Source organism: Paenibacillus thiaminolyticus, from assembly GCF_007066085.1.
Taxonomy (GTDB): Bacteria; Bacillota; Bacilli; order Paenibacillales; family Paenibacillaceae; genus Paenibacillus_B; species Paenibacillus_B thiaminolyticus.
On record NZ_CP041405.1, the window covers coordinates 1,844,940 to 2,075,625 of the forward strand.

Annotated in this window: 195 protein-coding genes, 1 tRNA gene, 5 pseudogenes and 1 CRISPR repeat array (2 of these 202 only partly in view); of the genes and pseudogenes, 56 read left to right on the forward strand and 145 right to left on the reverse strand. The window is 53.5% G+C overall.

All coding sequences use genetic code 11. The features are described from left to right. The 5 genes from FLT43_RS08350 to hemE form a co-directional block, all read right to left on the reverse strand. A protein-coding gene (locus FLT43_RS08350) for a fumarylacetoacetate hydrolase family protein (protein ID WP_244194413.1) crosses the window boundary here: on the reverse strand, positions 1 to 420 show its 5' portion. It extends 243 nt beyond the left edge of the window; the window shows 420 of its 663 coding nt (coding positions 1-420); the start codon lies at positions 418 to 420; its stop codon lies beyond the left edge, outside the window. 47 nt (positions 421 to 467) lie between these two features. After that, entirely contained in the window at positions 468 to 1,766 is a 1,299-nt protein-coding gene (locus tag FLT43_RS08355; protein WP_244194412.1) for a CapA family protein, read from the reverse strand. 313 nt (positions 1,767 to 2,079) lie between these two features. Beyond that, entirely contained in the window at positions 2,080 to 3,561 is a 1,482-nt protein-coding gene (hemG, locus tag FLT43_RS08360; protein ID WP_087445313.1) for a protoporphyrinogen oxidase, read from the reverse strand. Between the two features lie 15 nt (positions 3,562 to 3,576). Beyond that, positions 3,577 to 4,548: a ferrochelatase gene (gene hemH / locus FLT43_RS08365; RefSeq protein ID WP_087445312.1), complete on the reverse strand. Its 972-nt coding sequence runs from the start codon at positions 4,546 to 4,548 to the stop codon at positions 3,577 to 3,579. 31 nt (positions 4,549 to 4,579) lie between these two features. After that, positions 4,580 to 5,626, reverse strand: coding sequence for a uroporphyrinogen decarboxylase (gene hemE / locus FLT43_RS08370; protein ID WP_087445311.1), 1,047 nt, complete (start codon positions 5,624 to 5,626; stop codon positions 4,580 to 4,582). Positions 5,627 to 5,977: 351 nt separating this feature from the next. Here hemE and FLT43_RS08375 point away from each other — a divergent pair, with 351 nt between their 5' ends. Together FLT43_RS08375 and FLT43_RS08380 are read left to right on the forward strand one after the other, a co-directional pair. Further along, positions 5,978 to 7,192 (forward strand): MFS transporter, encoded by a 1,215-nt coding sequence (locus FLT43_RS08375; RefSeq protein WP_087445310.1) that lies wholly within the window; start codon positions 5,978 to 5,980, stop codon positions 7,190 to 7,192. Positions 7,193 to 7,481: 289 nt separating this feature from the next. Further along, complete coding sequence (locus FLT43_RS08380; RefSeq protein WP_244194411.1) at positions 7,482 to 8,471, forward strand: hypothetical protein; 990 nt, start codon at positions 7,482 to 7,484, stop codon at positions 8,469 to 8,471. A gap of 384 nt (positions 8,472 to 8,855) precedes the next feature. Here FLT43_RS08380 and FLT43_RS08385 read toward each other — a convergent pair whose 3' ends face one another. From FLT43_RS08385 to FLT43_RS08395, 3 genes are all read right to left on the reverse strand, one after another. Beyond that, positions 8,856 to 10,199 carry a sodium-dependent transporter gene (locus tag FLT43_RS08385; protein ID WP_087445309.1) on the reverse strand — a complete coding sequence of 448 codons (1,344 nt, stop codon included), beginning with the start codon at positions 10,197 to 10,199 and terminating at the stop codon, positions 8,856 to 8,858. Positions 10,200 to 10,239: 40 nt separating this feature from the next. Continuing rightward, entirely contained in the window at positions 10,240 to 11,586 is a 1,347-nt protein-coding gene (locus FLT43_RS08390) for a sodium-dependent transporter (RefSeq protein WP_087445308.1), read from the reverse strand. A 96-nt stretch (positions 11,587 to 11,682) separates the two neighbouring features. Then, on the reverse strand, positions 11,683 to 12,318 hold the full coding sequence (locus FLT43_RS08395) for an O-methyltransferase (RefSeq protein ID WP_087445307.1): 636 nt from the start codon (positions 12,316 to 12,318) through the stop codon (positions 11,683 to 11,685). An 82-nt stretch (positions 12,319 to 12,400) separates the two neighbouring features. Between FLT43_RS08395 and FLT43_RS08400 the strand changes: the two genes are divergently transcribed. Beyond that, positions 12,401 to 13,567 carry a THUMP domain-containing class I SAM-dependent RNA methyltransferase gene (locus FLT43_RS08400; RefSeq protein WP_087445306.1) on the forward strand — a complete coding sequence of 389 codons (1,167 nt, stop codon included), beginning with the start codon at positions 12,401 to 12,403 and terminating at the stop codon, positions 13,565 to 13,567. A 119-nt stretch (positions 13,568 to 13,686) separates the two neighbouring features. Beyond that, entirely contained in the window at positions 13,687 to 15,669 is a 1,983-nt protein-coding gene (locus FLT43_RS08405; RefSeq protein ID WP_087445305.1) for an LTA synthase family protein, read from the forward strand. A gap of 112 nt (positions 15,670 to 15,781) precedes the next feature. Here FLT43_RS08405 and FLT43_RS08410 read toward each other — a convergent pair whose 3' ends face one another. The 15 genes from FLT43_RS08410 to FLT43_RS08480 form a co-directional block, all read right to left on the reverse strand. Next, entirely contained in the window at positions 15,782 to 17,302 is a 1,521-nt protein-coding gene (locus tag FLT43_RS08410; RefSeq protein ID WP_087445304.1) for a glycine betaine uptake BCCT transporter, read from the reverse strand. A 108-nt stretch (positions 17,303 to 17,410) separates the two neighbouring features. Further along, on the reverse strand, positions 17,411 to 17,698 hold the full coding sequence (locus tag FLT43_RS08415) for a hypothetical protein (RefSeq protein ID WP_087445303.1): 288 nt from the start codon (positions 17,696 to 17,698) through the stop codon (positions 17,411 to 17,413). Positions 17,699 to 17,773: 75 nt separating this feature from the next. After that, complete coding sequence (locus FLT43_RS08420; RefSeq protein WP_087445302.1) at positions 17,774 to 17,998, reverse strand: YuzB family protein; 225 nt, start codon at positions 17,996 to 17,998, stop codon at positions 17,774 to 17,776. Positions 17,999 to 18,111: 113 nt separating this feature from the next. Further along, entirely contained in the window at positions 18,112 to 18,372 is a 261-nt protein-coding gene (locus FLT43_RS08425; protein ID WP_087445301.1) for a hypothetical protein, read from the reverse strand. A gap of 73 nt (positions 18,373 to 18,445) precedes the next feature. Next, complete coding sequence (locus FLT43_RS08430; RefSeq protein WP_087445300.1) at positions 18,446 to 19,660, reverse strand: M14 family metallopeptidase; 1,215 nt, start codon at positions 19,658 to 19,660, stop codon at positions 18,446 to 18,448. Between the two features lie 147 nt (positions 19,661 to 19,807). Continuing rightward, positions 19,808 to 20,617, reverse strand: a complete 810-nt coding sequence (gene racE, locus FLT43_RS08435; protein ID WP_087445299.1) for a glutamate racemase — start codon at positions 20,615 to 20,617, stop codon at positions 19,808 to 19,810. 245 nt (positions 20,618 to 20,862) lie between these two features. After that, positions 20,863 to 21,204: a YtxH domain-containing protein gene (locus FLT43_RS08440; protein WP_087445298.1), complete on the reverse strand. Its 342-nt coding sequence runs from the start codon at positions 21,202 to 21,204 to the stop codon at positions 20,863 to 20,865. A gap of 1 nt (position 21,205) precedes the next feature. After that, positions 21,206 to 21,682: a DUF948 domain-containing protein gene (locus FLT43_RS08445; protein WP_087445297.1), complete on the reverse strand. Its 477-nt coding sequence runs from the start codon at positions 21,680 to 21,682 to the stop codon at positions 21,206 to 21,208. A 732-nt stretch (positions 21,683 to 22,414) separates the two neighbouring features. After that, entirely contained in the window at positions 22,415 to 23,050 is a 636-nt protein-coding gene (locus FLT43_RS08450) for a helix-turn-helix transcriptional regulator (protein WP_164776633.1), read from the reverse strand. A gap of 67 nt (positions 23,051 to 23,117) precedes the next feature. Next, positions 23,118 to 23,540: a DUF86 domain-containing protein gene (locus tag FLT43_RS08455; protein ID WP_087445296.1), complete on the reverse strand. Its 423-nt coding sequence runs from the start codon at positions 23,538 to 23,540 to the stop codon at positions 23,118 to 23,120. Between the two features lie 113 nt (positions 23,541 to 23,653). Beyond that, positions 23,654 to 24,031: a cupredoxin domain-containing protein gene (locus FLT43_RS08460; RefSeq protein WP_087445295.1), complete on the reverse strand. Its 378-nt coding sequence runs from the start codon at positions 24,029 to 24,031 to the stop codon at positions 23,654 to 23,656. 217 nt (positions 24,032 to 24,248) lie between these two features. Then, the gene (locus FLT43_RS08465; RefSeq protein ID WP_087445294.1) at positions 24,249 to 24,647 is read right to left on the reverse strand and encodes a phage holin family protein; all 399 of its coding nucleotides are present in this window, start codon (positions 24,645 to 24,647) and stop codon (positions 24,249 to 24,251) included. Positions 24,648 to 24,786: 139 nt separating this feature from the next. Continuing rightward, entirely contained in the window at positions 24,787 to 26,097 is a 1,311-nt protein-coding gene (locus tag FLT43_RS08470; protein WP_087445293.1) for a 6-phospho-beta-glucosidase, read from the reverse strand. A 53-nt stretch (positions 26,098 to 26,150) separates the two neighbouring features. After that, complete coding sequence (locus tag FLT43_RS08475) at positions 26,151 to 27,122, reverse strand: N-acetylglucosamine kinase (RefSeq protein ID WP_087445292.1); 972 nt, start codon at positions 27,120 to 27,122, stop codon at positions 26,151 to 26,153. A gap of 136 nt (positions 27,123 to 27,258) precedes the next feature. Next, positions 27,259 to 28,161 (reverse strand): AraC family transcriptional regulator, encoded by a 903-nt coding sequence (locus FLT43_RS08480; RefSeq protein ID WP_087445291.1) that lies wholly within the window; start codon positions 28,159 to 28,161, stop codon positions 27,259 to 27,261. Positions 28,162 to 28,328: 167 nt separating this feature from the next. Between FLT43_RS08480 and FLT43_RS08485 the strand changes: the two genes are divergently transcribed. Next, positions 28,329 to 28,583 carry a hypothetical protein gene (locus FLT43_RS08485; protein ID WP_087445290.1) on the forward strand — a complete coding sequence of 85 codons (255 nt, stop codon included), beginning with the start codon at positions 28,329 to 28,331 and terminating at the stop codon, positions 28,581 to 28,583. A 56-nt stretch (positions 28,584 to 28,639) separates the two neighbouring features. After that, positions 28,640 to 28,714: transfer RNA gene (locus tag FLT43_RS08490), tRNA-Ala, on the forward strand. A gap of 91 nt (positions 28,715 to 28,805) precedes the next feature. Here FLT43_RS08490 and nrdR read toward each other — a convergent pair. Further along, positions 28,806 to 29,279 (reverse strand): transcriptional regulator NrdR, encoded by a 474-nt coding sequence (gene nrdR / locus FLT43_RS08495; protein WP_087445289.1) that lies wholly within the window; start codon positions 29,277 to 29,279, stop codon positions 28,806 to 28,808. Between the two features lie 122 nt (positions 29,280 to 29,401). On the opposite strand from nrdR, the gene FLT43_RS08500 reads away from it, so the two are divergent. Then, on the forward strand, positions 29,402 to 29,623 hold the full coding sequence (locus tag FLT43_RS08500; RefSeq protein ID WP_087445288.1) for an alpha/beta-type small acid-soluble spore protein: 222 nt from the start codon (positions 29,402 to 29,404) through the stop codon (positions 29,621 to 29,623). 51 nt (positions 29,624 to 29,674) lie between these two features. On the opposite strand, the gene FLT43_RS08505 is transcribed toward FLT43_RS08500, so the two are convergent. The 11 genes from FLT43_RS08505 to FLT43_RS08555 form a co-directional block, all read right to left on the reverse strand. Continuing rightward, positions 29,675 to 30,259 carry a lytic transglycosylase domain-containing protein gene (locus FLT43_RS08505; protein ID WP_174818230.1) on the reverse strand — a complete coding sequence of 195 codons (585 nt, stop codon included), beginning with the start codon at positions 30,257 to 30,259 and terminating at the stop codon, positions 29,675 to 29,677. Next, complete coding sequence (coaE, locus tag FLT43_RS08510; protein WP_087445287.1) at positions 30,256 to 30,852, reverse strand: dephospho-CoA kinase; 597 nt, start codon at positions 30,850 to 30,852, stop codon at positions 30,256 to 30,258. The genes FLT43_RS08505 and coaE overlap by 4 nt, the downstream gene beginning before the upstream one ends. 30 nt (positions 30,853 to 30,882) lie before the next feature. Beyond that, a complete protein-coding gene (locus tag FLT43_RS08515; RefSeq protein WP_087445286.1) occupies positions 30,883 to 31,593 on the reverse strand; it encodes an MntP/YtaF family protein in 711 nt (236 codons plus the stop codon). A gap of 105 nt (positions 31,594 to 31,698) precedes the next feature. After that, positions 31,699 to 32,538: a DNA-formamidopyrimidine glycosylase gene (mutM, locus tag FLT43_RS08520; RefSeq protein WP_087445285.1), complete on the reverse strand. Its 840-nt coding sequence runs from the start codon at positions 32,536 to 32,538 to the stop codon at positions 31,699 to 31,701. Between the two features lie 63 nt (positions 32,539 to 32,601). Then, positions 32,602 to 35,271: a DNA polymerase I gene (gene polA, locus FLT43_RS08525; protein WP_087445284.1), complete on the reverse strand. Its 2,670-nt coding sequence runs from the start codon at positions 35,269 to 35,271 to the stop codon at positions 32,602 to 32,604. Positions 35,272 to 35,567: 296 nt separating this feature from the next. Then, positions 35,568 to 35,885 carry a hypothetical protein gene (locus tag FLT43_RS08530; RefSeq protein WP_087445283.1) on the reverse strand — a complete coding sequence of 106 codons (318 nt, stop codon included), beginning with the start codon at positions 35,883 to 35,885 and terminating at the stop codon, positions 35,568 to 35,570. Between the two features lie 418 nt (positions 35,886 to 36,303). After that, on the reverse strand, positions 36,304 to 36,963 hold the full coding sequence (phoU, locus tag FLT43_RS08535) for a phosphate signaling complex protein PhoU (RefSeq protein WP_087445282.1): 660 nt from the start codon (positions 36,961 to 36,963) through the stop codon (positions 36,304 to 36,306). 18 nt (positions 36,964 to 36,981) lie between these two features. After that, positions 36,982 to 37,782 (reverse strand): phosphate ABC transporter ATP-binding protein PstB, encoded by an 801-nt coding sequence (gene pstB / locus FLT43_RS08540; protein WP_087445281.1) that lies wholly within the window; start codon positions 37,780 to 37,782, stop codon positions 36,982 to 36,984. Positions 37,783 to 37,794: 12 nt separating this feature from the next. Further along, positions 37,795 to 38,670 (reverse strand): phosphate ABC transporter permease PstA, encoded by an 876-nt coding sequence (pstA, locus tag FLT43_RS08545; protein ID WP_087445280.1) that lies wholly within the window; start codon positions 38,668 to 38,670, stop codon positions 37,795 to 37,797. Positions 38,671 to 38,673: 3 nt separating this feature from the next. Then, positions 38,674 to 39,600 (reverse strand): phosphate ABC transporter permease subunit PstC, encoded by a 927-nt coding sequence (pstC, locus tag FLT43_RS08550; protein WP_087445279.1) that lies wholly within the window; start codon positions 39,598 to 39,600, stop codon positions 38,674 to 38,676. 136 nt (positions 39,601 to 39,736) lie between these two features. Further along, on the reverse strand, positions 39,737 to 40,753 hold the full coding sequence (locus FLT43_RS08555; RefSeq protein WP_174818200.1) for a PstS family phosphate ABC transporter substrate-binding protein: 1,017 nt from the start codon (positions 40,751 to 40,753) through the stop codon (positions 39,737 to 39,739). Positions 40,754 to 41,113: 360 nt separating this feature from the next. Here FLT43_RS08555 and FLT43_RS08560 point away from each other — a divergent pair, with 360 nt between their 5' ends. Further along, the gene (locus FLT43_RS08560) at positions 41,114 to 41,437 is read left to right on the forward strand and encodes a hypothetical protein (protein WP_087445278.1); all 324 of its coding nucleotides are present in this window, start codon (positions 41,114 to 41,116) and stop codon (positions 41,435 to 41,437) included. A 150-nt stretch (positions 41,438 to 41,587) separates the two neighbouring features. Here FLT43_RS08560 and FLT43_RS08565 read toward each other — a convergent pair whose 3' ends face one another. Then, positions 41,588 to 43,042, reverse strand: a complete 1,455-nt coding sequence (locus FLT43_RS08565) for a BglG family transcription antiterminator (protein WP_279627798.1) — start codon at positions 43,040 to 43,042, stop codon at positions 41,588 to 41,590. A 172-nt stretch (positions 43,043 to 43,214) separates the two neighbouring features. Continuing rightward, a complete protein-coding gene (locus tag FLT43_RS30490; protein ID WP_087445276.1) occupies positions 43,215 to 44,342 on the reverse strand; it encodes a methyl-accepting chemotaxis protein in 1,128 nt (375 codons plus the stop codon). A gap of 468 nt (positions 44,343 to 44,810) precedes the next feature. On the opposite strand from FLT43_RS30490, the gene FLT43_RS08575 reads away from it, so the two are divergent. Genes FLT43_RS08575 through cydS form a run of 3 tightly spaced genes read left to right on the forward strand, consistent with a single transcriptional unit; the run spans position 44,811 to position 47,299 of the window. After that, positions 44,811 to 46,166, forward strand: a complete 1,356-nt coding sequence (locus FLT43_RS08575) for a cytochrome ubiquinol oxidase subunit I (protein WP_087445275.1) — start codon at positions 44,811 to 44,813, stop codon at positions 46,164 to 46,166. Continuing rightward, positions 46,163 to 47,185, forward strand: a complete 1,023-nt coding sequence (locus FLT43_RS08580; RefSeq protein WP_087445274.1) for a cytochrome d ubiquinol oxidase subunit II — start codon at positions 46,163 to 46,165, stop codon at positions 47,183 to 47,185. Before FLT43_RS08575 ends, FLT43_RS08580 begins: the two co-directional genes overlap by 4 nt. 12 nt (positions 47,186 to 47,197) lie before the next feature. Further along, positions 47,198 to 47,299 carry a cytochrome bd oxidase small subunit CydS family protein gene (gene cydS, locus FLT43_RS30810; protein WP_373994940.1) on the forward strand — a complete coding sequence of 34 codons (102 nt, stop codon included), beginning with the start codon at positions 47,198 to 47,200 and terminating at the stop codon, positions 47,297 to 47,299. 118 nt (positions 47,300 to 47,417) lie between these two features. Here cydS and FLT43_RS08585 read toward each other — a convergent pair whose 3' ends face one another. The 3 genes from FLT43_RS08585 to FLT43_RS08595 all read right to left on the reverse strand — a co-directional run bounded on the left by FLT43_RS08585 (position 47,418) and on the right by FLT43_RS08595 (position 51,899). Next, positions 47,418 to 48,146 (reverse strand): response regulator transcription factor, encoded by a 729-nt coding sequence (locus tag FLT43_RS08585; protein ID WP_087445273.1) that lies wholly within the window; start codon positions 48,144 to 48,146, stop codon positions 47,418 to 47,420. A 153-nt stretch (positions 48,147 to 48,299) separates the two neighbouring features. Then, positions 48,300 to 50,111 (reverse strand): two-component system histidine kinase PnpS, encoded by a 1,812-nt coding sequence (gene pnpS / locus FLT43_RS08590; RefSeq protein WP_087445272.1) that lies wholly within the window; start codon positions 50,109 to 50,111, stop codon positions 48,300 to 48,302. Positions 50,112 to 50,324: 213 nt separating this feature from the next. Beyond that, positions 50,325 to 51,899 (reverse strand): fumarate hydratase, encoded by a 1,575-nt coding sequence (locus FLT43_RS08595; RefSeq protein ID WP_087445271.1) that lies wholly within the window; start codon positions 51,897 to 51,899, stop codon positions 50,325 to 50,327. 225 nt (positions 51,900 to 52,124) lie between these two features. Between FLT43_RS08595 and yfbR the strand changes: the two genes are divergently transcribed. Further along, positions 52,125 to 52,754, forward strand: coding sequence for a 5'-deoxynucleotidase (yfbR, locus tag FLT43_RS08600; protein WP_087445270.1), 630 nt, complete (start codon positions 52,125 to 52,127; stop codon positions 52,752 to 52,754). Between the two features lie 131 nt (positions 52,755 to 52,885). Continuing rightward, positions 52,886 to 54,022 (forward strand): sporulation integral membrane protein YtvI, encoded by a 1,137-nt coding sequence (gene ytvI / locus FLT43_RS08605; RefSeq protein WP_087445269.1) that lies wholly within the window; start codon positions 52,886 to 52,888, stop codon positions 54,020 to 54,022. 95 nt (positions 54,023 to 54,117) lie between these two features. Here the strand turns inward: ytvI (FLT43_RS08605) and FLT43_RS08610 are convergent, their stop codons facing one another. Further along, entirely contained in the window at positions 54,118 to 55,698 is a 1,581-nt protein-coding gene (locus FLT43_RS08610; protein ID WP_087445268.1) for an oleate hydratase, read from the reverse strand. Positions 55,699 to 55,852: 154 nt separating this feature from the next. Then, positions 55,853 to 56,422, reverse strand: a complete 570-nt coding sequence (gene dhaS / locus FLT43_RS08615) for a dihydroxyacetone kinase transcriptional activator DhaS (protein ID WP_087445267.1) — start codon at positions 56,420 to 56,422, stop codon at positions 55,853 to 55,855. Positions 56,423 to 56,697: 275 nt separating this feature from the next. Between dhaS and FLT43_RS08620 the strand changes: the two genes are divergently transcribed. The 3 genes from FLT43_RS08620 (at position 56,698) to FLT43_RS08630 (ending at position 59,856) form a co-directional block, all read left to right on the forward strand. After that, the gene (locus FLT43_RS08620; RefSeq protein ID WP_087445266.1) at positions 56,698 to 57,744 is read left to right on the forward strand and encodes a FecCD family ABC transporter permease; all 1,047 of its coding nucleotides are present in this window, start codon (positions 56,698 to 56,700) and stop codon (positions 57,742 to 57,744) included. Beyond that, the gene (locus FLT43_RS08625) at positions 57,744 to 58,769 is read left to right on the forward strand and encodes a FecCD family ABC transporter permease (protein WP_115057843.1); all 1,026 of its coding nucleotides are present in this window, start codon (positions 57,744 to 57,746) and stop codon (positions 58,767 to 58,769) included. Before FLT43_RS08620 ends, FLT43_RS08625 begins: the two co-directional genes overlap by 1 nt. A gap of 67 nt (positions 58,770 to 58,836) precedes the next feature. Then, positions 58,837 to 59,856, forward strand: coding sequence for an ABC transporter substrate-binding protein (locus FLT43_RS08630; protein WP_087445265.1), 1,020 nt, complete (start codon positions 58,837 to 58,839; stop codon positions 59,854 to 59,856). Positions 59,857 to 59,936: 80 nt separating this feature from the next. On the opposite strand, the gene FLT43_RS08635 is transcribed toward FLT43_RS08630, so the two are convergent. From FLT43_RS08635 to citZ, 4 genes are all read right to left on the reverse strand, one after another. After that, entirely contained in the window at positions 59,937 to 60,359 is a 423-nt protein-coding gene (locus FLT43_RS08635; protein ID WP_087445264.1) for a hypothetical protein, read from the reverse strand. 141 nt (positions 60,360 to 60,500) lie between these two features. Beyond that, entirely contained in the window at positions 60,501 to 61,442 is a 942-nt protein-coding gene (gene mdh / locus FLT43_RS08640) for a malate dehydrogenase (RefSeq protein WP_087445263.1), read from the reverse strand. A 13-nt stretch (positions 61,443 to 61,455) separates the two neighbouring features. Next, positions 61,456 to 62,754: an NADP-dependent isocitrate dehydrogenase gene (icd, locus tag FLT43_RS08645; protein ID WP_087445262.1), complete on the reverse strand. Its 1,299-nt coding sequence runs from the start codon at positions 62,752 to 62,754 to the stop codon at positions 61,456 to 61,458. Between the two features lie 153 nt (positions 62,755 to 62,907). Next, positions 62,908 to 64,020: a citrate synthase gene (citZ, locus tag FLT43_RS08650; RefSeq protein ID WP_087445261.1), complete on the reverse strand. Its 1,113-nt coding sequence runs from the start codon at positions 64,018 to 64,020 to the stop codon at positions 62,908 to 62,910. A 315-nt stretch (positions 64,021 to 64,335) separates the two neighbouring features. Between citZ and ytvI (FLT43_RS08655) the strand changes: the two genes are divergently transcribed. Then, entirely contained in the window at positions 64,336 to 65,451 is a 1,116-nt protein-coding gene (ytvI, locus tag FLT43_RS08655; RefSeq protein ID WP_087445260.1) for a sporulation integral membrane protein YtvI, read from the forward strand. Positions 65,452 to 65,518: 67 nt separating this feature from the next. On the opposite strand, the gene FLT43_RS08660 is transcribed toward ytvI (FLT43_RS08655), so the two are convergent. Next, positions 65,519 to 66,163 carry a response regulator transcription factor gene (locus FLT43_RS08660; RefSeq protein ID WP_087445457.1) on the reverse strand — a complete coding sequence of 215 codons (645 nt, stop codon included), beginning with the start codon at positions 66,161 to 66,163 and terminating at the stop codon, positions 65,519 to 65,521. 133 nt (positions 66,164 to 66,296) lie between these two features. After that, entirely contained in the window at positions 66,297 to 67,436 is a 1,140-nt protein-coding gene (locus FLT43_RS08665) for a sensor histidine kinase (protein WP_164776490.1), read from the reverse strand. 275 nt (positions 67,437 to 67,711) lie between these two features. Between FLT43_RS08665 and FLT43_RS08670 the strand changes: the two genes are divergently transcribed. The 4 genes from FLT43_RS08670 to FLT43_RS08685 all read left to right on the forward strand — a co-directional run bounded on the left by FLT43_RS08670 (position 67,712) and on the right by FLT43_RS08685 (position 71,728). Continuing rightward, positions 67,712 to 68,659, forward strand: a complete 948-nt coding sequence (locus tag FLT43_RS08670) for an ABC transporter ATP-binding protein (RefSeq protein ID WP_087445258.1) — start codon at positions 67,712 to 67,714, stop codon at positions 68,657 to 68,659. Between the two features lie 14 nt (positions 68,660 to 68,673). Continuing rightward, positions 68,674 to 69,879, forward strand: a complete 1,206-nt coding sequence (locus FLT43_RS08675) for an ABC transporter permease (protein WP_164776492.1) — start codon at positions 68,674 to 68,676, stop codon at positions 69,877 to 69,879. Continuing rightward, positions 69,872 to 71,017 (forward strand): ABC transporter permease, encoded by a 1,146-nt coding sequence (locus tag FLT43_RS08680; RefSeq protein WP_087445256.1) that lies wholly within the window; start codon positions 69,872 to 69,874, stop codon positions 71,015 to 71,017. Before FLT43_RS08675 ends, FLT43_RS08680 begins: the two co-directional genes overlap by 8 nt. Positions 71,018 to 71,206: 189 nt before the next feature. Further along, entirely contained in the window at positions 71,207 to 71,728 is a 522-nt protein-coding gene (locus tag FLT43_RS08685; RefSeq protein WP_087445255.1) for a ClbS/DfsB family four-helix bundle protein, read from the forward strand. A gap of 726 nt (positions 71,729 to 72,454) precedes the next feature. Here FLT43_RS08685 and FLT43_RS08690 read toward each other — a convergent pair. Together FLT43_RS08690 and FLT43_RS08695 are read right to left on the reverse strand one after the other, a co-directional pair. Then, positions 72,455 to 72,994 (reverse strand): GNAT family N-acetyltransferase, encoded by a 540-nt coding sequence (locus FLT43_RS08690; RefSeq protein ID WP_087445254.1) that lies wholly within the window; start codon positions 72,992 to 72,994, stop codon positions 72,455 to 72,457. Between the two features lie 327 nt (positions 72,995 to 73,321). Continuing rightward, positions 73,322 to 73,834, reverse strand: a complete 513-nt coding sequence (locus FLT43_RS08695) for a DJ-1/PfpI family protein (protein WP_087445253.1) — start codon at positions 73,832 to 73,834, stop codon at positions 73,322 to 73,324. A gap of 47 nt (positions 73,835 to 73,881) precedes the next feature. Between FLT43_RS08695 and FLT43_RS08700 the strand changes: the two are divergent. After that, a pseudogene (locus tag FLT43_RS08700) lies at positions 73,882 to 74,225 on the forward strand (cupin domain-containing protein); the annotation flags it as partial. Positions 74,226 to 75,714: 1,489 nt separating this feature from the next. On the opposite strand, the gene FLT43_RS08705 reads toward FLT43_RS08700, so the two are convergent. The 8 genes and pseudogenes from FLT43_RS08705 to FLT43_RS08740 form a co-directional block, all read right to left on the reverse strand. Then, complete coding sequence (locus FLT43_RS08705; protein WP_087445252.1) at positions 75,715 to 76,119, reverse strand: FxsA family protein; 405 nt, start codon at positions 76,117 to 76,119, stop codon at positions 75,715 to 75,717. A gap of 148 nt (positions 76,120 to 76,267) precedes the next feature. Then, positions 76,268 to 76,747 (reverse strand): acyl-CoA thioesterase, encoded by a 480-nt coding sequence (locus FLT43_RS08710; protein WP_087445251.1) that lies wholly within the window; start codon positions 76,745 to 76,747, stop codon positions 76,268 to 76,270. Between the two features lie 122 nt (positions 76,748 to 76,869). Then, complete coding sequence (gene pyk / locus FLT43_RS08715) at positions 76,870 to 78,303, reverse strand: pyruvate kinase (protein WP_087445250.1); 1,434 nt, start codon at positions 78,301 to 78,303, stop codon at positions 76,870 to 76,872. Between the two features lie 145 nt (positions 78,304 to 78,448). Beyond that, complete coding sequence (accA, locus tag FLT43_RS08720) at positions 78,449 to 79,429, reverse strand: acetyl-CoA carboxylase carboxyl transferase subunit alpha (protein ID WP_087445249.1); 981 nt, start codon at positions 79,427 to 79,429, stop codon at positions 78,449 to 78,451. After that, positions 79,419 to 80,300, reverse strand: a complete 882-nt coding sequence (gene accD / locus FLT43_RS08725) for an acetyl-CoA carboxylase, carboxyltransferase subunit beta (RefSeq protein WP_087445248.1) — start codon at positions 80,298 to 80,300, stop codon at positions 79,419 to 79,421. The genes accA and accD overlap by 11 nt, the downstream gene beginning before the upstream one ends. Positions 80,301 to 80,425: 125 nt before the next feature. Beyond that, entirely contained in the window at positions 80,426 to 80,614 is a 189-nt protein-coding gene (locus tag FLT43_RS08730) for a glutamate decarboxylase (protein ID WP_087445247.1), read from the reverse strand. 143 nt (positions 80,615 to 80,757) lie between these two features. Beyond that, the gene (locus tag FLT43_RS08735; protein ID WP_087445246.1) at positions 80,758 to 81,258 is read right to left on the reverse strand and encodes a phosphatidylglycerophosphatase A family protein; all 501 of its coding nucleotides are present in this window, start codon (positions 81,256 to 81,258) and stop codon (positions 80,758 to 80,760) included. Positions 81,259 to 81,362: 104 nt separating this feature from the next. After that, positions 81,363 to 84,969, reverse strand: a pseudogene (locus FLT43_RS08740) (DNA polymerase III subunit alpha). Positions 84,970 to 85,127: 158 nt separating this feature from the next. Between FLT43_RS08740 and FLT43_RS08745 the strand changes: the two are divergent. The 3 genes from FLT43_RS08745 to FLT43_RS08755 all read left to right on the forward strand — a co-directional run bounded on the left by FLT43_RS08745 (position 85,128) and on the right by FLT43_RS08755 (position 86,384). Further along, the gene (locus FLT43_RS08745) at positions 85,128 to 85,454 is read left to right on the forward strand and encodes a YtrH family sporulation protein (protein WP_087445244.1); all 327 of its coding nucleotides are present in this window, start codon (positions 85,128 to 85,130) and stop codon (positions 85,452 to 85,454) included. A gap of 37 nt (positions 85,455 to 85,491) precedes the next feature. Continuing rightward, complete coding sequence (locus tag FLT43_RS08750) at positions 85,492 to 85,989, forward strand: sporulation membrane protein YtrI (protein WP_087445243.1); 498 nt, start codon at positions 85,492 to 85,494, stop codon at positions 85,987 to 85,989. A gap of 83 nt (positions 85,990 to 86,072) precedes the next feature. Continuing rightward, positions 86,073 to 86,384, forward strand: coding sequence for a YtpI family protein (locus FLT43_RS08755; RefSeq protein WP_087445242.1), 312 nt, complete (start codon positions 86,073 to 86,075; stop codon positions 86,382 to 86,384). 90 nt (positions 86,385 to 86,474) lie between these two features. On the opposite strand, the gene FLT43_RS08760 is transcribed toward FLT43_RS08755, so the two are convergent. The 8 genes and pseudogenes from FLT43_RS08760 to deoB form a co-directional block, all read right to left on the reverse strand. Beyond that, on the reverse strand, positions 86,475 to 87,809 hold the full coding sequence (locus FLT43_RS08760) for a DRTGG domain-containing protein (protein ID WP_087445241.1): 1,335 nt from the start codon (positions 87,807 to 87,809) through the stop codon (positions 86,475 to 86,477). Between the two features lie 596 nt (positions 87,810 to 88,405). Then, positions 88,406 to 88,947: pseudogene (locus FLT43_RS08765) on the reverse strand (aminoglycoside 6-adenylyltransferase); the annotation flags it as partial. Between the two features lie 263 nt (positions 88,948 to 89,210). Beyond that, positions 89,211 to 91,886, reverse strand: coding sequence for a YhgE/Pip domain-containing protein (locus FLT43_RS08770; RefSeq protein ID WP_087445240.1), 2,676 nt, complete (start codon positions 91,884 to 91,886; stop codon positions 89,211 to 89,213). Between the two features lie 345 nt (positions 91,887 to 92,231). Continuing rightward, on the reverse strand, positions 92,232 to 93,185 hold the full coding sequence (locus tag FLT43_RS08775; RefSeq protein ID WP_087445239.1) for an ABC transporter permease: 954 nt from the start codon (positions 93,183 to 93,185) through the stop codon (positions 92,232 to 92,234). A 3-nt stretch (positions 93,186 to 93,188) separates the two neighbouring features. Beyond that, positions 93,189 to 94,265: an ABC transporter permease gene (locus FLT43_RS08780; RefSeq protein ID WP_087445238.1), complete on the reverse strand. Its 1,077-nt coding sequence runs from the start codon at positions 94,263 to 94,265 to the stop codon at positions 93,189 to 93,191. Further along, positions 94,252 to 95,793: an ABC transporter ATP-binding protein gene (locus FLT43_RS08785; RefSeq protein WP_087445237.1), complete on the reverse strand. Its 1,542-nt coding sequence runs from the start codon at positions 95,791 to 95,793 to the stop codon at positions 94,252 to 94,254. Before FLT43_RS08785 ends, FLT43_RS08780 begins: the two co-directional genes overlap by 14 nt. 65 nt (positions 95,794 to 95,858) lie before the next feature. Then, entirely contained in the window at positions 95,859 to 96,893 is a 1,035-nt protein-coding gene (locus FLT43_RS08790) for a BMP family lipoprotein (RefSeq protein ID WP_087445236.1), read from the reverse strand. 64 nt (positions 96,894 to 96,957) lie between these two features. After that, positions 96,958 to 98,139, reverse strand: coding sequence for a phosphopentomutase (gene deoB, locus FLT43_RS08795; protein WP_087445235.1), 1,182 nt, complete (start codon positions 98,137 to 98,139; stop codon positions 96,958 to 96,960). Positions 98,140 to 98,299: 160 nt separating this feature from the next. On the opposite strand from deoB, the gene FLT43_RS08800 reads away from it, so the two are divergent. Continuing rightward, the gene (locus FLT43_RS08800) at positions 98,300 to 99,031 is read left to right on the forward strand and encodes a Crp/Fnr family transcriptional regulator (RefSeq protein WP_087445234.1); all 732 of its coding nucleotides are present in this window, start codon (positions 98,300 to 98,302) and stop codon (positions 99,029 to 99,031) included. A 279-nt stretch (positions 99,032 to 99,310) separates the two neighbouring features. After that, entirely contained in the window at positions 99,311 to 100,021 is a 711-nt protein-coding gene (deoD, locus tag FLT43_RS08805) for a purine-nucleoside phosphorylase (protein WP_087445232.1), read from the forward strand. A 73-nt stretch (positions 100,022 to 100,094) separates the two neighbouring features. On the opposite strand, the gene FLT43_RS08810 is transcribed toward deoD, so the two are convergent. From FLT43_RS08810 to FLT43_RS08820, 3 genes are all read right to left on the reverse strand, one after another. Beyond that, the gene (locus FLT43_RS08810; protein WP_244194410.1) at positions 100,095 to 100,400 is read right to left on the reverse strand and encodes a hypothetical protein; all 306 of its coding nucleotides are present in this window, start codon (positions 100,398 to 100,400) and stop codon (positions 100,095 to 100,097) included. Positions 100,401 to 100,588: 188 nt separating this feature from the next. Beyond that, positions 100,589 to 100,924 carry a YlbF/YmcA family competence regulator gene (locus FLT43_RS08815; protein WP_087445231.1) on the reverse strand — a complete coding sequence of 112 codons (336 nt, stop codon included), beginning with the start codon at positions 100,922 to 100,924 and terminating at the stop codon, positions 100,589 to 100,591. A 69-nt stretch (positions 100,925 to 100,993) separates the two neighbouring features. Further along, positions 100,994 to 102,169: a DUF445 family protein gene (locus FLT43_RS08820; protein ID WP_164776394.1), complete on the reverse strand. Its 1,176-nt coding sequence runs from the start codon at positions 102,167 to 102,169 to the stop codon at positions 100,994 to 100,996. A gap of 153 nt (positions 102,170 to 102,322) precedes the next feature. Here FLT43_RS08820 and FLT43_RS08825 point away from each other — a divergent pair, with 153 nt between their 5' ends. The 5 genes from FLT43_RS08825 to FLT43_RS08845 are packed head-to-tail and all read left to right on the forward strand — an operon-like array spanning position 102,323 to position 108,520. Continuing rightward, complete coding sequence (locus FLT43_RS08825; protein ID WP_087445230.1) at positions 102,323 to 103,684, forward strand: YheC/YheD family endospore coat-associated protein; 1,362 nt, start codon at positions 102,323 to 102,325, stop codon at positions 103,682 to 103,684. A 14-nt stretch (positions 103,685 to 103,698) separates the two neighbouring features. Continuing rightward, a complete protein-coding gene (locus tag FLT43_RS08830; RefSeq protein WP_087445229.1) occupies positions 103,699 to 104,856 on the forward strand; it encodes a YheC/YheD family endospore coat-associated protein in 1,158 nt (385 codons plus the stop codon). Further along, entirely contained in the window at positions 104,853 to 106,229 is a 1,377-nt protein-coding gene (locus FLT43_RS08835) for a YheC/YheD family endospore coat-associated protein (protein WP_087445228.1), read from the forward strand. Before FLT43_RS08830 ends, FLT43_RS08835 begins: the two co-directional genes overlap by 4 nt. Next, the gene (locus FLT43_RS08840; protein ID WP_087445227.1) at positions 106,226 to 107,335 is read left to right on the forward strand and encodes a YheC/YheD family endospore coat-associated protein; all 1,110 of its coding nucleotides are present in this window, start codon (positions 106,226 to 106,228) and stop codon (positions 107,333 to 107,335) included. Before FLT43_RS08835 ends, FLT43_RS08840 begins: the two co-directional genes overlap by 4 nt. Positions 107,336 to 107,356: 21 nt before the next feature. Further along, positions 107,357 to 108,520: a YheC/YheD family endospore coat-associated protein gene (locus FLT43_RS08845; protein WP_087445226.1), complete on the forward strand. Its 1,164-nt coding sequence runs from the start codon at positions 107,357 to 107,359 to the stop codon at positions 108,518 to 108,520. A 72-nt stretch (positions 108,521 to 108,592) separates the two neighbouring features. Here FLT43_RS08845 and FLT43_RS08850 read toward each other — a convergent pair whose 3' ends face one another. Then, the gene (locus tag FLT43_RS08850) at positions 108,593 to 109,288 is read right to left on the reverse strand and encodes an HAD family hydrolase (protein ID WP_087445225.1); all 696 of its coding nucleotides are present in this window, start codon (positions 109,286 to 109,288) and stop codon (positions 108,593 to 108,595) included. 198 nt (positions 109,289 to 109,486) lie between these two features. On the opposite strand from FLT43_RS08850, the gene FLT43_RS08855 reads away from it, so the two are divergent. Next, a complete protein-coding gene (locus FLT43_RS08855; RefSeq protein WP_087445224.1) occupies positions 109,487 to 110,494 on the forward strand; it encodes a YpdA family putative bacillithiol disulfide reductase in 1,008 nt (335 codons plus the stop codon). A 444-nt stretch (positions 110,495 to 110,938) separates the two neighbouring features. Here the strand turns inward: FLT43_RS08855 and FLT43_RS08860 are convergent, their stop codons facing one another. The 6 genes from FLT43_RS08860 to FLT43_RS08885 all read right to left on the reverse strand — a co-directional run bounded on the left by FLT43_RS08860 (position 110,939) and on the right by FLT43_RS08885 (position 119,521). Beyond that, positions 110,939 to 111,256: a hypothetical protein gene (locus FLT43_RS08860; RefSeq protein WP_127510918.1), complete on the reverse strand. Its 318-nt coding sequence runs from the start codon at positions 111,254 to 111,256 to the stop codon at positions 110,939 to 110,941. A 1,066-nt stretch (positions 111,257 to 112,322) separates the two neighbouring features. Next, positions 112,323 to 113,459 carry a radical SAM/CxCxxxxC motif protein YfkAB gene (yfkAB, locus tag FLT43_RS08865; protein WP_087445223.1) on the reverse strand — a complete coding sequence of 379 codons (1,137 nt, stop codon included), beginning with the start codon at positions 113,457 to 113,459 and terminating at the stop codon, positions 112,323 to 112,325. 179 nt (positions 113,460 to 113,638) lie between these two features. Then, the gene (locus FLT43_RS08870; RefSeq protein ID WP_087445222.1) at positions 113,639 to 115,882 is read right to left on the reverse strand and encodes an MMPL family transporter; all 2,244 of its coding nucleotides are present in this window, start codon (positions 115,880 to 115,882) and stop codon (positions 113,639 to 113,641) included. A 60-nt stretch (positions 115,883 to 115,942) separates the two neighbouring features. Beyond that, positions 115,943 to 117,028, reverse strand: a complete 1,086-nt coding sequence (locus FLT43_RS08875) for an HD-GYP domain-containing protein (RefSeq protein WP_087445454.1) — start codon at positions 117,026 to 117,028, stop codon at positions 115,943 to 115,945. 198 nt (positions 117,029 to 117,226) lie between these two features. Continuing rightward, the gene (locus FLT43_RS08880; RefSeq protein WP_087445221.1) at positions 117,227 to 118,054 is read right to left on the reverse strand and encodes an undecaprenyl-diphosphate phosphatase; all 828 of its coding nucleotides are present in this window, start codon (positions 118,052 to 118,054) and stop codon (positions 117,227 to 117,229) included. A 21-nt stretch (positions 118,055 to 118,075) separates the two neighbouring features. Beyond that, a complete protein-coding gene (locus tag FLT43_RS08885) occupies positions 118,076 to 119,521 on the reverse strand; it encodes a bifunctional metallophosphatase/5'-nucleotidase (protein WP_244194409.1) in 1,446 nt (481 codons plus the stop codon). A gap of 268 nt (positions 119,522 to 119,789) precedes the next feature. Between FLT43_RS08885 and FLT43_RS08890 the strand changes: the two genes are divergently transcribed. Continuing rightward, positions 119,790 to 120,875: an HD-GYP domain-containing protein gene (locus tag FLT43_RS08890; protein WP_087445220.1), complete on the forward strand. Its 1,086-nt coding sequence runs from the start codon at positions 119,790 to 119,792 to the stop codon at positions 120,873 to 120,875. Between the two features lie 11 nt (positions 120,876 to 120,886). On the opposite strand, the gene FLT43_RS08895 is transcribed toward FLT43_RS08890, so the two are convergent. From FLT43_RS08895 to FLT43_RS08940, 10 genes and pseudogenes are all read right to left on the reverse strand, one after another. Further along, the gene (locus FLT43_RS08895) at positions 120,887 to 121,780 is read right to left on the reverse strand and encodes a polysaccharide deacetylase family protein (RefSeq protein WP_087445219.1); all 894 of its coding nucleotides are present in this window, start codon (positions 121,778 to 121,780) and stop codon (positions 120,887 to 120,889) included. A gap of 372 nt (positions 121,781 to 122,152) precedes the next feature. Next, entirely contained in the window at positions 122,153 to 122,359 is a 207-nt protein-coding gene (locus tag FLT43_RS08900; protein ID WP_087445218.1) for a hypothetical protein, read from the reverse strand. An 827-nt stretch (positions 122,360 to 123,186) separates the two neighbouring features. Further along, a complete protein-coding gene (locus FLT43_RS30050) occupies positions 123,187 to 123,309 on the reverse strand; it encodes a DUF4183 domain-containing protein (RefSeq protein ID WP_244194408.1) in 123 nt (40 codons plus the stop codon). A gap of 455 nt (positions 123,310 to 123,764) precedes the next feature. After that, a pseudogene (locus tag FLT43_RS08910) lies at positions 123,765 to 123,983 on the reverse strand (DUF4183 domain-containing protein). Positions 123,984 to 124,278: 295 nt separating this feature from the next. Next, positions 124,279 to 125,676 (reverse strand): Fe-S cluster assembly protein SufB, encoded by a 1,398-nt coding sequence (sufB, locus tag FLT43_RS08915; RefSeq protein WP_087445217.1) that lies wholly within the window; start codon positions 125,674 to 125,676, stop codon positions 124,279 to 124,281. A 44-nt stretch (positions 125,677 to 125,720) separates the two neighbouring features. Then, entirely contained in the window at positions 125,721 to 126,146 is a 426-nt protein-coding gene (gene sufU, locus FLT43_RS08920; RefSeq protein ID WP_006674980.1) for a Fe-S cluster assembly sulfur transfer protein SufU, read from the reverse strand. Continuing rightward, a complete protein-coding gene (locus FLT43_RS08925; protein ID WP_087445216.1) occupies positions 126,133 to 127,359 on the reverse strand; it encodes a cysteine desulfurase in 1,227 nt (408 codons plus the stop codon). Before FLT43_RS08925 ends, sufU begins: the two co-directional genes overlap by 14 nt. Beyond that, positions 127,356 to 128,663 (reverse strand): Fe-S cluster assembly protein SufD, encoded by a 1,308-nt coding sequence (gene sufD / locus FLT43_RS08930; RefSeq protein ID WP_174818181.1) that lies wholly within the window; start codon positions 128,661 to 128,663, stop codon positions 127,356 to 127,358. Before sufD ends, FLT43_RS08925 begins: the two co-directional genes overlap by 4 nt. 42 nt (positions 128,664 to 128,705) lie before the next feature. Then, positions 128,706 to 129,488 carry a Fe-S cluster assembly ATPase SufC gene (sufC, locus tag FLT43_RS08935; protein ID WP_087445214.1) on the reverse strand — a complete coding sequence of 261 codons (783 nt, stop codon included), beginning with the start codon at positions 129,486 to 129,488 and terminating at the stop codon, positions 128,706 to 128,708. Between the two features lie 503 nt (positions 129,489 to 129,991). Continuing rightward, complete coding sequence (locus FLT43_RS08940) at positions 129,992 to 130,462, reverse strand: Dps family protein (RefSeq protein WP_087445213.1); 471 nt, start codon at positions 130,460 to 130,462, stop codon at positions 129,992 to 129,994. A gap of 323 nt (positions 130,463 to 130,785) precedes the next feature. Here FLT43_RS08940 and mtnK point away from each other — a divergent pair, with 323 nt between their 5' ends. Continuing rightward, entirely contained in the window at positions 130,786 to 132,045 is a 1,260-nt protein-coding gene (gene mtnK / locus FLT43_RS08945; RefSeq protein WP_087445212.1) for an S-methyl-5-thioribose kinase, read from the forward strand. Positions 132,046 to 132,172: 127 nt separating this feature from the next. Here mtnK and FLT43_RS08950 read toward each other — a convergent pair whose 3' ends face one another. Beyond that, a complete protein-coding gene (locus FLT43_RS08950; RefSeq protein ID WP_087445211.1) occupies positions 132,173 to 132,475 on the reverse strand; it encodes a YunC family protein in 303 nt (100 codons plus the stop codon). A gap of 175 nt (positions 132,476 to 132,650) precedes the next feature. On the opposite strand from FLT43_RS08950, the gene FLT43_RS08955 reads away from it, so the two are divergent. Continuing rightward, positions 132,651 to 133,319 carry a hypothetical protein gene (locus FLT43_RS08955; RefSeq protein ID WP_087445210.1) on the forward strand — a complete coding sequence of 223 codons (669 nt, stop codon included), beginning with the start codon at positions 132,651 to 132,653 and terminating at the stop codon, positions 133,317 to 133,319. A 66-nt stretch (positions 133,320 to 133,385) separates the two neighbouring features. Here the strand turns inward: FLT43_RS08955 and FLT43_RS08960 are convergent, their stop codons facing one another. After that, on the reverse strand, positions 133,386 to 135,314 hold the full coding sequence (locus FLT43_RS08960) for a putative bifunctional diguanylate cyclase/phosphodiesterase (RefSeq protein ID WP_087445209.1): 1,929 nt from the start codon (positions 135,312 to 135,314) through the stop codon (positions 133,386 to 133,388). Between the two features lie 47 nt (positions 135,315 to 135,361). Next, entirely contained in the window at positions 135,362 to 135,730 is a 369-nt protein-coding gene (locus tag FLT43_RS08965; RefSeq protein WP_087445208.1) for a DUF423 domain-containing protein, read from the reverse strand. A gap of 321 nt (positions 135,731 to 136,051) precedes the next feature. Between FLT43_RS08965 and FLT43_RS08970 the strand changes: the two genes are divergently transcribed. From FLT43_RS08970 to FLT43_RS08990, 5 genes are all read left to right on the forward strand, one after another. Next, on the forward strand, positions 136,052 to 137,725 hold the full coding sequence (locus FLT43_RS08970) for a DUF4091 domain-containing protein (protein WP_087445207.1): 1,674 nt from the start codon (positions 136,052 to 136,054) through the stop codon (positions 137,723 to 137,725). A 289-nt stretch (positions 137,726 to 138,014) separates the two neighbouring features. Beyond that, positions 138,015 to 138,788, forward strand: coding sequence for an IclR family transcriptional regulator (locus FLT43_RS08975; RefSeq protein ID WP_087445206.1), 774 nt, complete (start codon positions 138,015 to 138,017; stop codon positions 138,786 to 138,788). Beyond that, positions 138,785 to 140,296, forward strand: a complete 1,512-nt coding sequence (locus FLT43_RS08980) for a sulfatase family protein (protein WP_087445205.1) — start codon at positions 138,785 to 138,787, stop codon at positions 140,294 to 140,296. The genes FLT43_RS08975 and FLT43_RS08980 overlap by 4 nt, the downstream gene beginning before the upstream one ends. A 160-nt stretch (positions 140,297 to 140,456) precedes the next feature. Then, positions 140,457 to 141,608 carry a sporulation protein YhbH gene (yhbH, locus tag FLT43_RS08985; protein WP_087445204.1) on the forward strand — a complete coding sequence of 384 codons (1,152 nt, stop codon included), beginning with the start codon at positions 140,457 to 140,459 and terminating at the stop codon, positions 141,606 to 141,608. Next, positions 141,605 to 143,053: a SpoVR family protein gene (locus FLT43_RS08990; protein ID WP_087445203.1), complete on the forward strand. Its 1,449-nt coding sequence runs from the start codon at positions 141,605 to 141,607 to the stop codon at positions 143,051 to 143,053. The genes yhbH and FLT43_RS08990 overlap by 4 nt, the downstream gene beginning before the upstream one ends. 102 nt (positions 143,054 to 143,155) lie before the next feature. Here the strand turns inward: FLT43_RS08990 and FLT43_RS08995 are convergent, their stop codons facing one another. Together FLT43_RS08995 and FLT43_RS09000 are read right to left on the reverse strand one after the other, a co-directional pair. Beyond that, positions 143,156 to 144,019, reverse strand: a complete 864-nt coding sequence (locus FLT43_RS08995; RefSeq protein WP_244194407.1) for a DUF6544 family protein — start codon at positions 144,017 to 144,019, stop codon at positions 143,156 to 143,158. Further along, positions 143,997 to 144,461 (reverse strand): MarR family winged helix-turn-helix transcriptional regulator, encoded by a 465-nt coding sequence (locus FLT43_RS09000; RefSeq protein ID WP_087445202.1) that lies wholly within the window; start codon positions 144,459 to 144,461, stop codon positions 143,997 to 143,999. Before FLT43_RS09000 ends, FLT43_RS08995 begins: the two co-directional genes overlap by 23 nt. Before the next feature lie 298 nt (positions 144,462 to 144,759). On the opposite strand from FLT43_RS09000, the gene FLT43_RS09005 reads away from it, so the two are divergent. Then, the gene (locus FLT43_RS09005; RefSeq protein ID WP_087445201.1) at positions 144,760 to 145,719 is read left to right on the forward strand and encodes an Rpn family recombination-promoting nuclease/putative transposase; all 960 of its coding nucleotides are present in this window, start codon (positions 144,760 to 144,762) and stop codon (positions 145,717 to 145,719) included. Positions 145,720 to 145,762: 43 nt separating this feature from the next. Next, a CRISPR array of direct repeats spans positions 145,763 to 146,454; the repeat unit is 32 nt; unit sequence ATTTCAATCCACGCATCCGCGTAGGATGCGAC. Positions 146,455 to 146,970: 516 nt separating this feature from the next. Here the strand turns inward: FLT43_RS09005 and FLT43_RS09010 are convergent. From FLT43_RS09010 to FLT43_RS09190, 37 genes and pseudogenes are all read right to left on the reverse strand, one after another. Next, the gene (locus FLT43_RS09010) at positions 146,971 to 147,723 is read right to left on the reverse strand and encodes a PIG-L deacetylase family protein (RefSeq protein ID WP_087445200.1); all 753 of its coding nucleotides are present in this window, start codon (positions 147,721 to 147,723) and stop codon (positions 146,971 to 146,973) included. 21 nt (positions 147,724 to 147,744) lie between these two features. Further along, positions 147,745 to 148,788: an N-acetylglucosamine kinase gene (locus FLT43_RS09015; RefSeq protein ID WP_087445199.1), complete on the reverse strand. Its 1,044-nt coding sequence runs from the start codon at positions 148,786 to 148,788 to the stop codon at positions 147,745 to 147,747. Then, positions 148,788 to 150,296, reverse strand: coding sequence for an argininosuccinate lyase (gene argH / locus FLT43_RS09020; protein WP_087445198.1), 1,509 nt, complete (start codon positions 150,294 to 150,296; stop codon positions 148,788 to 148,790). The genes FLT43_RS09015 and argH overlap by 1 nt, the downstream gene beginning before the upstream one ends. A 10-nt stretch (positions 150,297 to 150,306) precedes the next feature. Beyond that, positions 150,307 to 151,065, reverse strand: coding sequence for a creatininase family protein (locus FLT43_RS09025; protein ID WP_087445197.1), 759 nt, complete (start codon positions 151,063 to 151,065; stop codon positions 150,307 to 150,309). Positions 151,066 to 151,451: 386 nt separating this feature from the next. Then, on the reverse strand, positions 151,452 to 154,007 hold the full coding sequence (locus tag FLT43_RS09030; protein ID WP_087445196.1) for an NEW3 domain-containing protein: 2,556 nt from the start codon (positions 154,005 to 154,007) through the stop codon (positions 151,452 to 151,454). A gap of 128 nt (positions 154,008 to 154,135) precedes the next feature. Next, entirely contained in the window at positions 154,136 to 155,872 is a 1,737-nt protein-coding gene (locus FLT43_RS09035; RefSeq protein WP_087445195.1) for an ABC transporter permease, read from the reverse strand. Between the two features lie 14 nt (positions 155,873 to 155,886). Then, complete coding sequence (locus FLT43_RS09040) at positions 155,887 to 156,966, reverse strand: ABC transporter ATP-binding protein (protein ID WP_087445194.1); 1,080 nt, start codon at positions 156,964 to 156,966, stop codon at positions 155,887 to 155,889. 53 nt (positions 156,967 to 157,019) lie between these two features. After that, positions 157,020 to 158,102, reverse strand: coding sequence for an extracellular solute-binding protein (locus FLT43_RS09045; protein ID WP_087445193.1), 1,083 nt, complete (start codon positions 158,100 to 158,102; stop codon positions 157,020 to 157,022). A 263-nt stretch (positions 158,103 to 158,365) separates the two neighbouring features. Continuing rightward, a complete protein-coding gene (locus FLT43_RS09050; protein ID WP_087445192.1) occupies positions 158,366 to 159,544 on the reverse strand; it encodes an ROK family transcriptional regulator in 1,179 nt (392 codons plus the stop codon). A 334-nt stretch (positions 159,545 to 159,878) separates the two neighbouring features. After that, on the reverse strand, positions 159,879 to 160,214 hold the full coding sequence (locus tag FLT43_RS09055) for a VOC family protein (protein ID WP_087445191.1): 336 nt from the start codon (positions 160,212 to 160,214) through the stop codon (positions 159,879 to 159,881). A 248-nt stretch (positions 160,215 to 160,462) separates the two neighbouring features. Continuing rightward, a pseudogene (locus FLT43_RS30815) lies at positions 160,463 to 161,921 on the reverse strand (IS110 family transposase). Between the two features lie 629 nt (positions 161,922 to 162,550). Beyond that, positions 162,551 to 163,135, reverse strand: coding sequence for a chloramphenicol phosphotransferase CPT family protein (locus FLT43_RS09075; protein WP_087445188.1), 585 nt, complete (start codon positions 163,133 to 163,135; stop codon positions 162,551 to 162,553). A gap of 253 nt (positions 163,136 to 163,388) precedes the next feature. Continuing rightward, positions 163,389 to 163,529 (reverse strand): hypothetical protein, encoded by a 141-nt coding sequence (locus tag FLT43_RS29290; RefSeq protein ID WP_164776349.1) that lies wholly within the window; start codon positions 163,527 to 163,529, stop codon positions 163,389 to 163,391. Between the two features lie 40 nt (positions 163,530 to 163,569). Further along, a complete protein-coding gene (locus tag FLT43_RS09080; protein ID WP_244194404.1) occupies positions 163,570 to 166,263 on the reverse strand; it encodes a carbohydrate binding domain-containing protein in 2,694 nt (897 codons plus the stop codon). A gap of 856 nt (positions 166,264 to 167,119) precedes the next feature. Then, positions 167,120 to 167,491, reverse strand: a complete 372-nt coding sequence (locus FLT43_RS09085; RefSeq protein WP_087445187.1) for a hypothetical protein — start codon at positions 167,489 to 167,491, stop codon at positions 167,120 to 167,122. Beyond that, positions 167,488 to 168,108 (reverse strand): phage holin family protein, encoded by a 621-nt coding sequence (locus FLT43_RS09090; RefSeq protein ID WP_244194403.1) that lies wholly within the window; start codon positions 168,106 to 168,108, stop codon positions 167,488 to 167,490. The genes FLT43_RS09085 and FLT43_RS09090 overlap by 4 nt, the downstream gene beginning before the upstream one ends. An 86-nt stretch (positions 168,109 to 168,194) precedes the next feature. Further along, entirely contained in the window at positions 168,195 to 169,910 is a 1,716-nt protein-coding gene (locus FLT43_RS09095; RefSeq protein WP_164776351.1) for a DNRLRE domain-containing protein, read from the reverse strand. A 143-nt stretch (positions 169,911 to 170,053) separates the two neighbouring features. Continuing rightward, a complete protein-coding gene (locus tag FLT43_RS09100) occupies positions 170,054 to 171,169 on the reverse strand; it encodes a hypothetical protein (RefSeq protein ID WP_127510911.1) in 1,116 nt (371 codons plus the stop codon). A 711-nt stretch (positions 171,170 to 171,880) separates the two neighbouring features. After that, positions 171,881 to 173,155: a discoidin/SUN/FTP domain-containing protein gene (locus FLT43_RS09105; protein WP_087445184.1), complete on the reverse strand. Its 1,275-nt coding sequence runs from the start codon at positions 173,153 to 173,155 to the stop codon at positions 171,881 to 171,883. 39 nt (positions 173,156 to 173,194) lie between these two features. Next, positions 173,195 to 174,466, reverse strand: a complete 1,272-nt coding sequence (locus FLT43_RS09110) for an SPRY domain-containing protein (protein WP_164776353.1) — start codon at positions 174,464 to 174,466, stop codon at positions 173,195 to 173,197. A gap of 59 nt (positions 174,467 to 174,525) precedes the next feature. Beyond that, on the reverse strand, positions 174,526 to 175,368 hold the full coding sequence (locus tag FLT43_RS09115; protein ID WP_127510912.1) for a hypothetical protein: 843 nt from the start codon (positions 175,366 to 175,368) through the stop codon (positions 174,526 to 174,528). Between the two features lie 17 nt (positions 175,369 to 175,385). Then, the gene (locus FLT43_RS09120) at positions 175,386 to 176,060 is read right to left on the reverse strand and encodes a hypothetical protein (protein WP_087445182.1); all 675 of its coding nucleotides are present in this window, start codon (positions 176,058 to 176,060) and stop codon (positions 175,386 to 175,388) included. Positions 176,061 to 176,062: 2 nt separating this feature from the next. Further along, positions 176,063 to 176,647, reverse strand: a complete 585-nt coding sequence (locus FLT43_RS09125) for a hypothetical protein (RefSeq protein WP_087445181.1) — start codon at positions 176,645 to 176,647, stop codon at positions 176,063 to 176,065. A 9-nt stretch (positions 176,648 to 176,656) separates the two neighbouring features. Then, positions 176,657 to 177,268, reverse strand: a complete 612-nt coding sequence (locus FLT43_RS09130; protein WP_087445180.1) for a hypothetical protein — start codon at positions 177,266 to 177,268, stop codon at positions 176,657 to 176,659. Positions 177,269 to 177,382: 114 nt separating this feature from the next. Further along, positions 177,383 to 177,925, reverse strand: a complete 543-nt coding sequence (locus FLT43_RS09135; protein WP_087445179.1) for a hypothetical protein — start codon at positions 177,923 to 177,925, stop codon at positions 177,383 to 177,385. A gap of 25 nt (positions 177,926 to 177,950) precedes the next feature. Beyond that, positions 177,951 to 179,105: a hypothetical protein gene (locus FLT43_RS09140; protein WP_087445178.1), complete on the reverse strand. Its 1,155-nt coding sequence runs from the start codon at positions 179,103 to 179,105 to the stop codon at positions 177,951 to 177,953. A 103-nt stretch (positions 179,106 to 179,208) separates the two neighbouring features. After that, entirely contained in the window at positions 179,209 to 179,649 is a 441-nt protein-coding gene (locus tag FLT43_RS09145; protein ID WP_087445177.1) for a hypothetical protein, read from the reverse strand. A gap of 63 nt (positions 179,650 to 179,712) precedes the next feature. After that, a complete protein-coding gene (locus tag FLT43_RS09150; RefSeq protein WP_087445176.1) occupies positions 179,713 to 183,186 on the reverse strand; it encodes a phage tail spike protein in 3,474 nt (1,157 codons plus the stop codon). A gap of 14 nt (positions 183,187 to 183,200) precedes the next feature. After that, positions 183,201 to 183,842 carry a phage tail family protein gene (locus FLT43_RS09155; protein ID WP_087445175.1) on the reverse strand — a complete coding sequence of 214 codons (642 nt, stop codon included), beginning with the start codon at positions 183,840 to 183,842 and terminating at the stop codon, positions 183,201 to 183,203. 11 nt (positions 183,843 to 183,853) lie between these two features. After that, entirely contained in the window at positions 183,854 to 184,489 is a 636-nt protein-coding gene (locus FLT43_RS09160; protein ID WP_087445174.1) for a hypothetical protein, read from the reverse strand. 23 nt (positions 184,490 to 184,512) lie between these two features. Beyond that, positions 184,513 to 185,109, reverse strand: a complete 597-nt coding sequence (locus FLT43_RS09165) for a distal tail protein Dit (protein WP_087445449.1) — start codon at positions 185,107 to 185,109, stop codon at positions 184,513 to 184,515. Positions 185,110 to 185,131: 22 nt separating this feature from the next. Continuing rightward, entirely contained in the window at positions 185,132 to 190,570 is a 5,439-nt protein-coding gene (locus tag FLT43_RS09170; protein WP_087445173.1) for a phage tail tape measure protein, read from the reverse strand. 120 nt (positions 190,571 to 190,690) lie between these two features. Beyond that, positions 190,691 to 190,843, reverse strand: a complete 153-nt coding sequence (locus tag FLT43_RS29295; protein WP_164776355.1) for a hypothetical protein — start codon at positions 190,841 to 190,843, stop codon at positions 190,691 to 190,693. Beyond that, on the reverse strand, positions 190,830 to 191,627 hold the full coding sequence (locus FLT43_RS09175; protein ID WP_087445172.1) for a hypothetical protein: 798 nt from the start codon (positions 191,625 to 191,627) through the stop codon (positions 190,830 to 190,832). The genes FLT43_RS29295 and FLT43_RS09175 overlap by 14 nt, the downstream gene beginning before the upstream one ends. Positions 191,628 to 191,758: 131 nt before the next feature. Continuing rightward, positions 191,759 to 192,529, reverse strand: a complete 771-nt coding sequence (locus tag FLT43_RS09180; protein WP_087445171.1) for a hypothetical protein — start codon at positions 192,527 to 192,529, stop codon at positions 191,759 to 191,761. A gap of 71 nt (positions 192,530 to 192,600) precedes the next feature. Beyond that, a complete protein-coding gene (locus FLT43_RS09185; RefSeq protein ID WP_087445170.1) occupies positions 192,601 to 193,314 on the reverse strand; it encodes a hypothetical protein in 714 nt (237 codons plus the stop codon). Between the two features lie 80 nt (positions 193,315 to 193,394). Next, complete coding sequence (locus FLT43_RS09190) at positions 193,395 to 195,008, reverse strand: hypothetical protein (RefSeq protein ID WP_087445169.1); 1,614 nt, start codon at positions 195,006 to 195,008, stop codon at positions 193,395 to 193,397. Between the two features lie 185 nt (positions 195,009 to 195,193). On the opposite strand from FLT43_RS09190, the gene FLT43_RS09195 reads away from it, so the two are divergent. After that, positions 195,194 to 195,457 carry a metal-sensitive transcriptional regulator gene (locus FLT43_RS09195; protein ID WP_087445168.1) on the forward strand — a complete coding sequence of 88 codons (264 nt, stop codon included), beginning with the start codon at positions 195,194 to 195,196 and terminating at the stop codon, positions 195,455 to 195,457. A gap of 97 nt (positions 195,458 to 195,554) precedes the next feature. On the opposite strand, the gene FLT43_RS09200 is transcribed toward FLT43_RS09195, so the two are convergent. From FLT43_RS09200 to FLT43_RS09215, 4 genes are all read right to left on the reverse strand, one after another. Continuing rightward, positions 195,555 to 196,214 (reverse strand): topoisomerase II, encoded by a 660-nt coding sequence (locus tag FLT43_RS09200; RefSeq protein WP_087445167.1) that lies wholly within the window; start codon positions 196,212 to 196,214, stop codon positions 195,555 to 195,557. A gap of 266 nt (positions 196,215 to 196,480) precedes the next feature. Further along, a complete protein-coding gene (locus FLT43_RS09205; RefSeq protein ID WP_087445166.1) occupies positions 196,481 to 197,704 on the reverse strand; it encodes a dicarboxylate/amino acid:cation symporter in 1,224 nt (407 codons plus the stop codon). Positions 197,705 to 197,716: 12 nt separating this feature from the next. Beyond that, a complete protein-coding gene (locus FLT43_RS09210; RefSeq protein WP_087445165.1) occupies positions 197,717 to 198,907 on the reverse strand; it encodes a MalY/PatB family protein in 1,191 nt (396 codons plus the stop codon). Between the two features lie 2 nt (positions 198,908 to 198,909). Then, positions 198,910 to 199,296: a Rid family detoxifying hydrolase gene (locus FLT43_RS09215; protein WP_087445164.1), complete on the reverse strand. Its 387-nt coding sequence runs from the start codon at positions 199,294 to 199,296 to the stop codon at positions 198,910 to 198,912. A gap of 287 nt (positions 199,297 to 199,583) precedes the next feature. Here FLT43_RS09215 and FLT43_RS09220 point away from each other — a divergent pair, with 287 nt between their 5' ends. Beyond that, entirely contained in the window at positions 199,584 to 200,261 is a 678-nt protein-coding gene (locus FLT43_RS09220) for a helix-turn-helix transcriptional regulator (RefSeq protein WP_164776358.1), read from the forward strand. Positions 200,262 to 200,353: 92 nt separating this feature from the next. On the opposite strand, the gene FLT43_RS09225 is transcribed toward FLT43_RS09220, so the two are convergent. Further along, on the reverse strand, positions 200,354 to 201,262 hold the full coding sequence (locus FLT43_RS09225) for an EamA family transporter (protein WP_087445162.1): 909 nt from the start codon (positions 201,260 to 201,262) through the stop codon (positions 200,354 to 200,356). A gap of 396 nt (positions 201,263 to 201,658) precedes the next feature. Between FLT43_RS09225 and FLT43_RS09230 the strand changes: the two genes are divergently transcribed. The 7 genes from FLT43_RS09230 (at position 201,659) to FLT43_RS09260 (ending at position 211,188) form a co-directional block, all read left to right on the forward strand. After that, a complete protein-coding gene (locus FLT43_RS09230; RefSeq protein WP_087445161.1) occupies positions 201,659 to 202,945 on the forward strand; it encodes an ABC transporter substrate-binding protein in 1,287 nt (428 codons plus the stop codon). Positions 202,946 to 203,022: 77 nt separating this feature from the next. Continuing rightward, positions 203,023 to 203,907: a carbohydrate ABC transporter permease gene (locus tag FLT43_RS09235; RefSeq protein WP_087445160.1), complete on the forward strand. Its 885-nt coding sequence runs from the start codon at positions 203,023 to 203,025 to the stop codon at positions 203,905 to 203,907. Then, positions 203,907 to 204,725, forward strand: coding sequence for a carbohydrate ABC transporter permease (locus FLT43_RS09240; RefSeq protein ID WP_087445159.1), 819 nt, complete (start codon positions 203,907 to 203,909; stop codon positions 204,723 to 204,725). Before FLT43_RS09235 ends, FLT43_RS09240 begins: the two co-directional genes overlap by 1 nt. 45 nt (positions 204,726 to 204,770) lie before the next feature. Further along, positions 204,771 to 206,516 carry a sensor histidine kinase gene (locus FLT43_RS09245; protein WP_087445158.1) on the forward strand — a complete coding sequence of 582 codons (1,746 nt, stop codon included), beginning with the start codon at positions 204,771 to 204,773 and terminating at the stop codon, positions 206,514 to 206,516. Beyond that, a complete protein-coding gene (locus tag FLT43_RS09250) occupies positions 206,513 to 208,018 on the forward strand; it encodes a helix-turn-helix domain-containing protein (protein WP_087445157.1) in 1,506 nt (501 codons plus the stop codon). Before FLT43_RS09245 ends, FLT43_RS09250 begins: the two co-directional genes overlap by 4 nt. Before the next feature lie 117 nt (positions 208,019 to 208,135). Next, positions 208,136 to 210,325, forward strand: a complete 2,190-nt coding sequence (locus tag FLT43_RS09255; protein ID WP_087445156.1) for an alpha-galactosidase — start codon at positions 208,136 to 208,138, stop codon at positions 210,323 to 210,325. 194 nt (positions 210,326 to 210,519) lie between these two features. Further along, positions 210,520 to 211,188 (forward strand): 3'-5' exonuclease, encoded by a 669-nt coding sequence (locus FLT43_RS09260; RefSeq protein WP_087445155.1) that lies wholly within the window; start codon positions 210,520 to 210,522, stop codon positions 211,186 to 211,188. Positions 211,189 to 211,251: 63 nt separating this feature from the next. Here the strand turns inward: FLT43_RS09260 and FLT43_RS09265 are convergent, their stop codons facing one another. Further along, positions 211,252 to 212,910, reverse strand: coding sequence for an MFS transporter (locus FLT43_RS09265; protein ID WP_087445154.1), 1,659 nt, complete (start codon positions 212,908 to 212,910; stop codon positions 211,252 to 211,254). 175 nt (positions 212,911 to 213,085) lie between these two features. On the opposite strand from FLT43_RS09265, the gene FLT43_RS09270 reads away from it, so the two are divergent. Beyond that, a complete protein-coding gene (locus FLT43_RS09270) occupies positions 213,086 to 213,718 on the forward strand; it encodes a TetR/AcrR family transcriptional regulator (RefSeq protein WP_244194402.1) in 633 nt (210 codons plus the stop codon). Between the two features lie 108 nt (positions 213,719 to 213,826). Here FLT43_RS09270 and FLT43_RS09275 read toward each other — a convergent pair whose 3' ends face one another. The 5 genes from FLT43_RS09275 to FLT43_RS09295 all read right to left on the reverse strand — a co-directional run bounded on the left by FLT43_RS09275 (position 213,827) and on the right by FLT43_RS09295 (position 218,473). After that, on the reverse strand, positions 213,827 to 214,651 hold the full coding sequence (locus FLT43_RS09275) for an aldo/keto reductase (protein WP_087445153.1): 825 nt from the start codon (positions 214,649 to 214,651) through the stop codon (positions 213,827 to 213,829). 213 nt (positions 214,652 to 214,864) lie between these two features. Next, positions 214,865 to 215,392, reverse strand: a complete 528-nt coding sequence (gene gerQ / locus FLT43_RS09280) for a spore coat protein GerQ (protein ID WP_373994939.1) — start codon at positions 215,390 to 215,392, stop codon at positions 214,865 to 214,867. A 90-nt stretch (positions 215,393 to 215,482) separates the two neighbouring features. Continuing rightward, entirely contained in the window at positions 215,483 to 215,908 is a 426-nt protein-coding gene (locus FLT43_RS09285; protein ID WP_087445152.1) for a cell wall hydrolase, read from the reverse strand. A gap of 166 nt (positions 215,909 to 216,074) precedes the next feature. After that, a complete protein-coding gene (locus tag FLT43_RS09290; RefSeq protein ID WP_087445151.1) occupies positions 216,075 to 216,710 on the reverse strand; it encodes an FMN-dependent NADH-azoreductase in 636 nt (211 codons plus the stop codon). Between the two features lie 191 nt (positions 216,711 to 216,901). Continuing rightward, the gene (locus FLT43_RS09295) at positions 216,902 to 218,473 is read right to left on the reverse strand and encodes a hypothetical protein (protein ID WP_087445150.1); all 1,572 of its coding nucleotides are present in this window, start codon (positions 218,471 to 218,473) and stop codon (positions 216,902 to 216,904) included. A 206-nt stretch (positions 218,474 to 218,679) separates the two neighbouring features. On the opposite strand from FLT43_RS09295, the gene FLT43_RS09300 reads away from it, so the two are divergent. Next, on the forward strand, positions 218,680 to 219,522 hold the full coding sequence (locus FLT43_RS09300) for a DUF368 domain-containing protein (RefSeq protein WP_087445149.1): 843 nt from the start codon (positions 218,680 to 218,682) through the stop codon (positions 219,520 to 219,522). A 70-nt stretch (positions 219,523 to 219,592) separates the two neighbouring features. Here FLT43_RS09300 and FLT43_RS09305 read toward each other — a convergent pair whose 3' ends face one another. Both FLT43_RS09305 and FLT43_RS09310 read right to left on the reverse strand, forming a co-directional pair. Further along, positions 219,593 to 220,171, reverse strand: a complete 579-nt coding sequence (locus FLT43_RS09305) for a DUF2199 domain-containing protein (RefSeq protein ID WP_087445148.1) — start codon at positions 220,169 to 220,171, stop codon at positions 219,593 to 219,595. A gap of 613 nt (positions 220,172 to 220,784) precedes the next feature. Then, entirely contained in the window at positions 220,785 to 222,680 is a 1,896-nt protein-coding gene (locus FLT43_RS09310; protein WP_087445147.1) for a PrkA family serine protein kinase, read from the reverse strand. Positions 222,681 to 223,030: 350 nt separating this feature from the next. Here FLT43_RS09310 and FLT43_RS09315 point away from each other — a divergent pair, with 350 nt between their 5' ends. Then, positions 223,031 to 223,843 (forward strand): DUF2161 family putative PD-(D/E)XK-type phosphodiesterase, encoded by an 813-nt coding sequence (locus tag FLT43_RS09315; RefSeq protein WP_087445146.1) that lies wholly within the window; start codon positions 223,031 to 223,033, stop codon positions 223,841 to 223,843. Positions 223,844 to 223,862: 19 nt separating this feature from the next. Here FLT43_RS09315 and FLT43_RS09320 read toward each other — a convergent pair whose 3' ends face one another. After that, positions 223,863 to 225,074: an aminotransferase-like domain-containing protein gene (locus tag FLT43_RS09320; RefSeq protein WP_087445145.1), complete on the reverse strand. Its 1,212-nt coding sequence runs from the start codon at positions 225,072 to 225,074 to the stop codon at positions 223,863 to 223,865. 285 nt (positions 225,075 to 225,359) lie between these two features. Here FLT43_RS09320 and FLT43_RS09325 point away from each other — a divergent pair, with 285 nt between their 5' ends. Both FLT43_RS09325 and FLT43_RS09330 read left to right on the forward strand, forming a co-directional pair. Beyond that, positions 225,360 to 225,770 (forward strand): hypothetical protein, encoded by a 411-nt coding sequence (locus FLT43_RS09325; protein WP_087445144.1) that lies wholly within the window; start codon positions 225,360 to 225,362, stop codon positions 225,768 to 225,770. Between the two features lie 15 nt (positions 225,771 to 225,785). After that, positions 225,786 to 226,847, forward strand: coding sequence for a phosphodiester glycosidase family protein (locus FLT43_RS09330; RefSeq protein ID WP_087445143.1), 1,062 nt, complete (start codon positions 225,786 to 225,788; stop codon positions 226,845 to 226,847). Between the two features lie 369 nt (positions 226,848 to 227,216). On the opposite strand, the gene FLT43_RS09335 is transcribed toward FLT43_RS09330, so the two are convergent. The 3 genes from FLT43_RS09335 to trmL all read right to left on the reverse strand — a co-directional run. After that, positions 227,217 to 229,589: a fibronectin type III domain-containing protein gene (locus tag FLT43_RS09335; RefSeq protein ID WP_087445142.1), complete on the reverse strand. Its 2,373-nt coding sequence runs from the start codon at positions 229,587 to 229,589 to the stop codon at positions 227,217 to 227,219. A 227-nt stretch (positions 229,590 to 229,816) separates the two neighbouring features. Beyond that, complete coding sequence (locus FLT43_RS09340; protein ID WP_006676399.1) at positions 229,817 to 230,065, reverse strand: AbrB/MazE/SpoVT family DNA-binding domain-containing protein; 249 nt, start codon at positions 230,063 to 230,065, stop codon at positions 229,817 to 229,819. Between the two features lie 306 nt (positions 230,066 to 230,371). Further along, a protein-coding gene (trmL, locus tag FLT43_RS09345) for a tRNA (uridine(34)/cytosine(34)/5-carboxymethylaminomethyluridine(34)-2'-O)-methyltransferase TrmL (protein ID WP_087445141.1) crosses the window boundary here: on the reverse strand, positions 230,372 to 230,686 show its 3' portion. Its footprint extends 153 nt past the window's final position; the window shows 315 of its 468 coding nt (coding positions 154-468); its start codon lies off the right edge, out of view; the stop codon is at positions 230,372 to 230,374.

The window sequence follows — 230,686 nt, forward strand, 5'->3', positions numbered from 1 at the left end:
CAGCGTCTCCGTGCCCGGAAAAGGCAGAACACGGGTGACCGGGGCCGAGTTCAGCACGCCCTTGGCCGCCAGCCACGGATGGCCCTTCTGCTTCAGGATGTCCTGTACGTCGCGCAGCGTAAAATCAATGCCGAGGCCAAAGGCGTCGACTGCTTCCGCAGCCGTCATGCCCGGCTTGACCCGGCGTCCGATGCGAAGCACCAGCTCCACCTCATGATGGACCGCCCCGCGGTCGAGCGGGAGCGGCAGCATCGTATCCGTCTCCATCGTTATCACCGCATGGGAAGGCTTCAAGAACACCATCGGCTGCTCGGGAACCGCATTGCCCAATTCAGCCGCATGCAGCCGATAGTTCCGCCCGATGCAATATACATTGCGCACCTGGCGCCCGTCGCTCATCATTCCTCTATGATTGCTCATCCTTCATCTCTCCCCCAGGATCTATGGATAGCCGGCCATCCGGCGGCTCACTTCTTCATATGCGTCACGCGTCCCTCCGCGTCGATGGATACCTGTTCCGATATGCTCTCCACGCGCTGCAGCACCGCCTGTCCCGCTTCCCCTTCTAGCGGAACGGCCTGCCCCAGTTCGGTATAGAACGGAATGACGGCCAGCTCGCATTGGCCCTGCTTCGTGCATTCCGCCTGCAAAATGGCGGTCTCCCATGTCACGGGCTGGACGGCCCGCGTAAAAATAAAGTTCCCCAGACTATATGCAATCCATTTGCCCTTGTACTGCTCCAGGCCTTGCAGGACGTGCGGATGTCCTCCCACGATCAGGTCGGCGCCCGCATCAATATACAGGCGAGCGAGCTCACGTTGGTAGTCCTCCGGGAAGTCCACCTTCTCCGTGCCCCAATGCGCAATGACCACAACAAGATCCGCCTGCTCCTTCGCCATCGCGACCGCTTCCGCCGCCTTCTCCTTCATCCCGTCATAGGTTGTCGCCAGCCCCGGCTTGTTCTTGCCTGCATACCAGCTTACTTCCGGAACGACGCGCGTGAACCCGAGGAAAGCGAGCTTGATGCCCTGGCTCTCGAGCAGAACCGGAGTGAAGGCTTCCTCTGCATCATGCCCCGCTCCGATATAAGGAAGATGAACGTCCCTTAACGCGGCGAACGTATCCAGCAGCCCCTCTTCCCCTTGATCCATCGAATGGTTGTTGGCCAGGTTGACGAGGTCAATGCCCGCATCGCTCATCGCCTGTGCCGTGCGCGGCGATGACTTGTAGACGAATTCCTTGTCCTGCGCCGGGACTCCCCGCACGGTCAGCGGCGTCTCCAGATTGACCGCGGCGATATCCGCTTCCTGGAACCAACGCTTGGCGTGCACAAAAGGAAAGTCGTACCCATACTCCTTCACGACACCCTCCACGCGTCCCGCCGTCATCACGTCGCCGGCGAAGGCGAGGCGGACGCGCGGCTCCTCCTCTGGCCCGCTCCCCGGAAGAGACGCATCTTGATCGGGATGCTCCGTACCCGTTCCCGCCTCTTGGCCGTCGGCATCGCCGGGGGATGAACCGTCTGGCCCATCCGCCTCTTGGCCGGGCAGCCCGCTCGCCGGCTTCTCCGGCGCTGCCGCTTCCCCTCCGGAGGAGGCCGCCGGCGGCCGCGGCCCTTCCGCCGGTTCGCCGGGCAGCCATCCCTGCTGCCAACCGGCGTATACCGTTCCGGCGACGATGGCCGCCAGCACGATATTCAGGACAAGCAGCGGGCGGCGCCGTCTCCTTCGCACGCGCCCTTCGGGTTCCTTCCGCGATTGTCTCAATGTTCCGCTCCTTCCGCTCGATTTTTGCAAATATGTCTCATTATAACGCGTTCCCGCCCTTTTTTTCCAATCGGACCCCATGAAGCCCAGATAACGCAACCGGACTCCCTCAGACGGCCGTCAGGATCGCTCTCAGCAATCTGCTTAACTGCGCACGGCCCTCCCGCGTGCGATTCAGCCGATATCCTTGCCCCACCCCAGACCTGCCTCAGCCCGAAGCGGATCCTGGCTCCATAACCACGCCAAAAAGCCGCGCTTCCGCGCGGCTTCTCTTTTACAATCTATCACGTTCCCGCTAATTCGGCAGATCCGGTTACCCCGCCGTTCCAGTAGCGGCATCCTCGGCTGGCGCCTCTGGCTCCGTACTCATGGCCTGCATCGCGCTAACCGCGGCTTCCGCCGCATCGCGGCCGCTGCGAACGCAATCGGGCATGCCGACCCCTTCGTACGGCTGTCCTGCCAGGAACACGCCTGGGAGCGTGCGCCCCACCTCGTCCCTCAGCGAGCGGATCGCCTGCACATGGCCGACCGGATACTGGGGCATCGAGTGGCGAAGGCGCGTAATCTCGACGAACTCCGGGTCGATATCGATATCAAGCAGCTCCCGCAGCTCGCTGCGCACCGTCCGCTTGAGCGCCTCGTCCGGCCAGTCCACCCGTTCCTCGTCACCGGCCCGGCCAATGTAGCAGCGGATAATAAGCTTGTCCCCGCGGCTCGTATGCGGCCACTTCACCGAGGTCCACGTGCAGGCCGTAATCGCCCGGCCTTCCCGGCGCGAGATGACGAACCCTGTGCCGTCGAACTGATTATTGACCTGCTTGCGATCGAACACGCTGACGACATTCGCGACGGATACATGACGGATCGCCTGCAAGGCGCTCGCATCGACATGCTCCTCGAGCAAGGATGCCGCATGATACGAAGGCGTCGTCACGATGACGGCATCCGCCTGCAGCCTGCTCCCATCGCTCAAGCGCACCAGATACGTTCCGTCCTCCCGCTTCTCGAATCCTTCCGCGCCGATGCCAAGGCACAATTCGGCCCGGTCCCGCAGCGTCTCCTCCAGCCGTTCGACGAGCGAGGTCAAGCCGTTGCGGAATGTCAGGAACATCGTTCCTTTGGCGACATCCGGCAGCCCCGGTACCGATTGGCCTGCTTGGCGGCTCGCCTTCATTCCGCGTATCAGGCCACCGTGCTTCCGCTCCACCTGCGCGAACTGCGGGAAGGTGGCCTGCAGGCTCAGCGCCTGCAAATCTCCGGCATAAATGCCGGCAAGCAGCGGCTCGGCAATATGCTCCGTCACTTCGCGTCCGAGCCGTCTGTCCAGGAACGCGCCAACGGATTCATCTTCATCCGCCGGATGCGGCTTGATGAACAGATCCATAGCCGCGCGCAGCTTCCCCCACGGGGAGATGAGCCCTGTCTTCGCGAACGGCCCCAGCTCCGTCGGGATGCCCAGCACGAGGCCGGGCGGCATCCGGTACAGCTTGCCCCGGCGCAATATATATGTTTTTTTGGCATGCGGATTCGTGGCGACCAATTCAGAATCCATTCCGAGGTCGCGCGCCAAATCGATCATCGGCAGCTTCCGGGCGAGGAAGGAGTCCGGGCCTTTCTCAATGACACACCCTTCCTTCCGCAGGGTCTGTATCTTCCCGCCGAGACGGTCCGATTGCTCTATGATGGTAACGGAGATGGGCTGCCCCTCTTCATCCGCCTGCTTCAGCGCATAGAACGCCGCGCTCAATCCCGTAATTCCGCCACCGATAACGACAAGTTTCCGCAGAGCTTTCATGTTGTTACCTTCTTTCTAGTTACTCGCTTCCGACATCGCCTTCATCGTAACGTCGGCCAATGTCGCCATATACTTCGGATCATCGTTCAGCATACGAGTCCGCTTGAAGCGGATGCCCAGGCCTTCGGCCTCCTGAACCGCCTCGATATCGAGATCATACAGCACTTCCAGATGATCGGATACGAATCCGATCGGCGCCGACAGCACCCAGCGGATGCCTTCCTGCTGAACCGCGGCGAGCGTGTCCAAAATATCCGGCCCCAGCCAAGGCGTTGCCGTCCGGCCCGCGCTTTGCCAGGTGAATCTCCACTGCCCTTCCTTCAGTCCGCAGCGCTCGGCTATCGCGGCCGATGTCGCGTTCAATTCATCCACATACGGATCATTCATCTCCAGGATGCGCGCTGGCAGGCTGTGTGCGCTGAACAGCACCTGGATCTCATCCCGCTCCGCCCCTTCGGCGGCGAAGGCGTCCAGCTGCTCATTCACCCGCTCGGTCAACGCATCCAGCAGCTCGGGATGCAGATGGTAGCTGTTGACGCAGCGAAGCTCGATCCCGTGCTTGGCCGCCGCTTCCTTCGCCCGCGAATTATAGCCGCCGACGCTCATCGCGGAATAATGCGGGGCCAGTACGACGGACACGGCTTCCTTGATACCATCAACGGCCATCGCCGCGACGCCGTCCTCAATATACGGCTGCGCATGCTTCAAGCCTTGGTAGCACACATACTGAACTCCCGTGCCTTCGGTACGGCGGTTCAGCGTCTCCTGCAGCGCTTCAACTTGGCGGTTCGTATGCTCCCGCAGCGGGAACACGCCCCCGACAATCGCTTCATACCGGTCCGTCAGTTCCTTCAACTGCTCCTCGGAAGGCGGATTGCCCCGCCGGATATGCGTGTAATAAGGCTCGATTTCTTCGAGGCTGCGGGGTGTTCCGTAGGACATCACCAGCACGCCGATTTTACGCTTGGACACTCGCTGTTCCTCCATTCCGACTCGTTCTCGCGTTACATCCTGTTTCTTATTTCTTCGCCAGCAATCGGCTGGAATATTCATGCACGAACTCGGTCAGCCGCTGCAATTTGTCCAGCGAAGCTTCCGGGAACAGCCCGTGGCCGAGATTGAAAATGTAGCCCGGCTCCTGAATTCCCAACTCTACGATATGGGCGGCTTCCCGTTCGATGACGCTCATCGGCCCGGTCAACACATAAGGGTCCAGATTGCCCTGCACCGCGAACCGGCCGTTCAGCCGGCGGCGTCCTTCCGTTACGGACACCCGCCAGTCCAAGCCAATCACATCCGCCTTCAGCTCATGGAGAGTCGGAAGCAATTCGCCGGAGCTGACGCCCGGGAAATATATTTTCGGTACGTCCAACTCGGACAACTCCGCAAAAATACGCGTCATCGTCGGCAGCACGTACCGTTCGAAATCGCGCGGAGACAAGGAGCCAACCCAGCTGTCGAACAATTGGAACGCTTTGGCCCCGTTCGCCACTTGGGAACGCACATAGGCGATCACCATGTCTCCCAGCTTATCCATCAAGGCATGCCATACTTCCGGAGTCTCATACATCATCGTCTTTGTAAGGATATAATTTTTAGAAGGACGGCCTTCGATCAAATAGCTCGCAATCGTGAACGGTGAGCCCGCGAACGTAATGAGCGGAACCTTCAACTCCCTGTCAAGGATGCGAATCGTCTCCAGAATATGGCCCAGATCGCCTTCCGGATCGACCGGTGTCAGGCGCTCGACATCAGCAGCGCTTCGTATCGGATTGTGAATGACCGGCCCCACATTGGCCACGATATCGAAATCGATGCCCATCGAAGCGACCGGATTCATAATATCGGAATAGAGAATAGCTGCATCCACGCCTAGCTTGCGGACAGGCATCATCGTCACTTCGGCGGCCAGCTCCGGCTGGCGGCATATTTCAAGCAGACTGTATTTCTCTTTAATCTTGCGATAGTCGGGATCATAACGCCCGGCCTGCCGCATGTACCATACCGGCACACGGTCTACTTGTTCCTGTCGACACGCTTTCAGAAAACGATCATTATAAGTCATTCATATACCCCGCTTTGACGGTATTGTGCATATAGACAAATTGTCCGTTTTGGACACGCACTTTTTTATAGCTAACGCTTCCATTATGCCCCTTTTCTATGCTTCTCACAACCTCGCCGTTCCGGGTAGCTATGACAATCTGTTGACAAAAAACGTTCGCATATGATGATTTTTCGACAATTTGCCCGCACAAAACTATGAAATGACCAAAATTTGCATAACCTATTCTGACTTGCTGCCAGGTGCAATCATATCCCTGCTTTCATATGACAATTGATATATATATGTATGGTATAATAATACCCGTTGCTGAACATTGTACGGACCGTGACAGAAAGTGGTGAACATCTTATGCAGCAATGGAAACTGAATCTGATTATTCTCTGGTTCGGATCATTTCTGGTCATGTCGGGCATGACCATGGTTACGCCGTTCTTGGCGCTGTATTTGCAGCATGATATCGGATTGAGCGATCCGCATCAAATTGCAATTTGGACGGGACTTATCTTTGCGGCGAATTTTTTGACCTCATTTATTTTTCAGCCAATCTGGGGGAAGTTCGCGGATAAGTACGGCCGCAAAGTCATGATTATCCGTTCCGGCTTAGGTATGGCGATCGTGACGGTGTTGATGGGCTTCGCGCAGACGCCAGTGCATCTGCTGCTGCTTCGTCTCCTGAATGGGACGATCTCGGGCTTCAACCCTGCCGCAGTTGCACTTGTATCGTCGACAACGCCGCGGGAACGGACCGGCTTCGCTATGGGCATACTGCAGTCCGGCGTCGTCGCAGGGACAATTCTCGGGCCGCTTATCGGCGGAGGGCTAGCGGACTGGGTCGGCTATCGGCCGATTTTCTATATTACCGGAACACTGCTGTTCCTGGCCACAATGCTGACGCTGTTCATGGTGAAGGAGCCGTTCGACCGCGAGAAAGCGGCGGAAGAGCCGCAAATCTCGGTTCTCGCCGGCTTCAAACAGCTATCTGGCATTCCGCAGCTGCTGTCTCTGTTCGCGGTAACCTTTCTGCTGCAATTCGCCATGCTTAGCCCAATGTCGCTGCTTCCGCTATATGTGCAGGACCTTCATGGCTCGACGCAAAATCTGGCGTTTCTCGCCGGGCTCGTCACCGCAGTCACCGGCGTGTCCAACATGATCTGTTCCCCGATACTGGGGAAAATGAGCGACCAGTACGGCTCCCACCGGATATTGACCGTATGTCTAATCGGCGCTGCGCTAACCTTGATTCCGCAGGCCTTCGTCGGCACCGTGTGGCAGCTGCTCGTCGTCCGCTTCCTGCTCGGAATATTTATGGGCGGCCTGCTCCCATCCGTCAATGCGCTGATACGGAAATATACGCCTGACGGCATGGAGAGCCGCGCCTACAGCTTCAATACGAGCACACTCGCGCTCGGCAATATGATCGGCCCCGTCTTCGGCGGAGCGATGTCCGGAATTATCGGCATTCAAGGCATTTTTATCATTTCCGGCATTTTGCTGCTCGTCAACACGGCATGGGCCCGTTACTCCTTATATGGGAGAAAAAGAACGACTCACCGGCATACGTAATGCCTTCAGCAGGCCATGTCGCCTTGCTTAACAACGTGGCTGACAGAACAACCATATTATTTTTTGCAAAAGGGCTTGATCTGAAAAGCATTTCATCCGCTACAGTATGAATAGAGCCGCCATCAGCCGGCGTTACCTGACGACATCGTCGGGGCGTTACGGCAGGCGGCTTTCTTTATTTTATTTATCGCCGCTGTGGATTCGATTCAAAAAAATTATCAGCGGCGTCTCCCTGTTTGGATCTCCGCTTTCGTGCGTATATATCCAATGAAAGGGGGGAATGTAAAACATGGTAAATCAATGGACACCGCGTACCTTGACGGCCATGCTGTGCTTCGTCTTGCTCTGGACCGCGGCGGCTGTGCTGGGGCCGGCAGAGGCGGAGGCTAAGCCGAGTTATCCGGAATTCGTCAAAGTGTCGGCCGTAGGTCCGGTCATTCCGGGGTTAAACGCCAAAAATGAATGGGTGCCTCAGGGACTGGCGGTCGTGCCGGGGAAAAATTGGGTCATCGTCTCGCATTATTCGGGGAAATCCAGCAGTCAGGCAAGCGCCCTCTCGATTACCGACACGAAGACCAAAAAGCGGATAAAGACGCTCTACCTGTACGAGAGCGCCGACAAAAAGCATACCGGACATGTCGGGGGCGTTGCAGCCAGCGCCAAATACGTATGGATCGCGTCCGGCAGAAGTGTATACCAAATTCCCGTTAGCACGGTCTCCGGCAAAAAGGATTATAGCAATGTCGTCATGAAAAAATACGCTCTTGGCCATAAAGCCTCCTATGCCTCCTATTCGGACGGGGTGTTGTGGGTGGGTGAGTATATGGATGGCCAAGATATCGGCCAAAGCATGTGCAAGCCGGGACCGCAGGGCAAAGCGAGAGGCTATAAGCTAAACGGCAAAGGAGAGCTGCCGGCCAACCCAAAGGCAACTTATACATGGACGACGCCTGATCGAGTGCAAGGGATGGCCCTGACGAAGAACCGCGTCTTTTACAGTCAATCCTGCGGCCGCAACAATGACAGCACCCTGCTCGTATATACGCGGGGAGCCTCGGGCAAGCAGGTCAGCTCCTTGAAAATGCCTCCAATGTCCGAAGGCATCTCTCTGAAGGGAAGCAGTCTCTATGTGCTCTTCGAATCCGGTTCGCGCAAATACGCAGACGGGAAATACCCGCTAAAAAATATGTACATCATCAACACAAAGAAGCTAGCTATAGCGGTACCCAACAACAGCCCCTCCTCCGATCAGCCAAGACCGGATGAAGGGGCTGCTTAAATAGGACACCTCCGCCTCCGTTGCATCATTATCCCATTCCGTCAGACGGAGACTAGCAAAAGGGGTTTCCAACGGCCTGAAAACTGCACAGTTTCTCTGGACGCGCTTATTCGGTAGGCGAAATCCTGCACAGATACAGCAATTCGATATGGACCACTTCACCAGAAAGGGAATCCTGCAAAACTGCAGCAATTTCACCCGTTTCTCTTCGACTTAGCTCAAAAGGGCCTAAAATGATGTAGCTGTGCAGCAATTTCTCGGGATGTGGACTCATTGAGCCGAAATTCCTGTAAAATAGCAGCAATTTCCTCCACATGTCCAAGCCCCAGGAGGCAACGATGCCTCCAGAAGGCGATGATGCCCCATCATCTCCTCATTGGCGTCCTACAGCTTCAACAGGCCAAGCACGTGAAGGAACACGATGGCGATAACAACCGGAATGACATAGCGCAGCAATATGATATACAACGCCAGACCTTTGCGCCACCATGCCGCCTCGGTCGCGAATTCCTCGTACAGCCGCTTCCGCGGGAAGCGGTAGCCGACGAACAAGGCAATGAGCAGCGCACCGAAGGGCATGAGCACATTCGTCACGGCGAAGTCGGCCGCGTCGAAGAGAGACAGGCCGAAGATGCGCGCATCCGACCAGACACCGAATGACAAGGCGGACGGGATGCCGACGATGAAGATAAGGATTCCGAACAGCCAGCTCAACCGGGAGCGCTGTTGGTCGTTGTTGGACAATCCCGAGACCAAAATCTCCAGCATGGAGAAGGCCGAGGTTAAGGCCGCGAATAGGAACAACGCCAAAAATAACACGATGAAAAGACCGCCGAACGGCAGCTTTTCAAACAAGGCCGGCAAGGTGCCGAACAGCAGTCCCGGGCCTTCCTGCGGCTTCATGCCCAGCGCAAATATGGCCGGGAAGATCGCAAGCCCCGCCATCAGCGAGGTCAGGACGTTCAGGCCGACGACAGAGACCGACGATTTGAGCAGCGATTCCTGGCGGCTCAAGTAGGAACTGTAGGTCACCATGACGGATACCCCGACGCTGAGACAGAAGAACGACTGACCCAACGCATACAGCACAGCTTGTCCCGTCAGCTTGCTGAAATCAGGCTGAAGAAAATAACGAAGGCCTTCGCCCATCCCGGGAAGGGTCAGGGAACGGATGATAAGGACAAGGAATAAGACGAACAAGCCCGGCATCATGATGCGGCTTGCCCGTTCGATCCCCCCCTTGATTCCGCGCGCGACCACCGCGATCGTAATCAGCATGAAGACGAATTGCGCTGCGACCGCGTACCACGGATTGGCTACCGTCTCCGCGAACAGCGCATCGTAATCCTGGCCGCTCGATAGCAAGCCGCCGACAATACCGCGCCCTACATAAAGCACGATCCAGCCGCCAACGACGCTGTAGTAGGACAAGAGCAGGAAGCAGGTTCCGATGCCCAAGTATCCGATCCAGTGCCATTTCGAACGCGGCGCTATATCCTGGTAAGCGGATACGGCTCCCCGGCCTGTACTGCGCCCGATAGCGAACTCCGCCAGGAGCAGAGGCAGTCCGATGCCCAGCGTAAATAGCAGAAAAATAAGAAAAAATGCGCCCCCGCCGCTCGTCGCGACGACATTGGGGAATTTCCAAATGGCCCCCAGTCCGATCGCAGATCCGGCTGAGGCCAATATAAATCCGAGTTTTGAAGTCCACTGCTCTCGAGTTGTCATTACTGCCTCCTGTTGTCAATCTGTGTGCGAATGCTGCCTATTACACCGGTAGCCACTTCATTCCGTGCAAAAACACGATAAGGACGATGAGCGGCAAAAGGTAGCGGAGCATGAAGACGTACACGGCCAAGCCTTTGTGCCAGCGGCTGCCGAGCGTGTCCCATTCCTCCTGCAGGCGCCGCCGCGGATACCGGAAGCCGACGAATAAAGAGATCAGCAGTACGCCAAGCGGAAGCATGACGTTCGTAACCGCGAAGTCGGCCCAATCGAATATATTGCGCCCCAGCCACTGCAGATGGCTGCCCACGCCGAAGGAAAGAGCCGATGGAACGCCCATGGCGAAAATTACGCCGCCGACCAGCCAGCACATGCGCGCGCGTTGCTCCGCCTTGTTCTTGGTGAATGCGGCCACGACGATTTCCAACAGTGAGAACGCCGATGTCAGCGTCGCGAATAAGAAGAGCGCCAGGAACAGCACGATGAACAGGCGGCCGAACGGAAGCTGCTCGAAGACGGCCGGCAGCGTAATGAACAGGAGCCCGGCGCCTTCCTGCGGCTTCATGCCAAGCGCGAACAAAGCGGGGAAAATCGCAATGCCCGCCATGAACGAGGTCAGCACGTTCAAGCCAACGACGGACAGGGCCGGCTTCCCGAGAGGTTCCCCTTTTTTCAAATAGGAGCTGTAGGTCACCATGCAGGAGCCGCCCACACTTAGGCAGAAGAAGGACTGGCCGAGCGCATACAGGAGCGCCTGCGGCGTCAGTTGGCCGAAGTCCGGCTTCAGAAAATAGACGAGTCCTTCGCTCATCCCAGGCAAAGTGAGCGACCGCACGATCAGGACGAGGAACAGAATGAACAAACCCGGCATCATAATGCGGTTTGCCTTTTCAATGCCCCCCTTCACTCCCCGGGCCACGATAACGATCGTGATGAGCAGGAACAGTGCCTGCGCTAGCACAGCCGCCCAAGGGTTGGCGGCAGTCGATTCGAAGAGCTCTCCATAGTTGCGTCCATCCTGCAGCAGCGAACCGGTCAGGGCCTTGAGGAAATAGAGCACAATCCACCCGCCGACCACGCTGTAAAATGACAGCAGCACAGAGCACGTCGCCATACCCAAATAGCCGACACCGTGCCACTTGCTCCCCGGCGCCAACTCACGGTAGGCGGATACCGCTTCCTTGCCCGTATTGCGGCCGATCATGAATTCGGCCAGCAGCAGCGGCAGGCCGATGCCGAAGGTGAAGATAATAAATATAAGAAAAAAAGCGCCGCCACCGCTGGTAGCGACGACATTCGGGAACTTCCAGATCGCCCCCAGTCCGATGGCCGATCCGGCTGAGGCAAGCACGAAGCCGAGCCTCGAAGTCCATTGTTCTTGCTGTGTCATCCGTTCTAATCCATCCTTCTCTTTCGATTGCTGTCATTCATTATAGCATAGCAACGGTATAAAGCCCCTGCTTCCACATATTTTTAAGCTGGAGTCTTATTTCACAATAGCAAGCGCCAGACCGTCATAGGCCGGAAGCAGCGTGCTGAGCAATCGTTCATCTTGCGCGATCGCGGCATTGAAGGCGCGCATCGCCTGCACGGACGGGCCCTGCTTGTCCGGATTGAGCGTTCTGCCGCGGAGCATGAGGTTGTCTCCGGCGATTAGAGCCCCCGGTCTCGCCAGCCGGATTGCGTATTCGAGATAGGCCGGGTAATTTTCCTTGTCCGCGTCAATGAAGAACAGATCATAGCGGGCTCCTTCCCGCTCCAGCTCCGCAAGAGAATGAAGCGCCTCGCCCACTCTGTACTCCACCTGCTCGCCGAAGCCGGCTTCGGTGAGATTGCGCTTCGCCAGATCGGCGTAATCTTGACGCAGCTCCAGAGAGACAAGCCGCCCTCCCGGTTCCAGTCCCCGCAATATGCAATAGCCGCTGTAGCCGCCCAGCGCGCCGATCTCCAGCGCATCCTTCGCATGCGCCAGGCGGGCCAGCATCGTCAACAGGCGCCCGTACCCCTCCGGCACGGATATATCCCGTATGCCCTGAGCCCGGATGCGCTCCTTGATTCGCTCCATGGCCGGATCGGCCGGAAATAATTGTTCCAAATAAGATTCTACTGCTTCACTCGACATTTTCCATCCTCCTTGCATTTTATGATATGATGAATGCCATACAAGTACAAGTGAGACAAGTAGAACGGAGTGTTGTTATCGAATGAACCGACCTTGGACGTTAATCGCGACCGCCCCGATGGGCCTGGAGGCTGTCGTCGCGCGCGAATTGAAGCAGCTTGGATACGAGGATACGCGGGTGGAGAACGGCCGCGTGCTGTTCTCCGGAGGGCCTGTCGACGTGTGCCGGGCCAATCTGTGGCTCCGGACCGCGGATCGGGTGCTCGTCAAGATGGGCGAGTTCCGCGCGCGAACCTTCGAGGAGCTGTTCGAGGGCACCAAAGCCATACCATGGCCGGACTGGATCCCGATGCACGGCGAATTTCCGGTTGACGGGCGTTCTCATAAATCCCAGCTCTCCAGCGTCCCCGCCTGCCAGGGCATCGTGAAAAAGGCAGTCGTGGAGCGAATGAAGCAGCGGTACCATAACGACTGGTTCGAAGAGACCGGTCCGCTGTACCGGATCGAGGTCTCCCTGCTGAACGACATGGCAACGATTACGCTGGACACGACCGGACCCGGCTTACATAAGCGAGGCTATCGCAAGCTGACCGGAGCCGCACCGCTTAAAGAAACGATGGCGGCCGCCATCATAATGCTGACCCGCTGGAATCCGCAGCGTCCGCTGTATGATCCGTTCTGCGGCTCGGGAACCCTGTTGATTGAAGCGGCGATGATCGGCTGGAATGTCGCTCCCGGGCTCCGGCGCTCCTTCTCTGCGGAGACATGGAGCATCATCGGCGAACAGGCATGGGAACAAGCGCGAGAGGAAGCGTTCGACGCGGTCCGTGACGACACGGAGCTCCAGTTGACCGGATCGGATATCGATCCCGAAGCGATTCGCCTGGCGCAAGCGGCAGCGAAGAGCGCCGGCTTCGCCCGCGAGATCGAGTTCCGCGTCTGTCCTGCGAGCAAGGCGAAGCCGGAAGGAGACTACGGGTGCCTCGTGACGAATCCGCCATACGGCGAACGGTTGAACGAGAAGGATGAAGTCGAGCGGATGGTGAGAGATTTTGGCTTCATGGCGAAGACGCTGCCGACCTGGTCGTTCTTCGCGATCAGCCCGAGCCGCCAGTTCGAGCATTACTTCGGCCGCCCGGCGGACAAGCGCCGCAAGCTGTTCAACGGCAATATCGAATGCCAGCTGTATCAATATTTCGGTCCGCTTCCTCCTCGCAGCAAGGCGCCGGCATCGCCTTCCGAATCATAATTACGCCCAATCGAACACCATCTGCCCTACAGCGGCAGGCGGTGTTCTTTTATTTTTAACATTTTATGAAAATCTGATAAGATGGGAGGTACGATTACAAGTCAAGGAAGGTACACGCAATGAATCCAATTCGTCAAGCCCGGCCTGATTCCACCGGCAGGAAAAGTTCGGCGGCCGCCCTGTTCGGATGGCTCAGCTTCGTCTTCTTCCTCACGGCGATGATGGGGAAGCTGATCTATTTCAATCGCACGCTGGCGATCCCGAATATGGCCATGAACCGGGACGACTACCTGGTCGCCCTCGGATCGCTGCTGATTGCCGGCAGCTGGACGTTCTGGGCGAAGGAACGATGGCGCCCGTTGCTCTTGTTGCTGCTTAACTTTGCACTGACGGTGCTCATTTTTGCCGATTTGATCTATTTCCGCTATTTTCAGGACTTCATCACGATTCCCGTCCTGCTTCAAGCCGCGCAGGTCAGCTCGCTCGGAGAGAGCATCGCTTCGCTTATTCACGGCAAGGATGTGCGGCTGTTCCTGGATTGGCTCATCCTCATTCCACTCACGATCGGGCATGCCCGCATTCGGTCCCGGGAATACCGCTATCAGCGCTCCATCTTGTCCGGCCGGAAGAACCGGGGACGCATGCTGCAGCGGGCAGCGGCCGGCCTGCTTGCCATCGTCGTCGGCACCGTGTTGGTAGCCGTGCCGGTGAAGCAAGCGACCAGTACATGGGCGAAAGGGCTGTTCAGTTCGGTCTGGTGGAGCGCCTCCGTTTATAATATTACGGGCTTGCTGGGCTTTCACGGCTTTGATGTGTACCGGTACGTGAAGGAAAATCTGATGGGAGGGGCCTCTCTCTCCGAAGCCGAGATCAAGGACGCGGAAGCGTGGTTCGCCGCCCATCGCACCGATCGGCAGGGCCCTGCGTCCTCTTTCGGGCGGTATGCCGGCAGCAATGTCATTATTGTGCAGGCTGAAGCGTTCGAAAATTTCGTCATCGGTGCAAAGGTGAACGGGCAGGAGATAACGCCCAACCTGAATGCGCTTCGCAAGGAGAGTCTTTATTTCACCCGGTTCTTCCATCAGACGGGTCAAGGCCGAACCTCAGATGCCGATTTCGGGGTGAACGCCGGGCTTCATCCACTGCCGGCCGGCTCCGTCTTCATCCGCTACCCCGGCCAGACCTATGACACGCTGCCGGCCATGCTCCGCGCGGAAGGCTATCGCACCGGAGCGTTCCATGCTTATGACGCCGGGTTCTGGAACCGTTATATTATGTATCAAAATATGGGCTACGACTTTTTCATGAGCAAAAAAGATTATGTTCTTGATGAGCCTGTCGGATGGACCGTCGGAGACAAATCCTTTTTCCGCCAATCGGTCGAACGAATGTCTCCCGAGACGCAGCCATTCTACAGCTTCTTAATTACGCTGGCAAGCCACCATCCGTACAAGCTGCCGACATCAGTGCAGAAGCTCGACGTCGGCCCATATACGGATACGATGTTCGGCGATTATTTGCAGTCGATGCATTACGTTGACGAAGCGGTTGGAGAAATGATCGCCGATCTGAAGCAGCGCGGGCTGTGGGACAAGACAATCTGGGTATTCTACGGAGATCATGACAACTCAATCGGAGAGACGGAGCCTCTCTCCAGGCTTCTCGGCCATCCAGTCAGCAAGCTGGATATGCTGGAAATGAAGAATCAGGTCCCGCTCTTCATCCATCTCCCTAATGGGGCGCAGGCCGGGACGTTTGATTCGGTCGCGGGCCAATTGGACGTCGCCCCGACGCTGCTGCACTGGCTCGGAATCGATGCGGCCGACGCCTATATGATGGGCCATAATCTGCTGCTGCCGGATCGGCGGCTCGTCGTATTGCGGAACGGCTCGTACACGGACGGGAGCATTTTCTATGTCCCTTCGGCCGACGGATTGTTCGAGCACGGCACCTGCTTCGATTACGCGGGGCGAGAGAAGACGGACGTCGCCCGCTGCCAGCCGTACGAGGCCGAAGCGAAGCGCCGCTTGACCGTCTCGGACCAAGTGATTACGAATAACCTGATTAAGCGGTTCCGCCAATCTTCTCATTCGCAACCGTGACATCAGCCGCTGTCCCCGTTGACAGCGGCTGTCTGCGTATCTCTTCCCGGGTGCCCGCCATCCGTTCACCTGCCGCCTTCTGCGCCGCCTCGCCTGTCCCCCTTCATCTGCGCTACCGCTCCTGCAGCAGCTCGTCCAGCTTCCGGCGCCGCTTCTTCTCCTTCAGGCGCCGATCGTACTCTTCGCGGCGCAGCGCCTTGGCGAGAGACGCGCACATGCCGAGCAGGACGACCGCGAACGGCAGCGCCGTCAGGATGGACGCCGTCTGAAGCGCATTCAGTCCGCCGCTCAGAAGGAGGACGATGGCGATCAGCGACTGGAAGATTCCCCAGGTGAGCTTGATCGGAATGCTCGGATTCGGGTTGCCGTCAGACGACATCATGCCGAGCACGAAGGTAGCAGAATCGGCCGACGTAATGAAGAACATCACGATGAGCAGCGTGGCCAACACCCCGAGCACATAGCCGGCGGGCAGGGCGTCGAGCGTCACGAACAAGGCGGACGTTATATCCTGCTGCACCGCCTGGGCGAGATTTATGCCTTCGAACATTTCCAAATGAAGCCCCGTCGCCCCGAATACGGAGAACCAAAGGAAGCTGAAGCCGCTTGGCAGCAGCAATGTCCCAAGAATGAACTCCTTAATCGTTCTCCCCCTGGATATGCGGGCAATGAACAAACCGACGAACGGCGCCCACGTAATCCACCACGCCCAGTAGAACAGGGTCCATCTCGCAATCCAGGAATTTTCGGTGAATGGCGACAGGCGAAGACTCATCTGGATAATGTTTTGCAAGTAGCCGCCTAACGTCGTCGTGAACGTATCAATGATGAAGGAGGTCGGTCCGAGAAGCAGCGTGAAGATGAGGAGACCGAGCGCAATCAGCAGATTCGTATTGCTTAATATGCGTATCCCCTTGTCCAGGCCGGTAATGGCCGAAGTCAGGAACAATATAGTAACTACGATAATAATAATGATTTGAACAGTGATGTTCGATGGAATTCCCAGCGTATGCTGCAGTCCGCCGTTAATCTGCATCACGCCGAGACCAAGCGACGTCGCGACACCGAAGGTAGTGGCGATAATGGCCAAAACGTCAATCACTTTGCCAATGGAACCGTCCACGCGTTCTCCGAGCAACGGATAGAACGTATGGCTTATCAGTCCTTTATGTTGTTGGCGGAAGGTGAAATAAGCGAGAGCGAGTGACACGAGCGAATAAATCCCCCATGGATGAAGGCCCCAATGGAAGAAGGAATAGCGCATCGCTTCGCGTGCCGCATCCGGCGTCATTCCCGCGGCGGCGGGCGGGTTCATATAATGGCTGAGCGGCTCGGCGACTCCCCAGAATACGAGCCCAATCCCCATTCCCGCACTGAACAGCATTGCGAACCAGGTCAGATTCGAATATTCCGGTTCGTCATCGTCTCGACCGAGACGAATATGCCCATGCTTACCGAAGGCCAGCACGAGACAGAACAACAGCACGATCAGGGCCGTTATCAGGTAGAACCAGCCGAACCGCTCTGTCGTGAAGGAGAGCGCCGCTTCCGATTGCTGCGCCATGCTTCCCGGGGACAGCAAGCCCCACAGGACAATGACCAGGATGATAACGACCGATATTCCAAATACCATATCCCCACCCCTTGGTTGTTGCTCTTGATAGCATGTAGTATGCACAAAAAAAATCCCAGACGATTGTCTGGGATTCCGGCATTATTTTCATAAAAAAATAGCGCAACTTCATTCTTCACGATTTCCCCACTGCTCGCTATCGAGGAGAGAGCTTAACCGGTTCTGCTGCTCCTCGAGCATCGCTTCTGCCAGTTCCACCGGCTGCTGGTTCAAGCTCAGTCCGGCCTGCTCGACGGCCCGTTCCGCATGCTCCAGCGATTGCTCGGCTTGCTCGACGGACTGCTCCGACGGATGAGACATCGCCTGAGATACCGCATTGCGCGCGGTCTTGACCGCATTCTGGGCCTGGGAGATCGGATTCTGCGACTGCAGGCTGGAGTCATACTTGTTCGGCATGCTGTAAGCCTCCTTCGTCTGTGTTAATCATAAGCAACGTTAGGTTGTGCTCGACAGCATTTTCTATACCGACAGCTATCCCTTCAGGAAAGCCTTCGCCTTCTCGATGGCCTCGTCCTCCGTCGGCGCCGTTACATATCTTCCGTTAACAAAAATAAATACCCGCTTCAGGCAATGGCCGCAGTACGACTTGCAGCCTATTTTAATTTCCGCCTCGGGATCCAGCTTCTTCACCTTCGGCAGGAACGACTTCATGCTGATGTGGCGGCATTTATCACATATACGTATATCATTTGCCATGATTGCTCACTCCATCTTAATCCCTTCGTCTTGATGTAAAAAGAAAGACCGATGTTGCTATAGTTATTGTAAGGGAATGGCCCTGCAGAAGCAACCGGTATGACCACAATCTTCTAGCGGACGGGATCGTATTTCATGACCCGCTTGGAGAACCATGGCATCAGAATCATCGTGAACAGGATATCGTCGATCGGCATAAATGGCATCACATCAGGCATTACCCAATACAAAAGGACCAGTCCGACAAATATCCCTTTCTCCTTCAGCGGAACCCGGGGCGAGAACAACAACCGCGGAGCCGCTCGGAAAAGCAAGATGATCCGGCGGACAGGATTCCTGCTTCCGGCCTTGGCGGACATATGATTGCGGCCCATCCGCACACCTCCTTGCCCCTAGTGTGCGCCATCCGGCTCGCATCATACAGCCCTCCTGAGGAGGTCTGGCGGTCTATTCCTGGACCTGCCCGTTCAATGATTCCCGCAATATCGCCGCCACTTCCTTATACATTCCGTCGAAGTCATGTAATGGCAGCGGGCTGACACCGAGACCGACCTCGACCGTGAACCCGGGCTTACGGAAGCGCTGAATGAACCAATCCTTGTATCCGGCGTCGTTGCCCGACAGCTTGACTGCCCGGTAACCGCTCACCGATTCGAACCGTTCCGCCCATGTGACCGCTTCGGGGGGTTCGTAATCACGGTAATTCCAGTAAATTTCTTGCCCTTGCGTATGGAAGGACAGCACCAGCTCGAACGAATTCCGTTCCGTATAGGATGCGAGCGCGGCGGCCTCGGGCTCGGAGAGCGGATGCTCCCCACCGTAATTGAGCGGCCCTGGAGAACGCATACCGCGCCGGGCCCGCTCCTCCTCCCAATGGGCCGGGAACTGATCGTTCAGGTCGACGCCGCGGATGTTCGCTTTCCACCGTTGAAAGCGCCGGGATCCCTGATTCCATTCCATCACCGAGGAATAGAACGGATGCCGCGGGGAGATGCCCTCCTGCGCCAATTCGATACCGTCCGGATTGACCATAGGCACGATTTTCAGCACCGTTCGCTCGAAGGCAGACCGTGCATCCCAGCCAAGCCATGTTTTTCCGCTGTGGCACGCTCGTGCATAATCTTCTATGAACTGCATGAGCAGCGCCGAAGTAATCCATTCATTCGCATGGACACCGCCATTCGCATGAATCGGCACATGCCCTCGTCCGATGCTGACGGCCAGGATCGGCATGCCGAGGACGCTATGTCCGATCGTCTCGACTTGGACGCATGAATAGCGGCGGCTTAATTGCTGAAGATCCCCCATCAGTTGGGCAGGGCCATATTCCGCTTTTTTCCGAAGCGTCTCATTTGTACACACGTATGGGATAAACACCCTCTGCCCGGCCGTTAGCCGGTCCGGAGTCAAGGATGAATTCACAGAGCGCAGCAGCCCTTCCGGAACACCATGCCCGGCGGCAATCCGGCACAAGGTATCGTTCGGCTGGACAACATAAGTACCGTATGGACGCGCCGGTATCATGAGAACATGCCCGGGAAGCGCATATTCGTCGGGATCAAGCTGTGGATTGCAAGCAAATAGCGCAGGCATATTAATCCCATGCCGGGCGCAAATGCGCAAGTAGGTATCTCTAGGCTGTACCGTGTAGGGAATATGCATCGTTCCACCCTCCTTCATTTCCTCATTGATGCATATGCCCCGTACGAAGCGGACATGACTGGACACCTGCACATACCAAAAAAAAGCATGCCCTCCGCGACAATCGCGAAAGGCATGCACTTCAGCATAAGGAAAAACGTATAATAGCTATAAGATTTGGGACATTCGCCACACGACGGGCACGGCGCATATTTGTTCACCCAGCCAAGCGCGGGCGATCTTCTGGAACAATTCCGGATCTCCACTGCAAAAAAATTGATGAACCGGCGTCTCCAAACTATGGGCGAGCTGACCTTTGTCATGCAAAATTGTACTGATTTCCCTTGCCGTCTCTTCGGCCGAGTTGATAAGTTGAACCTCCGGGCCCATGACCAGTTGAATCGCATCGGTTAAAAAAGGATAGTGCGTGCATCCCAATATTAATGTATCAAATGGTAAAGAGCGCAGTGGATCCAGCGCTTCCCGGACGACGCCCAGCGCTTCACTGGATTGGAACAAGCCTTTTTCGACGAGAGGAACGAAGGTCGGGCAAGCCTTGCTGACCGCATCCACATGAGGAGATAACCGCTTGAGCGCCTGCTCGTAAGCACCGCTCCGAATCGTCCCGTCCGTGCCGATGACGCCGATATAGCCCGTCTTTGTTGCCGATAGCGCGGCCCGGGCTCCCGGATAGATAACACCGACGACGGGAACTGGAACATAATCGCGAATCTCTTCCAAGGCGACCGCCGTCGCTGTGTTGCAGGCAATTACGATCATCTTTGGCTGGAATTGAATAAGATAGTCCACGATTTGACGTGTAAACAATCTCACTTCCTCCGAGGATCGGGGGCCGTAAGGCGATCGAGCGGTATCGCCGAAATAAATGATTTGTTCCTGTGGAAGCTGGCGCATGACTTCTTTGACGACCGTCAAACCTCCCACACCCGAATCGAGCATTGCTATAGCTTGTTGCACGATACACCGCTTCCTTTGTCTCTTGATTGACTGACCTGTGATACCATATGTACGGCAGAGCTAAAATGTACCTCGATCTTAACAGCAATACAGACAAGGTTCAAGTCGACTATCGTTCCATTTTCACACAACGCATGAGACGGCAGCACGCCGGAAGCGCTCCGTGCAATGGAGCATCCCCGCTCCGTCCTGACGAATGCCAAGAAGAACAGGGATGCTATGATTCATATGGTAGGCCAATAACCTTATCTGCGCGTAACTTCCAACTCCTTCTCCGGCTCCTCGGGTGCGACATCCACCGTATCGTCAAGCACCGTCAGCTCAGCTTCATCGTCAGCCTGACGCCATTGGCTCCATTGTTGCTGAAGCCCGGCCGTCTTCTCCCGCGCGGTTGCCAGAAAATTTTCTTTTTGCTCTTCAATCTGCTTCGCCAACCGCTGTGTCTTCTCATTCAACTGCTGAGCACCCTCCGCAATATCGGCGCGCAGCTCGCGGCCCGATTTGGGTGCCAGGAGCAGTGCCGCAACCGAACCAACTACACCGCCGACGAGCGTCCCGAACCAGAACTTCTTCTTACCGTTTGCCATGTTATTGCTCTCCTCCTGTCGGCACTGCTCCGGGTTCATGCTGTTGCCGGGATTCCGGCGGGGATCCGTGCCGGGGCTTTCGCCGCTGCCATTCGTCCCATCCCGCTGCAGCCCATTCCAGCCATTGGCCGGAGGATCGACGGGAATGGGAACCTGAATCGTCCCGTGAGGCGCCCGCCTGTCGCCCCTTGTGGCCGAACCACCGCTCGGCCTTACGTCCCCAATCCGCCAGCAGCCTTCCCGTCTGGCGAAGCGCCCCGCTCCACTCATTCAAAGCGCCGATGACTTCCTCGGCAGCCTCAACGGTCCGCGCGGCCTTCCTCGACAGAGCCGACAGCCGGCGGATCAGCCGCTTCGCTTCATAGGCACACTCCTCTGCCCGAGCGAGCGTCCGGCCCAAGCGAAGCAGCACGGCCACTCCGGCCCCGCAGAGAACTGTCCAAGCAACGGCCGCAAGCAGAATGCTCCAAGCGATCATGGCGGCTCCTCCCAATCTCCAGCATCAACCCGGGCAAATGCCCATGTTGTAATGACAGTATAGATAGATCGGGTTTGTCTTGACACACTTTTCACGTAAAAATTAATTGCTATTTTTCTGAATGAAATTGTGACCTTAGGACCAATATCCCCGTCGCGAAGTTGGCCTTCCTTGTGCCTTATAGTCAATATCCCTTCCGCTCTGTTGCCTTCCTCGAGACCTTATGGTCAATATCCCCGCCACTCAGTTGCCTTCCTTGAGACCTTATGGTCAATATCTCCGCCACTCAGTTGCCTTCCTCGAGACCTTATGGTCAATATTCCCGCCACTCAGTTGCCTTCCTTAAGCCTTGTGGAGTAAATAGCACGTGGGCAGGACGGAACTCTCCTGTACCAACGGGATAGCATCCAATACAGACAGACAAGGACATCCTCATCCTGGGCCAAGGGGATAGCGAACATAAGAGGCAGACAAGGACATCTTCATCCTGCGCCAAGGGGATAGTGAACATATGAGGCAGACAGGGGCATCCTCATCCTGCGGCAAGGGGATAGTGAACATATGAGGCAGACAGGGGCATCCTCAATCCTCCGCCAGGGGGATAGCGAACAGAAGAGGCAGACAGGGGCATCCTCAATCCTCCGCCAGGGGGATAACGGACATAAAAGGCAGACAGCGACTCCCACATCCTGCACCAGGGGAAATAAAAAACCGGGAGTTCCCTCCCGGCGGCTAGATTCGCTTGCGAATCCGGTATGTGCAGCGCTGGCCCTGCTCCGCGATACATTCGGTGCGGGTCACATCCGCGTCCAGCAGTTCGCGGAACAGCGCCAGCTCGCAAGCACAAGGCTGCTTATAATGTTGGGCCACCTGCGCGATGGGGCAATTGTATTCATGCAGCAGCCAGCTTCCATCCTCTTCCTGCTCCGTCTCAACCATATATCCATTATGCTCCTGAATGGTCCCTAGAGCTTCGACGCGTTTATCCAGGCTGGATTGGCCCATCTGCGGAGCATATTTTGCGAGCAACGACTGCTTGCGGCTCTCGAACAGCTTCCCGATTCCATCATCCTCCGGCCAGACCTCCATCTCCTTCAGCAAGTCCAGAATCAGTTGATGGTATTGCTTCGGGAACTGTTCATCCCCTTGGGTCGACAACCGGTATGTACGCAGCGGGCGGCCCATCGGCTGGCGCACCATCTCGGTCTCCAGCAGTCCTTCTTCCTCCAGCGCATACAGATGCCTGCGCACGCCCATTTCGGTCATGTTCAGTTCGATGGCCAGTTGGGCAGCCGACATCGCTCCGTTGGTCTTGAGCAGCATCAGCATCTGTTGGCGGGTCGACATTTTCGAATCAGACTGTTTCAATAGTAACCACCTTTTATTTGGCTTGTCTTCGTATCGACAACATTGTATCTTATCCCGGCGACCGAGACTAGATCATTTCTTTGGCAATGAACTGGCGAGCGCCTGCGGCGAACGGCGGCAACAGCTCCGGCAGCTCTGCCAGGGCGGGATGGAGCTCGCCTCTCTTCCATGCAGCGTAATCCTGAACGAGTGATTTGCGCAGCCGAACGAGGCCGAGCAGACCGTCATGCAGTTGCTCCGGTATGGCTCCCTCTTGCGATAAAATATCAACGATGTCTTCATAACTGCTGGCATCCCTCATCATAAATCCGTCGATCAGCAGACTGCCTACATCGGTAATCAGCTCAATGGCGATATGGAGCGCCCGTTCTTGCGCGTAGGAAGCGGTCAGGCTGCCATCCCATCCGTTCCGAATCGCATTCACGGCTTCCACGACTTGAGGAACCATATTCAACCGTTCCTCGATCTGTGCGGTATTGACATAGTACATCGCTAGCCTCTCCCTTCTCTGTCAGACACTGTCACAGACAGCATATCGAAGCTGGACATGATTCGCAACCACAAAAAAAGGAGCCCATCAGCCCCTTTTCCTGAAAAACTTGCCTATTCAACGATCAAATAAGATTTCATATCATCATGACCTGTACCACACATGACCGAACAGTGAATTACATATTTCCCCGGCTTGTCGAAAACAAAATCCTTCTCCATTTGACCGTCTTTCAGATCGATCTTGAAATCTTCAATGCCAGCACCGTGAAAACCAGATTCATTCACCAGCTTTAGGCGGACTTTCTCTCCAGCCTTGACCTTATATTCGGCCTGATCGAACGTAAAATCATTTCTCGCTACGATCTTGACAAGCTTAACGCCTTCTGGAGCTGCTTCTTCTTGCTCAGCCTTCGGCATGTTGAAGAGCAACAATCCGATGGCGAAAACGCACGCGATGCTGAACAATGTGAACATTGCCCATTTTTGCATAACTGTCATACGCCCCTTTGTCAGTTACATTCGTCACCTTTTATATTACAAAATCTTTCCTGAATCTCTCAACCCCATCTTGAAATTTTCCAAATCATTTTTGAAGTTTGTGACGAATTAATGAACAAAAAGAGAATTGTCTCTTATTTTTGCCGTATTTACGCGATTTCATCCGATGGGAAAGTCTGAACCTTCCTTGACATTTTCGTGAACAGCCTTATTGTTTTTCCTCATTATTTTTGAGGGTTGCGATCAATTTACGAAGCTTCGGCGGCAGGGGAAGACCGATGCGCCCGTAATTTTCCACAATGGACACAAGCTCGTTCGCGAGGTAGAAGCTGATGGCGCCTTCTCGTATCCATACGGTGCCGAAGACCGTATCCATATGATGTGCCAAAATGACGATAAACAGCATCAACCCTTTGCGGGTCAGGCCCCAGAACCCTCTTTCGCTGCTCAAGCCCTTGCCTTCCCGCAGCGAAGCGGCGATGCCGGAGATATAATCAATGGCTATGGCGATAATGAGAAGCGATAAGAGCGGGCTCCATGTGCCGAACAGGAAAGCGACGATTCCGCCAAGGAGCCCGCTTAAGCTGTTCAGAGCAAGCTGTCTCATAAGATCAACCTCCTCTTGTTACGTGATGCAATATCGTATGCAAGGTCTTGTCCATCCCGCCACGGACGGGTTCCATACTGACGAAAAAAATACGGACCCCCTCCATCCGAAGGCACGGCCCGCATCGCTATAGATATGATTATTGTTTGAAAAAGTGCGGCAAATACGCCCGATTCGCCTCCAGCATCTCATCCAGCAGCGCCTTAGCCACGCGGACGGAAGGGACGAGCGGATGATGCACCATCGCCTGCAGCGCAATTCCGCGATCTCCGGTGACTGCCGCTTCAATCGTCAGTTGCTCGTAGGTCTTCACAGCGTGCAGCAGACCTTTGATATGTTCCGGAATCCAGCGCGGCGGCAGCGGAATCGGGCCTTGCTTCGTAACGACACAATTGACTTCGATGCTGGCGTCGGCTGGGAGAAAGTCGTAAATATTGCCGTTCAGCACATTCAGCGTCTGAATATCATGTTTGTCGTTGTAAATGGAATTCATCAGATTGACCGCCGCTTCCGAGTAATAAGCGCCGCCTCGCTGCTCCAACTGCTTCGGCTTCTCCCGGAGCGACTCGTCCTTATACAGTTCGAACAATTCGGTCTCGACGCGGCTGACGACGTCGGCACGCATTCCGTTCTTCGCCAGCGATTCCTTCATCTCCTCGAACATCTCATCCCTCTGATAGTAATATTTCAAATAATACGTCGGAATCGCCCCCAATGAGACGAGGAATTCCGGATCCCAGCCTGTCGTTGGCACGTTCTTCGCATTGTACGCTTTCCCTCCGGCCAACAACTCCGGAAGCTTCTCCTCTCCCTTGACGGCAGCCGAAGTGACCCAATGAAGATGGTTGATGCCGACGAATTCCGGCAGAACCTCGGCTTCGGATACCCCATATTCCGCAGCAAGGAATTTCTTGACGTTGATCGGCGAGTTGCACAATCCGATCGAACGGACACGGCTATGCTTCGCGACCGCTTCCGTTACGATGCCTGCCGGGTTCGTGAAGTTGAGCATCCAGGCGTTCGGCGCCAGCCGCTCCATGTCACGGCAAATCTCAAGCAGAACGGGAATAGTGCGCAGCGCCTTCATCATCCCTCCCGGTCCGGTCGTCTCCTGGCCGATGACTCCATGCTGAATCGGAATATGCTCGTCCCGCTTCCGGGCTTCCAGCAGTCCGACTCGCATTTGCGTGGTAACGAAATCGGCGCCTTCAATCGCGCGCTCCCGATCCAGCGTAAGATGCACGTCGATCGGGAATCCCGATTCTTGGACCATGCGCTTCGCCAGTTTGCCGACTATATCAAGCTTATGCTTGCCTTGTTCGATATCGACCAGCCACAATTCGCGGATTGGCATTTGCTCATAGTTGCGAATGAATCCTTCCACAATCTCCGGCGTATACGAAGAACCTCCGCCAATGACAGCAATCTTCAACCCGTTGTTGTCTCCCATATTGGTACCTCCTTCATTTTGAAAAGCAAATCGCTTTAACTTATGATCGAAGCTTATCCGGGAAAAGTGAATGCCTTCAAACGTGCGTCCAGCTCCGGGCTGATGATAACTCCTGCTTCATCCATCGCGCTCAGCACCGCTCCGACGACCGGATCGGATTGCAGCCGGACACAGCGGGCCTTCGGCGCCACCCTGCTCACTTCCCGGGCCACCGCATCTTGAAGGTAAGAGCCTTTGCCCCGCATTAACACACTGCCGATAAGGACGACATCGAATTCGTCATCCGTCATATTCAGCCGGCGAATCAGCGCATTGACCGCATTGCCAAGCTCCGTTCCCTCCTCCTCCAATATGCGCTGCGCGACAGCATCGCCCTCGGCTGCGGCCTCGAACAAGCATTTAACCAGATCACGCGGCACGGACACTCCGTTATCCAGCACATCGGTATACATATCCTCGACATTGCCGTAATTCATTTCCTTCAGAATGAGCGGCGTCAGTCCTGTCGCTTTCCCCCTCCCGTCCCACTCTCGAATGACCGCGCGGAACGCCAATACCGCCAGGCTGGACCCTGCGCCGAATCCGTCGCCGAACAGATGTCCGTAGCCTCCATACTGCAATTCGTCGCCGTAGCGGTTGCGCGCGGCGCTGTTGAAGCCCGTGCCGCTGATGATTACGCCGCCATACGGGCGATCCGTACCTGCACGCATGCCGATCATCGTGTCGCAGACAATCGCATGCCTGGCGAAGCCCAGCTCCGCAATCATCGGCCGCAGGATGACATAATCCGGTTCGCGATCCGCTCCAGCCAGGCCGAAGTAGGCAAAGTTCACATCCTCATGCCTTAATCCGGCCGAAGCAAGCGCGGCTTCACAGGCGGAACGAACATTGCGGGCGGCCCCATTACGGTCAATCTGATGATTCCCGTTGCCGGATAGGCCGGTGCCCAGCACGTTCCCTTCCGCATCGATCAGCAAGGCGTGCGTCTTGCTCCCTCCTGCGTCGACTCCTAAGTAGATGCCCATCGGTTTCTCTCCCATTCATCTGCAAATGCACCCCTCCGCACCTTCACGTGCGAATACATCATCTGTGCTATATCCCTACCTTACAATTTGTTTTATCCCATTAACTACTACTAACCTCGTGAAAACTAATATGATCTTACTGTTTTTTCTTCGTTCGCTGATTGCGGATCTCGCTGGGCGACACACCGAATAGCTGCCGGAACAGACGATTGAAATTCGATAAGTTGCGAAAGCCGCATTCTGATGCAATATCAATAATTTTCTCATCCGATGATTCCAATAAATGAACCGCTTGGGTCAGCCGTAGTTGGATAAGATAATCAAGCGGCGACGTGCCGACCGCCTGCTGGAACAAAGCGCTGAACCGGGACGGGCTCAAATGGGTCAGCTCGGCTAATTCCTTCAGCGTCCACGGGTAAGCCAGATTGAGCTCCATCGTTAAAATAAGCTCCTTCAGCGCATGGATTCCTCGGTGCTTCACCGGCGCCGCCTCCCCTTCCGCGAGAGCGCCGTGCCGGTTGACGAGGGCGAGAAAGCGGGTCAATTGCGCTCGGATGACGGATGCGTAAGATGGAGCCCTCACTTCCATCTCCTCCTTCATATTGAGGAGGATTGCGATCAATTCATCGTATGCCGGCATGTCCCGATTGACCAGGTTGGTGAACTGTATGCCCTGTTCCCGGAACGGGCGAAGCAAGTCATGGTCATAACGCATCTCCATGGCCAGCATCCCGGGATCGAACATATGAACGTCAATGACCAGATGATCCGTCTCAAAGGCGCGATGCAGGTCCTGTCCATTGATGAGGATAATATCTCCCGCCTGAAGCTGATACTTTATACCATTGATCACACAAAATCCTGTCCCGCCCCGGATATAATTAATCTCCAATTCGCGATGCCAATGGAGCCGTTGAAAGCTTGGACTCACGCCTTCCGTCGTCGATACGAGGTACGGCATGGGCGTAGGCCAGCACACCGGATCAGGCATGATGGCCTTCGGCTTTTCCTGGGGTTCCGTATATACATTCCGATCCATTCAAGCTTCACCTCTCAATGGAAACGTTCTCTTTCTATTACAACAAAAAAAAGGAAATTCCGCAAAGAAAAACATTTCGCGTCCTGTACACAAATAAATTGACAAAGACAATAAAAAGACATTAAGATGTAAAATGCAAAAAACTAAAGGGAGCAGGTGACCTACCCGTGAACTACCAACCGATTGTAAAGGAAAAGACGTTAATTGAGCGCAACGATGAAGACAACCTGTATCAAGTCAAAGTGAAATTGCAGGATGGCACTCAATGCCGCGTCATCTACAACAAAGGAGCAATTACCATCAGCCGCTTGCTCTCCATTCCTTGTCCCGTATGCAGAAAAGACTTCATTTGCTTATGTCTGAACCGCTTCGCGGAACAAATTGACAGCCAAGTCCATCTATCCGACATGCTCGCTGAGTAAATGAAATAAATCCTGTTGCAATTCGAGACATGTGGTGGTATAATGTAACAGGTAACGGGGCATTAGTTCAGGGGGAGAACGCTTCACTGGCAGTGAAGAGGTCAGCGGTTCGAATCCGCTATGCTCCACCATCATAGCTACACTCGAGAACATCTGGATGAAGATGTTCTTTTTGTTTTGTCTACACAAAAGAACCCGCAAGGGTTCTAAGATGCGGGTTCTTCATGAGTGCTCCCCTAATGAATTTTTGGACAGCAAGTGAGTCAGTTCCTTCATGAACATATTGATATCCTTGAATTGGCGGTAGACGGAAGCAAATCGCACATATGCCACCTCATCGACCGGATACAATTGCTCCATCACCCGCTCGCCGATAATGCGGCTCTCTACTTCGGCATGAGCGGTATTCCGGAGCTGCTTCTCCACTTCGGACGCTATCATCTCCAGCCGTTCTACCGAGACCGGCCTTTTCTCACAAGCCCGAATCAGGCCTCGCAGCATCTTGTCGCGGCTGAACTCCTCGCGGCTTCCATCCTTCTTAATGACAATAAGCGGCGTCTCCTCCACCATTTCGAAGGTCGTGAACCGGCGGCTGCACAGCTCACACTCCCTTCTCCTCCGGATGGATTTATTATCATTCGCAGGCCGGGAATCCAGCACTTTCGTTCCAAGATGGGCACAAAAAGGACATTTCAAATGGTGTTCCTCCTTTCTTCCCGATCTAACTCGGATGTTATAGAAAATACCAGTCGTTACCTGTAATGAACTTAGCGAGAATGCACACAATACAATTACCAACCGCAAGGAGGTGAATAGATATGAGCCAAAACAACCGTTCCAGCAACAACCTGGTTGTACCTCAAGCAACTGCAGCTCTCGAGCAAATGAAGTTCGAGATCGCTCAAGAATTGGGCATTGCCATTCCGCAAGACGGATACTATGGCAACATGGCAACCCGTGACACCGGCTCGATCGGGGGATACATCACGAAGCGCCTGGTACAAATCGCGGAGCAACAACTAGCAGGTCAATTCAAATAAGGCATTGCGAGCATCGGAGCAAGCCGGTAACCCGGCTTGTCCGATGCTTATTCATTTGATCCCATAGACATCCTTATACTTATCATAATAATGGATCACGCGCTGTACGTACAGCTTCGTTTCCCCATATGGAATCTGCTGCTTCACGGTCTCGAACCGTCCGTCCCACGTCTTGTTGCGGAGCCATTTGCTCACATTGCCCGGACCGGCGTTGTATGCAGCGATCGCCGCAATCCAGTTCCCATTGAACTGCTTATGCAGCGATTGCAAGTACCAGGTTCCGATATGAATGTTCGGATCAATCTCGTACTTCAATTCCTCCATCGTCCAATGCGAATCAAGCTTGAGCTGATCCATCGCCCATGAGGCCGTCTCCGGCATCAGCTGCATGACTCCAATGGCGCCCTTCCTGGACTCTTGTCCAGCCTGGTAATTCGTCTCTACCCGAATGATGGCCGCGACGAGCAGCGGATCAATCTGGTACTTACCCGCATGCTTCCGAATCTCATCCTCATATGGAATCGGATACATCCAGCGGCCCAGCCATTGCGATTGTACGAATATGATAAATAGAAACCCGAGAAAGAGGACGAGCAAAAAACGTTTTTTCCGCATCAGATTCATGATTCGGTTCATAGCAAGCCTTTCTGAAGCCAGAACTGTTCAACCTGCTGCCGAGTCTCTTCCATTCCCTTGCTGTTGTCGATGACGTAATCCGCCCGTTCCCGCTTCTTCTCAATATCCCACTGGGAGAGAAGCCGCTCGGACGCTTCCGCTTCAGTTAAGCCGTCCCGCCGCATCAAGCGCTCCAATTGGATCGCTCGCGGGACGTAGACGACCACGATCTCCTCGAACCGATCAGTCAAGCCGGACTCGTATAGCAGCGGCACATCCACCACGACTAGCGATTGCGGATGCTCCTCCTCAAGCCGGCGCATCTGCGTCATCATCTCCTGCCGGATGGCGGGGTGGGTAATCTCCTCAAGCGCCTTCCGCTTGGCGGCATCGGAAAATACAACGTTTCCAAGCCGCTTGCGATCAAGCGATCCGTCCGGCAACAGCATGTCCGCTCCGAACCGGTCAGCGATCTGATCTAACGCGGGACTGCCAGGAAGCACGATCTCCCTGGCAATCCGGTCAGCATCAACAAGCAGAGCGCCCCGTTCCACGAGCAGACGGGAGACGGTGCTTTTCCCCGACGCAATGCCGCCGGTTAATCCGATGTTCATGCCTTCACCTCATTTATTTGCCTGCTTACATTAAGATATCAATTTTAGCATCCCCATCAACATTAACAACAAACCTGGCAGGAATGATATTCTCTTAATCCAGCGCTGGTGCGAGAACTTCATTCCCAGATGCATGCCTGCCCGCAAAAAGGCGCCGCTAAATAAGGCGATCACAATTGCCGTCAGCAACGACGGATAGCCAAGCAAGGATGCCCCGATCCCTGCGCCGAACGCATCAAGCGACAAGGCAGCTCCGAGCCATGCCGCTTCGGCGGCGCTAATGCTTCCCGAGCGATCAATATCGGCAGCCGAGGGCGTCTTCAATATTTGAATGACTAATCCGAGACGGCGCAGCTGGATGCGAATGAGCGGCTTCGATTCCGCCCGGCCAATCCATTCCTTCAGGTCCTGGGGAGGAATCTGCTTCATACCATCGCTCCGGCTTCGGCCCGCTTCCGATGCATCCTCCTTCTTGCGAAGCAGCTGAATGATTGCCCAAGCCCCGATCGTAATCAGGATAATCGAGCCGGTCCATTGCGCTGCAGCCGGAGATACGTACCTTACCAGGAGCCCTCCGGCCTGCATCGACAGCCAGATGAACACTCCGGAGCATATCGAAATGATTACGATCGAAAATATCGGGATACGCACACGGCGCAGACCGTAAGTTATTCCGACTCCGAAGCTGTCAAGGCTCAGCGCAAAAGCCAAGACGAACATGGACGCTGCTTGCATTAGCATCACATTTCCCTCCCCTGCTCGGCGAGAACAGGCCCGCGCGTCAGCGCAGGCTTCCCGCCGGTATACCCCATCATATGGGCAAAAGCGGAGAGGGGTGAATGCTAATTAGCGCGTTTGGGAATGCTTCTGGCAGCGCGGGCAGTAATGCGTGCCCCTGCCTCCAACAACGCTCTTTTCAATGATTTGTCCGCAGCGGATGCACGGCTCGCCCTGACGACCGTACATTTGAAGCTGATGCTGGAACATGCCCATCTCGCCCTGACCGTTGACATACGATTTGATCGAGGAGCCTCCGGCCTCGACCGCATCGGTCAATGTGGCCACAATTGCTTCGTGCAAGCGGACGCATTCCGCTTCGGTCAGCTCGTCCGCCGGCCGCAGCGGATGAATGCCAGCCCGGAACAATGCTTCATCCACATAGATATTCCCGATGCCAACCACGACATGCTGATTGAGAAGCACCGGCTTAATGAAGCTGCGGCGCTTGCGCAGCAAAGCGGTCAGCACATCGGGTGTGAACTCTTCCGAGAGCGGCTCCACCCCCAGCTTCTGCAGCGGCGGCATGCTCCATTCCTCATCACGCCGGAATAGATGCATCGTGCCGAACTGGCGCACGTCCTTATACCTTAGTTCGCTGCCATCCGTCAGATGGAAGATAACGTGAGTATGCTTCTCCACCGGCTCCCCCGCCTGGAACACGCCATAGCGCCCTTCCATCCGCAGATGGGACACCAGCGTAAGCCCGTCCAGCAAAATGCGGAGGAACTTGCCCCGCCGCTCTACCTGTTCGATCGTATGTCCGCTCAATGCGTCGCAAAACTCTTCTATATTCGCTGGACGCTGGATGATGCGGGGGAGCGTAACGGTCACGCGCTCAATCGTTTTTCCCGCCACCAGCGTATTTAATGTCCTTTTGACAGTCTCCACTTCCGGCAATTCCGGCATGTCAATCACCTCTCGTTGTCCATTATACCGAATATTGTCCTCCTGCGGAGCACTGGTCTTGATTTACTTCGCTTCGTACCAATTGCCGCCAGAGCTGACATCGGCCCGAAGCGGCACATCGAGCTTCAAAGCCGCTTCCATCACTTCCGGCACCAGCTTCTTCATCGTGTCCACTTCATCCTCCGGCACCTCGAATACCAATTCATCGTGCACCTGAAGCAGCATCCGGCTCTTCAAGCCCAGTTCCTTCAGCTTGGCATCCATCTGGACCATCGCCAGCTTGATAATATCGGCGGCGGTGCCCTGGATCGGCGTATTCATCGCCGTCCGTTCCGCGAACGAACGAAGATTGTAGTTCGATGCGTTAATATCCTTGAGGTAACGTCTGCGCTCGAGAAGCGTCGTGACATAACCGTCCTTGCGAGCCTGCTTGACGATATCATCCATATATTGACGGACGCCTCGGAACACATGGAAATACTGATCGATGAACGCGGCAGCTTCCTTGCGCGTAATATGCAGGTTCTGAGACAACCCGTAGTCGCTGATGCCGTATACGATACCGAAGTTGACGGCCTTTGCCTGCCGGCGCATATTGGCATCCACCTGATCGGCGGCGACGCCGAATACGTCCATCGCGGTCTTCGTATGAATGTCCATATCGTGGATGAACGCTTCCTTCAGCTTGTCATCCCCAGAGATATGGGCCAGAACGCGCAGCTCGATCTGGGAATAGTCCGCCGCGACAATATGCCAGCCCGGCTCCGAAGGCACGAACGCCTGACGGATTTGCCGCCCTTCCTCAAGCCGGATCGGAATGTTCTGAAGATTCGGATACTGGCTGCTCAAGCGGCCCGTCGCCGCAATGGTCTGACGGTAATAAGTATGAACCTTGCCCGTACTCTCGCGCACTTCCTTCAGCAGCCCTTCAATATAGGTGGACTGCAGCTTCGTCATCTGCCGGTAGAGCAAGATGAGGGGGATAATATCATGGTACGGCTCCAGCTTCTCCAGCACCTCGGCATCGGTCGAATATCCCGTCTTTGTCTTCTTAACAACCGGCAAGCCCAGCTTATCGAACAGAATCTCGCCCAACTGCTTCGGCGAACCGATATTGAACTCGGTGCCGGCGAGATCATAAATGCGCGCCATCGTCTCCTCGATCTGCTGCTTGAAGTTCGTTCCCAAATCGTGAAGACTTTGCTTGTTCACCCGAATGCCCGTTTTCTCCATCTGTGCCAGCACCTTGGAGAGCGGCAGCTCCAGATCATAATAGAGCCGGTTCATCTCCTGCTCTTGCAACGCCTTCTCCATCACCGGCTTCAGAAGCCGGACGAGCTTCGCTTTGCGAGCCGCATGCTCTGCGACAACCGCCTTTTCCGGCACCTTGAACTTGGCGCCTTTGCCGTAGACGGCGTCATTGTCCGGAGAGGGCGGCAGCCCGTACTTCACCGCGACAGACTGCAGCGTAGCCGAAGCATCCTCCGGATTGAGGAGATAGGCTGCGAGATGGACGTCGAAGACAGAGCCCTCCAGCGGAACTCCCGCCCAATGAAGAACCAGATCGTTATAGTGAAGATCGAAGCCGCTTTTTGGACGTTGCCCGTCTCCCAGCCATGTCCGCAGTTCGGCCGCCTCTTTGCTCTGCAGTTCATCTGCCGTTACATACCAGCTCTCTTCCTCTGTCCCGACAAGCAGGCCGATGAGCTCAGCTTGATGCGGATTGTCGCCATGGGCTTCCACAATCAGCACGTCTGCGGCGGCGAGCATCTCATTCAGCCCGTCCCATCCGCTTTCTCCGGCCATACGGACATGGAGACGCTCCGCAGTGAGCGATTCATCGACGGCCGCAGGCTCGGCATCTCCGCCGACACCGGCTTTTTCAAGCCGCTCGATAACAGATCTGAACTCAAGCTTGCGGAGCGCCGGCAACGTCTCTGCTTGCAAGCCGTCGAACTTCATCTGTTCCGGCGGCAGATCGAGCGGAACCTCCCGGAAAATCGTGGCCAGCCGCTTGCTCATCCGGGCATCTTCCGCATGATTGACCAGATTCTCCTTCATCTTGCCCTTCAGCTCGTCTACATGCTCCAGCACGCTCTCGACGCTAGGATACTGATGCAGCAGCTTCAGTGCCGTCTTCTCTCCAATTCCCGGAACGCCCGGGATATTATCAGAGGTGTCTCCCATCAATCCTTTCAGATCGATAATCTGTTCCGGCTTCAAGCCGTACTTCTCCTCTATCTCGGCCGGCGTGTACTTCTCCACCTCCGTCACGCCCTTGCGCGTAAGCAGCACGGACACATGTCCGGAAGCAAGCTGAAGCATGTCCTTGTCCCCGGTGACGACGAACATCGGCTGTCCCGCTTCATCCGCCTGACGGGTCATCGTGCCGATGATGTCATCCGCCTCGTAGCCCGCCATCTCGAAATGGGCGATGCCCATCGCCGTCAGCAGCTCCTTCAACAGCGGGAACTGCTCGGACAGCTCAGGCGGCGTTTTTTCCCGGCCTCCCTTATAGTCCTGATAGTCTCCGTGGCGGAACGTCTCCTTGCCCGCGTCAAACGCGACCAGCATATGAGTCGGCTGCTCCTCCTCCAAAATGCGAAGCAGCATCTGCGTAAAGCCGAATACGGCGTTGGTATGCAATCCTTGTGAGTTCGTCAATGGTGGCATCGCAAAAAAAGCACGGTAAATAATGCTATTGCCGTCGATTACGATCCATTTTTCTTTCATTAATAAACACCTCAATCCCGTCTCATGTTTTCATGATAGCATAGCGTGAACCCGAATAGGAAATCGAATATGAACGCGGCCCGAAGATCGGATGCCGAATGGAATTCACTTACATAAATTGCATCTCCCAGCGGGTCAGATTGGTCCATCAGCGCCCTTGTAGTCGATATCCCAATGAGTCAGGTGCACAACCGTCAGCGTCCTTATAATCAATCTCCCAACGAGTCAGAAGCAACGATTACCACCCATATAACACTCCTCCATTGATACAAGTCTACTGTTCTAGTTATTCCCCTCTACGCAACCTGCGGAATGGGGATACCGGGCATAAGACCGTTACAGATCCGAACTGGCACAGTTTCCTGCGTCGAAGGGATAATGAGCATAAGGCGCGGCTGAGACGAGTTCGGTTCGCCTTCCTGCGCTGAAGGGATAATAAGCGTAAGGCGCGGCTGATACGTATTCGATTCGCCTTCCTGCGCCGAAGGGATAATAAGCGTAAGGCGCAAATGATACGTATTGGATTCGCCTTCCTCTGCCGAAGGGATAATGAGCATAAGGCACGGCTGATACGAATTCGGTTCGTCTTCCTGCGCCGAAGGGATAATGAGCATAAGGCGCCACTGATACGTATTCGATTCGCCTTCCTGCGCTGAAGGGATAATAAGCGTAAGGCGCGGCTGATACGTATTCGATTCGCCTTCCTGCGCCGAAGGGATAATAAGCGTAAGGCGCGGCTGATACGTATTCGATTCGCGATTCGCCTTCCTGCGCCGAAGGGATAATGAGTATAAGGCGCTCTAGATGTGATAAAGGGTTCGCTTGGCTGACCCCAAGGATAGGCAGCTTAAGGCAATGCAGAAGCCGGTTCTGTGCGTATTCCTGCGTAAAAAGGAGAGTCAAAACCATGGACAGAGCAGATACGGATTCATTTCGTTTTTCCGGATCAACTGGGATTCTCAGCATAAGACGGAGCAAATATGAAAACCGCCCGGATTCTGCTCCGGACGGTTCCAGCAAGAGGGTATCCATTCAACTATTTAGATCAGGACGTTCATTGGTGACGAGGTAGACGACCGACTCGCCGATATTGGTGGCATGGTCCGCAATCCGTTCGATATAGCGGCCGACGAAGGTGAGCAGCATCGCCTGAGAGGCGTTATGCGGATTTTCGAGCACGTAGCTGAGCAGTTCACGGAATATTTGGCTGTACAGCTGGTCGACGTGATCATCGTCCTTCGCCATTTTGTAGGCCAGATCGATATCTTCCTGCACATAGGCCCGAATCGAATCGGTAATCATGTGCTGGACAATCTCCGCCATGCGCGGCAGGTCGATGAGCGGCTTCATCAGCGTCTGACCTTCTATCCGCAGCACGACCTTGGCGATATCGATGGACAGATCGCCCATCCGTTCCAGATCGCTGGAAATGCGGAAGGCGACAAGGATGCGCCGCAGATCTTTGGCGACCGGCTGCTGCGTCAAAATCAGCTTCGATCCCAGCTCCATAATCGTATCCTCCATCCGGTTCAGATGCGGATCCTCGCTAATGATTGCCCGGGCGCGCTCCGCGTCCATTGTTTTCAACGATTCTATCGATTCGAACAGCGCGCGCTCCACATGGCTGCCCATTTGTTCGAGCAGGCGGCTGAGCTCATCCAACCCCAGATCGAATTCCCTGCGCTTAATCATCCTGGTTTCCTCTCCTTTTTAGCCGAAGCGTCCCGTAATATAATCTTCCGTCCGCTTGTCGCTCGGATTGGAGAACAGCGTCTCCGTCTGATCGAACTCAACCACTTCCCCATTGAGGAAAAAGACGGTCTGATCCGACACGCGGGCGGCTTGATGCATATTGTGCGTAACCATGACAATCGTATAGTGATGCTTCAGTTCCTGTACCAGTTCCTCGATCTTCAGCGTCGAGATCGGATCCAGCGCGGATGTCGCTTCATCCATCAGCAGAATCTCGGGGTTCACCGCCAACGCGCGCGCGATACAGAGGCGCTGCTGCTGCCCCCCGGACAGACTGAATGCCGACCGCTTCAAATAATCCTTCACTTCATCCCACAGCACGGCGGAACGGAGGCTCTGCTCAACGATCTCATCCAGCTTCGCCTTGTTGCGAATGCCATGAAGCCGCGGGCCATAGGCAATATTGTCATATATCGATTTCGGAAAAGGATTCGGCTGCTGGAAGACCATTCCTACTTTTTTGCGAAGCGTCTCCACATCGACTTCATTGCTATAAATATTGGTGCCGGCAATCTCTACCCGCCCCTCAATACGCGTGCCGGCAATCATGTCGTTCATCCGGTTCAGCGTCCGCAGCAGCGTCGACTTGCCGCAGCCGGAAGGGCCGATGAACGCGGTGACTGCCTTCTCAGGGATCGTCATCGTCACATTCTTGAGCGCATGGTAGGTGCCGTAGTACAAATTCAGGCTGTCTATATTGATAATTGTGTTCAAATTCGTCGCGGATGCCGTATTCGTCGTTATCGCCGCCGTCGTCATACGATCGTCTCCTTATCTGTTTTTCTGATATTTATTGCGCAGCAGCACGGCTGACAGGTTCATCAGGATGAGCAGTACAAGCAGCACGATGATGCCCGCTGCGGCCAATTCATGGAATGCCAGCTGCGGCCGCGATACCCAGTTGAAAATCTGGATCGGCATAACGGTGAACTGATCCAAAATGCTGTTCGGAAGAAAGGCGACGAACGTCAAGGCGCCGATCATAACCAGCGGGGCCGTCTCGCCGATCGCCCGGGACAATGCCAGGATGACGCCGGTCAGAATGCCGGAGATGGCTGATGGCATGACCGAACGGGAGACCGTCTGCCATTTGGTCGCGCCGAGCGCGAACGAAGCGTCGCGCCGCATCTTCGGAACAGCCCGAATCGCCTCTTGGGAGGATACGATAATAATCGGCAGCACGAGCAAGGTCATCGTGAGCGCTCCTGAGAGCAGGCTGCGGTCAAGCGACATGCCGCGCACGAAAATCGTCAGCCCGAGAATCCCGTATACGATGGACGGAACGCCCGCCAAAGTACTGATATTCAGCTGAATGAACCGGGTAAGGGCGTTCTTCTGTGCGTATTCTTCCAGATAAATGGCCGCTCCTACGCCAAGGATGAATGAGATGGGCGCCATAATGAGCACCATATATATGGATCCGACAATTGCCGATTTCATCCCGGCGGCGGCAGGCCGGCGGGACGGGTAATTCGTGAACAAATCTAAGTTGAGCCGGGACAGGCCGTCCACCATAATGTTCACGAGCAGCGCCATCAGCGCCACAATCCCAATCAATGTCGCGATAACAAAAAGAATGTGAAGGCAAAAATCGATTTTCCGCCGGGTGCTGATTTGCTTGCGGTTCGCGTCCTGTAACATCGCCATCTGTCAATACTCCTCCCTGAACCGGCGTGCAACCCAAAGCGCCAATATATTAAGCAGAAACGTAATAATGAACAACGTCATACCGACGGCGAAAATCGTGCCGTACTCGATAGATCCATGCGGCGTGTCGCCTAGGCTGACCTGCACGATATAAGCGGTCATCGTCTGAATGCTCTCCAGCGGATTCAGTGTCAAGTTCGGAGTCGCCCCTGCGGCCACCGTCACAATCATCGTCTCGCCGATCGCCCGCGAGAAGGCGAGTACGGCGGAGGAGACGATACCTGACAACGCGGCAGGCACGACAATCTTGAGCGCCACCTCGAAGCGCGTTGCCCCAAGGGCATAGGCCCCGTGGCGCAGGCTGCGCGGCACCGCAGTCATTGCGTCCTCGCTCAAGGAGGAGACCATCGGAATAATCATGATGCCGACGACGAGTCCGGCGCTGAGCGCATTGAATACGCCTGTGCTCGGGAAGATCTCCCGGATGATCGGCGTGACGAAGGTAAGGGCGAAATAGCCGTATACAATAGTCGGCACGCCAGCCAGCACTTCCAGAATCGGCTTGACGATCTTGCGGACCCGATCTGGCGCGTACTCGCTCAGATAGATGGCGCTAGCCAACCCGATCGGGATCGCAACCAGACATGCGATTAGCGTCACCAGCAGCGTCCCGCCGATAAGCGGGAGAATGCCGAACGACTTCGGTGCAATAAGCGGGCTCCACCGGGTGCCGAACAGGAAGTCGGCGATGTTGACGTGGGAGAAGAAGCTCCACGTCTCAGAGAATAACGTATAGACGATGCCTATTGTCGTCAGAACGGAGACGGCCGCGCATAGGAACAGCAGGACTGGCACGATTTTATCCGACAAATGCATTCTGCGGTTACGAAACGTCAGCTTCCCTTCTTGTTGCGGGACATTCGCCTGCATATGCTTAACCTCACTTTAGCTTCATTTACAATTCGTTAACAATCACGCTATGAAAATGTGATGTCCCTAATTCATGAGGATAAGAGACATCACACGTTCATCATCGTGTATGACTGCTGCGTACGAATTCCGGCGATTACTTCAACTGGTTCAACTGCTCGTCATATTTCTCTTGCGGCAGCGGCACATACCCGACTTCTTCCGCAATGCTGCCTGCCGTCGTCAGGTAGTACTCGACATAAGCCTTCACTTCCGGCTTCTCCATCTGCTTCTTGCTTACGTAGATAAGGAGCGGACGGGACAATGGGGAATAGCTCCCATCTTTAATCGTATCGAGCGTTGGAGTTACCGTTGCCGTTCCGTTATCGACAGGTACGAGCTTCAGCTTATCTTGATTTTCCTCGAAGAAAGAGTATCCGAAGTAGCCGATCGCATTTTTGTCTCCGGCTACGCCTTGCACGATAGCGTTCGTATCGGCGCTGAACGTAATCTGGCCGTCATTGCGGCTTTCTTGCGCCTTACCGTTAATCTCTTCCGTAAAATAGTCGAACGTTCCATGGTCCGCGCCCGGAGAGTAGATTTTGATCTCCTCGTTCGGCCAGCCTTCCCGCACATCTGCCCACGTCTTGACTTTGGAGTTCGGCTCATAGATTTTTTTCAGCTCGTCGAGCGTAATTTTGTCGACCCAGGAGTTATCTTTGTTCACGACGATGGACAAGCCGTCATAAGCAACCGTCAATTCCAAATACTCGATGCCGTTCGCCTTCGCATCTTCCGCTTCCTTGTCCTTGATCGGGCGGGAAGCGTTGCTGATGGCAGTCTCGCCTGCGGCAAACCGCTTGAAGCCGCCGCCGGTGCCGGACGTTCCTACGGAGACGCGGACCGCGCTATGCTCCTTGCCGAATTCTTCCGCAATCGCCTCTGTCATCGGATAGACTGTGCTGGAACCGTCGATTTCAATCGTGCCGGACAATTTGTCCTGGCTGCCTTGGTTTTCCGTATTGTTAGCTGTGTTCGTCTGCGTTGAGTCCGTTCCCGTATTGCCGGCGCTTGCGTTCGAGGTATCATCTTTTTTGCCGCCGCAGGCTGCCAGCGTGAATGCCATGACTGCCACCAAAGTAAGCAGCATGATCTGTTTGCCCCACTTTTTCAAGTGAATTCACTCCTTTGAATTGGTTCTCTCATTTTCCGATTGATAAGTTACGCTTGCTGCCTTACAATCTGAATCTTACTGCTTGTTTGTTAAGCCTGATTTGGAAGTATGTTAACGGAGTGTAAAAATTCAAAGCTGGCATGAGCGGCCGCTGTTATCAGCAACGTCCTCCAACGGGGCCGCCAATCATTTGCCTGAAAGGCAGATAGTTTATTTCCATCAAAAATTAAAATATCCCCTTAATAAGAGAAAAAAGCAGTAAGCCACATCTTGCTGCAGTATGCTATAGTGTCATAGAAATTCCCAATATTGTTTACCGGATCAACACTGTATTTTTAAATAATGAAGTTAGGTGAAATTATGAAAGAAGTAACGGTTCAAGAATTTAGATCAGAAATTTCAAATAGGGAAAATATTAGAGTGATTTTAGAAAGTGATTTTTTAAGTACGCGGCCCCATAAAGTGGTCGACCTATACTTCCAGTTAGGAAAAATTATAATAAACGACTGGGAAATAGATATTAAAAAGTGCAAGATTTTTTTAGAAAAAAAGAAAACCTTCTTGATTAAGGATTGGGAAATCAATGCCAAGAAGTGCAAGATTTTTTTAGAAAAAAAAGAGTACGTAATAACAAGCACTGACTCTAAGACGAAACTGATTCTCTATTCGGGATTACGCTTTTGACTAGGTTCATTCGCCTCTATTGAGCCAATAAGAGGCCGCATATGTAAAGACGCCTCCAACCCCGCGCCAAAGGGGAATGGAAGCGTCTTTTTCTGTCAAATTGCCCGTCAGCGTGACCAGTTGGAGCCCTGCAAGGCTAGAAAGGACGGTTTATCCGTTTTGATTGACAAATATTTCGATTTCATTGAAATCACGTTCTTGCAGTATTGGGGATACATGAACAATGGAATGAAAATGAATATTAAGCGGTATTGTCGTAATAATAAAGTCAATGTCCATGCTTTTTATATCGCCTTCAATCATTTTACGATCCACTTCGCCTATAATCTCTAGTTTTCCGTCGAACTTTTTATTAATCCAGCTCTTCATGTATATTTCCCAGCTTTTCTCTTCCCCTGTAACTAGCAGCACTTTTTTCTTATTCATATTTTTGAGCCGCCCGGTTGCCGCGATCCGCATCGTTACTTTGGCCGCTTCTTCATCAGGCACATCTAAGATTTCCAGTTTCTTCGCCCATTCGTTATATGCTTTCTTCACTGACAAAAATGTTTTTTTATAAGTCTTCTTTATATACTTGCAAGTCTCCTTTTCCGGCATTATGATCTTCGGGAGAAACATTAATTTATAAAAGGTATGTCTACAGTAATCAACCATACCATACACAAAATCTTCGTCGCTTGCTAAATCAATCTTTACTTCTCTTTCCAATATGTGAATGAAATCACTTATATAAGTATAAGCTTGTATTTTTCCTTCCTTATACAGTTTTAGTTCTTCCCGCCTTAAGTTAGCTTGATTCACGCTTGCGTATCTGGATATTTTCACAATGATTACTAATAGTACTTTCTCCTCAACCGCCAAAAAATGAATGGCATCTCGTTTTCCATCTATGCCCCTTTCAAATATTTCTTTATAATACGGGGTCTCAATTGTATTTTTAATTATGCATTCATTAAATTTTACCCTATGCCCTCGCTTCCTGCGTATAAAAAGAATGGCCATGATAAAAACGAATCTTCTTCTGTCGTTCGTCGAAAATATAATACCTAATTTTTTTTCGATATAAGAAATATAACCTAGAAGCACTTCTTTCCTATACTCTGTAAACGGCCATTCTTCTTCCGTAAAAGCCTCCAAATAGCGTTCGGAAAACATTAAGATGATTTGGAACTCATCCCCTGTGATTCCTAAAGGTTTTTTCTCAAGTGATAAACCAAATTTTTCAATATATTCACTAACCCTTTTTAGTACTATATTCGTTGAAGAGGCAGGAAGATATAATTTCTCGGACAAAGAGGTAATGGTAGTTGCAGTTCCTTCCAAAAACTTCTGAAGAACCAAAAAAGTTAGGGATTTTTTAGATAAATTAGATATGACTTCACATATGGTCTGATCTTGGGGTATGGCTAATCTGATCCCTTTTCCCTTTTTTGAATAGATAGAAGCGTTTTGCGGCAATAAATCATTGAGAACTGATATATCCTTTCGAATTGTTTTACTGGAACAATCTAGTTTTTGTTCAAGTTCAGAGAGAGTAAACCACTTCTTTTCCTCAGCCAGAATCTTCAACAATTTGATTTTACGACTAATATCTTTTTCCATCATGATGTCACCTTCAGCGATTTCGTCCAGCCGATCACTGTCGAACCTGCCTTCCAAGGTCAGATTATATAACAGTGCGTCTTCGATGAGTGCAACCGATTCACTCGTACACTCGGAACCCTATCGTAACATACTTTCCCGTGCTCCAGCGACGTTTTTTCACAGGGTACGGTCTTCAATCCCGTTCCGCCATTCGCCTCAATTCCGCATGCGCTGACTGGGCCCGCTCCTCCATGCGCTGCGCGCAGGCATCAATCTGTGCCAGCTGCTCCTGATTATGCGCGATCGCCTGCAGAAGCTGTTCGAAGCGCCCGCAGGCCGCCTCTACCCCCGATGCGGTCATTACGACCTGCTCCCTGGTGCGCTCCCCCGTCTTCACGGCCTGGTTCAATGCTTGAACCATCTGGGCCAGCGTCTCTTCGATCTGGCCGGTCGCCGCCTTGGTCAGCATGGCCAGCTTGCGCACCTCCGTGGCGACGACCTGGAAGCCCAACCCGTGCTCGCCGGCGCGGGCCGCTTCAATCGACGCGTTCAGCGCCAGCATATGACACGAATCGGACCAGCCGCGGATGACGCCGATAGAATCGGCCACAGCCTGGGTATATTGTCGCAGATGCTCCATTTCCGCCGCTTGATCGTTCACCTGCCCGTATACTTGCTGAAATGCGGAGGACACATCGTCGAGCGAAGTCTTCCCGGCCAGCGTCTTGTCCATCATTGCGGACGCGTGCAGCTTGCCTTCCGCAGCCGCCTGCCTGACATATCCGGTCTCGCCCTTGATCGAATCGAACGCATGGAGCGTCGAATGCAGAACCGCCTTCTCCTTGCGCTCTGCATTGCGGCGCACGCGATTAGAGAGCTCGGACAGCTGCTTCGCAGACAGCACGCCGGCATACTGCCCTCCGCTAGTTATAATGAGGCTGTCATACATCCGTTCCTCCGGGCGGGCCCCCGCCAGTTCTAGCAGTTGGGCCGCATCCGTCCCCCATTCGGCGCAGGCCATGTCCCGATCCGTCAGCCGCGAGACCGGCTTCTCATGATAGAGCGCAGGGGAGAACCGCTTGCTCATCCGCTCATGGAACCGTTCGCGCATTACGATCCCGATTGGCTGCCGCGCCCCGTCCACGACAATAAGACAGCGCAGCGAGGAATCGGACAGGAACATGTCCTCGACGTCCTCGATCGGAGTCCGCGGATCAATCGCCGGAGCGGCATGAACCAAATCGTCGTACTCCGAGACAGCACCACGATGTGTGATCTGCGGAGAACCCGGGTTAATGAGAGATAAGATCGGCATCGTCATATAGCAGCACCCTTTGCGTTAATATTGTAAATCTGCATCTTTCGTCCTAATGTAGCACGGGAATGTAAACGGTTGGCCCAGGCTATGTAAAGAGTTTGTAAAGGCAATCGAACGCGGAAGTTGATGCGGACAAACATTTGTAACACCTTGTTCATCGCTCTATCACAATTGTTGTGAAAATTATCACACCATTTGAGTACGATATAGGTAAGTCTGTGATATGGATCATAGACAACATTCCAGCTTTATGAAGATTGCACAACGAAAGGGGTATCTGTCGATGGAATCGGACAATAAACAGGCAAACCGGATTCAAAAACAAGAGAAGTGGCTTATCGTTGTCTCCCTTGCAGTGGGCATCATTATGCTCCTCTCGTTCATACGGCGTTTTTTCTAACGCGGTAGGTTGACTGTTCACAACGTTCTGAAAATACGGCATTGCATTTCTGTTGAGGAGGGAAAGAGGACATGTACTCGTATGACCCGGTATTGTTCAGCCGCATTTTGACCGGCTTGACCTTGTTCGTGCATATTATTTACGCGACCATCGGCGTTGGAGTGCCGCTCCTGATCGCCCTGGCGGAATGGATCGGCATTAAGCGCAATGACCCGCATTATTTATTGCTGGCCCGCCGTTGGGCCAGGGGCTTCACCGTAACGGTAGCTGTCGGCGTGGTCACCGGGACCGCCATCGGGCTGCAGCTCAGCTTGCTGTGGCCGAACTTCATGAAGGTCGCCGGGCAAGCGATCGCGCTCCCGTTATTTATGGAGACGTTCGCCTTTTTCGTGGAGGCGATATTTCTTGGCATTTACTTATATACATGGGATCGCTTCAAAAACCGGATGTACCACTTTTTGCTGCTTGTTCCAGTAGCGATCGGATCATCGGCCTCGGCCTTTTTCATCACAACCGTGAACTCATTCATGAATTCGCCGCAGGGCTTCGACTGGGTCAACGGGCAGATGACGAACATCCAGCCGCTGGCGGCGATGTTCAATCCATCGATGCCAACGCGGGTGAGCCACGTGCTCGTGACCGCGTATGTCACCAGCGCCTTCCTGCTCGCGGCCATCGCCGCGGTCTCGATGCTGCGCGGACGCAGCCATGTGTACTATAAGAAGGCGCTGCGTCTGACGATGACGTCCGCCCTTATCTTCGCAGTCGCTTCGGCCGCCATCGGCGATCTGTCCGGAAAATATTTGCATGAATACCAGCCGGAGAAATTGGCTGCCGCGGAATGGCACTTCGAGACGAAGGACAGTGCGGAGCTGATTCTTGGCGGCATCTTGACGAAGGACAATGAAGTGAAGTTCGCGATCAAGATCCCGTTTGCGCTGAGCATTTTGGCGGGAGGGACGCCGGATACCGTCGTCCAAGGGCTGAATGAGGTGCCCGAGCATGAACGGCCGCCGCTGCGGGCCACACACTATTTCTTCGATTCGATGGTGTTCATCGGAATCTTCCTGACCGTCGTCTCGCTCTGGTACGTCGTCTGGCAGTACCGCCGCCGCAAGACCGGCAAGCCAATCAGCCGCCTGCTTCTGTATGCGATCGTGGCCGGAGCGCCGCTCGCCTTCCTGGCGATTGAATCAGGGTGGATGTTCGCGGAGGTCGGACGGCAGCCATGGGTGCTGTGGAAAATCATGACCGTCGAAGAAGGCGCGACGACGTCCGAGCATGTCGATACGATGCTGGTGCTGTTCACGCTTCTCTATCTGGTACTCAGCGTTACGGCCGTCAAGGTGCTGCGCAGCATGTTCCGCCACAATCCGGCCGAAGCGGAATTGGAGGCGAACGGCATGGAAGGGGGCATGAAGCGATGAATTACGAACTGCTCGGGATGACCGTGCTGTGGATTTTTCTGTTCGGCTACCTGATCGTGGCGTCGATTGATTTCGGCGCCGGGTTCTTCAGCTATGTCAGCACGATTACAGGCAAACGGCATATCATTCACAATATTATTGAACGCTACTTGTCGCCAGTATGGGAAGTGACGAACGTGTTCCTCGTCTTCTTCTACATCGGCCTGGTCGGATTTTTCCCGGATGCGGCCTATTATTACGGCACCGCCCTGCTCGTGCCTGGCAGTATCGCCGTCATCCTGCTCGCTGTCCGCGGCTCCTATTATGCCTTCAGCAACTATGGGGTCAAGAACAACCGGATTTATATGTTTTTGTACGGGGTGAGCGGCTGGCTAATTCCGGCTGCGTTGTCCACCGTGTTGGCTATCTCGGAGGGCGGATATATTTCGGAGGAAGGGGGCAAGGTGACCTTCCATGTCGGCAAGCTGTTCACCAATGTTTATCCGTATTCGGTTATTTTCCTCGCCTTGGTCAGCGTGCTCTATATTTCGGCCATGTTCCTGACCTACTACGCTGCCAAGGCGGAGGACAACGGGGCGCTCGAGATTGTCAGGAAGTACGCCCTCTTCTGGTCGGCGCCGACCATCTTGGCGAGCCTCTTCGTCTTCTATGCGATTCAAGATCATAATGCGGAGCACTTCAACAATATGATTACGAACGCCTGGATGTTCATCCTGTCGTTCCTGTTCTTCCTGATCGCCGTCTACTTGGTCTGGAAGCGCCGCAATTACGGCTGGGCCTTCCTCTGCGTCGTGCTGCAGTTCGGGTTCGCCTGGTTCGGTTACGGCGCGTCCCATTTGCCGTATGTACTGTATCCGTACGTCAACATTTATGACAGCTTCACCAATCCGGCGATGGCGACGGCTCTGATTGCCGTATTTATCCTGGGCCTGCTCGTCCTGATCCCGTCGCTGTTCTTGCTCCTGCGCTTGTTCCTGTTCGACGCGAACTATGTCAAGGGCAAGAAGACCCCACGATAAGGAGGTACAGACATGACGAATTTTCTTATATTTGCGGCGCCGCTCCTTATCGCGGCCTTGTCCATCGCGGCCGTATTCTGGTGGGGAGCCCTAGCGAAGCCATATGAGGATTAAGCGTCGCGCTAGCGAAGAGAACGCATGACGGCAGCCTGCTCTTCGGAGCTGGCTGCCGTCGTTGCCTTATCCAGACAAAAAAAGAATCCATCTCCCAGTCGAAAATGGATTGTGCGCCTTATTCGTCGGTGCGGTGGGCCTTCTTATGATGGACCAATTTGTAACCGACGCCCCGAATGGAATCGATCTGGACAGAGCGCTGGTTCATCTCCAGCTTCTTGCGCAGCGAGCTGACATGGACATCGACCGTCCGCTGTCCGCCGATGTAATCGAAGCCCCATACCGCATTCATCAGATCGTCCCGGGTAATGACCATGCCCGGGCGCTGGACGAGGTAGAGCAATACTTCGAATTCCTTCGGCCGCAGCGGGATCAGCTCCTGATGCAGCGTCACTTCATACTTCTCCGGATAAATGCGCAGATCGCCAATCGCAATGACTTTGTCGTCCGCATCTTCCTGCTCGATCGGCTCGTCGCTCGATGCGCGGCGCAGCACGGCGCCGACGCGCGCGAGCAGTTCTGCCACGCCGAACGGCTTCGTAATGTAGTCGTCCGCCCCGCACTTCAAGCCCTGCACGACTTCTTCCTCCGCATTACGCGCCGTCAAAATGATGACGGGCGTGCGGACACCAGCTTGTCTCAGCTTGGACAGCACCTCGAATCCGTTCATGCCCGGCAGCATAATATCCAGTATAATGAGGTCGAACTTGCGGTGCAGCGCCACCTGCAGCCCCTGGGAGCCGTGGTCGATCACCGTCGTATCGTACCCTTCCAAGGTCAGATTATATGACAATAGCCGCGCCAATGTCGGTTCGTCTTCGATGACTAATACTTTTCGTTCAGACATAATTATCCTCCGAAAGTCAATTCCTATCCCTTGTGCCTCTACCGATTCACGCTTAACTCGCAACCATATCGTAACATACTTCCCCGTGCCGCGGCGACGTTTTTTTCACTGCGGCACGGAGGCAGGGCGGGCATGGCAAGTTGATACCCGCGCTTATTGCTCTGACCCGCCCGGCGACCACTCCTGAAGCACGGGAAGCTCAATGGTGAAGGTGGTGCCTACGCCCAACTCGCTCTCTACCCGGATCGTTCCTCTGTGCGCATCGACGAGATGCTTTACGATGGAGAGCCCCAGCCCCGTGCCTCCCGATACGCGGGAGCGAGCCTTGTCTACCCGGTAGAAGCGCTCGAAGATGCGCGGCACATCCTTCTTCGGAATGCCGATGCCCGTATCGGTAATCATCAACCTGATCCGTTCCTCTTGGTCCGGGTCATGCAGCGCCACAGCACCTATCTTCACCTGTCCGCCCTCCGGCGTATAGTTAATCGCGTTGGAGAGCAGGTTGAGCATAATCTGGCGCAGCCGATCCTCATCCGCCTCGACATACAGATCCGTCTCGGCATCCAGCCGGACATCGATGCGCTTGCTGCCTGCTTCCTTGCGAAGCATCTCCACCGTATGCTCGAGGAAGGTCCCGAGCTCCACCGGTGAAAATTGCAGCACCGCCCGCTTCGCTTCGATTTTCGACAATTCCAGAATGTCGCCGATAAGCCGGTTCAAACGCTCGCTCTCCTCCTGAATAATCTGCAGGAAGGACTTCGCGATCTCCGGATCATGCATCGCCCCATTCAGGAGCGTCTCGGCGAAGCCCTTGACTGCGGCAATCGGCGTCTTGAGCTCATGGGACACATTCGCCACGAATTCAGTCCGCATTCGCTCCAGCCGCCGGATCTCCGAGACATCCTGCATCACCAGCAAAATGCCCGCCCATTCCTGATCGGTGAAATAGGCCGGGACGACCGTAACATCCAGCAGACGCTCCTCCGGATAATAAATCGTCATCTCGTCATGGCGCAGCTGCTTCTTCTCCTCGACTTCGGCCATCATCTGCTGCATCTCATACGGCGCCCTGACTTCGCTGAACGGACGCCCGAGCCATTCCCTGCTTCGGATGCCGAGAATATGCTCGGCCTTCCGGTTCAACAGCGCAACCTTGCCTTCCGCATCGACCATCACGATCGCATTGATCATATGCTCCATGACCGTCTGCAGCCGGCTCTCGTTCTCGCGGATTTGCGACATCTGCACCTGGAGGCTCTCCGCCATCGCATTGATAGCTGTCCCTAGCTGCCCGATCTCGTCCTTCCCCGCAGCCTGGGCCCTCGCCTTGTAGTCCATCTGGGCGATGCGCATCGCGACGCGGGTCATATTCTCGATCGGACGCGTCAGATTGAAGGCAATCCGGTAGCTGACGATCCCTGCGATAACGAATAATGCCGCCAGGCCTAGCGCCAAATACGCCCACAGCGCCCTCACGCTGCTCTCGACATGCGCCAGGCTCATCGCCAGACGTATATACCCGTCAAAATGGTTCGTATGCACGGGCATGGCGACATAGAGCATATTTTGCCCCAGCGTCTCGCTATAACGGATATTCGAGCCGATCCCTTCCTGCCCCGCCTTCATAATCTCCTCGCGCGCCAAGTGATTGTCCATCTCGGCAGCCTCATGATCGGAATCGCCGACGACCGTCCCGTCAGCCAGAATAAAGGTAACGCGGGCATCCGCGCTGTCATGAAGCTTGCGCGCCCAGCCGCTGTAATATGCAACCATATCGTCCCTGCTTTCCGGCTGGATCCAGGCAAGCGTCTGCTCGATGAGCATAATTTCCCGGGACATATTCTCCTCCAACTGGCGGATATGATTGTGCTTGAAGGTGGACGCCATATAAATGCCGGCTGCCGTCACGGATATCCCGATCAGCAGCACAAAGATCAAAGTCAAACGGGTGCGAAACCGCGACATGCGCATCTCTCCACTTCATTCTCAAGGTTGTAGGTCTATGTTCCATCCTACCGACCGTTGCGCCGTTTGGCTAGAGTGTCTTATGTAAAGGTTTTGTAAACCCTGAACGGAACCGCGTTCTCCGATATTCTTCCCTTCGGATGACCATTGTCATTCCGGCCGGGCCATACAAACAAATCCCCGGTCCGCGACCGGGGATTAAAGAATGATTGCTTATGCAAAGACAGGGTCCTTGAACTGGGCCAGCTTCTCGAACGAGCTGCGATCGACGTCCGCGTGCAGGCTGTTGCCATGCGCATCCATCGTCACGATCGCCGCGAACCCTTCTACATCGAGATGCCACATCGCTTCCGGAATGCCGAATTCGAGGAAATCGACTCCGTTCACTTGCTTCATGCATTCCGCATAATATTGAGCCGCTCCGCCAATCGCATTCAAATAGACGGCGCCATGCTCCTGCAGCGCGGCCAGTGTCTTCGCACCCATGCCGCCTTTGCCGATGACGGCGCGGATGCCGAATTTCTTAATGATATCGCCTTGGTACGGCTCCTCGCGAATGCTCGTCGTCGGTCCGGCCGCCTTGACATGCCAGCCTTCCTCATCCTTCAGCATAACCGGGCCGCAATGATAGATGACCGCCCCGTCCAGATCGACCGGCGCATCATAGTCCATCAAATATTTATGAAGCGCGTCTCGTCCCGTGTGCATCTCACCGTTGATAACGACGACGTCCCCTACCTTCAGGGAGCGGATCTGCTCCTCGGAAATCGGCGTGTTCAGCACGATGCGGCGGCTCTCGCTCTTCACAGGAGCTGCTTCAGCAGCTTCTGTCGCTTCTTCGGCAGTTCCTGCCGCTTCACCTTCCGCGGCGCTGTCCATCGGAAGCTCGCTTCCTCGCTCGTATACCCATTCCTTAATCTCTCCGCTCGCGCTGTCGAGCAGGACGCCTTGGCGCCGGTAAGCCCAGCAGTTATAGGCAACCGATACGAAAAAGCTCGCCGGCAGCCGGTTCATGACCCCAATCTTGCAGCCGAGCAGCGTCACCTCGCCGCCGAAGCCCATCGTACCGATGCCCAACTGATTCGCCTTATCCAAAATATATTCTTCCAATTGCCGCAGCTCAGCGATCGGATTCGTATCATCTACGCGGCGGAACAGTTGCTGCTTCGCCAACTCGTAGCCCGTCGTCCGATCACCGCCTATGCCGACACCGATGAAGCCTGCACTGCAGCCCTGCCCCTGAGCCTGGTAGATCGCATGCAGAATGCACTTGCGGATGCCGTCGAGATCGCGGCCGGCCTTGCCCAGGCCCTCCAGCTCGGCCGGCAGGCTGTACTGGATGTTCTTGTTCTCGCAGCCGCCGCCCTTCAAGATGAGGCGCACCTCGATGTCGCCGCGCTCCCACTGCTCGAAATGGATAACCGGCGTTCCCGGGCCGAGATTGTCCCCGCTGTTCGCTCCCGTCAAGGAATCGACGGAATTGGTACGGAGCTTGCCTTCCTTCGTCGCGCGGCTGACCGCTTCCTGAATCTCCCGCTTCATGACGATCTGATTCGCGCCTACCGGAGTATGCACGATGAACGTCGGCATGCCGGTATCCTGACAGATGGGGGATACCTTCGTCTCCGCCATTACAATGTTGCGGGCGATCGTGCCCAAGGACAGTCCGGCGCGCGTTGCAGCGTCCTCGCGCGCTTGCGCTTCCCGGATCACCTTGCGCACATCGCCCGGCAGATTGGTTGATGTCTCCACGATCAAATCATATACGCTCTGCAAAAACGATTTCATAAGCAAACCCAAGCCCCTCTCTTCGAATATCCCGCTATCTATCTGCAGTCATCTGGCTGTCTGTCGGGTTCCTCTCTATCTTCTCTGCTTCGGCCGATTCGACATGCCGCATGCGGCGTGAATCCGCTTCCTATAGTAATATAATAGCATAATAGGAGCGTCTGTCGAAGACATTCGGACGAAGTTACCCGGAGCTCGATGCGATGCCGGAAAGGATGAGAACCTATGGATCCAACCAAGGACGAGGCCCAAGCCGGGCGTCCGCACGGACATCATTTTTTTGCCTATATGTATCGGTTGAAGCATATCGAGCGCTGGAGCCTGATGCGCAATACGACGAAGGAGAACGTCGCCGAGCACAGCTTCCACGTCGCGATGACGACGCATATGCTGTGCACAATCGGGAACGAGGTGTACGGAAAAGCGCTGGACACAGGCCGGGCCGTCATGATGGCGCTGTTCCACGACGCGACGGAAGTGTTCACGGGTGATATTCCGACGCCCGTCAAGCACCATAATACGCGCATTCTGGCCAATTTCCGCGAGATCGAGCAATTGGCTGCAGAGCGGCTTATCAGCATGATTCCGGCTGAGCTGCAGACGGCCTATGCGCCGCTCATCGATCAGACGCTGGATGAGGAACTGAAGCGCTATGTGAAGGCTGCCGATCTGCTCGACGCCTACTTCAAATGCGGAAGCGAAGCGGCAGCGGGCAACCGGGAATTCGATGTGGCCCGGCGGCAGACCGAGCAAAAATTGCGGGCGCTCGGCCTGGAGGAAATCGACTATGTCCTTACCCGCCTCGGGCCAAGCTTCGACATGACGCTGGACGAAATGTCGTTGTCCGACAGCTAGGCTCACGTAGTTCCTCCTCCCTATCCCGCAGACTGGCGATAGTTTTGGAAATCATCCCGCGGTCTGTTAAAATTAAGGTAAAAAATACAGCGAAAATTGTCGCCGTTGGATAGGAAGAAAGGAAGAACGCCATGCCATTATTCAATGTTACACTGGTTCATCGCATTTTTCGCGGCATATGGGTAACCATCGTCACACTCGGGGCTATCCTGCTATTTTATTATGGCTTCCGGATAATTTACCCGTTCCTGATTGCCTGGCTGCTGGCCTATATGATGAACCCGCTCGTCCGGTTTTTGGAGCAAAAATGGAGGTTCCCGCGCTGGACGGCCGTAGCCTCCTCTATATTGCTGTTCGGCTCGATCATTACCTTCGCGATCTTCGTCTTCACGACCAAGATCGTATCGGAGTCCTGGCATATCGTGGGCCTCGTGCAGGAGCAGATCGCGGAGTGGAGGAATTGGCTGAATGATTACTATCATTCCGCTGAATTCCAAGCTATCCTGTCCGATCTGAATGAGACGCTGACAGCGATCGACTTGCAATCGTCCTTGTCGAAATATACGAGCACGATCGCGACGACCGGCTCGGCTCTCGTCGCCTACTTATTCAACTTTATTAAAGCGAGCGTGCTGTTCCTGCCCAAGCTGGCTGTGATCACCGTCATTATTATGGTCGCTACCTATCTCATCAGCAAGCAGTGGAATTCGCTGGCGACGGCGAGCAAGCAGATGGTGCCCGAACGGGTGCGCGCCTCCATTGGCGTCGTAATCGGCGATCTGCAGCATGCCATTTTCGGATACGTGAAGGGACATATTATTTTATCCAGCATTACCGCACTCGTCTTTTTTGTCGGGCTGCTTGTTCTTGGCGTCGAGTATGCCTTCACGATCGCGATTATCGGCGGGATCGTCGATCTGATTCCGCTGATCGGGATCCCCGCCATAGTCGTCCCGTGGGCGGTGTTCTCCTTCATCGAAGGCAATTTGTTCCTGGGGACCGGTCTTCTGGTGCTATGGCCGGTTATTCTCGTGACGCGGCATGCCTTTGAACCGAAGGTGTACGGCTCCAGCATCGGACTGAATCCGCTTATGCTGCTTATCTTTTTGTTCGCGGGACTTCATCTGCTCGGGGTGATCGGCATTTTTGTCGGCATCATCGCCCTCGTCGTCCTGACAGCGCTGCAGCGCGCCCATGTATTCCGCGATGTCTGGCGTTATATTATGACCGGTTCCTTCTTTCCGATGGCGCCCCCTGCACCCAAATAAGCAAGCAGCTTCGCAAGGACAACAAAGAGAGCGCCATTCCCCCGGAATGCGCTCTCTTTGCCTGTCAGGCCGGCCTTAGCTCTTCACGCCGCTTCTTACCGGAAGGACGTCACCAGCCCATTCAGCAGCGTTCTAATATCATATTGATACTCGTTAATCGGGGCGATCGGCTTATTGATGCCCAACAGCGTATATACAGCGATTCTTGCCGTTCGGACAGAATATTCTTCCGTAAAGACGACGTCGTTCGGAATCTCGCAGAATTGCCCGACGAAGGCCAGATTCGTAGAGCCCTGCGGGACGACCTGCGGCCGGTCGCCGATCGCTCGCGGCATGAACTGCGCCGTAATATACGGCATCATGCACGGAATACAGTTGGCGGTCTGAATCATCGCATCCATATCCTCATGGAAATGAAGATGATTTAACAACTCCGTCAATATCTCTTCGCCGGTGCAGTCCGACATTTTTTTCTTCACATAGTCGCCTTCATTATCCGGGAACAGACCGTAGCCCCAGAACACGCGGACATGCTCCGGCTGGTTCCGGAAATGCGGCTGATGCGCCAGCACAATCGACATCAGCCAACTGGACTCCTTGAACGTGACCAAAGCGCCTGTTCCTGCCTTATTGCGTGAGAAGGCTTCCATCCGATCGAAAAATCTCGAGTCCTGGCAGGTCACGGTGAAGGACTCCCACTTCGAGCCTTCGATATGGTCGTCGAATGAAGAAGGATTGCCCAATCCGGGCTTCTTCGCGGCGATGCGATCCCATAGCTTCCACGAGCTTCCCTTGCCGTTCAAGCTTGGGGCAGACGTCATCGAGCCAAGGCTATAGCCCTCCGTCATCGACCCGTTCGTCACGATGACAAGATCGCCGTCATTGAGTTCTATCGTTCCCGGCGAACCTTCTTTGACATAATGAATTTTCGTTACCGTAATGCCGCGGCCTTCTTTGAAATCCAGATCGGTCACCGTGCATTTCATATTGAAATCGACGCCATGCTGCGTCAAATAATGGTGGAGCGGAACCGTAAGGGAATCATATTGATTGTATGGCGTTCTCGTCACCCCTTCAAGCGTATGAATTCGCGGGAACTCATGCATGAAGCGGATCATGTATCGTTTGAGTTCGGCGGCGCTATGCCAAGGCTGGAATGCGAACGTGGTCGCCCACATATACCAGAAATTCGTCTCGAAGAAATGCGGGCCGAACCAATCCTGGATCCGGGCTGTGCCCAGCTTCTCTTCCGGCGTCATAATGAGCTTGGACATCGCGATTCGATCCGCCATATCGAAGCCCATTGACGTCACATCCTGGACTTCGGCGTGCTTATTGACGAGACGCGCATTCGAATGCGTCGGATGAGCCGTATCGAACTCGATAATTTCGTCTCGGACGGATTTGGCCGGATCGTCGATAGAAGGGATCGAGCTTAACAGATCCCAAGTGTTCTCATAGGTCTCATCATTGAGCATGCGGCCCCCGCGAATGACATATCCTTGCTCGCCATTGCCGGAGCCGTCGTTGCTGCCGCCGAGTATTTTCATTTCCTCCATGATATGAATGTGGGAACCAGGGAAATCACAGTCTCGAACGAGGAAAGCAGCACCTGCGAGTGACGCGATTCCGCCACCGACAAAATAGACTTGCTTGGTATTGTACTCCGTGCTCATAACCGTCGCCTCCATTGGTATGATTGCTTGTGTTCCTCAGCAAACTAACTGTATTACACGAAGACGGCCCGCGGAATAATCAATATGCGGCGGCTGTATGATTTTTTGTCATTCGCAATAAAATGTATAGTTTTCTAGCGAGAGGCAGCCTCGCTTACTGGGGCTTATGCTCATAGCGATGCAGCGCTTTGGCGAAATTGCCCTCTAACAGCTCGTTCAATTTTTGGATCATCCGGTCCGGATTCTCGTTCATTCCGTTCTCCATCCACTGAATCACGAGGCCGGTAAAGGCAAGCGCATAGAAATTGGCGATAAATTTCTTATCCTCTTCCCGAACCTTCATTCGATCCGAGACTTCGTTCACCACATCCATCATTAAGCCCATCGTGACGCTGTACAAATAATGATCGAGATGGTTCCTTGCCAATGAGTTAAGCGTGTTGAGACAAAATGCTTTGTTGTTCTCGATATAGTGAAAAATTCTGCGGAATCCTTGCGTCCATGTGCTATAGCTTCGATAGTGGGCGATGCTCTCGACGGCTTCAGATTGGTACACCCAGCCGAGCAAATCGTAAATGTCCTGAAAATGGTAATAAAACGTTTGCCTGTTCAAGCCGCAGCGATCCACGATATGCTTGACCGTAATTTTATTGAAAGGGTGGTCGTTCATCAGTTCCTTGAGCGAGGTTGCAAGCGCTTTCCTCGTTATGAGCGAGCTGGACATTCCATCACCTGCTGTATCAGAATACAACTCTGAAATTTATGCTTATTATACCCGCAATCATATACCGCTACAAATGACTTGGCGCAATAAGCGCTAGCAAAATTGAGGGTTGTGTCCCCGTCGGTTTCTCAAAAACCTCTTGACAGAATAACCGCCTTTGATAAAATAGGCTTTGGATTTGATCGATAATGATTCTCAATATCATTTGTAATATCGACGGTCCATCCCATAGCCGCTTCGGCATTGCATTTTTATACATAAAGGGGGTTGCACAAATGCAAGCAGATGAAGCGGTCCATCCTCCTCTCACCGGGACCGTCCGATTCTCTCGCCTTATGATCGCAGTCGGGCTGATCCTTCTTGGGGCGATACTGCTTGCAGCAGGCTTTGTCGTTTCCATTTCGTATGGCGCTGCAGACGCAGGCTACCACGATGTATTGGATTTGATGTTGGGGTTCAATACCGATTCGGCTTCCCAACTGCTCATTTACGAGCTGCGGATGCCAAGAGCGATCAGCGGAATATTGGTGGGCGCGTGCCTGGCGGCATCAGGCGCCATCATGCAGGGCATTACCCGCAATCCGCTGGCCACCCCATCGATTATGGGGCTGTCTCAAGGCTCGGGTCTGGCGATTGCCATCGCCATGATTGTGTTGCCGGCGTTAAGCTACTTTGAAATGGTCATCTTCTCCTTTGCCGGCGCGGCGGCGGGAGTCATGATCGTCTACGCCATCAGCGCGCTGTCCCCGGGCGGGATGTCGCCGCTCAAGCTGGTCCTGGCCGGAGCTGCAGTAAGCTCTCTGTTCGGAGCGCTAGCCTCCGGGCTGGCGATTTATTTCAACATCGCGCAAGACATCAGCTTCTTCGCGGCCGGCGGACTGACCATGGTCCGGTGGGACGCGATAGAGATGCTGCTCCCGGTAAGCGCGGTATGCCTGGCGATGGCGATAGTGCTATCGCGGGATATTACCCTGCTCAGCTTCGGCGAGGAAGTAGCCGCCGGACTGGGGCAGCGCACCGTACTGATTAAGACGCTGTGCACGATCGTCGTCTTATTCATGACTGGCGCCGCCGTATCGGTGGCGGGAGGAGTTGGCTTCGTAGGGCTGATCATCCCGCATATGGTGCGGTCGCTCGTCGGCGTCGACTATCGGCTGATTATTCCTTGCTCCGCCGTATTCGGCGGCGTTCTCGTCACCTATGCAGACATTGCAGCCAGATGGTTCAACGCGCCTTATGAGACACCGATAGGGGCGGTTACCGCCGTCATCGGCGTTCCGTTCTTCCTCTATCTGGCGCGTACAGAAGGGAGGGCCCTGTGATGCGGCCGTTGCGTATGACCCCGCATGGACGAGCCTCCCTTGTGCTGGGACTGCTGGCCGCGATAATTATTGCGGTATTTCTCATCAGCCTGAACTCAGGCTCGATCCCGTTGTCTCCGCTTGACGTAGTGAAGACGCTGTTCGGCGGCGGAACCCAGCAGCAGGAGACCGTCCTGTTCCAATTCCGGATGCCGCGCATGGTCATTGCGCTGCTCATCGGTTGCGGACTGGCGGTATCAGGTGTCATCCTGCAGGGATTGTCGCGCAATGCGCTGGCCGATCCGGGAATTCTCGGAATTAACGCCGGAGCCGGGCTGGCGGTTGTGCTCTTCATGTATTTGGTGTTCGAGACGAAGGAGATCAAGAGCGTATTGCCGACAATGACCATTCCGCTGTTCGCGTTGGTCGGCGCCGGCGCAACGGCCTTGCTTATCTTTACGCTGGCCTGGAAGCAAGGCATCACCCCGATCCGGCTCATTCTCGTCGGAATCGCGGTCTCTGCCGGCCTCGGCGCAGTCAATACGTTCATATCTTTGAAATTAGCCAACGCCAACTTCATGTATGCCACAGTCTGGCTCGCGGGCAGCCTGTGGGGCACAAGCTGGGCGTTCGTGATTGCGATTCTGCCTTGGATATTGGTGCTCGTTCCCTATGCCATGTGGAAGGCGCGTTCTCTCAATGTGCTTCAGCTCGGAGACCCGCTGGCGACCGGCGTCGGCCTGCGCGTCGAACGGGAACGCGGCAAATTGATTTTTGCCAGCGCCGGATTGGCCGGGGCCTGTGTGGCTGCAGGCGGCGGCATTGGCTTCGTCGGCCTGATTGCCCCTCATATCGCCCGCAAGCTGGTCGGGCCCAAGCATCAGCTTCTGATTCCGGCCGCGACCTTGATCGGGGCGCTGCTGCTGCTGGCGGCAGACTTATTGTCGCGCAATGTCCTGAGCCGGACGGAGATTCCGGTCGGCATCGTTATCACCGTACTGGGCGCGCCCTACTTTCTCTACCTTTTAATGAAGACCAAGACATAGGTCATGTACGAGTGTTCCCAAGGGACCGCCTAGCAATAAAAATAGAGAAGAAATGAGGAAAACCGATATGATGAAACGATTGATAAGCGTAACATTAATTTTGGTATTGGCACTTATTTTTACAGGATGCGGCCAAAAGGAAGGCCAGGCAACAGGCAGCCAGGAGAGCGCAGCTCAGCAGAATGAGAAGGCAGCGGAGGAACAGAAGTCAGAGGATCACCAAACAAAGCAACAAAAGGCGGAATCCACGCAAGAAGCCGACTTCAAGGTGGTCAACACATCGCGCGGCGAAGTGAAAATTCCGGTGAACCCCCAACGCGTCGTCGACCTTGCCTATGCCACTGAAGAATTATTGATTATGGGAATCAAGCCGATTATGTCGTCTGCCGGCCCGGATCTGCCCGATTACTTGAAGGACAAGCTGGAAGGAGTAACCCTGGTGGATGCCGGCTCCGTGAAGGTGGAAGACGTAATGGCGCTCAATCCGGATTTGATTATTACGAGCGGCCGCACGGAGAAATTGTACGATCAGCTCACGCAAATTGCGCCGACAGTTCAGTTGGAGGGCGATTTTTACACGTGGCGCGAACGCTTCCCCGAGATGGCCGGCATCCTTGGCAAGGAAAAGGAAATGAATGAATGGCTTGCTCAATATGAAAAGAAGGCCAAGCAAATCGGCGATGAAATTAAAGCCGTCACGGGAGACGCGACGTTTGCCCTGTACGTGACAAATGCGTCGCAATACCGGATTTACGGAAAAGCTTTGCTCGGCGACGTCTTGTTCTCAGATTTGAAGCTGCCGATGGGCGAAGGAGCGCCGACGGAGTCAAGCGTCGAAATTGTATCTCTTGAAAATCTATTCAAGTTCGATCCGGACTATATTTTCTTGGGGCTGTATGGAGATAATCTGGCAGTGGCTCAAAAAAAACTGGATGACATGCAAAAATCCGGGCTGTGGGGCAAGCTGAAGGCAGCCAAAAACGGCCACGTCTATATGTTGGACAATTCAACATGGTCGTTAGGAACATTCCCGCTCGGCAAAGAAAAAGCGCTTGAAATGGTGCGCGATATGGTGTTGAAAAAATAGAGCGATTGGCAAGAAAAAAGGGCGGTCCCGTACGTCATGCTGCATGACGTACAGGACGGCCCTGCCTGTTCCGCTTCGGATTAAATGTTCCGGTAGACCATCAAAATAACCATGATGATGAACAGGATGAAGACGAGCGTGGCGAACATCTGCGTCTTGTCAATGGCCGCCGTATTGCTCTGGCCGGCCTTCGCCGACTGCAGCGCAACCTTGATCTGCTTGCCCATAATTCCGCCCAGTGCGGCGATGGCGAGGAACACGACCATCGTCAAAATAATCCACAGCATGGAATAGCTGCCTTTGCCAATCATATAGCCGCCCGTCAGAAATTGCGCGATTAGCGCATATTGGGCAATCCGGTTCGCGGAATGAACGCCAAGCAGCAGCCCCTCCTGTCCCGATGCCGACACGAGCTTCAGCTTATTGACGACAAACGGGATGACCGCATAAATCCCCATTGCGACTGCGCCCAGGATATGCAAAAGTACAAGAGCCGTGTACATAAGGAACATTCCCTCCATAGTCATGTTATGTATGTAATTTTGCTTCCTATTATACTAGACTCTCCCTCTGAACACAAAGAAAGATGGCCATTTTCGGACCATCTTTCTGTATATCGCTATAATATTTGTCACAATTTCGATTTATCCGGCGACAACTTTGATAACATTCCGCACGGATTCAGCCGATTTGTCCAAGGCCACCCGCTCTTCCGGCGTCAAGTCAATCTCGATCACTTTCTCGATGCCGTCGCCGCCCAGTACGGCCAATACGCCCATGAACAGCTTGTCGTAGCCATATTCGCCCTCCAGGTAAGCAATGACCGGCAGAATGCGCTTCTTGTCCTTCAGAATTGCTTCGGTCATCTGTACCAGCGATGCCGCCGGCGCATAGTAGGCGCTGCCGTTGCCAAGCAGGTTCACGATCTCGCCGCCGCCTACGCGGGTGCGCTGCACGATCGCATCAATGCGCTCCTGCGGAATCAGCTTCTCAATCGGCACGCCGCCGACATTCGTGTACCGAACGAGCGGCACCATGTCGTCGCCATGTCCGCCAAGCACGACCCCGCGGACATCTTCCACCGACACGTTCAATTCCTGCGCGATGAACGTGCAGTAACGAGCCGTGTCCAGGACGCCGGATTGACCGATGACGCGGTTCTTCGGGAAGCCAAGCGTCTCAAATGCGGCGTAGGTCATCGCATCGACCGGATTGCTCAAAATGATAACGTAAGCATTTGGGCAGTATTTTTTCACATTTTCGCAGACGGACTTCACGATGCCTGCATTCGTGTTGACGAGATCGTCCCGGCTCATGCCCGGCTTCCGCGCTACACCCGCCGTAATGATGACGATGTCGGAATCCTTCGTATCTTCATAGTTGGAGGTACCTGTAATCTGGCTGTCGAACCCTTGCACCGGGCTTGCCTCCAGCATGTCAAGCGCCTTCCCCTTCGTTGGATTCTCGAGTTGGGGGATATCCACCAATACAACGTCTCCGAGTTCCTTTTGGGCGAGCATCAAAGCAGTAGTAGCACCCGTGAATCCCGCACCTACTACTGTAATCTTGTTGCGTCGAATAGCCATTCCGGTCGACCCCCTATTTCATATGGTTAATGATATGATCTGCGAATTGCGAGCATTTCACTTCCGTTGCATCGTCCATCAGACGGGCAAAGTCATAGGTTACGGTCTTGTGGTTGATCGCCGTCTCCATGCCTTTGTAGATCAGGTCGGCAGCTTCCTGCCAGCCAAGATGCTCCAGCAGCATGACGCCGGACAGAATAACGGAGCCCGGATTGACGACATCGAGATCCGCATACTTCGGCGCGGTTCCGTGCGTCGCTTCGAAAATGGCATGTCCGGTTACATAGTTGATGTTCGCGCCAGGCGCGATGCCGATGCCGCCAACTTGCGCAGCCAGGGCGTCGGACAAGTAGTCGCCGTTCAGGTTCAGCGTAGCGATGACGTCGAAGTCCTTCGGACGCGTCAGCACTTGCTGCAGCGCGATGTCGGCGATGGCATCCTTGATGATGATCTTGCCAGCCGCTTCCGCTTCTGCTTGGGCCTTGTTGGCCGCATCTACGCCTTCCGCTTCCTTGATGCGATCGTACTGGCCCCAAGTGAATGTCTGCTCGGCGAATTCCTGCTCGGCCACTTCGTAGCCCCAGTTCTTGAACGCGCCTTCCGTGAACTTCATAATGTTGCCTTTGTGAACCAGCGTTACGCTCTTGCGCTTATGAGTGATCGCGTATTCGATCGCCGCGCGCACGAGGCGCTTGGAGCCTTCGGAAGATACCGGCTTGATGCCGATGCCGGAAGTCTCAGGGAAGCGGATCTTCTTCACGCCCATCTCCTGCTGCAGGAAGGCAATCATTTTCTTCACTTCTTCCGATCCGGAAGCATACTCGATGCCGGCATAGATATCTTCGGTATTTTCACGGAAAATGACCATGTCAACCAATTCCGGACGCTTGACCGGGGAAGGAACACCGTTGAAATAGCGGACTGGACGCAAGCATGTGTACAGATCCAGCTCTTGACGAAGCGCGACGTTCAGAGAACGGATGCCGCCGCCGATTGGCGTCGTCAACGGTCCCTTGATCGCGACGATATATTCGCGAATCGCTGTCAGCGTATCGTTCGGCAGCCATTCGCCGTATGTGTTGTAGGCCTTCTCGCCCGCGAACACCTCATACCAAGCCAGCTTGCGCTCGCCATTGTACGCCTTCTCGACTGCGGCATCGAGCACCCGCTTCGATGCGCGCCAAATATCGCGGCCCGTTCCGTCTCCTTCGATGAACGGGATAATCGGATGGTTAGGCACTTGCAGCTTGCCGTCTTGAATTGTAATTTTCTCGCCTTCAGTAGGTAATTCGAACTTCTCCAATTGAACCATGGACGTTCCTCCTTAAGTAAATTGCCGCACCATCACGCGATGCGGCCTTCGTCTGCCATACGATCGGCGGGAGCCACAACTCCATTGTAGCAACCCGCCGTCTGGTAGCACAAGCCAGTTCGATTATTCGCTGCTCTGTCCCGTATCCGGCGATTATCGCTCCGCAATTGGAACGTAGCGCTGGACGGCCGGTCCGGTATATTCAGCGCGCGGACGGATAATCCGGTTGTTCTCGTATTGCTCCAAAATATGAGCCGTCCATCCGGATACCCGGCTTATCGCGAAGATCGGAGTAAACAGATCGCGCGGAATGCCAAGCAGCGTGTACACCGAGGCCGAATAGAAGTCGACGTTCGGCTTCAGCCCCTTCTGACCGGTCACAATCTCTTCAATGCGGACCGACATGTTATACAGCTCGAGATTGCCGCTCTTGCTGCCAAGCTCGCGAGACATCGCCTGAAGATGCTTCGCGCGCGGATCTCCATTCTTGTATACGCGATGTCCGAAGCCCATGATCTTTTCTTTGCGATCGAGCTTGTCTTGAATGTAATCCTCCACGCGATCAAGCGAACCGATCTCTTCAAGCATCTTCATGACGGCTTCATTGGCTCCGCCATGAAGCGGTCCCTTCAACGCTCCGATAGCCGACACGACGCCGGAATACACGTCGGAGAGCGTCGCCACCGTGACGCGCGCGGCGAACGTGGAAGCGTTCAACTCATGATCTGCGTGAAGAACGAGCGCTTTGTCCATCGCCTTCACTGCGCTTGCCTCCGGCTCTTCCCCGGTCAGCATATACAGGAAATTGTATGCGATGGAACGGCCGGCTTGCGGAGCCACCGGCTCCTTGCCCGCACGCAGACGCGCATAAGCGGCAACCACGGCAGGCAGCTTCGCCTGCAGCTTCACCGCCTTGGCGACATTCGCCTCCCGGCTCATGTCGTCGGCCAGATCGTCGTACAGAGCCAGGGCGGAAATCGCGGAGCGGAGAACAGCCATCGTATTGGCGTTCGACGGGTACAATCTCATTTGATCGATGACGGCAGGAGAAATTGCCGAATTCTCGTCGAATTGCTTCTGTAATGCAGATAATTCGTCACGGTTCGGCAGCTTGCCATGCCAGAGCAAGTACACAACCTCTTCAAAGGTTGCGTAGTCAGCCAAATCGTCGATATTGTAACCGCGGTAGGTCAGCGTTCCGTCGATAATCGAGCTGATCGACGATTCCGCTGCAACAATACCTTCCAAACCTTTCGTCGCTGTCATCTGTCCTCTCTCCTTTGCATTACTTACCTATATCAATCACAGCTTCCCTTTTCTCTGCCAATCCTGATGTTCCCTGACTATTTGAAAATAGGCAGGTTCTTTCTACTTTAAATCATAAAGGATTTTGTCGGAACTGTGAACGGTTTCATTACAGAATGTGGATAGAAATGCTTTATCACGTCTATAAATGCTTTTTGTGAAAATAAAAATGAAAGTCTTGTGATTTTAAGCATAGCATTACATATAGAGGTTTGTCCTACGTTCGGATCCGGAAGCAGGAATCCCGGTCACCCAAGCCGGAAAGGAGGCGGGAAAATGAATCACATACTGTTGAAACGGCTGTGGAGAGGAAGCCTTGTCTTGGGAGGATCCATCCTTGTCTGCGTCGCTTGCTACTTTCTCTTGCCTGTGATGTACCCGTTCCTGATCGCGTGGCTGATCGCGCTCCTGCTGAACCCGATCGTGGATTGGATGAGCGAATCGCTGCGCTTTCCCCGCTGGCTCAGCGTCACGGTGTCGCTGCTGCTGTTCCTGCTCGGAATGATGACGATTGCGGCCGCCGTCATTACGCGCATCGTCAAAGAAATATACACAGTATCGTTAACGATGGATTATACTCTCAACCAATGGAGGGATCTGTTCATCCGTTTTTTCGACAGCGGGGAGGTACAGCAGCTCATTCATTTGATCAGTTCGATCTACAAGGACAATCCGAATGTCCAGGAGTCGATCAACCGCAATCTGGCCGATACCGCGCAGACCGTCACAACCACGATTACGAACCTGATCACGCTCTTCCTGGATGGCATCATCCGGCTGCTTACCAGCCTGCCCAACGTCGCGACCATTGCGATCGTCGTCCTGCTCGCCGCCTTCTTCATCAGCAAAGATTGGCTGCGATGGCGGCGCATGGTGCTCGCGTGGGTGCAGGAGCCCCTCCGGACGCCGGCCGGCACCATTTGGCATGATCTGAAGGGGGCCCTGTTCGGTTACTGCCGGGCACAATTCCTGCTCATCTCGATGACGATGGTCTTCGTCACGATCGGCCTCATCCTGCTCCGGGTCGACTACGCGATCACAATCGGACTGTTGGTCGGCCTTGTCGATTTGCTCCCCTACCTGGGTGTGGGAGCGGTCATGGTGCCTTGGATGATATACAGCTTCGCGATCGGCAACACCTCGTTCGGTATCGGACTTGCCGTCCTCTATGCGATTGTCCTTGTCGCCCGCCAGGTGATGGAGCCGAAAGTGCTCGCCTCCAGCCTCGGGCTCGATCCGCTCATCATGCTCATGGCCACCTTCGCCGGCCTCAAGCTGCTCGGCGTGCTCGGCCTGATCGCCGGGCCCGTCGCCGTCGTCATCATTGCCGCGCTGCACCGGGCCGGAATCTTCACGGACTTGCGCAATTACATTATGGCGGGAAGACATTGAGTAGCCGGCCGGGCGCTCACATTCAATTAACCCATCATGGCAGGAGCCCTCCGCTTCGGCCGCGGAATCAGCGGTTCTTCCAATAGTGGATAGCCAGCTGCGTCCTGTCCCTAAGCCCCAGCTTCGATAATATATCGGATATGTAATTTTTTACCGTTCCTTCGCTCAAAAAAAGCGCCGCGGCGATCTCCTTGTTCGACATGCCTTCGGCGATGCGCTCCATAATCTGCTGCTCCGCCGCGGTGAGTCCGTATTGCGCGCGTCCGGTGGCCTGCGCCTGCTCCCGAGGCGGCACGTGGACAAGCGAAGCCAGCTTGCGGGCAACATCGGAATCCATCAGCACCGAGCCGGCGAATACGGTACGGATCCCCTCGACAATCCGATCCGGGGCATTGTTCTTCAGCAGGTAGCCGCTGGCGCCATTCCGTATCGCCTGCACGATATATTCGTCATCGTCGAACGTGGTGAGAATGAGCACCTTCACCCCGGGAAGCCGCCCCTTCAGCCGCTTCGTTCCTTCCACTCCGTCGCAGACGGGCATCCGCACGTCCATCAAGACGACATCGGCTCCTTGTTCCGCCGCCATTTCTTCGGCTTCGCAGCCGTTGGCGCATGTCCCAACAATCTCCATGTCTTCATGCATGCCGACGATAATTTTCAGACTTTCGCGGATAAACGCATCATCATCGACAATAAGAACTCGTATTTTCATAGGCCTGTTCCCTCTCTCTTCCATGTCCGTTCCGTCCTTCAGGCGTTCACCCGCTTGCTTGCGCACCGCTCCCCTATTCACGCAGCGGAATCCGCTGCATGTCCATGCGGGCAGGCCCGCAAAATTGCGGCGATTATATTCGGGAAGCGATTGGAATGCGCGTGCGAATGACGAAGCGAGGCTCCGTCTCCCACTCGATGCTCCCTCCGACCGCTCCCGTCCGCTGCTCCATCCCTTGCAGCCCCATGCCGGCGTTAACGGGCTGCGCTGGCAGGGCGCCATTATTCATCACTTCCAGCGTGACGCGGTCCGGTTCATATTGAACCGTCAACTCAACCTCGGTCGCGCCGCCATGCCGCAGCGCATTCGTAATCGCCTCCCGCGCATTGTGGAACAACGCGAGCTCGATGCTCGGATAGAGCGGGCAGGGCAGGCCAGCCACCCGATAGACCGCGCGGACGCGGCCTTCCTCGTTCACGCTCTGCACGAGCCGCTCCAGCGAATAGGCGCGAATATCGCTCTCGTCCGGCTTCATCCGCCGCACCGTGATCCGCAGCAGCTCCATGCTCTCGGCAAGCTGCTCCCGCACCGTTCCCTGCAGCTCGAGCGCCCGTTCGGCATCCTGCGAGCGAATCTGCTCCGCGGCATCCAGCATCAGCTTCAACCGGATCAGCTTATGCCCGAGTTCATCATGCAGCTCATGTGCGATCCGGTTGCGCTCATCCGCCTGGGCGGCCGCCTCCACCGTCCGCGCATAACGGACCATATTCCGGCGCGCGGTCTCCAATTCGTACGTCTGCTGGCGCAAGGTGTCGTTAAGACGCTCCAGCCTCCTTCTGTCCTGCCGGGAAACGTATTCGTTCAGGCAGAGCAGCGCCAGTGCCGCCAGCGCCAGATTGGCGGTGAGCGCCCCTTCCCAGTCCCGGCCAAGCATCGAGACATTCAGCGCGGCCAGGGCCAATGAGGCGCCTGCGGCATGCCCTCCCCGCGTCCAATCCGGTGGGTGAGAGGCCAACGCCGAGCCGAAGAGCAGGAACAGGCAGCCGCCATAGCGATGGGCGAACCAGACCATATAGAGCAGCTCTGCCACAAATAATGCCAAGTGGACCGTCTCATGCAGCCGGAAGCGTCGCAGTTCAACCAGGGCCAATAGACCAAGCGCATAGGAAGCATAGACCCCATAGGACGCTATATCTTCCATAAAGACCGTGCCCAGGATCGGAAACACCAGCAGACCGTAGCGAAGTCCCGTTCTTATTTTCTCTTGAAGCATTGGATCACCTGCTTTATAGAGGTACTCATTGGGGCAACATCCGTCCATCCTTGCCATTGTCCGTGCCCATTATAGCACGCGGCGGCCTGGAAAAGGAGGCTCTTCCGCCCGCAAACCATTGCTGCGCTTCCCTTTGGGCCTCGCTCTGCGTTCCATCTGTCCATGAATGTTATCAAGGTGACGAAAGTCATGCCGACAAGGTGACCATTTCTACCTGTGGGCGGCCTTACGATTCGATATGATGAGGATACAACGAAGACTGAGGAGCGTGAACGATGAATATCGTCGAAATTCGCAATGTCGTCAAAAAATTCAATGAACGCCTTGTCGTCGACCATCTTCAGGCGACGATTGAGCAAGGAGAAATCTTCGGGCTGCTCGGTCCCAATGGCGCCGGGAAGAGCACAACGATTCATATGCTGAGCGGCCTGCTTCCGATCGATGCGGGAGAGATAAAGGTGAACGGCTACTCCGTCACCAGCCAGACCATGGAAGTGAAGCGCCGAATCGGACTCGTTCCGCAGGATCTGGCTATCTATGAGCAGATGACGGCGCGGGACAACGTAACCTTTTTCGCGAAGCTGTACGGACTGCGGGGCAAGCAGCTCCAAGCCGGCGTCGACGAGGCCCTCGAGCAGGTCGGCCTGTCCGACCGGCAGGGCGATCGGCCGGAATCGTTCTCCGGCGGGATGAAGCGCCGCCTGAATATTGCCTGCGCCATCGCCCATCGTCCGATGCTCATCATTATGGATGAGCCGACCGTCGGCATCGATCCGCATTCGCGCAATCATATTTTAGAATCCGTCCGGCAATTGAATGAATCGGGTTCAACGATTATTTATACAAGTCACTACATGGAGGAAGTCGAGGCCATCTGCACCCGCGTCGGCATTATGAATGAAGGGCGGCTTATCGCCTGCGGAACGCAGCAGCAGCTCAAGGAAGAGATCGGTCAGGACGACAAGCTCCGCATCCACGTCAAGACGATGGCAGACAGCAACCCGGCGTCGGCCGTGGAGGAATGCAAGCGGCACCCGCGCATCAAGCAGGCCGTCTGGGAACAGAATACGCTCGAACTGCTGCTGCCGTCGGCGGACGCTTCTCTGCAGGATATTCTGTTCATTCTCTCGAAGCACGGGCTGGCGGTACAATCCCTCGAGCGGGAGCAGCCGAATCTGGAACGGCTGTTCATGTCGCTGACCGGCCGGCAATTACGGGATTAGGGGGGATGGACATTATGTGGGGCATAACATTAACCGAGCTCAGACAACATCGCCGTTGGGGCACGCATATTCTCGCTAACCTGATCTTTCCGCTATTGACGATATTTCTGCTTGGCTCGTCGCTGTCCGGAGCAGGGCAATTCCAACGGGGAGATGAACATCTCGTCCCCGCGAAGGTCGGCATCGTTCAGCTCGATCAGGGCGCGCTCTCGCAGCCGTTGGAGCGCTTCCTGCAGGAGGATAAGGTGCGGCAGTGGCTAGAGCCCGTATTTCTGTCCGACAGGGACAAGGTTCTCCAGCAAGTGTTTGACAGCAAGATCGATTTCGGCCTCGTCATCCCCGCTTCCTTTTCCGAGCAGGTTATGGCCGGGCATGAAGCTTCCTGGGAGATGATTATGGGCAAATCATACAGCACGAACATGGCAGCCAAATCAGTGCTAGGCTCCTTCCTGGAACGCGTCAATACGGAGCAAGCGATCAGCCTGACGCTGGCGGGAGCCGCAGCCATTCCTGACGACGGCAAGACAGCCCCGGACCGTGTCGATTCGGGCGCCGCCCGGGCCAGCGCAGAAGCGGGCGCATTCGCTTCTCCCGTGGAAATCGAGCCGGTCTCGGATGCGAGCACGCCGACGGCCATGCAGTACTATGCGGTCTCGATGCTTACGATGTTCATGCTCTATACCGGTATGAGCTTATCTCTGTCGGTCATCTCCGATCGGCGCAATCATACATTCCACCGGATTCTGACGGCTCCGATTCGCCCATTTGCATATATGGGCGGAAAAATGATGGGACAGTCGCTGCTCGGCTTCGGGCAGGGCCTTTGCATCATCTGGTTCACACATTGGCTGTATGGCGTGAGCTGGGGGCCGCAGCCATGGCTTATCGCATGCATCTGCCTGCTCACGGTGCTGGCTTCCATGAGCATCGGCACGATTACCGCGGCGTTTGCGCGGTCGGAAAAATCAATCAAAAGCTTATTTCCATTTCTCGTCATTACGATGACGGCATTGAGCGGCGGATTCGTGCCGATCAACAGCATCCAAGCCACCTTCGGCCCTTATACGGTATCGCATTGGACGATGCAGAGCCTGCTGCGGCTGATGACCGCGCCTGATTGGAATGAGGCCGTACCTTATCTATGGATGCTGGCCGCCATAATGGCAGGACTATCGGTGCTCGCGGCCTGCTTCGTAAGAAAGGTGGTCAACTATGTCTAGTCTACTGATTGCGCAATGGTTCCTGAAGCGAATGTTTGCCAACAAGCGAACGATTTTCTTGTCTTTCATCCTGCCGGCCGTACTCGTCTCCGCCTTTTTGCTGCAGCTTCATATTGTGGAGCAAAGCCGTCAGGCGATTATGTACGTGGACCATGACCGTTCCGAACTGTCGGCTCATCTGCTCCAGGCGGTTGGGCGGGATTTCGAGCTAATTGAAGCGGTGGATGAAGCCGAGTTGCGGGAGCATATTCTTGAGCTGAAAAGCAGCTCCGGATTCGTCATTCCCCCGCAATATGGGGACGACCTGATGAACGGTGAGCTTCCTGCCCCCAAGCTGCTGCAATTGAATCTGAGCGAGACCAGCGTAGTTCTTCAGCTGCTGCTCAACGAACAGACAGAGAACACGCTGCTGCTCGTGAATTCGATCCGCAGCCGCCATCCGGAGCCGGAGATGCTCAACGGGGCCATCCAGAATGCGCTGAAGGAGCAGCGCCTGTACAGAGTGCATGCGAACGTAACCGATTATGAGCTCTACGTATCCCCTTCCCTGCGCATCAGCATGGGGTTGTTCCTGATGTTCATGCTGCTATCCTCCATGAATCTTGTCTCCGTTATGCTAGAGGATAAGCTGAACTACACGATGCAGCGTACAGCGACCGCTCCTGTCCATGGGTGGCAGATATCACTCGGCCAGTTCCTGGGCGGATTCTTCTTCGGAACGCTGCAGATTGCGGCCGTATTGCTCCTTACACGGCTTGTCGGAATCGATATGGGCATGTCTCTGCTTGCCCAATGGAGTCTGCTGGAGCTGTTCCTTATCACCAGCATGGGCATGGCTTGCATGCTCGGCTCGATCGTCGGCAGCCCGGCGCTGTTCAACCGGGTCAGCTTCGGCCTTATCGTCCCGACCTGCATGCTGGGTGGATGCTACTGGCCGATTGAGATGATGAACTCGGAGATGCAGAAGCTCTCCTACTTCGTACCGCAGCGCTGGGTGCTCGACGCTATGGACATGCTCGCTTCCGGCGGTTCCTGGTCTGCCATCTCGCTTCACGTACTCGTGCTGCTCCTGTTCGGCTTCGTCCTGATGGGCATCGGCTCCGCGGTGCTGCGGCCTGCCAAGCGGCATGCGCTGTAATGCTCTAGTAGCGGATCGCTGCGGACTGTCGCTGCTTGCCTGCGTTTGAGGGCTTTTTTTATCGGATCTACAGCCGCCGTCTTTCGCATGCAATTATCAATTTTGGCTGCGGGACCGATCGGAATATGACATAGAGGTGTCAGGTTTAATCTAGTAAAATAATAGAAAAACCTGAAAAGGAGAATCGCCATGGCGAGCTACGAATACGCATCCAAACAACAGCTAAAAGAAACCATCCATGCCGCTTATCTGCTGCTGGACGGTGAGCTCGAGGAGATTGACGACAGTCAAAAGGACAAAAGAATTCCTGAAGTCGATAGAACTCCCGCCGAAATCATCGCCTACCAACTCGGATGGTTGAATCTTGTTATGGGCTGGGATAAAGACGAACTGGCGGGAAAACCTGTTATCATGCCGGCGCCGGATTATAAATGGAACCAGCTCGGCGGCCTGTACCAGTCGTTCTACGCTGCTTACGCCGATCTTTCCTTGACCGAGCTCCGGCGGTTGTTCCGAGATACAGAACGCCAGTGGCTGGACTGGATCGACACCTTAAGCGAGGAAGAGCTGTTTGTCCAATCTGTCCGAGTATGGACCGGGGACAAGCCGAACTGGCCGATGGCCCGATGGATCCACATCAATTCCGTCGCTCCCTTCAAAACATTCCGGGCAAAAATCAGGAAGTGGAAAAAGAATCAGGAACAAGCGTAATCCGTTACATCAGTCCTGCGACGCGGGGTCTGAAATCTGGAGGTCAAGGCTACCTGCCATTCTGCACATCGTTGCTGCGATAGGGAGCGTCGGGTACGAATGCTCATTCTTCTTGTTCTTTGATCTTGTTTCTTGTACTGTTCCAGTAATTGTTCTTGTCTCGTGCAGGTTATGAGAAGTGACACTGGTGTCTATTTTAGTTGTGTATTATGATAAGTGAAATAACTGTCTACTAATACACCACAACGAGTAGTGTTCTGTAAAATTAAGTTTAATCATAAACACCTTCTAAACCCACAAATTACAATAAGTAAAAGGATTCCATTATAAGGGCTGATTATCCTTTTTATTTGCATAATTCAGTAAATAAATATTAGTGGTATTACCAATTCAAATATAAGAGCGTTAGTTTTGTTGGTGGGCATAGCCTCGGTGCGAGGATAGCACTCCGCAGAACGTAGTTCGAGGACCTTAAAGAAACAATAATATCGGTGAACATTACAGTAAAGGCTCCTTTATGTTTCAGGGGGATTCCCCGAGAGTATATGAAATATCTGTTGGCAATCATAAACTCCAAATAGAAAAAGGCGTTCTACTTTGATCGCCTTGTTTAACTATCGCCTTCGATTGTTTAAGTACAAATTTTTACAATTAATTTCTTTTGAATATAAAACTTGCGACACCAATCACCAATCCAAATAATACTAATCACCTAACTTATTAGCTTTATAATCCAAGTCTGGCACCTACTTCTGCATACTCTATATCTTTTCTTTCTGCATTCCAATTACCCCCTGTTTGTCCGTCCCATATCGCTCCTGTTTCAACGAAACCGACAGACGCAAACAACTTCCGGACGGCTTCGTTTACCAGCCAATATGATGTAGCAACTGCATCGGCTTTTCCTTGTGGAAACGACTTTATGTAATCAATAACTTTCATCATTGCTTGTTTGCCAAATCCTTTGCCTTGATGCTTTTTATCAATCATAAAGCGATTAAGTCCATAAGTAGATTTATCTCCATATTTTTCACATAAAAGTGAACCTTCCGCCAGTTCGTAAAATCCAATATCGACATATCCTATGACTTCATCATTGTTGCATATAGCGAAGATCATAGGAGGTTTTTCGTCGTTGAGTATCTTTACATAGGCTTTAGCCAAACAATATATGCTGGAATCCACATTTCCTTTCTGCTCGTCTGTTATGCTTAACTTCAACACTGCCTCAAAATTATCGTGGGTAATCTTTCTTAATTCAATCATTTTTCTTCCCTACTTTCGAAAATATAAATTTAAGTCCATTAACGACACCAGTATAGCATAAAAAACCGGATATTTTCACATAAAAAAATGGCCAAGCTCTTTGGTCTTTAATGACCAAAACTTCGCCAGCATACAGTCTATATTTAATTTTAATTTATATAAGAATAGGTGTATGGGAATTTATTATATTCTAATACATCTATAATATTTATTTTGTAATTTCTTTGAGCATTACCTTGTATTTATTGCTGGGTATAATAAACATAATATATCGGAATAAAAATTCTAAATATAGTTTTATATCTTATAGATTCATGATATTTTCCCCTATAAATCAAAGCTTTTTGGATAAAGTTCAATATTTAATTCTTTTCCTATTGCCATAGCCCATTGTCGAAAACCAAATGCTACAGATGTAATGATATTATCTGTCTTTAAATATTTTTCAGGTACAACTTCATCGCAAGACTCTTCCCAACCAATCATGTATTTCATATCATCATCTGTAAAACCTTCCTCATATAGATTGGATTTTTCTACTCCTATCATAAAAGGTTTTTCTTTTAAATATCCAAGTTTTAAGAGTAATATTGGAGCAATCGAAATAGCACCAATTAATGTGCCAGTATCATAAAATTTACTTACAAATTCTTGAGTCGATTCATCTTCTACCATGCCTTGAGCATCAGCAGCACCTGTTATCAAAAGTGAATCATATTCATCCACATTTAGCTGTTCAAAAGTATTATCTGCAATTACAAGCATACCTTCTTCTGTTCTAATTGGCTTGATTTCGCGCTTCATAAAACGTTGGCGCCCCATCAACAATAAAGTCTTCATTTAATGTTTTATGAATTCCTTTAGGTTCTTTACCACAAAAACCAACGACTGCTTTATGGACTGGTAGTCAACTGCAAGTGACTTTAATGAGTATTGAAGTTGGTGAAGACATCGGCTTGGAAGTTCATCATGACATCGATCAATTCCTTCGAATTGAGGACGGTGAAGGACTTGTTCAGATGGGAGACAGTAAAGACAATCTGGATTTTGAAAAAATGTAAATGATGATGATGCAATTTTTGTACCAGCCGGTAAATGGCATAATGTAACTAACAAAGGAGATAAACCACTTAAACTTTATTCCATTTATGCACCAGCCGAGCATGCACATGGTACGGTGCATAAAACAAGAGCCGATGGTATGGAAGCTGAAAAAGTTCATAGTCATTAATTTATAATAAGGACAATTTAGTATTTTTTGGCTAAAACAGAGTGAAATTCTGTTTTGGCCTTCTTTTATTAGAAATGCTAGCAAAATGTTATATAAATGCTATTGGCTAAGAAATGAAGTTTGAGTAAAACAATCTTGTATACATTATTAAATAATAACTAAAAAGAACACACTTTCCATTATATTGTCCCCTTATTAAACTATTCTGCCCCGTTAGTTTAAGTGCATTTTTTCACAAACTTTCATATATCATTTCAATAATTCTATACCTTCAGTTTACACTTAACTAACTATTTAAGAAAATTTTTTTAAAACTTACATAATTCTTCGTTTTTCTAAAAAAGTCCTGCGTTATATAGAATTTTTTATCAAACTTTATTCAAAAGCTACACAAAAAAGGAATTTTGGCTTACAAAGGATATCCTATATTTCCAACTCTATACAAACTTATCATTCTTAATTTTAGACTACAACTTAATTAACGATTCTTCTTAATATATATCACTGTTTTACAGGAAAGTATTGGATATCCATTTCTAAAAGAGCTATATTTGTGATAAGTATAAATATTTTATAAAGTGTAAATTTGATAGATATACAATCCTGAATCGGAAAACATATCGAAGGTCGTAAGACATATAAATTTTACTTAGGGAGGGTTCCAATTGGTATGTGTTATTAAGGAGAGAGAAACGTCTTTAGGTTAGTGACTATATAGATTGTTTAAGGCAACAAATCGTGGATAATTTTGAGTTGAAACAACATGTAGAAGGCTTGGAGGCCCAAAACAAACGTCTTAGCGAACAATTAAAAAGAAGACAAAAGGACATTTACGAATTACAAATGGAAAATGATAAATTGCAAAAAACACTAAATAAACTAAACAGCAAAAATGTTGTACCCTTACGGTGATACATTCCATATCCAAAATAAGCGAGGTAGAACTATCGCTTTTTTTTATGTAAAATTGTCCAAGATATTATAAAAAATAAAGGATTCCCTCCTTTATAATAGCTGAAAATTGCTTTTTTTATTGAAAATTTGTCTAATACAAAAATTAAGGATAATAGCCAATGAACGTTGATGTATCATGTGTTTATTTGATTTAGACAAAAATACCACTTTTCATAAGCACGGGCCTTTGTCGAATGGAGATGTAGCAATAGGGGCGTCCTTACAACCAATATCCCAACGCGTCAGGGACCGGAACTTAGCCATCCACGAAGACTGAATTGAAAAAAAGCCCATAAGCCCCTACCCTAAATGAATGGAATAACGCTGATAAGGCTCGGTTACGGTTATGCTACCTTTCCTGACGCAAGGGGATATCGCCTATAGGGGCTCATACGCGCTTACCTTTCCTGACGCAAGGGGATAGCGTCCATAGGGCGCTCATACGACTTACCAAGGGGAGATTTCTCATAAGTGGCCGGAACGGAGCAACGACATGATGCATGCATCATGTCGTTGTCTGTGCAGGCGCACCTCATCAATATCGCTTATAGTAGATGAAGCTGCCATCCTTCATTTTCTTTTCAATCCATTTGAGCAAGTAATGCCTGTATAGGGGCCGGGTCAGCGGAAACACGAGCGTGAAGCCCACGATATCCGTGAAAAACCCGGGGGTCAGCAGCAGCACGCCGCCAGCCAATATACATAGCCCGTCAATGACCGCCCGCCCCGGAACCTGTCTCGCTTGAAGCTGCTTCTGGGCCTCTCCCCATACTTGAGCCGCTTCGTAGCGTGCGATGATCGCGCCGATCACACTGGTCAAAAGGATCAGGAGGAACGTGTTCCACCCTCCTATCCAGCCGCTGACGAGGAGGAACCCATATATCTCCAAAGCCGGAATTAAGGTCAATACGATAAGTATGCCTATCATGATCGGGTTCATGCTCGCATCTCCTTCCCACTAAAGTTCATACTGTAGCTGCGAAGCCGAGGCTTGCGCGAACACAGCTGCTACATTATCTCCTTTGCTCGCGGCCGATGGCCAGCCGATCCGCAACGCGAATGACCGCCAGAGCAGCCCTGAAGGAGTGTCAAGGGCATGCCTGCTTCAGCAGCTCCCATACATCAGGAGCTTCCCGCTCGATTCGGGCAGGTCTCCAGTTCGCGTTCAGCCAAGCCAACGTCGTCTCGCCTTCAACGAGGCGCTCGCCTTCCGGCTCAACATACCAGCCGGCTTCGGCACCCTCCTCCCCTGCACGGCAGATGCTGGAGGCGAAGGTGAGGCGCAGAGGTGTCCGCTGAATGAGCTTCGTGAACACGACAACCGTATCGTCATATACAGCCGGGCGCATAAAATGCAGATGCAGGTCGACGACCGGCAACAGCAATCCCCGCGCTTCCAGTTCACGGTAGGTTAAGCCTTGGGCCCGAATCCATTCAGTCCGGCCCACCTCGAACCAGGTGACGTAATTGCCATGGAATACGACATCCATCCGGTCGGTCTCCTGATATCTAACACGGAGCGGAAATCCATACCACGCGGCTTGCGTGTTCATTTCGGAATCGCTCATTCCTGTTCCCCCCTATTGTATCCTATGGAGCCTTCGCTCACAAATGCAACAGAAGCAATGGCGGTTGCACCATTGCTTCTGCTTGTTTTTATGGAATCAATATCCGTATCAAAAGCTGCCGATTAGGAAAGGCGGCTTTGGCCGATTTGGCTAATCTTGATCAAGTTCGTCGAACCAGCGCAGCCGGTAGGCACGCCAGCCGTAATGACGACGAGGTCGCCTTCGGATACGATGCCCGTCTTCACGCCGCCGCGAACCGCTTCATCGAACATTTCGTCCGTCGAATTAGCCGCTTCGCTCTTGACGGTAACGACGCCCCAGGACAGGCACAGTCCGCGCATCACTTGCTCCGATGGAGTGACGGCGATGATTGGCGCCTTCGGACGGTATTTGGATACCATTCGTGCCGTATAGCCTGTCTGCGTAGAGCTGATAATTGCCTTCGCATCCAGTTCCAATGCAGAGTTCGCTACCGCTTGGCTGATTGCGTCGGTTACAGTCGCCTGCTGCTTCGAGCTTTGCTTCGCCAGAAGCTCATGATACTCGAGTGCAGACTCCGCCTTCTCCGCAATACGGGACATTGTCAGCACCGACTCTACCGGATATTTACCTGCAGCCGTCTCGCCCGACAGCATGATTGCATCCGTGCCGTCGAAGATGGCGTTCGCCACATCGCTCGCTTCGGCGCGGGTAGGGCGCGGGTTGCGCTGCATGGAATCAAGCATTTGCGTTGCAGTAATGACTGGCTTCCCGGCCAGGTTGCACTTCTCAATCATTCGCTTCTGAACGAGCGGAACTTCTTCCGCCGGAATTTCGACACCGAGGTCTCCGCGTGCAACCATCAGACCGTCGGACACTTCCAGAATCTCGTCGAGGTTGTCCACGCCTTCTTGGTTCTCGATTTTCGAGATGATTTGGATGTGGCCTCCGTTGTTCTCTTCGAGCAGGTTGCGGATTTCCATGACGTCGCTCGCTTTACGCACAAAAGAAGCCGCAATAAAGTCGACACCCTGTTCAATCCCGAATCGGATATCATTTGCGTCCTTCTCTGTAATACCTGGCAGAGAAATCTTCACGCCTGGAACGTTTACGCCTTTTTTGCTCTTAATCGTTCCGCCGTTAACGATTTTACATTTGATTTCCGTGCCTTGAATATCAACGACAGACAGTCCGATCAGACCGTCGTCGATCAGAATCGTCGAACCTACTTCCACATCTTGCGGCAATTCTTTATATGTAACCGAGATGCGGTCCTTGTCTCCCAAAATTTCTTCCGTGGTCAATGTGACATATTCGTCCTGAACGAGGTCAATCGGCTCTACCGCCAATTTTCCCGTACGGATTTCCGGGCCTTTCGTGTCGAGCAGAACAGCAACTGTCTTGTTCAGCTCGGCGCAAGCCTGGCGAATATTTTTGATGCGGTTGCCGTGCTCATCGAAGTCGCCGTGCGAGAAGTTCAGACGAGCGACGTTCATGCCGGCAATAATCAATTTCTTGATGTTTTCCAAGGATTCGCTGGAAGGACCGATCGTACAGACAATTTTCGTTTTACGCATATGAGTTTCCTCCAATGTTGTGCTCTCTTTTTATGTCTATTGTTGCATATCTTGCGTATGCTCTCATCTATCTAATTTACTATAATTCGGCAAGTTTGTATATGAAGATTATCATAATATTTAGTTTTACCAGCATATACCGTTTTTATGATTCGGTACTTCCTACCTTGGTATGTTCTTCAAATACCCCGATGCGGCGGAATTTCTCATACCGGTCCTCCCGCAGTTCATCGGCGCTCATCTCCAGCAGTTCTGCCAGATGGCGGACAAGCGCTTCTCTGACTTCGGCCGAGGCAGCCGGCACATCTTTGTGAGCTCCGCCCTGCGGCTCGGGAATGATCTCCTCGATGATGTCCATTTCCTTCAGATCGTCTGCCGTAATCTTCATCGCTTCCGCCGCCTGATCGGCCTTCGATGCATCCTTCCACAAAATGGAGGCCGCACCGTTCGGAGAGATGGCGGAATAGATCGCATTTTCAAGCATCAGCACGCGGTTGCCCACACCCAATGCCAGCGCTCCGCCGCTGCCCCCTTCGCCGATGACGACGCAAATGACCGGCACGCGGAGCAGCATCATATCCCGCAGGTTGCGGGCGATCGCTTCGGATTGGCCTCGCTCTTCCGCCGTATTGCCTGGATAGGCACCCTTCGTGTCAATGAACGTAATGATCGGTCGGTTGAACTTGTCCGCTTGCTGCATCAGGCGCAGCGCCTTGCGGAAGCCTTCTGGATGGGGGCTGCCGAAGAAGCGCGCAATATTGTCCTTCGTATCTTTCCCTCGCTGATGGCCGATAACCGTGACGGGAATGCCGTTCAGACGCGCCAATCCGCCAACGATCGCCAGATCGTCGCCGAACAAGCGGTCTCCGTGCATTTCGATAAAATCGGTAAAAATATGCTGAATGAAATCAAGCGCGGTCGGACGTTGATGATGTCGTGCCAATTGCATCTTCTGCGACGGACTGATCGTGGTGTAAATGTCCTCGGCCAGTTTGGCGTAACGCTGCTCCAACCGGGCGATCTCTTCAGTAAAGTCAATGTTCTTTTCTTCGCCGAACCGCTTAAGCTCGTCTATTTTATTCTTCAACTCTACCAAAGGCTGCTCGAACGGAAGCTCACCCGCCATGCGTCACCTCTCCTTTCACGGTATGCAGATCAATCAGCTTGATCAGTGTTTGGCGCATGTCTTTGCGCGGAACGACCAGATCGATCTGTCCGTGCTTCAAGTTAAATTCCGCCGTCTGGAACTCGTCCGGCAGCTTCTGGCGAATCGTTTGCTCGATGACAATTCGTCCGGCAAAGCCAATTCGTGCGCCCGGCTCCGCAATAATAATGTCGCCAAGCATCGCGAAGCTGGCCGATACGCCGCCCATCGTCGGATCGGTGAAGACGGAAATGTACAAACCGCCGGCCTCATGGAACTTGGCCAACGCCGCGCTCGTCTTCGCCATTTGCATCAGGCTCAGAATGCTTTCCTGCATCCTCGCACCACCAGAGGTGGAAAAGATGATCAGAGGATATTGCTTCTGCTGCGCCGTCTCAATCGCGCGCGTCACCTTCTCGCCGACGACTGAACCCATGCTCCCCGTGAAAAACTCGAAGCTCATGACGGCAACCACAACCGGATAACCGCCAATGGTGCCTTCCCCGGTGATTACAGCTTCTTTCAAGCCCGTCTTTGCTTTTTGAAGGTTCAGCTTCTCCATATAATCCGGGAATTGAAGCGGGTCGACAGAATCCATTTCCGCGTCATATTCAAAGAAACGGCCTTCATCCAAGGTCATTTCGATGCGTTCCCACGCATTCAATCGCAGATGATGATTGCATTCCGAGCATACCTTCAGGTTTTTTTGCAATTCTTTATGATACTGAATCGTGCCGCATTTCGGGCATTTGTTCATTAACCCTTCGGGTATTTCACGCTTAGGACGATCATCGTTCATCATCGGCGAAGGCACTGTTGCGTACTTTTTCTTTTGAAATAAGTCTTTAAACACCCGTTACACCTCTTTAGGCGTGATTTCTCAGCAAGGAGCAGTCTTGCGGCTCCCCAGAGATTGTCCTAACCGCAGGCAATAAAAATCGGCTGTCTGAACAACCTAGCGTTCATCCATCAGCCGTCTCATGCATGCAAAATCGAATTGAGCACCTCTTGAACTTCCTCGACTTCCCCGGAAGGTACCAGGATTTCAAATTGTTGTTTGGAGAGATGGACAGGGCGAACCTGAACGAGAAATCCTTCCTCTGTCAATCTGATCCGGATCTTCTCTGCTAAATTGGCAGTCGGAGCGATGTAGATGACTGTCCACATGCGCGTATGACCCCCCTAACGTCCCAAGTACGGCTCATATAATGCCATTATGATAACATAATTGACATTTTCACCGCAACCAAATCCGGTGGAATCGCTAGCCGTCATGTATGTCAGGGGAGTCCTCGGGGCATCCGCTCAAGCTACAGCGCGTCATCTGCCGCATCGTAGCTGCGCGCGTCCCGGTTCCGGTGCGCGATGCGGGCGGAAGCGGCCGCCGCCAATCCGGCGACGATATCGTCGAGAAAGACGTGCACCTGTTCCCGGTTATCGTTGAGCTCGCGGATGACGCCGATTTTTGCTTTGTCCAAATAGCCGAAGCTCGTTAACCCAATCATGCCGTATACGTTCGTAATCCCCATCGCGAGCGTTTCGTCCACCCCGTACAAGGATTCATCCGCCTCCATAATCGATTGCAGCGGCTCAGGCAGCCGTTTCTGCTCCGCCAGCTCATCCAGCGCAATGCCGGTAATGAGCGTGTATTGGACTTCCCGCTTGCGGATTACCGTCCGCACACTATCCAGGCACGCTTCCATCGTCAGAGACGCATTGTAAGGCGACTGAAGCTGATAGACGATGTCCGCGATGCTGTCCAGGGTGACACCCCGCCGGTTGAGCCATTGCTCGGCCAAATCGAGCGGCATGGCCATCCCCTCCCTTCCCTGTCCTCCGTTCGGACTTGTCTCCTGCATCTGAGACGTATCTAAAATGTATGCGGAAGGGCGGGGAAATGTTCAACGCTTCATCATTATTTTACGCGTACGCTTCCTTCGCCGAAGAGCGCCTCGATGCGCTTGAACAGGTCCGGCGAAGGCTTCAGCGCGTACGAGTCGTTCAGCGCGAGCAGATGCTGTTCGCGCTCGTAGAACAGGACGGTCGGCAGCGGGCCGGGCTGCGTCTGGAGGAGCCGCTTGAGCTCCTCCAGCAGTTCCGGCCGCTCGCGGTCGGCCGTAATCTTGATGTAGACGCGCTGGCGCTTCACCCCGCGCGGCGCGCTCTTGGCCCGCCGCTGGCGCCTGCTGCGGCTGGCGGGCCGGAGCCGGGCGCTGCGGCGCAGCGCGGTGTCCGGCGGCCTCGGCCGCTGCGGGCGCTGCGATGTCCGGCACGCGCATCCCTGCGGCAAGCGGCTTCCTCCGCCGGGCGGCGATGCGCTTCGCCAGGCCGGAGACCGCGCCGGCCTCGAGCGGCACCACCTCGTGGGCGAGCAGCTTGAAGCCCTCGTCCTCAAGCTGCACCTTCGCCTGCACCGCCACGAGCGCGCCCTTGCCGACGAGCCGCTCCGCCCGCTTCCACACTTCGGGGAACAGCACGACCTCGGCCCGTTCCACGCGGTCCTCCAGCTCGGCGAAGGCCATCGGCTTGCCCTTCTTCGTCGTAATGGTGCGGAGCGACACGATCATGCCGGCGACGATGCACTCGCTCTCGTCAGGCGCTTCGTGCAGGTCGACAAGCCGGTCGGTGTCGAGCTCCTCCAGCAATTGATCATATTCGTCCAACGGATGTCCGGACAGATAAAGACCGAGCAGTTCACGCTCCAGCTCCAGCTGCTGCGACATCGTAAGCGGCTGGACATCGGGATAATCGATTCTCCAGTTATTCACCTCGACGAGATCGAGGAATTGGATCTGCAAATCTTCCCGATCCTTGCGCCACTTCGCGGCTGCCTCCAGCGTCTCGTCGATCATGGCGAGCAACTGGGCGCGATGCCCCGGCAAGGAATCGAAGGCTCCGCCCTGGATAAGTGATTCGATCACCCGGCGGTTGCAGACCCGCAGATCGACCCGCTGGCAAAAATCGAGCAAATCCGCATAAGGCCGCTCCTGCCGTTCGCGAATAATGCTGTCGATCGCCAGCGTGCCGACATTCTTGATCGCGCCCAGGCCGAAGCGAATACCGCCCGCAACCGGCGTGAACGGCACGAAGCTCTCATTGACATCCGGCGGCAGCACCTCGATGCCGAGCCGCCGGCAATCGTCGATATATTCCGCCACCTTCCGGTGACTCCCCATATTGGCCGTCAACATGGACGCCATGAATTCTGTCGGATAATGCGTCTTCAGATAAGCCGTCTGGAAGGCAAGCACGGCATACGCCGCCGCATGGGCACGCGGGAAGCCGTAGTCGGCGAAGCGGACGATCATGTCGTACACCCGGTTCGCTTCTTCCGCCGAATAGCCTTGCCCCAGACTGCCTTCCACGAAATGCTGGCGCTGCTGATCCAGCACTTCACGCTTCTTCTTCGATACGGCCCGCCGCAGCAGATCCGCTTGCCCCAGACTGAATCCCGCCATCTGGGAAGCGATATGCATAATCTGCTCCTGGTAGACGATAATGCCGTAGGTATCCCGGAGAACCGGCTCCAGATCGGGATGCGGGTATTCTACCGGCTTCAGGCCGTGCTTGCTCTGAATAAAATTCGGGATGAACTCCATCGGACCCGGCCGGTACAGCGCGAGGACAGATATGATGTCCTCGAACGACGATGGCTTCAATTCCCGCAGCACGCGGCGCATGCCGGCCGATTCCAATTGGAATACGCCCGTCGTGTCCCCCTTGCCAAGAAGCGCATAGGTGGCCGGATCCATATCGTCGAGCGCGCTCAGGCTAATCTCGTCTCCCGTATCCTTCTTCACCCAACCAAGCGTGCGCTCGATGATGGACAAGGTGCGCAGCCCGAGGAAGTCCATCTTCAGCAGCCCGACCGCTTCCAGATGCTCCATCGAATACTGCGTAAGCGCCGCATGCTCCGTCCCGGCCTGGAGCGGCACATAATGGGTCAGCGGCTCCCGGCTGATGACGACGCCAGCCGCATGGGTCGACGCGTGGCGCGGCATCCGCTCCACCTTCGCCGCCATGTCGAGCAGTTCGCCGATGCGGGGCTGGCGCTCCCTCCATTCACGCAGCTCGCTGCTGGCGTTCAGAGCCTTCGCCAGCGTCATGCCGACCTGGTTCGGGATCAGCTTGGCGGCCCGATCCGTCTCGTTATACGGCACGTTCAGCACCCGGCCGACATCCCGTACGGCCGCGCGCGCGGCCATCGTGCCGAAAGTGATGATCTGCGCCACTCGATCATGGCCATATTTGTCTGCAACATAGCGGATGACTTCGTCGCGCCGCTCGTCATTGAAATCGATGTCTATATCCGGCATCGTAATCCGTTCCGGGTTGAGGAACCGCTCGAACAGCAGCCGGTATTTGAGCGGATCCACATTCGTAATACGCAAGCTGTAGGCGACCAGGCTGCCGGCGGATGAACCCCGGCCGGGCCCGGTCATAATGCCCTGCTCATGCGCGAAGCGGATGAAATCCCACACGATAAGGAAATAATCGGAGAACCCCATCTTCTCGATCGTGTCGAGCTCATAGTTCAGCCGCTCCTGCGCGGCCGTACGGAACTCCTCGTCCGACCAGGCGGGCAGCTCTGCATAGCGCCGTTCAAGCCCTTCCTGGCACATCTGGCGCAAATAATCGGGAGCGGGCACCCCTGGCGGCAGCGGCTCGAAAGAAGGAAGAATCGAGGCGCCAAGATCCAGCGTCACCTGACACTGCTCCGCAATGTGCGCCGTATTGGCCACCGCCTCCGGAACGTGGCGGAACAGCGCGTTCATCTCCTCCGCCGACTTGAAATACATCTGGGTCGTCCCCATTTTCAGCCGATCCTCGTCTTCCTTCGTCTTGCCCGTGCCGATGCAAATGAGGACATCCTGCACCGCAGCGTCCTCTTCCTCCATATAGTGCACGTCATTCGTCACCGTCAGCGGGATGCCCGTCGCCTCGCTGAGGGCAACAAGGCCGAGATTGACCTTCTTCTGCTCAGGCAGCCCGTGGTCTTGCAGTTCGAGATAGAATCCATCCTTGAAAATATCGCGGTAACGTTCCGCCGCCTCCCGGGCGGCCTCTGCTTGCCCGTGGAGCACATGCTGGGACACCTCTCCTCCAAGGCAGGCGCTCAGCGCGATGATACCATCCGCATGCCGGCGCAGCGTGTCCATGTCCACCCGGGGCTTGTAATGAAACCCTTCCAAATGCCCGATGGACGTAATCCGCATCAGATTGCGGTAACCTTCTTCATTTTTTGCCAAGAGAATCAGGTGATAGTTCGGCTGCTCCTTGCGGGAGCCTTTATCATGAAGCGACCCGGTCGTAACATAAGCTTCCATGCCGATAATTGGCTTGACGCCGTGCGCAAGGCATGCTTTGTAGAAGGCGATGGTCCCGTACATGACCCCATGATCCGTAAGCGCCAGCGCTTTCATCCCATATTGAGCCGCCCGGGCGGCCAGCTTCTCGAGGCGGGCCGCACCGTCAAGCAGGCTGTATTCACTGTGAACGTGCAGGTGCACGAACGGTTCCATAGCCTTCCCCTCCCCTTCTTGTGCCGTGCCATGTATGGGAACATATTTTCGTCTATCTTGTATTGTATCATATTTTTTCACGGAAATTCTATATATGTATAAAGGACATCTTGTCCGCCAGGAGGCACCCGCGGGAGCAGGAAAGGAGAAGCCATTCAATGGGTACGTTTCTGTCCAAAGCGCTTATCGATTTTTTTATCGCCTTCGGCGTTGTGCTGGGCGGATCAATACTAGCCGGCATCGGAGCCGTCGTCGCGCTGCAATCGCCGGTCGATACGATGCAGCATATTTCCGAGCAATTGAAAATATGGGCCGTCGTCGCCGCCGTCGGCGGAACGATCGACCCGATACGTGTCATTGAAAGCAACTTCCTGGACGGGAACCTCTCCCCGGTCTTCAAGCAGCTGCTCTACATCGTCGTCTCCTTCATCGGCGCCCATATGGGAACCGAGCTGATTCAATGGATATGCCGAAGCCGAATCTAGCCGCAGAAGGGTGCCGTCAGCGAGAGGAGGCGGGCCTATGCGGCTGAAGGCAGTACCTAGATGGCTGGGCGACATCGCGCTCGTCCTGGTCGGAGCCGTCATTGGCGCGGCGGTATACCACGCCATGCACCTGCACCAATACAACGAGCTGATGATGATGAATATTGATCTGCAGGACAGGCTGGCCCACTATAAGGCGGAGGCGGAGGATCTGCTTCGCTACAAGAATCGGCGGACGATTATCAAGAGCATCGAGGTTCATATTTATGAGCCCGCTACGGGCACGGCTCTTCCCCAGGCCCATGAGACCGAGATTCGGCGCCGCCTGCTCAAGGATTTATCCGGCTTGAAGGGCAGGGACGTCTTCCAGATTGACGAACATTCGAAGCTGGTCGAGGGTCTCTTGGCCAACAAGATATATCCCGATGTGCAAGAAAAGGACTACACCGTGCTGCTGCGCACGATGCTTGTCACCGAGGGCGTCCTTCACGTGTGGGTCGATGTCAAACTTTATATTCCGGCGAAGGTGTCCTAAATATTGGGATGAGGCGGATTCTGTGATACACTAGGGACAGCCATAACCTATGAAAAGCAAGTGAGAAGGAGAGTTTCTTCCTGATGGAATGGATTCAATGGACGCTATTCCTGTTATTGTGCATCACATCCGTGCTGTCCGTCTTTTTCAGCATCCGCTCCCGGCGGCAGACGGACACCGTGCTCCGCGGCCTGTTCACCGCCCGAATGAACATCTGCATGGGACTAATGCTGCTCTGCCTGGCCGGCATTCAGGCGATCGTGTATTCCGCCTCGACGATGCGCATCATTGTCGGTGCCGCCGTTATGCTGATCGGACTGTTCAATCTGCTGGCCGGAGTGCGCAACCATATGCACTTCCAGCGGATTCTTGACGGGGTCGGCTCCTTGAAATAAGCCGTCATACATGCGTGCGTCTCGCATCAGCGCGCGACAATAGCCTCTGCCCGAGATGGGCAGAGGCTATTCGCCGTTGAAAGGCGGGAATCAGTCGTGGTCGATCGACTGCATCGTCATCATCGCTTTGGCCACCAGCACCTCTCCATGCCGAATCTCGACCTCCAGCTTGCAGAACTTCCGGCTCATTTCGATCAATTGAGGCTTCAGGGTGACGACATCTTCAATCTGGAGCGGACGGACGAAATACGTGGTGATATTGTCCATCACATGATCGTAGCTCCGCATCTCCTTGACCGCCCGCAACGCGGCTTGCGTCATCAGCGTCGTCAGTATGCCCTCCGACACCGCGCCGAAGCCGTTGACCATCTGGGGCGTAATTCCCCCACGGAACATCGGATTGCCTTCCTCGTCCCGCTGTTCCTCAAACCCGTTCCATATCAAATCAACGAACGTCTCTCCCAATTGCGTCTCCTGCCGCGCGTCGCGCAGCGCGCTCAGCACCTCGCGGCGCGTCACGACGGCAATCAGCTTCCGGCTCCGATCGACGACAGGCAGCAGCTCCACGCCTTCCCACACCATCGTATGGGCCGCCGTCGCCAGCGTCGTCTGCAGCGTGGCCGTCAGCGGGCTGCGCGTGTACAGCCTCTCGATGGTCTGCTGCGAATCCGCCCCAAGCATATCCTTGTACGTCATCATTCCGATAACGCGGTTCCATTCGTCCACGACCGGGAAGCGGCTGTGCCCCGTCTCTTCCCGCATCCGCTCGAAATCCTGCACCGTGCTCGAAGGACGCAGCACATACATTTTCGACTTCAACGTGACGATATCCTCGATGATCATGATCTTCTTCTTGATTAACCGGTCGAACAGCGCACGGTTAATGATCGAGGCAACGGTGAACGTGTCATATTTCGACGAAAAAATCGGCAGATTCAGCGCATCGGCCAGCAGCTTGACCTCGCGGCTGGTGCCGAATCCCCCGGTGATAAGAACGCCCGCGCCGTGTTGCAAGGCAAGCCGGTGGGCATCTTCCCGGTTGCCGACGATAAGCAGGCTGCCGGCATCGATATAACGCTCCATCGCATCGAGCTTCATCGCCCCGATGACATATTTGTTCAGCGTCTTCTCAAGACCTTTGGCGCCGCCCAGAACATGTCCGCCCAATATGTCGACCACTTCACCGAAGGTCAGGTTGTCCGACATATTACGCGGCTTTTTCTCGACGCGGACCGTCCCTATCCGCTCCTTCGTAATGACGATGCCGATGCTCTCCGCCTCCTTGACGGCGCGGTAAGCGGTCCCCTCGCTCACCGCCATCTCCTTCGCCAGCTTGCGCACCGATATTTTCGTTCCCGGCTTCAAGCCCTCAATATGATGCAGCAACGTCTCATACTTCGTAACCGTTCCATCATTCCCTTCCATCTGTTACACCCCCGAACTCCGAACTGTTGTACTCTGTATCTATGATAGCACATCTTGAAAGAACGATGCAAAAAAAACGTTCCCGGCACTTGTATCCTGTAGCATTCAAAGGAATACGCCCTTCATCAAATTGCTCCTCATACGGAGGACTATGAAGTGGCGCCTCATATTCAGGCGGAATTCGATTATAACAGCAGATTCCTTCCCGACTCCTTGGACGGATGATAGAGCCATTGAAAAAAATGACGGTTCATCGCCAATTAACCCCCTTCTCTTTTTGTTTGCTCTCCCATCGGGTCAGGTACCAGGCATACTGAGCGGTGGAGAACCCAAGCGAGTAACTACCCCTCCAGCCACCTTACGCACACTCTCCCATTCAGTCAGGCCCCATTCCTGTCTTACGCACACTCTCCCGTTCACTCAGGCCCCATTCCTGTCTTACGTTCACTCTCCCGTTCAGTCAGGAGAATAGTCAATTCCATTCGTATATTCCATCCTTTCAACAGATCAAATCGCATTATCTTCGTTGAGAGCGCTGGATGACTCATCGCGTTCTTTCTCTGAGTCGTTGGGATATGGCGGTCATTTTATCTCGTTCACCTCCATGAATTTCGAATATGTACAGTATACTTCGTGATGACTTCATCATAATCCGGATACCGGTACCCGAAACGGCCAGCCACCGCCTTGGAGTATGTGCGGAATAACGCATAGCAAGTAAATAATGACTGCCACATTTGTTCATAACCATTCTGCGAATAGGTCGGGAGCAGCGCGTCCCAATCTTCATTCGGAAGGTAGCGATCAATAAATTTATAGTTCTTCCCTACGCTGAAGGTATAGCCTTGCTCTGAGCCAATCTGCCAAGCCATCATTCTCAACAAATTCGGCCGCGCAGTCTCGTGGAAATGGTCGACGGCAAACAGGGGTTCTTTTCTCGCTAATCCTTTTACGACGTAGGTTGCCGCCATCCAGAACTCATTGCAGCAATCATCGAATTCTCTTGCAGAAAATGAATGATATAGGAAAACCAATTCCCTAACTCGGATGGAAAAAGCTCCATATCCTCGGGTTTTTGCATCATAAGCCGATTCCCGAAAATGATGAGCCATTGATCGTTTTCCTTGAACGAATCGATCAATGCAGTCGTCCTCCGTTCTAACCTTTATCTGGGTAAAAAGAAAAAAGAACGTTCATTCTGGCCGCATCCCTTGGACGAAGGCTGATATTTGTTGTTTTTTATCGTAAAAATTCATCAAAATCACGAGCTTGTTTTTCTTATTCGAAATAACGAAAAAAGACGCCGGAACGAAATGTTCCTAGCGTCTTTCTTCTTGCCGGCACCCATATTAACCTTTTTCACTATTTTTCTCTCTATCGGTACGGGCTGCGGCCGTATCGTCAGCCAGTCACCGCGGTTCCGTCCGTCGACGGCTCCGTCTTCGCCAGCTTCCGGTGGCTGAGAATGAAATAGATCCAGCTGCCGAGAAGCGACAGGACGAGGAAGATGGACAGCTTCCCGAGATTCAACCAGACGTATTGGATGTCGCCCAGCGACACGACGCCGCGGAAGGCCCGGATCGTGTAAGTCATCGGGAACCAAGGGTGCAGCATCTGGAAAAATTTCGGCGTTAATTCAATCGGGAAGGTGCCTGCCGTCGAGGACAGCTGGAACACGAGCAGCAAAATGATAATGAAGCGCCCAACGTTCCCGAATGAGGTAATGAAAAATTGGATCATGGCAAAGAACGTTAAGCTGGTAACGAGACAGACGACGAAGAACATCGGCACGTTCGTCACCGGCAAATGAATCACATGGAGGACAACCAATCCGGCAATGGCAACCTGCAGAACGCTCTCCACCGTCATGAATCCGTATTTGCTCGTCATCCAGGCCGTGCCGGAGGGCGGGCGGTTGTAGGTTTCCCGCAGCGGGTAGACCATCGAGAACATCAATGCCCCGACGAAAAATCCAAGCGACAGGAAATACGGAGCCATGCCTACGCCGTAGGTCGTGACATCATGATTCGCGACTTTATCGCTGCCAACCGGGGACGTTATCATTTCATACGTCTTATCGGTCGGGTTCTGCTGCGCTTTATCCGCGCCTTCCTGCAGCTTCTGGCGAAGCTCCGCGCCCCCGGATAACAGCTGCTCCTGACCGTCCAGCAGTTGCTCAAAGCCGCCGTTGATTGCATCCTTCGCTTGATCGACCTGATTCAGCATATCGCTCATCTTGACGAAGATCATGTCCTGCACCTTTTTGGCGGCTTCCTTCAGCTTCATCTCCGCCATGTCGTGCAGCATATCGCGCGCCATCGGTTCCAGACTGTTCACCTTGTCGTCGGCCGCCTGGTGAATCTTGGTTAGAATCTCCGGCGTCATCCGATCAAGCTCGTCATTCGCTTTCCGATGGAGGCCCGCGACAACCTTAGGCTCGTACTCGATCCATTTGGAATCGACCGTATCATGCAGCTTGTCGGTCAGCTGTTTCGATTTTTCCTGATAAATATCTTCGGCAACGAGATGCGCTTTGGCCAGCAGCTTCGGCGCCAGCTCATTCGCTTTGGACATCGCTACCTGCTGGGCGAGCGAACGCACCTGCGGATAGACCTGATCGAATTTCTGGTCTGCTGTCTGATGCAGCTTGGAGAGCAGCGCGGGCTTCAACTTGTCGAGCTCCTTGTTGACCATGTTGTTCAAATCCTGCTTCACCTTATCGCGCAGCTGCTCCAGATTGGCCTGAATCAGATTTTCCTCGACCTGGGATCGAACCTGTTCCAGCTGCTTCTTCACTGCTTCCCACTGCTGCTGGAGCTCTGGGGGCAGCTTCTCGCCGATTGGCTTCAGCTTCTCTTCCAATTGATCGAGGTTCGCCTGAATGTTACCCAACTGCTCCTTCCCGCGCTTGATGGCATCGTCGAAGATCTGATCCACTTTCTCATCAATGTAACGGTTCAGCGTTGAACGGATGGAGCTGTCGACATTGTCGTACTCCTTGTCAATAATGCTGTGCATCTTCACCCGGGCTGCCGGCTCCATGTCGGCAATCGACTTGTCGACCTCCTGACTGATTTTGCCTAACACCTGATCCATGTTGTTATGATACGCAGCGTCGATTTCCTGATGCAGCTTCTTGCGAATCTCGTCTCCATAGGCGGAGGATTGCTTATCGATTTGCTCATGAAGCTTCTCCTTCGACAATGGCGAGTACTCATTGACCATGTCGTCGATCCGCGTATGGACGGTATCATATACAACCTTGGTGTACTTCTCAGCTTCTGTATCGATGTCTTGATGGACCTTCTTCATCAGCTCAGGCTTCTTCGTATCCATCGTTTTGTCTAGTTCATCATGAATCAACCGATCGAGCTTCTTCTCGTTCTCGGCCAGCATCTTCTCGACCATCGTCTCCGCTTCTGCCGTTTTCGAGTCGACCTGCGCATTCAATTCGTCCCGGAACATCTCAATTCCGGCGCCTAACTGGCTGAGACCGTCTTCGATTTTACCGGCCCCTTCGCTGGCGGCGCCCAATCCTTCGGCGACAGTATCAATTGCACTGAACATCTGCTCGACATAGGTCTCCGTCACCTTTTGCGACAGCTCCGACTTGATGCTCTGCACGACCTTGTCGGAGATTTGACCGGACAAGAAGTTATAGCTGCTATTCTCCTTATAGATCAGATTCATCGGCTTCGGATTGGGGTCGAGAATCGTGGTCGCGTTGTGCGACATCTCTTCCGGCACGATAATGAGCAAATAATACTTGTTCTCGCTTAATCCGCGCTCGCCCTCCTTGCGTGACACGAAATGGAAGTCCACCGCATCATTGCTGTGCAGCTTCTCAATCAGTTCGCGCCCGATCGCAATCTCCTTGCCTTCATACGTCACCGGCCGGTCCTCATTAACGACTGCGACAGGCATGTTTTTGACGTTGCTGTACGGATCCCAGTTCGCCACCAAGTAGACGCCGCTGTACAGCAGCGGGATAACCAGGAGACCGAGTACCGGAATCAGGACATCCTTCGACCGGATGACCCCCATTAATTCCGACCAAAAAAAACGAAGACTCTTCATGCTGTCACCTCCTCACTGACCGAATGACCATTTTGTTAAAGTAGTTCTGACACCGCAGATGTTTGATATTATACCTCCCGCTTTTTCAGAATTCAAACAGATTATTTTTGGTAATTACCCTTAAAATGGTTCAAAATTGGATTAAAATTGATATAAAAACTGCGATTTTCTCTTATTTAAAAAAATTCGCTCGTGGTCAGTCCGCTGAAGGAAAGAATGGAGCGCGCACCGGCGCTTCAAGCTATGAAAAATGTATGCGAAGTGAATTCAGAACATGAAAAAACCTCCCTCTTCCTCGACGGGAAGAGGGAGGCATAGGCCAGCCCATGTCGCTTGCTGTTGATATTACCGCTTGCCCGGCTCATATGGCGCGCCAAGCGCAGACGGCGAATTGCTCTTGCCGGCCGTGAAGATCAGTACGAGGAGCGTTAGCACATACGGCAGCATATAAAATACTTCCGTAGGTACCGCATTGGCGAAGGAGTACAGCTGAACCTGATCTCGCAGCGCCTGCGCGAAGCCGAAGAACAAGGCCGCGCACGTCGCACCGATCGGATTCCAGCGGCCGAAGATAACCGCCGCCAGCGCGATATACCCCTGACCGGAGATCGTGTTGGACGCGAAGCTGCTGTTCGCTGTCAGCGCAATCGTCGCTCCGCCCAGGGCGGCAATCGATCCGCCGACCATGACGGACCAGCCGCGCAGCCGGTTGACCTTCACCCCGGCCGTATCCGCCGCTCCCGGGTGCTCGCCGACCGCCCGCAGACGCAGGCCGAGCGGCGTCTTGAACATCACGTAATAGACGATGATGACGAACAGGAGCGCGATATACGTCGTCGGATACGACTGGAAGAACGCTCTGCCCACGAACGGAATATCACTCAGCCAAGGAATGTGAATCCGGTGGAACACATTGCTGAGGACCGGCGTCTCGGCCGCCCCGTTGAAGATGAGCTTCACCAGGAAGAAGGTGGAGCTGGCGGCGAGCATATTGACCACGATACCGCTAATGACCTGGTTCGCCTTGAAGCGGACCGAGGCAATGACATGAATGCCTGAGAAGATGACCGTAAAGATAAGCGCGGCCAGACAACCCAGCCATGGGGAAGCCGCACCCAGTCCCGCCTGTTCGGCGTAATAAGCCACAACCGCGGAGGAAAACGCGCCTGACACCATGAAGCCTTCCAATCCGAGGTTGATAACCCCCGAACGCTCCGCAATGAGTCCGCCGAGCGCGGCGAAGACGAGTGCTGTTGCAAATACGAGAGTCCCGTTGATTAAAGATCCGAGTAATTCCATCTGTTATCCCTCCCGCTTCGCCTTTTTGGAACGTGAAAACCGTGATAACAACCAGCGAATCATGCCTGGAGCCGCGGCGAAGAAGATGATGATGCTGATGACCATCTTGATGACCTCGCCAGGAACGTCCGCTCCAAAGCTCATGCCCTGCGCTCCGTACATTAACGCTCCGAACAGCGCGGCCGCCAGCAGGACACCCAGCGCGCCGTTCATGCCAAGCAACGCGACGGCGATGCCGTCAAAGCCGATACCGGAAGTAACGGAGGAGATGGCCATATATTTGAAAACGCCCAGCACTTCCAGTGTTCCGATCATGCCGCCCAGCATCCCAGAGAGGAAGAACGTCCGGGTAATGACTTTGGACACGCTCATGCCGGCATATTCCGCCGCATGTCTGTTATTCCCTACGGCGCGGGTCTCATACCCCCACTTCGTCCGGTTCATGTACAGGTGGTATCCGATAATGGCAACGATGACGATAAAGAATCCCCAATGGACGCGGGCCCCGCTCATCACATCGCTGAGCCAGCCGATCTGGATGCTGGCCGATTCCTGGATGTTCTGCGAACGGGAGGTTCCCGATTCCGCCATGAATGCCTTGATGACCATATGGCTGATATAGAGCGCGGTCCAGTTCAGCATGATGCAGGAGATAACCTCGTTAATGCCCCGCTTCGTCTTGAGCAGACCGACAAGCGCGCCCCACAGACCGCCCAGAATCGTGCCGGCAATAATGGCGACGATGCCGTGCAGAATCGGCGGGAGCGATATCATATTGCCCACGATGAGCGCACCGAGCGAGCCCATCACAATCTGGCCGTCCACCCCGATGTTGAACATACCCGCACGGAACGCAAGCGCTACGGCCAATCCGGCGAAGATAAGCGGCACGATCGCCCGCAGCGTCTCCCCCATGTCATAGGCGGAGCCGAATATTTTCTCCACCAGCGACTGATATGCAAGCAGCGGATTATAGCCTCCGACAAGCATAACGAGAGCTCCGATAAGAATACCGAGGATGATGGCCACGAGAGAGATGATAACCGATTCTTTGGCGAGCATCGATTTAAGTTTGTTCATGACGTTCCCCCCCTTGATGCTTGCCGGCCATCATGAGACCCAGCTCCTGGTCTGTCGTTGTCTCCGGCGTCGTCTCTCCGACAATGCGCCCGTCGAACATGACGAGGATGCGGTCGGCCACATTCAATATCTCTTCCAGCTCGAACGACACGAGCAGGACCGCCTTGCCTGAGTCACGCTGGGCGATTAATTGCTTATGCACGAATTCAATCGCTCCCACGTCCAGCCCCCGTGTCGGCTGGGCTGCGACGAGCAGCTTCGGATCTTTGTCGATCTCGCGCGCGATAATGATCTTCTGCTGGTTCCCGCCGGACATCGCCCGCACCAGCGTATGGATGCTTGGCGTCCGAATATCAAAATGCTCGACATATCGTTCCGCCACCTGTTCAATCGCCTGCTGATCCATCAAGCCTTTGCGGCTGAACTTCGGGCTGTCATATGATTTGAGCACGGCATTCTCGCTGACGTCGAAGTCGAGCACCAGCCCATGCTTATGCCGATCCTGAGGGATATAAGAGATCCCCTTGTCCGAAGCGGCACGCGGAGACGCGTCCGTCACATCCTGGCCTGCCAGCCGGATATGCCCGCCCGCGGTCCGGCGCATGCCGGTTATCGCCTCAATCAGCTCATTCTGACCGTTGCCGTCCACGCCCGCGATACCGACAATCTCTCCGGCGCGCACCTGGAAGCTAACGTTGTCTACGGCATGCTGCCCGTGCTCGTCCTTCACGATCAGGTTGTCAACCTGAAGCATCACATCCTGCGGTGAAGCCGGCGCCTTGTCTGTCTTGAATTCGACATGCTTGCCAACCATCTTCTCGGCCAGCATCTCCGGATCCGTCTCGGACACCTTCACGGTATCAATGACTTTGCCGCGGCGGATAATCGTGCAGCGGTCCGCAACCTCCATAATTTCCTTCAGCTTGTGCGTAATGAGCAGAATCGACTTGCCTTCGGCCGCCAGCCGCTTCATAATGTGCAGCAGCTCATCGATCTCCTGCGGCGTCAGCACCGCGGTCGGCTCGTCGAAAATAATAATCTCGGCTCCGCGGTACAGCGTTTTCATAATTTCGACCCGCTGCTGCATGCCGACGGAAATCGATTCGATGACCGCCTCCGGCTTCACATTCAGCCCATACTGCTCGGACAGCTGGCGTATTTTAAGGGCAGCGCCCTTCAAATCCATCTTTATGCCTCGCGTCGGCTCCATGCCGAGCACGATATTTTCCGTAACCGTAAAAGGGTGAACAAGCTTGAAATGCTGATGCACCATACCGATGCCGCATTCAATCGCCTTGTTCGGGCCGTCCATCACAATCGGCCGGCCGTTCAGTTCAATACTGCCTTCATCAGGCTGATACAATCCAAATACGATATTCATCAATGTCGATTTGCCGGCGCCGTTTTCGCCGAGAAGCGCATGAATTTCGCCTTTTTTCAACTGCAGGCTGATTTGATCGTTTGCTATAATGCCGGGAAAGCGCTTTGTAATTCCTTTCAGCTCTAGTATGATATCTCCCTTGTGCATATGGCGTTCCCCTCCGTAACACATCTCCCCGCCGGTCTAGCGGGCGGGGAGACGGTATGGTGAAATTAAGTCGTCGGCACTTCAATCTCGCCGTTTACAATTTTTGCACGGTATTCTTCGACTTTGTCCAATACATCCTTAGGCACGTTTTTGTCGGAAGTCGGCGCAATATCGACGCCTTTTTCCTTCAGGCCCATAGAAGTGACTTGGCCGCCAGGGAAGTTGCCGTCCGCCAACGCCTTGGAAATCGTATATACCGCTTCGTCGACCTTCTTAATCATCGAGGTCAGCGTCACATCGTCGCCGAACTCAAGCGATTGGTCCTTGTCTACGCCGATAACCCAGACGCGGTCGCCGCGCTTCACGCGCTCTTTTGCTTCATTGAATACCCCGTTGCCTGTCAAGCCGGAAGCGTGGAAAATAATATCGACTCCGTCGTCATACAACGTGGAAGCAGCCGATTTCCCCATATCGACGCGGGTGAATTGCCCCGTGTAAATCGCCTTGAAGGAAGCATCCGGATTAACCGCCTTGACGCCTTCGCGGAAGCCGGCTTCGAAGCGCTTGATAACTGGAATTTCCATGCCGCCGACGAATCCGATTTTGTTCGACTTCGTCATCGAGCCGGCGATTACGCCGACCAGGAATGCGCCTTCGTTTTCTTTGAAGGAGACGGAAGCGACGTTCGGCACGATGATTTCCGAATCGACGATACCCAGCTTCGCGTCTGGATTCTCGTTGGCAATCTTCGTTACCGCATCATCCAGCGTATAAGCCGTGGCCCAGGTCAAGTCGTAGCCGCCCTTGACGAACTGGTTCAAGCTCGGATTGACTTCGCCGTCATTTTTCGGCTCCAAATATTTGACTTCATAGCCGAAGTCGTCGCGCAGCTTCTGCAGGCCTTCCCAAGCGCTCTGGTTGAACGATTTGTCGTTCACGCTTCCCATATCGGTAACCATCCCGACCTTGAGCTTCTTCCCGCCGTCTTCAGCGCCTTCGGCGCCGCCAGCGTTCGTGCCCCCGGATTTGTTGCCGCAGCCGGCCAGAGCGAAGGTGAACAATAGCATCGCTGATAATACCAACAACATCGATTTCTTCATTGACGAGTTCCCCCTTGAGATTAATCAATCCTTCTTCGTCTTGCATCTATCTAAAGCGAGCACGTCAGCGGGCCGTCAACAGCGATAAAAAGCTGGTCCCGTGACCTGTTCCCGTGACGCCGAAGTTGTCTGCCAGCGTAGCGGCCAAGTCGGCAAAGGTCGAGCGTACTCCGATGGAAGCGGTCTTGCCTGCAAACGTCGGATTGTAGATCAGAATCGGCACATACTCGCGAGTATGATCCGTTCCTGCATGAATCGGGTCGTTGCCGTGATCGGCCGTAATGATGAGCAGGTCTTTCTCGCCGACCCGTTCCATCATCTCCGGCAGCGCCCGGTCGAACTCCTCCAGGCAGCGGGCGTAGCCCTCCGGATCGCGGCGGTGTCCGTACAGGGAATCGAAATCAACCAGGTTAGTAAAGATCAACCCTTTCCCCGCATCTCCTAAGCGCTCAATCGTCGTCTCCATGCCGTGTGAATTGCTCTTGGTAGGATAGGAGTGATTGATTCCGCTTCCGGAGAAGATATCGTTAATTTTCCCCACGGATACCACATCATACCCGCCCTCGGAGATAGAATTCAGAACCGTCTTCGCTGGCGGAGCAAGCGCGTAATCATGGCGATTGGCGGTCCGCTTGAAATTGCCCGGCTCGCCGACGTACGGCCGCGCGATAACGCGTCCGACGGCATATGGCGCAGTCAGCGTCATCTCCCTCGCGATCTCGCATGCCGCATATAGTTCTTCCAGCGGAATGATTTCTTCATGCGCCGCTATCTGGAAGACACTATCCGCAGACGTGTACACGATCCAGGCGCCGGTGCGCATCTGCTCTTCCCCGTACTCATTCAGCACATCCGTGCCGGAAGCAGGGCGGTTGCAGAGCACCTTGCGTCCCGTCTTCTCCTCGAAAGCCTTGATGAGCGGCTCGGGAAATCCTTCCGGATAGACCTCGAATGGAATGTCGACATGCAGGCCCATCAGCTCCCAATGGCCGGTCATTGTATCTTTGCCGACGGAAGTCTCGGCCATTTTGCCATAGAAGGCCAGTGGAGATTCGGCTGGAGGAATATGCGGCAGGTCCGCGATATTGCCCAGACCGAGCGCCTGCAGATTCGGAAGCTGAATTGTCGGTACGCGCTCCGCAATATGGCCGAGCGTGTGAGAGCCCGCGTCGCCGAAGCGTTCCGCATCCGGAAGCTCTCCGATTCCTACGCTATCCATGACGACGACACATACTCGTTCAAACATGTTTACCACTCCTCTTCTCTTATCCAAGTTGTCTAATCGGACACCCGCGCCGGCACTTGGCTTATCCGGCGAATGTCATGTAATATAATAGATGTATAAATGTAATTATGGTTTTTCGACAGGCAATATATCCATATTCCTGCCGATGAAAGGAGAATCCATGCTCAGCAGTTTACAGCACGTTTTTCTGTTACAAGACTTATCGCAGGAGGATTGCGACAATATCCTTCCCCTGCTGAAAACACGTACTTACAAAAAGAACCAGGTGCTCATCCATGAAGATGATGATAGCTCCGATATATATATTTTGCGGGAGGGACTAGTAAAAGTATATCGTCTTTATCACGACAAGGAAATTATTTTGAACTTCCAGTTCCCTGGCGATATCATCGGCGAGATGGAGACCATTGCCACTTACCCTCGCCGCGTTGCTACCGTAGAAACGATGGAGACCTCCCATTTCTGGATCATGAACCGCTCCGATTTCATCAAGATCATGGACAGACACCCGGCGGTACTGAAGAGAGCCTATAACCGGCTGCTCGATCATTTGAGCAATATGAACAACAAAGTCCGCTACCTGTCTTATCTGGACGTGCGGCTGAAGCTGGCGAACCTGCTCCTGGATCTGTATTACAACCTGGGCAAGCCCGCTGAATCCGCTTACAAGATCGATTGTAAAGTAACGCATCACCTCTTGGCCAACATGATTGGCGTGACCCGGGAATCGATCTCGAAGGTCATGCGCGAGCTGCAGGACGAAGGTGTGCTGATGATGAATCAGAAATACATTTACATTACCGATTTGGAGAAGCTGCAATCGATGTGCGATGACATGGATGATTCGCCCGCTTACCGGAAATGGCGTTCGCAAGATATCTCCCAACCGTAAAAATTCATGGTGCCGAAAATGCGCCATGCATGCATTGAACTGATGGCGGCTGCCGACATTAAGGTCGGGGCCGTTTGTCATATCTTGATTATAATTGGCGAAGAAGGCGCATTCAGTTACCAACCCGTCAATAATTTGGTGAAATTGTTCACAGAATATAAGGGCGGCCATCACGGTTTTTCAATCCGTGTTCATGGTATCGTATAAAGACAAGTAACCGTTTTCATATTATATAACGGTTCTAAATTTATTTTGTGAAGGACAATGGAGGGATTCAGCATGAGTATTCATTTGGAAGCACAAGTTGGAGACATTGCACCCGTCGCCTTGATGCCTGGCGATCCGCTTCGCGCGAAGTACATCGCAGAAACGTTCCTTGAGAACGCCGTTTGCTACAACCAGGTTCGCGGCATGCTCGGATACACAGGAACCTATAAAGGACATAAAGTATCGATTCAAGGCTCCGGCATGGGGATTCCTTCCTTCTCCATATATGCGACGGAACTGATCAAAGATTATGGCTGCAAAACCATCATCCGCATCGGAACATGCGGCGCGATTCAAGAAGACGTGAAGCTGCGCGACGTGCTGCTGGCGCAAGCGGTATGCACCGACTCTTCCATCAACAAGCACTACTTCCCGGATGCCGAATTCGCCCCGATTGCGACATTCGATCTGCTTCGCAGCGCCTATGAGATCGGCCAGGAAAAAGGGCTTCAACTCCGGGTAGGGAACATCTTCTCCTCGGATCATTTCTATGCCGACACTGTAGAGATGCAGACGAAGATGGGCAAATACGGGGTTCTCGCCGTAGAAATGGAGACGGCGGCGCTTTATATTTTAGCGGCCAAATACGGCATTGACGCCTTGGCGATGTTCACCGTCAGCGATCATATTCTGACCGGGGAGCAGACGACGGCCCAAGAGCGGCAGACGACGTTCAACGACATGATCGAAGTCGCGTTGGAGACGGCGATCCGCGGTAAATAAGACAACCGGACAGACAGGAAAAAGGGGCAGCCCGCGGTCAATGCCAAGACCGGGCTGCCCCTTTGCTCCATGCTCACTTCATCCGCACGATTTTGCGGCTTAGCCGCTCCTCCCAACGCCGCATCTTCTCCTGCTTGATACGCTGGAGGTCCCGCTCGGTCTCTTCATCCACGCGCAGGAGGCGGTGCAGATGGGCGGCAATGATAAGCAGCGCGAAGGCGCACCAGACGATGCCGAACCAGACGGCCGGCGTCCAGCCGCCCTGGAAAGACAGTGTCGGCAGTACGATGACAAGCATGACAAGGGCAGCCCCTATCGACAGGACATGCTTCCATACACTACGCTTCGAAGAACGGAAATAAGACATTCGGTTCATCATGGGCAATCGCTCTCCTTCATTAGCAACGAAGACAGCCGGCGGCGCCATCGTTCTATAATCCTATAGCTTGGCTATAGTAGAGCGTATGCGGCATCCATAGATAACATGCCAGATTCGTTCACGCCGCAGCAATTGCAGAACCGGTCTGCCGAGTCTGCCGCCCCGGACTCGCGCTCAATGTGGCCATATCAGGCATACAGATGGCCGAGCGCATCCGATACGATCTTGTTCACATCCTGAATAACGACCGCCAGCCGCTGTTCGGCTTCGAACAGCTCCGCGATCTCCGAATTCATGCTGATCACTTCATACAGCTTCTCCATTTTGTCCAGCTCCGACTGCTCCGGCATCTCGCCAGTCATCATCTTCTGCTGCATCTCCATCTGGCGCAGGCGGAAATCATCCAGCATCCGCTTGCTGTCCGCATCGGCCTCAATCGCCTTCATCGCCGTCTCGACGGCCTTCGCCTCGTCCGATTGCTGCAAGGCACGGGCCAATTCATGGGCTTGATCATGTACACTCATCCATTCTCATCCTTTCCGTTCTTCCTCGTTAGTCAGCATACCATACGGGAGCGGCCGCTGTCGCGGGCGCTACGAACCGATAGCCAGCAGAATCAGAGACTGAATCAAGCCGATAAGCCCCCCAAGCAGCGCCCCGAGCCACGTGATAGCACGGAACTCCTTCCCAGAGACGCTCAAAATAATCGTCTCCAGCCGCTCGATCGGGAACTGCTCCACCTGAGAACGGACGACTTCCTGCAGGCGGGCGGCACGCACCACCTTGTCCAGATTGCGGTCCAACAGCGCGATCGCGGAATCGACGAGCCGCGGCACGTACGGCTGCCAAGCCTCCTTACTCTCCTCCAGCCAGCGGCTCGGGCGCGCGTCTCCCCACCGTTCCAAGCGGCGGCTCCACTGCAACCATGACTTCGCCAGCCCGATAATCTGGCCGGCAGGCTCGGACTCGTCGCCGGACCAGGCGCGCAGCAGCTCGGCCGGCGGCTGGCTCAGCCACTCCTCCAGCTTCCGCTCCAGCATGAGGGTCACAGTCTCATGGACCTTGTCGGAACGAAGCTGCTCCGCCAGCAGAGGCGTAATCCGCGTGACCAGCTTGTCTTCATCGACGAAGATGGCAGCCATCACGCCCATGAAGCCCTTCGACCGGTCGACGAACTCCTTCGCCATCCTCAGCAGCATGCGCTGCCCGCTAGACGACAGCAGCTCCCGCTCAATCGACAGCAGGATGGCGGAAGCGGCCTTGCCTGCCAGCCGGTTCAGGCTCTCCTCCTGCCCTTCCGGCAGGAATTCGGACAGCGGACGCTCGTTCCAGCCGCTGCCCGCCAAGCCGCGCCGGATTCCCGACTCGGTCAGCTTGTCGAGCCGCTCACCCCATGTCGCGCACAACTCGGGCCAGCTGTGGCCGGGGAAAGCGAGCGCGGCCCATTCGCGCAGTGTGCGATCATCCGCCAGCAGCCGGTCGAGAAAGCCCGCCAAGCCAGCCGCCGCCCGGTCCTGCACCTCCGGCTGGCGCAGCATCGCCCGCAGCCCGTCGCTGGTCACCAAATATTCAGATACGACATCCCCTAACGAGGCCGCAATATCTAACTTCCGCTTCGGAATGAGGCCTGGCGTGAACGGCACCCTTCGTCCGAACAGATGAATCGGCTGCCGCGGGTGGAACAGCATCTTTATTGCAAAATGATTCGTAATGCCGCCGACAAACGCGGCCACAATGACGCTAAATAGAATAAACAACCAATTGGGCACGTCCGCCCCTCCTTTCATGGTGCAGCTCAATCACCAAGGGAAATATGTCCTCATATGATGAATTACGTATGCGGTTCACCTGCAGTAGTATCGACTCCAGCCCGGTGCATACCGTGATCCATCATGCAAGTCGTCGTTGGAAGGAGAACCAACATGTTGAAATCAAAAGTGAGGCTCCACGTTGTGAGCGCCGGCATCTTGCGGGAAGACACAATCATGTTGGGCGACAGCTATGTCAAGCAATGGAAGATTCCCGTAAACCATCCGATTACGCTCCGCTTCGGTTCCTTCAGACAGAGTGTGACCGTATCCTCCGTTCCCAAATCTGACGGGCTCCGGATCAATCACGCGCTTGCCCGCAATATGGGCCTGTCTAACGGTGGTACCGTGCGGCTAACGTATACCCAGCAGACGTTGAGAATCGGTCCGCTCATCGGCGTCCTGATCAGCCGGGATTATCCTGATGTTCCGGATCGGCCGTTCGGCACGATTACCGCCTTCTGCCGGGAGATGGTCGATGCCTGCCAATCTCAAGGAGCCGTTGCCTGCTTCTTCACGCCAGAACATGTGAAGGACTCTCAACGGATACAGGCATGGGTTTTTACAAAAGGAACTTGGCAGCTCACCAGCATGCCAATCCCGGATGTCGTGAACAATCGCTTAACTACACGATCTCTGGAGAACAAACCTAGCGTACAGCATTTCATGAAAGAAGTAAAATCACGTTACCAGTCACATGTTTTCAATGAAAAGTTTCTGGATAAGACCGAGGTGTTCGACGCGTTGAAGGCCAGTGCGGAGTTGACACGCTACTTGCCGGAATCGCATCTGCTGCGCAGCTACTCTACGCTCAAGACGATGAGCGGGCGATATCAGACCCTCTTCCTGAAGCCGGCCAGGGGAAGCCTCGGCAAAGGCATCATCTGTATTAACCGCACCTCGGATAACAGCTTTCAAGCCCTCTATTCCAATATTAGCGGCACCAAGCGCCAGAACTTCAACAGCTTAACCAAGCTGTTCTCTTCCCTGTCCGGGAAGCTGAAGACGAACCGTTACCAGATCCAGCAAGGCTTGAACTTGATCGATTATGCCAAGCGCCCGATCGATTTCCGCGCGCTCGTTCAGAAGAACATTCATGGCCGCTGGAGCATCACGTCCATCGTCGCCCGAACCGCGAGCACGCAGCATTTCGTGTCGAATGTGGCGCGCGGCGGAACGCTCAGCACCGTGAAGGAAGCGGTCAGCCGCTCGAATCTGCCGACCGGCGCGAAGAGCGATATCGTGGGCAAGCTCCAGCGGGCCGCGCTCGATATCGCACGCGGCATCGACACGCATATTCCCGCTCACTTCGGTGAATTGGGGATTGACCTGGCTATCGATACGTCAGGCAAAGTATGGCTGCTTGAAGTCAACTCCAAGCCTTCCAAAAATGACAATACTCCGTTGAACGTCAACCGAGTCCGTCCCTCCGTCCGCAAAACGGTGGAATACGCCCGGTATTTGTCCGGATTTTAAGGAGGCGACAGGGAATGAAGAAGAATAGAACCGATCAGCAGCCTGTCATCGGCGTTCTGCAGACCGAATCGCCCGGAACGCCTCCCTTCACCGAGCCTGAATATTGCCGCCGGCTGTGTCAGGCCGGACGCAAACACGGCGTTCGAGTTATCGTATTTTCGCCTGAATGGGCCGACCTTGCTTCCGGCACGGTGAACGGTTATGTCTACGGCGACCAGCGATGGGAGCCTTGCACTACCGCGTTGCCTTCCCTTGTGTACAACCGATGCATATTCTCCGGCGGAAGCGCCAGCGCCAGAACTTCAACCGCCCTCGCCAAGCTGCTGCGGAGCAGACGCACTGCCCAGTTGGGGGTTGGATTGCGGGGCAAATGGGACATCTACCGCTCCTTATCCACGGAGTCTGGCCTGAGCGCGATTCTGCCGCCCACTCATCTCTACAAGGGCAAGCGCAGCCTCGCTGCTGCGCTGTCCCGCTACGGCGGAAGCCTGTTCCTGAAGCCTCATGCCGGCTCCAAGGGGAAGTCTGCCCTCCGGATACAGTATCGCCGGACGGCACAGCAAAGAGATGGAAGCCATGCCCCCTTACTCCATATAACAGGACGCGATCAACGCAACCGCCCGCTAACGAAGCAATTTGAATGCACCAAGGATGGATACGACTGGATTGCCGCCTTTATCGGCAGACGAACCTTTGTCATGCAGCCTTGCTTGTCCTTGCTGACGCAAGCAGGCGAGCCATTCGACATTCGTGTGCTGATGCAAAAGAATGACCGGGGCCGTTGGACGATGACCGGCACGGCCGCACGCATCGGCACCCCTGACAGCATTACTTCCAATCTCCATGGAGGCGGGCGGGCCGTGTCTGTCCTTCCATTTTTGAAGCGCGAATATGACCCGGAGCGTGCCGAGCGGCTCATGGAGCAGCTGCATGCTTATAGCGAGCGCATTCCCCCTCTACTTGAAGCACGACACGGGCGTCTGATGGAGGTCGGTCTGGATTACGGCATTGATCGGGAAGCCCGCATGTGGCTGCTGGAGGTCAATTCGAAGCCGGGCAGGACGGTCTTCCGTCAGACAGGCGAGCGGGAAGCCGCTGTGAAATCCGTGGAAAATCCCATCTTGTATGCGCGCTATGTATTGGGTCGACATCTTAGGAGGGTAAGTCCATGAGTTTGACGGTATGCAACGTCCACTTAACACCTAAATCCGAGAAAACAGTGTATCTCTCCAGCACCTTAATGAAGCAATTGAAGCTAACCGGCAAAAAATCAGTACGGCTTCGATTGGGCAAGGCGACAATCCCCGCTACGCTGAAGCCGGTGAAGCGTCCAGGCAACCATGTCATCATACCGGCCGGCCTTCGTTCCTTCGTCCGGGTGCCGAAATCCGGTATGGTCTATCTTCGCAACGATCAGGAAGGCGATTTGCAATTGGGGCCGCTGATCGGCATCTTATCGGATTCCTCGCTGCACACGCATTCGCATCCATTCGGCAGCCGAACCTCGTTCATTAAGCAAATTTTGCGCGTCGGGAATAAGAAAGCCTACGTCTTTGCCTTCACTCCGCGCGACATCAATTGGCATAACGAGACCGTCAACGCCTACTTCCTATCGGAATCCGGCAGTTGGATCCGGCGCACCGTGCCGCTGCCGGATGTCGTATATAACCGGCTGCCGAGCCGGAGGGCAGAGACGACGACCCCGATCCAGATGCTGCGGGAGCGGTTCGTTCGCCGGAACATCCCTTTTTTCAACTGGAGCTTCTTCAAAAAATCCGATATCTACGAGCTGCTGGAAAACGATCTGGAGGCTAATCTCCACGTGCCGGAATCGGTCATGAATCCGACGCAAGATACGATTCGCGACATGCTGGCCCGCCATCAGTTCGTCTACTACAAGCCGACCTCGGGAAGCCTAGGTATCGGCATCTACCGGCTGACCTACCTGCCGAGAAAAGGCTATTTCGCACGTTACACGGTCAATGGCAAAAACACGCTGCTCCGCTTCAAGCAATTCTCCAGCCTCATGCGCATGCTGCAAGGAAGGCACGGCCGTTCGCTGCGTAACTATGTTGTGCAGCAGGGAGTTCGGCTCGTCGAGATCGATGGCTGTCCGATCGACTTCCGCTTCCATATGCACAAGAACGGAGAGAATGACTGGACCGTTGTCGGAATCGGGGCCAAGAAAGCCGGCAAAGGCAGCGTTACCACTCACGTGAAGAATGGCGGTCAACTGATGACGCCGGAGCAGGCTCTCCAGCGGATGTTCGGCCACAGAGCCGACGAAGTGCTTGCCAATATGAAAAGGGTAGCCGTCGAACTGGCGATGGCCATTGAACGGAACTATCCTCATTTGCTCGGCGAGCTCGGCTTCGATCTCGGCATTGACCGGGATGAGCATGTATGGATGTTCGAGGCCAATGCCAAGCCAGGGCGCTCGATATTCAAGCATCCATCCTTGCGCACTGAAGGTCAATCATCCATTGAACATATCCTGGATCATTGTTTGTTCCTTAGCAAATTCCGCAGGAGGGATCCGATGTGAGTGGCATAGAGCAAGATCAGCTGCCGATCGTCGCCATTCTGACGATCGAGGATGCCAAGGAAAAATTCCGCGGCAATCGCGATAACTTCCTGGACATCTTGCGTGCGGGCAAGGATCTCGGATTTACCGTATATATCGTGACCGTGAGGGATCTGAAGCTCGATGCCAAGCGAATCGCGGGCTATGATTACAACGAGGATAAGCAAGCCTGGCAGCAGGATTGGTTCCCCCCTCCCCGCATCGTCTATAACCGCATCCCGCTGCGGGAGGATGAGAATCTGCCTGCCGTCCGCAACAAGATCGAGGAGATTCTGGGCCATTCCAGCATTCGCCTGTATAATCCTTACTTTTTCAACAAATGGCAATTGTTCGAATGGCTGAAAAAATCGAGGGCCACCCGGCCCTTCATCCCCGCGACGCGGCGGCTGCGCACCTCTGTCGCGCTGGCCAAAATGTTGAACAAACATCCCTATCTGTTCCTGAAGCCGGAGACGGGCAAGGCGGGCATGGGCATTATGACGCTGCGCGTCAATCATACGAAAGCGATGAAGTTCCGGCTGAAGACTCAGGACAAGAGAAGGAGCGCCCTGTTCAAATGCGCCACGATCTCGAAGCTGTGGACCCGGATACGCAAGCAGGCCGGGACCCATGATTATATCGTCCAGCAAGGCATTCCGCTGGCTACGGTGAACCGGCGGCCGTTTGATTTGCGGGTGCTCGTGCAGAAGAACAGCAAAGGCCAATGGGATATTACCGGTGTCGGCGCCCGTGTCGCCGGCTCTTCAAGCATTACGACCCATGTCCCCCGCGGCGGAAGCATCGAGGATCCCGAGAAGCTGCTGAGCGCAAATTTCGGTGCCGAACAAGCGCGGAGAACGATGGCCCGGACTAAAAACGCGGCCATCATCATCGCCCGGCAGATCGAACGCGGCTCCGGACATATGCTGGGCGAGATGTCGATGGATTTGGGCGTGGATACGAACGGCAGCATCTGGTTCTTCGAAGCCAATGCGAAGCCGATGAAATTCGATGAGCCTCACATTCGGAGGCGCTCACTGGAACGAATATTCCAGTATTCGACTTATTTATCCCGAACCGGCGGATAACGTCAAAGAAGGTGAAGACGCTTGGATGAACCCGTTCTTGGCATCTTGACGCTCTATATGAATGAACACAAACAATTGGAAGAACGGCATATTTATCAGAAGATGACTGTGGCCGGCAAGAAGCTGGGGTTGACCGTCTTCGTATTCACCCCGGAGGATGTCGATGACCATCAGAAGCGAATCAACGGCATGTGGTACCATCCGAAGAGCGGGCGCTGGATGCGTAAATGGACCCGCTTCCCGACCATGATCTTCGACCGGTGCCGCATTCAGAAAAGCTACCGGTTCGAGCAGTTGAAGCGGTTCCGCAGCAAATACCCGAAGCTCCTGTATCTGAATCGTCCGCTCCGCAATAAATGGACGATCCACCAAGTGCTCTCCACAGTCCCGTCCTTGAAAAAGTATCTTCCCGACACAAGGCTGTATTCGGGGATTCAGGATGTGCAGCGCATGCTGAAGGAGCGGCCGCTGCTCTACCTGAAGCCGATTAACGGCACCGGAGGGCGCGGCATTCTTCGCATCCAGCGCCTCCGTTCGGCGGACGGCGTGGTCTATGTCGAGGGAAGAGATCATCGTCGGCAGGTCATCCGGCCGCTGAAAATGACCTTCTCTCAGTTGGCCGCCAGGCTAGCCTCCTGGAAGGCGAACGACCGCTATCTCATCCAGCAGGGCATCGCGCTCAAGCTGCCGAGCGGCCGCGTGCATGATTACCGGATGCTCGTTCAGAAGAACGGCTCTGGCGTCTGGTCGGTTACGGGCTGCGCCGGGCGCGTCGGACCGCTCAACAGCATCACATCCAATCTCCATGGCGGAGGCCAGGCCGTGCGAATGGAGTGGTTGCTGACGCAGTGGATAGGAGACAAGGGCCGCATCCAGGACATCCGCAAGGAGGCCGAAGTCCTCAGTCTCGCGGTAGCCGAATTCCTTGAGAAGAGATATGATGCTCTCTGCGAACTGGCGCTCGATCTCGCGATCGACCAGAAAGGACGCATCTGGCTGCTGGAGGTCAATCCGAAGCCGGCGCGAGAAGTGTTCCACCGCATCGGCGACAAGGAGACGTACCGCAACTCGATTGTGCGCCCGCTGGAATATGCATCCTGGCTGTACCGGAAAAAGGCGGGTATGAAACTGCCGGATTCCGACAAATCGCCGCTCCCGACAACCGACAACAAATCGGAAGGATAAGAATGACGGTTGAATTCAGAATCGTCCATCATATACGACAGGCGCAGCTCTCCGAGTCTGCGCCTGTCGCGGTTAAGATGCTGTCGTACGGTATAAGTCCAACAGCTCGTCGAATTGACGGATGATGACGTCCGAGCCCTGAAGCTCCTGTTCCTGGCCGAAGCCGGCATACTGGCAGCCGATGACGGCAAGTCCGTTCTCCTTCCCCGCTTCCACGTCAGAGGAGCGATCACCGACCATCCAGGCCGAATCGATGCCGTGCTCCGACTTCAGGATCCGCACCAGTTCCACCTTAGTCTCGGTGCCTCTTCCCCCCGCACTGTACAAGCCGGTGAACAGCTCGTCCATGCCGAAGGTCTTCACGATTGCCTGTATATATTCCTCCAGCCCGTTGCTTGCGACGAATAGCTTCACGCCTTCGCGCTGCAGCTCGGCCAGGGTCTCCTTCACCTGCGGATACAGCTCCGAGATTCCTTCGTTCAATCCGGACAGCTCGTATTGCAGCAGAAGCTCGTCCGCGCGGCGGTGCGCCTCCGGGCTGCCTTCCGGCATGACCCGCTTCCAGATGTCCGCCAGCAGCATACCAAGCGAACCGATTATCAAATCTTCCGGGGGCGTCGGCCCCTCGTGAAGCTTCTCGCTCCGCAATGTATCGAATACCCGATGATACGCTGTCATCAATAGCGACTCCGTGCGGAACAGCGTCCCGTCCATATCGAAGATCATCGCTTCCGGGCGCGGAAGCCGGTCTGCGCGCAATGTGGCCATACTCACAACAAGTCCCTCCAATTATCGTCATAAAGTAACTGTCAGTGACCCTACTATACCATAAGCATCCGCTCAACTGGAGGGTTTCCCCTTAGTCTTCTCTTTAAAATTATGTTACGGCTGCTGCCCGCTCACTTGAGGAACGGCTTCATATCGGATAACATCATAGTACAGCATGTTACACGGAGGCGAACCGATTTGGAACAAGTGATAATTATAGGCGCCGGGCCCTGCGGGCTATCGGCCGCGATTGAATTACAGCGCAGCGGGTGGGATCCGCTCATTATCGAGAAGCAGTGCATCGTACATTCCATCTACCGTTATCCCACCCATCTCCAGTTCTTCAGCACCCCGGAACTGCTGGAAATCGGAGGCCTCCCGTTCGCGACCCCGAATGAGAAGCCGTACCGTCACGAAGCGCTCGTCTATTACCGCAGAGTGTCGGAGCAGTATGGGCTCCGCATCCGCTCCTATGAAGAGGTCAAGGATATCGGCAAGGATGAGGACGGCATCTTCAAGCTGCATACGGAGACCCGCAGCGGAGAAGCACTCACTTACCGCAGCCGGCATGTGGTCATTGCGACCGGCTATTTCGATTATCCGAACCTCTTGGGCATCCCGGGCGAGGATCTTCCGCATGTCACCCATTATTTCCAGGAGGCGCATCCGTACGCCGGCATGAAGGTCGTCATCATCGGCGGCAGCAATTCTGCCGTCGATGCCGCGCTCGAATGCGAGCGGGTGGGCGCCCAGGTAAGCATCGTCTATCGCGGCACAGAGATCTCCGGCAATATCAAGCCGTGGGTCCGCCCAATTCTGGAGAGCAAGCTCGCCAAGGAGCGAATCCATATTCGTTACGACTCCCGCGTCGTCCATATTGCCCAAGATCAGGTGCGCATTGAGTGCGGCGACGGCTCGACAGAGGAGATCAGGTGTGACTTCGTGCTCGCCCTGACCGGCTTCCGTCCCGATCGCAAGCTGCTGGAGTCGAGCGGTGTCCGCCTCCAGGACGATCAGGACAAGCCCGTCTATGATACGGAGACGATGGAGACGAACGTGCCCGGCCTGTATGTTGCGGGCGTTATCGCATCGGGCCGCAATGCGAACGAAGTCTTCATCGAGACCGGCCGCTACCATGGCCGGTTGATTGCCGGCCATATCGGCCCCAACCCCGACGCCGCAGCGGAAGACCGTACGACCAAGTAACAGCCGCCCGGCACCCTGGACGGAGTCCGTTCCACCAATCATGGACCGTGCTCCGTCCGTGGCTGGTCCGCGTGCCGCCCTCCATTGGACTATTGGACTTATTGGACTAGGCATCGTACGTGAATGGACTAAGTTCCATTCTCGTTGGACTAGTCACCACCACAGCATCTCACGGAGTGCCTCACTTTTAGCCGAAGACTGTCTAGCCCGGGGAAGACCAAGAAGCAAACCTTAGACAACCGCCACGGAAAATGGAAAATCGCCCCCCCTTCTTCCGTCAACGGAAGTCAGTGGCGGCACCGAATGAAGGCCTTCCAGCGAAGACACTATGTTACCCGCAACCGCGAACGGTACATACAAGGATCTTCTTGCGGAGTGTAACCTTTCCCGCTATGGCTCATGGTGTCAAGCACTATCCTTTGTGTTGAGCCACAACTACTTATGCTATTTGCGGCGAGTATAGAAAATAATTGGATTAACTATACAGAAGATTAAGTTTACGAAGAATATAGAAGTAGCGATTAGATCTCCACGTAAACCAAGTTCATCAGTGATTACTCCGTAGTAGTATAGCAATTGACCGGATACTATTACGGAAACTAATGATAACCCTACAACGGCTAAACCACCCGTCATTTTCCTCCTTAATTTGGGTAAGATGATGATTAAAAACATTAATAAAGATGCCATTACAAGTGTGACAAAAATAGGTCTTAATAATGTAAATGCTCCCGCTGTTACAAATGAGTAGTGTGTATACAAAATTGTTACCTCCAAACTTTTCTTATTTATAATAATTTTTAATAACATCCTTTGGCTAAATATTCTTGTACATATAATACCATAAAAAACATTTACTATTTCAGAAGCAATAGCGGGTACTCCCCAACTAGTATTTAACGGGAAGAAGGCCACAGGCTTGAGTTATGAGAGTTTAAAAGGCCTATTAGACTAACACAGAGTATCTAAAAGCAAGGAGACTTGAAAATAGGTTCTTTTCTGAAATATTACAATAATGTTGTTAGAGGAGAATTCCTTACCGTATACCGGAAGATTTTTATTGTCATTATGATTAGGCCATAGAGAAATACCTAATATTAAAGGTAAAATAGTTAAGTACGATTAAAGTACTAAAAACTGTTTTTTTAGATATTCGCTTCATTCACTTAGGGAACATTCCGTCCCTTGCCGCCTACTCGCGAAACTCATTCCAGTTTCAGTCTCGATAAAGCGAGCCGCCTTCCCCTTCTCATTCACCTTTTGAGTGAGCAGAAGCCAGCCGCACCAAGGCTACTGATCTGGACGTATCTGTTGTTCGTCCGTTCCACAGTAGTACGCAGTTCCCCGACTTCTCGCCATGCTTTGGTATTCATTTCGGGGTTACTTTATAGCATCCGTTACTGAAACGGCCGCGCTTTCTTTGAAGCGGCACGCGCGGCGCAACCGCTTCGACTTTCTTTACCCACTCGTCCTGGAAGTACCCTTTTTTCGGAAACGATGAGTTCTCCTTGGGTCACGTCATCGACTTTCCCTCGAATCCAGTCCTCCTAACTTTCAAAGCCTCCGGTGGTATGGGACATCCCCTTCTTTTGCAGGGTCATCCGACTTAGACAGCCACATGGTTCATGCCGCCTGTTCCGAGGTTTGCCTTCCAATCCTCCGCACCCTGCCTCGCGGCCAGAGCACTATTGGTTAGCTATGCGCTTTCCGCCACCTCTCGGTGCGCCCGGGACTCTCATCCGTTAGTACGATGCGCTGCCCAGCGCACAAAAGGCGGATTGCCAACTGGCATCCGCCTATCAGTATCATAAATATTTCAAGCTGCTGCTTACTTCGCCAAGGCTGGCAGTAGGGCCGTTCTCGTCTTGAAGTCGGCGCCCTTGTAGTACATATCTGCGACAAGTAGATTCGGTCCGCAGCAAGCGGCCGCCGGGCAATGGCAGTCGACTGTGCGGGACAGCGGGTGGTCCTGCAGCCAGGAATTGAAAATATCATCCAGCCGGCTCTCGTAAATGCTGCCGAAGGCCGGAATGTCCGCGAAATCGGTCACGAAGACATCGCCGCTGAACAGGTTGACATTCAACCGGTTGCGACCGTCCGGATCGTTCCGCAGCGTGACCATCGGCTCTGAGCGGAGGCGCTGAAGGAGCTTCTGGTCTTCTTCGTCCGTATTGCAAGCGAAGAAAGGAAGCGTCCCGAACAGCATCCAGACGTCTCGGTGACGGGTGTCGAGCAGCCGATGTATCGACTGTCTCAGATCGGATAGCGGCAGCACCGGAAGATTCTCCGCGAACGAGCTAGGATACATCGGATGCACCTCATGGCGCTGGCAGCCCATCTCGACGATAAGCTGATGAATCTCGCTCAGCTTGCTGTGAGTCCGGTAGTTAATCATCGACTCGGCCGAAATATACATTCCTGCCTCGTTCAGCCGCTTCGTATTATCGATCATCCGCTCGTATAACCGGGATGCGGCTCCGGACTTGACCTCATGGCTTGTATGAGTAAACCCGACCGCATGGAAATCTTCCATGCACGTATAATTGAACGAAATGTGCATGACGTCCAAATATGGAGCGACCAGTTCATAGCGGCCGATATCAAAGGTCAAATTCGAGTTGATCTGAGTCCGTATTCCTCGGTCGCTGGCGTATTTCAAAATCGGAACGATATAATCGGTTACGGTCTTCAGATGGAACATCGGCTCCCCGCCCGTAATACTGAGCGTCTCCAGATGCTCGACCTCATCCAGCCGCTTCAGCATGAGGGAGAGCGGCAGCTTCGGGGGCTCGCTCATCATGAGCGTGTGGCCGACCGCGCAATGCTCGCAGCGCATATTGCACATTTGGGCCACCGTCATCTCAACGCTGGTCAAGACATGGCGACCGTACGCGCGCAGCGAGCGAATCGGATCCCAAGGATCATACGCCGGGCTGATCTGTTGCTTTTCCTTGATTAGTTCCATTTCTAGTTGATTCACACTACATTCCACCTTATTTTTCCATTAACCTATTGTCTGGCGATGTCCATCGCCACCCTGCCCAATCAGCAGTCATCTCCCCAACTATTGAGCGGCCAGAGGCTCGCTCCGTGCGGCAGGAGCACATGCTCCGGGCGAAGCTGGTCATCCGGGCGGATATTCGATTAGGCCGCACGCTTCTTCTCCTTGCGACGGAACCCCTTCGGCGCCCACCAATTGGCCCGCCCCATCAGCTTCATCAGCGAGGGGACGAGGAAGATGCGGATCAAGGTCGCATCGAGCAGCACCGAAGTGGCCAGTCCAAGGCCGATCGCTTTCATCATTTCATTATCCGTGAAAATAAAGGCGCCTACCACGACGATCAAAATGAAGGCGGCGCTCGTAATAATTCCGCCGGTCTTCATGAGGCCGTCTGCCGTGCTGTGCTCGTTATGTCCCGTACGCTCGTATTCCTCGGCAATCCGCGACAACAGGAAGACTTCATAGTCCATCGATATGCCGAAGACGACGCAAAATATGATGACCGGCAGCATCGCAACCACCATGCCGGTCGACGTGACCTGGAACAGATCGGCCAAATATCCGTGCTGGAAGACAAGCACGACGATGCCGAGACTCGATCCGAGACTCAATATGTTCATCAGCACCGCCTTCAATGGAAGCAGAACCGAACGGAAGGCGATGAACAATACCAAGTATGTCACGATCAGGATGAAGACGACGACATAAGGAAGCGCCCCCGTAATCCGCTCGATTATGTCGAGCTGCACCGCCGGTCCGCCTGTCACATATTTGGCGGTCATTCCGCTCTGGAGCTCCCAATTCCGCAGGCTGTGTACGAGATCGCGCACTTCCTGCCCTTCCGGGTCGCCATCGGGAATGACCTGCATGACGATAAGCCGCTCCTTCGCCAGATGGCTGCCCTCCACTTGAGCGCGCAGGGCAGGATCCTTCAAGGCCTCCGCCTTCGCGTCCGGGCCGGGCAGTCTGCTCATCAAGCTTACATAACTGTCGACGCGCCGCACTCCATCCATGCGGCCCAGATCGGACTGCCATGCTTCCGCCTGCCGGATCGTCCCGGCATCCGTATAAGGCTGCTCCGTGCGCAGCGCGATGAGAATCGGGTTCAGCTCCCGCTTGTCATAAGCCTCGTTCAGCAGATCGGACCCGGCTCGCGACTCGTACTTCGGCGGCAGCATCTCCGCGTCCGGAATGCCGATATTCATGCCCGCCATCGGCAGTGCGAGGCCAGTCAGCAGAACGAACAGGATAATGACAATCGTAACCGGCCGCTTCATTACGCTATGCGCGATTCGGCGCCAGAAGACGCTGCCTCCTTCCGTATCCCGACTGCGGAACCGTGCCGGAATGACCGGAAAGCGATTGATGCGCTCGCCGAATACGCCCAGCAGAGCCAGGAGCAGCGAGTTGCCTACGATGACGGACATCGTCACGACGAGCACGCCGCCCAGGCTCAAGGAACGGAACAGAGCCAGATCGATGAACGCCATCGCCACCAGCCCGATCAACACCGCCACGCCGGAGAAAAAAATCGAGCGCCCCGCTTTCTGGGCGGTCATCGCCACCGCGGCTTCAACCGAGCCCTGCTGCCGCAGTTCTTCCCGGAAGCGGCTTACCATGAACAGCGCATAATCGATCCCGACGGCGAGCCCGAGCATCGTCACGACATTCGGGAGAAAGTTGCTGAGCGAATCCGTCCCGAACGAGATGAAGTAGATTAGACCGAGGGTGATGGTCACACTGACAACACCGACGATGAGCGGCAGCAGTCCGGCCAGCAGCGTGCCGAAGACGGCAAGCAGAACGATGAGCGCAATCGGCAGTCCAATCAGCTCCGACTTCACAATGTCCCGCTTGCTCGCTTCCTGCATATCGTAATAGACGGGGGTCGCTCCGCTGACATAGGTGTCAGCCTGCGGAAGATCCGGTATCCGGCTGCGGATCTCCGGATATCTCTCCAACGCTTCATTCGTATCCAGATTGAGAATGACGTGGACGGCGATTACATCCTGCCGCGCATCATCCTGCCGCCCTTCCTGGCGAATACGGATGTCGCTGACGTACGGCTCCTGCTTCAGTCCAGAAAATCGTTGTTCGATCTGCCTGAATATGTCTTCCGTCATCAAGGAGGAGCCATCCCGGCTCTCATAGACGATATCCATCGTCGTCGAAGAGAGCCCGACCTCGCTGCGCAGTATGGACAGCCCCTGCTCCGATTCGCTTCCGGTTGGCGTAAATCCGTTATCCTTGAGCATCGAAGGAACCTGCAGGGCCAAGAGAGACATGGCCAAAAAGAATACCGTCCAACCGATCCACACAGCGTGCCGTCGACGGTATACCCATTGTCCCCATGTCCAAAAAAAGCCGCGGCTGTCCGATTCCCGCACGTATGTCGCCCCCTGACCACTCTTATTATAGCTTCATTGTAAGCTTCCCGAGTGACAGGGTCAATTTTGGACATGCGAGCTGACGATCGTCACATTCAACGACCGGGCCAGATCGACCTCGTGCGGCACGGCTAGCTCTTCTCCCTCGGGTCCGGTCAAGATTCGCACAATCGGCCGTTGGGGGTATTCCGAATGAATGTGGGCGACGACGCCAGTCTCGCCAGTGCTCAGGCGGACGGACATCCCGACGGGATAGACAGCAAGCCGATCGCGGAACACGGCAAGCATCGATGCATCATAGAGCGTATCCGCTCCCGTGTACAGCAATTCCAGCGCTACGTGGGGCAAGGTCGCCTCCTTATACACCCGATGCGACGTCATCGCATCATAGGAATCGGCGATCGCCACCCATTTCGCATACTCATGAATCTCATCGGAACGAATTCCGCGCGGGTAGCCGCTTCCGTTCAGACGCTCATGATGCTGGAACGCGCAATGGGCGGCAAGCAGCGGAATATTCGGCTCCTCCTTCAGGATGAGATAGCCAAGCTCGGCATGCCGCTTCATCTGGGCGAATTCCTCATCGGTCAGCTTCCCGGGCTTGTTCAAAATAGTAAGATCAATCTGCGTCTTCCCGATATCATGAAGCAGCGCGCCCATGCTCAATACCCGCTGCTCTTCCTTCCCATACCCGTGGTGGATGCCAAGCAGCGTCGTATAAATGCATACATTCAACGAATGCTGGAACAGGTAATGATCGGTCGCCTGCATATCGTTCAGCATGACCATCGCGTCTTCATGGCCGGACAGCTCATCGATAATCGAATCGAGTATGCCTCCAAATGCTTTGCCAATCGAAGAGGATTGCCGCGGCTGCTTCCGTGATGTTGACTCATTCATCAGCTGCTTGAACTGGCGCCGAATTACGCCCGTGGCTTCCCTGCGCGTCTCCTCGCTTAACAGCGAAGGAGCCTCGATGCCTTCCGTCCGGTTATCCTCAATGTAGACATAAGAGACTCCCATCTTCCAGAGCCGGTCAATATATGCTTCGGACAACTGTACCGCCTCGTTCAACAGGACGAGGCCTTCTTCATTGAAAATTTTTTTCGCTAGCCGCATGCCGGGACGGCAAGCCTGAATTGGCATCCAACGCACACATGGTCAACCCCTGCTGTTTCTGATTTTGCAATTTCTTTTCCTATGCTCGTACGATTCCATCAGCTACTCTATCATAGCAAAAATGCTGCCGTGCGCGAAGAGGAGAATGTTGCTTTCTGGCGCTTCCCGGAGCGGGTTGCTGGCAGAAACCGCCGGATGGTGGCCGTCGGCATTGGCATCGCCGATTTATCGGATAATAAAGAACCAGAATAGCCCGGCAAGCACGAAGCGATAGATGGCAAAATGGCGCAGCCGAATGCGCTGGATATGCTTCAAAAAGATAACGACAACGATATACGCAACGATAAAGGAAACGATAAACCCAAGAGCAAAAAAACCGATAATATCCAGGGTAAGCATGCGATACCCGTCGATCAGCTCGTAGCCGCTCGCCAAGAACATAATCGGAATCGCCATCAGAAAGGAGAAATCGGCAGCCGCCCGATAGCTGACCCCGCTCAGCATGCCCCCGGACATCGTCGAGCCCGAACGGGAAAAGCCCGGAAAGACGACAGAGAGAATCTGGTACAGTCCGATCAACAGCGCCTGCAGGTACGTCATGTCATCCATCGTCTCTGCGGCCGGCTTGCGCCGGGAGCCGAACCATTCCGCAATCCACATGAATACGCCTCCGGCCACAAGAGCCCATAGTATGGTCGGGGTATTGTCGAACTGGCTCTTGATGTAATCCCGGGCGAAGAAAGCGACGATAAGGGCGGGACCAATGCCAAGCGCCACATGCAGCAGATTGAGCTGCTTCGTGCGGACATGCCCCTGCGCCACCGTCCGGCTTCTCAGTCCGAGCATCGCAAGAATCCGCTGCCAGTACACGACCGTAATCGCGAGAATCGCGCCCAGTTGGATGACGATCTCGAACGTCTTCAGAAATTCCTCCTGTTCGGCGATGCCCATAAGCCGGGTCGTCAAAATCATATGCCCGGTAGAGGAAACCGGGATAAATTCCGTCAAGCCTTCCACGATGCCCAAAATGACCGCTATCCAAATATAGACCATGACAGGTGTCCACCTTTCCGACTAACGATAATGGACAATCGCAAGCCGATCCTCGCGGCAGCGGCGCAGTTCCTCCGCCTTCCGCAGCTGGACGGCCAAAATATCGCGCAGCATCTCCGGCAGGAAAAACGTGATATCCTGTCCATTTTTCAAGCTCGGATAGCCTCCGCCAAAAACAAACATGTCGATCGTCCCGACGACGAGCCGGTCGTTATCGGCTACTTCCCGGCCGTCGAGCCACAGCCGGATCCGCTCCTCGTCCGGATCGGGCGTCCATTCCACCTGCAGCCCGTCCACGCACAGCGTGCCAAGCTGCTCCCCGCGGAACCCGTAGCCGCGGACCACCCGCCCGTAGCATTCCTCGTGCAGACTCTCCCGGATTGCTTGCTTCACGTCTGCGCCGGATAGATTCATCCGAACCGGATTAATGGGAGAGGGACATAGCGTATGCAGCATGCCCTCGGTCACGGTGCCGGCTGGCAGATCCCCGAGCAGTTGACCGGCGTTGACGAGACTGATATCCGCCCCGGTATGGTCGCGAAGAGCTTGGGCCAGCAGCTGGCCGAGAGGGGACGGCCGATCGTAACGCACGGCGAGCGGCTCCGCGACTTGAGCGACAGAGACGGATAGTCTCCGGTTCGCCTCGGCCCTGGCCTGGAGAAGTTCGGCCTCCACGATCGGATCAGGAAGCTCTCCGGTCACCGGAGTACAGCGCACTGACAGCTCCATCTCCCCCGATGGGGCCCGCCTGCACTCGGCCACACCCAGATGATCGCCGTATTTCCCCGCCGCCAGCAGCCAGGTCCGGCCCACTTTATGCCCCTCCGGAAGAAGGTGATGGCTGTGCCCGCCCAGAATAAGGTCGATCCCTTCCGTTTCTTCTGCTATTCTCACATCCGTAGTCAGCCCGCAGTGCGACAGGACGACGAGCAGATCAACGCGAGGGCGAAGAGCAGAGACCGCCTCCCGCACGGCAGCTATCGGATCGCCCGCCTCCCATCCGAGCAAACGGTAATAATCGGCATAAGGCGCAGTAACGCCGACGATGCCGATCCGAATTCCTTCGCGCACCATCTCGACCCACGGCTTCAGCCAGTCCGGACGCTGCCCGCTGCTGAGCGCGGTGACGTTCGCGGCCAGGACGGGAAAGCGGGCATTGCTCCGGTACACCTGTCCGAGCCGCTCCGGCACGAACGTCAGCCCTTCATTATTGCCGATTACAGCGGCATCGTAGCCGAGCCGGTTCATGAGCCGCACATTCGCTGCGCCGTAGGTCCCCTCTGTCTCCATATAAGCCCGGTCCATATGATCGCCGCCGTCCAGCAGCACGATCTTTTCCCCGCAATGCTGCCGGTATCGGCTAATGAGCGAGGCCAGACGGGCCGCTCCGTCCCAATGGCTATGAATATCGTTCGTGTATAGCAATAGAATCGAATCCGATGTATTCCACTGAGGCGATGGCATCATCTCTCGCATCCTTCCCTTATCTAGAATGTCATCCACAGATTAGAATAGCATGTGTCCGATTCGGGTGACTACTGTGGAAGAACGGAGGGATCGCCGACACCCTCGCCGGAAGGAGCGGATCATACAAGCCTTATTACTGTGTATACGAGTGCTGCGTTGATTTCATGACCGATAATTTTTAAGTAAAATGGGAAATGCTGTTGTCACGTTCCAATGAAGTTGATATGATTACGGTACATATGTTGTCTATTTTTGGCTAGGACGGTGAATGAACGTGAAGGTTCATGTCTTAAGCGTTACGGACGGCGATATCGTGGCGAAGGATATTTTTAATTCTCACGGGCTTCTTGTGATTTCCGCCGGAACGAGATTGAAGGAGAAGGATATCGCCCTGCTCCTGCGGCATCATCTTGATTTTATCGATATTGAAGAGAGACAAGCCGAATCAATGACAACGCTTCCACAATTAGTTTCCTCTTCCCGGACGGATCGGCTGCAGTCTTCCTATAAGGAAGCGGTCGCCGGAGTGGAGCAGTTATTCTATGAGGCGGCTGCCCAGGGTCATATACAAGATGAACAGGTGGAACAAACATTAACGCCGCTGATTCACCAGATCAAGGAGGAACGGGATGTCGTCTCCCTGCTCTTGATGATGGGAGCGGAAGATGATTGCACCTACCAGCATTCGGTCCAAGTCGGAATGCTGTCCTATTATTTAGCGAAGTGGTTGAATTATAATGAAGCGGATGCGGTGCGTGTTGGCAAGGCCGGCTTCCTTCATGAGATCGGCATGGCTCTAGTGGAGAAGGATACGCCGTCGCTGGCTGCGGCGGGAATTCAGGCAGGAAGTCAGGCAGGAAGCCAGAGCGAGGAAGAAGCCGAGCAAATGAAAAAGCACACCCGCTTCGGGTGCGACTTGCTACGAGGGACCTATGATGACGAATGGCTGTATTTGGCCGCGCTGCAGCATCACGAACGGCTAGATGGAAGCGGTTATCCGTCTGGCCTGAAGGAAGACGAGATTCATCCCGTCTCCCGTATCGTTGCCATTGCCGCTGTGTACAGTGAGATGACCTCGATCTGCAGCGGTCAGCCGAAGCAGAACCTGTTCTGCGTATTGCGGGATCTGCACGCGATGAGTTTTGGCCAATTGGATCCGACGATGACCCACACCTTTATCAGGAACATGATTCCGAACTTCCTGCACAAGCAAGCCCGTCTGAATGACGGCCGGACGGGAATCATCGTCATGTCGAATCAGACCGAACTGTTCCGCCCGCTCGTGCAAATCGATCAAGAGTTCGTCGACCTGGCACAGCGGAGACAGTTGGAAATCGAGCATGTCTACGTGTAACTTCATCATTATTATTTGCGGGGCGTTTTTAATTCTCCCTTAACCCGGTGCGACATCAACTCGGAGACCGTGACCAGGGAGTAGCCCCGCTTTTTAAGTTCCGGCAATATCGTCTTCAACGCCTCCACCGTCTGCGCACGGCCCTCCGCGAAATCATGCATCAGCACGATATCTCCATTTCGGGCCGAATTCAGTACTTTATTGACGATGCGCTGCACCCCGGGCGAGCTCCAGTCCTTCGTGTCCTGATGCCATGACCACATGACGATGCGGTAATCGTTGGCATGAGCGACATCAACCAGCTGCTGATTATAGTAACCGCCGGGCGGGCGATACAAGTGAGGGGCCGTTCCGGTCACCTCTTTGATCACCCGGTGTGCCTTCATCATATCCTCCTTGATCTCGGCGGCCGATATCCCGCGGCGGAAATATTTATGGTAATACGAGTGGTTCCCGACCTCATGTCCTTCACGGACGGTACGCTTCACCAATTCCGGATTATCCTTCACCCGCCAACCAACCAGGAAAAAGGTAGCCTTGGCGTCATGCTGCTTCAGCAGCTCCAGAATGGCAGGCGTATTTTTGGGATCAGGGCCATCATCAAAGGTAAGGGCAATTCGCTTGCCGGCTGACGGCACCTCCCATACGATATCTCCCCGCTCCTCGAAGTAAGCCCGATCTTTGCGTACCGGCTTCACAGCTGCATTCGCCGGCATTGGCTTCAGTTCTTCCATAGCCACAGCAGCAGGGTGTCTCTGTTGGACGGCCTCATCGCCGGCAACTTTTCCTGCAGCCTTCCCTTTATGTACACTCGTCTCCGGCGCCACGAACAGCAAGGCTATAGCCACAAGACAGATCGTCCCGATTCGTGCCGCACGCTCCAGGCGTTTCCTTACGCGCTTCATGTCCCTTCCTCCTTCACAACTGTCGAACATTCTCTGCGGTGCGCGATGCGGCGCAAGCAGTGAAGATTCACTTATTATGCGCCAGCGGAGGGAAGACATTCATGCGGATCCGAATACGAGGGGTTCTACGTGGGCAGAAGGGCATAGGAACATAATGAATTGAGGAAAACTGCATATCTCGTTCCTATTGTTCAATTGACTCCATTACACGAAAGCCGCCTGAAGAATTTTTCTTCAAGACAAGAATATAGATTATATTCCGATCGATATCATTAGCAGAGATAATGCAGGTCCCTCTAGAGAAATCATGTTCTACACCTTAATCTATTTGAAAATTATCGCCGTAGGTCGCTTTCGTCTAGTAACGATGTCTCATGCCGATCGTCCGCGGCCGGTCAGCGGTCTCCAGGACAAGATGCGTTCCAGCCGGAACGGGCGCCAGCCCCTTGCCGCGAGACAGGTGGCATGCAGAACGCCATCCCGGATGCGGCGCACGACAATTCGCCGCTGAGTAATGGTTCCGTGCCGATCCTCATAAATGATCTCGATCGTGCTGCCTATATAATGCTCTATCTTCACTATCATCACTCCACACATCACTCCGAATATTCGTTCGCATTTATTTGCTTATAACCAGTATACACGAACATACATTCGATATACCACGGTAAAAAGATGCAGTTTTCTCTGCTGCGAGGGAATTGTAAACTGGATTGACTATGGTGAGCGGCTTGTCGCGAGGAAAGCTTGTCCTGTATGTTTGAACGGTCCCTTCACCTGCCGGGAATGATGCAAAAATACAGGAATTCTACAAGATCCGATCGTTGGAAAAGGGGATCCTGCAAAAGTGCAGGAATTTCACTCGTTTTCGCTCGAATACGTCGCAGTTTGGAGAAAATGATGCAGATGCGCAGCAATTTCGTGACATTTCCCCTGACTTTGCTAAAATTGCTGCACTTTTGCAGGAATGCCGCTGGCGCAATTGCTGCTCCTCCTTACAAGGCTCGATTGGGCGCTACAGGCGCTATGCTGTTGCCCCTTTGCAAGGCTGCACAGTTGGGCGCTACAGGCGCTATGCTGTTGCCCCTTTGCAAGGCTGCACAGTTGGGCGCTTCGGGCGCTATGCTGTTGCCCCTTGCAAGGCTGCACAGTTGGGCGCTTCGGGCGCTATGCTGTTGCCCCTTGCAAGGCTGCACAGTTGGGCGCTTCGGGCGCCATGCCCCTTACAAGGCTGCGCAGTTGGGCGCGGCGTGCTATGCTGCCTTGGCAACGCTATTTTGGGAACAACACCATGAACAACACGCCCAGGCCAGCCCCCCTGGCCGTGCAATGTCGGCGCAGCCTACGTTTCGCCAGCTGCAACCACGTATCCCCCACCATCAAGGTGAGGAACGGTGCCTGCTGCCTCATAGTTCCGGTTGCAAGATGATTCGGATGAGTTGAAGGGTGATGGGTACTCCCTGCTCGGGGATCCCATCGATTTGCAGGAGACCTTCCGTAACGGTGTATGCGTTGAGCGGCTGCAGCATGCCGTTAATATGAGACCGTTCCTGGGTTCAGTATGCTGCCTGCTCTGGAATTCAGCGAGTCCATCCCCGCCCGTGTATGCACTTCGAACCCCATCCGCTTTCGTAATGTACTGGAAGGTCTCCACCTGCAAAATCTGGGTAGCCGGCGGAGGTACCGGTTCCCCCGGAAACACCACCGGACATTCCGGAGGAGGGGAAAGAGAACTGCACGGGCTAATCACGGAAGGAGCAAGGAAAGCGATCCTCAAGGCCGGATCCCATGGCTTTGCCTTGATTTGAATCACTTGGTTTTCCAATTTGTTCATTCACCTCCAAAGCAATGAATATCTTATTCCTATTGATAACCTGGCCGAGGGCACAAAAGAAGCCGATCCCAAAAGGCCCGCTTTTCGGATCGGCAAGCTTCTGCTTTTACATACTCTGAAAGGGGAAGCTAGTTGTTACGTGACGACAAACTAGACAACGATCGGAGTGGCAGGATCAAGAGCATCGCTCCCCGGAATCGTTATCGTTGTTGTTGAACGGTTGACACATCCGCCGTCTTCACGACACCATTGATATGAAGGAGATAGTACGCAAATAAACCAGGAAATGCCGTTGCGGCCGCACCGGCGTCATTCGTAAAGGTCGTAGCGGCAATCGTAACGTAGCGCCGTTCCTGTACCGGCACCTATTGTGGATGAGAATTTCCGGCTGTCTAGGAAATGGCTGAGTAATTAGCTTTACTTTCACCTCTTTAATTTAAGAATGCTATATTAAATGCTAGTTAGACAAGGATTGAACTATACACCTGACATAGGACAAGCATGCATTTTCAGAAAATTCCGAAAGCATATAAATTAAGCGTTTTCATCTAAAAGAACATATGCTATAGGCCATTTTAAGTAAAAAACGTGCCCGCTGGACGTCAACAGCCATCCATGTTGAGTCAAAGCGGACACGTATGAAACACTTGAGTTATTTATGAAATTACCCGATACTGCCTTCCATTTCGAGCTTGATGAGACGGTTCATCTCAACCGCATATTCCATCGGCAATTCCTTCGTGAACGGCTCAATGAAGCCCATGACGATCATTTGGGTCGCTTCGTCTTCCGTCAATCCGCGGCTCATCAGATAGAACAGTTGATCCTCCGACACCTTGGATACGGTCGCCTCATGCTCCAATTGAATATTGTCATTCATGACTTCGTTATACGGAATCGTATCGGACGTGGATTGATTATCCATGATGAGCGTATCGCATTTGACATTGGCCTTGGAGCCTTCGGAATTCCGGCCGAAGGACGCGATGCCGCGATACGTTACTTTGCCGCCGTGCTTCGAGATCGATTTGGATACGATCGTCGATGTCGTGTCCGGCGCCAGATGCAGCATTTTCGCGCCTGCATCCTGGTGCTGGCCTTTGCCCGCTACCGCGATGGACAGGACCGAGCCTTTGGCTCCGCGTCCCTTCAAAATAACGGCAGGGTACTTCATCGTCAGCTTGGATCCGATGTTGCCATCCACCCATTCCATGTTCGCGTTCTCTTCGCAGACCGCACGCTTCGTAACCAGGTTGTAAATATTCGGTGCCCAGTTCTGAATCGTCGTATAGCGAACGCGGGCATTCTTCTTCACAATAATCTCGACGACCGCGCTATGCAGGGAGTTCGTGCTGTAGATAGGAGCCGTGCAGCCTTCTACATAGTGCACGAAGCTGTCTTCGTCGGCGATGATGAGCGTGCGCTCGAATTGCCCCATGTTCTCGGAGTTGATGCGGAAATACGCCTGCAGCGGGATTTCGCATTTGACTCCCTTCGGTACATAGATGAAGCTGCCCCCGGACCATACGGCGCTGTTCAAGGCAGCGAACTTGTTGTCCGCCGGAGGAACGACCGTGCCGAAGTGCTCCTTGAAAATTTCCGGATGCTCGCGCAAGGCCGAATCGGTATCCATGAAGATAACGCCTTGCTCTTCGAGATCCTTTTGCATGCTGTGGTAGACGACTTCGGACTCATACTGCGCGGATACGCCGGCCAGGAACTTCTGCTCCGCTTCCGGAATTCCCAGCTTGTCGAACGTCTCCTTAATCTCCGCCGGCACTTCCTCCCACGTCTTGCCTTGCTTCTCGGAAGGACGAACATAATATTGAATATCGTTGAAATCCAACTCATCCAGGTCGCCGCCCCAACGCGGAAGCGGCATCTTCTCAAATTGCTTCAGCGACTTCAAGCGGAAATCCAGCATCCATTCCGGTTCGTCTTTAATCTTCGAGATTTCTCGAACGATTTCCGGCGTCAATCCTTTGCCGGATTGGAAAATGGATTGGTGATTATCGCGAAAGCCATATTTATATTCCTCAAGTTCTGGCATTTCTTTCGCCATGGTGCATTACCTCCTCCGTACGTTATCCACGTACATTCTCGCCGTTATTTCGTCGGCTCTTCAATCCCTTTGCGCAGCGCGTTCCAGGCCAGCGTCGCACATTTGATCCGCGCCGGGAATTTGCATACGCCAGACAGTGCTTCAATATCTTCATACTCGTCAAATGTCACGTTCTCGCCTTTCACCATGGAGGAGAATCGTTCAGCCATCTCAATCGCTTCTTCCAACGTTCTGCCCTTGACCGCGTCGGTCATCATCGAGGCGCTCGACATACTGATCGAGCAGCCCTCCCCGGTGAAGCGGGCATCGACGACTTTATTATCCTCTACCATGAGCTGCAAGGAAATGCGGTCGCCGCAGGTCGGATTGTTCAATTCGATCGTGACCGCATCGGAATCGAACGTACCGCGGTTGCGCGGCTTTTTGTAATGATCCATGATGACGCGCCGGTACAAATCATCCAATTGCATCGCTGAAATACTCCTTTGTTGCCCGCAAGGCTTCTGCCAGACGGTCGATGTCTTCTTCCGTGTTATACAGATAGAAGCTTGCCCGTGCCGTCGCACTTGCCTGCAGCCAGCGCATCAGCGGCTGGCAGCAATGGTGGCCAGCGCGGATGGCGATTCCCTTCGCATCGAGAACGGTTGCCACATCATGCGGATGAACATCATCCAGATTGAAAGTGACGAGGCCGATCCGGTTCTTCTTCGGACCGTAAATCGTAATCCCTTCAATCGCGGAGAGCTGCTCGACCGCATAATCCGCCAGCTCATGCTCATGAGCGGCAATGGCGTCCATGCCGACCTCTTCAAGGAACGTAATCGCCGCGGCCAGACCGACGGCTCCGGCAATGATCGGCGTGCCGCCCTCGAAGCGCCACGGAATCTCTTTCCATGTCGACTCATACAAGTCAACATGATCAATCATTTCGCCGCCGAACTCGACAGGCTCCATCTTGTTCAACAGCTCTTTCTTGCCGTACAATGCTCCAATCCCTGTCGGACCGCACATTTTATGCCCGGATAGCGTGTAGAAATCGCAATCCAAGTCCTGAACGTCAATCCGCATATGCGGCGTGCTCTGCGCCCCGTCGACCACCATCACGGCGCCGTGGCGATGCGCGATAGCCGCGATGTCCTTCACCGGATTAATAACGCCCAACACGTTCGAGGCATACGTAACGGAGACGATCTTCGCCCGATCCGTCACGGTCTGCTCCACGTCCGCCAGGTCAATCGTTCCATCCTCTTGCAGAGGAATATATTTCAACGTAGCGCCGGTTGCCTTCGCAACCTGCTGCCACGGAATGAGATTGCTGTGGTGCTCCATCGGCGTCAGGACGATCTCGTCGCCTTCCTTGCACACAGAGCGGGCATACGAAGAGGCAACCAGATTCAACGCCGTCGTCGTGCCGCGGGTGAACACAATCTCTTCCGGATGCCGGGCATGAATGAACCGGGCTACTGTCTCGCGCGCTCCTTCATAAGCGTCCGTTGCCCGGGAACCGAGCGTATGCACGCCGCGGTGGACGTTCGCATTGTCCCGTTCGTAATAGTCCTGAATAGCACGGATAACCGCTGCCGGCTTCTGCGATGTAGCCGCATTGTCCAAATAGACGAGAGGGTGACCGTTAATCTCCTGATTCAGTATCGGAAACTGCTTACGAAGCTCGCGCCCTATCATTGTCCTAACTTCCTTTCGATGTAGCGGCGCAGCAGATCCTGCAGATGCTCGTTCGGCAGTTCGGCCACGACCGGGGCCAGGAACCCGCGAATAATCAGGTTCTCCGCTTCCTCCTTGGATACGCCGCGGGACATCAAGTAATAGACTTGCTCCGGGTTCACTTGCCCGGCGGACGCGGCGTGTCCTGCCTTGACGTCATCCTCATCGATGAGAAGAATCGGGTTAGCGTCGCCGCGGGCTGTCGGGCTCAGCATGAGCACGCGTTCGGTCTGTTGTCCGTTCGATTTGGAAGCACCCTTCTCAATCTTCGTAATTCCGTTGATGATCGAAGAGGCGGATTCGCGCATTACGGCGCGGGTGATCATATCGCTCTCGGAACCGAGGCCGATATGGACAGCCTTCGTCGTAATGTTCAGCTTCTGCTCTCCGTTCCCGACACAGATCACCTTCGCGTCCGAGGTCGAGCCGTTGCCGTTCAGAATCGAGCTTGTATCGGAAGCTCCGTTGCCGTTGTTCATCTCGCCCACGACCCACTCGACGCGGCCGTCATTCTCGACGATAGCCCGGCGGAACGAAATATCGGTCGTCGCTTCGCCAAAGTGGTGAATCGAAGCGTAGGTCACCTTCGCTCCCGGCTTGACGAACACTTCAACTACGCCGTTATGCATGACAGGCTCGCTTAACGGGCCTGACACGTAATTATCAACATAGTTCACCCGGCTGTTCACGTCCGCCACAATCAAGACATGCGGGGCGAACGTAGCCTTGGAATCATCGGTATAGAACAAAGCTTGCACCGGTACGTCCACTTCTACATTGCGGGGCACGTACAGGAATACGCCGCCGTTCCACAGTGCGGCATGCAGCGCCGCAATCCGGTGCTCGTCAGCCTTAACGGCTTGCATCAGATGCGGCTTAACGAGCTCTTCATGCTCGCGGGCCGCCGTATGCAGATCCGTGAAAATGACGCCTTTGGCAGCCAGTTCGGCGTTCAGCTTATTGTACACGACCGCGGAATTATGCTGTACCAGCACATTTTCCGGATTCGCCCCTTCGCCGAATACGGCGCGTGCCCCTTCCGGGAGGGCTGCGAAGCTGTCAGCCGCTGCACCTTCGGCATACTGGCCGTATGCGTCCAGATTCCAGCGGTCGATTTTCGTTTTTTCAAATATCGGGTTATCCAGTGTTGCCGCCTTATCCAAGGCCTGCAGCCGGAACTCGGACAACCATGCCGGTTCATTGTTGCGGGCGGAAAGGTTGGCTACCGCATCCCGGTTCACTGGTAAAGTTATTTGCGTGCTCATCGGTTCCATCGCTCCTCCTGTCAATCGAATTGCTGAATGTCGTTAGGCGTCTTGTCCAACCGTCTCATCGGCGATGCCAAGCTCTTCCTTAATCCAGTCGTAGCCTTCTGCTTCAAGCCGCTCTGCCAGTTCAGGTCCGCCGGATTTGACGATGCGGCCCTGCATCATGACGTGAACGAAGTCAGGCTTGACGTAGTTCAGCAACCGTTGATAGTGAGTAATAATCAAGAAGCCGCGCTCTTCGCTGCGCATCGCATTCACGCCGTTCGCCACGATTTTCAACGCGTCGATATCCAGACCGGAATCGATCTCGTCAAGGACGACGATTTTCGGATCGAGCATCATCATTTGAAGAATCTCGTTGCGCTTCTTCTCCCCGCCGGAGAAGCCTTCATTCAAATAACGATGAGCGAACTCTTCATTCATCTCCAATTCCTTCATCTTCGATTCCATCTGGCGGATGAACTTGATGAGGGAGATCTCGTTGCCTTCCCCGCGGCGCGCGTTGATGGCGCTGCGCAGGAAATCGGAATTCGTAACGCCGGCAATCTCGCTCGGATATTGCATCGCAAGGAACAGCCCCGCGCGTGCGCGCTCATCGACATCCATTTCCAGCACATCTTCGCCGTCAAGGGTTGCGGTGCCTTCGGTTACTTCATATTTAGGGTGGCCCATCAGTGCGGATGCCAACGTACTCTTCCCTGTTCCGTTCGGCCCCATGATAGCGTGCACTTCCCCGCCCTTCATCGAGAGGCTGATGCCTTTCAGGATCTCTTTACCTTCAATGGTCGCTTTCAAACCATTAATGACGAATTCTGTTGCCATGTGTCGTAACCTCCAGATTGATGGATTTGTTAAAAAGATGTATACTTTAAATTAAAGATTAATCTTTTCCTAGAGCCTTTCTTACATAGTAATCATTATAAAATGATTATCAATGATTCTCAACCTAATATTAGTACATTGGAATATAGAAAGCAACCTTGTTAAAGACAAGCTGCCGCCATCCTGCAGACGAAGGAGCAAATATAGCGAACCTCTTCTCTCTTCCGTTCATCCCCAATCCTGCATCCTGCTTCGTCCCCCCCAAGCACGTGAGGACATCGGTACATTAGGAGAAAATGACTCACGTCAGCCAAAATTGTTTACCTAGGAAACAAAACCATTATAGCATTGTTTGATAATGAGAATCAATATCATTAACGACATCATCTTGCATGAGTGTTCATAAACATGAAGAAGCATCCCTCACCATATGGCAAAGGATGCTTTACTTGCAAGCTATTCTTATTCTTAAGGAGACAGTTCTCCCGGAAGCCCCTTCCGGTTTACGCCATCTGATGGACCGCTTTAGAGGCATTTCCAAGATAGGAGCTCAGCATCCAGATATGCTTCTCCAGATCGCCCTGCATGCCGATCAGCATATCATTCGTCACATTGTCTCCGATGCTGTCCGCTTCCTTCAACGCTTCTCCGAATTCGGTAATCAATTGATTGAAATCATCAATCAATTGCTTGACCATCTCTTCGGCCGTCTCGTTGCCGCGCGCTTCCGGAATCGTCGCGTTCGCCGCATACTCCTTCAGCGATGCGTAAGGCTTGCCGCCGATCGTGAGCAATCTTTCCGCCACTTCATCCATTTTCTCCGTAATCTCATCATAGAATTCTTCGAACTTCTCATGAAGCGTGAAGAACAAATCGCCCTTTACAAACCAATGGTAGTTATGAAGCTTCACATACATCAGATTCAAGTTGGCTACTTGCTGGTTTAACATCTGCTGCAATTTTTGATTCGTCATAAGTAAAACGCCTCCTAGTGTTTTCGACTTATTCCTTGTTGAAAATTATTCTAATATAATAATGAATTAATTTCAACCCCTTGACGGAAATTTTACATCTTTTTAACCCGTCCCGGAGCTTCGCATCCCCTATCGTATAACTACCCTTAGCCAACGCTTTTGAATCCCTTGGTCCTGCCTTGTACATCCTCCAAATTTAAAGTTTCCATAGGTAAAAAAATCCGATATACTAAATCGCAAAAGTCTTGGAGTGCGTTTTAGCACAACCGCATATATGGAAGATTGTTCATGTTCATTTTAGTACCGGGAGGTGCCTGTCTACGATGACTTATCACACAGCTTACCGTCCTTTGGGCCTGGAGGATGCCGTGGCCTTGGCTCGCGGGATCGAAGGACTGTTCCCGCCCGATATGCCTCTTCATTGCGAGGAAATCGGCGACGGAAATTTGAATTTGGTGTTTCGGGTAATTGGCGTTGCAGAGGGAACGGATGATGCGACTCCCTCCCGACGTATTATTATCAAGCAGGCGCTCCCGTATGCAAAAGTCGTGGGAGAATCGTGGCCGCTCACTTTGGATCGGGCCCGCATCGAAAGCGAAGCCCTGCAGACTCAAGGAAGGCTCGTCCCTCATCTCGTTCCGAAGGTCTATGCGTACGATCCGGAACTGGCGCTCACTGTGATGGAAGATCTGAGCGATCATGCGATTATGCGCCACGGGCTGATGCAATCCGCTTCGTATCCGCTGTTCGCTGAACATATTGCGGAATTCATGGCGCATACGTTGTTCTTCACCTCGGACCTGGGCTGCAATCAGCAGGAGAAAAAGCGAATCGCGGCTGCGTTCACCAACCCCGAGCTGTGCAAAATAACCGAGGATCTGATCTTCGATGATCCTTATACCGATTCACCGAACAATAATTGCGAAGAAGCGCTGCGCGAGGATCACCGCAGCCTTCAGGAGGATCAGGCCCTTCATCTCGAAGTGATGCTGCTGCGGGAAAAGTTCCTGACACAGGCCCAGGCTCTGCTGCATGGCGATCTCCATACTGGCAGCATCTTCGTCACGCCGGAGTCAACTAAGGTGATCGATCCGGAATTCGCCTATTATGGACCGATCGGCTTCGATGTTGGAGCGGTCCTGGCCAATCTGCTGCTCAATGCGGCCGGGCATGAATATTGGAGTACGGATGAAGGCGCCCGGAAGCAGCACCGTGCCTATTTGCTGGCAATGGCTGAAGCCGTCTGGACCGGGTTCGAGACCCGCTTCCGCTCGCTGTGGAACGAGCACGGCATCGATCGGCTTTCATTTACCCCCGGATATCAGGATCTTTATATGGAACGAATTTTGCAGGATGCGGTCGGTTATTCCGGCTGCAAAATCATTCGCCGCATTGTCGGCCTCTCGCATGTCGCAGACATTGACCGCATTGAGGATGATGCAATCCGGCTGCGGGCGCAACGGATGGCGCTGCGCATCGGCAAGACATTCATCCTCTCCAACCGGTCTGTCCGCTCCATTCGAGATGCTATCACAGCAGCCAAGTCGGCTATCGCGAACGAGTATGCCCATGACCGTTCCTAATTAGATAACTCTGAGGACGGTTGTCCGTTCTATTCTTGCATATGTTGATGATTATGCGCGAAGGCGAAAAGCCGCTTGCTTTTCGCCTTCGGTATGTGCGTCTCCGACGGGAGGCTGCCGCTTCGGACTACACCATCCGCGCGAGCGCTTCTCTCCCCGTCATGCCGCTATGAATGCCCCGGTTCTCCGCCTCGACGGTCACCGATTCGAGCGGCGCTTCCAGCAACTGTTCCAGCGTGCGGACTCCGACGGCACGCCCCGCCACAATACGGCGATCCTTCAGCTTCTCATTCAACAGTCCGACATCGAGCGCCCCGCACATAATATATCCTTCCTCTGTCGTAATCGCGAGCAGCGTCGTCTTCGGAAGCTTCACTTCAATGCCTAGAACGGTCATGCCTTCTATAGCCATTGGTACCATGCGCATCATTCTGCATACCCCTTCCGCCCAAGATGATATCATCCTATGCATCCCCCCTGCGGAAGGTCTCCATAGGAAAATGAAAATCTTTTTCCAATAATAGGACTTATGGACTATGCTATGATTTTTGTCCCGTATTATAATGGGTTCATCTAGGCTAATTGTCCAGGTTGGAGGAATCAACATGCTGTATCCCATAACATCAACATCTAACGTGTACAAATTTAATGTGGACATCCTGGTCAAAGGCGAATCCAATGCGGCAACGTTGGAGAAGCTGCTTCACCTGCTTCATGCTTCACCGGACGTGCTCGATCTCCGGATCCAATCCGGTGTGGAAATGGGATCCTTGTTGAATCTGATGGAAGCCATGCAGCAGAACAACATGGATGCAACTCCATTTGGCAAGCCAACCGCGACTCGAGGAAGGAACCAGAGCCCCGCCTTGTCGGATAACGCGGGGGAGAAGAAGGCCGGAACGGCGGCTGTGCACCGGATTGTCCCAGAATCCCATCCGACGCCGGTCCCGGATTCCCACAAGACGAAGACGGAGTCTTCGGAAAAAGAGCTTCACATCGCGACAAGCGCCGACGATCCGGAGAAGAACGGACAAGCTCCTTCCGCCACACGAATGAGATTGGTTCTGACAGAGCTTCAGATCAAGCGCTACATTGAGCAAAATTCCCTCGTCCGGCTTACCGTCAACAAAGGAAAAGGAAAAATGTTGAGCATTCCTTGCCGGATTCTGAATTATGACCCCGTCAATCAACTGCTGAATGTGTACCATGTCGATGAAAAGAATGTCTACGCCTACCAACTGTTCGAAATCGAATCGATGGATGCCCATAATTAATGCAGTACGAGAACAGCCGCCACGCAAGTCCCAACGACTTCGCATGGCGGCTGTTGTATCGCAAGCCTATAGTAAACATGTCTCGCATTGCTCTCGGAACAACTGCTCGAACCGCTGGCAAGACAGCGGCGGGCTGAAGTAGAACCCCTGGATTTCATCGCAGTTATGCTTCTGCAGGAAGAGAAGCTGCTCCTCCGTCTCTACCCCTTCGGCAATGACCTGCATATTCATATTGTGCCCCAGGGCGATAATCGCCGACACAATCGCGGCATCATTCGGATCCTGCTGCAGATCGCGGACGAATGATCGGTCGATCTTCAGCCGGTGTATCGGGAAATTTTTGAGATAATGGAGCGAGCTGTAGCCGGTGCCGAAATCGTCAATGCTAATGGCTACCCCCATATCCTTCAATTGCTGCAGCACGGGAGATGCCCTGGGCACGTCCATTGTCATGCTCTCTGTAATCTCCAGATCGAGGTAGGCCGGATTCAATCCGGTCTTGGCCAATACCTCCTGCACCGTCTCCGACAAGTTGTCCATTTCGAACTGGCGTACGGACAGGTTGACCGATACCGGTATCGGCGGATAGCCCTTCTGCTGCCACTCTTTATTTTGCCGGCAGGCTTCTTCGAGCACCCATGTGCCAAGGGCGACAATAAAGCCGTTCTCCTCCGCGATAGGAATAAATTCCCCCGGCGAGATCATTCCGCGTACGGGATGATTCCAGCGGACCAACGCTTCCATACCGACGATGCGCTCCGTATTCATATCGTATTGCGGCTGATAGTACAGCTCGAATTCCTCTTTCTTCAGCCCCCGCCGCATATCATTTTCCAGAGTCAGCCGTTCCAGCGGCCGATCATTCATCTCCGGTACATAGAACAGGAAGCCGTTCTTCCCCTGCTCCTTGACGCGCGACAGCGCCAGATCCGCATGCTTCATCGCCTGAGCCCCGTCCGCCCCCGGGTTCTCGACCATCGCAATGCCGATGCTCATCGTCACATGAACCGGGACATCGTTCAAGTAGAACGGCTCTTCCAGAACGGACAGCGATTGAACGATCCGCTTATGCACCTCGGCCTCCGATTCCACGAACGTGAAAAAGCAGGCGAATTCGTCGCCTTCCATGCGGGCAACCACGTCATTGTCTGTCATCGTCCGCAGCAGGCGCTCGGCAATCTGCATCAGCAGCATATCGCCAAAATCCGTGCCGAATGTATCATTAATCCGCTTAAACCGATCCAGGTCCATGTACAGGACGGCGATCGAGAAGCGCTCATTGACGGCCATCCCGATGGCTTCCTCCAACCGCTGCATGAACATGCGCCGGTTCGGCAGCCCGGTCATATCATCATAATAGGACATGTACCGGATCCGTTCCGCCATATGCCGATCCGGACTCGGATCCTGCAGAGAGACCGAATAGATCGGCTGGGCCGTTTGGGGGCAGATTCCATCGGCCAGACGGACAACCCTGCCAATCCAATCCTGACGAAAGCCCTCCTTATGGAACCCGGCAAGCGCCAACTCCTTCTCGTCGCCCGGTCCAAGATCCGTCAATGAATCCAATAATTTCCTCTTGGAGCACTCATCCATCACCTTGGACAGTGCCGGGATCTCTTCTTCGTATCCCGTTACACCGCGGAACGAATGATTCACTCCCTTAACCGCACCATCCCTCTCTATAAAAAAAATCGGAACAGGCACATGATTAACCAAATATGCCCACTCCGAACCGGCCGGTGCTCTGTTGTCAAGTATACAGCAAGTCTGGCGGATTGTATCCCGCCGAAGCGGCTTCGCTCGCCATTCGGATAGGGCAATGTACGCGACGGCGGCTCCCCATAGGAGCCCGATACCGATTCGGAGAACGCCCTCCGACAGAAAAAAAACGACCGCGCCTCCGATGCACGTGATGGCCGCCAATAACGATGTAGCGACGAACAGCGACGTTCTTCGCGGTTCCACCCTCGGTTCTTCTATCTGATTATTCACCTTGTACTCTTCCTTCCGGCCCCTAGTCTCACCCCGTCTGCTTGATGCTATCTTCGTGCCGCCAAGGCTAGCATAAGCCAGCCGATAAGGAAGGCGACGCCTCCAATAGGCGTAATCGCACCCAGCATGGAGAATCCGGTGAAGCATAGCAAATATAAGCTTCCCGAGAAGATGATCATACCCGTAAACAAGAGGCGGGCCGACCACTGCACCTTCTTCTGGTCTGCCAGCTTATCCGCCAGGATTGCAATCAGAATCAATCCAAGCGCATGTGCCATATGATATTGAACTGCCGTCTCATAGGTCGCCATCCGCTCCGGTGTCAGTCTTGCCTGCATAATATGCGCACCAAACGCCCCCAGCGCAACGGACAATAACATATTCAGGCTTCCTATCATTGCGTAGCGTCGCAGCATGTTGCCACTCCTTTTATGGATCATTTGGTGATCTATACTATTTTACGATCCTATCTTATCTGAATCCGCCGCCTTTTTCCACATTGAAATCGAAGGATTCCCTTATGAATTGGTGAATATATGCTAACCGCCGACAATGCTTGACACGCGGACCGCATACCTTGGGATGTATAAATGTAAAAAAGTTGTTGGAGAAAGCCGCTCTTTTTTCCAGAAAAGAAAGGATACTCACAGGAAAATTCGGCTCCACGGAGAAGTTGTAGAAAGCGTTATCATATGAATCAGGAGAAAATTACTCTTCATGTAAAGGTGGCATGAAAAATGGCGAATCACGTGCTGGACACCCGCATTATCAGTTCCTTAGTCAAAGTTTTTGCCGACGAGCCGCTGCAGGCTCCCGACTTCCGGACCTCAACCGTCCTGCAGGGGGAAGCCCTGCACTTCCAGCTTGCCTACCGCGGAGAAGAGCTGCGGAAGGAAGCATCCGTATCGGTGCGCGGCGGCGTGGCGGGGGCGATTACCGTTCACAAGGTTGCGCTGGTTCCGTCAGAGCTGCCCATCTATGCGCACCATGACGGCAATCTGCTCCGCTCCGCCCCGGGCCTCTATCCCGATCTGCTGGCACCCGTAGATCCCCGGGAGGGCATCGTCATCTGTCCCGGACAATGGCGGGCGCTCTGGATTACGGCTGAAGTCGATGAACGATGGGACGCAGGCGAGCATCCGATCACGGTGTGTCTAGCCAGCAGCGCCGGCGAGCTGCTCGCCGAGGAGACGTTCACGCTCGTCGTCCTCCCCGCCGCTCTGCCCAAGCAGCAGCTCATGCATACCGAATGGTTCCATAGCGACGGCATCGCGGCCTACTACGGCGTGGACGTATTCAGCGAAGCGCATTGGGAACTGATCCGGAGGTTCATCCGCACGGCGGTCCGGCATGGCATTAATATGATCTTGACGCCGCTGTTCACGCCGCCGCTGGATACCGAGGTCGGCGGGGAGCGGCCGACCGTCCAGCTCGTGGATGTGACCAAGACAGGCGATCGCTATGCCTTCGGCTTCACGCGCCTGGAACGCTGGGTGAAGCTGTGCCTGGAGGAGGGCGTTGAATATTTCGAGATGTCCCATCTGTTCACCCAGTGGGGCGCGAAGCATGCGCCGAAGATTGTCGCAGCCGTGGACGGCGAGCCGCAGCGAATCTTCGGATGGGAGACGGATGCGTCAGGTCCGGAATACCGCGCGTTCCTGCGCCAGTTCCTGCCCGAGCTAATTGCCTGGCTGAAGGCGAACGGGATCGCGGACCGGGCTCATTTCCATATCTCGGACGAACCGCGTGTCGAGCAGATGGACTCTTATCGCAATGCAGTGGAGTCCGTGTCCGATCTGCTGGCAGGGTTCCCTGTGATGGACGCGTTGTCCGATTATGATTTCTATCAGAGCGGGCTCGTCCAGGTGCCCGTTCCGGCCAACAATCATATCGAGCCCTTCATCGAGAACGGCGTGAAGCCGCTCTGGACCTACTACTGCTGCTCCCAGTACCGGGAGGTGTCGAACCGCTTCTTCTCGATGCCTTCGGCCCGCAACCGCATTCTCGGCTGGCAGCTGTACAAATTCCAGGCCGACGGCTTCCTCCATTGGGGCTATAATTTCTATTACTCGCAATATTCGCGGAAGCCGATCGATCCGTTCCGCACGACAGATGCGTCGTACGCCTTCCCGTCAGGCGACGCCTTCCTCGTCTACCCAGGCGAAGAGGGGCCGCTCGAATCGATCCGGCTCGATGTACTGCGGGAGGCACTGCAGGATCTGCGCGCGCTGCAGCTGCTTGAATCCTATATCGGGCGGGAGGCCGTCGTCGCGCTCATCGAGGAAGATGTGGATGAGCCGCTCACCTTCCGCACCTATCCGCACAGCGCCGAATGGCTGCTGAACAAGCGGATGGCTGTGAATGAACGGATTCGGGAAGCCGCCTGCGGCAAGGTGCCCGCTCCAAGATAACGGCACGTCCGTGCCGCAACGAAGGCATGGCCTGCAGCCTGCGGCGAAGGCATCACCGTTTGCCGCGGAGGCAGCTCCCATTTGCGTTGGAGGCATGGTCCCATCTGCGTTGGAGGCATGGGGCCCTAAGCGGCGAAGGCATGACCGGTTCTACGGCGAGCAAAGGATGCTCGGGTAGGACCGGTTTCTTTTTGCAATTGCACCGATTGCGGAAATGAGATATTATATATGAAACTATAAAGTAACTCATATGATACTAACGAGACATTACGTATTGGAGGTGCAAACGATGGCGGCTTCCGCACCAGGGTTGAGCAGCGGGCTTCGCATTATGGAAGCGATCGTCGAATCCGAATCCGGGATCGGCTTCAATCAATTGAAGACAGCGGCCGAATTGAGCGCGGCCAGCCTGAATCGGTATTTGCAAGTGCTGCTGGAGCAGCAATATGTAGAGAAGGATGCGAATCAGCAATATGTGGCCGGCCCCATGTTGTTCGCCTTGATGCAGCGGGCCGAGCGGCATCACGGGCTCCGCGGCGCGAGCGGACCGGTGCTGGACCGCATCTCCCTGGAAGCGGGGTGCACCGCGCTCTGGATTGATTATCGGCACGGCCGCATGATCTGCCGGGACAAGCGGGTTCATCCGGAAGGGATCGCGATGCAGCAGACGGGCGAGATCCGGACCGATTACCCGCTTCACCCGTGGGGCTTCCTGCTGCTGGCGCATGCCGATGAGGCGACGCGGCGCTTATATCTTGAGCACGCGGATAACGGAGCCTTGGCGCCATATCGTCCGGATGCAGAGGCGCTGGAACGGTATATTGCCAATGCTGCAGAATGCGGCCTGGCGGATGATCAAGGGGCCATCCTGCCCCATATTCGCCGCATCGCCGTTCCCGTCTATGACGGGGGGCGGCTCGCCGCCGCGATTGCGGTCGGCATGCCGGGCACTTCCTTCGATGCCCCGTTCATTCATCGCCTCTATGAGCTGCTTCTGGACGAGGCCGCGCAGGTTATGAAGCTGCTGCAGCCCGCGATTCAGGAAGGGAGAGGGGAAGCATGAGTATGAATGGGAACGCGAACATGAACCGCAGCAAGAATCAGATGGATACTAACAAAAGCACGCATCCGAATGTCATCTACATTTTGGCCGACGATTTGGGATACGGCGACATTTCCTGTCTGAACCCCGAATCCCGAATCACGACGCCGCATCTGGATCGGCTTGGGCGGGAGGGCCTCATCTACACCGATGCGCATTCCTCCTCCGCCGTCTGCACCCCTTCGCGCTACAGCATCCTGACCGGACGGTATAACTGGCGTTCAGAATTGAAGGAAGGCGTCCTGTGGGGGTATTCTCCCAGCATCCTCGAAGAAGGCCGGATGACGGTCGCATCCTTGTTCAAGCAAGCCGGCTACCGTACGGCATGCTACGGGAAATGGCATCTCGGGCTCGATTGGCACCGGACCGGCCCCGCGGCCGAAGATGTTGAGTTCAGCAAGCCAATTCGGCGCGGTCCGATCGATGCCGGGTTCGACGAGTTCTACGGCATCAGCGCCTCGCTCGATATGCCGCCCTACGTCTATATCGAGAATGACGCCGTGGTACAGCTTCCGGATCGGCTGACCCGCAACGATGACAAGAAGGGATTTTGGCGGGAAGGCCCGGCGGCGCCCAATTTCCGGCATGAAGAGGTGCTGCCCCGGCTGACCGGCAAAGTGCTAGAGCGGATTGAGCAGTTCAGCTCTGCGGCGGACGGCAGCCCGTTCTTCATCTATTACCCGCTGCCCGCCCCGCATACGCCGATTGTGCCGGCCCCGGAATTCGTCGGGCGCTCGGGAACCAATCTATACGGCGACTTCGTCCTCATGGTCGACGATGTCGTGGGCGCGATTATGCGCAAGCTAGAGGAATGCGGCATCGCGGACAATACCGTTGTCCTGTTCACGAGCGACAACGGCTGCTCCCCAAGCGCGGATTATGAGGAGCTGGCCCGATATGGCCATCATCCAAGCTATGTCTTCCGCGGCCACAAGGCCGATATTTATGAAGGCGGGCACCGCGTGCCGCTGCTCGTCCGCTGGCCGGCGCGCATTGCGGCGGGCACCCTCTCCGGCGAGCCGGTCTGCCTCGTCGACTTCATGGCGACGGCCGCGGATGTGACGGGCCAGACGCTCCCTGACGATGCGGGCGAGGACAGCGTCAGCCATCTCCCCCTGTGGCTCGGCACGGATGGAACGGAGCCGCTTCGCGAAGCGATCGTGCATCATTCGATCGACGGCTCCTTCTCGATTCGCAAGGGCGAATGGAAGCTCGAACTCTGCCCCGGCTCTGGAGGGTGGAGCGATCCGGCGCCTGGACAAGAGCCTCCCGGCTCCCCGTCGTTCCAGCTGTACCGGCTGAGCGACGATATCGGCGAGCGGCAAAATGTAATCGCTCGATTCCCTGACATCGTCCAGGAGCTGACGGCCCTGTTGAGCCGCTATATCAAGGAAGGACGGAGCACGCCAGGCCCTCCGCAGCCCAATACAGGAATGCCGCGCTGGAGCCAGCTGCACTGGATGGAATAAGGGGCAAGGCCCTAGCGGCCGGCCCCGGCGCACCTCTGCCGCAGGCAAATAATCATCGCCATCCTCCCTCATCAATCCCGGCCCTCCTGAATAAAGTGAGTAGAAAGCGATTCATCTGCTTATTCAGGGAATTTCACTTGGTTAGTAAGGAGGGCCATCTATGACCAACCCATTGTTTATCGTGTCCCGCGAGGACTGGTCGCTCCATCGCAAAGGATATCAGGATCAAGCGCGCCACCAGCAGAAGGTTAACGATGCGATTAAGCAGAATCTCCCCGACCTCGTCACCGAGGAAAACATCATCATGTCCGACGGCAAGCAAATCATTAAAGTTCCAATCCGGAGCCTGGATGAATTCCGCTTCGTCTACAATTTCAACAAGAAAAAGCATGTCGGCCAAGGAGACGGCGACAGCCAGGTCGGAGACGTACTCGGAACCGACGGCTCCCAAGGCGCGGGCAAAGGGAAGCAGGCCGGCGATCAGGCCGGAACGGATGTCATCGAAGCCGAGGTCAGCATCGCGGATCTCGAAAATATGCTGTTCGATGAACTCGAACTGCCTTATTTGAAGCAGAAGGACAAAGATCAACTGGAGACGACCGACATCCGGTTCAACGATATTCGCAAAAAGGGCATCATGTCCAACATCGACAAGAAGCGCACCATTCTCGAAAATTTGCGCCGCAATGCGCTTGCCGGGAATCCGGGGATTCACCGCATCAGTCCGGACGATCTGCGCTTCAAGACATGGGAGGAAATCGTGAAGCCGCATTCCAATGCCGTCATTATCGCCATGATGGATACGTCCGGCTCGATGGGCTCGTTCGAGAAATATTGCGCGCGCAGCTTCTTCTTCTGGATGACGCGCTTCCTGCGCCGCCAATACGAGAAGGTCGATATGGTCTTCATCGCCCATCATACCGAAGCGAAGGAAGTGAGCGAGGACGAGTTTTTCACCCGCGGAGAGAGCGGCGGCACCATCTGCTCCTCCGCCTATATCAAGGCACTGGACATTATCGACAGCCGGTTCCCGCCTTCTTCCTATAATATTTATCCATTCCATTTCTCAGACGGGGATAACTTGACCAGCGACAACGATCGCTGCGTGAAGCTGATCGGCGAGCTGCTGCAGCGCGCCAACCTGTTCGGCTACGGCGAAGTGAATCAATACAATCGCAGCAGCACGCTCATGTCCGCGTACCGCCATATTCAGAACCCCCACTTCATGCACTATGTCATCAAGGAAAAGGCCGAGGTGTACCGCGCGCTCAAGCACTTTTTCAAAAAACAGCCGGAAGGGGTGCGCTCATGACAGCCGACGATATGCAGGCGCTGAACTATGCCATCGACGAGATTACCGAGATCGCGGCCGGCTTCGGTCTGGACTTCTACCCAATGCGCTACGAGATCTGCCCGGCCGACATCATCTACACGTTCGGCGCTTACGGGATGCCGACCCGCTTCAGCCACTGGAGCTTCGGGAAGACTTTTCATAAGATGAAAATGCAATACGACTTCGGGTTAAGCAAAATCTACGAGCTCGTCATCAATTCCAACCCGTGCTATGCCTTCCTGCTCGAGGGCAATTCGCTCATTCAGAACAAGCTGATCGTCGCGCATGTGCTGGCGCATTGCGATTTCTTCAAGAACAATGCTCGCTTCTCCGCCTCGAACCGCAATATGGTCGAGAGCATGTCTGCGACGGCCGAGCGCGTCATGCAATATGAGCTGGAATACGGGACGCAGGCGGTGGAGAGCTTCATCGATGCCGTGCTCGCCATCCAGGAGCATATCGACCCGCAGATCGTGCGGCCGCAGACGCTCGACAAGCAGCGCTATATGGAGCTGAAAATCCGCGAACAGCGCGAAGGGAAACCGCCCGCTCCGCCGGGGGCCTATGATGACCTGTGGGCACTCGAGGAAATGAAGGCAGCAATGCGTTCCACTTCACCCCGGCCGGGGATCGCCGACCGCCGGTTCCCGCCGGAGCCGGAGAAAGACATCGTCTGGTTCATCCAGGAATTCTCCCCGGTGCTGGAGGATTGGCAGCGCGATATCATGACGATGCTGCGCGATGAGATGCTCTATTTCTGGCCGCAGATGGAGACGAAAATTATGAACGAGGGCTGGGCCTCCTTTTGGCATCAGCGCATCCTGCGGGAGCTGGATCTGACCTCGGAGGAGACGCTCGAGTATGCGAAGCTGAACGCATCGGTTGTACAGCCGTCGCGCCACAGCCTGAATCCCTATTATTTGGGCGTGAAAATATTCGAGGATATCGAGAAGCGCTGGGATAGCCCGACGGAGGAGGAGCGCGATCGGTTCGGCCGCGAGCCGGGTCAGGGCCGCGCCAAAATTTTCGAGGTGCGTGAATTCGATTCCGATCAATCGTTCCTGCGCAATTACTTAACGAAAAAGCTGTCGGAAGAGCTGGATCTGTACATTTTCGAGAAAAAGGGGCCGGAATGGAAAATTACCGATAAATCATGGGAGAACATCCGCGATCAGCTCGTCTACTCGCGCGTCAACGGCGGCTTCCCGTACCTCGTGGTCGAGGACGGCGACTACCACCGCAACGGCGAGCTGTTCCTGAAGCATCACTATGAAGGGCTCGAGCTCGATCTGAAATATCTCGAACGAACGCTGCCGTATGTCTATACGCTATGGGGCAAGGCCGTCCACCTCGAGACGAAGGTCGAGGAGAAAATGGTGCTGTTCACCTATGACGGGAAAAAGGTGTCGCGGAAATTTATGTAGGTTGCGGAAGCTATGCGGAAAATACGGAAGCTGGATCTTCTTTTGCAGAGGGGTCCAGCTTCTGATTATGGATTTGGAGGTGCCAGCCATCCCATAGACACTCTACCTGTACTCTATTTCAAAATGATTGCTGTCAAAATAAATGAGGTCTCCATGCTTGTAATGCCACACAGCTTGAAGATGGGTAGGCTGCTTTATACCGTTTATCGTCTGATAGTTCCCGAACATGGCGGACCATGCCACTTGTTGCTTGGTTCCATCTGTTGATACAAGTGTCCGGTCGTTCGTTGTAAAAGAAAGCGCCTCTCCGTTCTCGCTAAAAGTAAATACGCCGCTAGCTGAAATGCCATAATAAGATATGGTTGCTCTGGTGTGAGTGTCGTCAATAGCCTCCCAGGTAATATAATTCTGCAAAGCTGCACTGGGCATGACTATAGATTCCGCTAGAAAAGTAACCAAACAGGCTTTGTCCATTTCCTCCCCTCTTTGATCAAACAGCGTGATTCCTTTTGCAATAACACCTTTCATGCTGCCTACCCCATTAACATAGGAATCAAAGCCCTGAAAAGGGATCCCATACATAGATGTATCAATAAATGCAATCCTCTCAGGCACACTAACAAAGTTGTACTGTGTATAATCGATGGTTAGGCCTGGTTGGTCAGGTGACAAGATAAAATCCACATCTTTAAAGACTGCTTTCATATAAGTCATCTTGGGAGTGCCAATGTACCCACTATATTCAAAATACCTTTTCACAGGAATCGGCAAAGTTTCTATCTCGTCGTATGTAAAAACAGCTTCACTTGGGTTTGAATTACCGATTTTCTCAGCGAGTGTCTGATCGAATTCTGCTCTTGTCTTCGAATAAGGTATATTAAAAAAGATGATAATTCCAATCACGATAACTGCCAAAATTGTTGCTATCACCCACATGAATTTTTTAACTCCTTTCAGCATTATCATGACCTTCCTCCATTTTCGCAATATTGTCAGCTAACTGAATGAGTCCCTTATATAAACCATTCGTTACCTCCTCATCAAATGCGTCAAATAATGCATCCATAAACTGCTCCTCTTTGTCGCCTCTTTCCTGAAAATAGGTTGTACACTTTGGTGTCAGATGAATTCTAACGACTCTCGCATCATGAACATCTTTCGTTAGCGACACAAACCCCTGTTTCTCAAGAATAAGGGCCATCTTCTTCACATTTTGTCTGGAATTGCCTATCATCTCGGCAACCTCACTTAATGTGGGCGACGGGTTTCCGCACTTCAAAATAATCGCTATCAATAGCCATTGCTTCATCGTTACGTTCTCATCTAGCTTGTCACCAAGAATCTGTAATCGGTTTGCCAATGTAAGAATCGCACCAAAAATATATGCTTTTTTCTGATCATCACTCATGACAATAGGCCTCCAAATAAAAGGTAACTGGTTACATATATTATACGTAACCGGTTACCTTTTGTCTAGGTACTATGTACGCTTTAAGTGCCGCTTCATACATTGGCGTTCCGGTGCAGCTCGCATCGCTTATTGACCATGAGCATTGCCATCCATTACAACTTTCGCAACCGAACTCATTCATGCAAAATAGCAGACAAGAGAGAGGCGGCACCTACTCGACTTCATTCCGCACCTATTACTTACCGCTTATAATCAGGTATAATAAAGGAAAGGATGGCAGGAAGGAGGGGCATGTATGGGAAAGGAATCTGATGAACACAATACCATTCATTACCGCCACGATACGTCATACCGCTTCCTATTGTCCAGCAAAAAACTCTTTGTCGAGTTGCTTCGCTCCTTTGTTCAAAAAGAGTGGGTTGAGCGCATCGATGAAACGAATGTACAGGAAATCCCCCATTCGTTTGTTCTTCAAGACTTCAAGCGTAAGGAAGCCGATTTGGTGTACCGGGTGAAGGTGAATGGACAAGATGTCGTTTTTTATTTGTTGCTGGAAATGCAGTCCAAAGTGGACTTCCTCATGCCATATCGCCTGCTGCTTTATCAGGTTGAGATCTGGCGGTATCTTATGAAAGATCAGGAAAAAGCGAAGGACAAGCCTAAAACATTCCGGCTGCCTCCCATTGTGCCGATTGTGCTGTACAATGGGAAGAGACGCTGGACCGCCAGTCGCCAATTTCGCCAGTTGTTAGCCAATGAAACGATGTTCGGCTCGGAACTCCTGAATTTTGAATATGTCCTTATTGATGTTGCTCGATATACAGAAGAAGAGTTGTTGGCTCTTTCCAATACGATCGGTTCTGTCTTTTTGCTTGATCAGACGGCGGATCAGACGGAGTTACTGAATCGGCTCGGCAAGCTGATGCATACGATACAGCAATTGCCAGAGGACAGCCAACAGCAATTAATCGCCTGGATGGCGAATATATTAAGTCAGAAATTGCCGGAAAATGAACCACAGTTGCGCGAGCTTATTCAAAACGTAAAAGGAGGCGTATCGGTTATGGGGCTTGAAAAAACCTTGGATGCCATTAAGCGTGAAGGTAGACGCGAAGGCAGAAGAGAAGGTAAGCGTGAAGCAAAAAAAGAAGTTGTCAAGCAAATGCTCGCCGAAGATTTGGATCCAGAATTGATCGCCAGAGTCACGGGCTTTTCATTGGAGATTATCACGCAGTTAAAGGAACAATCCCATTGATTCATAGTACGGGCCGTTTCATTGCGAAACGGCCCTTTTTTTGTTCCCAGTCCACGCATCCGCGTAGGATGCGACCAAAAAATTCAACCTGGGTACGTTTTTCGTTGACATTTCAATCCACGCATCCGCGTAGGATGCGACTCAAATGCCAGCCTTGGAACTGAACGCAATCCCAATTTCAATCCACGCATCCGCGTAGGATGCGACCCCATCCACGTCCCGTAAATTTACAGACAAAGAGCATTTCAATCCACGCATCCGCGTAGGATGCGACAATGCCTGCTGCGCCCAGGCGACCGCCGTCTCCGATTTCAATCCACGCATCCGCGTAGGATGCGACCGTAACGCTCCAGGTTCCCGTTCTTTTCTTGTTTATTTCAATCCACGCATCCGCGTAGGATGCGACCCGGCCGGGGTGGCGGGCACGTTTCCATTCCGAACATTTCAATCCACGCATCCGCGTAGGATGCGACAAAAATCTCGGCCACAGTACGGACGAGGCGACGATTTCAATCCACGCATCCGCGTAGGATGCGACCGTAACGCTCCAGGTTCCCGTTCTTTTCTTGTTTATTTCAATCCACGCATCCGCGTAGGATGCGACTGCCGACAGGCGCGCCGAAGACATTCGAAGAGTTATTTCAATCCACGCATCCGCGTAGGATGCGACACTTATTCCTTATCAGAATACGAGCAAGAACGGATTTCAATCCACGCATCCGCGTAGGATGCGACAGCGAGAATTGACTGAATGTGTCAAGAATCCACTCAATTATGATTGAATAACTCTAGAAAATGAATAGAACAACCAAAACTTGCAATTCCCCCATAGCTCTTTCTAATTAAATTGGTTAATTATGTAATAATTATGGTGCGAATGTCCCGGGAATTTCATGTGCGCTTCACATTCGCACCGGTAGGTGTGCCCCAATCATCAAGTTGCACAACTCCGCTTTCCTTACCGGGGCAAAGGGCTGAATCTTCCACTCGTTCTGTTGAATTATTGAACTGGTTCTCTCATTTAGTATATCATGGGCCAGCATGATAGGGTATCGGTCGTTGCACTCACGGGTCGTCCCTTGCTTGAGGGCGGCCGAGGACAAGCCCCGGTTTGTGGGCCCGGGGCTAGCGACACGGGGCTACATTATGGGCAATAATCATTACCGCTGGCTCTAACGAGGTATCTGCTCATGTGGGTCTCCAACGGACTCAGCAGGTCAACCAGATAAGTGGTGCCTCCTCCCGCCACGATCACCCCAACTCCATCTCCGGCAGCTCGTAGAGAGCCGCCGATGCCGCCTTCGCTTGAACAGGCTGGCCATTGGCGCGGACCAGGGTGTAGTATTCGTATTCGCCGATGACGGTGAAGTCGCCGTCCATGACCCCGGGATAGGCTCGGTTCACGGAGTAGATCTGGCTCCGGTAGGCCTGCAAGGCCCGCCCCTTATGCTGGCGGAAGCCCCGGATATTGGTTCGCGCCGTGATCGGGCAGGTCTGCGTCGGTCCGGAATCCGGGCAATGGTCGTAGTAATGTGGGATCGAGGTATAGTAGAATAATGGCTTCCGGCCCTCCGGGTAATGCGCTTCGGCCAGCTCAACCGCTCTCTCCGTGGCCTGGGATATCGCGATATGATCGGGATGTCCGGTCACCCCGTCCGGCGGAAACGTAATAATGACCTCCGGCCTTAGCTCGACAATCGTAGTCTGAATCCGATGCGCCAGCGCGGACGAGTCAAGCGACTGCAGCTCTCCGTCCGGATACCGGTACAGCACGAGTTCGGCGATGCCGAGAATGGAGCAGGCGTTCCGCAGCTCCTGTTCCCGGAACCGGGCCAATTCTTCGCGGGTAGCGAATTGGAACTCCCCTGACCTCCCCTTGCATCCCGAGGTGGCGCATGCGAGAATCACGTCATGGCCCGCACGGCTTAGCTTGGCTATCGTCCCTCCTGCGGCAAAGGATTCGTCATCGGGATGGGCGAACACGAATAGCCATCTTGTCTTCATTCCCCTTCAGCCTCCCGCTGTTCATCGGTTTCCCGCCTGAAATGTGGATGGCTCAACGTTATCATTGGCGTTTCCCCTCCCCTTTGTCTTCAAATAAGATAATCCCATGGCGATAACACCATAAATCGGCTCTCGGCGGGCCTCGTCCCATTGGACATGCGGAGCGTACGCTTCGATCCGTCGCAGCAGCGCTTCCCGGACGTAGCTTTCATGCTGCAGCACACCGCCCTGCATAATCGCAACAAAGGGATCGCGGTGGAACGACAGATGACGAATCACTGCGGCTGCGGCGTAAAACAGCTCATCAGCGGCTGCCGCTAAAATCCGCTGCGCTTCCTTATCCCCTGCAGAGGCTGCCTGGCCGACCGCGCGGGAGAGCCGGCTTACTTGCTCGATGGAATAGGCTGAACCGTACATCCAGTTGAATAGCTCTTCTTCCCGCTCCATCCCTAAAAACGGCAGCACCCATTCCTTAAGCTTCGTGTCCGCTCCTCTTCCGTCGTAAGCCCTGAGAATCGACAACGCCGCCTGCTTGCCGATCCAATAGCCGCTGCCTTCGTCGCCGACACGATGGCCCCAGCCTCCTGCTCTGGCCGTCCTTCCGTACTCGTCGATCCCGTATATAATCGAACCGGTTCCCGAAATCACCAATATCCCCGGCTGACCGCCGGTCGCGCCGAGCAACGCGGCATAGCCGTCGTTCTCCACGATCAGGTGCCCGACTTGAAGCGGCAGCAGCGCGATCGCCTCTTGTACCATTCCAGTGATAGCGACCCTGTCGGCTTCGGTATCCAGGCCGGCCAGGGCGAACACGGCGCATTCCACTTCCAAGACGGTGCCCGCATTCGACTCGACACAGCTTCCGCCACTGTGTTCCAGGTTCGCGATCGCCTCGCGAATCGCCGCCGCGAGCCCGAGCTTGGCTCCCTCTGTCCCGCTGCCATGGTAATTGGACGGGCCGCCTTGCCCTCGTCCGAGCACCTGACCCTGCCTATCCGTAAAGACGGCAAGCGATTTGGTCCCCCCGCCGTCGACGGCCAGCAGGGGGATACGGCGTACCGCCATCAGCTCCCACTCCACTCCAGGATGACTTCATCCACATGCTGCATCGCCCGCTGAATCTTGTCCTGCGCCTGGCCAACCCATTTCAAATGCGCTTGCTGCTCCTTCATCCGAATCTCAATCATGCGCTTGACTTCCTTCGGACTCGGCCCTCCTGGCAACGAACGAATATCTACAAAATGCACAGGGTCGAGTGCTTCACGCAGCGTTGCTTCATTAAGCGTCGTATCTCGCCCGATATGGCGCAGCGCGCTCTCGTTGACGAGAGTGAGCGTAATCTGATCCGCCGCCAATCCTTGGGCCAATGCCTGCTGCACCACGTCGCTGACGATGTGATGGGCCTTGCGGAACGACAAGCCATCCGTCCGGACCAGCGTATCCGCCAGCTCGGTCACCGTGGCGAAGCTCCCCTGGGTACGCTCCCGCAGCACCTCCTTCTTCACTTCCATCGTCCCGATGACAGCGGCGAACAGGCGGTAAATGTTGTTCATCATGCCGAGGCTTTTCCAGGCATAAGGCTGCATATCGTCCTCGGTGTCCACGATGTCGCCGAACGGCGTATTGTGAATCATCGACAGCACCGTGTTCGTATTGCCGACGCAGCTCGACAGCAGCGCGCGCATATGCTCGAACGAGACGGGATTGCGCTTCTGCGGCATAATCGAGCTGATCTGTACATACGGGGCCGCCACATGCAGCGCGCCGAACTCCTGCGTGCACCAGAGCAGCATATCTTGAACGACCCGGCCCAAATTGATCGCCGCGAGCTGCAAGGCTGTCGCGATCTCGCCCAAATAATCGGCGCCGCCGATGGCGTCATAGGAATTATCGATGAGTTCATCAAAAGCGAGCAGCTCCATCATCTGTTCCCGGCTGATCGCAAAGCCCGATGTCGTGAGCGCCGCGGCGCCCATGCTGCTGCGGTTGCAATTGGCGTAGGACGCCATCATGCGCCGGATGTCCCGGTTGAGTGAATCGGCGACCGCCATCATATAATGCGCGAGTGTCGTCGGCTGCGCCTGCTGCGTATGCGTGTAACCGATCATCAGCGTGCCGGTGTGGTCGCTGGCGAACAGCAGCAGCTGCTCCTTCAGCTTCAGCGCGGAAGTCAGCGTCACGAGCAGCTTCTCCCGCAGCACCATCCGGTAGATCGCAATGCCCATGTCGTTCCGGCTGCGCGCCAGATGCAGGTTGCCGGCGATCTCGCCCGCATGCTCCAGCAGTTGATGCTCGACCTGGAAGAACAAATCCTCGAACTGCCCCGTATAGCGGGCTTGGCGCAGTGCCTCCGTATCAATTGCCCGAATCGCCCTGGCGATCTGCTTCGCTTCGTCAAGCGATACCAACTGCTGCCGCTGCAGCATGATAAGATGGGCCTTGTTGATCGCCATCATTGGGCCGAGCAAATGTGTTTTCGCTTCATTAAAAGCCGGTTCGAGCACCACCTCCGCGTACGTTTTGCCGGGAAATGCCGTTCCCTCAGCTTCCATCCATTTCTCACGATATCCCATAGCGTTCCTGTCACTCCTTCTTCTTGTCTGTTCTCCTCGCCAGCCACTCCTGGATGAGCAAATTCATATTGCGGCTCGCTTCCTCCACGATGATCTGTCCCGCCTCAAGGGAGCACTGCCGAATGCGGCCCGTATAGCCGTCCCACCCTTGCGGAGTTCCTTCAACCAATACATAGGGTACAGGAGATAAGAGAGAACTTGCATCGAATTCCAGATCCGATTTCTGTACGGTTACCATTTCCGGGAAAAAGGCCTTGACGACAGACATTTCATACGGTCCCCCATGTCCACGGCCAGCCGTTCCTTGAAAAAGCCCCATCCGCTGCGTGAACTCCACACTCGCCATCTGCCACCAGTTGATCAAAAGAAAGCTTACTTCAGGATAGGTACCTGTCACCTGCTCAGCTACGGTACGGGCTGGCCCCATATTGGCATCGTGTGCGTTCAGCAGCACGATATGGCGGATGCCGAGCCGGCAAATGCCTTCCACGACATCGGTGAGATAGTCGATAAAGACCGTAGGGCGAACCGGGATCGTGCCCGGATAATGCCGAGTCTTGCCTGGGCAGGCCGAGAACGGAACGGCCGGAAAGATCAAAGGATGCAGGGAAGGGTCAATCCGCTCCGCAAAGCCCTCTGCCAGGATCGTATCCGTCCCGAGCGGCGCATGCGGACCATGATATTCCACCGAGCCCAACGGGACGACAGCGAACCGCGCCTCCTTTGTCACTTGCTCGATGTCCCGCCCATGAACTCCGATTGCCTTCACTCGCTTTGCACCTCCTATTTTGTGCGAAAATGGGAGAGGGCCCCGAAAGGGGCTGAAAGCTGGAACTGTTCTCTTCCGTAACGGAAATTGGCTGCTTGCTCGCGTTGCCGTTCTCACACGGTAATCCGTCCGAGTTGACGGCTTATGATGCCGTCTGTTCACAGTGATCCGTTCAGGTTGACGTCTTACGTTGCCGTCTGTTCACGGTAATCCGTTCAGGTTGACGGCTTACGCTGCGGTCTTTTCACGATAATCCGTTCGGGGCCCTCGCCAATGGTTCCATGCTGCGCAGACAGCCGTATCCGGCTGACCGTTATTAGGCAGCTATCAGGCTTCTTTCAGGTAGCTTTCAAAGCTGCATGGTTGCGAATGCGTGTACCGCCTTCCTATTGATGCTGGCTAATCATATTGACGAACATCCGTATGGAGCCCGGAACGAGCGCCGGAATCTGGCGGTACCAGACCAGGGAGCTGTACGTATACACCCCTTTGCCATAATGCGCGGTCAGGAACGTGCCCGTGAACTCCTTCTCCCCGGGATCGCCGTTCGAGATGAGCGCCGTATACTCTTGGCCCCACTGCGACGGATTGTAGGCGGAGCGGTCTTGAATCCAACCGTTCCAATCCTGATCCGTAATCTTGTTCGGCGTGGTGAACATCGGGTGATCCGGTGCCAGCGTCGTCACCTTGGAATTCTCATCCGTGACGCGCCACTGAATCAGCGGCTTTCCGATCGTAATCGGATACGGAGCCAGCTCCGGCGACCATTTGTCCTCCGGCTTATGATATTGGACGACCAGATTGCCGCCGTCCTTGACATAGCTGAGGAGGCGCTGGTTGCTCGGAATCAATTCCGGGCGGAAGGCGTACGCGCGAATGCCCAGCACGATCGTGTCGTATTGGGACAGATCGCCGGATTCGATATCCTTCGCATCGAGATTGACGACATCGACGCCCGCCTGACGCAAATACTGATCGATGTTGTCAAAGCCGCTGGACACGTAGCCGACCTTTAATCGGTCCGGCACCTTCAGATCGAAGGCTTGGATGCTGAGCTCCGCCGGCTGTACCAGATACGTCCTGCCGATATGCGGGTATTCGATCACCTGTGCCCCATGCGTGCTGAGCACGGTGCCGCTCTTCGCTATCGCCTTCACGGAAAAGGTACCCGGCGCCACGTTCGTTCCCGCCTTGACCGTAAATGCGGCGGACTTCGTGTCGCCCTTGGCGGCGAAGCTTAGCTCTTCCACGGCCGGCTCGACCTTCCAGCCCTCCGGCACGTTCAGCGACACTGACGCCTTGGAAGCGCCCGGCGTGTAGTTGCGCACGGTCACCTTCACCGGAATCGGCTCTCCCGCCCGGAGCGTATTCAGAATCGTGGCGCTCGGGCTAAGCGTCATCGAGTACGGCGGCAGCACGGCGACGGCGTTCTGCGGCGTAACGTCCAGCGCCGTGGCGGTGCCGTAGGCCTCATACTCGGCCTGTCCCTGGAACACCGCAGGGTCATAAGGCTTGAACAGCGGCGCGTTCGCGGGAACCGTGACCTCGAACACGACGGATGCCGTCTCGTTGTAGCCCAATTGATCGAAGCGGGCCGCTCCGGCCGGGTCCGCCTTCCAGCCTGCGGGGACGCGAAGGCTCAAGTTAACGTTGCGCAAGGTCGTGGAACCGCCGTTGAAGGCCGAGACAACGACCTTCGTCGTCTGGCCCGCCACTAACTCACTTTCGGCCGGCTTGACCTTCGCCACGACGGATGCCGCTTCCATGCTGGCCGTATTCAACTGCGCTTCCTTGACCTGAAGCCGGTGAAGCAGATCCTCCTTGGCTGCCGCCTCCAGATCGGATGCTTTGACGTCGGCCAGCGCGGTCTGTACATTGGCTTTCATCTGATGGACTTGCTTGAGCACTCCCGCGAAGCTCGGGTAGGCGGCAATGACTTCATTCGCGTCCTTGTGGAGGGTGCGCAGATCGCGGACGACCTTGCCCTTGCTGTCTGTGCCCTTCGCCTCAATCTCTTGCGCCAAATCCTCGAAGGTGAAGGCGATGCCGGCGAAGAAATCATTCTCTTTCTCCTTGGACGTGACCGTGCTTAGCTCGAGCTTGTAATACTTGCTGAACAGTTCCCCTTGCACGGGGCCTTCGTCATACACCCTGCCCATGCCCTGGCTTCGGTGCATGAAGCGGGATTCTTCTCCAAGCTGAAGATACGAGGCGCCGTAAATTTCATTGTATTCGCCGATCGGCGCATTCACGCTGTAATCCTTGGAGTCGGCCGGCACGTACAGCTTCTTGATTTGCCAGGGTTGAAGCCCCTTTTTCAGATGCTCAGGAAAAATGTCCGGATTCGCCGCATCCTTGAATGCCCTGACGGTAAGCACGTTGATCGTGCGGTGATGTCCGTGCGTGGAGGCTTCGTTCAAGAACGAAGGAATGATGACATCCGGGCGCAGCTCGCGAATTTGCCGAATCAAGCGCTCGTAGACGACCGAGTCGCCCCATTTCTCCAGCGTCTCCTCCACGCTCTTCGAAAAGCCGAAATCGTAGATCGGATCGTCCAGCTTCTCGCCAAGTATCCCTAACGTCACGTTGGTGATGCGGGATGCTTCCTGCAGCTCGCGGGTCCGAATGACGCCGAGGGCCTGCCCCAGCTCGCTCCCGATCTCGTTCTGCCCGCCTTCCCCCCTGACCGCGATGACGCTGGAGGTGTTCACGCCTTGCCCCAAGGACAGGTAGGCCAAGGTCGCGCTGTGTTCATCATCGGGGTGAGCCCCCGTGTTCATGGCGCTCGCGATCGTCGTCAATGGCCGAATCGACTTCCACAGATCGGCTATCCCGCGATCCGCATACACGGGTTGGGCTTGTGCGGCTAGCAGGGTGCTGCCCGCCAGCACCACGCTCATGACCATGGAACAGAATCTCCAAGCTGACTTGCCTTTGATCATCAAATCCCTCCTCATAATGGTGGATTGGTTGTCAGCAGGGAATGGCCGTTCCCCGCTGCATATCATCACGTGGATGGCGAACCCCTAGGTGTTCCCACGAAATGACCGTCTGTTCAAATAACCGCCCGTTACATAGCTGTGCTGTCCCCCGTTATTTTGCGCGAAATGAAGAGCACAATGATGATCAAGGAAATTTGGAGCACGCCGTACGCGCAAGCGGTGCCGAATTCAAACGAATACATCCGCTGAAAAATCTCGACGGACAACGGAGTGCTTTTGGCGGTAAAGAGCAAAATCGAAGATACGAATTCCCCGATGCCCTGCACGAACGCGAGCAGGGTTCCCGCCAGAATCCCGCTTAATGCCATCGGGAACACGACCCGCCGGAAGCTGTACCACCACGATGCCCCCAGATTGCGCGCCGCCTCCTCGACCGATGCGTCCATCTGGACCAGGGTGGCGGAGGTGGAGCGGAACACTAACGGCAAATGGCGGACGAAATACGCCAACGGAAGTATCCAGAAGCTGCCGATTAGCACCTGATTGAAGCTGAATGCGGTAGGCTCGCTGAAGGCGGCGATCAGGTTGACCGCGACGACCGTGCCGGGCAAGGCCCACGGAAGCATGATCAGCACGTCAAGCAGCGTTTTGCCTCGAAAGGACAAGCGCACCATCGCATAAGCGGCAGCGACGCCGAAAATTACATTGCCGATAGTGGCCACGAAGCTCATCTGGAAGCTGTTCGCAATCGGCCGCCACGTTTTGCTGTCGGTGAACAGCTTCACGTAATGCTCCACCGTATATTCGGGAGGCAAAATTTGCGTCGTCCACCTGCCGTCCGCCGAGAACGAGATCAGAACGAGCACGAGAATCGGAAGCATCAGCACGATTACCCCTGCGATAGACAGAAGCATGGCGACATATTTGCCCGCGGGGCTCTTCACTTCCGTCCGATGCACGCTGACTCCCTTGCTCATATTCTGGTAATTGCGCAGGCCCTGATACCAGCGCATGACGAGCAGGAACACGATCGACACGACCGACAGGATGGTGGACTGCGCGGCCGCCATATCGAGATTCCCGTTCGTCCGGGACAAATAAATCTGCATCGTCATCGTCCGCTCAATGCCGAAAATAAGCGGAGCCGTATAGGAAGCCATCGCGATCATGAACACGAGGAGCGACGAGGCGACCAAGGCCGGGGTCAGCATCGGCAAAATAACGCGCCGCCATATGTAAAGCCGTCCCGCGCCGAGGCTGGCTGCCGCCTCTTCCAGCGACGGATCGAGATTGCGAATCGCCGACGAGGCCGTCATGTAAAAATACGTATACATCGTGAACGTATGGACGACGAGCACGCCCCAGATGCCTTTTAACGCAAATGGCACCTGTTCCAGCTGAAGCAGTTCCTTGAGCGCCCGCGGAATAATGCCGCTCTCCCCATAGAGAAACGTAAACGACAGCACGCCGACGAGCGGCGGCAAGGCCATCGGCACGAGCACGAGGACGGCCAGGATTTTGCGGCCGGGGAACTCGTAGCGTTCCAGTAAAAAGGCCATCGCAACGCCGACAATCGCGCAGGTGATTACGCTTAACACCGAAATATAGATGCTGGTCCAGAGCGCCTCCAGATTGGAGGTATGCTCCAGACTAAAAAAACGGGCATAGTTGTGAAGCGAGAGTTGATCCTCTGCCTGAATGCTTTGCATAAACGTCTGGAACAGCGGATATACGACATAAGCCAACAGCACCAAAAACAAGGGCGCGACCAGGACATAGACAAAGTACGGCGACTGCGTAATGGAAATGGGCCTGAATGGAGCAATTCCCGGTTTCCTCGGTTTTATGTTCCGTTTCGGAATCATCGTTCATCCCCCCTCTATCCCAAAAAATAGATGCTTTCTTTTGGAATGAACAAGGAAATGGATTCTCCTCTTCCGCGCACCCGATGCCCTTGATTGACGAACATCGCCTTCAATTGCCGCCCTGCCGCCTGTGACACGTAGTTCACGCTCACGCCCGTAAATTCGGAGATGACCACGCTTCCGTGAACCACATTGTCCGCAGGCTCTCCCGGCAGCGATTCGCGTATCGATTCCGGACGGATGGACATCGTGACGCGCTTGCCCGCTTCCAGCCTGCAGTCAGGCGAAGCATTCGCAGCCAGCCCCGTCAGGACAAGATCCGGAGCGATGCGGATGGCCGCTTCTCCGTCTTCGATTCGTTCCACCGTTCCTTCCCACAGATTGGATTCCCCGATAAAAGACGCGACAAACCGGTTGATCGGACGGTTATATATTTCCTCCGGACTCCCTATCTGCTGCACTACGCCGCCCTGCATCACCATAATCCGGTCCGACATCGCCATCGCTTCGGCTTGATCATGCGTGACATAGATCGTCGTGATTCCGAGCTCCAGTTGCAGTCTTTTTATTTCGATTCTCGTTTCTTCTCTCAGCTTCGCATCCAGATTCGATAACGGCTCATCCAGGAGCAGAATTTGCGGTTCGATCACCAGCGCGCGGGCCAACGCTACCCGCTGCTGCTGGCCGCCGGACAATTGATCGATGCGGCGGCTGCCGTACGCCTCCAGGTGAACTTGCTTCTGCGCGCGTTCGACCCGCTGCACGATGTCAGATTTCGCGACCTTTCTCACTTGCAGCCCGAATGCAATATTTTCGAACACCGTCATATGCGGGAACAACGCATAGTTCTGAAACACCATGCCCGTATTTCGTTTGTTCGGGGGGAGTGTCGTCACATCGTTGCTGCCGAACAGGATGCGGCCCTCGCTCGGATAGTAGAAGCCCGCGATCATTCGCAGCGTCGTCGTCTTCCCGCAGCCGCTCGGCCCGAGAAAGGTGAAGAACTCCCCGGGTTGAATCCGGACATGAACGTCCGCGACTCCCTTTACGTTTCCGAATTGTTTGCTCACATGATCCAGGTTGACCTCTATCAAGTTGCTTGCCCCCTTGGTAAGTGCTCAGGCGGAAGAGCCTCCGCCTGAATGCCTTAATTGGACCCTTTGCCCTTGATGCTCTCGTCCCAATGCTGCATCCATTCCTTCTCCTTCTCCGCCATGACCGCCCAATCCAGCGCCAGCGGCTTCAACTCCAGTCCTTGCAGCCATGCCGGGAGCGTCTCCTTGCTAATATCCGTTCGCGTCGGAATCTGGTACAGCTTCTCCGCCAGCTCCACCCGCAGGTTGGAATCGAACAGGAATTCATAAAATTTCTTCGCTGCGTCCATGTTCTTGGCGCCCTTGACTACGCCGACCCCATCGACCAGAATCGGCGCGCCGCTGGCCGGATAGATGAAGTCGAACGGCTGATTCTGCAATTCCTTCTGGATCATGATATCCTGCAGATTCCACAGCGACAGCGTGCCTTCCTCGCGCGCCAGCTTCAGATACAGGTTGGTTGGATCCTGGGCGTATTCCTTCGTATTGGCGTCGAGCTTCTTCAGCCACTCATAGCCTGGGGCAGGATCGTTCGCGTCTTGACGGTAGATCATGGCCGAATATATCGTTCGCATCGTTCCGGAAGCGAGCACGCCGCGAATAATGATTTTCCCTTTGTATTGGGGATCCAGCAGGTCATCCCAATCTTGGGGCGCTTCTTCTTTTTTCAACGCCGCGGAGTTGTACATGATCACTTCCGGCAGCAGCATTTCGCCATACCAGCGATCCTCGCTGTCTTTGTACAGTTCCGGAATACTGTCGGCGAAGCTCGGCTTCACGCTGTCGAGCAGCCCCTCATCCGCCGCCGTCATTAAGGCCGACTGCGTTCCGCCCCACCAGAAGTCCGCCTGCGGGTTCGCTTTTTCCCCGCGCACGCGCTCCAAAATTTGCTGCGCCCCCATCGTAAGAACCTCCACCTCGACCTCCGGATGCTTCTCCTCGAACTTCGGTATGATTTCCTCGACGACATTCTTGTCTCTCGCCGTATAAATAACGAGCTTCTGCTTCTCAGAGCCGTTATTTCCCGAGGGCTGGCCGCCTTCGGAAGAAGTGCTGCCGCTGCAGGCCGTCACCATCAGCATGACCATGCTGAGACATGCCCCCATCAACCACTTAAGTGACTTTTTTGTGTGCATCTTCTTTGACCTCCCGATAATATCGAATTTTTTTGTTTTTCAGAAAAATTCTTCTCTTTCATTTACCTCTGATCTGTTACAAAATAACTTAAAAGTTAATTTATAGTATTTCTTGTTAATAAAAGCTGGCTGAATTCTTGGTGTTTTTTCGCTGGGAGAGTTATCTTGAAGTTGCTGCTCTTCGTCATGATGAGGAACGTCTGAACCGCCCAAAAGCAGGGCGGCAGGATGATGTGAAAAGAGCGGATAGAGTTGGTTGAGTACTACCTTTTTACAGTTGAAGATGGTGAAAAAGCTTCAAGCGCGCAATGGATCGCCCCGATAAGTCCCGCCTGATCGCCGAGCGCAGCCATTTTGATCTCAGGAACGGAAGGTACCCAATCATTGAGCCATTGCCGGATGGCAGCGATCCCCTCGTCCCCGATATGCAGCATTTCTCCGCTCAGAATGAGCAGTTCCGGATCCATGACACTCGTAATATTGGCAATGCCATAGGTCCAGTGCCGGCACACGTCGTCAAGCAGTCTCCGGGCTCCTTCATGTCCGCGGCCCGCCTGGCCGGCGATCTGCTTCATCATGCTCGTGTCCTCGTCAATCGCGGGAAGGACGCTTCTCGCTTTGTCGCGGATCGCCCGTATGGAATAATTCCGCTCGAATACGCCGTATTCTCCCTTGGCCTGCTTCCCGACGGGGCCGACGACCATATACCCAATCTCGCCGCTCGCTTCCTTGGCTCCGCGGTATAGCTGCCCGTCGATCATAATTCCGGCGCCGATTCCCGTACCCGCATACATATACACCAGATTGGAATGCCCAACCCCGATCCCCTTGTAATATTCACCGAGCGTCATCAGGTTGACGTCATTCTCAATCGCTACGGGCAGTCCGAGGACGGCCTCGATTTCGCGCTGCACCGGCAACCCCATCCACCCCGTACTCGGAGCGTAGCTTACCGTTCCGGAGCTTCGCCGGGTAATGCCCGGCAATCCCAGCCCCATGCCAAGCAGCCATTCTCTATGAAAGCCGCTCTCCTCAAGCAGGGCCGCCAGCCCTTGCTCCATGCTCTCAATGGCCGCTTCCCCATTCATCGGATGAGGCAGGCAAGCCGTGCGCTGGACTAGCAGTTCTCCTCGCAGATTAGCAAGGGCCAATTGCAGGGTGCTGCCTTCGAACACCGCGCCGATAACGCCGTATGCTTGAAAGTTATATTCCAGAAGAATCGGTCTTCTCCCGCCCTTCGATTCTCCGAACCCCACTTCGTTGATTAACCCTTCCGCAATCATCTCATCAACCAAAGCGGAGACGCACGGACGGCTCAGCTCCGTTAATTTCGCCAAACCGGCTCTCGATACACGCGGGTGTTCTCTGAGCTGATGAAGAATTCCTTCCCGGTTCATCCGCTTCACCAGCTTGGCATTTCCCGTCTGGCCTCTGCTAATCAATTCACTCCCCCCTTTCCGCTAAGTTCGTAGTTTGTTAAAGTAATTAACAAAGTTTGGTTGCATCCATTCTATTGTATCCGCTTACAAAATGTCAACCTTAATTTTTCAAGATCTGTAATTCTACGAAGAAAATAAAGTATTAGACTGGATGTTTTTATTCCACGCTGTTCTTCGAATCGTCATACATTCAGACTCCAATAATTAAGTTTTAGTCTAAGCTTAGAGATTGAAACAGCGACAGCCAAGGACAAGAAAATAAAGTCCTAGACTGTCGCTGTTTTATTCAACTAACGTTCCCCGTTAGTTGAACGTTTGCTTGATAATAAATTTATTTCTATTTCTTTTGTATAAGTCCAAGCCCCAGTCCTGTGGAATCAACCAAGTATGCAAGAAAGAAATCATCAAACTCCATTTTCTCTCGTACAGTCAATGCACCATAGTCCTTTGCCTTGGAAATAGCTTCATCAATTGAACTAACTTCGATTTGTATACGAGTACCATGAGGGTAGTCATGTGGTCCTTGAGCAATTCCACCTGAAATGCCTCCAGTAGTCACAGATCGATAACCCCATTGGGGTTCTTTTACTTCCCAGCCAAAAACATTAGAATAAAAATTAGCTGCTTTTTCTGCATCCTGACTATTTAACTCAAAACCAATAACTTTCCCCACGTTCATTCCTTCTTTCCAATTGGAATTTAGAATTTCTAAGGAACTATTCTACAATCGACACTAAAACCCTTCTATTTTGTTCCATTAACCTGTCCGTCAGCTTAATGAAGTGCCGGCAGTCTAATGTAGTGTAGCGCTTAGGAGAAATAAAGTAAGCCTATCACTTTTATTTGGAGGTTACTAACTTCCAATTAATAAAGGGATAGGCTCTCTTTGGTATTAAATAAGGCAGTGTAAGGTATGTGCGACTACAAAACATCATCATCCGCTAACTCATCTGCCTGGCGTTCATAATCTTCTACATTAGCTGGGATCTTTAATTTTACTTTATCGCCATCAAGGATTACTCCCATTTTAGTCGCATGTTTGAACGGATCATATAGTTCGTTGTTTTTGAGACATGAGTATAGAACTTGTGCAATCTTACCGCATACATGACCTATAGCTTTTCTCTTGGCCATTCCTCGATCAACTAATCGTTTATAGTAAACGCGAAACTATTTTCGCTTATTTTGGGGGATATTAACAGAAAAGTCATTAAGAATAGAACTCTGCGTGTATCTCTAACACCCTCGTAATGTCTGCCTACTCTTAAAAACGGAAGTGCCCGAGATTTTATTCTCTGCGGCTACACCAAGGTACTTTTTAAGCTCTAAATATGTTGAGAAACGTTCAACATCACCAATAGCGCCGATAAATGTACACGCCATAGATTCACTCATAATAAGGAAGGACATAAGTATCTTTGTATAAGGATGCGGTTGATATCCTTTTTCTTTATCGCCATAAAGCAGGGAAGCAATCTGTTTATCCATACTTTTAATTGCTTCATCTATGCGAAAAGCTTCTTCAATGAGCCACGTTTGCCGTTCAGCTAGGTGCGGAATGTTCAAGGATAATGTGTTTGGTAACAGTTCAGCTAAGGTCTTAGAAGCTTTTGTAGCAAATAGTTTTTGCACCAATAGTTATTAGAGTTTGTCTTAGCTCATCCTGAGTTGCCTTGGCCATTTCTTGGCCTGTAGGATACTTTAGTGCAAGTTTGAGGACACTTAACGCACCTGTCTTCTTAAAAGCTCGTTTAAGTTCAGGATTGGTTACAGAAAATAATTGCTGGACTTGATTCTTACGTCTTGTTAATTGAGTAGTAAGTAACCAGCGATCTCTAGTTAATGTGCGGTACAAAACCTGCTCTGCACTTGCAGGACGAACTATTCGCACAGATCGCATATCTGGATGAAGGGTTTTATGCCATCCCATATAGGCCATGATTCTAGCATCAATTTCATCGGATTTTTCATTAAGTCCTAGCTGGCGTTCACGAAAATCTTTTACTGCTTTATTTTCAACCTGATATATAGAATAACCTCGATCCAATAAAACTCGAACAACTAAATATGAATAATGCCCACCAGTTGGCTCCAGTAATATAAAGAAATCCTGGGATTTATATCCGAATTGTGCTTGAATATCTTATAAAGCATGGATGAACTTTGTAATCCCTTGACTATCCGAGTTAAACTTCATTGTTTTACTGCGTTTCCATTCCTTCTCACTGCGGAACTTTTCAAACGGAATGCAAGCAGCAACATGGAAATCCGAACCGATATCTATTCCAACATAGAAGGGATAAAAAGATTTAGAGTTGTCTTGGCCTTCATTAATTCTTGCATCCGTAAGAATAAAATTATTCAACTTATGATCACCTATTTACATTCATTAGCACCAGACCAACCAAGTTTTCTTAAGAGCTCCGCAGTGGGCCCAATGTAGCATGTCAGGTTTCAGAGTCAGTGCATTACCCAAAATAAACTTAGTGGTCGAGTATTCGCCTCAACACTTTAAAGGGCTCTCTGTTGTGTTCTTTCGACGTGTGGAAACATTTTCCTTCTTTATTCTGTTAAGTTCTTTGTTTTTATGCAAAAAAGCCTATCATATTGACAGGCTGATAATTTATCAGTGTGTGCAGTGCCAAGAACATGGAGCGCCTCAATTCTGTTAAAGAAGTCCTAGAGGGGTTACCTGCTGGCTCCAAACCTATTAGGGGCGGTTGTTTCCCTGAGAGGTCACTGCACAATATATATACGACTCTTTAACGCCAAATCCTCTAAGTATGTACCAGTTACCACAACACTTTATAGAAGTCTTATATGCTCCACGTTAGACTCAGGGGTTAACTGGTACACATGTATTTTAGTATGTTGTTTAAAAGTGGTAAAAGGCAATTTATTGAGCTAATGTTCTGCGTTAGCGTAATAAACTCTGTGAACTCTGTCAAATGCCCCGAAGCATGAAACAGGGTGTTATCTGAAGGATAAGGATACGGCTTCAATGAACTACTAACTCGTACTGCTTCTTTTATTTAGCTTCTTAAAAGCAGAATATTCACGATTTGATCCAATAAAATTTAATATCAAATTGGCGCATTCATCTGGACTCAAGATTTCAGTATTTAGTTCAAGGTCATACTCATTAAAGCAATAAACTTTATCATACTGTGAGATTGCTAAACCAATCTCTCTATCGCCCCTTAGTTTTTCTCTCCTAATAAGCTCCTCTTTCGAGCAAGTTACTCCTACAAGCAGTACAGGATGATCCATTAATAAACCTAGAAATGTATTAAATCGATCATCAGTATCATTTACTGTATCTACAACGATATTCGTCCCCATTACCGACATAAATTTAATTGTTGAATAAAACAAAGTAATCAATGGTTCAATAATTATATGGGTTGGGCCTTGCACATCATCTGCATATTTGGTGTTAATGAAATCAATGTAGTCATGAAACAATCCATTAAAAAAATCATCAATTGATAAATGATAAAACGAGATTTCATTTTGGTTTAATAGTTCAGTCGCTATGGAAGTCTTTCCGGAACTTGAAGTTCCATTTAGAAAAACTATTATCCCTTGCTTCAATTTAATCATCACCTCTTCAAATAATAATCATTGCGTAGCTTTCAGATAACGTATTTTTGCGAGCATAGTAAAATCCGTCATAATTAAGGTATTCGTGTAGTGATTAAGCAATCCTGCCAGTTAGTTCAATTAAAAAGGACGCTCCCACGCCTTCGCTTGGGCTACGACCTCCTCATTATATTCCATTTCCAATTACCAATTAAAGAACGTACGCGGGTAGCATGTAGTGCTTAAACAGGGGACTTATCTTAACCTAAGCACTAAGAAAATACTTTATTTTTCTATCTAAATCTTTATTTTCTTCTGACAGTAATTCTGTTCTTCTCTCGGCGTTCCTGTCATAATCCGGCCAGCATTTCATCTTATCCGAAAAACAGCCGATGACGGCGGTCATCGGCTGTTGCATCCTGCGTCAAGCAAACGAGAGGCCAGGATCAGCGGTGATGGGCCGTAACCTGAATTTTCTTGACATTGGCTTCATCGATGTAATAAATGTGCTCGTTGCCCTGAGCGTCCTTGGCCAGCGTCATGAAGGCGATCTCCTGGAATGTGCTGCCGTAATCCTCGGATAACGTGACATGCTCCAGCGTCTGCGGATCGATGACGGTAATCCGATCCGCCAGATCGATGTACAGCAAGCCGTCCTGCCCCCAATGCGGATGATATGGACGCCAGAAGCCGTAATTTTTCACATGCGGATAAATGTTTTTATAATCAAGAACGCGATACGTCACCGGATCGAGCTTAAAGATGATCCCGTCGACGCCTCCCCATACGTTGCCGTCCGGCCCAATCGTCAAGCCGCTAATCATCACGGGTTGATCCAGCTCGGGAATATCCAGCGTAAATTCCTTGATTTTTTCTTTTTTGGCGACGTCCCACACGAACATTTTCGCCGTTTTTTCGGTTGCGCCGATGCCAAGCCCGCCAAAGACGGTGGTCGAACCGAATATTTTCCCGTCCTTATAGGCCAGACCGTTAATGCTCTGATTATGAACGATATCCCGGTACACTTCCTTCTGTCCCGTGCCTGGATAATAGATGGTCAGCGCCCCGCCTAATTTGCCGTAATCGGGGATCGTGCCGATCATGATAAAATCATCCGTGGCCCGCATCACATAAGGGCGATCCTGCTCCGAGCCAATCTGGAACACCTCCTTCGCTTGGGGAAGCGGCTGTGTCGTGTCCAATGAATAAATATGGCCTCCCGGATAAATACCGAAATACATGTCGTTCCCGTAAGCGACAATGCCCTCCGCCTGCCCGAGGCTGAATGTCTTGAACGTGTCGGTGCGCGGATCGAACTGAACGCCGATCCCGCCCGGATAACCGCTCATGTATACGTTGCCGTCGGGACCGTTCTCCATATTGTGCAGCGGATTGGCCGAGCCCTGGACGACGGAAGGAAGCGTCTTGCTCGTCTCCGCGTCCACATTGAATACGGAAGTCTTGCCGTCACGCTGCATCGTGACGAACGACTGGCCCGGGAAGCCCGGATCATCGCGGAACTCGACCCAGGCGGCGCCGCGGAAGGAAGTGCCGTAGCGCATGGAGGTCATCCGCGCTTCGAACGTCGTCAGATCGATCTCAGTGATGACTCCGTTGGCGGGAACATACACTTTGCCGTCCTTCGTCACGAGCTGGTTGAAGGAGAATACGCCTGCGCCCTGCGTGCCGCCGATGTTTTTGCCGACGACATGCGGCAGCCATTCTCCCCGTTCGAGATCATAGAACAGCAAAGCCATCTGCGGATCGCCGAACTTCACCAGCAAATAACGGTCGACGATCGCCATATCGTAGGCGAACGGCACATCTGCGGGATTCACGCCAAGCAGCCCCGCGACCGGGCCGGAAATGACCTCCTTCACGCCGCTCTCCACATTGAGCTTGACGATCGCGCCCGTGGTACCGATCCCCGCGTAAATATAGCCGTTGTGATAGGCCATCGACCGCACATATTCCTGATTGCCCATCATGCGGCCATAATCGCGGTACGTTTTTGCTGCGGGATCATACTTGAATACTTTGCCTTGCTGGAAGGTGCCGCCATACACATTGCCCTTGTCATCGGTGACGAGCGACCAGATCGATTTCTCGCCCGGAAGCGGCTCGCCCAGGCTGCTCACCGTCTTCGTCCGCGGGGAGTAGCTCCACAACTCTCCCCGGTTGCTGCCCGTCATTATCGCCGCGATATAGACGGTTCCATCCGGGGCGATCGTATGGCGCCATACCGTATGAACCCCCTCCAGCGGGAACGAGCGAAGCAGCTTGTTGCTCTCGATATCCACGACGCTGAACACGGCCGTATCGCCCTGCGCGGTCGAGTACATCGTCGCCCGCCCGTCCTCTACGCCGGCGACGGCATCGTTGATCGCTACCGTGAAGACGGGAATGCCCAGATCAACCGGAGGCGCAAAGGTTCTTCCCTTGAAGCTGATCTCTCCTGCCGGCGGCTCGCCCGGCGATGTCTTCGGGTAGGTCACCTCGAAGTCATCATAATAGACTTCCGCCATCTGGTACTTGTTGACCGAGGCGAAAATGCGGGCCGTCACCGCATTCGCAGGTGCCTTGCCCGATACTTGCACCTTCTGCCATTCGCCGTAGCCCGATGATATATGCTGGAGCATATCGTCGCCGACCTGCTTCCCGCTGCCGTCATAATAGCGGAACAGGAGACTGGCGCTGCCGCTCTTCAGCAGCATCATGACCGAGCCGGTATAGGTTATGCCCGGTTCGACCGTGAGCGGATCGCTCTGAACCGCGACGGCATGGTCGCGGCTCGTATCCGTAATCTTCAAGCTGTGCTTCCCGCGGTACGCTTCTTCCTTGCTGATCTCATGGCTTACAGCGCCTTCCACGCTGGCGAATATTGATGTCCAGCCCGGAATCGAGTCCTTCGCTGTCTGCTGCTCGAAGCCGGGATTTTTCACAGGCAGCGCCTTCGCCTCGGAACGAGTCTCTCCCTTGCCTTTATTGCCGGCTGCGGCCGTGGTCGCTGTCGCTTGATTGTTCGCATCTCCCACTGCTTCCGCCCCGGCGGCATTGCCGCATGTTATCACCGCCATCAGTACGGCCAGCACGGCACTTATTCGGCTGAACCGTTTGCTTCTCCACGGTACCATCATCATTACCCTCCTTCATGTCTTACCTCTGCTGTAGCGACCGCCAAAATGTAAGCGTTATCAATAATGCGGTCGGCTTTGGCTTGGATAACTACTACTTTCCCGTTACATGCAACTTAGCCATGAGCGGCAAAGTGACTCACGCTCTCGTAAACTCTAAACTTTAAACTCTAAATTTGCCAGACTTCAAGCTGCTTTAACCTTGCCTTCGCCATGCTCCTTGTCTGCAATTGTCTTCCCTTTGTCTTCCCTTTGTCTTCACTTTCCCCTACCTTCACCCGCAAGCTTCGACCCCCAGCGACCGGATCACCTCCTTTTATCGATTCAGGCTCTTATGTAGTATACATGATGCAGCGAAAAATGGGCGATCAACGAACATAATTGGGAATTAGATTACAACTGGTTTATAACTTCTATATTACTTCGGTTGATGGCGATGTCAATTCGCAGACTATTTATAGACAGATTAAAGACAGAGCATAGGCAGAGCAACGGCAGAGCGAAGGCAGGTACCCGGTACACCCGGATAGGCTGAGGGCAGGTAGAAAGCATGCCCTATGCCATATGCCCTGTTCTCTGATGGGCGGCCATTTGGGCTCAGATGCCCCGAAAATGCTGCAAAACTACATCTTTTCATAGACATCGATAAACGGAAGAAGGGAATCCTGCCTAGATGCAGGAATTCTAACCGTTATCGCTTGGATGGGAGGTAAAACGGGTAAAATCATGTAAATTTGCAGGAATTTCCTCGAACCTCCCCTTAGAAGAGGGAAAATACTGCACATTTGCAGTATTGGTGACCTAGTAGCTTCGTCTCCCCCAAGAAAAACTCGCCGATGACAACTAGTCACCGGCGAATTCGTCATTGCACGGCCGAGATGTGCTCCGTCTCGCCCCAGATCACGTCTCGTGCGCTTCCGCCGAAGCCATCGATAACATGGTCATCCGATGTGTCGGTATGCTCAAGCACAAGCACGCAAATATGCTTGTCCTGGCGGTTGCCGCCCAATCTGGCGATGACAGGCGCTTGAGCGTGCCGCAGCGCTTCATTGACAGGCTCGATCAACTCGGACGTAAAAAGCTCCAGCCTCGTCCCATACGTTCCTTGGGGAATGCTCGCCTCGTACTCGACACCGTCCACCTGGAAATTCAGTGTGTTATTCGTCCCCTTGATGACAATCGGTTGGGGATGCAGGGCCGCCGAGCCCCATACCTGCGTTCCTCTGCTGCTCATTTGCTCATCCTTCCTTTCTGATCGTTATCCTGTGCATGTTGTCGCTGATCGTTATCCTGATCATGCTGTCTCTGATCGTTATCCTGTTCATTTTTCCCGTTATCTTGTTCAAGCTGCTCGTTATCCCACTCATGCTGCCTCAATATCCCGCTCATGTTGCTCATTATCCTTTTCTGTTGCTCGTTATGCTGTTCCTGTTGCCGCTGCTGCTGTTCCTTCGTTTTCAAAATCGCGATAATCTGCTTGATCTGCGGCGGCAAAGGCAGGCCAATCCGTCCGTAGTTCTCCGCAATACTGATCACCTCATTGGAAATGTAAAACCATATCGCGCCGTACATGAGAAAATCGCTCTCAAGCGCCACATCGGCGCGATGAGCGAGCAGCACGACGACGAACATCAGGCCCTTTTTGGCAAGCCCGACAAAGCCCTTCTTGCTGCTTAACCCGGCATGCGGCATGCCTCTGGCCGCTTCCATGACGGAGGCAGCGTAGCCGCTGATGTAATCCATAAGCGCCAACAGCGCCAAAAACTCAAGCAAGCTGCTCCCTCCCCCATACATGTAGCTCATCAAGCCGCCGATGAATCCGATACTGCTGTTCACTATTTTTTCGTACACCCGATCCCTCCTCATCATCGACAGCAATCTCTCCGGAAAAAGAAAGGAGCCATCCGGTGAAGGACGGCTCACAATATGGGTTCCTGCTACAAAATATAATAATATGCCCCGCCTGCGCTGCCGACGGTAATGACACCATGCAAATCTCCCGCATCCCGCTGGCGGATCAGGGCTGCCGCAGCGCAGTCCTCCTCCCCAATGACTCTTGGCGCGAGATAGCCGTGAAGATCCGGAACGCTGACCTGAAGGGCGGCCTCCACCTCATCAAAAGCGTGAACAACGAGGAAGGCTTTCAGCTCCGATGGCAGCTTAATCATGACGGTACTGTCCAGCGTATGTTCATGCTTCACATAGAGATACGTCTCGATGGAAGAAGCATGCTTCACGTCCAGAGCGGCCGGAACATCCGGGCGAGATGCCGCAAGCGAGGCATGATGATCCTCGTAGTGAGGAACCTCGATCTGGCCTGCTATCTCCCGCTCACCGAGCGCCCGAATCGTCAGCGCCGTATGCATATCCGGCTTGGATACGGTTGCCCGGGAGCCGACCTCCGAATCCCTCTCTTCCCGAACGCTCAGGCTGGCCACTGTATCGTCGTAATGCTTATGGTAGCGCGACACTTCCACATACGCAGGCAGAGCAGGGACAGAAGCCGTAATGGATGATTCCGGCCCCTCGGATTCCTTCTTCATAACCGTAAGGGAGCAAGCCAGGCTTATGTTCGGATCGACCGTGATGCAAGCGGGCTTGTCCGGCGTGCTGGCCGCCATGATCACCCTGCGCTCGCTTGCCATGTTCTTGCGAATCGTGCAGCCGGCCTCCAGCTCCGGGTACTCCCGAATCGCTACCGTCAGCGCTGCCGGGTGAGCCGGCCTGGACACGAGCAGGAAGCCATCCCGCCATTCGAACATCGGATCGGCAGGCTGATGCACATAGAGAGTCGCTGTCCGCTCATCCGCGCCGCGGTCGCTATGGACCGTAAGGCTGGCTCTCCGGTCGGAGCCTCCAACTCCGTAGACGAATACGGAGGCGTCAATCGCGCTTCTGCCGATGCTGTACACTTGGTTCGGAATATAGCGGAGCTGGAGCACGGGCGGCTTGTGGGATTCTCTCGTATAAAAGGTGACCGCGTAATCGTCTTGCGTTTTCACAATAAATCCGTAGTTGTCCAGTTCCCCCTGAAGCCAGCGCTCGACGATGCGAAGCACATCCACCTCAATGCAGCGCTCTGCCGGGTGAAGCGTGTATTCATCCGCGAGCAGTTCTACCGAATGGGGCTTGTTCGCGTGGGTAATCCCGAGCTCTCTCCAAATGCTGTGCGGCTGATGCAGCTCAATGCTCGTCCCGACCGGGAACGCGCCGGCATAATAGAGCTTCATCGTCGCCTTCTCCAAGCGGTACACATCGGGGAGCAATTCATTCAATGGACCGAAATGAATAAAGGCCTCGAACGACTCATTGCTGCCCTTCCCCGTAACCATGCTCTTCATGTCGCCGTAATTCAGCGTTACGAGCTCCGGATCGCTGCGGGTCGTCGAATCGGCGGCCGGAGGCAGGCTAACGTCTTTGCGCGGCGTCTCCAGCAGCTCCACCCGTCCAACCATCCGGTTATGAGGCCTAATCTCGATCGATGCAGACAGGTAGCTGGAAGCCATCGCTTCAATCGCGGCCGTCATATCCTCATTGCCACGGTACTTGATATCCAGGACGGCAGGCAGCTCCGCCCCTCGCGGCACTCTCGCGGAGATTGCGGCGTCTATGCCCTCCCTCACCCGGGTTGCCGATACGAGAGCGGCTTTCACCTCGCTCCTTCCGGAGCCATACAAATAAAAAGCCCCTCTCATGCGGTTAGAAGGGGATTTGACGTGCAATATTCCATTTAGACAATTCTCATCTTCGTGAATCGTAATTGTAATCACTTCCAATCTCATTGTATTGAGACTGTCTATATCCGATTGGCATAGGCCCGAATCTCGAAGCGGCCATCCGGCGTCGGCTTGGCGTCAATCTCCGTGGCAATCCGGACATAACATTCAACCGTGTCTCCTTGATGCAATACTTCACTGTACAGCAGACTATCGACGGGAAGGAACGGGCTCGACTTCCGGGACAGCTCTATTGCGACGCCATCCGGCAGCGACTCATTGACCGTCTTCAACGTCAGGTTCGTAATCGAGTAGCCTAGCTGGTTTTTGACGACTACCTTCTGATCCAGACTGGTCTGCCCGGCAATCAGCATATCGAAATCCAAGTATTTCAGAATCCCGCCGAACGTATCGGAATAATAATTCCCCGTCTCGTCCATGAACATCAAGCCGGAGTAGCTGCCGATGAACTTCGTCTCCCAAGACTCGGTCTCGCCCCAATAATCTTGATATTCGACGCGCAGCTTATTCTCCTGATTGAACACAATATCCCGCTCCGAGATCGTCAGGTTAATATCGACCGGAGAAGCGGCCAGACGCGTGAACTCCCCGTTGGCTGGGAAATAAGGCTTATCATTCAGCAGCACTCTGTACTGAACCTTGCCCTTATCGGGATCATCCAAGCGGCCGGTTAATTTGTTGCCCGTCAGCTTGAGCTCAATCGACGCCTTCGTATTCAGGAGCGATAGCGACAGGTCCTTGACCTTAACGTCGTCCAGCGCAGACCTCGCCACCAACCGCGAATGATCCAGCTTCACTTCCTCTTCACGATGAATGCTCTCGTCCAAATAATAGCCAATCCGAAGTTGACTGCCTTTATCTTGGAAGTGAGCTTCTTTGATGCGGGCGAGCGCTTTGAAGCTCATGCCCAGCTCACGCACCTTCGCCATATCGGCCGCATTCACCGATTTCCATCGTCCATTCCGGAACACTTCCCACGTCACGCCGCCATCGAACGACAAAATAAACTGGCATCGGCCCTCATACGCCTGGACAGGAAGTTGATTCGCAATGATAGCGAGGAGACTGCCATGTAACTCAAAATCGCTCGGCTGCACGAGAAGCTGCTCGAATGGCAAAGCCTTCATGTCGATGCGCAGGGGGATGTCCATATAAGTCTCGGCGAAAGACTTCACCTTGTTGCCCTCCGGCACATATGTCACGATTTCGACTGTGGGAGAGAGTTGGACCAGCTCCTGCCACGCCTCCGGCGGGATGATGGAGAGATCGGTCATGCCGTGTTGGGCGAATAATTGCGAAGTTACCGGAGGGCATATGACTTCCCATCCAGTGTCTCTGTATGTTCGATACTCGCCATTGTTTAGTTGGATTAGGCTTTTATTTGGAGTCATGCTTTCCGCATACCACTCGTTGAAAGCTACATAATTTCCTGCTGCAGTCACTTTATACTTACCTGCTGCCAAGCTCGGGCACAATAGATACCAATCATGAGAGGATGTAGTATTATAGATTCCAACGTCTTCATACTTCTCCCCAACCCACTTTTGCAGTTTTATTTGTTTAGGAGTACTGCCACCAGTGTCGGAATAGCTGCCGCCGACAGCCCACAAGTTACAGTGGCTACTTATTGAGAACTCTAAATATGAGTTGTGGGTCGTTGACATTAAAGCTGCATTATAAGTGCCTTGTTTAATTGTAATACCATCAAGCAATGCAGAGGCATCGGATGCCGTACTTGTATTTACTGATGAACCCCAAAAGGAAATAAGTTCAATTTTTACCTCATCCCCTAAATCCGGCATATCAGGTTTTGCATTACCTGCCACAAAATCATCTCCTTTCAAATAAATAATCAAAACAAAAGAGACAGCTCCATAGGGGCTGTCTCACTTTATATATACAATTCCTTTTGATAAATCCACGGTTACACCGTATAGATCGCCATCTTCAATCTTTTCTTTAAATATTGGTTTTAGCTCCTCTTGAACCTCTGCCTCTTCTTCCATTGTCCATGTCACCAATTCAAAATCTCCATCCAACTCATCCAGTGGCGAATAAGTATGGTGGATTTCAAGTTCAGCTTCATTCTTATCTGGATCGTCGGTGTAATATAGTACATCGAAACTGTCACCAACCTCATCGTAAAAGGTGAATGGTTCGGTTTCTAAGGTGATGGTCGAATCTTCTTGATCAGGGTTGTCGGTATATTCGATTATTTTTATTGTCTGATCATCAAATTCTTCAGCCAGAGTAAATGGTTCAGTTAAAATAGAGATAACCATTTCAGGTACATCATCTTCTCTGTAATAGAGGAGTTCAATCTCACCTGATATTTTAGCCCATGCTGCTTCGGGAATAGAAGATGGGAGGATACCATATTGTAAAAAGTCCATTTCCTCACATGTATCACCAATAATTCCCCACTCATTGCTGCGGCTATCGTAGTATTTGTATTTATCATCATGCAAAATCAATAGTTTTTGATAATAACTTCTATAAATGTGTATTCTTTTAACTGTATGAAATTTTTCAGCAGCATATGTGTGACCGCTTAAGCTAAACCTATAATGTGTATAGGCTGCGTTATTATTAAAATTTACAGATAATGATGTTTTATTTACAAGCGTTGTCCATGTTCTCCCGTCATTCGATCCAGCAAAGGATGAATAATTGGGGCCAGGACCAGTCCCGTAATATTTACTAATGCTGTAACTTGTAAGGACTATAGGTTTTTGAAAAATCATCGTAATTGATGTGTCAACATTATTTGCCTTCCAATACCTTGATGAGTCATTGAATGCATTATACACCGGATATCCTGATGCAGTACTACTAGCACTTACAGTAACCTCTCCATTAGAAAATGAATTCAAAATAGGAGTAACATCTACCTTCCCCTTTGAATAACTGTCCTCTATTTTTTTCACCATGGAACCGTCAATACGAAGTCTAAACACTCTTCCTTTCTCATATATGAGAGGATTTTTGACCACAAAACTTCTGTTAATAAGTTTATTATTTAAATCAATGTAAAAACTATTATTAAGACCATAAACGCTAAAGTCATCTTTTGCTAATTCATCCCCAATCTCTACGTATTTCTCATTAATTAGAGAATGGTACATCTGATCATTTATTTTCAGTAAGAATTTATTTTCCATGTAGCAGCCTTCCTTATTTTTATAGATATTTTTATAACTTCAATCATGATTCCTGATTCCCTTCACTTCATATTTCTTCAAATCTATATTATGCTCAAATATCTTTCCTTCATTTAAGTCGCTTTCTTTATTGGATATTAGCTGCACCTTATCATAATTATTTTTTAAAGTTTCTTGGGCTATTTTGTCCATCCCATACGCCGTAAAGTATTTTTCACTTACTGTCGGAATATATGAAACCACATTAACACCTCTGTACATCTTTAATTCATTTACATCTGTATATCCTGTATTTCCATTGTTAGCAGACCAATTCAAACGATACATTTTATAAGATTTCGGATTGTCGATGTAGTAATCCTTATCTGTATTTATGGTAGTCCACGTTTGGTTTTTCTGTGTATCTAATACATGCCACTTATCTCCATCGTGACTGCCTTCAAAAGTCCAGTCTCTTGGAAGCTTATTCAAATGAGAACTTCCAGCCATACTCCTGACAGCATATTTCGCAATGGCTATTGGTTTATCAAACTCATACCCTAAAAAACCAACTCCACCACTACCAGTTTTAGATGCATAACCTTCTGTATCATCAACTTGATTAAATGCTTTCCAAGCATCATAGCTTGTTGAATAAATATCCTTTGCAAATGCACGTCCAGATGGCGTAATATTTGATGTCATTTTGGGAATTGCAGTTATAGTATTGAACTTATTATAAAATGCCACTCGATTTTCGGTACTTGTTTGAAATAGCATTCTACTATCCCAATGCCTTTGCCTACAATCAAAAGAAGAAAATCCCTTAGGCATAGGATAGACAAAAGAGGAAGCTCCGAAATTAGCTGTTACTGTACTTTCTGTTGCTCCTGATTGTGGAGCTGAAACAGCAGGAAAAACTTCCCCCATAGTTTTGATATTGGTATGAGATATACCCTGACTAACTCCATTTTTCCAAAATTCTAATGTCCCACTATCCAAGTTTAGAAGGATACTTATTACATCTCCAACAACAAAATTCTTCCCATACAGAACATTTTCCGGTAGTTTTTTTCCGTTTTCCCAATAATACCGCGCATTTTGAGTGGAACTATTAGTAGAAGTTAAAACAGCATCTCTGTTCACTATTCCTATGAGTAGCCAATTATAAACACTTACGGTTATTTCCCAGTACCACTTTCCGTGGCTTTTCCCGTGCGTTGCTCTTACAGTATTATTGTAATTAGGGACTTTTGCTGTTAGGTTCGCATTACTTAGAATCACACCACTACCTTTATTTACTACATCCCAAGTAACATCTATAATTGCCACTTTCCTCACCACCCACCAAATATATTAATTCACTACAAAAAAACAGAACCAGTTCAGATCTACTTAACATCAATCCTGTTTATATCAAAGTATTTTTTGTAATCAACCTTTGCTTTGAACACTTTCCCTTCACCCAATACAGAGGAGGTCATAGGAAGAGAAACAGTTTGCTCTTTTCTATCGAAAACAGACAAATCACTAATGCCATCATTCATAAAAGTGTCTTTTGAAGGTAAAGTTGTTGAAATTGGTTTCCATTCTTTATCGTATGTTTTATATAGGTTGTCGTTACAAACGAAAGACGGAGATGAAAGGGAAGTAATTAATAACATTGGTCTGAATGCACATAATAAAGTTTTCGCATCGCTTGGATAGCTATTTAAATAGCCAGGTTCGCTAGAGCCACCTCTCATAGTTCGGTAAGCTGGACTATTATTATTAGCAAAAAAACTCGTTGTTGAAGTCCAAGCAAAATTATTTGCCAAATTCCATTTTGTGTGGTCGGATTCTCCGTTGTTAATATATTTATCCCATTCATTATCTTTATTGTTTTCATCAATTCCACCAGTTAGTAAACGAAGTATACCATCTATTTCATTATCAATTCGTACGGGCAATCCACTTCCACTAGCTACTCCAGCACTATTTAAGGTGTCCCATGAAATGGAATGTTCTATGTTTCTATCAGCGATCAATTTCCATCTACTGAGATGATCTTTATCAACACAAATAAAATAAAAATCACCATTTGGTGCAGCAGATGATGTTGTAGGTGAAATGAAGTCAGATGTTTCTTTCCCAAGTCCTGAAAAAGTACCTAATGTATTTGCTATTGCTCTATAGTGACATCTTATTTTTTTCCCAATTTTTAATTGTTCAACACTTTTTACCTCTTCTAGCACTTATATTCACCTTCTTTCTATTCTTGATATTCGAATACGGGTCGAAAACCATTAAATTCCGATGCAGAATCTGCTGCTATGTGATACAAGGCCTGAATCGTTTTATACCCTCTTCTTACTCTTTTTTTAGAGTCAGTAGTGTTAAACCCGTCATATGTGATAACCCCAAGAGCTGGAGTCTCTTGACAAATCGTTATTTTTTCATTCCAATGGAAAACATCATTTTTAGTGTGGTCTTGTTGTATCTTGCTTGAAGGAAAATTAACTATATACTTATCCCACTCATTATTAGTAGGCCACCCACCATTGCCTTGATCGGTTAATGATTTATTTCCGTTAGCATCCGCATAAGCAACGCCGCCAGTAAGGGAACGAAGGATACCCTTCACCGTAGATATTGTCGTACTAACCCCTTCGATATACTTCAGACTATTCAAATAGTCCCATGACCATTGATTTCTAAGAACTCTGTCGGAAATAAGCAATCCTTGATCTACTTTTATTCCATACCAGTACTTACCTTTTGTGGTTTCCCCATTTGGAATTCCTTCTAATGGACATTCTGTATACCTTGACGTGTCCGCGCCAAATTCAAAATAGTCATCATTGTGATAACTCCAAACTATATAATCTCCAATCCTCATATCCTTCACATGTTTTCTCAATTGTCCGGTAGTTGCTGGAACTGGCATTCTTATCCCTCCACTCGTAACGAATCAATCTTCTTCATCTTCCCATTCGGTATCCTCTTCCTCAGCACCACGCCCTCGTCTTCCCAAGACTCGTCCCTCTCGTACTTATAGAGATAATGCTTTTTCAGCTCCAGCACGCCCTCGTCGGAGTTGACCCATTCGTTGGTGTATTTCACGATTTCGGTGAAGTCATCTACGGTAAAGGCGGCGGCGTGCTGGGCGGGGATGAGCTCGATTTTGAGCTGGGCGTATTTAGCGAAGGGGGCGCTGTATAGATTGCCGGCCGTTTTGTCGATGGCTGCGTACTCGGTCCAAGTGATGCTATCCGATGAATATCGGATGTATAGCTTGTAGTCGGCGGCACCCTTCACGTCTACGGTCTGTGTCATCCGTTGAAAGGCCGTGAACCGGTCCTGGATGACGATCGGAAGCGACTCCCAGGAGCCGGAGGGAGCGTAGACGATGTTTCCGTTGTCGTCTTTTTTGAGTTCCTTCAGTTGCAGCTTGCCGTCGTTTATGACGGTGTTCGTAAACGTGCCCGCTGCCAAATCAACGGGAATGAGCACTTCATGCGTTGCGTTTGTCATCGAATCACCTCATCGTATCGTCCAATTAATTTGCCCGGCATGCTTCGCCTTCAGGGGCGCCTGCATCTCGTCCACCAGGAAGCCGTTTCTGCGAATATGCAATGTGCCGTCCAGATCAAGGTCTGACGTTATTTTAATCTGCATGAACGCCGCATCATGATAGGGAATCGAGAGAATGCATTGAAAATCGATGTTGGCGTCGTGGAGCTGCATTTGTTTTTTGTAGCCGATATTGTACTGGGTAATCGAGTCGGAGAAGGTGCCTTCCTTCCCGCCTGTCGTGAACAGCTTGGCGTCGGAGACGGCGTCTTTGTACGTAATAATGTCGTTGTACAGGAAGGTCCGCCCGGTCAGCGGATATTCCCGCGAGGAGGCCGAGTAGGACAAGGACAGACGGTGGCCGTTCATCGTGAAGACACCGTTGCCTACATCGAAGTAGATTTGCGAGCCTTCCCCTATCAATCCGAACCGGATCAGTTTAGTTTTGTCTATATGATAAAAGCTGTTTGCTTTTCGGTTGTCGAAGTTATATTCTGCGAGATGCGAGCCGTCGGCATATTCCGCCACCCAGATGAACGACTGGGCAACAGGCGAACGCGTTATTTTTTTCTGAAAAATCATGCGTAACCTCCCATTGTATTGTGAGATAAATAGTTCCATATAGCAAAACAGACGGGACCCTATCGGCCCCGCCTGGATACATCATCTTGGTTCAAATTGTTACTCTATTCAAGGTTATACATAGCGGTAGGACACGCGCAGCTTAAATTCTTGCCGGCCGCTCGACGCGTCCAACGGAATTTTCGGCTGTACCGACACGGTCACATAGTTGCCGGCAGCGTCCATCGGGTTCCCGTTATTGTTGACCCCCAGAATCTCCTGCTTGGCCGGAGTCAGCGGAATCGACAGCGGGTTGCCCTTATGATCCTTCGTCGTCTTGCCCGTCGTGCCGATCGGCTTCATGCGAATCTTGCCGACCGCCGATGTCTCCTCCTCGATATCGGTCTCGCCCAGGGAGTCTACCTGAACATGGAACCAGTTATTTTTAACCGCTTCGACGTTGTTCTCGGGCGTATCTCCGGTACCCCCGCCCATGTCGCGCGTCGTGAACGTGCAGTCCTCCATCTTCGAGACATCGGTATCGCCGTTGCGGTTGTTCCAAATGTTGAACGTATGCAGCGGCCCCAGATCTCCGGCATCAATGACGCCAAAATCAAACGGGGCGGCAATTTCGGCAGTATGAGCGCTGTTGAACCAGCTTACGATCGGTTTGGTCATCTTTTTTCCTCTTTTCTCGTTATCGTTATATTTTGACGATGAGCTGCAGCGTGACATGCTGGATGTTCACGCCTTGCTTCACGACATGAAGCCGGAACATATCGCCGGCATTCACGATCTTGTTATCGATGACGGCGCTGCGATCATCGACATGCTGATGGGCCTTGATTCGAACCGGTTGGGACATAATCTCGCTCCAATTCGCCCCATCCAGCGATTTTTCCACTGTAATCTCGGTATCGGATTCGCCGGCTACCCCGCACAACGCTTCGACGCCGATCAGTTCTCCCTGAAAAGGGAACCTCGCAATGACGCTCTGAACCCCCTGATATAAAGAATTCGGCAGGCAGAACACCATCACCCGGTCCTTCACTTCCAGCGGAATGCTTTTTAGCTTCAAATGCTCGGCGACCGTCATCAGGCCGTCCGCATGCTCGCTCACCGGCTGAATGCTGCGGCCGAAGATGTCGATGAGCACCCATTCCTTGCCGTCGAAGCGGTAACGGTTGCCATCCTCGTACGTCTGCACGGTCCAGCCGATATGCGGATACGGATAGGTCGCGATCAGCTCCTTCATATCCGCCACGGGAGGCTTGAACACCAGGAGCGTTGACTTGTAAGCCAACAGCGCCTGCTCGGTAGCGAGCTTCGCCTCATCCGCGGCCTGATTCGCCTGGTCGGCAGACCGATCCGCTGCATGAGCCGCCTCCTTCGCCATCGCCACGGCCTCGTTGACCTCCGCGATGGCCAGATTCGTCTCCTGCAGCCGCTGCAGCATCTCGTCAATCATGTCCTGCAGTGTCTTGACGACATCCGGATGCCGGCTGACCATCGCATAGATGCGGGAAGCCGGATAGAGGATCAGGCCTCTGCCCTTATACTTGCACAGCAGCGTCTTACCTTCCTGGGACGGATGGAACTGAATCGTTCCGTTCGCATAGTTGACCAGAAATTCATGCGGCGACAATGCCAGCTTCTTGTCGAATCGTTGCGGGTCGACCTCGGTCAACCCCTCGATGCGGACCTTGTCGGTCTGGGAAGGAATCTCCAACAGCGTAATCTGGTTGTTAATGACGGGGAGCGAATCGAGATGCTCCTTGTATGGCTCCTCTGGCGTGCCTTCCCGCCAAATAATGGTCACCGGATCATGCAGTTCAAGCTGCGTCCGTAATTGGGCCATCCTATCACCTCCTTACTATGTCGATGAATTCGATATACACACGAAAGACACACATTCCTTGCAACCCAAAAACGCCTCTCGTTCAAGAGAAGCGCAGACATGCCTACATATTGATCAAGGAATTTCCTTCGCTAATCGTCGTCCCAGTGCCGAGACAGGTCGTCACGCTTGAGCCTTGGACGGCAATCAGCTTGCCGTTCAAATATACCCGCTTCGCGTTGCCGCCCGCTATCATGCCTTGACCGCTGCCCGACTTGCCCGGGGAAATATTGATGTACCGCGTCCTATCGGTATCCGAAGGAACCGAAGGGCTGGCTTGCCAGACTTCATTCACCCGATCCCCGACGACCGCGGCAGACACGCCGTTCACATAGAAGCGGGAGCTCGCCGCAATGCCGCGGCCGGTAATCAGAGCGCCGGTGCTGCCTGATCCGGTTGATTCCCAGTAGTCATCATCATAATCCCTAGTCTGTATCGTATAAGTCACATGCCCATCCTTCACGACCGGGGCGGTTGCGCCCCCATTCAAGGCGATAGCAGCCATCGCATTCCCACCCTTCACCGCTGAACCGGCTCGCCAACGAACCGGTGCATTCCTTTTTCACCATCAACTGTTCACAAAATCAAACTGGACCGCATGGAAGATCATGTTGCCGTCTGCGGTCATCTCAATATAAGCCCGCTCGGTGCCGAAGCGGCCCGCGCCGCCCTTGGCGATCGCTTCGATGTCTCGACCGTCCAGTACGATGCCGCTCTCCTTCGCAGTCACGTGCACGCCTTCGTCCCGCAAATCGAGGCTGCGTTTTTTGCCTGTGGCGCTGGCGCCGTATTCCAGCATATAACCGCCGGAATACTTTTTCTCGACCGCCACGCCGTGGCCCTCCCCGGTGCCGTCCCCGATGCCGAGATAGCGGGCCGGCTGGGCGCTGCCGTCGGGCTTGTCCCGCTCGAACGTAATCTTCTGCTTCACATTGATGCTGTCGAAATTGTACGTGTTGGCCACAATCCCGGTATTTTCCGTCGTCAACACTTTCTTGTCCGCATCCTGCCAGTAGAGCGGACGGCCGCGCGAATCATGCGCCGGCTCGCTCTTCGACACCCTGGCTGTGATGAACTGAATCGCATGCTCCTGAATCTCGATATAGTCGACATATTCCCCTTCCTTCATCACATCTTTCGGCAGCGTCTTCACCTTATTCACCGTCAGATCATTCACATACGTCTTGTCGGCCAGAATCGTGTTCACCTGGATCATTTCCGGAATGAGCTTGCCCACATTGATAATATCGAGATGGTCCATATCGATGTAGCCGGCTTCCGTATCGATCAGTACATCGCCAGCGGGACCGACGAATTTTCCTTTGTAGGCCGTCAGATTGCCCTTCATGTCGACGCGGAAGGGGGCCTTCCCGAATTCATCGTGCCCGGCCCAGATGCCTATGCTCGGATAGACCTTGAACACATCGTTGCCCTCGCCGATGACCAGGCTGGAGCCCTCGATATGGCCGTTCTTGAACAGGGAGCTGTCGATCTCGGCGTCCTTCGCGAACAGCTTGTTCATCCAGACATTCCCCAAGTAATCGGCGTGAAAAGGAGCCTGCGACCATACGGAGGAACCGAGCGCAAGCCCCTGCTTGTCAATCGTAAACACTTGATCGTCAACCCCGGCCTTGACGAACAGATCGCCGTCCAGAGAGGTGCCGAACGTCTTCTCGTACACGCCGTGGCGAATGCGCTCGATCGTGAAGCCGTCATCCGCAGTCATCGAGACCCGGTTCACCTTCGTGTCGCTGCCGCAATCGCCGGAAGCGTACCGGTTCACGATCATGCCGAACCGATCGGGACGATCCGCCAGCAGTCCGAGCTTCACGACCTCCCGGCCGCAACGGTCGTCGATCATGAGGCGAGAGCCCTCGATGGTGAACACCCCGGTCGTATCGCCGATGACGACGCGCTGCCCGAGAATGATCTTGCCGAGCACCGTCTCCGCGATCAGGCCGTCCGGCGTAATCGCCGTATCGTACCGCAGCCCGCCCGAGCGCGTCAGACCCAGCGCACCATGCGTCGCCCGCAGGAAGCGGTCCGGATCGTTCGGATCAGTAATCGTCAGCCCTTTCCGATCCAGCGTCACGAACTCATTCGACGCCATATTGATGTCGTCCGTGACCTTGTTCCAGAAATGGTCGAACAACCGGCTCATATCCGACGTATCGACAACGGCCTGCCCCCACTTCTTCTTGTTGCTGTCCACGACAATCGACGTGCTCTTGCTGTCGTAGATGAACTTCTCCAGCCGCTTCTGCGCATCGGATACATCTCTGGCGTTGCTGATCGTGAGGCTGATATTGCCGTCCTCATAGTCATAAGTCATCTCCGCAATGCGGGCTTCGATCTCAATCTGAAGCCGCTCATGCTTGATCGTGACCCAGTCGCCGACGACCAGCTTGTCCCAGTTATGCTGCTCCTCGACGATCTCGAGGAAGTTCACGATATCGATGCGGAATGTCGTCCGGGGACGCTGCAGCTCCTTGAACTTCTCGATCGCCGCCTCATACAGATCTTGCTCGTCAATGTACTTCTCATCGCTGAACTCCCGCTCGATGACATACAGGTTCAGCTCCTGCAGCAGCTCCGGGGCGAAATTGCTGTCGGCGGACAGCGTCTTCTGCAGCTCGGCCATGTTCGCTTTGACATCGTCCAACTGCTGCTCCAAATGCTTAATCTCGATTTCCTTCGCGGCGATCTGCATTTGCTTATGATCGAGACTGAACTTTTCAATAATGTCCGTGCCGTTGTTCGCTCCGTTCAGCTCGTCGAGGGAGATGAGCGCCACCTGCAGGAACACCTCGGCCTCGGCGCCGCCCCGCACCTCGACGGCCGCCTTGTCCGCATGATGCCGCTTGCCGAGCAGCATCCACCGGTCCGGAGCCGCGGCTTGATCCGCACCGTCGAGCGCGACCGTGAGGCCCCCTTGGCTGACCTTGCACAGAACCGCGTACGGATATTCCGGATTCAACGCGAAGCTTCGCGAGCTGCTGCCGCGGTGCGTATACTTCTCGAAAAACATCTTCTGCTCGAACTGCTGCGAAATCATCGTATCGGTAATGACCGCTTCGTTTTTTTTCAGCTTATCCAGCTCAATGCTTCGTTCGGTCATACTGTCTTCGATTGTCTTGCGTTCAGCCAGCAATTCCCGGAACTTGTCCCGCTTGCTCTCCACCAGATCCTCATAATCGAGCAGCGCATGGCATAATTCATCGGACATGTACTGGCTGTGCCGGATCACCTGACGCTGCTCGCCCCGCTCGAACGGATACAGAAAATAACTGAAATTCTCAATGTAATTCTGCCCCGTCGGGTTGACCTTTTGAATCGTAAGCCCGTCCTGGCCGAAGGCCTTCAACCGGGTGACCATCTCATCCGCTCGCGCTTCCTTGCCGATCGACTTCAGGTATTTGCCATAGGAAAAAGAAAGGCCCTTGTTCACCCCGAACAGCTCCGGCTTGAGCAGCGACACGGTTCGCCGATGCGTGTCCCATTGGACGACCGCATTGTAGGTCTCGGCCACTTGATAGACCGCATCCAGCACCGTCGTGTTCCCGAACTCGAAGGCGCGGTACGTCAGCTTGAAGTCGGCATCGATATAGCCGATATTCCAGATCGTGCTATGCAGCAGTTCCGTCAGCACCTGCTCGGCATGATACGACTCGACACTGTAATCCCGAATCGATTTGTCGCTCAGCTCATAAGGAAGAGCGAAGCAGGCGACCTGCCGGTACAGCCTGTCTTCCTGTCCGCTGTCCTCAATCGAGTGAATCATATACCACTCGCTCTTCGACCCGAGCGTCACCCGGATATGATACCGCTCGCGGAGCAGACCGATATTTTTGTTCGGCACGAGCCGGTGATTCACGTCCAGGTACAGCGGAATTTTGAAGGTCAGCTCGTTCACGGAGGACAGCGAGATGCTCTGGCTTATGTCATACGCTTCGCTGATTTTGCTGATGACGCTGCCGTTCGGCTTGGCGAGGAACAGCTGCGGCCGGTACGGCTTCTTAAGATAATCAATATCGCCCAGCAATCATCATCGCCTCCTTATTGAATTCTCCGGAATTGATAGCGGAATTGGAACGCGGCGTTCCCGCACACCTTCAGCACATTCCTTCCGGGCGGCAGCGACAAATACCCGTCGTTGAACCCGCTGTAGCGGTACGTGTTCACCAGACTGGTCTCGATATGCTGCCGATCATTGTTCACATACACCTTCTCTTCATCCAGCAACTGCTCGAAGCGGAATGCGGCGTCTCCCTGCGACGTGTTCACGATGGCGAACTCGCCGCTTCCTTCCTTCGTGATCCAGATTTCCGGGGAGCAGCTCACATCTCCCTTATTGTCGAACACGACAACCGGTTCCAGCCGGAAGGAGATCGACCGGAAGGAAGGCGTGACGCCCGGCATCCCGGACTGCAGAATGACCCGGTACCGCAGCATCGCTTCGCGAAGGGGCGTCCCGGCTTCGATATCCGGAATGCCGCCGCCGTTCACGCACGCTTTCCAATCGCTCCAGGTCCGTCCCTGATCCGGGGAGAGCGAGGTCTGGACCGCAGCCCGGCAGGAGGGCGGAACATCGCAGTCCCAGGCCAGCTTCGTCAGCGCCCCGTCTCCCTCGAGCGCAATCGGCAGCGGCTCCGAGGTGTACACCCCGAGCAAATTCGATAATGCAAGCCAATTTGCCATCACATCCACCTCTACTCGATTTTCCCGAAGGGACGGAACAGAGCGGAGATGCCGCTCTCCTTCCACTTGGCGATGCGATAGCCGAGCCATACGGCGGTGCCGTCATAGATGCTCGTTCCGTCCGTCAACGCCCATTCCGCTTCGGTCCCCCCGGATTCGCCCGCCGTGATGCAGACATAAAAACGGCCGTTATCGACCGTCGGAAATACGATATCGTGCTTCTCGTACCGCTTCGAGCGCTGCCAGCGCTGCGCTCCCCGCGTGTCCTGCACCTCCTGGCCGGACGCGGTCGGGAAGACCGGCTCCATCGCGCCGGAATGCCCGGCTTGAATGCATATATAGACATGGGCGTTATCCGTCTTCGGGATGACATAATCCCCTGTCTTGTAGGAGGTAAGCTCCGTCCATGACGGTGCCGTGCGGCCTGTCCGCGTGTTCACCCAGCCGGCATAATCCCCGATCGCCGGCTCCGCATTCCAGACGATATGCCGCTGCTGCCACGTTCCCGCGACCGGCGGCGCCGTTCCGTAGTCCGGCGAGACCTCATCCAGCTTGGCGAAGTTATGGCCGAGCTGCTCGATCGTCTCGTAAATCTCATCCGTATAGTCCGGAAGATGCAGCGCTAATTTTTCCGTTGTAGTTGCCATCGTTTCGTCCTCTCTCCTTTCGTTCACCCAATATCGGACCATCTCGTACCCGAGGCGTAATCGCTCCAGCGCGGCCTCTGCGAATCGAGCAGCAGCTCTCCCTGCGGCCCCAGAATCACCGCTTCCCGGCTTCCCTGGGCGAAGTTCCGCTCCGCAATGTCCGCCACGGTCTCCTTCCATTCATACCGCGGAGAGTAGTAGACCGGGGAGTAGGAATACGGAGAATCGCATTTAAAGGTCACGTTGATATACCCTTCGGATAATCCGTTATGGATCAGCATCGGCTCGTCGATAACCAGCGCATAGAAGACCCGCTCCGGATCCGAAGAGAAGACCAGCTCCCGGTAATAGCTCTGCTCGGTCAGCCAACGCGCCGCTTCGCGAATCCGATCCGAGTTCCATGTTTCTTCGAATGCGCATGAGACCTGGAAGCGCAGCGGTTCTTTGGCGATGTTTTGAAAATAGGGCCGGTCTCGTCCCGCGATGCTGACCTCGCGAATCGAACGCGGGGCCGCGAAGCTCTCCTCCAGCATGCCGGAGCTGATATTGACGTTCCGGATGCCGAAGTCGATGCTGGAGACCCCGGCATAGACGAAATAATCCGCGTCTCTAATCGTCATGTTCACCATTCACCTGCCTTTCCTATAATCGATGCCCCCGGGCCCGGAGCGCCGTATCGAGCGATTTCGCGATATCGTCCCCGTCCTTCTGCGCGAAGTTCCCCGTAATGGCAATGTGGAAGTTCTGGGTCGGCGCTCCCGCCAGGGCAGGCTGAAGCGCGGGAACGGAAGCGAACGGCCTTTTGATGGAATCGATAATGTTTCTGGTGATATCGACCACCTTCAGCAGATTGAACGAATCGGATTGGTTCAGGATTAGCTCTTTTTCATGGGCGAGCAGGAATTTGCCCTGCTTCTCCCCCCACGCCGGCATCATGCCGCCGGATTCGGCGGAGAAGATCTTTTTGTTTTTGAGCTGGTCACCCGCGCCCGGAAGCATGGTTCCCGAAGTCGTTCCCGGCTGTTTGACCGTACCTGAAATCGAGGGGACTAAGCTCTTCCCGTACTGCTCCAGCTCGTCATAATCCTGCTCGAAGCTATACTTGATGTTGTCGGCAATCGTCTGGCCAAGCCGTTCGCTTGCCTTAGCTAACTCCGCGAAGAACGAGTCGTACTTGCCTTTGATTTCGTCCAGCGCCGTGAACACGACGTTCTTGTCATTGCTGAGCAGCTGCTGCTTTATGCCATAGAAGTACTTTTCATCCTCCAAAATTCCCTTATAATGCTGCTCGATTTTGCTCTTCTCTATGTCCAGCTTGGCTAACTTATCGTTATGCTGATTATCTTCGAGCTCTTTTTCGTTCTCGATGATCTTGCGCCGGTCTTCCAACTGATCGGAGAGGGCCTGTTTGCGCAGCTCCCGTTCCCGATCCAGCTTGAACTTGTCGATCTCCTCGTCTTTGGACTCGAGCTGCTCCTGAAGCTGCTTCTTCTTCGCTTTCGCTTCGAAGGAATCGTCCAATGCCAGAACGTTGAGCCGATCCTGGATATCCTGCCGTTCCTTCATCAGCTTGCGGAGCTGCGAATCGTAATCCTCTTCCGCATTGGCGCGGTCCAGCCCCTTGAGCTGGGCATTGATATTCTCCTCGGTCTTCTTGAGCTCCGCATCCAGGTGCTTCATCTTCTCGTCGTGACGCTTGTTCTCCGTCCGAATCTCTTCCTCGATCGCTTGGGTACGCAGTTCTTTTTCTTGCTGCAGCACTTTTTTCAGGTTGTCAATCACCTTGTTCGCGTTATCGAGCCTTGCTTTTTGTTCCGCTGCCTGATTGTCTGCGATTTGCTTCAGCACGGTGCGCTGGTATTCTTGCAGCGCTTGCCGCTTCGATTCGGCGCGGCGCTTCTCGGCCAACGAGTCCGCGTTAGCTGCCTTGCGCGTCAATTCCGCTATCTGGGATTCGATAGTCCGGCCCGACTCTTCGTAAATGGAGATGATCTGATCATCGATTTCTTTGGCTCTGCGCTGTTTCTCTTCGGTGTCCAGGCTGCCAAGCAGGCTGTTCTCGAATTCGAGTTCCTCGATTCGCTCCTTGTACCCGGCAATCAAGGCTTCGGCTTGCTGTTGACCGGCATGCTCGGCTTCGGCCACGATCTCCTCTTGCTTGCTCCGATCATTGTCCCGCAGCCATTCCAGATAGATCGTGGCGGCCCGTTTCTGCTCCGGCGGCGTCTTGCTGTTCCGGATAATCTGCTCCGTATCATCGATCTCTCCGCGGATGCGCTTGCCTTCCGTCACCAGCGCGTTCATGTTCTCGGCCGCGTTCTGCGCGGCAAGCCGCTTCTCTTCGGCCGTATTGATATCGCCAAGCAGCGCCAGTTGATGCCTCAGCTTCTCCCTCTTCTTCTCGCTCGGCTGCTGCAGGCTCTCGAAGCGGCGCTTATAGGCATCGGCCAGTTGGATGACGTTCTGATCGATTTTGAGGTCCGTGTCGCCGATAGTGCGGGTCAGCTCCATATATTCTTCGACGAACTTCTCATAGTCCCTAGCCGAATAGCCCGTCTTGCTCCCGCGCTTGCCTATCGACTCGAGCCGCGTACGGACATCCCCCACGACTTCGCCATTCTTGACCAGCCCGGCAGATCCGAGCAGGGATGCCAGCTCCGAGCGGCGCGATGACTGCGACTGCCGCAGCTTCCGCAGCGCCTCCCCCATGTCATTGTAGAGACCGATCCGCTTCTCCAGCAGCTTGTCGTACTGGCGTCCGGACGCCATCGCCTCTTCCATTTGCTGCTGATTTTTCTCCAGGGACGCATTGACCCGCTGAATCGCTTCCTCGAATGGGTTGAACCGCAAGCTCGGCTGGTAGGAATCCTTCTTGCCGGAAGAAGAGGAGGACGTTCCTTTGCGGCTGACTCCGTAGTAGGCGTCATCGAGCAGCGCTTCATATTTTTTGTAAAAGTCTTCTGTATCTTTAACCTGCTGTGTTGCTTCCTTCAGCTTCTCGTCTTCCCGCTGTTGTACCTTATCGAAGAATCCCTTCGAGCCAGGAACGATACTCGAAACCAAGTTTGTGAACTGCTTCGATTTCTCCCGATTCGCTTCGGCTTCTGCGATTCTCTTTTTGGCATCGGCCAGATCCTGAATGCTGCCCATCTCGACGCCGTAGATTCGAATTCGGGCCATCGATTCGAAATAAGCCGACAGCGTCGAACGTTTTTCGTTCTCCAGATCGTCCTTCGCCTTCTTCAGCTTTTCTTCCCGTAATTCTTGAATGCCCTCTTTCTCCAGCTTCCAGCCGTCGGCCGTTTTGCTGATATGCTTTTGCAGCTCCGGATAGGTGGCCATCAGATCCAGCATCGCCTCAGTAGACATCGATTGGCCCGCCTCCAGATCGGCCAAAATCTGATTGAACGATTTAAGCTCGTCCTGCGTGCTCTTGATCCGGTTGCGAAGCTCGTCGCCCCCTTGCTTGCTCTTCTGCAAAGAAGAGGCCAGGCCGTCCAGCCCGTCGGCCGCGCCGCCCGCGCCGATCTTCATCTGGTTGAATCGCTTATCCAAATCTTTCAATGAGCTTCCGGTGATTTGGATGTTCCCGGGCAGCTTGGCGAATAAGTCGACAACGTCTTCGACCCGCTGAATGTCGCCCTTCTGGAAGGCTTGAAAGATCGCGGCGAAGTCACTCTCGCTAATCTCCACCTGATTGGCGGCGGCCCAGGAGGCCAGCACATCAGTCAAGAAGCGCGTATGCTCATTCAGTTCCTCTCCTTTGGATTCGAAGGCGTCGACATAGGATTGGAGCCGTCCTTTGATCGCGTTCTCTGCCGTACTGACCGCTTCCGTAAATTCGGTGTTGGAGGCTTCCCATTTCTCGCGTGCTTTCTTTACTTCCGTGGCGAGCTCTTCCCCCATCATCCTAATAAATACCGAGTGGGACGAATTATTCGGATCAAAATCGACGGGAAAAAACTTCTTGCTAAAGTACTCATTCTCATTGCTTATTATCGTTTTGTTCTCTCTGTTTTTCAGGAACTCCTCATACTTTTGCGATCTTTCGTTAAGCTCCTGCTCCGCCTTTTCCCTTTTCGTTGACGCCTTCTCGATTTTGCGATCGATTTTGGATTTCTGGCTTTCGTATTCCAGCTGCGCCTTCTCCCGCTCGATCCGGACCTCTTCCTGGAGAAACGCGATCCGCTGCCGAATCAGCTCATTGTTCTGCTCGTACGCGCCGGCACTCCCTTCCAGCGACTTCACGCTGATGCCGAACTGGGACTGCAGCGTACTCTCGATCTGTGCGAGACGCGTCTTCGTCTCGATCGTTTGTTCCTCGCTTGCGGCCAAGCGCTCATACTCCGCCGCCAGCGTCTTCAGATGACCAGCCTGCGCGGCGGATGCATTCATGCGCTCGAGGGATTGGCTAACCTCCTCCGCGCCCTCTTCCGCATCGCCGAATAGCCCGATCAATTCGGATACGCCCCAAGAGATCAGGGCAACTAACGCTCCTATCCCTGTGCTGACCACCAAGCTTTTAATCGCTCTGCCTAACATTTTCGTTGCGGCAGCCAGTCCTCTCAGTCCGGTAGCTGCCGTAGCCGACGCCGGAGCAATACCGAGAAGACCGGCCGCTGTCTGGGAGATGCTCCCGATGAAGGATGCAATCGCCGTACGGACCACTTTTACCGTTGCCGCCATCGTCCCGAGCAGTAGCGGCAGCGTACCGATTCGCTCCGCGAGCCAGACGAACGCCTGCCCCAGCGCTGTTGCGGCGCTGATTAGCGCGATAAGCGAGTCGCTGATGAAAGCCTCGCCCATCGTGAGCGCCAGCTCCTGCCACGCGGTCCGCATATTCGCGAGCCGGGCCTCCAGCGACTGCATATGCGTCTCATTATCCCTCATTGCCGCGCCTTCGGAATAGAGCGCTGCGTTCGCTGCATCCAGCGCCACCGGATAATTGGCCATCAAGGCCATGAAGCGGTGCATATGCTCCTTGCCGGCGATCGTCTGCGCGATATAGCGCTGCGTCCCTTCTGAGAGCTGATTCCATTTGCCGGCCAACTCCTCCACGATCTTCGAGGCCGACTTCATCGCCCCTGACGTATCCTGCAGCGACACCCCTGCCTCCTGCAGTGCGACAGCCGAGGAATCGGCTTTCATAATGCCCTCATATATCGCTTCCAGGCTGCTGCCGATGACGGCGCCCGATTCCTGCGTAATGCTGCCGATGGCGGCGGCATGGCCGATCAGCTCTTCCATGCTGACGCCATAGGATCGCGCCGCTGCGCCGGCTTCGGTCAAGGAGAGCGCCAAGTCCCGCGTCGAGACAGCGTAGGCTTGATCGACCGCCTTGAGCGAATCGAGGATCGTCATGCTTCGGCTTGCCTCGATCTGGAAAGCGGACATGGCGGCGGTCAGCGCGGCGATCGCTTCATCTCCGCTTAAGCCCGAAATATTCCGGGCCAATTGCACCGTCTCCGTCAGCGCCATGACCTGCTGTTCATTCCAGCCGGAACGGGCCAGTCCGTGCATCGTATTGAGAACATCGTCCAGCGAGCGGCCCAATTCGCCCGCCAGCGTGACGGAGCGGTCCAGCATGCGGTCGAAGTTGGTATCCGAATCCATTTCCCGCCGGAGAGCGGCCATTTTGGAATCTACCTCGATAACCGTCTGCACCGCCTGCCGTGCCCCTTCGATCGGGGCATTCACCAGTTGTTTCGCTACATTCTCAAGCACAGATTGTTTCGCTTTTTTGAGATTGTTGGCGAAGCTGTTCTGCCGTGGCGCAGACGAGTCAGGCTGCGAGCTTGAAGAATCGGCCGCTCCGCCCTTAGCTGCTTTTTGATTGGCCTCCTCGATCTGATCGCCCAGCTTTTTATAGCCGTCGATCGCATCCTTGACCGCCTCGTTCTGCTTCACGATGGCCGTGCTGCACTCCTTGAGCGATTGGAGAGAAGCTGGGTCGATGCCGGCTCGCAGTTGAAGCCTTTGGAGCGACGGGCTTTTTTCCAATTCCCGAATCGCTTGATTGATCGCCTTGGTCGAGCTTCTCATATCGAGCGACGCCGACAGCCGCAATGTTACATCATTCACGCTCTTCCCCACTCCTTTCTGTCCATGCCAAAAAAGAGCGGTTCGTCCCGCTCCTTTGGGCACATTTTCTGAAGATTCTCTCTCCGTCTTGTCCCGCTTCACTCTCGGTTCTCTTCCGCCTTATTTCTTCGGCTCGTCTTCCTCAAGGGGCTTCGACAGCACATACCGAATCTCATACATCGCATCCTGCTCGGCGAACCCCTCCACTGGCGTCCGGTTCAAAAACTGCAGCAAATTTTTCACCATATGATCCGATAGTTCATACTTGGCCATCTTTTTTCTCCCCCTTTATTCCGCGTGCCGATGCCCGGGAGGATGATCGGGTTAACGGGGATGCCGCTTCCGGCGCCACATCTCCCGCACTTGCCGTGGTCTCCTTGCCTGCCTGGTCTGTGCTGCGTGACTTGCTGAGCTTGCCCGCCTTCGCTTCCGCGCCTGCTCTATAGGCTGCCTTACCTGTCTTATCTGTCTTATCTGTCTTATCTGACTTCCCTGTCTTACCTCTTTTATCTGTCTTTGCCTTACCTGTCTTATCGGCCTTCCCCGCCGTGCCTGCCTTGCCGACTGCCTTCTTTGCCGTAACTGGCTTGCCTGCCTCGTCTGCGGCATTCGCTTCCTTCGCCCTGGCCAGCTCCGCTTCCATCGCCCGGTTGAACAACTGCAGCGCGTCATTCAATTCGCCGTACAGCGCGGCCAGCTCGTTCCGGTCGAAGGCTTCGAGGATGCGCTCTGTGTAGCCGCCGTCATGCAGCACATGCAGCATCTCCATATAATCGTCGAGGGTCGCGGCGTCCGTTACGAGCGAGGTGAAATGCTTGATCGCGAGCATCGTCTGCAGCCCGAGCAGCATGCCCGCATCTAGCGGCTTATTGTGCTCCAGCGCCTCCGTCAAGACGCGGATTAGCTCCTTCTTCATTTCGTTTTTCAGGGATGGACGGAACCGCACATCGACATCCAGCTTCCGATTGTCCCCGAATTCAACCCGCTTCTTCTCCTTGAACCGGTCCTTCATCTCTTTTTTCACTTGCTTGATTGCTAAATTTTTCATCGCGCTCATATCGCTTCTCTCCTTATCGCTGGCAGAATAATTGATATCAAAAACTCTGACTCCGGCCAGAGTTTCTCAATCCAAGCATTCTCCATGGAAAAGGGGGAGTGCCGCCACTCCCCCGCAGAATTTACAATCGATTATTCCTCGTAAATGATCATATCCGCCAACGTATCCGTTCCATTTACCTTCACCGGGAAGATATCGAAGGTCAGCGTAAGCGAGCTCGGATCGCCTGTCGGGCTCATCACCAAGGTGAAGTTCGGCTGCAGCTTCGCCTTGTAATACGTCATCTGCATCGGCACCATCTCGCCGGCCGCTTCATCCGCATAGAGCGTGTCGCCCACAATCTTCACGTATTTCGGGAAGCCCTTGGCCGTGAAGGAGAGCTTGTTCGCGGAAGCCGACTGGAATTGGTAGTAGACTTCGACCTCCTCACCTGCCGCTACGGTCGCTTTGTCCGACAAGGCGATGTCGCTGCCGGTGACGGTTTTCACTTCTTGCGCCGCCCCTTTGACGCCATTGGTGAAGGCAAATACCGATACGGCCGTGCTGCCGCCCTGCGGAGCTTTGCTCAGCTTTACTTTGTTGCCGCCAGATCCATCCTCCTGAACGGTGAGCACTTCCCGCTTATAAATGGTTTGCGGACCAGTCACAATCTCTTCACCCGCCAGGAGCGCAAGATGCTCCATCGTGAAGATCTGCGTCTCGATAGTCAGCGTCGCTCCCTTTTCCCCATTCCACGCGATACGCTTCGGGTTGCCGTTGCCGCCGCGGGCATAGACCGTCTCCGACGTCCATTCATTAGTGGCCGATGTGGCATAATCCATATACATAATCGGTTCATTCGTCGCATAGTCGATAACCTGCGTATTCAAAATCGCTCTAGATCCGTAACGTCCTTGTTCCATAAATCGTTTCCTCCTCGTAAGTTGAAGCCCCGTGCTTCTTCATTGCTTCACATCTGCTTTTCCGTTTGGTTTTACAATTTGCTTCTTGTCATCCATTCCGGCAGCGATTCATCGCGGCCCAAATATCCATTCGCCCATACCTTCAGCAAGCGGGTATGGCGCTCGCGCACATTCAAGCGCTCAAAATGCTCATACACCTGATAAATCGTCAATTCACCCACATTAAAAATATGGATGCCATTGCCCTCCGCATGGCAGAGGATGGACAAAATATCCTTCAAATGAAGCGTATTGTCGTTATCCCGGGCGCACTTCGCCTTGAAGTGCTGAAGCTTGCCGTACAGCTCCTTCGCCTTGTCGTTCTTGAAGCGGACCGGCGCCGTCTCCGCAGCCGCAATGCCGTTCACCAGCTTCACGGCGCGAACGACGTCCCGGTAATTCTGCCGATCGATCACCGCCTCGTCGCTTACGAAGGCTTGAACGTCCTCATCATAGACGAACTCGCTTCTCGTAAAAAAACGCAGCGCATCGCAAAGACTGCTATAAAGCGCCGGTATCGAGCAGAGAAGCAGGAAATCATCCTCCGCTTCGAGCTGCGCCCAATCGTCATCATCTACCGAGAATAGCCGCCTTACAACCTCCTCCTTGTCGAAGGTCGCCAGCAAAAGATACAAATTGTACAGCAGCTCGCCTATCTCGCCGATCTGATCGACCGTGGGCGAATAGACGCTAACCTTGCCGGCCGCAATCGGCTTCCCGAGAAAACAACGCAGCCGTTCCGTCATCGTTCCATATCTGCACTCCTCTCTAGCCCCATGCATCGGGGAATGGTCGGGGGAGCGGCCGCTCCTGTCCGGTTGCCTTGTTAAGCCAAGGTCCGGCGATGATCCCCTGTACTATAGCTAGTGTCTGAATTCAAACCCGTTTTGCCTGTTTTTTGTGCGTCCTTCTTATAAAAGCAAGAATATTTGATCAATTGATTGACATGATGCTGGTTCTCCTTGAGATACTGCCTGAAAATCGTCCCGACCCGCTCCATAATTCGTTTTTTCTGCTGCGCCGTCAGAATCGAGAGCGGAGCATCATGATGCACGATCTCGGCCACCTGCTCCCAATAGGTCGCCAGCTTCTGCTGCAGCAGCCGGTTCAACGATCCGTACCGCGGGTTCAACCAATTTTCGACAACCCACTCATAGGGAGAATCATCGAAGCTGTAATCCCGCTTGAAAAAGTCAATCTCCTCGTCATCCTCCTCGTCCAGATTATCCTTCAACCAATTGACGAAAATCTGGAACAGCAGCGGGTATGCCTTCGTCTCCTCGCCGATGCTGTGGTACACGGTCATATATTCATTGATTTTTTGCGGCAAAGGAATTCGCTTGACGAAGCGGTATTCCTTCCATTTCAAGTACGCCTTGCGAATCGTCTCTTTAATCGCGAGCTCATATTTGCGCACCATCTCCGCCGAGATGCGCCATTGGTACACGCTATAGAGCTCCGCCGCAATTTGCTTGTACGGCAGCTTGTCCTGCCGCTCGAAGCTCCGGCCCCGATCCGCTCCCGCAGGCTTATACTCGATATTGCTTTTAATCAAAATGTAGGGATACACTCGCAGCTGCTTCTCCGTCAGCAGCGCCTCAATCTCGATTTCCCGCAAAAATTTGGCGAAGCTGCTCTCTCCCCGGATTTGCTGAAATCTTGCAAAAGCGTACGTATCATAAGGAGAGTACGCCTTATCTTCCAGATCCTTACCGTTCCCCGCCGCTTCGCCATCCTCGAAGCTCCGTTCCCGGCGATCCGGCTCCTGCGCATTGCCCGGAATGATTTTGCCGAAGCTCTTCTCCGTGAACCGCTCCAACGAGTACTTCACATGATGATAGAGCCGGGCCCGCAGCTGGGATTCCGTGTACAGCAGGTTCCTGTTATTTTCGAGAAATTCGATCACGCATTCCACGAAATATCCTGTCATCTCATCGGCTCCGAAATATTTCATATATTTGCGTTGAATCGAGTTGTACATCTTGCGCACTACGCTATGCTTGATGTCCAGCCGGACCTGCACCCCTTGCTTTTGATGAAGGATGGTTTGGACAAAAATTCGCTTCAGCGCCGACTCCTTGCTTCCCGCCTGATATTCGGCCACGATGAACGCGAGATCGCGCTCTTGACGAAAACAAGGTTCATGCTTCCGGAATTGGTCATCCATCCAGCACTGGAATCGCTGCGGCAGCGCCTCAGCGTCTGCCACCGCCCGCGCGGCCTGCTTCTCCATGAACAGGAGCAAATATTCCATGAAGCGGATATCGATCTCATCGCGCTCGATACCGGGGTATTGCTGCCTTATCGCTTGCAGCACCTCCTGCACATCCTCCAGTTCGAACCGTATGACGCGATTGCGTTCGGAGACAATTCCATTCAGCACCGCCTTGTTGCCGCGGCGATATTCTTCCTGCAACCATTTCAAATTCCGTAGTTCCATCGCTCTCAACCCCTTTCTTTCTATCGTAAAGCTCTTTTCGGGATCGGACTTAAACGGGAACGATAGATTTGTTATTATTATTTAACAGAAATATTTAACGTTATTTTTAATAACCTTATAACGCTTTTTGTCGGATTTCGGGTATACTATACCTATACGCGTATGTGTGTGAGGAGGGAAATCGTATGAATCATTACTCGGATGACGTGAAAAAACGGCTGAAGCGGATTGAAGGACAAGTGCGCGGCGTGCTGCGCCTGATGGAAGAGGGAAAACCGTGCAAGGAGGTCGTCAGCCAGCTATCGGCTGTGCGGAACGCGTCGGACAAGGCGTTGGCCCAGATCGTGGCCGATAATCTGCAGCACTGCCTGCTGGAGGAGCAGGCTTTGGGCGGAGATACGGGGAAGATCGTGAAGGAAGCGGTCGAGCTGCTGGTCAAGAGCCGATAACGAAAGGGAGGGCATGGCTGCCGCTCCCTTTCTTTTTGGGCTGATCCGCTGTACGCGCACTGAAATCGCAATATCACTTGAAAATAACACGCATTTTTTATGAATGCAGCGATGATTCTACCACCTGACTAATATGTTCGTACATTTCCAGATACAGATCCCGCAGCTCGTCATGGGCCTGCACTGCCTCCAGCACGATCTCGTCAAGCTGCCGCTGAATGGTCCAATAGGCGCTGGCGGGGTTTCCCTCACGAAGCGGCTCCAGAATGAAGTTGAATTCCGGGAGCGCCCGGAACCATTGCTCCCTTCTCGCGGCAAGCTGATCCGCTTCCTCGTCAACCCGCGGCAGGTCATCAAGGTTCAGAAATACTCCCTGCCGATCCAACATCAGGTCGCCAGCCGGGAGAGAGAGCTCGCATTGGGCGACCAACTGCATTCCGGATGGATCTCCGCCGTCCTCCTTGTCGCATTTCAGCACGACCAGCCGGAAGCCGTCCGCTTCCCATGCTCCCAACGGCACCGTCACCTGATCCGCTCCGGACACGGCCTGAAAGCCATAGACTTCCCGCACTGTGACCGACCGATCCGGGATGACGGTCAACTGCAGCGGCTCCCCCGTTCCTCGACTGGCTGGGCTGCCGAATGACATCTCATGTCCCCTCGCCCAGATGAGAATGATCATAAAAAAAGTGCGGGTCCGCCCCATAGACACATGTTCGCCGCTGCATACGATGCGCATAGAAGGGTTGACTGACAAGTCGCATTCCTCTTTTCATCTCATAATATTTAAAAATTTAAAGAATTAGAATGAATACGCATATTTCTCTATTATGGACCATTCTCCCTGTATAGTCACCCTTATTTTCCCCGGTTGCGGCTCTCAACGTTTTATATGTATATTGACTAAGTGGCAGATTATGTATATACTATAGAAAAGCAAACATGTAAGATATAAAAAAATAAAAGAAGGGTATCTCATAAGTCGGTTCGACTTAGAGACGCCCTTTTATTACGTCAGATCGTCTAAGCTGCTTCTTGTGCGCCGTCATTTATCCAGTCTTTACCTTCAACTACACGGCTTACAACCATTGCAGCTCCTACATCTCCCGTGGCATTAATTGCAGTTGCCGGAGCATCAGTGATTGTTCCGATTAGCACCATAATTGGAATCGCAACTTCCGGGAATCCAAATGCAGAGACGATGAAAATTTCTCCAACGTATCCGCCGCCTGGTATAGCACCCATTACACAAGAAGCGACAACCGACACCATGATTGCAGTAATCAAATTTCCTGGTTCTAAAATATTTATATTAAAAATACTGCACATAAAGACAATTTTTAATATTTGAATCAACACAGCTCCATCTTTATGCAAGTTTGCTCCCATAGGAATTGTGATATTAGCAATATCATCTGGAACACCAATTTTTTTCGCCGCGATAAAATTTGACGGAATCGCTGCTGCACTTGAACAAGTTCCTAATGAGGTCAATGTTGAAGGAATGATATTTTTCCAAAAAAGGGATACGCCTTTTTTTCCTCCGCCAATATAAGCGAACAACATGCTAGAGATAAAGTAGTAACCAACAGATGCAATGAGGAAAATAATAATTGCCCGGGATAATGGTCCAGCAATTTCTGAGCCATATTCTCCAATTAATGTTGCAAAGAACGCTCCTAAACCAATCGGCGCTAAATACATGACATAGCTGACAATTTTTATAACAACTTCAGTTGCTCCTTCAAATAATTTGACTACAGGTTTTGCTTTTTCCCCAGCTGACACTGTAGCGAGTCCACATATGATAGAGAAAACAATTAATGCCATTAAGTTTTGACGGGACCATAACAAAGGAAAATCTTCTACTGTGAACATACCTAAGAAATTCATACTGCTTGACGCGTCAACGGCTTCGTTCATAACAATGTTGGTACCCTTAGCCGGGTCAAATATAACACAAACGATTAGCATATAAATCGCCGCGATAATTCCTGTAAAGATAAATAAGGAAAACATGATCCCTAAAATCTTTCCAAGTTTCTTTGTGCTTTCCATATTCGCAATGGCAGACACTAATGAGACAAAAATTAATGGGACAACACAGCAAAATAGTAAATTTAAGAATAAGTTAGCTATAGGGGAAAAAATCTGAGCTTTTTCCCCCATTATTGCACCAACGATTGAACCAATGAACATACATCCTAGCAGGATTAGTGAAAATTTGTAATTTTTCAATATCTTCATTAGTCATTACTCCTAACATTCTAGTTTTTGTAGTTCAGTAATGACGCGTTGCGTGCCCAATTCTACAAGTTTCGGATCAGTAGCCATATTCAAACGAACAAATCCTTTACATTTATCACTAAACCATTCACCAAAATCAATTGCTAAGCCACATTTATCTTGGATAAACTCCTTCGTTTCTTCACAATTTACATATGGCCTTAAATCAATCCAAGCTAAATATGTTCCTTCTAAGTCTGTTACAATAGCTTTTGGTGCATGTTTTTCCAATTCATTTTTTAAATAATTGAAATTATGACGAATGACCTCGAGTAAACTTTCTACCCACTCTTCCCCATGTGTATAAGCTGCTTCCGCGGCAATCTGGCCCATCAGACTCTTTTCTGTTTGATTAATCGTCTTAATGGCTTGATCATATTTTTCACGAATTTTTTCATCTGGAATAATCGTATGTGCATTTAATAAACATGCTAAATTGAATGTTTTAGATGGTGCAGTGACAACGACTAAATTATCATGAAATGTTCGGTTTTTCACATTCAGAGCAGAAATAAATTTTCGTTTTCCTAACATAATATCTTGATGAATCTCATCAGCTATCACAAATACATGATGTTTCTTACAGATTTCGAGAACGGTTTCTAATTCTTCTTCAGACCATACACGGCCTACCGGATTATGAGGGGAGCATAGGATAAATAATTTTACATTGTTCTCTACAATTTGTTTTTCGAAATCATCGAAATCAATACGATATTTTCCATCTTCATTAATTAATTCAGAACGCACTAATTTGCGGTTGGTATCTCGGATAGCATTATGGAATGGATAATATACGGGAGTAATAATGATGACCGCATCTTCTTCTTCAGTAAAAATGTTCACCAAATTATAAAGTTCTTGAACAACACCAGTTGAAAATCGAATCCACTCTTTTTCTAGATGGATCCCATGACGTTTTTGCTGCCAATTGAAATAAGCTTCATAATAAGAATCAGGTGTTACTGAGTATCCAAAAACGCCATGCTCTGCTCGTTCTACTAAAGCTTCTGACACAGCTCTAGGAGCCTTAAACTCCATGTCGGCCACCCACATTGCGACTAAGTTAGGATCTCCGAACCGCTCCTCCAATGCATCCCACTTTAAACAGCGTGTATTTCTGCGCTCTACACTATACATGTCTACGAATTTTTGCATTTCCATTTTTATTCCCCCTTCACAGTAGCTATTGCTTCAATTTCTACTAACGCATCCATAGGTAACTTTGCTACTTCAACAGTTGTTCGGGCAGGACATTGCATTCCTTTGAAAAATTCGTCATATACTTCATTCATTTCTGCAAAATCATCCATATGTTGCAAATAAACAGTAGTCTTAACAATGTCTTTTATCTGACCACCCCCTTCTTCCAAAATATTTTTAATATTGGTAAGTGAGCGGTAAGTCTGTTCCTTTACGGAAGCGCTCTCAATTATTCCGACATCGGCATTTATCGGAAGTTGACCGGATGTAACTATCATGTTATTGAACTTGACAGCTTGTACATAAGGTCCTATCGCTTCAGGCGCTTTTTTCGTATTTATTCTTTTCACAATATCCTCTCCTTTTGTTTAATCATGAATCTATCCTGATCAAATTGTAGATCAATAATTTTTTACAGTCAATATATTTTATTCTCATAACAATAATTTTTTACTACAACGAATAAGTTGGCACTGCTTCGGTAAACTTTATATCATATAAGCCATTTCAATAAATGCTAGGATAGCTTAATTCATAAATTTTTTACAAAAAAATGCGAAATATCAGTCGAAACAGAAATTACTTGCCTAGATAATAAATTTTTACTACAATGTTAATGAAGAAATGGGAGGATATTATGAATAACAAATTAGAAAAATATATTCCTTTTGTTGATTTTTTAGCTGAAATTCTGGGCAGGAATAGTGAAGTTGTTCTTCATGATCTGAGCAACTTAAATCATTCTGTCGTCGCAATTCGAAACAATCATATCTCAAATCGCGAAGTAGGTGCTCCAGCCACCGACCTTGTGTTGAAAATATTGAAAGAAAATAAACACCAAGACAGACATTTCATCTCAAATTATCAAGGGAAAACAGCTGGAAACAAAGATCTAAAATCATCGACTTTTTTTATTCGTGAACAAGGCGAATTAATTGGAATGATTTGTGTTAATACCGACAAATCCTTAATAAATAACTTAGAAAAGATTGTTGAAGATATCGTTTATTCTTACAACAAAACGAATAGTAAAGACCAAAATATTCATGATGAAAACTTAGAGTCGGAAAACTTGTCTCATTCGATTGAAGAAATGACCCGACAAATAGTCCAGGAAATTACGGAGGAAAAAGGAGTTAAGATTGAATACTTAAAACAAGAAGATAAATTAGAAATAATCCGCGACTTAAACAATCGTGGTGTTTTTCTATTAAAAGGGGCTGTTCCCGAGATTGCTAACATTATGAAAACTTCTGAATCTAGCATCTATCGCTATCTTCAAATTATTAAACGAGAAGAAGCTTCAATGAATTGAAGACAATTTAACGAGCAGGCGCATAAGCTCCGTCATGCCCACAAAAACCGGAAGCCCTCGGCTCCCGGCTTGTCCCGCGCCAGCTGCGCTAGCTACAGATTCGTCCGCGCCAGCGCGCGCCGGTGCCGCTCCTGCCGCACAAACGCGAACTGCGGCAGACAAATGCCCGCGAAGATCAACGCGATCCCCGCCCATTGGAGCCAGCTGACCTGCTCCTGCAGCACGGTGACGGACATGATGACGGCGGCGGGCAGCTCGGCCGCGCCCAGAATCGTACCGAGGCCCGGGCCAATCTTTGGCACACCCAGGCCGAAGAAGACGCCGGGAACGAGCACCCCCAGCAGCCCCATGACGAGGCCGTATTTCCACAAGCCGGACGCAAGCGCGCCGTCGGCGAGGAAGGTCGGCGGGAACACGAGGAACAGGCTGGCCGCCGCTCCGGTGGTCAGCGACAAGCTCTTGTTCAAGATCGGCATATCGGTCGCGACACGCCCGTTCACCATAATATAGAAGGCGAACGATACGGCGGAGATAAGGCCGAAGATCGCGCCCTTCGCCGTTAACCCGGACAGGCCGTGGTCAGCGAGTCCCCCCGCAAGCACCGTGCCAACGAGCAGAATCAGGACGGAGAGGAGCTTGGCCCGATCCGGCCAGGTCCGGTTGAGAAGCGCCTCCAGCAAGACGCCGATCCATGTGAATTGGAACAGGAACACGACGGCGATGGAAGCCGGCAATTGCTCGACCGCGATCCCGTATGAAATCGAGGTGCAGCTGACCGACAAGCCGCACGCGAGCAGCACCAGCACCTGCTTCCCGCTCACACGGCGCCGGGAGAACAGAAGCGCGGCGGAAGCCAGAAGCAGCCAGCCGAAGAAATACTGGCTCCCGATAATCTGGGGCACGGTATATCCCTCTCCTATCCCGAGCTTCATAATTGAGGATAATGTTCCATAGCTGCAAGCCCCGATGAAGACTAACAGCGCATAACGAAATAATTTCATAGTCTATTACGCTCCCTTCTTGTTGAAATTCCGTAAATCCACGCAAAAAGCCCCCTGTCGCTTGACAGGGGGCGAACGAAACCAGATGCGCTCACGAAGCGGTAACCCGTGCACGCTTCCGCAAAATTTCGCCGCTCAATCCATGGGACTGAGTTTGGTTGCTGAAGCCGAACGTTTCTGCACGTTCATTGTAAAGAGGACAACGGACAATGTCAATCCTTTTGAAGCTGGTCCGGCAGCTTGCTTCCCTTGGCTTCTGCTACCTTCCATCCATTCCACTCCATTATATGGAACCTTGTTTAAGAAAGAGCGCTTTCATCGTAGATTAGGTCGTATCGTGCAAAATGAGAAGTTGATAGAATGGTGGCAACGCTTACAACTAGGAGGTCTCAATCAATGAAAACCAGATTCATGAAAGGGGCAGCCATCGCCCTGGCGGCCATCATGCTGCTGGCTGGATGCTCCAGCCGCTCGGGAGATACGGCAACCGACACCGAACCGGCCAAAAAGAACACCTCGGCATCTACGAAAATCACGGTCGACAGCAGCGTGAACGATCCGGTGGTGCAACGCGCGTACAAAGACATCGTGGCCGCATTCGAGGAAGAAAATCCGGACATCGAAGTCGACCTGCAATTCCCCGGCTCGGAGCATGATAATATTTTGAAGGTCAAAATGGCCGCGAATGAAATGCCCGATATCTTCGATACGCATGGCTGGGCGCAGGTGCGCTACGGCAACTACTTGGCCGATCTGCGCGATGAACCGTGGGTTCCTCAGCTAACGGACACAATCAAGGACGTCGTCACAGACAAGGACGGCAAAGTATATGCGCTGGTGCTGAGCGAGGCCAAAGACGGCTTCACCTACAACGCCGACCTGCTGGAGCAATTGAATATTCCCGTCCCGTCCACATTCGACGAGCTGATGGCGGCAGCCGACAAGATCGTGAAGGAGACCAACGGCGAGACGGTGCCTTTCCACTTCTCCGGCATCGACGACTGGACGATCGGCCAGTACTTCGATCTGATGGCGACCCCGCTCCTCATCAGCCCGGAGCAGAATGAGAAGGAAGCGCTCCTGAATGGAACCTTCGACTGGACGAAATGGACGCCGCTCCCGGAAAAATTCCAGGAGATGCACAAGAAGGGCTATATCAATAAAGACGTCATTACGGCAAAATACAGCGATGCCTCCCGCCAGTTCGCGGAAGGCAAAGTCGCCTTCGTCATGGTCAATCCGAGCTTTGCCGAAGAAGTGCGTAAAATGAACCAAGATATGAAAATCGGCTATATGCCTGTGCCTGCGCTAGTTGCCGGCGACGAACCGAGCTTCTCGGGCGGCGAGCGCTTTACGATGGGCGTATGGAAAGACACCAAAAATATGGAAGAAGCGAAAAAATTGCTTGCCTTCTTCGCCAAGCCGGAGAACATGAGCAAAATCGCGAATGTCACCATGCTTCCTCCGGGCCTCAAGGGCGTAGATGCGAAGCACGAATTCTCGCCTTATTATGAGCAGTACAAGGATGTCCGCGTGTTCCCTTACTTCGACCGCGTTTATTTGCCGAGCGGAATGTGGGACGTACTGTGCAAGCAGGGCACGGAGCTTCTGGCGGATCGCATCACGCCGGAGCAATATTCCGAGGTAATGAAGCAGGAAGTAGAGCGATTGCGCAACAGATAGATAGACGACGCAGTAGAAGAGGGCCTTGTTCATCCGAGCAAGCCCTCTCTCTATGAGAGGTCAGGAGTGAGAACACGATGAATATGAACAGAAAACGGTCGTCCGGCAGCGTGCTGAATCTCTTTTATATTCCCGCCTTGGCGCTGTTTGCCGCCTTTGTCTTTTATCCGTTTATGAAGGGAATTCAGATTTCGTTCACGAACTGGGACGGCTACTCCCAAGATTTCCGCTGGATCGGCTTCGAGAACTATCGCCGCATGTTCTCCGATCCGCAGATTGTCAACGTGATGAAAAACACGATCATTTACGGCGTCGGCAGCACGGTGCTGCAAAATATACTTGGCCTGCTGTACGCTTTATATTTGAACCGCTCGATACGGGCCAAAGGACTCATCCGGACCATCGTTTATTTGCCGGTCATTATCAGTCCGCTCATTATGGGCTACATTTGGTATTTTGTGTTCCAATATGACGGAGGCGCCTTGAACGATATTATTTTATGGTTCCAGGACGAGCCGATCAATTTATTAGCGAATGCGAATATTAACGTATGGATTATTACCTTTGTCAATACGTTCCAATACATGGGGATTGCCATGGTGATTTATTTAGCCGGCCTGCAGTCGATCTCGAAGGAGTACTACGAAGCGGCGCAGATTGACGGCGCTTCATCGCTCAAGCAGTTCCGCAACATTACGCTGCCGCTGCTTGCCCCGTCGATCACGATCAACGTCGTGCTCAATCTCATCGGCGGGCTGAAGCTGTTCGACGTCATTATCGCCATGACGAACGGCGGACCGGGCTATGCGTCCTCCTCGCTGTCTACCTTGATGTATCATTTGTATTTCTCCAGACAAGATGCGGGATATGCGGCTTCGCTCGGTAACCTGATGTTCGTCATCATCTCCGTCATCAGCATGTCTGCGCTGTACTTCTTGCGAAGAAAGGAGATGCAGCAATAATGAAGTCATATAAAAAATGGCTGATCGCCATCGGCTCGATCATTCTCATTGCGCTCCATACGATTCCGTTTTATATTTTATTGACCAGTTCCTTCAAGGCGGCCGACGATCTGTCTTCCAAATGGGCCTTTCCGGGATATATCTATCTCGGCAACTTCGTGAACGCCTGGAATGAAGCGAATCTTGGGAGAGCATTCATCAATAATATCCTGATCACCGGCATCACAGTCGTGCTCGTCGTCGCGATCGGCTCGCTGGCCGCCTATCCGCTGGCCCGGCATCAGACGAAGTGGAACAAGTTCATGTACATGCTGTTCATCTCGGTGCTCATTGTGCCGCCGCTGGCCATTTTGGTGCCCTTGTACCGCTTCTATGTCGATATTCATGCCTTGAATACGTACTGGGGAATTATTTTGATTCACGTGACATTCAACCTGCCGATCACGATCTTCTTATTTACCGGGTTCATCGGCACCATTCCGAAGGATCTGGATGAGGCGGGCATGATCGACGGCTCCAGCCGTGTCGGGCTGTTTTTCCGGCTAATCATGCCGCTGCTGAAGCCGGTCACCGCCACCGTCATTATTTTGGCAGGCGTCGCGATTTGGAATGACTATCAGTTCTCGGTCTTTTTCCTGGAAAAAACGGAAGTGCGGACCATCACCGTGTCGTTGGCGAAATTTTTCGGACAATATAACAGCAATATCGGTTGGGTCGCCGCCGGATCGCTGATGGGAGCGCTGCCGATTACATTGGTCTACCTGGCGCTGCAGAAGCAGTTCATACACGGCTTGTCTTCTGGCGCCGTCAAAGGATAAACAGAGTTACCGGTTCGCATCCGCACCGCAATAGGGGAGGGCATCATGATTTCGCAGAAATTGCATTCGCTTCGGTCCAAGCTGCTTGTGCTGTACTTCATCATCCTGATGATTCCGATGGTTGTTATCGTGTATGTGATGCCCTCCTATTTCTACAACGTCATTACCGAACGGACCTCGAAGCAGACAGAGACCATTTTGGAGTCGCTGTCGAAAAATATGGAAACGTATCTCGATGATCTGGTGCGGCTGACCATTACCCCCTATTTGAGCGATGAGGTGATGAACGCGCTTAAATTAAAAGCGAGCTCCCGCTACAGCACCGTGGACGATTATACGAAGCTGCTGTCGGAACGCGCGCTGCGCAACGGCTTGCCGAACTTGATGCGCAATCTGCGCAGCGATATTCTTGGCATCGTGCTGCTGCCGTTGGACGGTTCGACCTATATGCTCCCCTCCTCGCAAGGAGGACAGATTACCGAAAATTATTCCTTCCGGACTCAATCCTGGTACCAAAAGGCGGTCGAGGCCGACGGCAAGACCGTCTTCATTAGTCCGCATCCGCGCTATTACGTGACGAACCCGACCGTATCGCATGCGTTCTCCGTCGCCCGGCTGATCCAGGATCCGGACTCGCGGCAGCCGTTGGCCGTGCTGATGGCGGACGCGGATCTATCCATTATCAATCATCTGGTCAAGGACATTGAATTCGACGTGTCTTCGATTGTCAGCATCTATGACCAGGACAATCAATTAATCTTCTCCAATCATCCGCTGTCGGAGGAGATCCAGCTTCAAGCGGTGCAGCCGGGCAACATGGTGCAGGGCGAGCGCGACTCGTATGTCAAGATCGCCAAGCAGATGAACAGCTCGGACTGGAGCATCGTCGTGCTGCTGTCCAAGACGGAATTAATGAACAATATCCGCTGGTTCTATATCGTCGGCGGCTTGTTCGCCATTGCCGGAATCGCGGCGACGTTCCTGCTGTTCAAGCTGCTGTCGCACTGGATCATCAACCCGTATCATAAGCTGCTCTCCGCGATGAACCGGTTTCGGCGCGGAGACTGGCAGTCGCGCATCGAGGTGAGGAACGGGACGGGAGAAATTCATGAGCTGTCGCTCGCCTATAACACGATGGCCGATCAAATCAGCGACATGGTCAAGCGCGAATATATCGCCAAGCTGCAGTTGAAGGAAGCGGAATATCGTGCGCTGCAGTCGCAGATTCAGCCGCATTTTCTCTACAATACGTTAAATGGATTTATCGGCCTGAACCGGATGAACAAGCGGGATGTGCTCGAAGAAGCCATCGTCTCGCTCAGCCGGATGCTGCGGTATACGCTGGAGGACCGGCCCAAGAGCACGCTTCGGGAGGAGTTCCTTTTTTTGCAGCGCTATTGCGAGCTGCAGCAGCTGCGCTTCGGGAACAAGTTCACGTTCCGTATCGAACATGACGAGGCCGTCGGAGATGCCATGATCCCGAAGCTGCTGCTGCAGCCGCTCGTTGAGAACGCCATCATTCATGGCATCGAGCCGCTCAGGCGCCCGGCCTTCCTGCAAGTGCAGGCCATGGAGGTATCGGTCGACGGGGAGCCATGGCTCGCGATCGCGATGAAGGATACCGGGAAGGGCTTCGATGAAGAAGCCGTCCGGCCGAATGCGGTCGGACTGGCCAATACGAAGGAACGGTTGCGCCTCCTCTATCCGTCGGCAGCCTTTGCCGTTCAGAGCGCGGTAGACGAGGGCACGAGCATTACGATTCAAATCCGCAAGGAAGAAGTGAGTGCATGAAGATTCTCATTGCCGATGATGAATATTTGGTACGCATGACACTGGTGAGCATGATTCAGGAGATGCCGCACCCGTTCGACATATGCGGGGAAGCGGAGAGCGGAGAGGATCTGCTCGAACTGCTGCCGGACGGCAAGCCCGACATCGTGCTGCTCGATCTGAGAATGCCGGAAATGGGCGGACTGGAAGCGATGCGCATCGGGAAAGCTCTTTCCCCATCGACGCAGTGGATTATTTTGACCGGATTCTCAGACTTCGACAGCGCACGCGAATCGGTCAAGCTGGGAGCGGCCGATTACTTGCTGAAGCCGTCCAGCTCCAAGGAATTGGAGCAGGCGCTGCTGCGGGTCGCCGGGATCGTGCGGGAGCAGCGGAGCCTGCTCCATAAGCAGTTCGAGAGCAACTTGAACGCAGCCTTCTCGGGCTGGGTCGATCCTCACTTGTCATGCCACGATCCGTTTATCGAGCAGGCGCAATATATGGGCATCTCGTTCGCGATCGACAGCAGCCTGAAGGAGCAGGAGAAAGCCTTCCATCAGCAGTACTTCTCCCGGCTGCGCCTGAAGATGGAAGCGGCCGTGTCCGAATCCTTCTATTCGGCGCTGTTCCTTCTCCCGCATGGCCATATGGCTCTTATCGGCGCCTGGCTGCCGGAGCGGGAGCAGGAAGGAAGCCGCGCGATGCGCAGGCTGCTGCGGGAGCTGGAGCAAGAGGCGCAGACAGGCAGCGGCCCGTTGGCGGCCGTGACCGTGACGCTGTTCTCTACGGGAATATGCGCCTCGCTGCAGGATCTGCGGCATGAATTGAACGAATGTGCCCGGTTCGCTCCCTTGCGCGTCACAAGAGGGATTGGCAGGCATTGGAGCAAGGAACAGCTGATCGGGCCGCACGCCGCCGGTCTGGCCGAATTCAGCCGGCTGTGGCTCGATCTGAACGCGGCCTATCAGGGCCATCACTACTTGTCCTATATGAAGACCGCCGATCGGCTGTGGCAGCTGTTCCATGCGGAGCATGTGCCCGCCTGCTCCCCGTCCGTCGCGCAATCGATTGAGGCGTATGTATCCGTCACGATGAACCTGCGGATTGACATTCGGAGCGAAAATTGGCTCGAAGATCTTCACGAGGCTGGAGACAGCCTGCTGCAGCACCATGCTTCCAAGGATTGCGGCTCCACGATGATCGAACAGGTCATCGCCTATTTGGAGCTGCATTATGCGAGCGAGATTACGTTAACGGAGCTGGCGCGGGATTTTCATGTCACGCCCAATTATTTGAGCACGTTATTTCATCAGACAACCGGAACGACATTCGTGAAATATGTGACGCGGCTGCGTATGATGCGAGCGAAGCAGCTGCTGGCCGACCCGTCGCTGCAGGTGCAGCAGGTTGCCGAGCAAGTCGGCTATTTCAGCACAAGACACTTTACGAAGTGCTTTTTCGAATTCGAGGGATGCTCTCCCTCCGAATATAAGAAGAAGCGGAAGCGGCAACATTTGCAGTAAGCGCAAGGACATACAAAATATGGCAATACCGAGAAGACGGCCAGTGTCCGGCAGGATTCCTGTTCCTGTTCCTTATGGAAAAAGCGGACAAGCCATTTACGTCACGGAGGGATAACGTTGAAGATTGATTACAACGAGGCGGAGCAGCTCTTTCACCTGCAGACGCCGAACACAAGCTACATGATGCAAGTGGTGAAGGGCGGCTATCTCGCCCATATCTATTGGGGGCGCAAGCTGAGAGGATTGCACGCCCTGGAGCGAATCCCTTATGTGGAGCGATGCTCGTTCCATCCGAATCCGGAGCCGCTAGACCGCTCGTTCTCGCCCGATACGCTCCCCCAAGAGCTGCCGGGGTATGGCTGCGGGGATTTCCGCCACCCCGCCTATGAAGCGCAGCAGGCCCATGGGGGGACGGCGTCCGAGCTGATGTACCGGCGCCATGCGATTGTCAGCGGGAAGCCCGCTCTGGAAGGGCTGCCAGCGACCTATGCCGAATCGGATGAAGAAGCGATGACGCTCGAGATCGAGCTGGAGGATGCGGCCACGGGTCTGCAAGCGATACTGCGGTATACCGTATTCGCGGAGCATGACGCCATTGCGCGTTCCGTCTGCTACCGGAATGCCGGCGGTGCAGCGATGAGACTGCAGCGGGCGCTCAGCATGAGCGTCGATTTCCCGCATGCGGAGTTCGACCTGCTCCGCTTGCCGGGCGCCTGGGCGCGCGAGCGCCATATCGAGCGGCACCCGCTGGCGGCCGGTATGCAATCGGTCGAGAGCCGCCGCGGTTCAAGCAGCCATCAGCACAATCCGTTCATGGCGCTGCTGGCGCGGGGAGCGGATGAAGAGCACGGCGAAGTGTACGGCTTCAGCCTCGTCTACAGCGGAAGCTTCCTGGCTCAGGCGGAAGTCGATCAATTCCGTTCGACGCGCGTATCGATGGGATTGAATCCGTTCGACTTCGAATGGCTGCTGGAGCCGGGCGAATCGTTCCAGACGCCGGAAGCGGTCATGGTCTATTCGGCCGCCGGGCTGGGCGGGATGTCCCGGACCTATCACCGGCTGTACCGCACCCGGCTCTGCCGCGGCCGATACCGCGATCGGGAGCGGCCGGTGCTCGTCAACAATTGGGAAGCCACCTATTTCGACTTCACCGCCGGCAAAATCGAAGCGTTGGCCGGCTGCGCCGCTGAACTGGGAATCGAGCTGCTCGTGCTGGACGACGGCTGGTTCGGGAAGCGGAATGATGACCGCAGCTCTCTGGGCGACTGGTTCGTGAACACGGAGAAGCTGCCTGGCGGACTGGCGGATGTCGCGAATCGGGTCAATGCGAAGGGGGTTCAGTTCGGCCTCTGGTTCGAGCCGGAAATGATCTCCCCGGACAGCGAGCTGTACCGTGCCCATCCGGATTGGTGCCTGCATGTCCCCGAGCGGAGACGGACGCAGGCCCGCTCGCAGCTTATACTGGATTTCTCCCGCGAGGACGTGTGCCGCGCCGTCGCGGACATGCTCACTGGTATTTTGTCGAGTGCCCCGATCGCCTATGTCAAATGGGATATGAACCGCAACATGACCGAGATCGGCTCGGCCGCCCTGCCGCCCGAGCGGCAGCGGGAGACGGCGCACCGCTACATGCTGGGCGTATACCGCGTCATGGAGCAGGTGACCTCCGCCTTCCCGGAGGTGCTGTTCGAGAGCTGCTCCGGCGGCGGCGGCCGCTTCGACCCGGGGATGCTCTTCTACATGCCGCAGACATGGACAAGCGACAACACCGATGCCATCGAGCGCCTCAAGATTCAATACGGCACCAGCCTCGTCTATCCGGTCAGCGCTATGGGGGCGCATGTGTCGGCCGTCCCTAACCATCAGATCGGGCGCATTGCCTCCCTGGAGATGAGAGGACATGTGGCCATGTCGGGGAACCTCGGCTATGAGCTCGACCTGACGAAGTTCACGGAGGCAGAGAAGACCGAGGTCAAGGAGCAGGTGGCATTCTACAAATCGGTGCGCGCCCTCGTGCAGCATGGGGACATGTACCGCCTCTCCAGTCCGTTCACGAGCCCCGTGACGGCATGGATGTTCGTCTCCGCGGATCGCAAGGAGGCGCTGCTCGGCCATTTCCGCGTGCTCGCCGAACCCAACCCGGCGATCGGCCGCATCAAGCTGCGAGGTCTATGTCCGGATGCGATGTACCGCTTGGAACAGACCGGCCGCATTTACGGCGGTGATGAACTCATGTACGCAGGAATTCATGTGCCGCAGATGGAGCATGATTTCTGCAGCATCCTGTACCGTTTTACCGCTGTGTAAGTGATAGTTCGCCGTCTTTGCCCTCAACGGCAAAGGCGGCGGTTCCGTTTGGCCCTCCTTCCGTTAAGGCCGGTTCCTTCCCTTTGGGCCGCTTCTTTCCATTTGTCCCACCCATCCAAGTAGTTCCTTCCAACCTGTCTTGTCTTTTATGGTAAAATACAGAGAGACTAAATGAACAGAACAGGAGTAAGCCCATGTTAGCCATCATCTATGACCTGGAAATGACCGTTAAGCGCAAAAAAGGAGAATTCGCGGAGATTATCGAGATCGGTGCGGTAAAAGTGGCGGAGCAGGACGGCAAGGCCGCGATCGTCGACACGTTCCAAGCCTTCGTCAAGCCGACGCTCTCCCCCAAGCTGTCGCTGGATACGGTCAAGTTCACGGGCATCCGCCAGGAAGACGTCAACGCTTCTCCCGTCCTTCAGGATGTGCTGGATCAATTCGTCGCCTGGATCGATACCGAGGATTACGCGCTCTGCTCCTGGGGACCGGACGACAAAGCCCAATTCCTCAAGGAATGCCGCATGAAGCGCATCCCGCTCCACTGGCTGCGCAATCACAACAATTTGCAGAAGCCGGTGTCTCAGGTCATGAACCGGGGAAGCCACCAGCAGGTCGGACTGAAGACGGCGCTGGACACGCTACAGGTTCCGTTCGTCGGCACGCAGCACCGGGCGCTCGATGACGCATACAATACAGCGCTCATCTATATCCATATGATCGATCATATTCAGCTTCAACGGAATGAAGTTCAGGAGCATCCGAGCTACGAGAGCGCGGTGGTCTATCGGGACGAGCCGGAAGACGATACGGACGCGAACCCGTTCGCGGCGCTCGCCCGGCTGCAGCTTCCGAAGGAGTGAGCCGGGTACGGGCGTCCGAACGAGTACTTGGCGGCGTAACGGGACTGTTCCGCCCCCGCCCTGCTATCTGCTCCTTGCACGCCGCTTGTCGCTGATCCAGGCGAACGGAATGCCCAACAGGAGCAGCCAGCAGGAGATGACGAAGGTACGGCTGAAGGCACGGGTTGCCGCTCCCCGGTAGTCATCCTCCACCTGTCCCAGCAGCCGCTTCACTTCCTGCATCTGGCCGTCCAGATGCTCCGCGAAGACCTTCCGCTGCTCCGGCGGAAGCTCGGCGGCGGCGCGTGCCGCCTGCTCCTCGATCCCGGCAAGCGCCGTCTCGGCTGACAGCTTCGGCGATGCCATGTTCGCGGCCGGAGCGGGAGCTGCCAGCTTCTCCGACAGCTGCTCCTTGAGTGCGTCATCGAGCACCGTGTCCGCTCGCAGCGTATCGGCCGCGAGCATCCGCGCCCCTTCCAATTCCTCCGTCATATTGGACTGCAACATCGTGACGATCAAAGCGACGCCGAGCGCACTGCCCAGCGCTTTGGTCATATTGACGACCCCGGACGATATGCCGACCTTCTCTTCCGGCACATGGCGAACAGAGGAGGCCATGACCGGCACGATCGTCATCCCCATCCCGAATCCTGCCAACGCCAGCCGGGCCACGACGTCCATCTCGGTCGACTGGGGCTCCAGACTGCCAAGCCAATAGGCGGCTGCCCCCATCATCGTAAGCCCCGCCACCGCGAACAAGCGGCTGCCGAAGCGATTGGACAGCGGTCCTACGACTGATGAAGAGAGCATCGAGCCCAAGGCGACGACCGACAGCAAGAGGCCGGCCCGCAGCTCGGACATCTCCATCATTCGCGTCAGGAAGAACGACGTTAAGAAAAAAATCATCATCAATCCGGCGCCGACGATAAGCATCGTAATCGCCGCCCCGTTGAACGCCCTGATTCGAAGCATGCTAAGCGGCAGCATCGGTTCCTTCCCCTTCCACTCCGCGACAAAAAAGAGCGCCAGCAGCAAGCCTCCCCCGCCGAGCAGCAGCACAATCTGCAGAGAATCCCAACCATACTCATTCACTTGGATCAGGCCGTACGTAAGACAGAACATCGCAGCGGTGATAGCGAGCGTCCCGGCATAGTCGATGCGCCGGCCGGAAGTCGGGTCATAGGACTCCTTAATGAAGACAAGCGTCAATAACATGCAGACGATGCCAAGCGGCACATTCACATAGAAGATCCACTGCCAATTCAGCTTCTCCGTCAAAATTCCGCCAAGCGCCGGCCCGCTGGCGGCAGCCAAGCCCGAGATCGCGCCCCAGATGCCAATGATCATGCCATGCATCTCCTTCGGGAACAGATTCATCGCCATCGGCACTGTCACCGGCACGATAATGGCTCCCGCCAAGCCTTGAACGACCCGCATCGCAATCAGCATCCCCGCGTTCGGCGCAAGTCCGGCGAACAGCGAGGCCAGCGTGAACAGCAGCACCCCCGCCAGAAATACTTTCTTCCTTCCGAATTGGTCGGCCAAGCGGGCCGCCGTCATGATGAAGACGGCGAACGCAAGATTATATCCGTTCACTACCCATGATATTTGCCCGACTGACCCGCCGAAATACCGCGTCATCTCTGGCAGCGCGACATTGACGATAGTCGTGTCGAGCAAGGCGATAAAAAATCCGAGAATAATCGCAATAAAAGAAACCGTTCTTCGTAGAGCAAGATTCATCCGCCTTCCACTCCTTTGCTTCAAATATGAACTATAGTTCACTTTTTGAATTATATGAACTTTAGTTCATGTTTGTCAACGATAAATTTGAACTTGAGTTCACATTTCATTGACAGAGCGGGACACTTCCTCTACAATCAACTACAATCGTTACCATGAAGGAGGGAGCGGCTTCGTGAGTGTGAGCAAGGGGAAGCAGACCACCCGCACACCGAGTCAGGAGCGGAGCATACGAACGAGAGAAGCGATTTTGCAGGCATCGATGCGCCTCTTCTCCGAGAAAGGCTTTCATCAGACGAATACGAAGCAGATTGCGGCGGCAGCCGGCGTGTCGACAGGCAGCTTTTATGCGTACTTTGCCGACAAGCGGGAAGTGTTCGTAGAAGCGCTGAAGCGGTATAATCAACATTTTATGGACATGTTCCATGCCTCGTTGGAGGAAGTCGATTTACAGAACAGCGGTGTGCGGCCGGGCATTGCCCATGTCGTGGACAGCCTGATTCGAAGCCACGAGGTCTATACTGAATTCCACAATGAACTGGAAGTCATGTATCAATCCGATACGGAAATTAAGCAGTTGATGGATGAGCAGTACGAGATAGGCCGGAGGCTTACATTGGAGTATTTGAATCTGACACGGGACCAATTGCGCGTGACGGATATCGAAGCGGCATCGTTTATCGTATTCGAGACGCTGGACAGGCTCGTGGACACGATCGTGTTCTCCGCGCTGCCCGTCTCGCCCGAGCGGATCAAGGCCGAGACCATCGACATGATTGCGGCTTATTTGCTCGGCGTGAAGGAGTAGGGCTTGCCCGTTCCCGTTACACGTTCTCCGGGCACAGCAAGAACCGCCCTGCATCAGCCGGACGGTTCCTTGTCTCCGGGACGGATGTCCCGCATATTTCAGCTATCTTTACGCGTTATTGAATTCGTCCGGATTCGGACCAACGCGCTTATCCTGATTCAATCCGTTGATATCGGCCATTTCTTCTTCCGTAAGCTCGAAGTTGAATACGTCGAAGTTTTCCCGGATGCGCGATGGGGTGACCGATTTCGGAATGACAATGTTGCCCTTCTGCAAATGCCAGCGAATCACCGTCTGTGCAGGCGTCTTCCCATGCCGGCCCGCAATCGCCCCGATCGTATCGTTCGTCAAAATATCGCCGCCCTGCATGAGCGGGCTCCAGGCCTCCAACATAATCTCGTTGCGCGCGCAGAATTCCCGCAGCTCGTTCTGAGCCAGGCGCGGGTGGCATTCCACCTGGTTGACGGCCGGCTTCACGCTGCACTCCTGCAAAATCCGCTCCAGATGCGGAATATGGAAGTTCGATACGCCAATCGCCCGCACGCGGCCGTCGGCATACAATTTTTCCAACGCTTTGTATGTATCGACATACTTATCGTTCGCAGGCACCGGCCAATGAATCAGATACAGGTCGACATAGTCAGTGCCCAGCTTGTTCAGACTGGCATCGAACGCCCGCAGCGTCTCGTCGTAGCCTTGATCGGAATTCCATACTTTGGTCGTCAGGAAAATATCTTCGCGCTTCACGCCGGACTCGCGCATTCCCTCGCCTACGCCTTCTTCATTCTGATAGATCGCTGCCGTATCAATGAGGCGGTAGCCAGTCTCCAGCGCCGTCTTGACCGATTCTTTGACTTGCTGCCCTTCTTCTACGCGCCATACTCCCAGGCCAAGCTGCGGCATGCGCACACCATTATTCAAAGTAACGATCACGTTAACAACCTCCTCATTTCGTAAAAATGATTTCTGCAGATACTGCGCGATGGCGCTCTCTCTATCTAGTATAGCCCCATTTCGCGCCCCAAATCAAACGCCGCTGCCGATTCCCCGAACGGCGCCGCATTCCACCGATCCGTCCTGCCTGACCCCCGGACAAGCCTGCGCAGAAGAATAGCCGCATCCATTGGAAGCGGCCTGGACTCACGATTACGCCTCATCCTCCACGCGTGGCGTGAAGCCCGGATATTGATAGTTCAACGGCTCATCGAAGGTCGCATAATCGAAATTGACCATCAGCATAACGATGCGCTGCCCTGTATTCGGGTCGCTGATGATGATATGATCGCGTCCCGCTGCCTCCAGCCTGCCGCGGAACACCTTCGCGTTCCATTGGGAGTTGTTCTCGTAGGTCATGTAGAAGGTGCCGATTTTGCCCAAGTTCAGCCGGAAAATGTTTTCGATGTAGGACTGCTCGAACAACTGGGGCGGCCTCGGCACGACCGTTCCGGTCGGCGTCATCGGGCTGCCGCTTGGCATCGGCGGCGGAACGGCAGCGCCCTGCACCTGCTGCGGCACCTGCTGCGGCATCATGTACCCGGTTGTCCCCGGGGCAGCCATGTACGGGGTCGGGGTCGGAGGGGCCATACATTTCGATCCACCCCAAGATCCGCCCCAAGATTGCGGCTGATACGCCATTGGGTTGGAAGATCCATACGTAGAATAGCTGTAGCTCATCTTGCACTCTCTCCTTATCAGCCTTTACGGCTTTTTATTTGTTGTGTTACAAGCGATGGTCATGCTGAACAGCTTCTGCAGGATGGAGACTTACCGGTACACATCCGGACAATCGTCGCCAGACGGGGCAAAGAAGCAATGGGCCTTGAACCGCCCGGAATTCGGCTGATTGTACCAGGTTCCCGGGCATTCTCCCTCCGGACGGAAGAACCACAGCGCGTAAGTAGCCGGCCAGGTACGCTCCCCGTTGATTGCCCGTCTGGCCAGTCGGATTTCGGACTCACGCGGCCTTTGATAGAAATAACTTTTCTGTGTCGACTCGAATCCTCCCGGGCTCTGAAAGACCATGTCCCTCACATTCCGCACGTCAGTAAAATCAAGACAGTCCACTAAAACACGATTCACTCCGACATTGCCAACCATCAGCATACCGAGCTCTCCTTCCCCTTCCGCTTCTGCCCGCAACAGCTGAGCCAGCAGCCTTACGTCTCCGGAGTTTGCCTTGATGACCGCCATCTTCGTCCGCTCCCCTCCTTTCTTTCGATATCCTTATCATATGTGCAGGCGCCTATTTGGTGACAGCGGATAATGACGGGGAAGCAGAAAAAACCGGCTCTCGCAAGAGCCGGTCTGGTATGACCACTATGAATCCTAAGATCCGGATACAAATCGGTTGTAATCGTTACACGGAAGCGTACAAACGTGCTACGCTTTCTTCTGCCACGCGCTTGGCGTTCTCCAGCAATTCTTCGGCACGGTCCGGAACGGCGTTCATGCCTTCCACGACAATGTTCTCATATTCCGTAATTCCGATGAATCCCATAACCGCCTTCAGATACGAATTCGCGAACTGGAACGCCTGAGCCGGTCCTTCGGAATAGAAGCCTCCGCGCGCTTCGATATGCACGACGCGTTTGCCTTGCAGCAGGCCTTGAGGGCCTTCTGCCGTATATTTGAACGTACGGCCAGCAATAATTACGTTATCGACATATGCTTTCAGCATCGTTGGATAGCTCAGGTTCCACATTGGCGTAATGAATACGATCAAGTCGGCAGCAAGGAATTGCTCCAGAATCTCGTTCATGCGGCCGAGCACTTCCGTTTGCTGCGGAGTCAGCGCTTCGCCATTCGCAGCTTTGCCCCAGCTATCCAGCACGCTGCCGTCAATGAGAGGAATCGTATCTTCATACAGGTTAACGCGTTCGATAGCAACGTCACCCTTCGCTTGCAGCGCAGCCAAATAATGTTCGCCCAGGCGGAGTCCATAGGACATTTCCGTCGGTTTTGGATTGGAATTAACAACCAATACTTTTTTCATTCTTCTTTCACCTCTGTGTTAAATTTGCTATCAATGATCGAGTTGTTGATGTTGACTCAGCACTGTCGCTCATTAAATAACATGAACTTACTTTATGTAAGTATAATAACGAATGTTACTTACGAATGTCAAGCTATATTTTTATTACGTATTTGAAAATAGAAAGGCGGCCCTAGAGAGCCGCCGTGTTATTACCCCAATTGATTCTCGGACTGAACGCTTCGCACCAGGTCCGCCGTGCTGGAAGCAGAAGCGCTGGAGGACAACGACGAAGTGATGCTTTGCGTTTGGCCGCTTGGCTGGAAGTTGCTTGGCACTACATTTTGCTGCGCGCCATGCGTTTGTGCCGTAATGCTTTGCACTTGGCCGCTTGGCTGGAAGTTGCTTGGCACTACATTTTGCTGCGCGCCATGCGTTTGTGCCGTAATGCTTTGCACTTGGCCGCTTGGCTGGAAGTTGCTTGGCACTACATTTTGCTGTGCGCCATGCGTTTGTGCCGTAATGCTTTGAGTTTGACCGCTTGGCTGGAAGTTGCTTGGCACTACATTTTGCTGTGCGCCATGCGTTTGTGCCGTAATGCTTTGCACTTGGCCGCTTGGCTGGAAGTTGCTTGGCACTACATTTTGCTGCGCGCCATGCGTTTGTGCCGTAATGCTTTGCACTTGGCCGCTTGGCTGGAAGTTGCTTGGCACTACATTTTGCTGTGCGCCATGCGTTTGTGCCGTAATGCTTTGCGTTTGACCGCTTGGCTGGAAGTTGCTTGGCACTACATTTTGCTGTGCGCCATGCGTTTGTGCCGTAATGCTTTGAGTTTGACCGCTTGGCTGGAAGTTGCTTGGCACTACATTGTGCTGCGCGCCGTGAGTTTGTGCCGTAATGCTGTGCACTTGACCGCTAGGCTGGAACGATTGGCTTGCAAACGATGGGGCTCCATAGCTATGTAAGCCGCTTGGTTGGTAAGCTCCATAGTTGGATTGAAGCCCGCTTGCAATGCCGCCGGACATGCCGTAGCCGCTCGATGGCGCATGCATTCCTTGACTGCTGAAGCGGTTGTACGCGCCTTCGTTCGCCGTGCTGCCCGATGGGCCAGAGTTGTTCCCGCTGTACGTGCTCGCTACGATGCCGCCGGATAGACCGCTGCCAGCCATGCCAGTGCTGCTCATTGGCGCATAGTGTCCTTGACCGCTGAAGCTGCTGTATGCGCCTTGATTCGCCGTGCTGCCGGACGGGCCGGAGCTATTGCCGCTATACGTGCTTGCCACGATGCCGCCGGACATACCGCTGCCAGCCATACCGTAGCTGCTCGTCGGCGCATAGCTTCCTTGACCGCTGAAGCTGCTGTATGCGCCTTGATTCGCCGTGCTGCCGGACGGGCCGGAGCTATTGCCGCTATACGTGCTTGCCACGATGCCGCCGGACATACCGCTGCCAGCCATACCGTAGCTGCTCGTCGGCGCATAGCTTCCTTGACCGCTGAAGCTGCTGTACGCGCCTTGATTCGCCGTGCTGCCGGACGGACCGGAGCTGTTGCCGCTATACGTGCTTGCCACGATGCCGCCGGACATACCGCTGCCAGCCATACCATGGCTGCTCGTTGGCGCATAGCTTCCTTGACCGCTGAAACTGCTGTATGCGCCTTGATTCGCCGTGCTGCCCGATGGGCCGGAGCTGTTGCCGCTGTACGTGCTCGCCACGATGCCGCCGGACATACCGGCTCCGGATGACGGCGCCTGACTTTGAGGTCGTAATGGTTGAAAAGTCATGCCTTAGCCTCCTTGTAGGATATGAAATGGGCCGAACCTGCGCTCAGCACTCGCCATTATTATGGATAGACAGGCAGGAGGTTTATGCATTTTCCTTTTTAAATTGTTGCTGCATGACAAAGTGAGCCTTTGGACTCTCGCGGCAATTGATTGTACAATGGATATGGCTTGTTTTTGGACTTATCGATATGTAAAGGAGCTTATCAATGTTCGAGTGGAAAAATATCTTTCGTGGAATTCTAATTGGCGCCAGCGATCTCATTCCTGGTGTCAGCGGCGGAACAATCGCTATCGTCCTCGGGATGTACGAGCGCCTGATCGCCGCCATAAGCGGGTTCTTCAGCAGGGAATGGAAAAAGCATGTAGGCTTTCTCATTCCGCTGGGGATCGGGGTCGGAGGATCGCTGCTGCTGCTCAGCCGCCTGATGAAATGGCTGTTGGCAGAGCATCCCCAGCCGACGTTCTTTTTCTTTATGGGATTAATTGTCGGCATACTGCCTTTTCTGTGGAAAGAAGCGGACGCCTCCCGATCCTTCAACGCCGTCCATTACCTATTGGCGATTGCCGCAGGGGCAGCCGTAGCGGCCACCGCTTTCCTCCGGCCCGATGGACAGGCTCCGGTTATTGAATTGACCGCATCTTCCGGCGTGTTCTTATTTATGGCGGGATGGCTCGGAAGCATGGCCATGATTCTGCCGGGCATCAGCGGCTCCTTCGTGCTGCTGCTGCTCGGCGCCTATCCGACCGCGATTCATGCGCTCTCCACCCTCGATATACCGTTGATCGCCATCATCGGGAGCGGCGTCATCGTCGGCTTTATCGTCAGCAGCAAGTTCATCCGCATGCTCCTCGCCCGCTTCCCGGCCGTGATGTATGCACTAGTCCTCGGGATGGTCGTTGGCTCGCTCGTCGTCGTATACCCGGGATTGAACGGATCGGCGATGACGCTCATCATCAGCATCGTTACGCTGGCAGCCGGATTCGCCGCGGCATTCCTTCTGGGGCAGCGCCCGACGCAAAAAATAGAACCAAAACTCACCGTCCAATAACAGAAGGCACCGGCCGCCACGGCCAGTGCCTTCTTCCGCATATATGAAGTCGATCGTAGATGATGTGATATTATTGCGCGTCGGTGTAGTGATGATATTCCGCATGCAGCGGGCGAAGGTCCAGCCACCGCTGGAAGGTTACCCCTTCCCGCTGTTCTCTGCCCAGGAGATGCTCCATGTCTTGAATGCGGACCTCGGGCAAGGATCCTCTGCTCTGACCATGCACGCTGACAGCCAGCGTCAACGTATCCGGATAGCCGGGAATCGCGGAAGACAACCGCCCTTCTATTGGCGCATTCCCGATCGGGTGTGTCCCGCGCTCGAACTTGGATGAGCCTGCGGCGTCATCGGGGCGGATCTCCACCCATACTTCCCAGCGGATATGTCCGCGGCCATTGCCGTACGGGACGCGCAGCCTTCCGCGCACATAATGATAACGGCCGTCCATGACGATCTCGCCGCCCATGAAGCGGCAGCGCTCCTCCCGCTCCCAAGGCTCGATCTCCGTCACATAGAATGGAGCCGAACAATCCGTATATACCCCGTAAGCGGGCTTCTTCTCCGGCTTGCGCAGCCGGATGCGATGGCGCCTTCTCCTCCCGGCGCCAGGCAAACTCGAGTTACCGTTCACATCATCAATCATTCTCATCTCTGTATCTCTCCCTCCACTAATAATTTACGCAGAATTTGGAAGATTGAAAGAGGGAGATTGTGAACATTTTGTAACAAAAAACAACAAAAATCAACACCATAATGTCGAACTATGTCGATTTATTTTAAAAATCAAGCCTATCAACGCTGGTGTACATGAATACCAACACTATTTTTATCATCGCTCAGATTCGCTATTAGAGTTTCTGGGCTAACATCTTTTCATTCTCCGAAATTATAATACGCTCATGCTATCCGATAAAACATTTACCGAAAAAATAGGGCAAGCTGTCTGCTGCACAGGCGCAGCATTTTTAACCTCAATAGGCTAAATTCCGAGAAAATCCTGAAAAATTACATTATTTCGCCATTTTGAAGGCTATTTATGCCTCGACGCACGGTAATTGCTGTATTTTTGCAGTAATCGTATTTTCGCAACCTCGTGTCAATGAAATTGCTGCATTCTTGCAGTATTGGTGGAGCGGATGATAGGGATAAAAACCGTAAAGAACTCCCGCGTTGCAGTATTCGCGGGAGTTCGTTCTTCAATCTGAAACCTGCAAGCCGAACGCTTGCAGGTTCCCCGCCATACCCCTATTGCTTCCATCCGCTTAGCGGTTCAACAGGCTGCCCACATAACGCAGCAGTTCGTTCGCGCAGACCGGGCAATAGCCGTGCTCCTCCATTAACCGGGCGGACACCTCGTTGATGCGCTTCAATTGATTCTCGTCCGGCGTCTTCGTCGAGGTCGTAATTTTCACGATATCCTTCAAATCAGCGAACAGCTTCTTCTCGACCGCTTCCCGCAGCCGTTCGTGACTGTTGTAATCGAACTTCCGTCCTTTGCGGGAATACGAGGATAAGCGGATTAAAATTTCCTCGCGGAACGCTTTCTTCGCATTTTCCGATACGCCGATCTGTTCCTCGATGGAGCGCATCAGCCGCTCATCCGGATCCATCTCCTCGTCGGTAAGCGGATCGCGGATTTTTTTCCAATTGCAGAAGGCTTCAATGTTATCAAGATAATTCTCGAACAGCGTCTTCGCCGACTCCTCGAAGGAGTAGACGAAGGCTTTCTGCACTTCCTTCTTCGCCAGATTGTCGTATTCCTTGCGCGCCACCGAGATGTAATTCAGGTACCGCTCCCGCTCCTCCTTCGTAATCGAAGCATGCTGATCCAGACCGTCCTTCAACGCTCGCAGCACATCCAACGCGTTGATGCATTGCAGATCCTGCTTGATTAAGGCGCTCGATATCCGGTTAATGACGTAGCGCGGGTCAACCCCCGACATCCCTTCCTCGGAAAATTCGCTCTGCATTTCCTTCAAATCATTCTCTTTATAGCCCTCAACCTCTTCACCGTCGTACATGCGCATCTTTTTGACCAGATCCATGCCCTGCTTCTTCGACTCCTTGAGCCGGGTCAGAATGGAGAAGATAGCGGCGGCCCGCAGCGCATGCGGCGAGATGTGAACATGCTTCATGTCGCTCTGGTTAATCAGCTTGGCGTATATTTTTTCTTCCTCGGACACTTTGAGATTGTACGGTATCGGCATTACGATCATGCGGGACTGAAGCGCTTCATTTTTTTTGTTGGCAATGAAGGCCTTGTACTCCGATTCGTTGGTGTGGGCCACGATCAGCTCATCCGCGCTGATCAGCGCAAATCTTCCCGCCTTGAAATTGCCCTCCTGGGTAAGCGACAACAGATTCCAGAGAAATTTCTCGTCGCATTTGAGCATCTCCTGGAACTCCATCAAGCCGCGGTTCGCCTTGTTCAACTCCCCATCGAAGCGGTAAGCCCGCGGGTCGGACTCCGATCCGAATTCCGTTATCGTCGAGAAATCGATGCTTCCGGTCAGATCCGCGATATCCTGGGACTTCGGATCGGACGGACTGAAGGTGCCGATGCCGATGCGGTTCTCCTCGGAGATCAGGACGCGTTCGACCGGTACTCGCTCGATGTCGTTCCCGTATTCGGTGCGGAGCCGCATCTGGCACGCAGGGCACAGATTGCCCTCGATGCGTACGCCCAGCTCATGCTCCACCTCAGCTCTCAGTTCATTCGGAATCAGATGCAGAGGCTCCTCATGCATCGGGCAGCCCTTGATCGCATAGACGGCTCCCTTCTCCGTGCGCGAGAATTGCTCCAAGCCCCGCTTCAGCATCGTGACCAACGTTGATTTGCCGCCGCTCACCGGACCCATCAGCAGCAGGATGCGCTTGCGCACATCAAGACGTTTGGCTGCCGAATGGAAATACTCCTCGACCAGCTTGTGAACGGCACGGTCCAGACCGAAGATTTCCTTCTCGAAGAAGGCATATCGCTTATGCCCGTCAACCTCCTCTACGCCGTGTGACGCAATCATCTCATACACGCGTGCATGAGCCGTCATCGCAGGTGTCGGATCTCGACGCAGCAATTCCACATATTCTTTAAAGGTACCGGTCCAGGCCAATCGTTCGCTCTCGGCGCGGTGCTCCGAAATCCGCTTGAAAATATCCATACTCTATACCTCCATTGCTCCCGATTTGCAACACAGCCCTTCATCGCCGCTTCGCTTCGTATACGGTATGCACGTGTCTCAACGATTGCTCATGCTTCTTACAGACTGGCCGCGCCTCGCGGGCTTTCTCGGCCCTGCTGGAGCGGATGCGTGAACAAAGTGTAATACATACTTATGCGGGCCGGACGGATTATTTGCACGATAATTTGGTAGACCAACTTGGAGAAAAGCAAGCCCGCTCCGCTCGTGTTATACTCGTGTTATCAACGATCTGCGGGTGCCAATGGCGCGGGACGCGACCGGAATATGCGGGTCGGCCAATGTTCGGATGGATGAGAGGGGTAGCGGGCATGGAAGCTTTAGACCAACATGAAGCAAAGCCGGCCAGAGCGGCGGCACGGAAGGAATCGGAGCTGTACGCTCCGTTGAAAGCATTCTTCGAAGCCAGGGGATATATCGTGCGCGGCGAGGTGCGCCATTGCGATCTGGTCGCGATGCGGACCGAGGATGAAGAGGGGCAGCAGGAACCGCCGATTATTGTAGAATTGAAGCCTTCCTTCAATCTGACGCTTGTCCTGCAGGCTCTCGAACGGCAAAAGTTGTCGCCGCAGGTGTATGTCGCTGTCGAGAAAAAAAAGGGAGGCAAAGGTCACTCCGTCTCTTCCCTGCGCCAGCTGTGCGGCAAGCTCGGTATCGGCTTCCTGCTTGTCACGTTCTACAAGCGCAAGGCCCCGTTCGTCGAGATCGTCTGTATGCCGGCCGGTTCGGAGGCCAGCTACATGGAGACACGGCCCGTGAAGACGAGAGCAGCCCGGCTCGTGCGCGAATTCAGCGCCCGCAGCGGGGATTACAATGTGGGAGGCACGACCAAGCAGCCGCTCGTGACGGCTTATCGGGAGAAGGCGCTGCGCGCGGCGCATTGCCTGGCGGACGGCCCGCTCCGGGCCGCTGCCGTACGGGACGGCAGCGGCGTCGGCGATGCGGCCGCCATCCTGCAGCGCAATTATTACGGCTGGTTCGAGCGCATCAGCCGCGGCGTCTACGCACTGACCGGAGAAGGGCGTGAGGCGCTGGAGCGGTACGCCCATGTCGTGCGCGATTGGCGCAAGCCCGAGGACGGGACGGCAGAGGTTACCGGCCTGCCGATGGCGGGCGATACATAAGAGGCCGTCCGGCTACAGTCTACTCGCCGGCATAGCGGCCGAGGAATTCGGATGCGGCTTCGCTCAGCCGCTCCATGCCCGTGCGGATCACGTCCGGCTCCGCGAAGGAGAAGTTGAGCCGCATCGTGTTGCGCTTCGGCTCTCCGGCATAGAATGGCGTTCCCGGCACGAAGGCGACGCCCTTGTCGACGGCGCAAGTCAGCAGCGTCTTGGAATCCAGTCCCTCCGGCAGTTCCACCCAGAAGAACATGCCGCCTTGCGGCTTGTTCCAGACGGAGCTGCTCCAGATGCTTCGGGACAGTTCTGCTTCCATCGTCTCCATTCTTTCCTTGTAGATAGAAGACAATTTATGGATATGATCATCGAGCTTGAACACTTCCGGCAGCAGCATCTCGCTCAAAATCAGCTGATCCAGCACACTGGTATGCAGATCAGCCGATTGCTTCGCCCGCGCCATCATGCCAATAATCTGGCGATCGGCGACCGTCCACCCGGTTCGTAATCCAGGCGCGACCGTCTTGCTGAACGTGCTTGTATAAGCGACGAGACGATGACCCGTCTCGCCCTCCAATGCAGCGATACTGGGCACGCGATCTGAAGTGAACCGCAATTCCCCATACGGGTCGTCCTCCAGGATGACCGTTCCATGCTCCCGGCACAGATTCAGCAGCGCTTGTCTCCGCTCGACGCTCCATACCCGGCCGGTCGGATTGCCGAACGTCGGAACCACATAGACGAACTTCGGCTTATGCCGCTTCAGCTTCTCCGCCGCATCCTCGGGGATCATGCCTTGGTCGTCGCTGTCCACCGGGACGATGTTCGCTTGATTCATGCCCAGCACCTGCAGGCAGGCCAGATAGGTCGGATTTTCCACAAGGACCGTATCCCCCGGATCCAGCATGGCCCGTGCGAACAGATCCAGCGCCTGTTGCGATCCGCTCGTAATCAGAATCTCATCGACAGCAGCCGGAATGTTCCGATGCGATCCGAGACGGGCTCCCAGACGCTCCCGCAATACGATCGTCCCTTCCGTCAGGCCGTATTGAAGCGCTTGCGGGCTTTGCTGCAGCACGCGATCTGCCGCATAGCGAATCGCTTCCATCGGGAAGTATTCTTCGGCTGGCAGGCCTCCTGCGAACGAGATGATCGATTTTCCTTGCGTTAATTTTAAAATATCGCGTACGGCCGAGCTTTCGACGGATGACACGCGGGTAGAGAATGAGTATTGCATTCGGCTATCGCCCTTTCCCATTTTTCAAAAATGATACACCCAATACTTGTAATATGCAATGGGATAGCAACGCAAGAACTGCGGTCTTGTCACTTGTTAGCGTATGCGTCATTATTCAAACGAACAGAGCTTTTTTTCCGCATATTGGGGGAAATCTAGTATTTTTTTGTTATTTCTATGTCTATTTTGTATGTTTTTTGCAAAATTCTATCCCCCAGTGATAGAATACATGCTAGAATAGTAAATGTTTTGACGAGATACGACTTCATTCGAGGTGATTAGACTATGCAGCCATCCACGAATTCCACTCCCGAGACTACCCGTCGCGCTCGAACGAAGACTAGCGGTTCGAATGCCAAATGGTTCCTTCTGTTCTGGGTCGTCATGATCGGGGTTGGCGTGACTGCGACCTACTTTTATAGTGATCATATGAAAAAGACCCTGCTGCAAGATTTGCAGAAGCAGACCGAAGCCCAGCTGAAGACTGTACAGCAGTCCTACGAGCAGCAGTTGGCCGACATGAACAAAAAGCTGGACGAGATGCAGAGCAAGGTGGACACGTTCAACCAGCTTCTCACCTTCACGAAGGACAATGCGTCGGATAAGACCGACAACAGCAACAAGCTGTACACCCAATTGAATGAAGTGAAGAAGCAGTTGAATGAATTGAAGAAAAAAATGGATCTTTTGAAATAGCAGTGAGGCGATACGATGAATGTTCGAGTGAAACAAATAAACCGGCTGTTCATGCTAATTACCGCCCCGTTCATAGGGATGATGATCTGGATGCTGGCCTCCACGCTACACGTCACGGCAGAGGTGGACTGGTCCCCGCCTCCCGAGCCGGCGGGCTGGACGGACAAGAACGAGAAGCTGTACATAAGCTTGGATGAGGCGCAACATACGGCCTCCTTCACGGTAAAAGCCATACAGAAGACGTCGGCCCTGTACCGGCAGACGACCCAGGCGATGAATGATATCGTCAGCACCGCCGGCACGCAGGCGAAGCGTCCGGAGCAAATCTATGACCGTCGCATCTCGGCCAAGCTTGGCACCGTGAAGGAACGAATCGACAGTGACAAGCTGCGGGCCGAATTGTACCGGATTAACCAGCCGACCTATCAGGGCTATGCCATGAAGGTGAAGCTGAAGGATCCGTCCGCCATGCGCCTGACGTTGGGCAAGGACAAATACGGCGGGTCCGAGACGACCATGCAGGCCGTCAAGCGCTACGGCGCCGTCGCCGGAATCAATGCCGGCGGGTTCGCGGACGGGAAGGGCAACCGCTATCCGCTCGGCACGACGGTCATGGACGGGGAATATGTCCATTCGTTCGAGCCGACCTACAAAGACTTGGCGTTCGTCGGACTCGATGCCGGCGGGAAGCTGATCGGCGGCAAATTTTCGGAAAAGCAGCAATTGGATACATTGAAGCCGCAGCATGGGGCTACCTTCGTGCCGGCGCTGCTTAAGAACGGCCGCAAGCTGGCGATACCGCAGAAATGGCAATCTTCCCGGGCTCCGCGCACCGTTATCGGCAATTATAAGGATGATCAATTATTAATCCTCGTCGCGGATGGGTATGATGAGAAGGGAAGCTCCGGCGCCAAGCTGGAGGAGCTGCAGGCGAAGCTGTCGAACCTTGGCGTCATCGATGCCTACAATCTCGATGGCGGTGGCTCCTCGTCGCTTATCTTCAACGGCCGGGTGGTCAACAACCCGTCGGACGGAGAGCTTCGGGCGTTGCCGACTCACTTTTTATTTTTCAAATAAAATGGTATAGCAGCAACGGGCCCAAATAAACCTGCTAGAGTACCATAGAATGCGTTCGTCGCGCCGTGAGGTTTTTCACGTTTATCATTTCCTTTTTGGCATGTCTTGGTTATAATGAGATTAGATCAATGGAGGTGGGCGTACCATGACGATGACGTTCTGGATTATCGTGCTCGTGATGGCCATGTTCTTGACAGCTATCTTAACGGCAGGTTATAACGACGATAAGACCACAGGCTTATAAAGGCGAAGAAGCTTCCCGGACACTGGGGAGCTTTTTCTGTAGCTGGGTCAAGCTGTCCACTGGTTAGCGAAAGCCACAGAAAAGCCGCGGCATTTCCAGCCGCGGCTTCGTTCGTTCGACAGAATCTAGCTCGCTTTGAGCCCATTTTCATACGAGTTAATTTCAAAAGTAATAATTTTATCATAGATAATGACATCCTTGCGCTGCTTGAACGGGCCTTTATTATTGCCGTGCTTATCGATAGTGAACGTGACTGGTCCCGTTCCGCCGGCCCGGCCTTCATACCAGCTGATGAACGCGTTGACTTCTTGCATGGACAAGTCGTATTCTTTGTCCGCCCCGTTAATCAGCGTAATCCGGAGCAGAGCCCGATCCCCCGTACCGCCGGGTTCTCCTGGCTCTCCCGGTTCACCCGGTTGACCTGGTTCTCCAGGTCCCGGCCCCGGATTGTTCCCCGCCTGCGGCGTAACGGCTACTTCATTGGATGCCGCGAACTCCTCAGCTTCATATAAAGCCGTGACGACATAATAGTAGACGGTTCCGTTCATAACACTTGTATCGATATAATCGTAAGTGCTCGATGTAACGGTAGCAAGCGTTGCGTATGGACCTCCCATCGTATCAGAGCGTTTCACGTTGTAGCCTGTTGCCTCATTGATCGTATTCCAGCTTAACGTGACACTCGCGTCTCCTGCCGTTCCGTTCAAGAGAATCGGTTCCGCCGGAGGCACTCCGGCCGTCTTCCCGAACACGTTCCACTCGGCAACCGTGGAATACGATCCGGTGGACTTCAGTACCACCGTAGCCACATTCTGAACGGGCTCCGGCAGTGTCTCCACGCTATCGTTAGCGACTGGCTTATAAGAGAGCAAAAGATTGTTGCCCGCATCGTAGAATTCGACTACCGCATTACTGCCGGAATATCTATTCACAATGACGGCCGAGATTTCCGTTGGACGGGTAAAGGTGTGCCAGACGAATTTTCCAGGCGTCACATCATAGCGCGAAGATACATTATTATCCGTTAATATCCGCACGGATTCGGTCGGATTTGCCAGTGAAGCTCCTGCCTTGAGCGTCAGACCGTCCAGCAGACCGCCGGTGTACTTCGTAGCGTTCGGTCTCATGCTCTTCTCGCCGGAGTGGGCGCTCTCTCCTGCTTCGTTAAGCGCGCTTACGACATAGTAGTATGTGGTGCCGTTGGTTACGGCCTTATCCGTATAAGCAGTGCCCTTTACATTCGAAGCGAGCATCGCATATGGGCCCCCGGGTGAGGTTGCCCGCTTGACATGGTATGCCTTCGCCCCTGTCGAGCCCCATTCGAGCGTTACCGTCTGGTCGCCTCCGTACACCCAGTTGATGGCCGGCACGGAAGGCGGAAAAGAAGGCGTGGCGAACAAGTTCCATTCCGCAATCGTAGAATAGGAGCCCGTCGATTTCAGTACCGCTGTCTTCACATTTTTGACGGGAACAGGCAACGATTCAATTCCATCGTTGGCGACGGGGTTATAGGAGAACAGCAATTGATTGTTCGCGTCATAGAACTCGATCACCGCGCCACTGCCGGAATAGCGATTGATGATGACGGCGGAGATTTCCAATGGTTCGGAAAAAGAGTGCCAGACGAATTTGCCAGCGTTCACATCATAGCGTGATGACGGGTTATTATCGGTCAATATCCGTACGGATTCGGTCGGATTCGCTAGAGATGTACCTGCCTTCAGCGTTAGTCCGTCGAGCAGACCACCAGTGTACTTGGTGGCGTTCGGCCGGATGCTCTTCTCGCCGGAATGGCCGCTCTCTCCGGCCTCGTTCACAGCGCTGACGACATAGTAATACGTAACGCCGTTCGTTACGGCCTTGTCCGTATAAGCAGGTTCCTTCACATTCGCCGCAAGCATGGCGTATGGTCCTCCCGGGGATGTTGCCCGCTTGACATGGTATCCTATTGCCCCCGTCGAGCCCCATTCGAGCCTTACCGTCTTGTCGCCAGCCTGAATCCAATTGATGGCGGGAACGGAAGGAGGCACGGAAGGCGTGGTGAACACGTTCCACTCCGCAATCGTGGAATAGGAGCCGGACGATTTCAATGCTACCGTCTTCACATTCGTGACGGGAACAGGGAGCGATTCAATGCCGTCGTTGACGAGTGGTATATGTGATAAGAGCAGATGGTCATCCGCATCGTAGAATTCGATTACGGCATTACTGCCTGAATAACGATTAACAATTATTGCCGATATTTCCGCCGGTGTGGAAAAAGAGTGCCAGACCGGTTTACCAGCGTTTACATCAAATCTGGTCCCCGCGTTATTATCCGTCAACTGCGTCACCGGACTGCCCGAAGGCTGCCCTATGGCGCTTCCTGTTAGCAGCGGGATTCCGTCCAGCAGGCCGCCTGTATATTTGCTTGCCGCGGCGTTCACGGGTCCGGCATGGATCAAGCTTGCAATCAACGTTAACACGATGCACAACCAGCCGACTTTGTGTAATCTCATCTTTCTGCCCCCTAAAAAATAATTTTTAAGTAATAATATGTAATTCTAGTTCCATTATATAGCATTACGCAGGTTTGAGGTATTGTCTTTTTTATGACTTTTTACAAAAATTATGTAATTATCGTTAATAATCATCATGGAATCTTTATAGAAGGAGTAGCAGATGAACAGATTTTGCAAAAAAATGATATAAAAAAAGAAGCATCTTGCGATGCTTCTTGGCCTAGCTAGCGAACGAGATGCGTCATCTCATTCATGCATGGAGAACATATGTATCGTTCCTTGAATTCAGCGACTCCATCCATGGACCCGCAAAATACGCACTTCGGACGGTAGCGCTCCAGAATAATATGGTCGCCTTGCACCAAAATTTCGACAGGATCCCCCTCGTTCATCTGGTAACGTTTTCTCAATGATTTGGGCAACACAATGCGTCCCAGTTGATCGACTTTACGGACTACTCCGGCAGGTTTCATCTGTTCCACCTCTCTTGTATATACTTCCTCATGATTACCCTTAGAAAACTCTGCTTCTATTACTTCGATACTATATACGAAATTCCTGCTGAAAAATGTCAATCAATTTCGTTTTTATCTATTCTGTTCATCTTATGTCTATATGTCCCTGGCAGGAAAGTATGCCGCATTCCGCTGCTGGCGGGCAATCCAGGCGCACGATGTCTAAGCATAACGTCCCATATTCTCTTCGAAATTTCTGCGACAATAGACTCAGCGGCGAAGACTGTCCCTGCCGGGCGCAGGAACAAGCCTTCCCTCCGCCGCCTATTTGAGCAGGCCGGGAAAATCGAGCTGGCGCAGCGCTTCGTAGACAATGATCGCCGCCGAATTCGACAAATTGAGCGATCGGACCTTGTCGGTCATCGGCATGCGCATGCACGTAGCGCGGTTTGCCTCGATCAGCTCGGGAGGCAGCCCTTTCGTCTCTTTGCCGAAGACCAGGAAGTCGCCGTCCTGGAACGAGAGCTCGCTGTAGCATTTGTCCGCCTTGGTCGTGGCATAAAAAAAACGCGAATCCGCGTATTGATCCAGCACCTCTTGGAACGAATCATGATATTCGATATGGACAGCGTACCAATA

What these genes read in the sequence shown, in the direction of transcription:
- hemG (WP_087445313.1), bottom strand. Translation starts at nt 3,561, where the DNA reads ATGAAAGCTCTGCGGAAACTTGTCGTTATCGGTGGCGGAATTACGGGA.
- hemH (WP_087445312.1), bottom strand. Translation starts at nt 4,548, where the DNA reads ATGGAGGAACAGCGAGTGTCCAAGCGTAAAATCGGCGTGCTGGTGATG.
- hemE (WP_087445311.1), bottom strand. Translation starts at nt 5,626, where the DNA reads ATGACTTATAATGATCGTTTTCTGAAAGCGTGTCGACAGGAACAAGTA.
- FLT43_RS08375 (WP_087445310.1), top strand. Translation starts at nt 5,978, where the DNA reads ATGCAGCAATGGAAACTGAATCTGATTATTCTCTGGTTCGGATCATTT.
- FLT43_RS08380 (WP_244194411.1), top strand. Translation starts at nt 7,482, where the DNA reads ATGGTAAATCAATGGACACCGCGTACCTTGACGGCCATGCTGTGCTTC.
- FLT43_RS08385 (WP_087445309.1), bottom strand. Translation starts at nt 10,199, where the DNA reads ATGACAACTCGAGAGCAGTGGACTTCAAAACTCGGATTTATATTGGCC.
- FLT43_RS08390 (WP_087445308.1), bottom strand. Translation starts at nt 11,586, where the DNA reads ATGACACAGCAAGAACAATGGACTTCGAGGCTCGGCTTCGTGCTTGCC.
- FLT43_RS08395 (WP_087445307.1), bottom strand. Translation starts at nt 12,318, where the DNA reads ATGTCGAGTGAAGCAGTAGAATCTTATTTGGAACAATTATTTCCGGCC.
- FLT43_RS08400 (WP_087445306.1), top strand. Translation starts at nt 12,401, where the DNA reads ATGAACCGACCTTGGACGTTAATCGCGACCGCCCCGATGGGCCTGGAG.
- FLT43_RS08405 (WP_087445305.1), top strand. Translation starts at nt 13,687, where the DNA reads ATGAATCCAATTCGTCAAGCCCGGCCTGATTCCACCGGCAGGAAAAGT.
- FLT43_RS08410 (WP_087445304.1), bottom strand. Translation starts at nt 17,302, where the DNA reads ATGGTATTTGGAATATCGGTCGTTATCATCCTGGTCATTGTCCTGTGG.
- FLT43_RS08415 (WP_087445303.1), bottom strand. Translation starts at nt 17,698, where the DNA reads ATGCCGAACAAGTATGACTCCAGCCTGCAGTCGCAGAATCCGATCTCC.
- FLT43_RS08420 (WP_087445302.1), bottom strand. Translation starts at nt 17,998, where the DNA reads ATGGCAAATGATATACGTATATGTGATAAATGCCGCCACATCAGCATG.
- FLT43_RS08425 (WP_087445301.1), bottom strand. Translation starts at nt 18,372, where the DNA reads ATGGGCCGCAATCATATGTCCGCCAAGGCCGGAAGCAGGAATCCTGTC.
- FLT43_RS08430 (WP_087445300.1), bottom strand. Translation starts at nt 19,660, where the DNA reads ATGCATATTCCCTACACGGTACAGCCTAGAGATACCTACTTGCGCATT.
- FLT43_RS08440 (WP_087445298.1), bottom strand. Translation starts at nt 21,204, where the DNA reads ATGGCAAACGGTAAGAAGAAGTTCTGGTTCGGGACGCTCGTCGGCGGT.
- FLT43_RS08445 (WP_087445297.1), bottom strand. Translation starts at nt 21,682, where the DNA reads ATGATCGCTTGGAGCATTCTGCTTGCGGCCGTTGCTTGGACAGTTCTC.
- FLT43_RS08455 (WP_087445296.1), bottom strand. Translation starts at nt 23,540, where the DNA reads ATGTACTATGTCAATACCGCACAGATCGAGGAACGGTTGAATATGGTT.
- FLT43_RS08460 (WP_087445295.1), bottom strand. Translation starts at nt 24,031, where the DNA reads ATGCAAAAATGGGCAATGTTCACATTGTTCAGCATCGCGTGCGTTTTC.
- FLT43_RS08465 (WP_087445294.1), bottom strand. Translation starts at nt 24,647, where the DNA reads ATGAGACAGCTTGCTCTGAACAGCTTAAGCGGGCTCCTTGGCGGAATC.
- FLT43_RS08470 (WP_087445293.1), bottom strand. Translation starts at nt 26,097, where the DNA reads ATGGGAGACAACAACGGGTTGAAGATTGCTGTCATTGGCGGAGGTTCT.
- FLT43_RS08475 (WP_087445292.1), bottom strand. Translation starts at nt 27,122, where the DNA reads ATGGGCATCTACTTAGGAGTCGACGCAGGAGGGAGCAAGACGCACGCC.
- FLT43_RS08480 (WP_087445291.1), bottom strand. Translation starts at nt 28,161, where the DNA reads ATGGATCGGAATGTATATACGGAACCCCAGGAAAAGCCGAAGGCCATC.
- FLT43_RS08500 (WP_087445288.1), top strand. Translation starts at nt 29,402, where the DNA reads ATGAGCCAAAACAACCGTTCCAGCAACAACCTGGTTGTACCTCAAGCA.
- FLT43_RS08505 (WP_174818230.1), bottom strand. Translation starts at nt 30,259, where the DNA reads ATGAACCGAATCATGAATCTGATGCGGAAAAAACGTTTTTTGCTCGTC.
- coaE (WP_087445287.1), bottom strand. Translation starts at nt 30,852, where the DNA reads ATGAACATCGGATTAACCGGCGGCATTGCGTCGGGGAAAAGCACCGTC.
- FLT43_RS08515 (WP_087445286.1), bottom strand. Translation starts at nt 31,593, where the DNA reads ATGCTAATGCAAGCAGCGTCCATGTTCGTCTTGGCTTTTGCGCTGAGC.
- mutM (WP_087445285.1), bottom strand. Translation starts at nt 32,538, where the DNA reads ATGCCGGAATTGCCGGAAGTGGAGACTGTCAAAAGGACATTAAATACG.
- polA (WP_087445284.1), bottom strand. Translation starts at nt 35,271, where the DNA reads ATGAAAGAAAAATGGATCGTAATCGACGGCAATAGCATTATTTACCGT.
- FLT43_RS08530 (WP_087445283.1), bottom strand. Translation starts at nt 35,885, where the DNA reads ATGCTCATTATCCCTTCGGCGCAGGAAGACGAACCGAATTCGTATCAG.
- phoU (WP_087445282.1), bottom strand. Translation starts at nt 36,963, where the DNA reads ATGATTAAGCGCAGGGAATTCGATCTGGGGTTGGATGAGCTCAGCCGC.
- pstB (WP_087445281.1), bottom strand. Translation starts at nt 37,782, where the DNA reads ATGACGACGGCGGCGATAACGACGAATACGGCATCCGCGACGAATTTG.
- pstA (WP_087445280.1), bottom strand. Translation starts at nt 38,670, where the DNA reads ATGGCGATGTTACAGGACGCGAACCGCAAGCAAATCAGCACCCGGCGG.
- pstC (WP_087445279.1), bottom strand. Translation starts at nt 39,600, where the DNA reads ATGCAGGCGAATGTCCCGCAACAAGAAGGGAAGCTGACGTTTCGTAAC.
- FLT43_RS08560 (WP_087445278.1), top strand. Translation starts at nt 41,114, where the DNA reads ATGAAAGAAGTAACGGTTCAAGAATTTAGATCAGAAATTTCAAATAGG.
- FLT43_RS08565 (WP_279627798.1), bottom strand. Translation starts at nt 43,042, where the DNA reads ATGATGGAAAAAGATATTAGTCGTAAAATCAAATTGTTGAAGATTCTG.
- FLT43_RS30490 (WP_087445276.1), bottom strand. Translation starts at nt 44,342, where the DNA reads ATGACGATGCCGATCTTATCTCTCATTAACCCGGGTTCTCCGCAGATC.
- FLT43_RS08575 (WP_087445275.1), top strand. Translation starts at nt 44,811, where the DNA reads ATGTACTCGTATGACCCGGTATTGTTCAGCCGCATTTTGACCGGCTTG.
- FLT43_RS08580 (WP_087445274.1), top strand. Translation starts at nt 46,163, where the DNA reads ATGAATTACGAACTGCTCGGGATGACCGTGCTGTGGATTTTTCTGTTC.
- cydS (WP_373994940.1), top strand. Translation starts at nt 47,198, where the DNA reads ATGACGAATTTTCTTATATTTGCGGCGCCGCTCCTTATCGCGGCCTTG.
- FLT43_RS08585 (WP_087445273.1), bottom strand. Translation starts at nt 48,146, where the DNA reads ATGTCTGAACGAAAAGTATTAGTCATCGAAGACGAACCGACATTGGCG.
- pnpS (WP_087445272.1), bottom strand. Translation starts at nt 50,111, where the DNA reads ATGTCGCGGTTTCGCACCCGTTTGACTTTGATCTTTGTGCTGCTGATC.
- FLT43_RS08595 (WP_087445271.1), bottom strand. Translation starts at nt 51,899, where the DNA reads ATGAAATCGTTTTTGCAGAGCGTATATGATTTGATCGTGGAGACATCA.
- yfbR (WP_087445270.1), top strand. Translation starts at nt 52,125, where the DNA reads ATGGATCCAACCAAGGACGAGGCCCAAGCCGGGCGTCCGCACGGACAT.
- ytvI (WP_087445269.1), top strand. Translation starts at nt 52,886, where the DNA reads ATGCCATTATTCAATGTTACACTGGTTCATCGCATTTTTCGCGGCATA.
- FLT43_RS08610 (WP_087445268.1), bottom strand. Translation starts at nt 55,698, where the DNA reads ATGAGCACGGAGTACAATACCAAGCAAGTCTATTTTGTCGGTGGCGGA.
- dhaS (WP_087445267.1), bottom strand. Translation starts at nt 56,422, where the DNA reads ATGTCCAGCTCGCTCATAACGAGGAAAGCGCTTGCAACCTCGCTCAAG.
- FLT43_RS08620 (WP_087445266.1), top strand. Translation starts at nt 56,698, where the DNA reads ATGCAAGCAGATGAAGCGGTCCATCCTCCTCTCACCGGGACCGTCCGA.
- FLT43_RS08625 (WP_115057843.1), top strand. Translation starts at nt 57,744, where the DNA reads ATGCGGCCGTTGCGTATGACCCCGCATGGACGAGCCTCCCTTGTGCTG.
- FLT43_RS08630 (WP_087445265.1), top strand. Translation starts at nt 58,837, where the DNA reads ATGATGAAACGATTGATAAGCGTAACATTAATTTTGGTATTGGCACTT.
- FLT43_RS08635 (WP_087445264.1), bottom strand. Translation starts at nt 60,359, where the DNA reads ATGTACACGGCTCTTGTACTTTTGCATATCCTGGGCGCAGTCGCAATG.
- mdh (WP_087445263.1), bottom strand. Translation starts at nt 61,442, where the DNA reads ATGGCTATTCGACGCAACAAGATTACAGTAGTAGGTGCGGGATTCACG.
- icd (WP_087445262.1), bottom strand. Translation starts at nt 62,754, where the DNA reads ATGGTTCAATTGGAGAAGTTCGAATTACCTACTGAAGGCGAGAAAATT.
- citZ (WP_087445261.1), bottom strand. Translation starts at nt 64,020, where the DNA reads ATGACAGCGACGAAAGGTTTGGAAGGTATTGTTGCAGCGGAATCGTCG.
- ytvI (WP_087445260.1), top strand. Translation starts at nt 64,336, where the DNA reads ATGAATCACATACTGTTGAAACGGCTGTGGAGAGGAAGCCTTGTCTTG.
- FLT43_RS08660 (WP_087445457.1), bottom strand. Translation starts at nt 66,163, where the DNA reads ATGAAAATACGAGTTCTTATTGTCGATGATGATGCGTTTATCCGCGAA.
- FLT43_RS08665 (WP_164776490.1), bottom strand. Translation starts at nt 67,436, where the DNA reads ATGCTTCAAGAGAAAATAAGAACGGGACTTCGCTACGGTCTGCTGGTG.
- FLT43_RS08670 (WP_087445258.1), top strand. Translation starts at nt 67,712, where the DNA reads ATGAATATCGTCGAAATTCGCAATGTCGTCAAAAAATTCAATGAACGC.
- FLT43_RS08675 (WP_164776492.1), top strand. Translation starts at nt 68,674, where the DNA reads ATGTGGGGCATAACATTAACCGAGCTCAGACAACATCGCCGTTGGGGC.
- FLT43_RS08680 (WP_087445256.1), top strand. Translation starts at nt 69,872, where the DNA reads ATGTCTAGTCTACTGATTGCGCAATGGTTCCTGAAGCGAATGTTTGCC.
- FLT43_RS08685 (WP_087445255.1), top strand. Translation starts at nt 71,207, where the DNA reads ATGGCGAGCTACGAATACGCATCCAAACAACAGCTAAAAGAAACCATC.
- FLT43_RS08690 (WP_087445254.1), bottom strand. Translation starts at nt 72,994, where the DNA reads ATGATTGAATTAAGAAAGATTACCCACGATAATTTTGAGGCAGTGTTG.
- FLT43_RS08695 (WP_087445253.1), bottom strand. Translation starts at nt 73,834, where the DNA reads ATGAAGACTTTATTGTTGATGGGGCGCCAACGTTTTATGAAGCGCGAA.
- FLT43_RS08705 (WP_087445252.1), bottom strand. Translation starts at nt 76,119, where the DNA reads ATGAACCCGATCATGATAGGCATACTTATCGTATTGACCTTAATTCCG.
- FLT43_RS08710 (WP_087445251.1), bottom strand. Translation starts at nt 76,747, where the DNA reads ATGAGCGATTCCGAAATGAACACGCAAGCCGCGTGGTATGGATTTCCG.
- pyk (WP_087445250.1), bottom strand. Translation starts at nt 78,303, where the DNA reads ATGCGTAAAACGAAAATTGTCTGTACGATCGGTCCTTCCAGCGAATCC.
- accA (WP_087445249.1), bottom strand. Translation starts at nt 79,429, where the DNA reads ATGGCGGGTGAGCTTCCGTTCGAGCAGCCTTTGGTAGAGTTGAAGAAT.
- FLT43_RS08730 (WP_087445247.1), bottom strand. Translation starts at nt 80,614, where the DNA reads ATGTGGACAGTCATCTACATCGCTCCGACTGCCAATTTAGCAGAGAAG.
- FLT43_RS08735 (WP_087445246.1), bottom strand. Translation starts at nt 81,258, where the DNA reads ATGCCGCTCGATTTGGCCGAGCAATGGCTCAACCGGCGGGGTGTCACC.
- FLT43_RS08745 (WP_087445244.1), top strand. Translation starts at nt 85,128, where the DNA reads ATGGGTACGTTTCTGTCCAAAGCGCTTATCGATTTTTTTATCGCCTTC.
- FLT43_RS08750 (WP_087445243.1), top strand. Translation starts at nt 85,492, where the DNA reads ATGCGGCTGAAGGCAGTACCTAGATGGCTGGGCGACATCGCGCTCGTC.
- FLT43_RS08755 (WP_087445242.1), top strand. Translation starts at nt 86,073, where the DNA reads ATGGAATGGATTCAATGGACGCTATTCCTGTTATTGTGCATCACATCC.
- FLT43_RS08760 (WP_087445241.1), bottom strand. Translation starts at nt 87,809, where the DNA reads ATGGAAGGGAATGATGGAACGGTTACGAAGTATGAGACGTTGCTGCAT.
- FLT43_RS08770 (WP_087445240.1), bottom strand. Translation starts at nt 91,886, where the DNA reads ATGAAGAGTCTTCGTTTTTTTTGGTCGGAATTAATGGGGGTCATCCGG.
- FLT43_RS08775 (WP_087445239.1), bottom strand. Translation starts at nt 93,185, where the DNA reads ATGGAATTACTCGGATCTTTAATCAACGGGACTCTCGTATTTGCAACA.
- FLT43_RS08780 (WP_087445238.1), bottom strand. Translation starts at nt 94,265, where the DNA reads ATGAACAAACTTAAATCGATGCTCGCCAAAGAATCGGTTATCATCTCT.
- FLT43_RS08785 (WP_087445237.1), bottom strand. Translation starts at nt 95,793, where the DNA reads ATGCACAAGGGAGATATCATACTAGAGCTGAAAGGAATTACAAAGCGC.
- FLT43_RS08790 (WP_087445236.1), bottom strand. Translation starts at nt 96,893, where the DNA reads ATGAAGAAATCGATGTTGTTGGTATTATCAGCGATGCTATTGTTCACC.
- deoB (WP_087445235.1), bottom strand. Translation starts at nt 98,139, where the DNA reads ATGTTTGAACGAGTATGTGTCGTCGTCATGGATAGCGTAGGAATCGGA.
- FLT43_RS08800 (WP_087445234.1), top strand. Translation starts at nt 98,300, where the DNA reads ATGCTCAGCAGTTTACAGCACGTTTTTCTGTTACAAGACTTATCGCAG.
- deoD (WP_087445232.1), top strand. Translation starts at nt 99,311, where the DNA reads ATGAGTATTCATTTGGAAGCACAAGTTGGAGACATTGCACCCGTCGCC.
- FLT43_RS08810 (WP_244194410.1), bottom strand. Translation starts at nt 100,400, where the DNA reads ATGATGAACCGAATGTCTTATTTCCGTTCTTCGAAGCGTAGTGTATGG.
- FLT43_RS08815 (WP_087445231.1), bottom strand. Translation starts at nt 100,924, where the DNA reads ATGAGTGTACATGATCAAGCCCATGAATTGGCCCGTGCCTTGCAGCAA.
- FLT43_RS08825 (WP_087445230.1), top strand. Translation starts at nt 102,323, where the DNA reads ATGTTGAAATCAAAAGTGAGGCTCCACGTTGTGAGCGCCGGCATCTTG.
- FLT43_RS08830 (WP_087445229.1), top strand. Translation starts at nt 103,699, where the DNA reads ATGAAGAAGAATAGAACCGATCAGCAGCCTGTCATCGGCGTTCTGCAG.
- FLT43_RS08835 (WP_087445228.1), top strand. Translation starts at nt 104,853, where the DNA reads ATGAGTTTGACGGTATGCAACGTCCACTTAACACCTAAATCCGAGAAA.
- FLT43_RS08850 (WP_087445225.1), bottom strand. Translation starts at nt 109,288, where the DNA reads ATGGCCACATTGCGCGCAGACCGGCTTCCGCGCCCGGAAGCGATGATC.
- yfkAB (WP_087445223.1), bottom strand. Translation starts at nt 113,459, where the DNA reads ATGGAACTAATCAAGGAAAAGCAACAGATCAGCCCGGCGTATGATCCT.
- FLT43_RS08875 (WP_087445454.1), bottom strand. Translation starts at nt 117,028, where the DNA reads ATGCCAATTCAGGCTTGCCGTCCCGGCATGCGGCTAGCGAAAAAAATT.
- FLT43_RS08880 (WP_087445221.1), bottom strand. Translation starts at nt 118,054, where the DNA reads ATGGTCTATATTTGGATAGCGGTCATTTTGGGCATCGTGGAAGGCTTG.
- FLT43_RS08885 (WP_244194409.1), bottom strand. Translation starts at nt 119,521, where the DNA reads ATGATGCCATCGCCTCAGTGGAATACATCGGATTCGATTCTATTGCTA.
- FLT43_RS08890 (WP_087445220.1), top strand. Translation starts at nt 119,790, where the DNA reads ATGAACGTGAAGGTTCATGTCTTAAGCGTTACGGACGGCGATATCGTG.
- FLT43_RS08895 (WP_087445219.1), bottom strand. Translation starts at nt 121,780, where the DNA reads ATGAAGCGCGTAAGGAAACGCCTGGAGCGTGCGGCACGAATCGGGACG.
- FLT43_RS30050 (WP_244194408.1), bottom strand. Translation starts at nt 123,309, where the DNA reads ATGCTGCAGCCGCTCAACGCATACACCGTTACGGAAGGTCTCCTGCAA.
- sufB (WP_087445217.1), bottom strand. Translation starts at nt 125,676, where the DNA reads ATGGCGAAAGAAATGCCAGAACTTGAGGAATATAAATATGGCTTTCGC.
- sufU (WP_006674980.1), bottom strand. Translation starts at nt 126,146, where the DNA reads ATGCAATTGGATGATTTGTACCGGCGCGTCATCATGGATCATTACAAA.
- FLT43_RS08925 (WP_087445216.1), bottom strand. Translation starts at nt 127,359, where the DNA reads ATGATAGGGCGCGAGCTTCGTAAGCAGTTTCCGATACTGAATCAGGAG.
- sufD (WP_174818181.1), bottom strand. Translation starts at nt 128,663, where the DNA reads ATGAGCACGCAAATAACTTTACCAGTGAACCGGGATGCGGTAGCCAAC.
- sufC (WP_087445214.1), bottom strand. Translation starts at nt 129,488, where the DNA reads ATGGCAACAGAATTCGTCATTAATGGTTTGAAAGCGACCATTGAAGGT.
- FLT43_RS08940 (WP_087445213.1), bottom strand. Translation starts at nt 130,462, where the DNA reads ATGACGAATCAAAAATTGCAGCAGATGTTAAACCAGCAAGTAGCCAAC.
- mtnK (WP_087445212.1), top strand. Translation starts at nt 130,786, where the DNA reads ATGACTTATCACACAGCTTACCGTCCTTTGGGCCTGGAGGATGCCGTG.
- FLT43_RS08950 (WP_087445211.1), bottom strand. Translation starts at nt 132,475, where the DNA reads ATGATGCGCATGGTACCAATGGCTATAGAAGGCATGACCGTTCTAGGC.
- FLT43_RS08955 (WP_087445210.1), top strand. Translation starts at nt 132,651, where the DNA reads ATGCTGTATCCCATAACATCAACATCTAACGTGTACAAATTTAATGTG.
- FLT43_RS08965 (WP_087445208.1), bottom strand. Translation starts at nt 135,730, where the DNA reads ATGCTGCGACGCTACGCAATGATAGGAAGCCTGAATATGTTATTGTCC.
- FLT43_RS08970 (WP_087445207.1), top strand. Translation starts at nt 136,052, where the DNA reads ATGGCGAATCACGTGCTGGACACCCGCATTATCAGTTCCTTAGTCAAA.
- FLT43_RS08975 (WP_087445206.1), top strand. Translation starts at nt 138,015, where the DNA reads ATGGCGGCTTCCGCACCAGGGTTGAGCAGCGGGCTTCGCATTATGGAA.
- FLT43_RS08980 (WP_087445205.1), top strand. Translation starts at nt 138,785, where the DNA reads ATGAGTATGAATGGGAACGCGAACATGAACCGCAGCAAGAATCAGATG.
- yhbH (WP_087445204.1), top strand. Translation starts at nt 140,457, where the DNA reads ATGACCAACCCATTGTTTATCGTGTCCCGCGAGGACTGGTCGCTCCAT.
- FLT43_RS08990 (WP_087445203.1), top strand. Translation starts at nt 141,605, where the DNA reads ATGACAGCCGACGATATGCAGGCGCTGAACTATGCCATCGACGAGATT.
- FLT43_RS08995 (WP_244194407.1), bottom strand. Translation starts at nt 144,019, where the DNA reads ATGATAATGCTGAAAGGAGTTAAAAAATTCATGTGGGTGATAGCAACA.
- FLT43_RS09000 (WP_087445202.1), bottom strand. Translation starts at nt 144,461, where the DNA reads ATGAGTGATGATCAGAAAAAAGCATATATTTTTGGTGCGATTCTTACA.
- FLT43_RS09005 (WP_087445201.1), top strand. Translation starts at nt 144,760, where the DNA reads ATGGGAAAGGAATCTGATGAACACAATACCATTCATTACCGCCACGAT.
- FLT43_RS09010 (WP_087445200.1), bottom strand. Translation starts at nt 147,723, where the DNA reads ATGAAGACAAGATGGCTATTCGTGTTCGCCCATCCCGATGACGAATCC.
- FLT43_RS09015 (WP_087445199.1), bottom strand. Translation starts at nt 148,788, where the DNA reads ATGGCGGTACGCCGTATCCCCCTGCTGGCCGTCGACGGCGGGGGGACC.
- argH (WP_087445198.1), bottom strand. Translation starts at nt 150,296, where the DNA reads ATGGGATATCGTGAGAAATGGATGGAAGCTGAGGGAACGGCATTTCCC.
- FLT43_RS09030 (WP_087445196.1), bottom strand. Translation starts at nt 154,007, where the DNA reads ATGATCAAAGGCAAGTCAGCTTGGAGATTCTGTTCCATGGTCATGAGC.
- FLT43_RS09035 (WP_087445195.1), bottom strand. Translation starts at nt 155,872, where the DNA reads ATGATTCCGAAACGGAACATAAAACCGAGGAAACCGGGAATTGCTCCA.
- FLT43_RS09045 (WP_087445193.1), bottom strand. Translation starts at nt 158,102, where the DNA reads ATGCACACAAAAAAGTCACTTAAGTGGTTGATGGGGGCATGTCTCAGC.
- FLT43_RS29290 (WP_164776349.1), bottom strand. Translation starts at nt 163,529, where the DNA reads ATGACCGCCGTCATCGGCTGTTTTTCGGATAAGATGAAATGCTGGCCG.
- FLT43_RS09080 (WP_244194404.1), bottom strand. Translation starts at nt 166,263, where the DNA reads ATGATGATGGTACCGTGGAGAAGCAAACGGTTCAGCCGAATAAGTGCC.
- FLT43_RS09085 (WP_087445187.1), bottom strand. Translation starts at nt 167,491, where the DNA reads ATGAGCAGCAGAGGAACGCAGGTATGGGGCTCGGCGGCCCTGCATCCC.
- FLT43_RS09105 (WP_087445184.1), bottom strand. Translation starts at nt 173,155, where the DNA reads ATGGAAAATAAATTCTTACTGAAAATAAATGATCAGATGTACCATTCT.
- FLT43_RS09120 (WP_087445182.1), bottom strand. Translation starts at nt 176,060, where the DNA reads ATGCCAGTTCCAGCAACTACCGGACAATTGAGAAAACATGTGAAGGAT.
- FLT43_RS09125 (WP_087445181.1), bottom strand. Translation starts at nt 176,647, where the DNA reads ATGACAAACGCAACGCATGAAGTGCTCATTCCCGTTGATTTGGCAGCG.
- FLT43_RS09130 (WP_087445180.1), bottom strand. Translation starts at nt 177,268, where the DNA reads ATGATTTTTCAGAAAAAAATAACGCGTTCGCCTGTTGCCCAGTCGTTC.
- FLT43_RS09135 (WP_087445179.1), bottom strand. Translation starts at nt 177,925, where the DNA reads ATGACCAAACCGATCGTAAGCTGGTTCAACAGCGCTCATACTGCCGAA.
- FLT43_RS09140 (WP_087445178.1), bottom strand. Translation starts at nt 179,105, where the DNA reads ATGGCCCAATTACGGACGCAGCTTGAACTGCATGATCCGGTGACCATT.
- FLT43_RS09145 (WP_087445177.1), bottom strand. Translation starts at nt 179,649, where the DNA reads ATGGCTGCTATCGCCTTGAATGGGGGCGCAACCGCCCCGGTCGTGAAG.
- FLT43_RS09155 (WP_087445175.1), bottom strand. Translation starts at nt 183,842, where the DNA reads ATGGCAAATTGGCTTGCATTATCGAATTTGCTCGGGGTGTACACCTCG.
- FLT43_RS09160 (WP_087445174.1), bottom strand. Translation starts at nt 184,489, where the DNA reads ATGGCAACTACAACGGAAAAATTAGCGCTGCATCTTCCGGACTATACG.
- FLT43_RS09165 (WP_087445449.1), bottom strand. Translation starts at nt 185,109, where the DNA reads ATGACGATTAGAGACGCGGATTATTTCGTCTATGCCGGGGTCTCCAGC.
- FLT43_RS29295 (WP_164776355.1), bottom strand. Translation starts at nt 190,843, where the DNA reads ATGGCCAAGTATGAACTATCGGATCATATGGTGAAAAATTTGCTGCAG.
- FLT43_RS09175 (WP_087445172.1), bottom strand. Translation starts at nt 191,627, where the DNA reads ATGAGCGCGATGAAAAATTTAGCAATCAAGCAAGTGAAAAAAGAGATG.
- FLT43_RS09180 (WP_087445171.1), bottom strand. Translation starts at nt 192,529, where the DNA reads ATGGAACAAGGACGTTACGGATCTAGAGCGATTTTGAATACGCAGGTT.
- FLT43_RS09185 (WP_087445170.1), bottom strand. Translation starts at nt 193,314, where the DNA reads ATGACGGAACGGCTGCGTTGTTTTCTCGGGAAGCCGATTGCGGCCGGC.
- FLT43_RS09190 (WP_087445169.1), bottom strand. Translation starts at nt 195,008, where the DNA reads ATGGAACTACGGAATTTGAAATGGTTGCAGGAAGAATATCGCCGCGGC.
- FLT43_RS09195 (WP_087445168.1), top strand. Translation starts at nt 195,194, where the DNA reads ATGAATCATTACTCGGATGACGTGAAAAAACGGCTGAAGCGGATTGAA.
- FLT43_RS09205 (WP_087445166.1), bottom strand. Translation starts at nt 197,704, where the DNA reads ATGAAGATATTGAAAAATTACAAATTTTCACTAATCCTGCTAGGATGT.
- FLT43_RS09210 (WP_087445165.1), bottom strand. Translation starts at nt 198,907, where the DNA reads ATGGAAATGCAAAAATTCGTAGACATGTATAGTGTAGAGCGCAGAAAT.
- FLT43_RS09220 (WP_164776358.1), top strand. Translation starts at nt 199,584, where the DNA reads ATGAATAACAAATTAGAAAAATATATTCCTTTTGTTGATTTTTTAGCT.
- FLT43_RS09225 (WP_087445162.1), bottom strand. Translation starts at nt 201,262, where the DNA reads ATGAAATTATTTCGTTATGCGCTGTTAGTCTTCATCGGGGCTTGCAGC.
- FLT43_RS09230 (WP_087445161.1), top strand. Translation starts at nt 201,659, where the DNA reads ATGAAAACCAGATTCATGAAAGGGGCAGCCATCGCCCTGGCGGCCATC.
- FLT43_RS09235 (WP_087445160.1), top strand. Translation starts at nt 203,023, where the DNA reads ATGAATATGAACAGAAAACGGTCGTCCGGCAGCGTGCTGAATCTCTTT.
- FLT43_RS09240 (WP_087445159.1), top strand. Translation starts at nt 203,907, where the DNA reads ATGAAGTCATATAAAAAATGGCTGATCGCCATCGGCTCGATCATTCTC.
- FLT43_RS09245 (WP_087445158.1), top strand. Translation starts at nt 204,771, where the DNA reads ATGATTTCGCAGAAATTGCATTCGCTTCGGTCCAAGCTGCTTGTGCTG.
- FLT43_RS09250 (WP_087445157.1), top strand. Translation starts at nt 206,513, where the DNA reads ATGAAGATTCTCATTGCCGATGATGAATATTTGGTACGCATGACACTG.
- FLT43_RS09260 (WP_087445155.1), top strand. Translation starts at nt 210,520, where the DNA reads ATGTTAGCCATCATCTATGACCTGGAAATGACCGTTAAGCGCAAAAAA.
- FLT43_RS09265 (WP_087445154.1), bottom strand. Translation starts at nt 212,910, where the DNA reads ATGAATCTTGCTCTACGAAGAACGGTTTCTTTTATTGCGATTATTCTC.
- gerQ (WP_373994939.1), bottom strand. Translation starts at nt 215,392, where the DNA reads ATGAGCTACAGCTATTCTACGTATGGATCTTCCAACCCAATGGCGTAT.
- FLT43_RS09285 (WP_087445152.1), bottom strand. Translation starts at nt 215,908, where the DNA reads ATGGCGGTCATCAAGGCAAACTCCGGAGACGTAAGGCTGCTGGCTCAG.
- FLT43_RS09290 (WP_087445151.1), bottom strand. Translation starts at nt 216,710, where the DNA reads ATGAAAAAAGTATTGGTTGTTAATTCCAATCCAAAACCGACGGAAATG.
- FLT43_RS09295 (WP_087445150.1), bottom strand. Translation starts at nt 218,473, where the DNA reads ATGACTTTTCAACCATTACGACCTCAAAGTCAGGCGCCGTCATCCGGA.
- FLT43_RS09300 (WP_087445149.1), top strand. Translation starts at nt 218,680, where the DNA reads ATGTTCGAGTGGAAAAATATCTTTCGTGGAATTCTAATTGGCGCCAGC.
- FLT43_RS09305 (WP_087445148.1), bottom strand. Translation starts at nt 220,171, where the DNA reads ATGAGAATGATTGATGATGTGAACGGTAACTCGAGTTTGCCTGGCGCC.
- FLT43_RS09310 (WP_087445147.1), bottom strand. Translation starts at nt 222,680, where the DNA reads ATGGATATTTTCAAGCGGATTTCGGAGCACCGCGCCGAGAGCGAACGA.
- FLT43_RS09315 (WP_087445146.1), top strand. Translation starts at nt 223,031, where the DNA reads ATGGAAGCTTTAGACCAACATGAAGCAAAGCCGGCCAGAGCGGCGGCA.
- FLT43_RS09320 (WP_087445145.1), bottom strand. Translation starts at nt 225,074, where the DNA reads ATGCAATACTCATTCTCTACCCGCGTGTCATCCGTCGAAAGCTCGGCC.
- FLT43_RS09325 (WP_087445144.1), top strand. Translation starts at nt 225,360, where the DNA reads ATGCAGCCATCCACGAATTCCACTCCCGAGACTACCCGTCGCGCTCGA.
- FLT43_RS09330 (WP_087445143.1), top strand. Translation starts at nt 225,786, where the DNA reads ATGAATGTTCGAGTGAAACAAATAAACCGGCTGTTCATGCTAATTACC.
- FLT43_RS09335 (WP_087445142.1), bottom strand. Translation starts at nt 229,589, where the DNA reads ATGAGATTACACAAAGTCGGCTGGTTGTGCATCGTGTTAACGTTGATT.
- FLT43_RS09340 (WP_006676399.1), bottom strand. Translation starts at nt 230,065, where the DNA reads ATGAAACCTGCCGGAGTAGTCCGTAAAGTCGATCAACTGGGACGCATT.